Origin of the sequence: Bradyrhizobium tropiciagri, from assembly GCF_018130545.1 — a bacterium.
Lineage (GTDB): Bacteria > Pseudomonadota > Alphaproteobacteria > Rhizobiales > Xanthobacteraceae > Bradyrhizobium > Bradyrhizobium tropiciagri_A.
In genome coordinates this window covers 1-230,686 of the sequence record NZ_JAFCKF010000005.1, presented here as the reverse complement: position 1 = coordinate 230,686, position 230,686 = coordinate 1, and the positions used below count along the sequence as shown (strand labels likewise).

182 protein-coding genes, 1 tRNA gene and 2 pseudogenes (1 of these 185 cut by a window edge) are annotated in these 230,686 nt (G+C 63.8%); 75 read left to right on the top strand and 110 right to left on the bottom strand.

Going from position 1 to position 230,686, the window contains the following annotated elements:
- From JQ616_RS22745 to JQ616_RS22690, 12 genes are all read right to left on the bottom strand, one after another.
- Nucleotides 1-178 carry the 5' end (the start) of an AraC family transcriptional regulator gene (locus tag JQ616_RS22745; RefSeq protein WP_212018226.1) on the bottom strand. The gene continues 839 nt to the left of window position 1, outside the view, so 178 of the gene's 1,017 nt are visible here — the first part of the coding sequence; the start codon lies at nucleotides 176-178; its stop codon lies off the left edge, out of view.
- Nucleotides 179-186: 8 nt separating this feature from the next.
- A complete protein-coding gene (locus JQ616_RS22740) occupies nucleotides 187-1,017 on the bottom strand; it encodes an oxidoreductase (RefSeq protein ID WP_212018224.1) in 831 nt (276 codons plus the stop codon).
- 156 nt (nucleotides 1,018-1,173) lie between these two features.
- The gene (locus JQ616_RS22735) at nucleotides 1,174-1,617 is read right to left on the bottom strand and encodes a DedA family protein (RefSeq protein WP_212018222.1); all 444 of its coding nucleotides are present in this window, start codon (nucleotides 1,615-1,617) and stop codon (nucleotides 1,174-1,176) included.
- Nucleotides 1,618-1,754: 137 nt separating this feature from the next.
- The gene (locus tag JQ616_RS22730; protein ID WP_212018220.1) at nucleotides 1,755-2,225 is read right to left on the bottom strand and encodes a DUF2147 domain-containing protein; all 471 of its coding nucleotides are present in this window, start codon (nucleotides 2,223-2,225) and stop codon (nucleotides 1,755-1,757) included.
- Between the two features lie 1,190 nt (nucleotides 2,226-3,415).
- Nucleotides 3,416-4,162 carry a hypothetical protein gene (locus JQ616_RS22725; RefSeq protein WP_212018218.1) on the bottom strand — a complete coding sequence of 249 codons (747 nt, stop codon included), beginning with the start codon at nucleotides 4,160-4,162 and terminating at the stop codon, nucleotides 3,416-3,418.
- A 485-nt stretch (nucleotides 4,163-4,647) separates the two neighbouring features.
- Nucleotides 4,648-5,679, bottom strand: coding sequence for a S1C family serine protease (locus JQ616_RS22720; RefSeq protein ID WP_212018217.1), 1,032 nt, complete (start codon nucleotides 5,677-5,679; stop codon nucleotides 4,648-4,650).
- A 68-nt stretch (nucleotides 5,680-5,747) separates the two neighbouring features.
- Nucleotides 5,748-6,995, bottom strand: coding sequence for a cytochrome c (locus tag JQ616_RS22715; protein WP_212018215.1), 1,248 nt, complete (start codon nucleotides 6,993-6,995; stop codon nucleotides 5,748-5,750).
- Nucleotides 6,992-8,755 carry a GMC family oxidoreductase gene (locus JQ616_RS22710; RefSeq protein ID WP_212018213.1) on the bottom strand — a complete coding sequence of 588 codons (1,764 nt, stop codon included), beginning with the start codon at nucleotides 8,753-8,755 and terminating at the stop codon, nucleotides 6,992-6,994. The genes JQ616_RS22715 and JQ616_RS22710 overlap by 4 nt, the downstream gene beginning before the upstream one ends.
- On the bottom strand, nucleotides 8,755-9,534 hold the full coding sequence (locus JQ616_RS22705; protein ID WP_212018211.1) for a gluconate 2-dehydrogenase subunit 3 family protein: 780 nt from the start codon (nucleotides 9,532-9,534) through the stop codon (nucleotides 8,755-8,757). Before JQ616_RS22705 ends, JQ616_RS22710 begins: the two co-directional genes overlap by 1 nt.
- Nucleotides 9,535-9,547: 13 nt before the next feature.
- Nucleotides 9,548-10,000, bottom strand: coding sequence for a hypothetical protein (locus tag JQ616_RS22700; RefSeq protein ID WP_212018209.1), 453 nt, complete (start codon nucleotides 9,998-10,000; stop codon nucleotides 9,548-9,550).
- 7 nt (nucleotides 10,001-10,007) lie between these two features.
- Nucleotides 10,008-11,609, bottom strand: coding sequence for a GMC family oxidoreductase (locus JQ616_RS22695; RefSeq protein WP_212018207.1), 1,602 nt, complete (start codon nucleotides 11,607-11,609; stop codon nucleotides 10,008-10,010).
- A gap of 120 nt (nucleotides 11,610-11,729) precedes the next feature.
- The gene (locus JQ616_RS22690) at nucleotides 11,730-12,953 is read right to left on the bottom strand and encodes a cytochrome P450 (RefSeq protein WP_212018205.1); all 1,224 of its coding nucleotides are present in this window, start codon (nucleotides 12,951-12,953) and stop codon (nucleotides 11,730-11,732) included.
- Between the two features lie 234 nt (nucleotides 12,954-13,187).
- Here JQ616_RS22690 and JQ616_RS22685 point away from each other — a divergent pair, with 234 nt between their 5' ends.
- Nucleotides 13,188-14,822, top strand: coding sequence for a flavin-containing monooxygenase (locus tag JQ616_RS22685; RefSeq protein WP_212018203.1), 1,635 nt, complete (start codon nucleotides 13,188-13,190; stop codon nucleotides 14,820-14,822).
- Between the two features lie 204 nt (nucleotides 14,823-15,026).
- On the opposite strand, the gene JQ616_RS22680 is transcribed toward JQ616_RS22685, so the two are convergent.
- The 7 genes from JQ616_RS22680 to JQ616_RS22650 are packed head-to-tail and all read right to left on the bottom strand — an operon-like array spanning nucleotide 15,027 to nucleotide 26,254.
- Complete coding sequence (locus tag JQ616_RS22680) at nucleotides 15,027-18,329, bottom strand: acetyl-CoA carboxylase family protein (protein ID WP_212019122.1); 3,303 nt, start codon at nucleotides 18,327-18,329, stop codon at nucleotides 15,027-15,029.
- A 17-nt stretch (nucleotides 18,330-18,346) separates the two neighbouring features.
- The gene (locus tag JQ616_RS22675) at nucleotides 18,347-19,231 is read right to left on the bottom strand and encodes an ABC transporter permease (RefSeq protein WP_212018201.1); all 885 of its coding nucleotides are present in this window, start codon (nucleotides 19,229-19,231) and stop codon (nucleotides 18,347-18,349) included.
- The gene (locus tag JQ616_RS22670; protein ID WP_212018199.1) at nucleotides 19,228-20,184 is read right to left on the bottom strand and encodes an ABC transporter permease; all 957 of its coding nucleotides are present in this window, start codon (nucleotides 20,182-20,184) and stop codon (nucleotides 19,228-19,230) included. Before JQ616_RS22670 ends, JQ616_RS22675 begins: the two co-directional genes overlap by 4 nt.
- 3 nt (nucleotides 20,185-20,187) lie before the next feature.
- Nucleotides 20,188-21,735, bottom strand: a complete 1,548-nt coding sequence (locus tag JQ616_RS22665) for an ABC transporter substrate-binding protein (protein ID WP_212018197.1) — start codon at nucleotides 21,733-21,735, stop codon at nucleotides 20,188-20,190.
- 18 nt (nucleotides 21,736-21,753) lie between these two features.
- Nucleotides 21,754-22,758 carry an ABC transporter ATP-binding protein gene (locus JQ616_RS22660; RefSeq protein WP_212018196.1) on the bottom strand — a complete coding sequence of 335 codons (1,005 nt, stop codon included), beginning with the start codon at nucleotides 22,756-22,758 and terminating at the stop codon, nucleotides 21,754-21,756.
- A complete protein-coding gene (locus tag JQ616_RS22655) occupies nucleotides 22,755-23,831 on the bottom strand; it encodes an ABC transporter ATP-binding protein (protein ID WP_212018194.1) in 1,077 nt (358 codons plus the stop codon). Before JQ616_RS22655 ends, JQ616_RS22660 begins: the two co-directional genes overlap by 4 nt.
- Nucleotides 23,831-26,254, bottom strand: a complete 2,424-nt coding sequence (locus tag JQ616_RS22650; protein ID WP_212018192.1) for a CaiB/BaiF CoA transferase family protein — start codon at nucleotides 26,252-26,254, stop codon at nucleotides 23,831-23,833. Before JQ616_RS22650 ends, JQ616_RS22655 begins: the two co-directional genes overlap by 1 nt.
- Before the next feature lie 242 nt (nucleotides 26,255-26,496).
- Here JQ616_RS22650 and JQ616_RS22645 point away from each other — a divergent pair, with 242 nt between their 5' ends.
- Nucleotides 26,497-27,711, top strand: a complete 1,215-nt coding sequence (locus tag JQ616_RS22645) for a mandelate racemase/muconate lactonizing enzyme family protein (RefSeq protein ID WP_212018190.1) — start codon at nucleotides 26,497-26,499, stop codon at nucleotides 27,709-27,711.
- 171 nt (nucleotides 27,712-27,882) lie between these two features.
- Here JQ616_RS22645 and JQ616_RS22640 read toward each other — a convergent pair whose 3' ends face one another.
- From JQ616_RS22640 to JQ616_RS22630, 3 genes are all read right to left on the bottom strand, one after another.
- Nucleotides 27,883-29,124 carry an ABC transporter substrate-binding protein gene (locus JQ616_RS22640; protein ID WP_212018188.1) on the bottom strand — a complete coding sequence of 414 codons (1,242 nt, stop codon included), beginning with the start codon at nucleotides 29,122-29,124 and terminating at the stop codon, nucleotides 27,883-27,885.
- 106 nt (nucleotides 29,125-29,230) lie between these two features.
- The gene (locus JQ616_RS22635; protein WP_212019120.1) at nucleotides 29,231-31,270 is read right to left on the bottom strand and encodes a hydantoinase/oxoprolinase family protein; all 2,040 of its coding nucleotides are present in this window, start codon (nucleotides 31,268-31,270) and stop codon (nucleotides 29,231-29,233) included.
- A gap of 7 nt (nucleotides 31,271-31,277) precedes the next feature.
- Nucleotides 31,278-32,930 (bottom strand): hydantoinase B/oxoprolinase family protein, encoded by a 1,653-nt coding sequence (locus JQ616_RS22630; RefSeq protein WP_212018186.1) that lies wholly within the window; start codon nucleotides 32,928-32,930, stop codon nucleotides 31,278-31,280.
- Nucleotides 32,931-33,164: 234 nt separating this feature from the next.
- Between JQ616_RS22630 and JQ616_RS22625 the strand changes: the two genes are divergently transcribed.
- Genes JQ616_RS22625 through JQ616_RS22610 form a run of 4 tightly spaced genes read left to right on the top strand, consistent with a single transcriptional unit; the run spans nucleotide 33,165 to nucleotide 36,407 of the window.
- Entirely contained in the window at nucleotides 33,165-33,662 is a 498-nt protein-coding gene (locus JQ616_RS22625; RefSeq protein ID WP_212018184.1) for a DUF305 domain-containing protein, read from the top strand.
- The gene (locus JQ616_RS22620) at nucleotides 33,662-35,119 is read left to right on the top strand and encodes a YncE family protein (RefSeq protein ID WP_212018182.1); all 1,458 of its coding nucleotides are present in this window, start codon (nucleotides 33,662-33,664) and stop codon (nucleotides 35,117-35,119) included. The genes JQ616_RS22625 and JQ616_RS22620 overlap by 1 nt, the downstream gene beginning before the upstream one ends.
- Entirely contained in the window at nucleotides 35,116-35,646 is a 531-nt protein-coding gene (locus tag JQ616_RS22615; protein ID WP_212018180.1) for an RNA polymerase sigma factor, read from the top strand. Before JQ616_RS22620 ends, JQ616_RS22615 begins: the two co-directional genes overlap by 4 nt.
- Nucleotides 35,643-36,407, top strand: a complete 765-nt coding sequence (locus tag JQ616_RS22610; protein ID WP_212018178.1) for an anti-sigma factor family protein — start codon at nucleotides 35,643-35,645, stop codon at nucleotides 36,405-36,407. The genes JQ616_RS22615 and JQ616_RS22610 overlap by 4 nt, the downstream gene beginning before the upstream one ends.
- Nucleotides 36,408-36,420: 13 nt before the next feature.
- Here JQ616_RS22610 and JQ616_RS22605 read toward each other — a convergent pair whose 3' ends face one another.
- The 8 genes from JQ616_RS22605 to JQ616_RS22570 form a co-directional block, all read right to left on the bottom strand.
- Nucleotides 36,421-37,650 (bottom strand): MFS transporter, encoded by a 1,230-nt coding sequence (locus JQ616_RS22605; RefSeq protein WP_212018176.1) that lies wholly within the window; start codon nucleotides 37,648-37,650, stop codon nucleotides 36,421-36,423.
- A 277-nt stretch (nucleotides 37,651-37,927) separates the two neighbouring features.
- Nucleotides 37,928-38,773 carry a CmcJ/NvfI family oxidoreductase gene (locus JQ616_RS22600; RefSeq protein ID WP_212018174.1) on the bottom strand — a complete coding sequence of 282 codons (846 nt, stop codon included), beginning with the start codon at nucleotides 38,771-38,773 and terminating at the stop codon, nucleotides 37,928-37,930.
- A gap of 404 nt (nucleotides 38,774-39,177) precedes the next feature.
- Entirely contained in the window at nucleotides 39,178-40,119 is a 942-nt protein-coding gene (locus tag JQ616_RS22595) for an ABC transporter substrate-binding protein (protein ID WP_212018172.1), read from the bottom strand.
- Nucleotides 40,116-41,210 carry an LLM class flavin-dependent oxidoreductase gene (locus JQ616_RS22590; protein WP_212018170.1) on the bottom strand — a complete coding sequence of 365 codons (1,095 nt, stop codon included), beginning with the start codon at nucleotides 41,208-41,210 and terminating at the stop codon, nucleotides 40,116-40,118. The genes JQ616_RS22595 and JQ616_RS22590 overlap by 4 nt, the downstream gene beginning before the upstream one ends.
- 33 nt (nucleotides 41,211-41,243) lie before the next feature.
- A complete protein-coding gene (locus JQ616_RS22585) occupies nucleotides 41,244-42,416 on the bottom strand; it encodes an acyl-CoA dehydrogenase family protein (RefSeq protein ID WP_212018168.1) in 1,173 nt (390 codons plus the stop codon).
- Complete coding sequence (locus tag JQ616_RS22580; RefSeq protein ID WP_212018166.1) at nucleotides 42,410-43,207, bottom strand: ABC transporter ATP-binding protein; 798 nt, start codon at nucleotides 43,205-43,207, stop codon at nucleotides 42,410-42,412. Before JQ616_RS22580 ends, JQ616_RS22585 begins: the two co-directional genes overlap by 7 nt.
- Entirely contained in the window at nucleotides 43,201-44,217 is a 1,017-nt protein-coding gene (locus tag JQ616_RS22575; protein WP_212018164.1) for an ABC transporter permease, read from the bottom strand. Before JQ616_RS22575 ends, JQ616_RS22580 begins: the two co-directional genes overlap by 7 nt.
- Nucleotides 44,195-45,289 (bottom strand): ABC transporter substrate-binding protein, encoded by a 1,095-nt coding sequence (locus tag JQ616_RS22570; protein ID WP_212018162.1) that lies wholly within the window; start codon nucleotides 45,287-45,289, stop codon nucleotides 44,195-44,197. The genes JQ616_RS22575 and JQ616_RS22570 overlap by 23 nt, the downstream gene beginning before the upstream one ends.
- A 474-nt stretch (nucleotides 45,290-45,763) precedes the next feature.
- Between JQ616_RS22570 and JQ616_RS22565 the strand changes: the two genes are divergently transcribed.
- Entirely contained in the window at nucleotides 45,764-46,750 is a 987-nt protein-coding gene (locus JQ616_RS22565; RefSeq protein WP_212018160.1) for an ABC transporter substrate-binding protein, read from the top strand.
- Between the two features lie 223 nt (nucleotides 46,751-46,973).
- A complete protein-coding gene (locus JQ616_RS22560) occupies nucleotides 46,974-47,753 on the top strand; it encodes an SDR family oxidoreductase (protein ID WP_212018159.1) in 780 nt (259 codons plus the stop codon).
- A 185-nt stretch (nucleotides 47,754-47,938) separates the two neighbouring features.
- On the opposite strand, the gene JQ616_RS22555 is transcribed toward JQ616_RS22560, so the two are convergent.
- Nucleotides 47,939-48,238: an HU family DNA-binding protein gene (locus JQ616_RS22555; RefSeq protein WP_021077434.1), complete on the bottom strand. Its 300-nt coding sequence runs from the start codon at nucleotides 48,236-48,238 to the stop codon at nucleotides 47,939-47,941.
- Nucleotides 48,239-48,705: 467 nt separating this feature from the next.
- Here JQ616_RS22555 and JQ616_RS22550 point away from each other — a divergent pair, with 467 nt between their 5' ends.
- From JQ616_RS22550 to JQ616_RS22535, 4 genes are all read left to right on the top strand, one after another.
- Nucleotides 48,706-50,319 carry an ABC transporter substrate-binding protein gene (locus JQ616_RS22550; protein ID WP_212018157.1) on the top strand — a complete coding sequence of 538 codons (1,614 nt, stop codon included), beginning with the start codon at nucleotides 48,706-48,708 and terminating at the stop codon, nucleotides 50,317-50,319.
- A gap of 249 nt (nucleotides 50,320-50,568) precedes the next feature.
- Nucleotides 50,569-51,546, top strand: a complete 978-nt coding sequence (locus tag JQ616_RS22545) for an ABC transporter permease (protein ID WP_212018155.1) — start codon at nucleotides 50,569-50,571, stop codon at nucleotides 51,544-51,546.
- Nucleotides 51,547-51,548: 2 nt separating this feature from the next.
- Nucleotides 51,549-52,379 carry an ABC transporter permease gene (locus JQ616_RS22540; protein ID WP_212018153.1) on the top strand — a complete coding sequence of 277 codons (831 nt, stop codon included), beginning with the start codon at nucleotides 51,549-51,551 and terminating at the stop codon, nucleotides 52,377-52,379.
- On the top strand, nucleotides 52,376-54,001 hold the full coding sequence (locus JQ616_RS22535; protein WP_212018151.1) for an ABC transporter ATP-binding protein: 1,626 nt from the start codon (nucleotides 52,376-52,378) through the stop codon (nucleotides 53,999-54,001). Before JQ616_RS22540 ends, JQ616_RS22535 begins: the two co-directional genes overlap by 4 nt.
- 14 nt (nucleotides 54,002-54,015) lie before the next feature.
- Here the strand turns inward: JQ616_RS22535 and JQ616_RS22530 are convergent, their stop codons facing one another.
- Complete coding sequence (locus tag JQ616_RS22530) at nucleotides 54,016-55,383, bottom strand: NAD(P)/FAD-dependent oxidoreductase (RefSeq protein WP_212019118.1); 1,368 nt, start codon at nucleotides 55,381-55,383, stop codon at nucleotides 54,016-54,018.
- Between the two features lie 78 nt (nucleotides 55,384-55,461).
- Between JQ616_RS22530 and JQ616_RS22525 the strand changes: the two genes are divergently transcribed.
- From JQ616_RS22525 to JQ616_RS22510, 4 genes are all read left to right on the top strand, one after another.
- Nucleotides 55,462-56,316, top strand: coding sequence for a VOC family protein (locus JQ616_RS22525; RefSeq protein ID WP_212018149.1), 855 nt, complete (start codon nucleotides 55,462-55,464; stop codon nucleotides 56,314-56,316).
- Nucleotides 56,317-56,433: 117 nt separating this feature from the next.
- A complete protein-coding gene (locus JQ616_RS22520) occupies nucleotides 56,434-57,756 on the top strand; it encodes an ABC transporter substrate-binding protein (protein ID WP_212018147.1) in 1,323 nt (440 codons plus the stop codon).
- A complete protein-coding gene (locus tag JQ616_RS22515; protein ID WP_212018145.1) occupies nucleotides 57,753-58,691 on the top strand; it encodes a carbohydrate ABC transporter permease in 939 nt (312 codons plus the stop codon). The genes JQ616_RS22520 and JQ616_RS22515 overlap by 4 nt, the downstream gene beginning before the upstream one ends.
- Nucleotides 58,688-59,512, top strand: a complete 825-nt coding sequence (locus JQ616_RS22510) for a carbohydrate ABC transporter permease (RefSeq protein WP_212018143.1) — start codon at nucleotides 58,688-58,690, stop codon at nucleotides 59,510-59,512. Before JQ616_RS22515 ends, JQ616_RS22510 begins: the two co-directional genes overlap by 4 nt.
- A gap of 50 nt (nucleotides 59,513-59,562) precedes the next feature.
- Here the strand turns inward: JQ616_RS22510 and JQ616_RS22505 are convergent, their stop codons facing one another.
- Both JQ616_RS22505 and JQ616_RS22500 read right to left on the bottom strand, forming a co-directional pair.
- Complete coding sequence (locus JQ616_RS22505; RefSeq protein WP_212019116.1) at nucleotides 59,563-60,174, bottom strand: TIGR00730 family Rossman fold protein; 612 nt, start codon at nucleotides 60,172-60,174, stop codon at nucleotides 59,563-59,565.
- 213 nt (nucleotides 60,175-60,387) lie between these two features.
- Nucleotides 60,388-61,350, bottom strand: a complete 963-nt coding sequence (locus JQ616_RS22500) for an AraC family transcriptional regulator (RefSeq protein WP_212018141.1) — start codon at nucleotides 61,348-61,350, stop codon at nucleotides 60,388-60,390.
- Nucleotides 61,351-61,564: 214 nt separating this feature from the next.
- On the opposite strand from JQ616_RS22500, the gene JQ616_RS22495 reads away from it, so the two are divergent.
- Together JQ616_RS22495 and JQ616_RS22490 are read left to right on the top strand one after the other, a co-directional pair.
- The gene (locus JQ616_RS22495) at nucleotides 61,565-62,332 is read left to right on the top strand and encodes an alpha/beta hydrolase (protein WP_212018139.1); all 768 of its coding nucleotides are present in this window, start codon (nucleotides 61,565-61,567) and stop codon (nucleotides 62,330-62,332) included.
- A 62-nt stretch (nucleotides 62,333-62,394) separates the two neighbouring features.
- A complete protein-coding gene (locus JQ616_RS22490; protein WP_212018137.1) occupies nucleotides 62,395-62,922 on the top strand; it encodes a hypothetical protein in 528 nt (175 codons plus the stop codon).
- Nucleotides 62,923-62,981: 59 nt separating this feature from the next.
- Here JQ616_RS22490 and JQ616_RS22485 read toward each other — a convergent pair whose 3' ends face one another.
- Together JQ616_RS22485 and JQ616_RS22480 are read right to left on the bottom strand one after the other, a co-directional pair.
- Nucleotides 62,982-63,656 (bottom strand): cysteine hydrolase family protein, encoded by a 675-nt coding sequence (locus JQ616_RS22485; RefSeq protein WP_212018135.1) that lies wholly within the window; start codon nucleotides 63,654-63,656, stop codon nucleotides 62,982-62,984.
- A gap of 76 nt (nucleotides 63,657-63,732) precedes the next feature.
- Nucleotides 63,733-64,800, bottom strand: a complete 1,068-nt coding sequence (locus JQ616_RS22480; RefSeq protein ID WP_212018133.1) for a YeiH family protein — start codon at nucleotides 64,798-64,800, stop codon at nucleotides 63,733-63,735.
- Nucleotides 64,801-64,885: 85 nt separating this feature from the next.
- On the opposite strand from JQ616_RS22480, the gene JQ616_RS22475 reads away from it, so the two are divergent.
- Nucleotides 64,886-65,818: a LysR family transcriptional regulator gene (locus JQ616_RS22475; RefSeq protein ID WP_212018131.1), complete on the top strand. Its 933-nt coding sequence runs from the start codon at nucleotides 64,886-64,888 to the stop codon at nucleotides 65,816-65,818.
- An 846-nt stretch (nucleotides 65,819-66,664) separates the two neighbouring features.
- Nucleotides 66,665-66,961, top strand: a complete 297-nt coding sequence (locus JQ616_RS22470; protein ID WP_212018129.1) for a hypothetical protein — start codon at nucleotides 66,665-66,667, stop codon at nucleotides 66,959-66,961.
- A gap of 114 nt (nucleotides 66,962-67,075) precedes the next feature.
- On the opposite strand, the gene JQ616_RS22465 is transcribed toward JQ616_RS22470, so the two are convergent.
- The 3 genes from JQ616_RS22465 to JQ616_RS22455 all read right to left on the bottom strand — a co-directional run bounded on the left by JQ616_RS22465 (nucleotide 67,076) and on the right by JQ616_RS22455 (nucleotide 70,086).
- Nucleotides 67,076-67,297: a hypothetical protein gene (locus JQ616_RS22465; protein WP_224942950.1), complete on the bottom strand. Its 222-nt coding sequence runs from the start codon at nucleotides 67,295-67,297 to the stop codon at nucleotides 67,076-67,078.
- A 150-nt stretch (nucleotides 67,298-67,447) separates the two neighbouring features.
- Nucleotides 67,448-68,686, bottom strand: a complete 1,239-nt coding sequence (locus JQ616_RS22460; protein WP_212018125.1) for an ATP-binding protein — start codon at nucleotides 68,684-68,686, stop codon at nucleotides 67,448-67,450.
- A 128-nt stretch (nucleotides 68,687-68,814) separates the two neighbouring features.
- Complete coding sequence (locus JQ616_RS22455; RefSeq protein WP_212018123.1) at nucleotides 68,815-70,086, bottom strand: allantoate amidohydrolase; 1,272 nt, start codon at nucleotides 70,084-70,086, stop codon at nucleotides 68,815-68,817.
- A gap of 383 nt (nucleotides 70,087-70,469) precedes the next feature.
- Here JQ616_RS22455 and JQ616_RS22450 point away from each other — a divergent pair, with 383 nt between their 5' ends.
- From JQ616_RS22450 to JQ616_RS22430, 5 genes are read left to right on the top strand one after another with little or no spacing between them, the layout of a single operon-like run.
- Nucleotides 70,470-71,579, top strand: coding sequence for a BMP family ABC transporter substrate-binding protein (locus JQ616_RS22450; protein ID WP_212018121.1), 1,110 nt, complete (start codon nucleotides 70,470-70,472; stop codon nucleotides 71,577-71,579).
- Complete coding sequence (locus JQ616_RS22445; RefSeq protein ID WP_212018119.1) at nucleotides 71,576-72,685, top strand: ABC transporter permease; 1,110 nt, start codon at nucleotides 71,576-71,578, stop codon at nucleotides 72,683-72,685. The genes JQ616_RS22450 and JQ616_RS22445 overlap by 4 nt, the downstream gene beginning before the upstream one ends.
- A 1-nt stretch (nucleotide 72,686) precedes the next feature.
- Complete coding sequence (locus tag JQ616_RS22440; RefSeq protein ID WP_074125989.1) at nucleotides 72,687-73,613, top strand: ABC transporter permease; 927 nt, start codon at nucleotides 72,687-72,689, stop codon at nucleotides 73,611-73,613.
- A gap of 16 nt (nucleotides 73,614-73,629) precedes the next feature.
- Nucleotides 73,630-74,313, top strand: coding sequence for a biuret amidohydrolase (gene biuH, locus JQ616_RS22435; RefSeq protein ID WP_212018118.1), 684 nt, complete (start codon nucleotides 73,630-73,632; stop codon nucleotides 74,311-74,313).
- Nucleotides 74,310-75,842 (top strand): ABC transporter ATP-binding protein, encoded by a 1,533-nt coding sequence (locus JQ616_RS22430; RefSeq protein WP_349630039.1) that lies wholly within the window; start codon nucleotides 74,310-74,312, stop codon nucleotides 75,840-75,842. Before biuH ends, JQ616_RS22430 begins: the two co-directional genes overlap by 4 nt.
- 213 nt (nucleotides 75,843-76,055) lie before the next feature.
- On the opposite strand, the gene puuE is transcribed toward JQ616_RS22430, so the two are convergent.
- Nucleotides 76,056-76,994: an allantoinase PuuE gene (gene puuE, locus JQ616_RS22425; RefSeq protein ID WP_212018116.1), complete on the bottom strand. Its 939-nt coding sequence runs from the start codon at nucleotides 76,992-76,994 to the stop codon at nucleotides 76,056-76,058.
- A gap of 1 nt (nucleotide 76,995) precedes the next feature.
- Entirely contained in the window at nucleotides 76,996-77,409 is a 414-nt protein-coding gene (locus tag JQ616_RS22420) for a DUF3830 family protein (protein ID WP_021077459.1), read from the bottom strand.
- Nucleotides 77,410-77,607: 198 nt separating this feature from the next.
- Here JQ616_RS22420 and JQ616_RS22415 point away from each other — a divergent pair, with 198 nt between their 5' ends.
- On the top strand, nucleotides 77,608-78,342 hold the full coding sequence (locus JQ616_RS22415; RefSeq protein WP_212018114.1) for an SDR family NAD(P)-dependent oxidoreductase: 735 nt from the start codon (nucleotides 77,608-77,610) through the stop codon (nucleotides 78,340-78,342).
- Between the two features lie 212 nt (nucleotides 78,343-78,554).
- On the opposite strand, the gene JQ616_RS22410 is transcribed toward JQ616_RS22415, so the two are convergent.
- Complete coding sequence (locus tag JQ616_RS22410; protein WP_212018113.1) at nucleotides 78,555-79,016, bottom strand: cache domain-containing protein; 462 nt, start codon at nucleotides 79,014-79,016, stop codon at nucleotides 78,555-78,557.
- A 221-nt stretch (nucleotides 79,017-79,237) separates the two neighbouring features.
- Between JQ616_RS22410 and JQ616_RS22405 the strand changes: the two genes are divergently transcribed.
- Nucleotides 79,238-79,438, top strand: a complete 201-nt coding sequence (locus JQ616_RS22405) for a hypothetical protein (RefSeq protein WP_212018111.1) — start codon at nucleotides 79,238-79,240, stop codon at nucleotides 79,436-79,438.
- Between the two features lie 26 nt (nucleotides 79,439-79,464).
- Here JQ616_RS22405 and JQ616_RS22400 read toward each other — a convergent pair whose 3' ends face one another.
- The 3 genes from JQ616_RS22400 to JQ616_RS22390 form a co-directional block, all read right to left on the bottom strand.
- The gene (locus JQ616_RS22400; protein WP_212018109.1) at nucleotides 79,465-80,355 is read right to left on the bottom strand and encodes an aldose 1-epimerase family protein; all 891 of its coding nucleotides are present in this window, start codon (nucleotides 80,353-80,355) and stop codon (nucleotides 79,465-79,467) included.
- Nucleotides 80,356-80,467: 112 nt separating this feature from the next.
- Nucleotides 80,468-81,235 carry an enoyl-CoA hydratase-related protein gene (locus tag JQ616_RS22395; RefSeq protein ID WP_212018107.1) on the bottom strand — a complete coding sequence of 256 codons (768 nt, stop codon included), beginning with the start codon at nucleotides 81,233-81,235 and terminating at the stop codon, nucleotides 80,468-80,470.
- A gap of 77 nt (nucleotides 81,236-81,312) precedes the next feature.
- Nucleotides 81,313-81,747 (bottom strand): MarR family winged helix-turn-helix transcriptional regulator, encoded by a 435-nt coding sequence (locus JQ616_RS22390; protein ID WP_212018105.1) that lies wholly within the window; start codon nucleotides 81,745-81,747, stop codon nucleotides 81,313-81,315.
- A 265-nt stretch (nucleotides 81,748-82,012) separates the two neighbouring features.
- Between JQ616_RS22390 and JQ616_RS22385 the strand changes: the two genes are divergently transcribed.
- Both JQ616_RS22385 and JQ616_RS22380 read left to right on the top strand, forming a co-directional pair.
- Nucleotides 82,013-82,912 carry a CHAD domain-containing protein gene (locus JQ616_RS22385; RefSeq protein ID WP_249137143.1) on the top strand — a complete coding sequence of 300 codons (900 nt, stop codon included), beginning with the start codon at nucleotides 82,013-82,015 and terminating at the stop codon, nucleotides 82,910-82,912.
- A 98-nt stretch (nucleotides 82,913-83,010) separates the two neighbouring features.
- Nucleotides 83,011-84,252 (top strand): annotated as a pseudogene (locus tag JQ616_RS22380) (SulP family inorganic anion transporter); the annotation flags it as partial.
- Between the two features lie 35 nt (nucleotides 84,253-84,287).
- Here JQ616_RS22380 and JQ616_RS22375 read toward each other — a convergent pair.
- Entirely contained in the window at nucleotides 84,288-85,298 is a 1,011-nt protein-coding gene (locus JQ616_RS22375; RefSeq protein WP_212018101.1) for a LacI family DNA-binding transcriptional regulator, read from the bottom strand.
- 97 nt (nucleotides 85,299-85,395) lie between these two features.
- On the opposite strand from JQ616_RS22375, the gene JQ616_RS22370 reads away from it, so the two are divergent.
- From JQ616_RS22370 to JQ616_RS22355, 4 genes are all read left to right on the top strand, one after another.
- Complete coding sequence (locus JQ616_RS22370) at nucleotides 85,396-86,268, top strand: phytanoyl-CoA dioxygenase family protein (protein WP_212018099.1); 873 nt, start codon at nucleotides 85,396-85,398, stop codon at nucleotides 86,266-86,268.
- 78 nt (nucleotides 86,269-86,346) lie between these two features.
- Complete coding sequence (locus tag JQ616_RS22365; RefSeq protein ID WP_212018097.1) at nucleotides 86,347-87,693, top strand: MFS transporter; 1,347 nt, start codon at nucleotides 86,347-86,349, stop codon at nucleotides 87,691-87,693.
- A gap of 3 nt (nucleotides 87,694-87,696) precedes the next feature.
- Nucleotides 87,697-88,551 carry a sugar phosphate isomerase/epimerase family protein gene (locus tag JQ616_RS22360; protein ID WP_212018096.1) on the top strand — a complete coding sequence of 285 codons (855 nt, stop codon included), beginning with the start codon at nucleotides 87,697-87,699 and terminating at the stop codon, nucleotides 88,549-88,551.
- 78 nt (nucleotides 88,552-88,629) lie between these two features.
- Nucleotides 88,630-90,129, top strand: a complete 1,500-nt coding sequence (locus JQ616_RS22355; RefSeq protein WP_349630038.1) for a hypothetical protein — start codon at nucleotides 88,630-88,632, stop codon at nucleotides 90,127-90,129.
- 15 nt (nucleotides 90,130-90,144) lie between these two features.
- Here JQ616_RS22355 and JQ616_RS22350 read toward each other — a convergent pair whose 3' ends face one another.
- Both JQ616_RS22350 and JQ616_RS22345 read right to left on the bottom strand, forming a co-directional pair.
- Complete coding sequence (locus JQ616_RS22350) at nucleotides 90,145-90,996, bottom strand: division plane positioning ATPase MipZ (protein WP_212018093.1); 852 nt, start codon at nucleotides 90,994-90,996, stop codon at nucleotides 90,145-90,147.
- Nucleotides 90,997-91,205: 209 nt separating this feature from the next.
- Nucleotides 91,206-91,994 (bottom strand): crotonase/enoyl-CoA hydratase family protein, encoded by a 789-nt coding sequence (locus JQ616_RS22345; protein WP_212018091.1) that lies wholly within the window; start codon nucleotides 91,992-91,994, stop codon nucleotides 91,206-91,208.
- 104 nt (nucleotides 91,995-92,098) lie between these two features.
- Between JQ616_RS22345 and JQ616_RS22340 the strand changes: the two genes are divergently transcribed.
- The 5 genes from JQ616_RS22340 (at nucleotide 92,099) to JQ616_RS22320 (ending at nucleotide 97,227) form a co-directional block, all read left to right on the top strand.
- Nucleotides 92,099-92,668, top strand: a complete 570-nt coding sequence (locus tag JQ616_RS22340) for a TetR/AcrR family transcriptional regulator (protein WP_212018089.1) — start codon at nucleotides 92,099-92,101, stop codon at nucleotides 92,666-92,668.
- Nucleotides 92,669-92,705: 37 nt separating this feature from the next.
- Complete coding sequence (locus tag JQ616_RS22335) at nucleotides 92,706-93,464, top strand: SDR family NAD(P)-dependent oxidoreductase (protein WP_212018087.1); 759 nt, start codon at nucleotides 92,706-92,708, stop codon at nucleotides 93,462-93,464.
- A 101-nt stretch (nucleotides 93,465-93,565) separates the two neighbouring features.
- Nucleotides 93,566-94,489: a glutathione S-transferase family protein gene (locus JQ616_RS22330; protein ID WP_212018085.1), complete on the top strand. Its 924-nt coding sequence runs from the start codon at nucleotides 93,566-93,568 to the stop codon at nucleotides 94,487-94,489.
- A gap of 219 nt (nucleotides 94,490-94,708) precedes the next feature.
- Nucleotides 94,709-95,743, top strand: a complete 1,035-nt coding sequence (locus tag JQ616_RS22325; protein WP_212018083.1) for an LLM class flavin-dependent oxidoreductase — start codon at nucleotides 94,709-94,711, stop codon at nucleotides 95,741-95,743.
- 656 nt (nucleotides 95,744-96,399) lie between these two features.
- On the top strand, nucleotides 96,400-97,227 hold the full coding sequence (locus tag JQ616_RS22320; protein WP_212018081.1) for a tetratricopeptide repeat protein: 828 nt from the start codon (nucleotides 96,400-96,402) through the stop codon (nucleotides 97,225-97,227).
- 33 nt (nucleotides 97,228-97,260) lie between these two features.
- Here JQ616_RS22320 and JQ616_RS22315 read toward each other — a convergent pair whose 3' ends face one another.
- The 4 genes from JQ616_RS22315 to JQ616_RS22300 all read right to left on the bottom strand — a co-directional run bounded on the left by JQ616_RS22315 (nucleotide 97,261) and on the right by JQ616_RS22300 (nucleotide 104,118).
- Nucleotides 97,261-97,971: a hypothetical protein gene (locus tag JQ616_RS22315; protein ID WP_212018079.1), complete on the bottom strand. Its 711-nt coding sequence runs from the start codon at nucleotides 97,969-97,971 to the stop codon at nucleotides 97,261-97,263.
- Between the two features lie 258 nt (nucleotides 97,972-98,229).
- A complete protein-coding gene (locus tag JQ616_RS22310; protein ID WP_212018077.1) occupies nucleotides 98,230-99,783 on the bottom strand; it encodes a porin in 1,554 nt (517 codons plus the stop codon).
- Nucleotides 99,784-100,458: 675 nt separating this feature from the next.
- Nucleotides 100,459-103,575, bottom strand: a complete 3,117-nt coding sequence (locus JQ616_RS22305) for a DEAD/DEAH box helicase (RefSeq protein ID WP_212019108.1) — start codon at nucleotides 103,573-103,575, stop codon at nucleotides 100,459-100,461.
- 267 nt (nucleotides 103,576-103,842) lie between these two features.
- Nucleotides 103,843-104,118: a hypothetical protein gene (locus JQ616_RS22300; RefSeq protein WP_212018075.1), complete on the bottom strand. Its 276-nt coding sequence runs from the start codon at nucleotides 104,116-104,118 to the stop codon at nucleotides 103,843-103,845.
- A 106-nt stretch (nucleotides 104,119-104,224) separates the two neighbouring features.
- Between JQ616_RS22300 and JQ616_RS22295 the strand changes: the two genes are divergently transcribed.
- Together JQ616_RS22295 and JQ616_RS22290 are read left to right on the top strand one after the other, a co-directional pair.
- A complete protein-coding gene (locus JQ616_RS22295) occupies nucleotides 104,225-105,088 on the top strand; it encodes a substrate-binding domain-containing protein (protein ID WP_212018073.1) in 864 nt (287 codons plus the stop codon).
- Complete coding sequence (locus JQ616_RS22290) at nucleotides 105,085-105,936, top strand: hypothetical protein (RefSeq protein ID WP_212018071.1); 852 nt, start codon at nucleotides 105,085-105,087, stop codon at nucleotides 105,934-105,936. Before JQ616_RS22295 ends, JQ616_RS22290 begins: the two co-directional genes overlap by 4 nt.
- A gap of 128 nt (nucleotides 105,937-106,064) precedes the next feature.
- On the opposite strand, the gene JQ616_RS22285 is transcribed toward JQ616_RS22290, so the two are convergent.
- The 10 genes from JQ616_RS22285 to JQ616_RS22240 all read right to left on the bottom strand — a co-directional run bounded on the left by JQ616_RS22285 (nucleotide 106,065) and on the right by JQ616_RS22240 (nucleotide 147,962).
- On the bottom strand, nucleotides 106,065-106,679 hold the full coding sequence (locus tag JQ616_RS22285; RefSeq protein WP_212018069.1) for an FkbM family methyltransferase: 615 nt from the start codon (nucleotides 106,677-106,679) through the stop codon (nucleotides 106,065-106,067).
- A 530-nt stretch (nucleotides 106,680-107,209) separates the two neighbouring features.
- Entirely contained in the window at nucleotides 107,210-107,515 is a 306-nt protein-coding gene (locus JQ616_RS22280) for a hypothetical protein (RefSeq protein ID WP_212018068.1), read from the bottom strand.
- Nucleotides 107,516-107,687: 172 nt separating this feature from the next.
- Nucleotides 107,688-107,957 carry a cold-shock protein gene (locus JQ616_RS22275; RefSeq protein ID WP_212018066.1) on the bottom strand — a complete coding sequence of 90 codons (270 nt, stop codon included), beginning with the start codon at nucleotides 107,955-107,957 and terminating at the stop codon, nucleotides 107,688-107,690.
- A gap of 44 nt (nucleotides 107,958-108,001) precedes the next feature.
- Nucleotides 108,002-108,868: an efflux RND transporter periplasmic adaptor subunit gene (locus JQ616_RS22270; RefSeq protein ID WP_212018064.1), complete on the bottom strand. Its 867-nt coding sequence runs from the start codon at nucleotides 108,866-108,868 to the stop codon at nucleotides 108,002-108,004.
- Nucleotides 108,869-108,891: 23 nt separating this feature from the next.
- Nucleotides 108,892-110,892 carry a preprotein translocase subunit SecA gene (locus JQ616_RS22265; protein ID WP_212018062.1) on the bottom strand — a complete coding sequence of 667 codons (2,001 nt, stop codon included), beginning with the start codon at nucleotides 110,890-110,892 and terminating at the stop codon, nucleotides 108,892-108,894.
- A 7-nt stretch (nucleotides 110,893-110,899) separates the two neighbouring features.
- Nucleotides 110,900-113,047: an efflux RND transporter periplasmic adaptor subunit gene (locus JQ616_RS22260; RefSeq protein WP_212018060.1), complete on the bottom strand. Its 2,148-nt coding sequence runs from the start codon at nucleotides 113,045-113,047 to the stop codon at nucleotides 110,900-110,902.
- Between the two features lie 13 nt (nucleotides 113,048-113,060).
- Nucleotides 113,061-114,905: an efflux RND transporter periplasmic adaptor subunit gene (locus JQ616_RS22255; RefSeq protein ID WP_212018058.1), complete on the bottom strand. Its 1,845-nt coding sequence runs from the start codon at nucleotides 114,903-114,905 to the stop codon at nucleotides 113,061-113,063.
- 125 nt (nucleotides 114,906-115,030) lie between these two features.
- Entirely contained in the window at nucleotides 115,031-115,831 is an 801-nt protein-coding gene (locus JQ616_RS22250; RefSeq protein ID WP_212018056.1) for a SapC family protein, read from the bottom strand.
- A gap of 30 nt (nucleotides 115,832-115,861) precedes the next feature.
- A complete protein-coding gene (locus tag JQ616_RS22245; protein ID WP_212018054.1) occupies nucleotides 115,862-146,320 on the bottom strand; it encodes an LEPR-XLL domain-containing protein in 30,459 nt (10,152 codons plus the stop codon).
- A 1,240-nt stretch (nucleotides 146,321-147,560) separates the two neighbouring features.
- Nucleotides 147,561-147,962, bottom strand: a complete 402-nt coding sequence (locus JQ616_RS22240; protein WP_212018052.1) for a hypothetical protein — start codon at nucleotides 147,960-147,962, stop codon at nucleotides 147,561-147,563.
- 453 nt (nucleotides 147,963-148,415) lie between these two features.
- Here JQ616_RS22240 and JQ616_RS22235 point away from each other — a divergent pair, with 453 nt between their 5' ends.
- Nucleotides 148,416-148,613: a hypothetical protein gene (locus tag JQ616_RS22235; RefSeq protein WP_212018050.1), complete on the top strand. Its 198-nt coding sequence runs from the start codon at nucleotides 148,416-148,418 to the stop codon at nucleotides 148,611-148,613.
- A gap of 357 nt (nucleotides 148,614-148,970) precedes the next feature.
- On the opposite strand, the gene JQ616_RS22230 is transcribed toward JQ616_RS22235, so the two are convergent.
- The 4 genes from JQ616_RS22230 to JQ616_RS22215 form a co-directional block, all read right to left on the bottom strand.
- A complete protein-coding gene (locus tag JQ616_RS22230; protein ID WP_349630045.1) occupies nucleotides 148,971-149,255 on the bottom strand; it encodes an enoyl-CoA hydratase-related protein in 285 nt (94 codons plus the stop codon).
- Between the two features lie 55 nt (nucleotides 149,256-149,310).
- Complete coding sequence (locus JQ616_RS22225) at nucleotides 149,311-149,790, bottom strand: Crp/Fnr family transcriptional regulator (RefSeq protein ID WP_212018043.1); 480 nt, start codon at nucleotides 149,788-149,790, stop codon at nucleotides 149,311-149,313.
- Nucleotides 149,791-150,755: 965 nt separating this feature from the next.
- Nucleotides 150,756-150,986 carry a Blp family class II bacteriocin gene (locus tag JQ616_RS22220; RefSeq protein ID WP_212018041.1) on the bottom strand — a complete coding sequence of 77 codons (231 nt, stop codon included), beginning with the start codon at nucleotides 150,984-150,986 and terminating at the stop codon, nucleotides 150,756-150,758.
- A gap of 380 nt (nucleotides 150,987-151,366) precedes the next feature.
- A complete protein-coding gene (locus tag JQ616_RS22215) occupies nucleotides 151,367-151,894 on the bottom strand; it encodes a hypothetical protein (protein WP_249137139.1) in 528 nt (175 codons plus the stop codon).
- 106 nt (nucleotides 151,895-152,000) lie between these two features.
- Between JQ616_RS22215 and JQ616_RS22210 the strand changes: the two genes are divergently transcribed.
- The 3 genes from JQ616_RS22210 to JQ616_RS22200 are packed head-to-tail and all read left to right on the top strand — an operon-like array spanning nucleotide 152,001 to nucleotide 158,390.
- Nucleotides 152,001-153,311, top strand: coding sequence for an NHLP bacteriocin system secretion protein (locus JQ616_RS22210; protein WP_212018039.1), 1,311 nt, complete (start codon nucleotides 152,001-152,003; stop codon nucleotides 153,309-153,311).
- A complete protein-coding gene (locus tag JQ616_RS22205; protein WP_212018037.1) occupies nucleotides 153,304-155,505 on the top strand; it encodes an NHLP family bacteriocin export ABC transporter peptidase/permease/ATPase subunit in 2,202 nt (733 codons plus the stop codon). Before JQ616_RS22210 ends, JQ616_RS22205 begins: the two co-directional genes overlap by 8 nt.
- A complete protein-coding gene (locus tag JQ616_RS22200; RefSeq protein ID WP_212018034.1) occupies nucleotides 155,502-158,390 on the top strand; it encodes an NHLP bacteriocin export ABC transporter permease/ATPase subunit in 2,889 nt (962 codons plus the stop codon). Before JQ616_RS22205 ends, JQ616_RS22200 begins: the two co-directional genes overlap by 4 nt.
- A 210-nt stretch (nucleotides 158,391-158,600) precedes the next feature.
- Here JQ616_RS22200 and JQ616_RS22195 read toward each other — a convergent pair whose 3' ends face one another.
- The gene (locus tag JQ616_RS22195) at nucleotides 158,601-158,774 is read right to left on the bottom strand and encodes a hypothetical protein (RefSeq protein WP_157863303.1); all 174 of its coding nucleotides are present in this window, start codon (nucleotides 158,772-158,774) and stop codon (nucleotides 158,601-158,603) included.
- An 896-nt stretch (nucleotides 158,775-159,670) separates the two neighbouring features.
- Between JQ616_RS22195 and JQ616_RS22190 the strand changes: the two genes are divergently transcribed.
- Nucleotides 159,671-161,596, top strand: a complete 1,926-nt coding sequence (locus tag JQ616_RS22190) for a sigma-54-dependent Fis family transcriptional regulator (RefSeq protein WP_212018032.1) — start codon at nucleotides 159,671-159,673, stop codon at nucleotides 161,594-161,596.
- A 96-nt stretch (nucleotides 161,597-161,692) separates the two neighbouring features.
- Here the strand turns inward: JQ616_RS22190 and JQ616_RS22185 are convergent, their stop codons facing one another.
- The 10 genes from JQ616_RS22185 to JQ616_RS22140 form a co-directional block, all read right to left on the bottom strand.
- A complete protein-coding gene (locus JQ616_RS22185; protein ID WP_212018030.1) occupies nucleotides 161,693-163,321 on the bottom strand; it encodes a molecular chaperone GroEL in 1,629 nt (542 codons plus the stop codon).
- Between the two features lie 79 nt (nucleotides 163,322-163,400).
- Nucleotides 163,401-164,189: an iron-sulfur cluster assembly protein gene (locus tag JQ616_RS22180; protein ID WP_249137136.1), complete on the bottom strand. Its 789-nt coding sequence runs from the start codon at nucleotides 164,187-164,189 to the stop codon at nucleotides 163,401-163,403.
- 5 nt (nucleotides 164,190-164,194) lie between these two features.
- Nucleotides 164,195-165,238 carry an amidohydrolase family protein gene (locus JQ616_RS22175; RefSeq protein WP_212018026.1) on the bottom strand — a complete coding sequence of 348 codons (1,044 nt, stop codon included), beginning with the start codon at nucleotides 165,236-165,238 and terminating at the stop codon, nucleotides 164,195-164,197.
- A 111-nt stretch (nucleotides 165,239-165,349) separates the two neighbouring features.
- The gene (locus tag JQ616_RS22170; protein WP_212018024.1) at nucleotides 165,350-165,706 is read right to left on the bottom strand and encodes an MmoB/DmpM family protein; all 357 of its coding nucleotides are present in this window, start codon (nucleotides 165,704-165,706) and stop codon (nucleotides 165,350-165,352) included.
- 44 nt (nucleotides 165,707-165,750) lie between these two features.
- Nucleotides 165,751-166,854, bottom strand: a complete 1,104-nt coding sequence (locus JQ616_RS22165) for an aromatic/alkene monooxygenase hydroxylase subunit beta (protein ID WP_212018022.1) — start codon at nucleotides 166,852-166,854, stop codon at nucleotides 165,751-165,753.
- 49 nt (nucleotides 166,855-166,903) lie between these two features.
- A complete protein-coding gene (locus JQ616_RS22160; protein ID WP_433995992.1) occupies nucleotides 166,904-167,947 on the bottom strand; it encodes a 2Fe-2S iron-sulfur cluster-binding protein in 1,044 nt (347 codons plus the stop codon).
- A 98-nt stretch (nucleotides 167,948-168,045) separates the two neighbouring features.
- A complete protein-coding gene (locus tag JQ616_RS22155; RefSeq protein ID WP_212018020.1) occupies nucleotides 168,046-169,716 on the bottom strand; it encodes an aromatic/alkene/methane monooxygenase hydroxylase/oxygenase subunit alpha in 1,671 nt (556 codons plus the stop codon).
- A gap of 152 nt (nucleotides 169,717-169,868) precedes the next feature.
- On the bottom strand, nucleotides 169,869-170,066 hold the full coding sequence (locus JQ616_RS22150) for a hypothetical protein (RefSeq protein WP_249137134.1): 198 nt from the start codon (nucleotides 170,064-170,066) through the stop codon (nucleotides 169,869-169,871).
- Between the two features lie 68 nt (nucleotides 170,067-170,134).
- Complete coding sequence (locus tag JQ616_RS22145; RefSeq protein ID WP_212018017.1) at nucleotides 170,135-170,506, bottom strand: hypothetical protein; 372 nt, start codon at nucleotides 170,504-170,506, stop codon at nucleotides 170,135-170,137.
- Between the two features lie 57 nt (nucleotides 170,507-170,563).
- The gene (locus tag JQ616_RS22140) at nucleotides 170,564-171,607 is read right to left on the bottom strand and encodes an NAD(P)-dependent alcohol dehydrogenase (RefSeq protein WP_212019102.1); all 1,044 of its coding nucleotides are present in this window, start codon (nucleotides 171,605-171,607) and stop codon (nucleotides 170,564-170,566) included.
- A 342-nt stretch (nucleotides 171,608-171,949) separates the two neighbouring features.
- Here JQ616_RS22140 and JQ616_RS22135 point away from each other — a divergent pair, with 342 nt between their 5' ends.
- Together JQ616_RS22135 and JQ616_RS22130 are read left to right on the top strand one after the other, a co-directional pair.
- Nucleotides 171,950-173,827 carry a sigma-54-dependent Fis family transcriptional regulator gene (locus tag JQ616_RS22135; protein WP_212019100.1) on the top strand — a complete coding sequence of 626 codons (1,878 nt, stop codon included), beginning with the start codon at nucleotides 171,950-171,952 and terminating at the stop codon, nucleotides 173,825-173,827.
- 95 nt (nucleotides 173,828-173,922) lie between these two features.
- Nucleotides 173,923-174,345 carry an SseB family protein gene (locus JQ616_RS22130; protein ID WP_212018015.1) on the top strand — a complete coding sequence of 141 codons (423 nt, stop codon included), beginning with the start codon at nucleotides 173,923-173,925 and terminating at the stop codon, nucleotides 174,343-174,345.
- Between the two features lie 361 nt (nucleotides 174,346-174,706).
- Here JQ616_RS22130 and JQ616_RS22125 read toward each other — a convergent pair whose 3' ends face one another.
- From JQ616_RS22125 to megL, 6 genes are all read right to left on the bottom strand, one after another.
- Nucleotides 174,707-175,369 carry a cupin domain-containing protein gene (locus JQ616_RS22125; RefSeq protein ID WP_212018013.1) on the bottom strand — a complete coding sequence of 221 codons (663 nt, stop codon included), beginning with the start codon at nucleotides 175,367-175,369 and terminating at the stop codon, nucleotides 174,707-174,709.
- On the bottom strand, nucleotides 175,356-176,396 hold the full coding sequence (locus JQ616_RS22120) for an alcohol dehydrogenase catalytic domain-containing protein (protein WP_212019098.1): 1,041 nt from the start codon (nucleotides 176,394-176,396) through the stop codon (nucleotides 175,356-175,358). The genes JQ616_RS22125 and JQ616_RS22120 overlap by 14 nt, the downstream gene beginning before the upstream one ends.
- Nucleotides 176,397-176,422: 26 nt before the next feature.
- On the bottom strand, nucleotides 176,423-177,568 hold the full coding sequence (locus tag JQ616_RS22115) for a flavin monoamine oxidase family protein (protein ID WP_212019096.1): 1,146 nt from the start codon (nucleotides 177,566-177,568) through the stop codon (nucleotides 176,423-176,425).
- 118 nt (nucleotides 177,569-177,686) lie between these two features.
- The gene (locus tag JQ616_RS22110; protein ID WP_349630036.1) at nucleotides 177,687-178,433 is read right to left on the bottom strand and encodes a CoA-transferase; all 747 of its coding nucleotides are present in this window, start codon (nucleotides 178,431-178,433) and stop codon (nucleotides 177,687-177,689) included.
- Nucleotides 178,430-179,236, bottom strand: a complete 807-nt coding sequence (locus JQ616_RS22105) for a CoA transferase subunit A (protein WP_212018012.1) — start codon at nucleotides 179,234-179,236, stop codon at nucleotides 178,430-178,432. The genes JQ616_RS22110 and JQ616_RS22105 overlap by 4 nt, the downstream gene beginning before the upstream one ends.
- A 44-nt stretch (nucleotides 179,237-179,280) precedes the next feature.
- Nucleotides 179,281-180,471 carry a methionine gamma-lyase gene (gene megL / locus JQ616_RS22100; protein ID WP_212019092.1) on the bottom strand — a complete coding sequence of 397 codons (1,191 nt, stop codon included), beginning with the start codon at nucleotides 180,469-180,471 and terminating at the stop codon, nucleotides 179,281-179,283.
- Between the two features lie 94 nt (nucleotides 180,472-180,565).
- On the opposite strand from megL, the gene JQ616_RS22095 reads away from it, so the two are divergent.
- Complete coding sequence (locus JQ616_RS22095) at nucleotides 180,566-181,087, top strand: Lrp/AsnC family transcriptional regulator (protein WP_212018010.1); 522 nt, start codon at nucleotides 180,566-180,568, stop codon at nucleotides 181,085-181,087.
- Between the two features lie 8 nt (nucleotides 181,088-181,095).
- On the opposite strand, the gene JQ616_RS22090 is transcribed toward JQ616_RS22095, so the two are convergent.
- The 6 genes from JQ616_RS22090 to JQ616_RS22065 all read right to left on the bottom strand — a co-directional run bounded on the left by JQ616_RS22090 (nucleotide 181,096) and on the right by JQ616_RS22065 (nucleotide 187,033).
- On the bottom strand, nucleotides 181,096-181,377 hold the full coding sequence (locus tag JQ616_RS22090; RefSeq protein WP_212018008.1) for a hypothetical protein: 282 nt from the start codon (nucleotides 181,375-181,377) through the stop codon (nucleotides 181,096-181,098).
- 150 nt (nucleotides 181,378-181,527) lie between these two features.
- The gene (gene gcvA / locus JQ616_RS22085) at nucleotides 181,528-182,457 is read right to left on the bottom strand and encodes a transcriptional regulator GcvA (RefSeq protein WP_212018006.1); all 930 of its coding nucleotides are present in this window, start codon (nucleotides 182,455-182,457) and stop codon (nucleotides 181,528-181,530) included.
- A 75-nt stretch (nucleotides 182,458-182,532) separates the two neighbouring features.
- Entirely contained in the window at nucleotides 182,533-183,072 is a 540-nt protein-coding gene (locus JQ616_RS22080) for a c-type cytochrome (protein WP_212018004.1), read from the bottom strand.
- On the bottom strand, nucleotides 183,053-184,342 hold the full coding sequence (gene soxC / locus JQ616_RS22075) for a sulfite dehydrogenase (protein WP_212018002.1): 1,290 nt from the start codon (nucleotides 184,340-184,342) through the stop codon (nucleotides 183,053-183,055). The genes JQ616_RS22080 and soxC overlap by 20 nt, the downstream gene beginning before the upstream one ends.
- A 144-nt stretch (nucleotides 184,343-184,486) precedes the next feature.
- Nucleotides 184,487-185,713, bottom strand: a complete 1,227-nt coding sequence (locus JQ616_RS22070; protein WP_212018000.1) for an MFS transporter — start codon at nucleotides 185,711-185,713, stop codon at nucleotides 184,487-184,489.
- Nucleotides 185,714-187,033 (bottom strand): tetratricopeptide repeat protein, encoded by a 1,320-nt coding sequence (locus JQ616_RS22065; RefSeq protein ID WP_212017998.1) that lies wholly within the window; start codon nucleotides 187,031-187,033, stop codon nucleotides 185,714-185,716.
- Here JQ616_RS22065 and JQ616_RS22060 point away from each other — a divergent pair.
- Nucleotides 187,032-187,949 (top strand): AraC family transcriptional regulator, encoded by a 918-nt coding sequence (locus JQ616_RS22060; protein ID WP_249137131.1) that lies wholly within the window; start codon nucleotides 187,032-187,034, stop codon nucleotides 187,947-187,949. The two genes, JQ616_RS22065 and JQ616_RS22060, sit on opposite strands and share 2 nt — an antisense overlap.
- Before the next feature lie 52 nt (nucleotides 187,950-188,001).
- On the opposite strand, the gene JQ616_RS39370 is transcribed toward JQ616_RS22060, so the two are convergent.
- From JQ616_RS39370 to JQ616_RS22050, 3 genes are read right to left on the bottom strand one after another with little or no spacing between them, the layout of a single operon-like run.
- Nucleotides 188,002-188,208 carry a GDCCVxC domain-containing (seleno)protein gene (locus tag JQ616_RS39370; RefSeq protein ID WP_249137129.1) on the bottom strand — a complete coding sequence of 69 codons (207 nt, stop codon included), beginning with the start codon at nucleotides 188,206-188,208 and terminating at the stop codon, nucleotides 188,002-188,004.
- Nucleotides 188,209-188,265: 57 nt separating this feature from the next.
- The gene (locus JQ616_RS22055) at nucleotides 188,266-189,585 is read right to left on the bottom strand and encodes an ATP-binding protein (RefSeq protein ID WP_212017996.1); all 1,320 of its coding nucleotides are present in this window, start codon (nucleotides 189,583-189,585) and stop codon (nucleotides 188,266-188,268) included.
- The gene (locus JQ616_RS22050) at nucleotides 189,582-190,244 is read right to left on the bottom strand and encodes a response regulator (protein WP_212017994.1); all 663 of its coding nucleotides are present in this window, start codon (nucleotides 190,242-190,244) and stop codon (nucleotides 189,582-189,584) included. Before JQ616_RS22050 ends, JQ616_RS22055 begins: the two co-directional genes overlap by 4 nt.
- Nucleotides 190,245-190,346: 102 nt before the next feature.
- Between JQ616_RS22050 and dsbD the strand changes: the two genes are divergently transcribed.
- The 3 genes from dsbD to JQ616_RS22035 all read left to right on the top strand — a co-directional run bounded on the left by dsbD (nucleotide 190,347) and on the right by JQ616_RS22035 (nucleotide 194,382).
- Nucleotides 190,347-192,170, top strand: a complete 1,824-nt coding sequence (gene dsbD / locus JQ616_RS22045; protein ID WP_212017992.1) for a protein-disulfide reductase DsbD — start codon at nucleotides 190,347-190,349, stop codon at nucleotides 192,168-192,170.
- 44 nt (nucleotides 192,171-192,214) lie between these two features.
- Nucleotides 192,215-192,850 (top strand): DsbA family protein, encoded by a 636-nt coding sequence (locus JQ616_RS22040; RefSeq protein WP_433995997.1) that lies wholly within the window; start codon nucleotides 192,215-192,217, stop codon nucleotides 192,848-192,850.
- 116 nt (nucleotides 192,851-192,966) lie between these two features.
- Entirely contained in the window at nucleotides 192,967-194,382 is a 1,416-nt protein-coding gene (locus JQ616_RS22035; protein WP_212017988.1) for an MFS transporter, read from the top strand.
- A gap of 189 nt (nucleotides 194,383-194,571) precedes the next feature.
- Here JQ616_RS22035 and JQ616_RS22030 read toward each other — a convergent pair whose 3' ends face one another.
- The 3 genes from JQ616_RS22030 to JQ616_RS22020 all read right to left on the bottom strand — a co-directional run bounded on the left by JQ616_RS22030 (nucleotide 194,572) and on the right by JQ616_RS22020 (nucleotide 195,328).
- Nucleotides 194,572-194,742, bottom strand: coding sequence for a hypothetical protein (locus tag JQ616_RS22030; protein ID WP_212017986.1), 171 nt, complete (start codon nucleotides 194,740-194,742; stop codon nucleotides 194,572-194,574).
- A 112-nt stretch (nucleotides 194,743-194,854) separates the two neighbouring features.
- The gene (locus JQ616_RS22025) at nucleotides 194,855-195,139 is read right to left on the bottom strand and encodes a YfbK domain-containing protein (RefSeq protein ID WP_249137127.1); all 285 of its coding nucleotides are present in this window, start codon (nucleotides 195,137-195,139) and stop codon (nucleotides 194,855-194,857) included.
- A gap of 114 nt (nucleotides 195,140-195,253) precedes the next feature.
- Nucleotides 195,254-195,328, bottom strand: a tRNA-Gln gene (locus JQ616_RS22020).
- Nucleotides 195,329-195,548: 220 nt separating this feature from the next.
- Between JQ616_RS22020 and JQ616_RS22015 the strand changes: the two genes are divergently transcribed.
- The 4 genes from JQ616_RS22015 (at nucleotide 195,549) to JQ616_RS22000 (ending at nucleotide 200,552) form a co-directional block, all read left to right on the top strand.
- Nucleotides 195,549-197,324, top strand: a complete 1,776-nt coding sequence (locus JQ616_RS22015; RefSeq protein ID WP_212017984.1) for an acyl-CoA dehydrogenase — start codon at nucleotides 195,549-195,551, stop codon at nucleotides 197,322-197,324.
- 595 nt (nucleotides 197,325-197,919) lie between these two features.
- Nucleotides 197,920-199,323, top strand: coding sequence for a TadE/TadG family type IV pilus assembly protein (locus JQ616_RS22010; protein ID WP_212019087.1), 1,404 nt, complete (start codon nucleotides 197,920-197,922; stop codon nucleotides 199,321-199,323).
- A gap of 18 nt (nucleotides 199,324-199,341) precedes the next feature.
- Entirely contained in the window at nucleotides 199,342-199,887 is a 546-nt protein-coding gene (locus JQ616_RS22005; RefSeq protein WP_433995996.1) for a TadE/TadG family type IV pilus assembly protein, read from the top strand.
- A gap of 11 nt (nucleotides 199,888-199,898) precedes the next feature.
- The gene (locus JQ616_RS22000) at nucleotides 199,899-200,552 is read left to right on the top strand and encodes a TadE/TadG family type IV pilus assembly protein (protein ID WP_433995991.1); all 654 of its coding nucleotides are present in this window, start codon (nucleotides 199,899-199,901) and stop codon (nucleotides 200,550-200,552) included.
- A 48-nt stretch (nucleotides 200,553-200,600) separates the two neighbouring features.
- On the opposite strand, the gene JQ616_RS21995 is transcribed toward JQ616_RS22000, so the two are convergent.
- The 4 genes from JQ616_RS21995 to JQ616_RS21980 form a co-directional block, all read right to left on the bottom strand.
- On the bottom strand, nucleotides 200,601-201,641 hold the full coding sequence (locus JQ616_RS21995; RefSeq protein ID WP_212017980.1) for a lytic transglycosylase domain-containing protein: 1,041 nt from the start codon (nucleotides 201,639-201,641) through the stop codon (nucleotides 200,601-200,603).
- An 87-nt stretch (nucleotides 201,642-201,728) separates the two neighbouring features.
- The gene (locus JQ616_RS21990) at nucleotides 201,729-202,445 is read right to left on the bottom strand and encodes a VOC family protein (protein ID WP_212017978.1); all 717 of its coding nucleotides are present in this window, start codon (nucleotides 202,443-202,445) and stop codon (nucleotides 201,729-201,731) included.
- Nucleotides 202,446-202,523: 78 nt separating this feature from the next.
- Nucleotides 202,524-203,090 (bottom strand): hypothetical protein, encoded by a 567-nt coding sequence (locus tag JQ616_RS21985; RefSeq protein WP_249137126.1) that lies wholly within the window; start codon nucleotides 203,088-203,090, stop codon nucleotides 202,524-202,526.
- A 129-nt stretch (nucleotides 203,091-203,219) separates the two neighbouring features.
- Nucleotides 203,220-203,915: an alpha/beta fold hydrolase gene (locus JQ616_RS21980; RefSeq protein WP_212017974.1), complete on the bottom strand. Its 696-nt coding sequence runs from the start codon at nucleotides 203,913-203,915 to the stop codon at nucleotides 203,220-203,222.
- Between the two features lie 226 nt (nucleotides 203,916-204,141).
- Here JQ616_RS21980 and JQ616_RS21975 point away from each other — a divergent pair, with 226 nt between their 5' ends.
- The 12 genes from JQ616_RS21975 to JQ616_RS21920 all read left to right on the top strand — a co-directional run bounded on the left by JQ616_RS21975 (nucleotide 204,142) and on the right by JQ616_RS21920 (nucleotide 216,615).
- Nucleotides 204,142-205,032: a LysR substrate-binding domain-containing protein gene (locus JQ616_RS21975; RefSeq protein ID WP_212017972.1), complete on the top strand. Its 891-nt coding sequence runs from the start codon at nucleotides 204,142-204,144 to the stop codon at nucleotides 205,030-205,032.
- A gap of 25 nt (nucleotides 205,033-205,057) precedes the next feature.
- Nucleotides 205,058-205,621 (top strand): DinB family protein, encoded by a 564-nt coding sequence (locus JQ616_RS21970; protein ID WP_212017970.1) that lies wholly within the window; start codon nucleotides 205,058-205,060, stop codon nucleotides 205,619-205,621.
- Nucleotides 205,622-205,732: 111 nt separating this feature from the next.
- Nucleotides 205,733-206,461 carry an alpha/beta fold hydrolase gene (locus JQ616_RS21965; protein ID WP_212017968.1) on the top strand — a complete coding sequence of 243 codons (729 nt, stop codon included), beginning with the start codon at nucleotides 205,733-205,735 and terminating at the stop codon, nucleotides 206,459-206,461.
- Nucleotides 206,462-206,600: 139 nt separating this feature from the next.
- Nucleotides 206,601-207,362: a crotonase/enoyl-CoA hydratase family protein gene (locus JQ616_RS21960; protein ID WP_212017966.1), complete on the top strand. Its 762-nt coding sequence runs from the start codon at nucleotides 206,601-206,603 to the stop codon at nucleotides 207,360-207,362.
- Nucleotides 207,363-207,442: 80 nt separating this feature from the next.
- Complete coding sequence (locus JQ616_RS21955; RefSeq protein ID WP_249137125.1) at nucleotides 207,443-209,134, top strand: bifunctional metallophosphatase/5'-nucleotidase; 1,692 nt, start codon at nucleotides 207,443-207,445, stop codon at nucleotides 209,132-209,134.
- 135 nt (nucleotides 209,135-209,269) lie between these two features.
- The gene (locus tag JQ616_RS21950) at nucleotides 209,270-210,196 is read left to right on the top strand and encodes a histone deacetylase family protein (RefSeq protein ID WP_212017964.1); all 927 of its coding nucleotides are present in this window, start codon (nucleotides 209,270-209,272) and stop codon (nucleotides 210,194-210,196) included.
- 128 nt (nucleotides 210,197-210,324) lie between these two features.
- Nucleotides 210,325-210,576 carry an exodeoxyribonuclease VII small subunit gene (locus JQ616_RS21945; RefSeq protein WP_212017962.1) on the top strand — a complete coding sequence of 84 codons (252 nt, stop codon included), beginning with the start codon at nucleotides 210,325-210,327 and terminating at the stop codon, nucleotides 210,574-210,576.
- 552 nt (nucleotides 210,577-211,128) lie between these two features.
- Nucleotides 211,129-213,057, top strand: coding sequence for a 1-deoxy-D-xylulose-5-phosphate synthase (gene dxs, locus JQ616_RS21940; protein ID WP_212017960.1), 1,929 nt, complete (start codon nucleotides 211,129-211,131; stop codon nucleotides 213,055-213,057).
- Between the two features lie 96 nt (nucleotides 213,058-213,153).
- Nucleotides 213,154-213,717, top strand: coding sequence for a nucleoside 2-deoxyribosyltransferase (locus tag JQ616_RS21935; RefSeq protein WP_212017958.1), 564 nt, complete (start codon nucleotides 213,154-213,156; stop codon nucleotides 213,715-213,717).
- A gap of 5 nt (nucleotides 213,718-213,722) precedes the next feature.
- A complete protein-coding gene (locus JQ616_RS21930) occupies nucleotides 213,723-214,484 on the top strand; it encodes a TlyA family RNA methyltransferase (RefSeq protein WP_212019081.1) in 762 nt (253 codons plus the stop codon).
- The gene (locus JQ616_RS21925; RefSeq protein WP_212017957.1) at nucleotides 214,477-215,718 is read left to right on the top strand and encodes a class I SAM-dependent RNA methyltransferase; all 1,242 of its coding nucleotides are present in this window, start codon (nucleotides 214,477-214,479) and stop codon (nucleotides 215,716-215,718) included. The genes JQ616_RS21930 and JQ616_RS21925 overlap by 8 nt, the downstream gene beginning before the upstream one ends.
- 54 nt (nucleotides 215,719-215,772) lie before the next feature.
- Entirely contained in the window at nucleotides 215,773-216,615 is an 843-nt protein-coding gene (locus JQ616_RS21920; protein WP_212017955.1) for a nucleotidyltransferase domain-containing protein, read from the top strand.
- A 10-nt stretch (nucleotides 216,616-216,625) separates the two neighbouring features.
- On the opposite strand, the gene JQ616_RS21915 is transcribed toward JQ616_RS21920, so the two are convergent.
- Nucleotides 216,626-217,474: a DUF1194 domain-containing protein gene (locus tag JQ616_RS21915; RefSeq protein WP_212017953.1), complete on the bottom strand. Its 849-nt coding sequence runs from the start codon at nucleotides 217,472-217,474 to the stop codon at nucleotides 216,626-216,628.
- 228 nt (nucleotides 217,475-217,702) lie between these two features.
- Here JQ616_RS21915 and clpS point away from each other — a divergent pair, with 228 nt between their 5' ends.
- Both clpS and JQ616_RS21905 read left to right on the top strand, forming a co-directional pair.
- Nucleotides 217,703-218,008 carry an ATP-dependent Clp protease adapter ClpS gene (clpS, locus tag JQ616_RS21910; RefSeq protein WP_212017951.1) on the top strand — a complete coding sequence of 102 codons (306 nt, stop codon included), beginning with the start codon at nucleotides 217,703-217,705 and terminating at the stop codon, nucleotides 218,006-218,008.
- A 93-nt stretch (nucleotides 218,009-218,101) separates the two neighbouring features.
- A complete protein-coding gene (locus JQ616_RS21905; protein ID WP_249137124.1) occupies nucleotides 218,102-218,866 on the top strand; it encodes a hypothetical protein in 765 nt (254 codons plus the stop codon).
- A gap of 7 nt (nucleotides 218,867-218,873) precedes the next feature.
- Here the strand turns inward: JQ616_RS21905 and JQ616_RS21900 are convergent, their stop codons facing one another.
- The 4 genes from JQ616_RS21900 to JQ616_RS21885 form a co-directional block, all read right to left on the bottom strand.
- On the bottom strand, nucleotides 218,874-219,761 hold the full coding sequence (locus JQ616_RS21900; protein ID WP_212017949.1) for a DMT family transporter: 888 nt from the start codon (nucleotides 219,759-219,761) through the stop codon (nucleotides 218,874-218,876).
- A gap of 12 nt (nucleotides 219,762-219,773) precedes the next feature.
- Entirely contained in the window at nucleotides 219,774-220,967 is a 1,194-nt protein-coding gene (locus JQ616_RS21895; protein WP_212017947.1) for an adenylate/guanylate cyclase domain-containing protein, read from the bottom strand.
- A gap of 42 nt (nucleotides 220,968-221,009) precedes the next feature.
- Nucleotides 221,010-222,098 carry a chorismate synthase gene (gene aroC / locus JQ616_RS21890; protein WP_212017945.1) on the bottom strand — a complete coding sequence of 363 codons (1,089 nt, stop codon included), beginning with the start codon at nucleotides 222,096-222,098 and terminating at the stop codon, nucleotides 221,010-221,012.
- A gap of 75 nt (nucleotides 222,099-222,173) precedes the next feature.
- Complete coding sequence (locus JQ616_RS21885; RefSeq protein ID WP_212017943.1) at nucleotides 222,174-222,773, bottom strand: histidine phosphatase family protein; 600 nt, start codon at nucleotides 222,771-222,773, stop codon at nucleotides 222,174-222,176.
- 221 nt (nucleotides 222,774-222,994) lie between these two features.
- Between JQ616_RS21885 and JQ616_RS21880 the strand changes: the two genes are divergently transcribed.
- Complete coding sequence (locus tag JQ616_RS21880; protein ID WP_021076763.1) at nucleotides 222,995-223,483, top strand: sigma-70 family RNA polymerase sigma factor; 489 nt, start codon at nucleotides 222,995-222,997, stop codon at nucleotides 223,481-223,483.
- A gap of 67 nt (nucleotides 223,484-223,550) precedes the next feature.
- Nucleotides 223,551-224,315, top strand: coding sequence for an anti-sigma factor family protein (locus JQ616_RS21875; protein ID WP_212017941.1), 765 nt, complete (start codon nucleotides 223,551-223,553; stop codon nucleotides 224,313-224,315).
- 388 nt (nucleotides 224,316-224,703) lie between these two features.
- Here the strand turns inward: JQ616_RS21875 and JQ616_RS21870 are convergent, their stop codons facing one another.
- Nucleotides 224,704-225,672 carry a DnaJ C-terminal domain-containing protein gene (locus JQ616_RS21870; RefSeq protein ID WP_212017939.1) on the bottom strand — a complete coding sequence of 323 codons (969 nt, stop codon included), beginning with the start codon at nucleotides 225,670-225,672 and terminating at the stop codon, nucleotides 224,704-224,706.
- A 123-nt stretch (nucleotides 225,673-225,795) separates the two neighbouring features.
- Nucleotides 225,796-226,203, bottom strand: coding sequence for an RT0821/Lpp0805 family surface protein (locus JQ616_RS21865; RefSeq protein WP_212017937.1), 408 nt, complete (start codon nucleotides 226,201-226,203; stop codon nucleotides 225,796-225,798).
- A gap of 108 nt (nucleotides 226,204-226,311) precedes the next feature.
- Here JQ616_RS21865 and pdxH point away from each other — a divergent pair, with 108 nt between their 5' ends.
- On the top strand, nucleotides 226,312-226,953 hold the full coding sequence (pdxH, locus tag JQ616_RS21860) for a pyridoxamine 5'-phosphate oxidase (protein WP_212017935.1): 642 nt from the start codon (nucleotides 226,312-226,314) through the stop codon (nucleotides 226,951-226,953).
- Nucleotides 226,954-227,101: 148 nt separating this feature from the next.
- Nucleotides 227,102-227,854: an SDR family NAD(P)-dependent oxidoreductase gene (locus tag JQ616_RS21855; RefSeq protein ID WP_212017933.1), complete on the top strand. Its 753-nt coding sequence runs from the start codon at nucleotides 227,102-227,104 to the stop codon at nucleotides 227,852-227,854.
- A 142-nt stretch (nucleotides 227,855-227,996) separates the two neighbouring features.
- Here the strand turns inward: JQ616_RS21855 and JQ616_RS21850 are convergent, their stop codons facing one another.
- The 3 genes and pseudogenes from JQ616_RS21850 to JQ616_RS21840 all read right to left on the bottom strand — a co-directional run bounded on the left by JQ616_RS21850 (nucleotide 227,997) and on the right by JQ616_RS21840 (nucleotide 229,342).
- Nucleotides 227,997-228,218 carry a hypothetical protein gene (locus JQ616_RS21850; RefSeq protein WP_163156661.1) on the bottom strand — a complete coding sequence of 74 codons (222 nt, stop codon included), beginning with the start codon at nucleotides 228,216-228,218 and terminating at the stop codon, nucleotides 227,997-227,999.
- A gap of 130 nt (nucleotides 228,219-228,348) precedes the next feature.
- Nucleotides 228,349-228,900 (bottom strand): annotated as a pseudogene (locus JQ616_RS21845) (CorA family divalent cation transporter); the annotation flags it as partial.
- Nucleotides 228,901-228,937: 37 nt separating this feature from the next.
- Nucleotides 228,938-229,342, bottom strand: a complete 405-nt coding sequence (locus tag JQ616_RS21840) for a hypothetical protein (protein WP_212017931.1) — start codon at nucleotides 229,340-229,342, stop codon at nucleotides 228,938-228,940.
- A 600-nt stretch (nucleotides 229,343-229,942) separates the two neighbouring features.
- On the opposite strand from JQ616_RS21840, the gene JQ616_RS21835 reads away from it, so the two are divergent.
- Nucleotides 229,943-230,110: a hypothetical protein gene (locus JQ616_RS21835; RefSeq protein WP_212017929.1), complete on the top strand. Its 168-nt coding sequence runs from the start codon at nucleotides 229,943-229,945 to the stop codon at nucleotides 230,108-230,110.
- A gap of 81 nt (nucleotides 230,111-230,191) precedes the next feature.
- Here JQ616_RS21835 and JQ616_RS21830 read toward each other — a convergent pair.
- Nucleotides 230,192-230,686 (bottom strand): CorA family divalent cation transporter (locus JQ616_RS21830; RefSeq protein WP_283812663.1); only part of this gene is annotated, 495 nt, incomplete at its 5' end.

Sequence of the window (230,686 nt, the reverse complement as noted above, 5' to 3'; positions counted from 1 at the left end):
CCACTGCCCGCCACAGCGTGAAGTATTGTGCCGTCGTGACCTGTGCTTGTTCGCTCAGGTGCAAAGTGGCCGGAAGCCGCGCTTGCCTCAGCAGTGCGGCTGGCGGCACGCCGATATGCTCGACGGTCTGCCAGAAGGCTTTTGGCACCTTGCACCGATCTGCTGCCGCTGCGCTCATGGTCCGTCCTAACGCATCTGGCTCATGATCACGCGATCGAACATGCGATCGCCGAACCATTCGCGGATTTTGATCATGGGCAAGGCATACTTGCCTGCGACATAGCGCGTGCGCGGCTTGGTCGCCTTCACGGCTTTCGACACGACGTTGGCGATCACGCTTGGGTCAGTGCCGCGGCCCTGACCATAAGCGTCGACGGTCGATTTCGCGACGGCTTCGGTCTGCTTGGCGTACGGGCCCGAGCCCGAACGTTTCAGGAGACCGTTCGCAACCACATCGCCAAACCCCGTCTCGATCAGGCCGGGCTCGACAATGACGACCTTGATGCCGAAGGGCGCAAGTTCGAGCCGAAGGCAATCGGACCATCCTTCGAGCGCATGTTTGGTCGCGTGATACCAGGCACCGAGCAGCGTATAGATCTTGCCGCCCATGGAGGTGATGTTGACGATCGTGCCGGAGCGCTTGGCCCGCATGCTCGGGAGCAGGAGCTGCGTCAACCGCGCCGCGCCGAACAGGTTCACCTCGAACTGGTAGCGCGCTTCTTCGATACCGATTTCCTCGACGGGACCGTAGAGTCCGAACCCGGCATTGTTGACGAGCACGTCGACGCCGCCAGCCTCATTCAGAATGGTGTCGACCGTCGCCTTGATCTCGGCCTCGTTGGAAATATCCATGCGCAGGGCGCGGGCGCCGAGCTTCACGAGATCGTTCATCTTGTCGGTGTGTCGCGCCGCGACAAAGACGTGGAAGCCGTCCTTGATCAGGCGCTTTGCGATTTCCTTGCCCATGCCGGAAGATGCCCCGGTCACAAGCGCCGTCTTTTTTCGTCTATCGTTCATCGTAACCTCTCACAGTGTGCAACCAACCTACGGGTTGCGGGTCGCCCACACACTGTCGAAGCACGCCAATAGACTTGCACATCACGCCATTCATTGCCAGCGGCGCCAGAACTGGAACGTCAGTACAAACAGGGCGTTAGCGGGGATTGGGCCGACTCAGCCGGCGCTGCGCAACAGGTAGCCGAGGGTCACGAGCGGCGCGTTCCAGACCAGCGCGCCGACAGTCGTCGCCAGCACGAAGGGCAAGAATGACAACCCGATGACGCCAGCGGGCAACGGCAAATAGATGCGCGCCGCGGGCACCGCCTGACCAAGCGCGGTGACCAGGAACGGCTTTCCGTCATAGGCCGCCATGAGCCGCTGGTAGAAGGCGGGGCGCAAGAGAACATACTTTCCGAAACGCGCAACGAACCGTTCGCTACGCTCACGCCCGATAAGTCGCCCGACTACATACCAGCCGATCGCGCCGAGCACGGAGCCACAGGTGGAGGCAAGGACGACGCCGAGAAGACCCGTCGTATCATGAGCGACCGTCAATCCAAATGAGACGAGCAGCGCGTAGGAAGGGACGATAGGCAGAAGTTTCTCGCCAAGGCACAACAGGGCGATCCCGATCAGACCGGATCGAGAAAAACGGCAAAGAGCAGATTGTCCATTGCCCCCAAAGCTCCAGCGCGATGTGCCGGGGTCGCGAAACGGCCCCGGACGTCGCTTACGCGATTGATGTCTCTGAGGGGTTAGCTACGAGCCCGATGGAACGTCCGCGTCTGGCCCATTGCGGGAATGCCCATATAGCCCCGCAAACCCATTTTCCCGTTGTTGATCTCCGCCTTGCAGTTGTAGGTGCGGCCGGAAGAAGCATCGTAGATCGTCCCGCCGCTCCACTCACCATCGCTCCAGCGTAGACCGGTAATGAACACGATGTTCTTGAGCGAGCGCGAACGTAGCGCGGCGTCGGGATTTTTGGTGTCCTTCTTAAAGGTGACGTTGTCGGCCTCCACGATTTCGTTGCCGTAGAGCATGCGTGCCTGGAATTCCGAACCAGCCTTAAACATGTCGAGCTTCACTGTGCCGTCGTCGGCCTCCCAGATCCCGACCAGCGCATCGGCCGGCGACGGTTCGGCATCGGCAGCGGGCGTCAGGAAGAGGGTTGAGGTAGCAAGTGCCAGCGCCAGCGCGGCGCGACGGGTATACCGGGATGCTTGCATAGGCGTCCTTTGACTTTGAGGGACCGTTGCGGAATGGCTTGCATGAACGAGCAAAGGGCTATCATGCGAAGCCACGACAAAAAGCCGACGGAGCGAACTTCGTCCGATCAGTCTGCCCACAGTTTGAAGGTTGTTTCGCTGCGAGCGCGCTGAATCTAGATTTTCTCAGAAGGTAGGGCAGTGACAAATCGCGCCAATCGAATCGCGCGCGACGCCATCAGAGCAGGCTGCATGGGAGAAGGTGGCGCGCAGCGCCGGATGAGGGGTTCTCGCCACAAGCAAACTCGCGGATAGAACCCCTCACCCGGCTTCATCTCGCTCCGCTCGATTTCGCCACCCTCTCCCACAAGGGAAGAGGTGCATCCCGCGCGCCCTCACCCGGCTCCGCTGCTTTCGCATTCGAAGCGCCCGCCCCAAAACATCGAAAACAACCGCATGCAAAGTAGCAGGGCGGCCGCCGACGCTCGGAGAAACGACTTGACTTGTCGGGCAACTCAGCGATATCTTCTATTATTCCGAATTTACGCGACAAGTCCGAGAGCGGCCAGACGCGGAGATTCACGCCAGCCAAGGGCGAATTAGCTTGCTTTGAGTCCTTTTGCACTCTCACGCTTGGAGGCCGATGCATGATGAAGATGGTGACTGTCGCATGCGCTCTCGGAGCGGCCCTGGTGCTGTGTACCCTCGGGACGTCCAGCGCTGAAGCCCGCGCGCGCAAGGCACAAGTCGTTCATGAACGAACGAGGGTCGTGATCTCGACGCCCGTGATAACGCCGACTCCGTGGGATTATTATGTTGTTCCACGATATCGCTATCGCCCTGAAGACGACCGGGTCGATCCATATGGGCCGCCCCTGGTGTCGTCTTGGGATCTCTATGAGGGGTGGCGGTGGCCATACTGGTGATGCCCCCGCGATCACGCCAATTGAATCGCTTATGCGCCGACGGGTAGCGCTCACTGCTTCACCGGCGTGCGCTCGGTCGGATGGATGTCGATCGCGCCGGCGGCCGAGGCGCAGCACGTCCCTCGACAGGATCCGGTCGATCCGGCTGAGATCGAGCGCAAGGCGACCGCTTCTCAGAGAGCGTAGCCCGGATGAGCGAAGCGAAATCCGGGGCCGAGACGTAGGTCGCAACATCATCCCGCATATCGCTTCGCTCATGCGGGCTACTTGCTGCGACGGAGGGCCTTACGAGCAGGACCAGCCGCTATTGGGTTCGGCGCATATCTTGGACATGACCTTGCCAACGTCGATCCTTGCTGAATTTGCTATGAGAATGCGTCGGGCCCGGGCTGCGTCAGCGGCATCCATAGCTGTCAGATTCAACGCTTCTTTGATCGCGGCGCTACAGACCAAATTCGGGTCACCGTCGAGATAACTGGCGGTCGCGGTCAGCTCGGCAGGCGTCAGTGCAGCGATCGGTCCTCGACCGAGAAATTGCATAACATCCGCGGTCTCTTTTCCATCGGCTCTCGTCCAACGGACCCCACTCAGTCTTCTTTCGAATCCATTTTGCAAAGCGGCCTGGTGCGCCGACCACACAAGCTGATCGTCCGGCTTCGCTTGCAGCAATTCATCGGCCATGCCGCCCGCGAACAGAAATGCCCTGCAAGCGAGCGGCTTGTTTTCGAGATCGCGGAGCAATGCCAGCTCGGCGCGGATTATCGCATTGATGTGCTCATCGTCGGCATAGACTTCGACCTCCGCGGCAAGGCTTATCCTGAGTGCCTTGTTGGCTGCTACCCATCCACCTTGAACGAAAGCTGCTTCGGTCCGACGAAGGAATATCTCCCTGAGATTGGGATCTTGCGATGCGATCGAAGCGGCCAAAGGATATTTGGCCAGGTTGTCGTCAAAGGTTGCTTCAAATGCGCTAGGCTTGAACAGGAAGCAGCATACCAGCCACGCGGTCACGGTGACCGCGCCCAATGCCAAGAAGAGGCCTCGTCTATTCATCGACCTGACAATCCACATGGCGATGATAGAACAATCTCACGTTGTTGGATTGCGATCCAGCCGCTGCGCCCGGTTACGCTTAACGCAAGCCTGCTGACGTCCTTCGCAAACGGCGGTAAAGGTCAGGGCAGACTCCGACGCAAACCGTGAACGAATGACATCCGCATCGGGTCAATCGCGAGCATGGTCCACCCCTCTGGCAACCGATGGATGCGCACCGGGATGCTAGCGGGCTCCGGCCACATCGAACAGCCAGATGAGTCGGCGGTGCCGCGAAGCGGAGCCGCGAGCTCCTCTCACCTTCTCCCCTTGTGGGAGAAGGTGGCGCGCAGCGCCGGATGAGGGGTTCTCTCCGCGGATGAACTCGCGGATAGAGACCCCTCACCCCGCTTCGCTGCGCGAAGCGACCCTCTCCCACAGGGGGAGAGGGTGCATCACGCGCGCGGCGAACAGCACCATCGTTACTACTTCGCAGGCTTCCTTCCGATCGGATGGATATCGATCGCGCGCAGGCGGCCGAGGCGGAGTACGTCCATCGATAGCGTACGGTCGATCCGGCTATGATCGAGTGCGCGGATCAGGTCGTCGACGCCGTTGATCTCGACGCCGTCGAGCTTGATTACGACATCGCCCGGCAACAGGCTCGCACGCGACGCCGGGCTGTCCGGCTCGATCTGCATCAGGAGCGCGCCCATCTTGTTCTCGACGCCGGCGAGCACCGCATGCCGCCGCGGCACCGGCGCGGTCTGGCCGGCGACGCCGATATAGGCGCGGCGGACATAGCCGTGGCGGATGATCTCCGACAGCACGAACTGCGCGGTGTTGGAGGCGACCGCAAAGCAGATGCCCTGCGCGCCGTTGATGATCGCGGTGTTGATGCCGATCACCTCGCCCTTCGACGACACCAGCGGGCCGCCGGAATTGCCGGGGTTGAGCGCCGCATCGGTCTGGATCACGTCCTCGATGGTGCGGCCGCTGACCGAGCGGATCGAGCGGCCGAGCGCCGACACCACGCCGGCAGTGACCGTCGATTCGAAGCCGAGCGGATTGCCGATCGCGACCACGAGCTGGCCACGCCGCAAGGTCTTGGAGTTGCCGAGCGAGGCATAGGGCAGATCGCGCGCGCCATCGGCGCGCAGCAGCGCGAGGTCGGTGTCGGGATCGACGCCGAGCACATGCGCATCGGTGACGAAGCCCTCGGTGTCGCGCAGGCGGATCTCCTTCGACGATCCGACCACATGGCTGTTGGTCAGCACGAACCCGTCGGGCGAGATCACGATGCCCGAGCCGAGCCCGCCGGGCTCGCGGGCATTGCGGACCTTGGGCCCGGTTTCGACCCGGACCACAGCCGGGCCGACGCGATCGATCACGTCGATCACGGCATTGGAATAGGCGTCCAGCAAAGCCCGATCATTGACTTGAGCAGCATCTTGGGCAGCATCGGCCGTCACCGCTGACGGCGTGTCAGCGGCGGTATCTGAGGTAAAATCCAACATGGCAAGATTCCTTCGGCCTTACCAAATGGTGGCCGCCAGCCTTGCCTGCAAGGGTATCTGCAAGGGTATCAGTCCCCCGCCGCCGCGCCGGTGACCCGCGCCCGCAAGGCCTTGACGGTCTCTTCCGTCACCGGAGCGGCGGCATTGCCCCAGGAATTGCGCACGTAGGTCACGACATCAGCGACCTGACTGTCGGTCAGGCGATAGCCCAGCGACGGCATCGCAGGCGAAGTCGGGGCACCGTCGGTCGCCGCCGCCCGGCCGCCGGCGACGATGATCCGCACCAGGGTCGCGGGATCCTGCTGGGTCGCGACCGCGCTGCCGGCGAGCTTCGGGAACAGATGCGCGACGCCGTCGCCGCTGCGCATATGGCAGGCCGCGCAGGTGTCGACGAAGATCGCCTCTCCCGCCTGCATCCGCGGATCGGAAGCCAGCAGCGGCGTCGATGCCGGCGGGCCCGCCGCGCCGCGTTCCTTCAGGTAGACCGCGATCGCCTTCAGGTCGGACGCCGGCATCTTCGAGGTCGAGTTCTCGACCACGTCCTTCATCGGTCCACTGGCAAGGCTGAAGCCGTTCTGTCCGGTCTTCAGATATTGCACGATATCGTCGGCCGACCATTTGCCGAGCCCGGCCCGCGCGTCATTGGTGATGTTCGGCGCGGTCCAATTGTCGATCTGGTTGCCTTCCAGATATTTGTCGTTGCGGCTCGCGCCGAAGGAATTGAACGGGGTATGGCAGGCGCCACAATGGCCCAATCCTTCGACGAGATAGGCGCCACGGTTGAATTCGGCCGAGCGCGCCGAATCCGGCTTGAACGGTCCCGGCGTGAAGAACAGCGTGTTCCAGCCCTTCATCAGCAGGCGGATGTTGAATGGAAACGGCAGCGTGTCGCGATCGACCCGGTTCTCGACCGGCTGCAGCGTGCGCAGATAGGCGTAGATCGCGTCGAGATCGCCGCGCGCGACCTTGGTGTAGTAGGGATAGGGAAACGCCGGATAGAGATAGGCGCCGTCCGGGCGCCTGCCCTCCTGCATGGCGCGCGCGAAGTCGTCAGCCGACCAGCTTCCGATGCCGGTCGTGTTGTCGGGCGTGATGTTCGGCGCCATGATCTGGCCGAACGGCGTCTGCAGCGCGAGCCCGCCGGCGAACCGCTCGCCGCGCGGGGCGGTGTGGCAAGCGATGCAGTCGCCCGCGATGACCAGCGCCTTGCCGCGCGCGATGTCGACATGATTGTCCGGACCGGCGGCCGCGCCGCCGGCGACCAACAGCGGCAGCAGCAGGATCAGGTGGCGGAGCCGCGTCGTGATCGTGCTCATCGCGACACCAGCGCGCCGGGCGACTTCAGATATTTGAAAATCGCCTCCAGGCTCCAATAGGTCAGCGCGCCGACGGTGCCGGTTGGGTTGTAGCCGGCGTTCTGCGGAAAGGCGGACGCGCCCATCACGAACACGTTGGAGACATCCCAGGACTGCAAATAGCGATTGAGCACGCTGGTGTTCGGATCGGACCCCATCACCGCGCCGCCGGTGTTGTGCGTGGTCTGGTAGGGCACAACCGACCACGGCACCCGCAGGCGATTGAGCTGCGTGGTCTTGGCGCCCATCGCCTTGGCGATCTCCTGGCAGCGCTCGGCCATCCAGTTCGCCATCTTCTGCTCGTTCGGCTGATAGTCGAACGTCATCCGCATCAACGGCCGCCCGAGCGGATCCTTGTAGGTCGGATCGAGGTCGAGATAGTTGTTGCGGTAACTCATCACGCTGCCCTGCGCACCGACATAGGTGACGCGCTGGTAGGTGTCCTTGACCGCCTTCTTCCAGGCACTGCCCCAGGCCGGCGTTCCCGGCGGGACCGGGTGATAGCGGATCGGCCGGCCGTTGGTGTGCGCCGAGGTGATCGAGGCGCCGCCGACGAAGCCATGCGGGCCGTGATCGAAATTGTCGCTGTTGTAGTCGTCGAGGGCGACACCGAGCGAACCCGCCGCCGCGAACGGATTGAACTTCGCATCCTCGAAGAAGGCGGAGGCACCAGAACCGGTCTGGTAGGCATAATTGCGTCCGACGACGCCCTCGCCGGTTGCCGGATCGTAGGGCTTGCCGATGCCGGAGAGCAGCAGCAGCCGTACATTGAACAGGCTGAACGCGCACACCAGCACAAGATCGCCGGGCTGTTCGCACTCCTCCCCGGCGGCATCGATATAGGTCACGCCGGTGGCCATCTTGCCGTCGGCGCTGAGGTTCACCTTTGTCACCTCGCAGTCGGTACGCGCCTCGAAGGTAGGCTCCCGGACCAGCGCCGGCAGCACGCAGGTCTGTGGCGACGACTTCGAATAATTGGCGCAGCCGAACCATTCGCAGAATCCGCAATAGGTGCACGGCGCCATGCTGCAGCCATACGGATTGGTGTAGGCCGACGAGATATTGCCGGACGGCCGCGGAAACGGGTGCAGGCCCATCCCGGTCGCGGCCTTGGTGAACAGCGACTGCGCATAGCCCTGCTTCATCGGCGGCGTCGGATACTCGCGCGCGCGCGCCCCCTCGAACGGATTGCCACCGGGCTGGATCGTGCCCTTGATATTGCCGGCCTTGCCGGAGATGCCGGCAACCTGTTCGAACCTGTCATAGTGAGGTTCGAGCTCGTCATAGCTGACCGGCCAGTCCTGGATCTGATTGCCCTCCGGCATGATGCCGGCGCCATAGCGCTCGATCATGTGGCTGCGAATCCGGAAGTCGTCGGGCAGGAAGCGCCAGGTCTGTCCGTTCCAGTGCAGGCCGGCGCCGCCGACGCCATTGCCCGGCAGAAAGCTGCCCCATTTGCGGATCGGCAGCGCGGTCTGCGAGGGATGGTTGCGCATCGTGAGCGTTTCCTGCTTCGGGCGCAGGAAAATGTCGTGACGCACGGCATAGCGCAGCTCGTCCGGCGCGGTACCGATGTTGAAATCGCTCGCGGTGTCGCGCCAGGGTCCGCGCTCCAATGCAACGACATCAAGTCCGAGGCGGGCCAGTTCGTAGGCGACGATCGAGCCGGTCCAGCCGAGCCCGACGATGACGACATCTTTGCGCGGAAGGCGACGGACCATCAGCGCTCTCCCCAGGCCGGGCGGCCCTGCATGCTGACCGGCGGCAAAGTGTAGGCCTGGTTGGGCCGGTCGATCACGTCGCGGAAATCGTAGCGCGTGCCGGGGAAACCAACGAGCTTCCAGCCGACCATGTCGCGGTTGCCGCCATAGATCGGATCGGCAAAGAATCCCTCGACCGTGTTGGTGTGGATCGCCGTAAACAGCATCTTGCCGGAGAAGTTCGGCAGTTGAACCTCGCCCTTTTCCAGCCCGGCAATCAATTTATCCTGCTCGCCGGCGTCGAGCTCCGTGAAGCTGCGACTGAAGCTCGATTTGCAATAGGCCTCGAGCGCGGCAATCCCGTTGCGGTATTGCTGCCGCGGCGTCAGCTCCGATTGCAGCCCCTGCGTCGGCAGCGGATTTTGAGCGAACGGCCCCTCCATGTAGAGCCAATCATGTCCACCATAGGGTCCGGTGAGCTGGCGATCGATGAACGTCGTGACGCCAGCCTGCCTGGCGCCGGGACCCAGCTCATCCGCGGGGATCAGACGCTCGGCAAAGGCCTCGACGACGGCAGCCTCATTCGCCGTGAAGAACAGGTAGCCGCCGGGGACGACCGGCGTGACGGGATAGGCCTCGTTGGGACGCCATGGCAGCACCTTGGTGACCACGCGTGCGCTGACGCCCTTGCCCGTGACGAGGAGGGCCGCGGTCGCCAGCAGGAACGCGCGACGCGACGATCCGGAACCGGCACCCCGACGGAGCGCCTTGGCTTCGCGGCTGCGATCAGTTGGCCCCATGGTTGTCCCCCCTTCAACGCGATGCGCCGCGCAGCGTGCCGCCACGCGCCTTGACCGGATCGAGCAGCGACCAGTCGCCATCCGGCAGCACATGACCTTTGGGAAACGGCGCGCGCGGGTCGAGCCCGAGCGAGCGCAGCACGCGGTCGTCGCGGTAGTAGCATTGCAACACCACGCGGACGAGCGTCGCCGCGGCAGCGCCGCCAAGCTTGCGAAACTCCTGCGCCACCGCATCGCGCCTCGAATCGTCGAGCTCGGCGAGCGGTCCGCCCGCAAGCTTTGCCAAGTGGTCCAGCGCCTGCGCGACCAGCGTGGTGTCGCGGCCGAGCGTTGCCAGCATGTCGGCCTGGATCGCGGCATCATCGGCGCCCGGCACCTTGTACTCGTCGCTGGCGGGCACGATCATCGCGGCGATGGTGCGGAGATCGGCGCGCTGGGCTGCGGTCAGTTGTTTTGCATCGGACATGACGGTCTCAATCGAACAGATTGGCGAGGCGCTGCTTCATCTGGTCGGCGATGTAGAGCGCGAGGGCCTGGATGGTGGAGGTCGGGTTCACACCGCCCGAGGTGACGAAGATGCTGCCGTCGACGATGAACAGGTTCTTGACGTCGTGCGAGCGGCCCCATTCATTGACCACGGAGCGCGCCGGATCGGTGCCCATCCGCGCGGTGCCGAGCAGATGCCAGCCGCCCCAGGGGATCGGCGCGTTGACGCAGAGATCGGTCGCGCCGGCGGCTTCGAGGATTTCGCGGCCGCGCGCCAGCGCATGGTCCATCATTTTCCGGCTGTTCTCGCTGATCGTGTAGTCGATCCGCGGCGCCGGAATGCCGTGGCCGTCCTTCAGCACCGGATCGAGCGTGACGCGGTTGTGCTCCTCCGGAAGATCCTCGCAGATCGCCGAGAAGCCGAGCCGATGACCGTTCAGCTTGCGGAACACGCGGTGATGATCCCTGCCCCAGGGCAGGATACCCTTCTGCTCGCTCGTCACGGCCTCGAACACCGGGCCCGCACCGCGGACGAACTGGACGCCGTAACCGCGCACGAAGCCGCGCGACAGATCGGTGTCATACCACTCCTTGCTCCACAGGCAGGTCGGCGGCGCGCGATTGCTGTCGGTCGGCTCCTTCACGAAGCCGTAGATCTGCGCGTAAGGGTGGAACATCAGGTTCTTGCCGACCAGGCCGGACGAGTTGGCCAGCCCATTCGGGAATTTTCCCGACACCGAGTTGAGCAGCAGCCGCGGCGTGCCGACGCCGTTGCAGGCGATGATGACGACCTCGGCCGGCTGGAATTGCTCGACGCCGTCCTTGTCGTAATAGACGACGCCGGAGGCCATGCCGTGCTCGTTGGTCAGGATCTCGCGCACCCGGCAATGGGTCTTGACCTCGACGCCGGCGCGGATCGCGTGCGGCCAGTAGGTGATGTCGGTGGAGGATTTTGCGCCCTGCGCGCAGGCCGGCGTGCAATGGCCGAGATTGATACAGCGCGCCCTGCCCTCGTAATCCGTCGTCGCCACCGTGGTGTCGGACGGCCACCAGTGCCAGCCGAGCTTGTTCATGGCCTTGCCGATCAAGGGGCCCGACAACCCGAGCGGCTGCGGCGGCATCGGCGGATGCGACAGCGGCGACAGCGGATCGCCCGACAGGCCCGACGTGCCCATCATGCGATCGTTCTCCTCGAAGAACGGCGTCAGCGCGTCGTAGTCGATCGGCCAGTCGTCGGCGACGCCGTCGAGCGTCTTCACCTTGAAGTCGGACGGATGCAGCCGCGGCCAGTGCGCGGTGTACATCACGGTCGAGCCGCCGACCGCGTTGAAATTGACGACCTTGATCGGCGAATTGTCGTCGTTGATCGGGTAGTCCTCGGGCCGTTTGCGGATGTTGGGGCTCGACGACCACTCGCCGTAGAATTTCGCCTCCCAATCGCGCCCGGTGCTTGGATATTCGGCGGGATTCATCCAACCGCCCTGATCGAGGCAGAGGATATGCATCTTGGTGTCGGCGAGGCTCCAGGCCACCGCGGCGCCGGACGCGCCGGCGCCGATGATCAGGACGTCAACGGGATCGTTCTTCATTCTTGTTCCTTGGAATTTCTTCTTCTGTCATTGCGAGCGACGCGAAGCAATCCATTCTTCCCCCAGGCAGCGAGGTGGATTGCTTCGTCGCTTCGCTCCTCGCAATGACGGGGTAATGCCTCAATTCACGATTCTCACCGGCAAGCTTCGTATACCGCGGATGAAATTGGAATAGAGCCTTTGCGGTGGGCCCATCAGCTCAAAACGCAGATCGCGCGCCAAAACCTCCTCCCAGAGGATGCGCAATTGCTGCTCGGCGAGGCGATCGCCGACGCAGCGGTGGATGCCGGCGCCGAAGGCAAGATGCTGGCGCGGCTTGGCGCGGTCGATGATGAATTCATCGGCACGCTCGATCTTGTCCTCGTCCCGGTTGCCGGAGATGTACCACATCACGACCTTGTCGCCTTTTTTGATCGACCGACCGGCGAGCTCAACATCGTTGCGCGCGGTGCGGCGCATGTGAAGCACCGGCGTGTGGTAGCGGATGGTCTCGGACACCAGGTTCGGGATCAGCTCCGGCCTGGCGCGAACCAGCTCGAACTGCTCGGGGTTCTCGCACAGCGCCATCAGGCCGGCCGACATCGAATTCCGCGTGGTGTCGTTGCCGCCGACGATCAGGAGCCCGATGGTGCCGATGAACTCGCGCGGCTCCAGATTCCGCGTCGCTTCCGAATGCGCCAGCATCGAGATCAGGTCGAAGGTCGGCGGCGCATCGACCCGCGCGTCCCATAGCTTGCGGAAATAGTCTCCCATCTGGACCAGCTCGGCGGTGCGTTCAGCCTCCGAATGCACCACAGCGTCGGGCGACTCGACATTGGCGATCGCGACGTCCGACCACCAGGTCAGCTTGGCGCGGTCTTCGGAGGGGAAATCGAACAGCGTCGCCAGCATCATGTTGGTGAGATCGACCGAGACCCGCTCGGCCCAGTCGAAGGTCTCGTTGCGCGGCAGCGCGTCGAGCACGGCCGAGGTGCGCTTGCGGATCAAGGCGTCGAAATTGGCGAGGTTCGACGGCGCCACGATCGGCGCCACCGTGCGGCGTTGCGCGGTGTGGCCGGGCGGGTCCATGCGGATGAAGCTCGGCCGCTCCTGCCCCTTCGGCTGGTCAGCGACCTGGATACCGCCGAGCTCGGAGGCCGAGGAATAGTTCTGGTGATCGAGCTCGACCGCGAAGATGTCGTCATAGCGCGTCACCGACCAATACGGCCCGTAGGCTGACGCCTCGCAATAATGCACGGGATCGTCGCGGCGGAGCTGGGCGAACAGCGGACGCCAGGTGTCGTCCTGATAAAGCCGGGGATTGCTGACATCTGACGACGTCGACCTGCGCAGCGCCTCTCCCATCGCTTCACTCCCGCTGGTTCCGTCGCCGCTTGGCGGGCGATCGTTGTGTCCGACTGACGATAGAGGCAATCCCACAGCCGAGTAAAGCCGCAGGGCGGACCATCCGCCGCGCGGAATGCGCGCGGGCGGGCGAACCCGGCAAATCGCGATAGCAGCCCCGCTCTGCGATGTTTGTCGGCGGCAGCAAGACCGGTTAGCCTTGCCGGCAATCGATCGATCGGGGAGCAACGACAGGTGGCCGCATTGCGCCAGGACGAAACCGCCCAGACGGCTGCGCTGGACTACGACGTCATCATCATCGGCGCCGGCCTGTCCGGCATGTATCAACTGTACCGGCTGCGCGAGCTTGGCCTCAAAGCGCGCGTGTTCGAGGCCGGCACCGGCGTCGGCGGCACCTGGTACTGGAACCGCTATCCCGGCGCGCGCTTCGATTCCGAGAGCTATTCCTACGGTTATTCCTTCTCGAAGGAGCTGTTGCAGGAATGGGAATGGTCGGAGCATTTCGCCGGCCAGCCCGAGACCCTGCGCTACTGCAACTACGTCGCCGACAAGTTCGACCTGCGCCGCGACATCCAGTTCGAGAGCCGCGTCACGTCCGCGATCTACCAGGACGAGGCACGGAACTGGCAGGTCACGCTGGAGAGCGGCGCGCGGCACAGCTGCCGTTTCCTGATCACCGCGATTGGTCCTTTGTCGACGCCGACCCTGCCGCGCGTCGCGGGCATCGACGATTTCAAGGGCCAGTCATTTCACACCGCGCGCTGGCCGAAGCAGAAGGTCGATTTCACCGGTAAGCGAGTCGCCGTGATCGGCACCGGCGCGACCGGCATCCAGACCATCCAGACCATCGCCGGCGAGGTCGGCCACCTCACCATATTCCAGCGCACCGCCAACTGGGCGGCGCCGCTGCACAACGTCAAGATCGACGCGGAAACCCAGGCGAAGATCAAGGCCGGGTACCCCGAGATCTTCGCGCGCTGCAAGGAGACGTTTGCCTGTTTCGTGCATACGCCGGATCCGCGCGGCGCGTTCGAGGTGAGCGACGCAGAGCGCGAGGCGTTCTACGAAAAACTCTATGGCGAGCGCGGCTTCGGCATCTGGCAGGGCAATTTCAGGGATATCCTGATCGACCGCAAGGCGAATGCGACGATCAGCGATTTCGTCGCGCGCAAGATCCGCGAGCGTGTCAGGGACCCGAAGGTCGCGGAGATGCTGATCCCGACAAACCACGGTTTTGGCACGCGGCGGCTGCCGCTCGAGACCTTCTATTACGAGGTCTATAATCGCGACAATGTCGAGCTGGTCGATATCAAGGCAACACCGATCGAGCGGATCACGCCCGAGGGTATCCGGACCAGCGACAGGGACTACGCGTTCGACATCATCATCTACGCCACCGGCTTCGATGCCATCACCGGCAGCTTTGACAAGATCGACATCCGCGGCGCGCACGGCGCGCAGCTGAAGCAGAAGTGGACCGACGGCCCGGAGACATATCTCGGGCTGATGGTCGACGGCTTCCCCAACATGATGATGCTGATGGGTCCGCACACCGCGCTCGGCAACATCCCGCGCAGCATCGAGTACAGCGTCGACTGGGTCACCGGCCTGATCCGCTTCGCGCAGCAGAGAGGCCTGACCTTCCTCGACGCCACGCCGGAGGGCACCGCCGGCTGGACCGATCACGTCAAGGCGCTCGGCGTCGGCCTGCTCTCCAACGAGGTCGATTCCTGGATGACCGGGATCAACCGCAACGTCGACGGCAAGCAAAGGCGCATCGTCGCCCGCTACAGCGGCAGCGCGCCGGCCTATCGCGAGCGATGCGACGCGGTCGCGGCGGGGGGATATGCGGAGTTGAGGTTGGACTGATTCCTTAAGTGACCCGAGTCGCCTGCCCCATCCATCACCGTCGTCCCAGCGAAGGCCGGGACCCATTACCACAGACTTGCGTCGTTGAAGTGAGCTGTGGCCCCAGCGTCGTGCAACAATGACCATCGGTGGTTATGGGTCCCCGGCCTTCGCCGGGACGACACCGAATGTGTGGCACGATCCGCTAACCCACCCTACGCGGCCTTACCACGCATCAATGCACGGCCGCTTGCGATGCGTCCGCGGCTCTGGCTTCGGCACCGAGCGCAAGCCCGCCATGATCCAGTGCCTGGTGTCGGCGGGATCGATCACTTCGTCGATCTCCAGCACCGAGGCGATCGAGACCGCCTTGCCGTTGGCGTAGAGTTCGGCGACCTTGGTCTGGAAATACTTCTCGCGTTCGACCGGATCCGCGATCGCTTCCATCTCCTTCCGGAAGCCGAGCCGGACATAGCCCTCCAGCCCCATGCCGCCGAACTCGCCGGTCGGCCAGGCCACCGTGAAGAACGAGGCGTGGAAGCCGCCGCCGATCATCGATTGCGCGCCGAGACCGTAGCCCTTGCGCAGCACGATGCCGAACAGCGGCACCGTGATGCTGGCGCCGGTGACGAACATCCGCGCGACGTGGCGCACGATCGCGGTCTTCTCGGCTTCGGGGCCGACCATGAAGCCCGGCGTGTCGCACAGCGAGACGAGCGGGATGTCGAAGGCGTCGCACAACTGCATGAAGCGCGCGGCCTTGTCGCCGGCCGCCGCGTCGATGGCGCCGCCGAGATGCTTCGGATTGTTGGCGATCAGGCCGAACGGTCTTCCCTCGATACGGATGAAGGCCGTGATCATGCCGACGCCGAAATCCCTGCGGATCTCCAGCACCGAGCCCTCGTCGGCGATCAGGTCTATCACGTTGCGGATGTCGTAGACGCGCAGTCGGTTCTCTGGAATTGCGCGGCGCAGCAGCCGCTGGTCCGGCGCTTTCCAATCGGCGACGGCGCCCTGGAAGTAGGACAGATATTTCTGCGCCACCGTCGTGGCCTCTTCCTCGTCCTCGACCAGGATGTCGATCACGCCGTTCGGTGACTGGAACGAGACAGGGCCGACCTCGGCCGGATGATAGACGCCGAGCCCGCCGCCCTCGATCATCGCCGGACCGCCCATGCCGATCGAGGCATTCTTCGTGGCGATGATGACGTCGCAGACGCCGAGCATCGCGGCGTTGCCGGCGAAGCAATAGCCGGAGACCACGCCGACCACAGGCACCAGCCCGGAGAGCTTGGCGAACTGCACGAAGGACGGACCGTCGAGGCCGGTCATGCCGAGCCGATCGGTATCGCCGGGACGGCCGCCGCCGCCCTCGGCATAGAACACCAGCGGCATACGCCACTGCTCGGCGAGCCCGAGCATGCGGTCGATCTTCTTGTGGTTCATATGGCCCTGGGTGCCGGCGAGCACGGTGTAGTCGTAGGAGATCACCATGCAGCGCGCGCCGTCGGCGCCGAAGTCTTTGGCGTTGACCGTAGCGACGCCCGCGATCAGGCCGTCGGCTGGCGTGTTCTTAATCAGGTCCTCGACCTTGCGGCGGCGGCGCTGCGCCGCGATCGCGAGCGAGCCGTATTCGACGAACGAGCCCTCGTCGACCAGCTGCGCGATATTCTCGCGCGCGGTGCGCTGGTTGGTCTTGCGCCGCCGCTCCACCGAGGCCGGGCGGTTCTCGTCCAGCGTGATCGCCTTGCGCGCGATCAGTTCACCGAGATCAGGGCGGATGTGATCGAGATCGATCGCCGCTTCTTCCGCCGCGTCATGGCCGTCGACTTCGGCCGGCTCGAGGAACAGGATCGGCTCGCCATGCATCAAGGTGACCCCTGGCCCACCGGCGATCTTCGTCACCCGGCCGCCATGCGGGGCGGTGACGAGATGCTCCATCTTCATCGATTCCAGCACCGCGATCTGCTGGCCGGGACGAACCAGATCGCCCTCGGCGACCTCGATCGCCACGATCGTGCCCTGCAACGGCGCCGGCACCGGCAGCGAGCCCTCGGGCGCCGCCTCGGTGGCGACGGCCCTGGTCGCAGCCGCCTCGCTCACCTCGAGCAGCGGCGCGGCATGCTCGTTCGCGGCGCCGACCAGCGCCGCGACATGGCTATCGATGAAGTTGGTGCTGATCTTGTTGCGGGCAAAACTCTGATGCGCCAGGATGGCGCCGAGCAACGGGATGTTGGTGGCGACGCCGCCGATCCGGAATTCGCGCAGGGTGCGCGACGCCTTGTGCACCACATCGGTCCATTTCGGGCTCGGTGAATGCACGATGACTTTCGCCAGCAGGGAGTCGAAGGCGGCGCTGGTCCGGTAACCGGAATAGCCGAACGTATCGACGCGGACGCCAGGGCCCGACGGCAGGTCGAACACCGCGAGCGTGCCGCCGGTCGGCTTGGTCAACCCCTTCTCGTCCATCACCTCCATGTTGACGCGGAGCTGCATGGCATAGCCGCGCGGCAGCGGGACAGAGGCCTGCGCCAGCCCGAGCGAGGCCAGCGTGGCGCCGGCGGCGACCGCGAGCTGCGACCGCACCAGGTCGACGCCGAGCACCGCCTCGGTGACGGTGTGCTCGACCTGGAGCCGCGGATTGGCCTCGATGAAGGCAAACGCGCCCTCGCCTTCGCCAGCTTCATCATCGACCAGGAATTCGAAGGTACCGAGATTGTCGTAGCGTGCAGCGGTGGCGAGCTGCTTGGCCGCCTCGATGATGCGGGCGCGCAGGCTCTCGCTCAGCGACGGGCTCGGCGCCACCTCGATGAGCTTCTGGTTGCGGCGCTGGATCGTGCATTCGCGCTCCCACAGATGGCTGATCGCGCCATGACGGTCGCCGATGATCTGCACCTCGATGTGGCGGGCCTTCCGGATCAGCCGCTCGACATAGACGGCATCGCTGCCGAACGCCGCCTTGGCCTCCGACTGACAGCGCGCATAGGCCTCATCGAGCTTGGCCAGATCCTCGACCACGCGCATGCCGCGCCCGCCACCGCCGGCGATCGCCTTGATCATCACGGCGGCGTTGGCGCCGAGCGAGGCGAAGAACGCCTTTGCCTCGTCGAGCGAGGTCGCGCCCGAGGTGCCGGCAATGATCGGCACGCCGCACTTCTTCGCCAGCGCCTTGGCCTTGGCCTTGTCGCCGAACAGATCCAGCGCTTCCGGCGACGGGCCTACGAAGACGATCTTCTCCTCGGCGCAGCGCCGCGCCAGCTGGGTATTCTCGCTGAGGAAGCCGTAGCCCGGATGCAGCGCGTCGCAGCCGGCGGCCTTGGCCGCCGCAATCACCGCCTCGATATCGAGATACGCCCGCGCGCCACGGCCGGGGATTTCGTGCGCCTCGTCGGCCGCGCGGACATGCAGCGAGGCGGCATCGTCGGCAGGATAGATCGCGACCGTGACAAGACCGCTATCCGCGGCGGCGCGGGCAATACGGATCGCGATCTCACCGCGGTTGGCAATCAGCAGCTTCTTGAACGACATCACAGCACCATCAAAAATCACCGATCCTTCATGGTCGGATCGAGCACGACACGCAAGGACTCCCCGAGCGCATTGAACGCCAGGGAGACGACAAGAATCGCAAGGCCCGGCGCATACATCTGCTCCGGAGCGATTTCCATGTATTGATAGGCGCGCGCTAGCATCGCGCCCCAGCTCGGATCCGGCGGCTGGATGCCGAGGCCGAGGAACGACAGGCTGGCTTCCGCCAGCAGCGCGGCAGCGAGCAGCAGCGTCACCTGCACGATGACCGGCTGCAGCGTGTTCGGCAGAACATGGCGCATGAGAATATGCCAGGTCGGCGCGCCAAAACCCCTGGACGCGTCGACATAGAGCTCCTGCCGCACGATCAGCGTGCGGGCGCGGACAATGCGCGCCAGCGCCGGAAACATCGTGATGCCGACCGCGATCATGCCGTTGGTCAGGCCGATGCCGAGCGCGCCGGTGACCGCGATCGCCAGCACGATCGCGGGAAACGACAAGAAGGTGTCGATGATGCGGCTGATGATGTCATCGATCCAGCCGCCGAAATAGCCGGCGATCAGGCCGACCGGCAACCCGATCAGAACCGCGACGCCGACAGCGAGCAGGCTGGCATAAACCGTGGCCGGCGCGCCGTAGATCAGGCGGGAGAAGATGTCGCGGCCGAGATCGTCGGTGCCGAGCAAATGCAGCGGTCCCGGCGGCGCCAGCATGTTGTTGACGTCCTGCGCGGTCGACGCATAGGGCGCGATCCACGGCGCGCCGATCGCCACGATGACGAGCACCAGCAGCACCAGGATCGACAGCGCGGCGCGGAGGTCGCCGGCGAGCCAGCGCGCAAAGCGGCGCAGCCGGGTCGGCTTCGCCGGTGCCTTGAGCGGCGCGAGCGCGGTGTCGGTCATTGCTCGATCCTCGGATCGACCGCGGCACAGAGCAGGTCGGTGACCAGGTTCACCGCGATCACCACCACCACCATGGTGAAGACGACGCCCTGCACGATCGGGAAATCGCGCTGGATCGCGCCGCGCACGATCAGGCTGCCGAGGCCGGGAATGGCGAACACCGCCTCGATCACCACGGTTGCCGCCAGCATGCGGTTGACCAGCAGGCTGATGATCGTGAGCAGATTGACGCTGACATTCCTCAGGCCGTGCTGCCAGAGGATACGAGACATCGACAGCCCCTTGGCATGCAGCGTGCGGACATATTGCGACGACAGCACCTCCAGCAGCGCGCCGCGCAGCTGGCGCGCGACCTCGGCCATGCCATAGGCCGCGATCGCGATCCCCGGCAGCAACGCGTGCCGGATCGCATCGATCGGCGAGGCGCTGAAGGATTTTGCGCCGGTCGCCGGCAGCCAGTTCAGCTTCAGCGAGAACTCCGCCACCAGGATCATCGCGAGCCAGAATCCGGGCACCGCGACGCCGAGCGAGGCGAGCATGCTGATCAGCTTGTCGACCCAGCCGTTCGGCTTGATCGCCGCCATCACGCCCATCGGGATGCCGGTGACCAGCGCCAGCACCAGCGCGATCAAGACGATCAGCAGCGTGTTCGGGAACGCGCGGCCGATCGAAACCGCGACCTTCTCGCCGGTCAGCAACGATTGCGAGAGATCGCCTTGCGCGACGTTGCCGAGCCAGGCGCCATATTGCACCAGGAACGGCCGGTCGAGGCCATAGATCTTCCTGATCTCGGTGATCCGCGCGTCGGTGGCGTTGTCGCCCGCCAGCGTGACGGCGATGTCGCCGGGCACCAGCTTGAGCAGCGAGAACACCATGAAGGTCGCGAGCACGATCACGGGCAGCGCCTGCACCAGGCGGCTGCCGATGACCTTGATCGGTGACCGTCGCGCCATCGCTTAACTTTCCAGCCAGACGTCGTCGTATTTCGGCTTGCCGAGCAGATTGGGCCGATAGCCCTGCACCTTCTTGTTCATGGCGACCAGCTCGAACTGGAACGCCAGCGGCACGACCAAGGCATTCTCCATCACCAGCCGCTGCACGGTGGAGAAGGCCTTGCGCCTGACCTCGATATCTTCAGACGCCCGCGATTCCTTGATCGCGGCTTCGAGTTCGGCCGGCACCGGCGCACGGCCGCCATTGTAATAGGCGTCCTTGGTGAACATCAGCGAATAGGTCAGGCTCGGGTCGGGGCGTCCGGTCCAGGCCGAGAGCAGCCCGGCCCCTTTCTTCTCCGGACCGAAGAAGGCAGCAGAAGCTTCCGCGACCGTGCCGTTGACGAAACGCACGTTGATGCCGGCCTTGCGCAATTGCTCGATCAGGATCTCCTCGCGCTGCACCGAATCCTGATCGGTGTAGCCGCCGATCTCGATCGTGGTGCCCTCCTTGAAGCCGGCCTCGGCGAGCAGCTTGCGTGCCTTGTCGGGATCGTAGGGATAGAGCTTGGCGACCTCGGCATCATAGGCCCAGTGCGACTTCGGCAGGTTCATGTAGGCCGGCTCGGCAAGGCCGGCGAGCGCGGCCTTGACGAAGGACTCGCGATCGATCGCGAAATTGAGCGCCTGGCGAACCTTGACGTTGTCGAACGGCGGCTTGGCCCAGTTCAGGAAGATCTGGAACACGTAGAGCGTCGGGCCGTGCACCACCTTGACGCTCGGGGCGCGCTCGATGATCATCTTCTGCCGCGGCGGTAGCTGATAGATCAGATCGTTCTGGCCGGCGGTGACCGAGCGGGCGCCGGTGGTGAGCTCGGGAATGATCGAGATTTCGATGCCGTCGGGATACGGCCGGTTCGGCTTCCAGTATTTCTCGTTGCGCTTGACCACGATCTTCTCGCCATCGGCCCAGCTCACGAAGGTATAGGCGCCGGCGCCGACCGGCTTACGCGTCACGACGCCGCCCTCGGCCGCCTTCAGCGCCGTCGGCGACACCATCATGCCGGCGCGGTCGGACAGGATGCCGGGCAGCGCGGTGTCCGGCGTCTTCAGCTTCAAGGTCACCTGCTGCGGGCCGGTGACCTCGACTGAGGCGACCGACAGCAGATCGGCCTTGATGTTCGACTTCGCATCGCCGCGGTTGCGATCGAGGTTGAACTTGACGGCTTCAGCGTCGAGCGGCGTGCCGTCATGGAACGTGACGCCGGCGCGGATGTTGAGCACCAGCGTATTCGGATCGGTGAACTTCCAGCTCTCGGCAAGCCCTGGCTTCGGCTTCAGCGTGTCGAATTCCCATTCGGTCAGCGTGTCGTACATCGTGAACAGGAAGGCGTGATCGGAGCCGGCGCCGCCGGTTGCCGGATCAAGGCTCGACGGGTTGGCCGGCGCCGAGAGCCGCAAGGTGCCGCCCTTTTTCGGCGTGCCTTCCGCGAACGCGCGGCCGCCGAGCGTGGTGCCGGCCAGCGCAGCCGAGATCAGCGCCATGGCCTCGCGTCGTGTCGTCATTGTCATGGCGTTTCTCCGGTGTTCTCAGTTCGATGAAAAATCGGGGCGGTCGGCGAAATGGCAGGCCACCCAGTGATCGGGCTTCAGCTCGCGCCACTCCGGCACCCGCTCGGTGCAGAGCGGCTGGGCGTGCGGGCAGCGGGTGCGGAAGCGGCAGCCCGACGGCGGATCGATCGGGCTTGGTACCTCGCCCTGCAACACGATGCGGCTCTCCTGCCGCATCGCCGACGGCAGCGGCCGCGGCTCGGCCGAGAGCAGCGCGATCGTGTAGGGATGCAGCGGCCGCTCGGCGACCTCTTCGGTCGGGCCGAGCTCGACGAACTGGCCGAGATACATCACCGCGACGCGCTCGCTGATATGCGAGACCACGGCGAGATCGTGGGTGATGAAAACGTAAGTGAGGCCGAGATCGCGCTGCAGGTCGGCAAACAGATTGAGCACGTCGCCGCGGATCGACATGTCGAGCGCGGCCACCACCTCGTCGCAGACGATCAACTTCGGCTTGAGCGTCAGCGCGCGGGCGATCACGACGCGCTGCTTCTGGCCGCCGGACAGCTGATGCGGATAGCGCTCGCCGAACTCCTGCGGCAAGCCGACGCGCTCCAGCGCCTCCCGCGCCTGCCGCTCGCGCTCGGTGCTATTGCCGACACCGGCAAGCTCCAGCGGCTCCAGCACGGACGCCAGGATCGTCATCCGCGGATTCAGGGCGGCGTTCGGATCCTGGAAGATGATCTGATAGTCGCGGCGATGGCTTTGAAATTTTTTGCGCGACAGGGCCGTCGGGTCGATGCCGTCATGCAGGATGGCGCCGGCGCTGGGGTTGAGCAGGAACACCAGCGCGCGGCCGATCGTGGTCTTGCCCGATCCGGATTCGCCGATGATGCCGAAGGTCTCGCCGCGGCGGACGTCGAAATTGACGCCGTCGACCGCCTTCACGGTCGCACGGCGATCCGAGGTCTGGAAGCGGACCTGGAGGTCGCGCACCGAGACGACGGCGTCGCGACGGGGCTCGGCTGTTGCTGCGGTCATTGTCGCGCGACCCTGGCGCCGGCGGCAGGTTCGGGCGGATGCAGCGCACCCGGCAGATTGAGCTCGGCAAAACGCCCGCAGCGCACTTTGCGGCCGCCACCGGCGTCCTGCAGCTTCTGCTCGGCTTCGCAGCCCTTCGCCGCATGCGCGCAACGGGCACGGAAGCGGCAACCGGCCGGCATCTCCGCGATCGACGGCACCCTACCCGGGATCGACGGCAACCGGCCGTGGCGCGGACTCAGATGCGGCAGCGACCGCAGCAGGCCCGACGTATAGGGATGCAGCGGCCGCACCAGCGCTTCGTCGACGGTCGCGTCCTCGATCACCTCGCCGGCATACATCGTGATCATGCGCGTGCAGGTCTCGGCGACAACGCCGAGATCGTGGGTGATCAGCATCAGCGCGGTCTTCGAGGTCTCGCTGATGTCGCGCAGCAGTTCCAGGATCTGCGCCTGCACCGTGACGTCGAGCGCGGTGGTCGGCTCGTCCGCGATCAGGAGCTGCGGCCCGCAGATCAGGCTCGCCGCGATCATCACGCGCTGGCGCATGCCGCCGGACAATTGGTGCGGATAATCGTCGATCCGCCGTTCGGGCGAGGCGATGCCGACGCGACGGAGCATCTCCAGCGTCCTGGCGCGCGCCTCCTCGTACGAAACATCGGTATGAACCCGCAGCGTCTCCGCGATCTGGTGGCCGACGGTGAAGACCGGGTCGAGCGCGCTCATCGGCTCCTGGAAGATCATCGCGATCCGCTTGCCCCGGATCGCGCGCATCTGCCGCGCGCTGCAGGAGGCGAGATCGGTGCCGTCGAACAGGATCTTGCCGTCGAGGCCGGCGAAATTACCGGGCAACAGCCGCAGGATCGACAGGCCGGTGATGGTCTTGCCGCAGCCGCTCTCGCCGACGATGCCGACGCGCTCGCCGGGGGCGATGTCGAAATCGATCCGCCGCGTCGCCTGCCAGATGCCCTGGGTGGTCTTGAAGCGGATGCCGAGCCCGCGCACGGACAGCAGCGGCCGCGCGCCGTCGGGCGCGACCTCCGCTCTGCGCTTTGCCGGCTGGCCTGGCTCCATCAACCCGCCGCCCGCTTCTTCTCTTTCACCAACTGCTCCTCCATCAGCATCTCGGTGCCGATAATGCCCTCGCTTGTGAGCTCTTCAAGCTCGGCATCGGAGAGGCCGAGCATGCCGCCAAGAATCTCGCGGTTGTGCTCGCCGAGCGTCGGCGGCACCGAGCGGATCGCAAACGGCGCATCGGCTTCGCGGAACGGCATCGACGGCTGCGGATGTTTGCCGATGAAGGCGCGGTCGACCTGCTGGATGAAGCCGCGGGCGTGCAGCTGCGGATCATCAAGGAGATCGATCGGTAGCCGCGCCACGCCGGACGCGATGCCGGCATCTTGCAGCGCGGCCATCGCGGCGTCCGGATCGCGTGCCGAGGTCCAGGCCGTGATCGCCGCCTCGATCTCGGCCTCGATGACGCGGCGGCCGGCAGCCATCCTGAGTTTCTCGTCCGCCGCCCAGTCCGCGCGGCCGAGCAGCCGCGCGAGCTTGGGCCACATCGCGTCATCGGACACCGCGACCACGATCCAGCTGTCATCCCCAGCACAACGAAAGCAACCATGCGGCACGAAATCCGGATGGCGGTTGCCGTATTTCGAAGGCTCGTTGCCGTCGACCGAATGTGCAACGATCCAGGGCGCGGCGAACGGCATCATGCATTCGATCTGCGCCAGATCGATGAACTGGCCTTGCCCCGTGAGTTTGGCGTGGATCAGCGCGGTCAGCACCGCGGCAGCGCCGTTGAGGCCACCGACGGCGTCGCCAAATGCCGTATGGCTCATGACCGGCGGGCCGTCGGGATCACCGACCACGCTGGGCAGGCCGGAGCCCTGCTCCAGCGTCGAGCCATAGGCGCGGCAGTCGCGATGCACGCTGCCGGCGCCGAACGCCGACATCGACATCATCACCAGCTTCGGATTGAGCTTGCTCAGCACCTCGTAGCCGAGGCCGAGCTTGGGCAGCACCTCGACCGAATAATTGTCGACCACAAGGTCGGCATCGGCGAGCAGGCGTTTTGCCAGTGCAAGCCCCTTCGGCCGGGTCAGGTCGAGCGTGATGCCGCGCTTGTTGCGGTTCATGATGCAGTAGCGCACCGACTTCTCGTACATCTGCTCCAGCACATAGGCCGGCCGGCGATCGACGCCCCGCCACCAGTCCGGATACTGCGTCGCCTCGATCTTGATGACGTCGGCGCCGAGATCGGCGAGCGTGCGCGTGCAGATCGGCCCGGCCCAGCCCATCGAGAAGTCGACGACACGGATGCCCTCGAGCGGCAAGCGATTGGCCGGAGCCGGCTTCGGCGCAGGCGCGCGTGGCGCGACCTCGGGCCTCGCCTGCTGCTCGCCGACACCAGGCACGCGCCCACCGCGCAGCGGCGGCGTTCCGGTCAGCCGCTGCATCGTGCCGGCGGAAAAGCCGGTCTCGCCGCCAACCGTGATCGGGACGATGGCGCCGCGCGCACGCTTCTCTTCATCGGCGATCAGATCGGATATCTCCGGCACCGGCACGATCGGGATCTTGCGCTTGAGGCCCTCGGCAAACCATTCCTGCGCGGTGCGCTGCTTCAGCCTCGGCAGGATCTTGCCTTCGATCTCGGCGACATGGCGCAGCCGGTCGACACCCATGACCAGCGTCGGATCGTCGCGGAGATCATTGAGCCCGAGCATCTCGCAGAACGCGCGCCATTGCGCCGGGGTTACCGTGGTGACGCCGAGCCAGCCCTGCTTGGTCTCGTAGATGCCGACCGGAAAGGTCGGCCAGAAGCGGTTGACGCCGATCCGCCGCATGATGTCGCCGCGCTGGAACGCCTCGAACATGATGTATTCGGTGACGGCGATAGAGGCCTCGAAGAGGCTGAGATGGCTTGTGCGCCCGCGCCCGTCCTGCATGCGACCGAGCACCGACGATGCCGCGGCGATGAAGCCCCACAGCCCACCCAGGATGCCGGTCTGGAAATCCGGCGCGTGCATCGGCGGCCCCTGCTCGGGTCCGACCAGCTTCACCAGCCCGGTCAGCGCGCGGATCGTGGAATCCGTCGCGGCGAAATCGGCATAAGGGCCACGATCGCCAAACCAGGCGAGGTCGAGATGGATCAGGCCCGGATTGTCGCGCTTGATTGCAGCGAGATCGATATCGGGACAGTCGGCCGCATCGATGCCGCGCCCGTCGAGCAAAATGTCGCAGCCGGCGATCAACTCGCCGAGACGAACTCCGTCGTCCTTGCCAAGCGCGACACTCGATTTGTTGAAGTTGAGGAACGCAAACCACGCGCTGTGCCCTTGCGGCGTCAGCGGCGCGGTGCGGCGAAGCGGATCGCCCGCCGGCGGCTCGACCTTCTGCACATCGGCGCCGAAATCGGCGAACAATCGCGCGCAATAGCTCGTCGCCGCGGCACTTCCGATCTCGACAATCCGCAGATGCGACAACGCACCCATCACGCTTCCTCGCGACAAAATGACCAGTCGATGACAGCGACTGATTCAGTTTCTTGTTGGGTGAACTTGAAGCCGCGTGTCGAGTGTGATGCAAGTGGAATTTTCTTCCGCTTGACGGAATTCACGCGATTGCCGCAGCACTTTGCAGCTAGCGTGCGCTGACGGTCTGCCGCCGTGCGGTTGACGCATTGCTCGATCCGCTATTGTGCTCCCAACACCAACAACAGCCCGGGCAGGAAACCATGAGCAAGTCCACAACAATCAAAGCCATCGAAACGCTCGCCTGTGATGCCGGCTGGCGGAATTATCACTTCGTCAAGGTGACGACCACGGACGGGCTGGTCGGCTGGAGCGAATATGACGAAGGCTTTGGCGCACCCGGCGTGACCGCGGCGATCGAGCGGCTGTCGGCGCGGGTGGTCGGCAAGAACGCGTTCGAGCATGAGCGGATCTATGTCGAGCTGTTCGCCGCGACGCGCCCCGCCGCCGGCGGCGTGGTGGCGCTGGCGCTTGGCGCCATCGAGAACGCACTGCTCGACGTCAAAGCCAAGGCGCTCGGCGTGCCCTGCTACGACCTGCTCGGCGGCAAGATCCGCGACCGCGTCCGGGTCTACTGGTCGCATTGCGCGACCTGGCGCATCAATCATCCCGACTGGTACAAGCCGGCGATCACCGATCTCGACGGCGTCAAGGCGATCGGCGCCGAGGTGCGCGAGAAGAAATTCTCGGCGATGAAGACCAACATCTTCGTCTATACCGACGGCAAGCCGATGGGCTGGCGGCCTGGCTTCGGCTCGCCGTTTGCCCCCGAGATCAATGTCGACCGCACTGTGCTGCGCAATCTCTGCATGCATCTGGAGGCGATCCGCGACGGCGCGGGACCGGATGTCGATCTGCTGCTCGACCTCAACTTCAACGCCAAGACCGAGGGCTATCTCAAGATCCTGCGCGCGATCGAGAAGATGGACATGTTCTGGGTCGAGATCGACACCTTCAATCCGCAGGCGCTCGGCTACATCCGCCGCCAGAGCCCGCATCCGATCTCGTCCTGCGAGACGCTGCTGGGCCTGCGCGAATTCCTGCCCTATTTCAGCGAGCAGGCGATGGACGTCGCGATCATCGACACGCCGTGGAACGGAGTCTGGCAGTCGATGAAGATCGCGGCGGCCGCCGAGCATTTCGAGGTCAACGTCGCGCCGCATAATTTCTACGGCCACCTCTGCACCATGATGAATGCGCATTTCTGCGCGGCGGTGCCGAATTTGCGCATCATGGAGACCGACATCGATCGGCTGGCCTGGGACCATGAGCTGTTCACCCATGTGCCTGAGTTCGTCGACGGCCATCTCGTGATCCCGGACCGTCCCGGCTGGGGCACCGAGCCGAACGAGGAAGGCCTGCGCGCGCATCCGCCGAAGAACAAGGGCGGGTTGTTGAACTACGGGTTGAAGAAGTAGGCGGTCGGCCCCCTCGCCCCGCTCTTGCGGGGAGAGGGTTGGGGTGAGGGGCTCTCTCCGCAAAGACGGTGAGAGCTGAGCGCGCGGAGACTCCCCCTCACCCGGATCGCATTCCACTTCGCTTCATGCGATCCGACCTCTCCCCGCAAGCGGGGCGAGGTAAGAGCCCCCTCAATTATCATCGCGCACCGCGGTGAATGCGCTCTCGATCACGTCACCGATCGGCTGCCAGGCGTTGCCGTCGAACTGCACCAGCCGCATCTGCTTGATCGGGCGGAAATCCTTTGGCCCGGTGTTGATCACGATCCCCGGCAGCGCGATCGGGCTCTGATAGTCCTTCAGCGAGGCGGCCTGGCGCATGATGTTGTCGCGCGACAGGTCGTCGCCGCACTGGCGCAGCACCTGCATCAGCGTATCGGCGGCGGCATAGCCGAACACGGCGTAGATATCGTCCTTGTCGCCGTCGGGGTAATACTTGTCCATGAAGGCGTCCCAGGCCTTGATCTGCGGATCGTTCTTCCAGGCGGCATCGCCGGCGTCCTTCAGGAACGAGGTCGAGATCACGCCGAGCGAATTCTGCAGGCCAGCCGGCCGCAACGCACTGGCGATCGAGGCCGATGCATTGTCGAGGATGAACACCGGGTGCCAATCGAGATCGGCGGCGACGCGGATCGCACGCGCCGCGATCGCCGGCGCGCCGTCGAACACAAGGATATCGGCGCCGGAGTTCTTCAGAATTCCGATCTGGTTCTGGATCGCGGTCTCCGATGCATCGAACGCGAGATCGGCGACGATCATCCCTGCGGTGTCGCCGAGCCCCTCCTGCAATCCCTTGAACAAATCGCGGCCGAACTGGTCGTTCTGCCAGAGCACCGCGATCTTGCGCGAGGGATAGGCGGCTTGGATGTAGTTGGCGTAGATTTGCCCCTCGGCGCGGAAGGTCGGCTGCCAGCCCATGGTCCATGGGAAGGCCCGCGGATGCGCCCACTCCTCGTCGCCGGATGCGACGAACAGCTGCGGGATCTTCCTCTCGTTGAGATACTTTCGGACCGCGAGGTTGCTCGGCGTGCCGAACGAGCCGAACATCAAGAGCACGTCCTGCTTCTCGACGAGATCGCGGGTCTGCTCTATCGCGGTCTTCGGATTGGAGCTGTCGTCGACCGAGACAAACTTGACCTTGCGGCCGTTGATGCCGCCATGCTCGTTGACCATGTCGAAATAGGCCGCCTCCGCCCGCCCGATGGTGGCGAACGCGGCGAGCGGCCCGGTGTAGGGCATGACGTTGCCGACGCGGATCTCGCCGCCCACCGCCGGCGCCTGCTGCGCGCGCGACGGCGCCGCCGCCAGGACAGCTACGAAGACAGCTGCGAGGGCAAAAGATATCGAAAGCGCAGTTTGTTGTTTTGTTTGCATCAACATCGCCACAACGCCGGCACAGGCCGGCGCTCCCTCCCAGCGCGCGGAGCTTATCGCCCAAGCCAAGGCCGGAAAAATGAAATGTTGATGGCGGAGGCCGGCCTCAGCGCAATGTTATGTCGAGCCAGCCGAGCGGGTTGACCGCGACACGGTCGCCATTATCGACCAGGACCGTGGTGGTTTCGGCCTCGATGATAGCAGGTCCGGCCAGTGCATGGCCCGGCTTGAGATCGTCGAGCGCATAGACCGGCACCTCGCGCCAGCCACCGAGCCAGGCCTGCCGCTTGCCGCGCGGCGCGCAGGGCGCGGCTGACACAGCCTGTCCGGCCTCGCTGCCGCCAGGCGCAACCTTGCCGACCGCGGCGACGCGGGCGTTGACGAACACCACTTCCTGGCCGCGCGAGGCATAGGTGTAGAGCTCCTCGTGGCGGCGATGGAAGCGGTCCTCGATCTGCGCGACGAGATCGGTGGCATCGAGATCGAGGTCGCCGAGCGGCACGTCGATCTCGAACACCTGCTCGCCGTAACGCATCTCGGCCGAGCGCTCGATCGCGATGTCGCCCTTGAACCAGTCGCGCAGCCGGCCGGCGGCCTGCTGCTCGAGCCCGGCGAACAGTGCCCTCACCTCGTCTGCGGAAATCCGGCCGGTGCCGTAATGGGTGCGGCTGACCTCGTAGCGCAGATCGCTGGTCAGCATGCCCCAGGCCGACAGCACCGAGGCCACCGTCGGCACGATGATGCGTTTGATCTCGAGTTCGCGCGCGACTTCAGCCGCGTGCATGCCGGCCGCGCCGCCAAAACTGAGCAGCGCGAATTTGCGGGGATCGACGCCGCGGCGCAAGGTCATCAGGCGGATGCCGTCGGCCATCTTCAGATTGATCATCTTGTAGATGCCGGCGGCCGCCTCGATCCGCGACAGCTCGAGCGCCTCGGCAATCCGGTCAACCGCAGCGTCCGACGCCGCGCGATCGAGCGGCCGCGCGCCGCCCATGAAGGCTGCGGCATCGAGATAGCCGAGCACGACATTGGCATCGGTGACGGCCGCAGCCGTGCCGCCATTGCCGTAGCAGGCCGGGCCCGGCACCGAGCCTGCGCTCTCCGGCCCGACCCGCAGCGTGCGGCTGCCGTCGACGCTGGCGATCGAGCCGCCGCCGGCCGCGATGCTGGCAATGTCGAGACTGCGCAGCGCGATGCGCTGGCCGGCGAGCATGCCGTCGGCCGAGAGCGAGGCCTGGCCATCAGCTATCAAGGATATGTCCGTCGAGGTGCCGCCCATGTCGAAAGGCACCAGGTCGGGAATCCCGAGCATCTCGGCGCAGCGGCGACTGCCGGAGATGCCGCCCGCCGGACCCGACAGCACGGTGCCTGCGGCAAGCCGCGAGGCTTCTTCCACCGGCGCCATGCCGCCATGCGACAGCACGACGAACAGCGAGCCCTTGAAGCCGGCCTCGTGCAGGCTGCGCTCCAGATTGGTGAGATAACGCCGCACCGTCGGCTCGACATAGGCGTTCACGATCGTGGTCGAGACGCGCTCATATTCCTTGATCTGCGGCAGCACGTCGCTGGAACGCGACACGCTGACGTCGGGCAGTTCCTTGGCGAGCCGCTCGACCGCGGCAAGCTCATGCGCCGGATTGAGGTAGGCGTGCAGGAAGCAGACCGCGACCGAGTTCGCACCGGATCGTTTCACCTCGGCGATGACCTCGCCGAGTGCTGCTGGATCGAGCGCGATGGCCGCGCTGCCGTCGGCCTTCAGCCGCTCGCGTACGCCGAAGCGGCGCTCGCGCGGCACCAATGGCTCCGGCGGCGGCGTGCGCAGATCGTAGCGATCCGGCTTCAGCCCTTCGCGCATCTCGACCACGTCGCGATGGCCTTCAGTGGTGAGCAGCGCGACCTTGGCGCCCTTGCGCTCCAGCAGCGCGTTGGTCGCGACCGTCGTGCCGTGCACCAGGCGATCGGTCGCGGCCAGCATCGCCGCGCGCGTGACGCCGAGGCGGCGCGCCAGCTCTTCCAGTCCCGTCATGACGCCGACCGACTGATCGGCCGGCGTGGACGGTGATTTCGCGAAAACGGTGCGTCCGGTTTTGTCAGTTGCAACCAGGTCGGTGTAGGTGCCGCCGACGTCAACTCCAATCGTGTACATCACTTGCCTACACCACCTTTGAAACCAGACCTTGCGCTGCGTCACGCGCTCGCGCCTCCGCCGAGCGCTTCTCAGACGGACCCCAGCCGCCGCCACCTGAGGAGCGGATCTCGAGGCAGTCGCCGGGACGCAGCTCGATGCCGACCTCCTTGGTCTTCAACACGCGCGGCGCGCGGCCTTCCGACAACAGCCGGTAGTGATGCGGCTCGCCGTCCTTGCCGCCGAGCATGCCGCAGGGGCCGTGGCGCGCGCCGTCACCGGCAGTGTTGCCCTTGGCCGGCTTCTCGGTCTCCAGAACCATGTCGAGCGCCACGCCAAGGCCGCCGCGATGCTGGCCGTCGCCGCCGGAATCCGGCCGGAACTCGTGCTGCCGGAAATGCAGGGGAAAGCGCACCTCGGCAACCTCGATGCTGCCGAATTTGAGACCGCCGACCGAGTGCCACTCGCCGATCGAGGAGTAACCGTCGCCGCCCGGCGATGCCCCGCCACCCGGCCGCGCTTGGAACATGTGCCAGATGAAATTGCGCCCGTTGCGCGGATCCTCGCCCTGAATCGCGATCCGGAATCTGCGTCCCCACCCGCCCATCACGCGATCCGGGCAGGACGCCGACATCGCCTTGATGATCGCTTCCACGATCTCGTTGGAGGGATGGCTGGTGCACAAGGTCACGGGGCGGCCGGGATCGGCCCACACGATGGTGCCCTGCTTCGCCACGACTTTCAGCGGCCGCAGCGCGCCGGTGTTCTTCGGGATATCTGCGTCGATCAGATAGGCAAACGCCATCGCGACCGCGGCCTGCATGTTGGCATGCGACGAGTTGACGAAGCTGGTCGATTGCGGATCGGAGCCGGTGAGATCGACCTCGATGTCGCTGCCCTGTTTCGTCACCTTGGCGGCGATCTTGATGTCGGTGCGGCCGTGGCCGTCATCGTCGAGCAGCGCTTCGCCGTAGAACACACCGTCCTTCCAGGACGACACCACGGCGCGGGTCTGCTGCTCGGTCGCGTCCAGAATCGCTTCGATCGCGGCTTCGACCGTCTCCGCACCGAACTCGCTGAACAGCTTTGCGACCCGGCGCTCGCCGAGATGCGCAGCGCCCAGCATCGCCGCGAGGTCGCCCCGGAATTCCCGGGGGTTGCGGATGTTCAAAGCGAGCAGATCGAGCAGATCCTCGCGCGGCTTGCCGGCCTCGTAGAGCTTGATCGGCGGAATCCGGATGCCTTCCTGGTAGATCTCGGTCGCGCCGGGATTGTAGGCGCCGTGGGTGGCGCCGCCGATGTCGCTCTGATGCGCGCGCACGATGGTCCAGAGCAGCCGCTTGTCGCCGTCGAACACTGGCACGAAGGCGGTCAGATCAGGCAGATGGCTGCCGCCCTGATAGGGATCGTTGAGCAGGATGACGTCGCCGGGCGCGACATCCTTGAAGCGCTCCTCGACGGCAAGCGTCGCCCACGGCAGCGCGCCGACATGCACCGGGATGTGATCGGCCTGCGCGATCAGTCTTCCGCCGGTGTCGCAGATCGCCAGCGAGAAGTCGCGGCTGGAATTGAGGATCTGCGAATAGGAGGTGCGAAGCATGGCTTCGCCCATCTCCTTCACGATCGACGACAGGCGGTGCTGGACAACGGAGCGGGTGATCGGATCGATCTTGACGGACATCTTGGCCCTTATTGGCGCCCGGGCGGCGCAGGGAGGATCGAGACACCGGTCAACCGAAACCGGAATTCCCTCTTATAACCAGACGTTTCCAGATCGCAAACCGCGGCGCGGGGCCGCAGAATTTATTCCGCCGTTCAGTAATTCGTGATCGGCACGAATCTTCGCGCCTCCGACGGAATAGAATTCGCCGCCCCGCGTCCCACCCGTGCCAGCCAACTTTCAGGGGTGAACGTGATGATCCTGCGATTCTTCAGACCCGGCATCGGTGCCGCGCTGCTCGGCGCGCGTGCGCTGTTTGTCGTTATGCTCTCCCCGGTAGCGTTCGCGCAAGAGGCGCACCAACCGGCCTCGACGGCGCAGTCGACTGAGGAGAGCGCCTTCCTTGCCGAGAACGATGCGGCGATGACCAAGATGATGAATGACATGGCCGCCCAGCCGAGCGGCGATATCGATCGCGATTTCGTCGCGATGATGACGCCGCACCACCAAGGTGCGATCGACATGGCCGTGATCGAACTCCGCTACGGCAAGAACGAGCGGCTGCGCCGGATCGCGCAGGAGATCATCGTCGAGCAGCGGCAGGAGATCGACGCCATGAAGCTCGCGCTCGGCGAACAGGTCACGAACACATCGCCCGCCCCGACCCAGCCCGGCGCGAAACCCGGCCCGGCGGCGACCGGCCACGATCACATGAACATGCACCACGACATGATGAAGCAGGAGACCAAGTGATGACGAGCCCATTGATGAAGGCCCTGCTGGCCACCAGCATGATCGTGCTGTCGACGTCCGCCTTCGCCGGGCAGGCCCCGGGCGCGGCATCCACGCCCGACATTCCGATCAGTCATCACGACCGCGTCTACGCCGCCGAACAGTTCTCGAACACAGTGTCGGTCACCGATCCCGTCGACAACAAGCTGCTCGGCGTGATCAGGCTCGGCGACTTACAGCCCGGCAATTTCAGCCCTCTCTACAAGGGACAGGTGCTGGTCCACGGCATGGGCTTTTCGCCCGACCACCATACGCTTGCCATTGTCTCGATCGGCTCGAACTCGGTGACCTTCATCGACACGGCAACGAATGCGGTCAAGCACGTCACCTATGTCGGGCGCTCGCCGCACGAGGCCTTCTTCACGCCTGACGGCAAGGAGGTCTGGGTCACCGTGCGCGGCGAGAATTACATCTCGGTGATCGACGCCGCGAGCTTCAAGGAAACCATGCGGATCGAGGTGCCGCCGGGACCGGGCATGCAGATCTTCTCGCCCGACGGCAAGTACGGCTACATCTGCTCGTCGTTCAATCCGGAGACCGATGTCGTCTCGGTGGCCGATCATCAGATCGTCGCCAAGGTGAAACAGGAAAGCCCGTTCTGCCCGAACATCGCAGCCACGCCCGATGGCGAACAGGTCTGGTTCACGCTGAAGGATACCGGCAAGACGCAGGTCTTCAACGCCAAGCCGCCATTCAATCCGATCAAGACCATCGACACCGGTCCAATCACCAACCACGTCAATTTCGCGAGGACGGCCAAGGGGACCTTCGCCTATATCACCATCGGCGGCACCAACGAGATCAAGGTGTTCCGCACCGACGACTTCTCAGAGGTCGCGACCATTCCGGTGGGTAACCTGCCGCACGGCATCTGGCCGTCCGGCGACGGCTCGCGGATCTATGTCGGCCTAGAGAATGCCGATGCACTGGCCGCGATCGACACCGCGACCAACAAGGTGATTGCCAACATCCCGATCGGCCAGGCGCCGCAAGCCATCGCATATGTGCCGAACGCCGCGCCGAATCCCGATGATCGCCAGAACCTGCAAGAGCTCGGCGTCGCCGGCCAGGCCGCCCACCTTACGCTGGCGCCGAAGCAGCATGCGAAGGGCGACAAGCCGCCGACCAGCGTCTCGCTGTTCGACCAGGGCCTGATCCAGGTGGTGCAGGCGTCGGTCACCGGGCTCGAACCCAAGCAGCACTACGTGCTAGGATTGGCTCAACACGCCGACGGCGGCGGAATGGTCGAGCCACTGGCGGCCTTCATGACCAACCCCGCGGGCTCCGCGATCGTCAACGCCACCGGACCGATCCGGCAGATCGTGCAAAGCGCGGCCAAGGCCGAACGGCGCTATCTCGTCATCGCATCAGGCGAGCCGGCGAAGCTCGGAGCCGTGATCCAGGTGCAAGCACCATGAGCGACATGCTGCACCAGATCGAACCGGTGATTCCAGCGCTGCGCCGCTATGCGCGCGCGCTGGTCCGCAACCGCGCGGCCGCCGACGATCTGGTGCAGGACTGCCTGGAGCGCGCCGTCAGTCATTGGGAGCAACGGCGCGACACCGGCAGCCCGAAGTCGTGGCTGTTTGCCATCCTGCACAATCTTGCCATCAACCAATTCCGCAGCGCCGCCGCGCGCGCCCGGCACGTCAGCATCGACGAGGCGGGCGAGCACGAGTTCGAACAAAGCGCGGTGCAGGAACAAAAACTGATCTATCAGGACGTGCTCGGGAAGCTCGCAAAGCTTCCCGAAGAACAGCGCGCGGTGCTGCTGCTCGTCGCCGTCGAAGACCTGAGCTATGCGGAGGCCGCCAAGGTGCTCAACATTCCTGTCGGCACCGTGATGTCGCGCCTGTCGCGGGCACGCGAGAGATTGCAGCAGGAACTCGAACGGCCCGCGGATCACCAGCAGGGGAATGTCGTGCAGTTGCGGAGCAAGCCATGAGCAATCGCCCGATCTCGGAAGACGATCTGCACGCCTATGTCGACCATGCGCTCGAGCCGGAGCGTCAGGCCGAGGTCGCCGCCTATCTGGACGACCATCCGGATGTAGCCCAGCGTGTCGCGTCGTTTTCCGACCAGCGCAGCATGCTGCGCGCGGCGCTGGCGCCGATTGCGGAGGAGCCGCTGCCGCCGCAGCTCAATCTGTCCAGGATCATCGAGAGCAAGCGCCGCCGCCCCGCCTCCTTCCGCTGGGCGATCGCGGCGATGCTGATGCTTGCAATCGGCGGCGTCGGCGGGTGGGCGATCCGCGGCGCGACCGACGGGCCCACGGGTGGCCTTGCTGCGCTCGCCCAGGAAGCAAGCGACTCCTACAAGGTGTATGCCTCCGATCGGACCCGGCCGGTCGAGCTGCGCGACAGCGCCGAGCTAGTGCAATGGGTTTCGAACAGGTTGCAACAGCCGGTCAAGTTGCCGGATCTGACCAAGTCGGGCTATCGCCTGATGGGCGGACGCGTGGTGCCGACTGCGCACGGTCCGGCCGCCATGTTCATGTATGACGACGATCACGGCGAGCGGCTTGTGGTCCTGACCCGTCCGATGACGACGGATCAGAACGCGCCGATGGCCGCGCATTCGGGTGGCGACGTCGCGGGCTTCTCCTGGGCCGACGGCGGCACGGGCTATAGCGTCGTGGGACGGGGCGCGGCCGAACAGCTGAAGCCGCTCGCCAACGAAATCCGCAAGCAGGCGCAGGCGATTTGATCGGACCTGAGCGCTAGGCTTTGGTGTAGGCCCAGAACAGCACGGTACCGATCACCAGCGCGAAGGCGATGAAAAGCAGCACCGCCGGCAGGCCGAACAGCGCCGCGACGCCGGCGGTGCTCGATTGCAGCAGCGCCGCGCCCAGGAAGAACGCGAGGTTGACCGACGACAGCGCCTTGCCGGTGTTCTGGGCGTCGACGAGCTGCCGCGTCATGCCGTAGATCAGCGGCTGCGCCGAGGTGGCGAGCCCGATCAGGATCAGCAGCACCAGATCATATTGCGACGGCATCACGGCAACGCCGAACAGGTTCGAGACCGGGAAATGCGGCGCGCCAGCCGCCATCAGCACCAGCAGTAGCGCGGCGATGACGTGCGTTGCCGCCACCATGGTGCGGCGATGTCCGAACTTGCGATCGAAGGCGCCGATGCAGGCCGGGCCGACGATCATCGCCAGCGTGAACAGGCCGAGCACATTGCCGGCCTCGATGCGGCTCAGCCCCTTCACATCCATCAGCCACGGCCCGCCCCACAGACCGCGCAGCACCAGCGAGGCGCCGAGCGACACCAGCGATAGCGCAATCAGCCCGCGCAGGCCGCGCGACAGGCCGAGCCGCAGCACCTCGGCCATCTGCTGCAATGGTGAGGAATCATCCGCATGCGCGGCGGGCTGCTGCGGCACCAGCGCGAACACCGCGATCAGCACCACGATGCCGAAGCCGGCCGCGACCCAGAAGCCGGCCCGCCAGCCGAATTGATCGACCACGAAGGCCAGCGGACTTGCCGACAGCAGCATGCCGATATTGCCGATCGAAAGGATCAGGCCGGACCACAGGCCGAACTTCGCCGCCGACATCTGCTTGGCGGCCAGCGTCATCGGGCACATCAGCATGCCCGAAGTGGCGACGCCGAGCATCATTTGGCCGAGCACGAAGCTGGCGGGACCGGTGGCAATCGCCGAGACCAGCGTCCCGACCACAGTACCGGCAAGCAGGCTCAGCGACACCGGCCGCACGCCAAAGCGATCCATCGCGGCGCCGACCGGGATCTGCGAGGCGGCAAAGGAGAAATGATAGATCGAGGTGAGGCTCGCCAGCGCCTGCGGCGAGGTGCCGAAATCCCGCGCCATCAGATCGAGGCTGATCGCCGGAATCGTCCGCAACAGCGTCGACAGCATGTGACCCGAGGCCAATGCCAGAAGCGCCAGAACCAGGGCGCGGAACCCGATCCCCGCCTCTTTCGTCATCACCACGCCGTCCACGATTCGCCTCTTCCCTGAGCGCTTTCGGGACGGGCGTAACATTATTGGATGGGGGTGCCAACTTTCTAGGCAGAGCGGATTTAGCTCAGCTTCTCCGCGGGCTCGCCTTACCCCTCCCGCTTGCGGGGGAGGTCGGATCGCATCGTAGATAAGATCCGGTAGGGGCTCTCTCCACGGTATGACTCGCGGAGAGAACCCCCACCCCAACCGTCCCCCGCAAGCGGGAGAGGGAGCACACCGATTTTGGGGCTAGCTTCGTTGACTACTGCTTATGAAACACCAACGTCCTGAGTTCGATGCTCTCGCGCGGCGCCGCATCCGCCGGCGTGGTCGGATCGACAAAGGCCGTGTGCGGCCCGAACCGCGTGCGGCCGTCGGTCGCCGAGTCGTAGCATTTCAGCAGGATCGCCTCGTCGGGCGTCATCTCGGGAATGTAGAACCAGCGATGGTTCGGATTGTACTTCACCGAATAGGTCTCGCCGCTGCGGTTCGGGTAGATTAGATCCGAGGCGATCAGATCCTCCGGTGCAATGGTGGTGCCGTCGGCCATCGCCAGCGGTGAATCGCGCAGCGGACCGCGGATCGGGCGCCACAGATTGATCACCTGGACGCGGCCCTTGACGAGCTGCTCGGCTTCGTTGGGCAGATGCTCAAACACACGGTTGTGGCCGGAGACCGCGGTCTGGTCGACATGGACGCGGGTCGCCGGCTGGCGCGGTCCGCCGCCGCGGATATCAGCCGCGCCCTCAACGCGCTTGCGCACGGTGTGATCAAAGATGAAGACACGATCCGCCTTCAGCGTCGCCTTCAGGAAGGCTTCCACCGCGGGGTAGTAGACGTTGCGGACTTCGTTGTCGTCGTAATAGTCCTTCACGCTGGTCGGATGCTTGACCAGCGCAAAGCCTTCGCGGTCGAGCGAGAAGCTCTCGGCGATCAGGCGCCCGTCGAAGATCGGGACATTGTGCGGTTCGGGCAGCGCGGTGGATTTGGGTTCGCCGGGCGGCGGATCGAAAGCGTAAGTCCGGGGCTTGCCCGGCGTCGGCGCGAGGTAATTCAGTTCAGCGGTCACAAACGGCAGCGACTCGATGCGAGTTTCTTGAAGGCCCACGGTGATCTCCCGGACTCGGTTGTTCGTGCTTTTGATCTTGGCGGCGCGGCAGCGAGCGACAAGGGGATGACGAAAATAGCAACGTTGCGGTTCTCTCCGATGCGAAACGGGAAAATTCCTTCCGGTGTCGTCGTCGCGACGTGGATGGTTATTTCGCTGCCATTCGAACAGGCCCGCTCGCGGCTTACCCCTCTCCCCACCCTCCCCCGCAAGGGGGGAGGGAGCCCGACCAAGGTGCTCACCTCACGAAAGCAAGGATTCTACACGAACTGCACCGATGTAAGGGAAGCACCAACGGATGGGTTCCCTCCCCCCTTGCGGGGGAGGGTTAGGGAGAGGGGTGCCACACGGCACGCTCTCTCGACATGCGCGGCGCAAGCACCAGAGGTCGCGCGACTGCGCGCTTACAGCCCGGCGCCCTTCTCGACCGCGGCACCAAACGACCGGTCGACGATATCCGCAGCGTTGACCTTCTGCCGGATCAGGCCCCAGCGGTCGTAGAGGTCGATGGTTTTCTGCTCGTCGGCCACCACGCTGTCGTCGATCGGCGCGATGCGGATCTTGGCGCGCGTCAGCCAGTTCAGCGGCACCGCGGGCGGGATGTTCATCAGCCTGCCCCAGGTTGCAGCGTAACCCGCGACATTATTCTGCGACCAGGCGCGCGCGGCGGCGAGGCGGCGCACGAAATCCTCGAGCTCGGCGCGCTTGGCCTTGATCACGTCCGGCGTTGCGACCTGGAAGCCGAGGCCGGGTGTGATGCCGTCCGCCGTGATGACGCGGCGCGACTTGAACAGCACCTCTTCCTGGCTGACATAAGGCTCCCAGGTCGACCAGGCGTCGACCGAACCTTGCGTGTAGGCGACCTTCGCATCCGACGGCGCGAGAAACACGATCTGCACGTCGCTTGCCTTCCAGCCCCTGGATTCCAGCGCGGCCAGGATCAGCTGATGGCCGATCGAGCCGCGGCCGGTCGCGATCTTCTTGCCGCGCAGATCGTCAAAGCTCTTGATGGCGGAATTCTCCGGCACCACGATGGCGAGCCCCTCACCGGACTGCCTGACCGCGGCGATCGCCTTGACCGGGACGTTGGCGGCGGCCGCGAAGGTGAACGGCGCATCGCCGACCAGGCCGGTGTCGATTGCACCGGCGCCCAAGGCCTCCAGCAGCGGCGCCGCGGCGGCGAATTCCTTCCACTCGATCTTGTAGGCAAGGTCCTTGAGCACGCCAGCCGCTTCCATCACGGCCTGCGAATTGCCCTTCTGGTCGCCGACGCGCAGCGTGGTCTGCGCGGCGGCAACATCGATAGCGGCGAGCGCAAGTGCCGCCGCGACAATGAGACGGATCATTCGGCAGCGATCCCCCGCTGCTGGTCGCGCGCTTCGATAAGCTTGCGGGTCAGCGGGATCAGCGCTCGGCCATAGTCGATCGCATCGACCAGCGGATCGAAGCCACGGATCAGGAAGTGGCTGACGCCGAGATCGTAATAATCGGCGAAGACCTCGGCGACCTGCTCGGGCGTGCCGACCAGCGCCGTGGTGTTGCTGTTGGCGCCGGTGAGCTTTGCGATCTCGGTCCACAGCCGCTTGTCGATGCGGGTGCCCTGATCCGCCAGCGCCAGCAGCCGCTTGGCGCCGTCGGTCGCATGATTGGGCCGGCGGTAGCCGGTCTTGTCCTGCAGCGCGGTGGCGCGCTCGAGGATATGTTCCGCCTTCGCCCACGCCTTCTCCTCGGTGTCGGCCAGGATCGGGCGCACCGACAGGCTGAAGCGCGGCGTCGGCCGGCCATGCCTGGCCGCAGCAGCGCGCACCCGCGCGGTGACGTCGCGCACCTGCGCGTAGGATTCCCCCCACAGCGCGAAGGTGTCGGCATGCTTGCCGGCGACTTCGACCGCGGCATCCGAGCCGCCGCCGACGAAAGTGTAGATGCCGCCCTTCTGCAACGGCTTCACCTGCGAGAAGCCGTTCTCGACATTGTAATACTTGCCGCTGTAGTTGAACGGCTTCTCGCTGGTCCATTCCAGCCGTACCACGTCGAGGAATTCGCTGGTGCGGGCGTAACGCTCGTCCTTGTCGTCGAGCGTGTTGCCGTCCTGGCGCAGCTCGATGGCGTTGCCGCCGGTGATGACGTGCAGCGAGACGCGGCCGCCATAGAACTGATCCAGCGTCGCGAGCTGGCGCGCCAGCAGCGTCGGCGCGGTGAAACCCGGCCGCTGTGCGATCATCACCTTCAGCGATTTGGTGATGGTGAGCACATGCTGCGCGACCTGCAATGCATCCGGCGTGGTCGAGTGGAACGCGAGCAGCGCGCGGTCGAAACCGGCCAGCTCATGGGCCTTGGCAACGGTCTCGATATAGGGCGGATCGAGCACCGGGCCTGATCGGACGATGGTCTCGGAGGCATTGTTGTTGGTGATGAAGCCGATGAACTCGACCGGCATGACTGATAACTCCGTTGTTGTTGGCTGTTGTTTTCAGACGCCCAGCGCGAAGCGTCCGGCGGAGATACGGGTGACGTCGTCTTGCGGGGTGTGGACGCGGCCGCACAGCACGTCGCGATAATGCCGCTCCAGGGGATTGGTTCGCGACAGGCCGTGATTGCTGGTCAGCGACAAGGCATCCTCCACCACTGCTGCTGCGTTATTGGTCACCGTCAGCTTGACGATGTTAGACTCGATCGCGGACAGCGGGAAGCCGTTATCGAAATCGGCGGCGAAACTGTCGATCAGCCGGGCATTGACCGCGAGCCGGGCCTCGATCCCGCCGACGACCTCCTGCATCCGGGGCAGCGTCGCAAGCGGCGCGCCGAGATTGGCGGGCACACGTTCCCGCAGGAATTTGACCAGCCAGTCGCGAGCGGCGCGGGCGATGCCGTCATAAATCGCCGCGACGAAGATCGCATGCACGGTGGCCTGGGTGACGTCAGGAACCTTCCAGTCGTCGGGCGTGCGGACGTCGATCTCGTAGTCCAGCGGAAACACCACGTCGTCGAAGATCACGGTGTGGCTGCCGCTGGCGCGCAGGCCGAGGTGATCCCAGGTCTCTTCGATCCGCGTTCCCGGCAGGCCGGCGGGGACCAGAAACAACCCGACACGGGTGTCCGGCTCGTCGGTTTTCGCCCAGACCGAATACCATTTCAGGATCGGCGCGCCGGTCGAATAGATCTTGCGACCGGTCAGCCGCCAGCCGGTTTCGGTGCGCCGCGCCGTGGTCGCCGGCAGGCCGCCACGCGCCGGCGAGCCGAGTTCGGGCTCGACCCGCAACGCGTTGATCAGCGCCACGCCGTCGACCGTCTCCTTGGCGAGCTTGCGCGACAACCGGGCGGGCCAGCGCGTGCTGCGCGCCATCACCAGGTGCTGGATGTAATGCATCGACAGCACCAGCGCGGTCGACGGATCAGCCTTGCCGATGATCCCGAGCACGCGCGTGGCGTCGCGGGCACCTGCCCCGCCACCGCCGAGCGCCGCCGGCACGGTCAATGCCAGCAGACCTTCGCGCGAGAGATCGGCGAAATTCTCGAAGGGAAAGCTGGCGTCGCGATCATGTGCGGGCGCGCGCGCCGCAAGCACCTCGGCGAGCCGCAACGCACGCGCGATGTGTTCCGGCTCGGTCGTCGCCGGCAGCCCCCTCGCCGCAGACGTCACCATGTCGCCTCCAGTCCGAGCAGGCCGAGGATCTGCTTGCGCAGCTCCGCCAAATATGGATCGCCGCGACGCCGCGGGTATGGTCGCCCGACGGCGATGTCGGCCTTGATCCGCGCCGGACGGTCGGAGAGCACGATGACGCGGTTGGCGAGCACCAGCGCTTCCTCGACGTCATGGGTGACGAGCAGCGTGGTGAAACCCTTGCGCTGCCACAGCGCCACCAGTTCGGACTGCATCGCGATCCGCGTCAGAGAATCGAGCTTGCCGAGCGGCTCGTCGAGCACCAGGATTTTGGGATCATTGACCAGCGCCCGCGCCAACGCGACGCGCTGCGCCATGCCGCCGGACAGCTGGTGCGGATAGGCATTGCGGAACGAGGACAGACCAACCAGCTCGATCACGGCATCGACCCGGTGGCGCTGCGTCTTCAGGATGCCCTGCGCTTCCAGTCCGAGCGCCACATTGTCCCACACCGAGCGCCACGGAAACAGCGTCGGATCCTGGAACACGACGACGCGTGACGGATGCGGTCCGGTGATGCGAGCCTCATCTTCCCGCAGCGAGCCGCTGCGCGGCTTCTCCAGCCCGGCCACCAGCCGCAGCAAGGTCGACTTGCCGCAGCCAGACGGGCCGAGCAGCGCGACGAATTCGCCCGGCGCGATCGAAAGGTTGACATTGTCGAGCACCGGCAAGGTGGCGCCATCGATGTCGAAGGCGTGGCTGACGCCTTCGATGTCGAGCTCGGCGCCGACAGCGGGATAGGTGATCGCCTCGGCCGCGGATTGCACTACCATTTGACAACGCCCTTCTGCCAGACCAGCACGCGATCGCGGGTGCGGAACAGCAGCGTGATCGCGCCGGAGCAGAGCAACGACATCACGATCAGCGCCGCGTACATGTTGGCATAGGCCGCCCAGCCCTGCGCCCATTGCAGGTACCAGCCGAGCCCGGCCTTGACGCCGATCATCTCGGCGACCACGAGCACCGCAAAGGACGAGCCGAGCCCCATGAACAGGCCGACGAACACGTGCGGCAGCGCGGCGGGGATCGCGACCTTCAGCACCAGGAAGGACGGCTTGGCGCCGAGCGTGCGCGCGACGTCGTAATAGGCGCTGCTGACGCTGGCGACGCCCGACCAGGTCAACACCGTCACCGGGAAGCCGGTGGCGAGCGCGATCAGGAAGGTCGACGCGCTCCAGCTCGACGGGAAGGTGAAGAAGGCGATCGGCAGCCAGGCCGTGGCCGGCAGCGGGCCGATGAAGCGCAGCACCGGATGCACCCAGTAGCCGATCTTCTGCGACCATCCGATCGAGACGCCGGTGATGAAGCCGACGGTTGCGCCGATGATGTAGCCGCCGAGTTGCAGCTTGATCGAGGCGAACACGCTGTCGAGCAGTTTCGGCAGATCGTCGGTATAGACTTCGAGGATCGACTGCGGCGGCGGGAAGAACGGCAGCGGCAGCCAGGCGAATTTCGCGGTGGCAACTTCCCACAGCGTCACGAACGCGCCGAACGCCACCAGCCAGGGTGCGCGCTTGCGCAACGCCAGCCCGGCGCTACCGAGATAATCCGCGCTGAACGTGCCGAACAGGATGAAGGCCGCGATCACGATCGCGCCGATGCCGAGCGATTCCGTCCGCGACCAGTCGCCGACATCGGGCCAATACAGGCATGACAGCCCGAACGCGAGCCAGGCGAGGCTCGCCGCAAGGCCAACGCCGTAGCTTCCGGAGAGGTTCGAGAACGTGACCGAGGCGCGCGGCGCGGCCGCGGCCGTCGTGTCAGACACTGAATACGTCGACATAGATCCGCTCCGCGAATTTGGCGGTGTCGGTGCTCTGCTTGAACACCTGCACCGATTTCAGGTCGTCGGCGTAGCCCTTGAGCTCGCGCTTGAGCACCTCGCCGGTCGGATGATGGTGATGGGTGTGGTAGCGCGCCATCGCCTCGAGATCGGCGAGGCTCGCCGCCTTCGGCGCATAGGGCTGGAACGACTTCGCCGCCTTGTCCGGGTTCTGCGAGGTGAACATCGCGGCATCGAGCAGTGCCTGCGTGATGGCGCGCGCGACGTGAGGTTCTTCGCGGACCAGGCTGCCGCGCAGGCCGACGATGCAGCAGCTCTTGTCGCGATATTCGCCATCGAGGTTGGAGGCGACCTCCTTGTACTGCGCATCCTTGAGCCAGAGATAGGCCAGCGGATCCGACGACAGGAAGGCCTGCACCTCGCCCTTCTCGACCGCGACGTTCAGGAGATTGCCGGGATAGGCGCGCCAGTCGACGTCCTTGACCGGATCGATGCCGAGCTTGGAGAGCTGGATCGAGAAGAAGTTCTTGTCGGGGCCTGCGAGATCGCCGACCGCGACGATCTTGCCCTTGAGATCGGCGAGCTTGTCGACGCCGGAACTGGTGCGGGTCAGCACGCGCATGCAGCCGCCATGGGTGCCGGCGGCGATCTTGACGTCAAAGCCCTGTTCGAGCGGCTTCAGCCAGCGCAGCGCCATACCAAGCCCGGCGTCGCTCTTGCCGGTGGCGATCGCCTCCAGCAGCTGGTCGGTCGAGCCGGAATAGTTGACGAGCTCGACGTCGAGGTTCTGCTTCTGGAAGAAGCCATGGTCGATCGCGACCGGCAGCGGCGCGAGGCAGACCGCGCCGGCGTTCCAGGACAGTTTCAGCTTGCGCGGCGCGCCTGATAGCGGCGGCGCATCGGAGGCGGCCTTGCAAATCGGAAACTCGGAGAAGTCAATCGCCGGCGTGATCGCCCGTGGCGCGAAGGCCTGCGCGCTATAGGCGCCAATCGGCGCGGCAAGCGCCGCCGCGGCGCCCGCGCGCAGCAATGTGCGGCGGTCCATCACCGTCTTCTTGTTGTTGGTCGACATGACAACTCCTGCATTTCGGCAAGGCTCCGCCCCGCGCGCGGACGTCTCCGCCAGCGCACCCCGTCGTCGAAGCTCATGGTTTAGAAAAAAGCCGATCTCTCCGGCGCTATTGCACTCAAAGCAACGCTCAAATGATGCGGCGCGACAAGTGCACCGTCAATGAAATGGAATTTCGAATGTGGTCAGTGCGGCAGTCGAACTCTCCACGATCGCAACGCGCGACGATGAAAGGATTTTCGCTATTGTCGCAACGCGGAGATGCAACACCGTCACAGCAACTGCATCGAATTTGAGCGACTTGCGGTCCCAGGCACGATGTCTTCTCCATTCGGCATGCGCGACGAAATCATCGTTGCCTTACGGCAGGCGAATACAGATTTCCGTTTCGTTGACGGCGAACGGCTTGCTCATAGACTTGATCGAACGCTGCCGCGCCCTCCGCCGCGCAGCGAATGAATCAGAAAGAAAATCGATATGCGCAAACTGACCCGCTCGGGCTCTCCCCCGACCTTCACGCGCCGCACCGCGGCCGCGCTGATCACAGCAGTGATCACGCTCTCGACATCGGCGGCGGCGTTCGCGGCTGACGCGGTCGTGCTGCGGGTCGGCGACCAGAAGGGCGGCAACCGCTCGCTGCTGGAGATTTCCGGCCTCGCCAAGGACCTGCCCTACAAGATCGAGTGGTCGGAATTTCCCGCTGCGGCGCCGATCCTGGAAGCGATCAATGCCGGCGCGCTCGACGTCGGCTACACCGGCGACCTGTCCTTCCTCACGGTCTATGCCTCGGGCGCACCGATCAAGGCGATCGGCGGCACGCGGTCCGATGCGCGGACGCAGGCCATCCTCGTGCGCGGGGATTCGCCGATCAAGACGGCCGCCGACCTGAAGGGCAAGCGCCTCGCCGGCACGCGCGGCGGCTGGGGCCAGTTCCTGATCAATGCGACCTTGGAGAAGGCCGGCAGCAAGATCGAGGACGCGACCTTCGCACCACTCGGCCCGGTCGACGCCAAGATCGCGCTGCTTGCCGGCTCGATCGACGCCTGGGCGGTGTGGGAACCCTACATCTCCTATGCCAGGCTGAAGGACAACGCGCGCGTCGTCGCCGATGGCGAGGGCCTTACGCCGACCATCACCTTCATCGTCGCCTCTGACAACGCGATCGCAACCAAGCGCGCGGCAGTGCAAGACCTGGTGCAGCGGCTCAACAAGGCGCGGCTGTGGTCGCTCGACCATGTCGCGGAATACGCCAGGAGCACGGCCGAGCTCACAAAACTGCCGGAGGACGTGCTGCTCGTCGCCTACACCGCGCAGAAGACGAGCCCGATCGCGATCGACGAGGCCGTCGTGAAGGAGGTGCAGGCCGCCTCCGACCGCGCCACGCGCTACGGCATCCTCGGCAAGACGCTGGATGTCAGCAAGGCGGTCGATCCCAGCTTTACGGCCGGCGCCAATTCGAACTAGCCGCGGTTCTTCACCTCCCCACCACCCCGCCCTCCCCCTTTCAGGGGGAGGGAGCCTAGTCCGCGGTGCTTACCTCACGACGCTCCACAATGGGGACATCCGATGGCAGCCAGCCCGCTCCATCTCGCACTGATTGTCGCAGCACACCTGCTCTGCATGACCTTGTTGGTCGCGCTGTCGGTTTGATAGCGTTCTCTCCGGGCCAGCCCCAGGGAGAACAACAATGAATCTATCAATGAAAGACCGCGTCGCGGTGGTCACCGGCGGCAGCAAAGGTATCGGGATCGCGGTGGCGCGGCGGTTTGCGGAATCCGGCGCCAAGGTCGCAATCCTCGCCCGCGGCGCGGCCGATCTCAAAGCGGCCCGCGAGGCGCTCGCCAAGGACGGCCTCGTGGTCCGCGACTACGTCTGCGACGTCGCGAAAGCCGCCGACATCAGCAAGGCCCACGACCAGATCGTAGCTGACTTGGGCAAGATCGACGTGCTGGTCAACAACGCCGGCACCGCGCGCACGCTGGCCTTCGAGAGCATCACCGACGAGGCCTGGCAGGAGGACCTCGACCTCAAACTGTTCGCGGCGATCCGCTTCAGCCGGCTGGTCTGGCCCGGCATGAAGCAGCGCAAATGGGGCCGCATCATCAACGTGCTCAACACCTTCGCCAAGGCGCCGGCCGGCCATTCCGCGCCGACCTCGGTGTCGCGCGCGGCCGGCATGGCGCTGACCAAGGTGATGGCCAATGAAGGCGGCGAGCACAACATCCTGGTGAATGCGCTCTTGGTCGGCCTAATCATGAGCGATCAATGGGTCAAGCGGCACGCGGCCCAGGCGCCGACCACAGATTTCGAGGAATTCGCCAAGGGCCTTGCCAAGGGCACGCCGCTCGGCCGCATCGGCACGGCGGAGGAGTTCGCCAACCTCGCCTGCTTCCTGGCCTCGGAGCAAGGCTCCTACATCACCGGCACCGCCATCAATGTCGATGGTGGCCGCTCGCCGGTGGTCTAGAACTCTCATGATCTAGAGTTCCGGTCCTGGGTCAACCAGGACCGGAGCTCCGGATGCTTGCTTTGGCGCGTCTCCACATGCGAGCCGGTGTCCATTGCGCTCGAACACTCTCGCGGGCAGGCAACCTACTGCGGCTGGCTAACGGCTCAAAAGCAAAAGGCCTCCGTCACCGGAGGCCTTTCATCTTAAACCGCGTCCTTGGCGGCCTTGACCGGCCGTGCACGGACGATCTTCCGGGCCGGCTTGGCCTTGAACATCATCTCTTCGCCGGTGAAGGGGTTGGTGCCCTTGCGCGCCTTGGTCGCAGGCTTCTTGACGACAACGAACTTCGCGAAGCCGGGGACGAGGAACACCCCGGCCTTCTTCAGCTCCTTGTGGCCGACATCGACGAGCGAGTCCAAAACGTTCTTGACGTCGCGCTTGGAGAGTTCGGTGGTGGTCGCGATCTTCTCGATCACTTGCGACTTCGACAGTTGGGTAGCCATGGTTGCTCCATTGATTCTGGAGTGGGCACGATATGGCGGAAAACGCCGAGAAAAACAGTGTTTTCTGCACTCACCACACGAATATCGCTGTGGACAGCCCGCGAATCAGGGGTTTTTCCAGTGTTTTTTCCAGTCAAGTCGCTTCCGACCCCTAAATTTACAGGGTTTGCGTGGCTTCGGCGCTCCCGAAAACGTCCCATCGAGAGAATCACCCGGCGATCCCGCGCGGCCCAGGTGCGACCCAAGTGCGACAATGCCGCGCACAATTCGGGTTGCGAAGCGCCGCAGCGCGCCACTTCAGGTTTCGGAAACGATCCTCCAAAAGTCCGAGGCATTAGAAAATGACTTGGGTTCGACTCGGGTTCCCATTCCAAGCTAACATCGCGACGGGGTGCCACGCCGACCGGCGGGCCGCCCGATGCAAGCCTTTATATGCAAGCCCTGATGTAAGTGCTGGAGAGTAGCGTATGGATTTGAGCCGCCTCGAGATCAACCGCCGCACGGCCCTTCTGACCTCGGCCGCGATTGCGGCCAACGTCATCAATCCGATGCGGGCCTTCGCGCAGGAGACCCCGCGCAAGGGCGGCGTGTTCAACGTCCACTACGGCGCCGAGCAGCGCCAGCTCAACCCGAGCATCCAGGCCTCGACCGGCGTCTATATCATCGGCGGCAAGATTCAGGAGAACCTGGTCGACCTCGACGCCAATGGACAGCCGGTCGGCGTGCTCGCCGAGAGCTGGGAGGCGACGCCTGACGGCAAGACCGTCACCTTCAAGCTGCGCAAGGGCATCACCTGGCACGACGGCAAGCCGTTCACATCCGAGGACGTCGCCTTTACCGCGATGAACATGTGGAAGAAGATCCTGAACTACGGATCGACGCTGCAACTGTTCCTGACCTCGGTCGATACGCCCGATCCGCAGACCGCGATTTTCCGCTACGAGCGGCCGATGCCGCTGAACCTGCTGCTGCGGGCCCTGCCCGACCTCGGCTACGTCTCGGCCAAGCATCTCTATGAGAGCGGCGACATCAGGCAGAACCCGACCAACCTGGCGCCGGTCGGCACCGGCCCGTTCAAATTCGTCAAGTATGAGCGCGGCCAATACATCATCGCCGACCGCAACCCGGATTACTGGCGGCCGAACGCGCCCTATCTCGACCGCATCGTCTGGAAGGTGATCACCGACCGCGCCGCCGCGGCCGCCCAGATGGAGGCCGGCGAATTGCACTATAGCCCGTTCTCGGGGCTGACGATCTCGGACATGGCGCGGCTCGGCAAGGACAAGCGCTTCATCGTCTCGACCAAGGGCAATGAGGGCAACGCCCGCACCAACACCATCGAGTTCAACTTCCGCCGCAAGGAATTGTCCGACATCCGGGTCCGCCGTGCCATCGCGCATGCGATCAACGTGCCGTTCTTCATCGACAATTTCCTCGGCGATTTCGCCAAGCTTGGCACCGGCCCGATCCCCTCGACCTCGACCGACTTCTATCCCGGGCCGAACACGCCGCAATATCCCTATGACAAGGCCAAGGCGATCGCGCTGCTCGACGAGGCCGGCTTCAAGGCCAGTGGCGGCAACCGCTTCGCGCTAAAATTGCTGCCGGCGCCGTGGGGCGAGGACATCTCGCTGTGGTCGACCTTCATCCAGCAATCGCTGGGCGAAGTCGGTATCCAGGTCGACATCGTGCGCAATGACGGCGGCGGCTTCCTCAAGCAGGTCTATGACGACCACGCCTTCGATCTCGCCACCGGCTGGCACCAGTATCGCAACGACCCCGCGGTCTCGACCACGGTGTGGTACCGCTCCGGCCAGCCCAAGGGCGCGCCGTGGACCAACCAGTGGGGCTGGGAGGACAAGACCGTCGATGCCACTATCGACAACGCCGCCACCGAAGTCGATCCGGTCAAGCGCAAGGCGCTCTATGCCGACTTCGTCAAGGAGGTGAATACCGAGCTGCCGGTCTGGATGCCGATCGAGCAGATCTTCGTCACCGTGATCACCGCCAAGGCCCGCAACCACTCCAATACGCCGCGCTGGGGCTCGGCGAGCTGGCACGATCTTTGGCTGAGTGCATGAGGCCACTTCTCCCTCCCCCCGTTCTTCACGGGGAGAGGGATGGGGTGAGGGGCTCTCTCCGCGACATCGATCTATCGATGGACCCGTACCCCCTCAACCGGATCGCATCTGGTGATGCGACATAGCCGAAGCTTTGCTTCGGCGTACTTTCGTTACGGCCGCCGGAAGGCGGCCTATGCCTCTCCCCGCAAGCGGGGCGAGGTAATAGAGGCCAGTGTCCACTTCCTCTGAACACGCTATAGATAAATCATGCGTATCCTGAGCCTTGCGGGGCGGCGGCTCGCCGCCTCGATTCCGACCTTGTTCCTAATCCTGATCGGCGTGTTCCTGCTGTTGCAGCTCGCGCCGGGCGACACCGTCGATGCGCTGATGGCCCAGATGGGCGGTGGCGATGCCGCAACCGCGCAAGAGCTGCGCAAGTTCTACGGGCTCGACCTCTCGGTTCCAGCGCAGCTCGGCAACTATCTGTGGCATCTGGTGCGGCTCGATCTCGGCTTCTCCTCGATCTACGGCAAACCGGTGGCGACCGTGATCCTGGAACGGCTGCCGCCGACCATTTTGTTGATGACCGCCTCGCTGTCGTTCGCCTTCTTCTTCGGCCTGGTATTCGGCGTGATCGCCTCGCGCGGCGTCAACCGCTGGCCGGATACGCTGATCTCGACGCTCGGCCTGATCTTCTACGCCACCCCCTCGTTCTGGTTCGGGCTGATGGCGATCGTGGTGTTCTCGGTCTATCTGCAATGGCTGCCGCCGGGCGGCTTCGAGGACATCGGCAACGTCCAGACCGGGATCTGGCACGTGCTCGATATCGCGGCGCATCTGGTGCTGCCGACGCTGACGCTGGGGCTGATCTTCCTAGCGATTTACTTACGCATCATGCGCGCCTCGATGCTGGAGGTCTTGAACCTCGATTTCGTCCGCACCGCCCGCGCCAAGGGGCTGGACGAGACCCATGTCATCACCCGCCACGTGCTGCGCAACGCGCTGCTGCCGATGGTGACGCTGATCGGATTGCAGGCCGGCACCATGCTCGGCGGCTCGGTCGTGGTCGAGAGTGTGTTCTCCCTGCCCGGCCTCGGCCGCCTTGCTTATGAGTCCGTGGTGCAGCGCGACCTCAACACCCTGCTCGGCATCGTGTTCGTCTCAGCGCTGCTGGTTATTATCGTGAACTTCGTCGTCGACCTGCTCTACGCGCGGCTCGATCCGCGCATCGCGACGGAGGGCTGACGATGGACGCGGTGAAACGCTATTTCCGCAGCCCGGCCGCGGTGATCGGCCTGATCCTGCTGCTGCTGGTGATCGCGATGGCTGTCAGCGCGGGCTTCCTCTATCCGCGCGATCCGCTCGCTCTGGCGGGCCGGCCGCTGGTCTGGCCGTTCTCCAATCCGCGCTTCCTGCTCGGCACCGATAATTCCGGCCGCGACATCGCCGCCCAGATCTTCTACGGCGCGCGGATCTCGCTCCTGATCGGTGGCGTCGCCACCATGATTGCGATCCTGATCGGCATCCTGGTCGGTGCGTTCGCAGGCTATTATGGCGGCTGGGTCGACAATGTGCTGATGCGGATCACCGAGGCGTTCCAGACCCTGCCGAACTTCGTGCTGCTGCTGGTCTTGGTCGCGGTGTTCGGCTCGACGCTGACCACGGTGACCATCGCGGTCGGCGTGGTGTCGTGGCCGGCGCCGGCGCGGCTGACCCGCGCCGAGTTCCTGTCGCTGCGCAACCGCGAATTCGTCCAGGCCGGCAAGACGCTCGGCATGAAGGACGTCCAGCTCATCCTCGGCGAGATCCTGCCCAACGCTCTGCCGCCGGTCATCGTCTATGCCAGCGTAGTGATGGCGGTCGCGATCCTGTTGGAAAGCGCGCTCGCGTTCCTCAGGCTGTCCGATCCCAACGTCGCCTCCTGGGGCAATCTGATCGGGCTCGGCCGCGACGTGCTCCGGGTGCAATGGTACGTTTCGGCGATCCCCGGCATCGCGATCCTCGTCACGGTGCTTGCGGTGTCGCTGGTCGGCCAGGGCCTCAACGATGCGCTCAATCCGAGGCTGAAGAGCCGATGAGCGAGACCGTCCTTTCGCTCGACGGGTTGACGGTGCGCCTGCCCAAGGGCGCCGACCGGCCGCATGCGCTGTCCGACGTTTCGCTCTCAGTCGCGTCGAACGAGATCCTCTGCGTGGTCGGCGAATCCGGCTCCGGCAAGTCGATGATGGCGAACGCCATCATGCGGCTGCTGCCGAACGAGGTGACCATCGAACGGGGCCGGATGATGTTCGACGGCCGCGACCTCTGCGCCGCCGATCCAGCCGCGATGCGCGAGGTGCGCGGCGCCGGGATCGCGATGATCTTCCAGGAGCCGATGACGGCGCTCAACCCGCTGCGCACCATCGGCGACCAGATCGGCGAGATGTTTGCGATCCACACCAAGCTGTCGAAGGCCGAGATCAATGCGCGGGTGCAGGGGCTGCTCGAGGACGTCCGCATCCCCGACCCGAAGGCTGCCGCAAAGGCCTATCCGCACGAGCTCTCCGGCGGCCAACGCCAGCGCGCCATGATCGCGATGGCGCTCGCGCTCGATCCGAAACTCCTGATCGCCGACGAGCCCACCACCGCGCTCGACGTCACGACACAAGCGCAGATCCTGAAGCTGATCCGCGACCTGCAGCAGCGCAAGAAGACCGCGGTGCTGTTCATCACCCATGATTTCGGCGTCGTCGCCGAGATCGCCGACCGCGTCGTGGTGATGCAGCACGGCGCGATCGTCGAGCAAGGTACCGCCGATGCGGTGCTGAACGATCCGCAGCACGCCTACACCAAGCAGTTGATCGCTGCCGTTCCGCCGCTGACCGCGCCGCCGCCGCGCATCCTCTCCGGCAAGGACATCCTGACCATCGACGGCGTCTCCAAGACGTACCGCACCGGCGGCTTCCTCGGCCGCGGCGCGCGGATCACGGAGGCGGTCAAGAACGTCTCGCTGCGCCTGCCGCGCGGCGCGACGCTCGGCATCGTCGGAGAGTCCGGTTCGGGCAAATCGACGCTGGCGCGCTGCATCGTGCGGCTGATCGATCCCGACACCGGCTCGATCGTGCTCAATGGCAAGGACTGGGCGAAGCTTAACCGCGACGAGATCAGGCACGAGACGCGCCACATCCAGATGGTGTTCCAGGACCCCTTCGCCTCACTCAATCCGCGCCGCAAGGCCGCCGAGCTGGTGGCCCAAGGCCCCATCGTGCACGGCACCGATCGCGCGACCGCGATGGCGGAAGCGCGAAAACTGTTCGAGCTGGTCGGGCTCGATCCGTCCGCCGGCGACCGTTACCCGCATGAATTCTCCGGCGGGCAGCGCCAGCGTATCGGGCTGGCACGAGCGCTGGCGCTGAAGCCGGACGTGTTGGTCGCCGACGAGCCGGTCTCGGCGCTCGACGTCTCGGTGCAGGCGCAGGTGCTCAAACTGCTCGCCGGGCTGCGCCAGCAGCTCGGCCTCTCCATCATCTTCATCACCCACGATCTGCGGGTCGCCGCGCAGATCTGCGATCTCGTCGCCGTGATGAAGGATGGCGCCGTGGTCGAGCAAGGGCTGACAGCCGAGGTGTTCGGCAAGCCGCAGCATCCCTACACGCAGGCGCTGCTGTCGGCGATCCCCGGCGGCGACTTCACGCGCAAGCGCGATGCCTTGATCGCCTGATCGGGCCGCTCGCCTCACCGCGGGCGGCGCGAGGCGAGCAAATGCTCGGCCCAGCGCAGCAACTCGAAGCGATCGCCCCCGACCAACTCCTGGGCGTCACGCTGCCGGTACAGCACCAGCATCCACGGCGCGAGCTTGCGCAACAAACCGTGCGCAATGTACTGCACCGGCTCGGTGAACGGCAGCGCCAGCTCGCTTTCCGGCACGCCCTGCACCGCCTTCGCCAATTCGCGGCCGAGCGGGATGGTCAGTGCGACGGCGCGGCCGTTGCAACCGGTCCAGCCATAGGCGTTCGGTCCGAGCCGATGCATGCGCGGCAGGAAATCCGCGGTCATCCCGACATAGCCGTTCCAGACATAATCGAAGGAGACGTCGCCGATCTGCGGCCACAAGCGTTGCAACCGCTCGGTCACGCGCGCCTTCAGTCGCCCGGTCTTGTCCCCTAGACCGAGCACGGCGCCGCCGGTGACAAGGCGATTGCGCGCGTCGTAGCGCGCGAAATACAGCTCGCCATGGGTGTCCGACATCGCCTGCCGGCCGGGGATGATGGTCTTGCGGACATTGTCCGAGAGCGGCTGCGTCGCCATCTGCCACGACAGCACCGGCATCACCTCGGTCGCGATCTCCGGCACCAGCGATTTCGCAAACTCGCCGCTATAGGCATTGGTGGCGACGACAAGCGCGCGGCCGGAGATTTCGCCCTTCTCGGTCTTCACCACCCAACGATCGCCGCGGCGCTCGAAAGCGAGCGCAGGCGAACGGGCGTAGATCCGCGCACCGAGCCCGAGCACCGTCCGCGCGAGGCCTCGCGCCAGCGCCAGCGGATTGACGTGGCCGCCGGTCCTGTTCCAGAAGCCGCCATACCATGCATCCGAGCCGAGCATGTCCCTCGTCTGGTCGCGCGACAGCAATTCGACGGGTGCGCCGAATTTCGACCATTGCTGCACGCGCCGCTCGGCGATCTTGATCCGGCCGGGCGAATGCACCGGCTGCACCCAGCCGGCCTGCTCCTGCTCGGCATCGATATTGTAGCGCTTGACGACGTCGAACAGCATGGCCGCGCTGTCGCGCAGCATCGCGACGAAACGCTCGCCGGCGGCACCGTGCCTCTTGATGATGTCATCGGGATCGGGGCGCGACAGGGTCGGGATCACCTGGCCGTTGTTGCGGCCCGAGGCGCCCCACCCCGGCTCGGCGGCCTCGACGATCGCGACATCGACATTGGCCTCGCGCAGATGCAATGCGGTCGACAGGCCCGTGAAGCCACCGCCGATGATGACGACATCGGCCTGCTGCGTGCCCGTCAATTCGGGGCAATCGGGGCCTGACGGCGTCGCTGCGGCCCAGAGCGAGTTGGGCCAGCGCACGGCATTGCTGGTCATCATGATCCTTTCTTGCGGGCGCCTGTTCGTTCTGGTTAGCTCCACTCTACTCTCTTATTCCAGCCGGGAAGACAACAAGTGGCACTCAAGAACGTCGTCGGAATCGATCACGCCGTGGTCATGGTGAAGGACCTCGACAAGGCGGCCGAGAATTACAAGCGGCTCGGCTTCACCGTGTCGCCGCGCGGCACCCATAGCGCGCATATGGGATCGGGCAATTACACCATCATGTTCGACCCCGACTACATGGAATTGCTCGGCGTGCTGACGCCGACCGAACACAATGCGCCGGCGCGCGCCTTCCTGGAGAAGCACGGCGAAGGCATCGAGCGGATCGCGTTCACCGCGGTGGATTCCGCTGCAGGGGCCGAGGAGATCCGCGCGCGCGGCTACACCCCGATCGGGCCGACCGATTTCGAACGCCCGGTGACGCTGCCAAACGGCACCGTCTCCGCGGCGAAATTCCGCACCTTCCAGTGGCCGACCGCCGAGGCGCCCGGCGGTGTCCGCATCTTCGCCTGCCAGCACAAGACCCGCGAGACGGTGTGGATCCCCGAATTGATGTCGCACGCCAATGGGGCAAAACGCCTCAAGCAGGTGCTGATCGTCTCGCCCGATCCCGCAACCGATGCCGCGCATCTGTCGAAGATGATCGATATCGCGGTCAGGAACGATCCCGACGGTGCGGTCGCGGTGCCCTCGGGCGGTGATCGCGCCGACTTCGTATTCCTGACCAGGGAGCAGCTCGGCAAGCGCTATGGCGGCGTGTCGCTGGATGGCTTGTCCGAGCGCGGCGGCGCCGGCCTCGTGATCGCGGCCGACCTTGCCGCCACCGAAAAGGCGCTGGGCGCGACCGGGGTGAAGAGCAGCGGCGGCATCACCGTGCCGCCGGCTGCGGCAAACGGCACCCTGCTCGCCTTCGTCAAGGCCTAGCTGCCATACCCCGCGCGGCGCGGCGTTATGCAGCAACGCCGCGCTCGTGGGGGCTAGGCAGACGAAGTTCACACGCTAGTATCTCTCCCAAACAAGAAGCGTCCCTGGGAGGGAAACATGTCGCATCACCTGATTTCGCGCCGGCAGATGCTGGCGGGCACCGCTGCCGCCGGCGCGGTTGGATTGACCGGATTTCCGGCTCGTGCCGAGGTCAACTGGAAGAAATATTCCGGCACCTCGCTCGAAGTCAGCCTCGCCAAGGGGCCGCGCGGCGACAATCTGCAAAAATACATCAAGGAATTCACCGAGCTCACCGGCATCAAGGTCGAATCGGAGCAGGTCCCCGAGCAGCAGCAGCGCCAGAAATGCGTGATCGAGCTGTCCTCGGGCAAGCCGAGCTTCGACGTCGTGCATCTCAGCTATCACGTGCAGAAGCGGCAATTCGAGAAGGCCGGCTGGCTAGCCGACATGTCGGGCTACCTGAAAGATCCGAGCATGACGCTGCCGGATCTCGTCGAGAGCGATTTCTCCACCGCCGGCCTGCAATATGCGCGCAACGACAAGGGCCAGATGCTGTCGCTGCCGTGGTCGGTCGACTATTTCATCCTCTACTACAACAAGGAGCTGTTCCAGAAGAAGGGTGTCGAGGTCCCGAAGACGCTGGACGAGATGGTGGTCGCCGCCGAGAAGCTGACCGATCCGAAGGAAGGCATCTACGGCTTCGTCGGCCGCGGTCTGCGCAACGCCAACATGGCGATGTGGAGCAATTTCTATCTGAACTATGGCGGCGAATTCCTCGATGCGAAGGGTAATATCCTGACCGACGGCCCCGAGGCGATTGAGGCGACCAAACTCTATCAGCGCCTGCTGACCAAATGCGCGCCGCCCGGCGTCGCCGGCTTCAACTGGATGGAGTCGATGGCTTCCTTCACGCAGGGACGCTCGGCGATGTGGATCGACGCCGATGGCTGGGCGCCGCCGCTGGAAGATCCCGCCGCCTCGCGCGTTGTCGGCAAGGTCGGCTACACGCTGGTGCCCGCCGGTCCCAAGGGCAAGTTCTCCTCGACCTATGGCGACGGCGTCGGCATCGCCGCCGCCAGCAAGAACAAGGAAGCCGCGTACCTGCTTTGCCAATGGGTGGTCTCGCGCGGACAGGGCGCCCGCCTGCTGCAGGCCGGCGGTGGCGTACCGTTCCGCAACTCGATCGTCGACGATGCCGAGGTCGCCAAGGGCGTGAAGACCAAGGAATGGCTGCAATCGGTGGTCGATTCCGCCAAGATCTCCAAGCTCGGCCTGCCCGTGATCATCCCGGTCGCCGAATTCCGCGACATCGTCGGAGCGGCGCTGACCGCGACGCTGTCGGGCGCCGATCCCGCCACCGAGCTGAAGAAGGCGCACGAGCAATTCCGCCCCATCCTGGAGCGTAGCGAAAAAGCGTGAGCTCAGTGACACAAGTTTCGCCGGTCGCGGCTGAAGAGGCCGCGGCGGCGCGTGAATGGCGTCCGCCGTCCTATTGGCCGTTCGTGATCCCGGCGCTCGTCGTGGTGCTGGCGGTGATCATCTTTCCCTGGGTGTTCACGATCTGGATGAGCCTGCAGGAATGGAAGGTCGGCTCGCCCACCGTGTTCGTCGGGCTCGCCAACTATTTGCGGCTGCCGACCGATCCGCGCTTTGTCGAAGCGGTTGGGCACACGCTGTCCTACACCGCGCTGTCGGTGTTACTGCCGCTGGTGTTCGGCACGCTGGCGGCTGTCGTGTTTCACCAGAAATTCGCCGCGCGCGGCTTCCTGCGGGGTATCTTCATCATGCCGATGATGGCAACGCCGGTGGCGATCGCGCTGGTGTGGACCATGATGTTCCACCCGCAGCTTGGCGTGCTGAACTATCTGCTGTCGCTGGTCGGCCTGCCGCCGCAGCTCTGGGTGTTCAACCCGACGACGGTGATCCCCTCGCTGGTGCTGGTCGAGACCTGGCAATGGACGCCGCTGGTGATGCTGATCGTGCTCGGCGGCCTCGCCGCGATCCCGACCGAGCCCTATGAGAGCGCACAGATCGACGGCGCCAATTTCTGGCAGGTGTTCCGCTTCATCACTCTTCCCCTGATCATGCCGTTCCTGTTCATCGCCGGCATGATCCGCATGATCGACGCGGTGAAAAGCTTCGACATCATCTTCGCGATCACGCAAGGAGGACCGGGCTCGGCGTCGGAGACCATCAACGTCTATCTCTACAGCGTCGCCTTCGTCTATTACGACCTCGGCTACGGCTCGGCGATCGCGGTGGTGTTCTTCTTGTTGATCGTGGCGCTGGCGGCACTGCTGCTTTATTTGCGCAAGCGCCTGCTGTGGACCTCGCAGCTCGGGAGCGAGGCATGAACCCGCGCTATATCCTCGGCCGGATCGGGCTGTGGCTGTCGGTGTTCGTCATCGTCTCGCCGGCGATCCTGTTCTTCCTCTGGATGGCCTCGCTGTCGCTGAAATTCGAGATCGACAACGCCTCCTATCCGCCGGTGTTCTTTCCGGAGCATGTCGCCTGGAAGAACTATGCCGACGTGTTCGCATCCAACCGCTTCCTGACCTATTTCACCAACAGCCTTGTCGTCACCGGCTGCGCCACCGGGCTTGCGATGCTGGTCGGCGTGCCTGCGGGCTACGGCATTGCGCGGATGGCAGCGCATAAATCGGCGATCGTGATCCTGATCGCGCGCATCACGCCGGGCCTGTCGTATCTGATCCCGCTGTTCCTGCTGTTCCAGTGGCTCGGCCTGCTCGGCACGCTGGTGCCGCAGATCATCATCCACCTCGTGGTCACGGTGCCGATCGTGATCTGGATCATGATCGGCTATTTCGAGACCACGCCGCTGGAATTGGAAGAAGCCGCACTGATCGACGGCGCCACGCGCTGGCAGGTGTTCCGCCATGTCGCGCTGCCGATCGCAAGACCCGGCCTCGCGGTCGCCTTCATCCTCGCGGTGATCTTCTCCTGGAACAATTTCGTGTTCGGCATCGTGCTGGCCGGGCGTGAGACCCGCACGCTACCGGTTGCGGTCTACAACATGATCTCGTTCGATCAGTTGAGCTGGGGACCGCTCGCCGCTGCCGCATTGATCGTGACCGCGCCGGTGCTGCTGCTCACCGTGCTGGCGCAGCGGCAGATCGTGGCGGGGCTGACGGCGGGCGCAGTGAAGGGCGGCTAAGGCCAGAAGCCAACGGCACCTGGCCTGATCACGCCCGAGGACGCAGGCATCTACATCTTGTCGATGATCGACGAGACACCGTCTTCGGACGCGCCATCTTTGGCCGCGGCAGCGACAATCGCCGGGATGACGTCCTCGGCACGATCAACGACAATGGGTTGAAGCAGGTGGTCTCTGTGAAGGAAACCTGCGTTGCGTATGTGGTCCAGCATGGCCATCATCGGCGCCCAGAAACCTTTGATGTTCACCAGGACCATCGGCTTGCGGTGCTGCCCAAGCTGGGCCCAGGTCATGATTTCCACGATTTCTTCGATGGTCCCGATGCCGCCCGGAAGCGCCACGAAGGCATCAGAACGCTCGAACATTCTGTGCTTGCGCTCGTGCATGGTGTCCGTGATCGTCAAGTCGTCGAACGTCTTCAGCGCATCAGCCGTCGTTTCCCAGTTTGTGAGAAACCTCGGAATGATCGCGCCGACCTTGCCGCCGTTATTCAGTGCGCCGCGAGCGACCGCGCCCATCACACCATGGGTTCCGCCGCCATAGATCAGCGTCAATCCCGATGCGGCAAGGGCGTGTCCCAATCGTTCGCCTGCCTCGACGTAGGCAACATCGTGACCGGGCGAGGAACCGCAATAGACGCAGACTGCTTTGATCTTGCTCATGTGCCGGATAAACGCGATGCACGGCCATAGCGTCAAGATGAAGTTATGGGGCCGTCGCAGGGGCGCGGCCAAAATATCGAAAAACAACCCCATGCAAAGTAGCCGGCGGCGCCCGACGCTCGACCAGGCAAGCTTGACACGTCGGGCAACTCAGGGATATTATTCTACTATTCCGAAATCGCGCAGGCACCCAGTCTGATATCCGGGCCTAGGTCATTCGGCGACTTCTGCTTCCTGAACGCCCCCTTGCCTTCCTCCGCCGTCAGATCGTCGAGCCGCTCGATACCGGCCGGGCGATAGGCCGTGATGCCGTTGAAACAGCTTCGAGAACGCCGCCGCCGTCTCGTAACCGACCCGGCTCGCAATTCGTGCGATCGGCTCGTCGCTGGTTTCAAGCAGGAACGCCGCTTCTGCCATCCGGCGTTCGATGACATAGCGATGCATGGACTGGCCGACGAGCCTGGTGAAACGGGCTGAAAATGCCGAACGGCCGAGCCCCACGCGGTGGCCGAGGTCGCTCAGGGCCCAGGGCCGCTCCGGGTTTTCGTGGATCAGCTTCAGGGCGGGCCCGATATGCGGGTCCGATATCGCCCCGAGCCATCCGCCTTCTCCGGGACCGAGAGACTTGATCCAGTTTCGCAATACCTCGACAAAGAGCACTTCCGTCAGTCGTGAGAGCGCGACGCGTTGGCCGGGACGCTCGAGCGCAGACTCGCTGACCATGCGACGCAGGATCGCTTCAAGCCACTCACCATCCACCGTTGGCTTCAGCAGGAGCACGGGCGGAAGTAACTCCAGCACGCTGCCGAACAGCGGCCGTGAGACGGTGAAATTGCCGCAGATCATGGTCGCGAGCGGCTTTGCACGACTGCCGTGACGAACAACGCCAAGACGCGGCGACGATCGATCGATATCGACAATCTGCAACGGCTTGGCGCGGCGATCCGAATAAAACGCGTGAGGTTCGCCGCGAGTAATCACGACGAAATCGCCTTCCGTCATCCGGATTTCCTGTTCCTGCCCGAGCGCAAGGGTCGCCGAGCCCCGGCTGAGATAGTGAAACAGAGCGTAGGGGCGCGCCGGCAACTCCAGATTCCAGGGATGGCCAAGCTCGAAGTGAAAGAGCAGCGTCCCGCCGAGACGAACGCGATCGAGCACTTGGGCGAGTATGTCCATGTCGCCGAGATTAGGGCAGCGGACGATAGGACACAACATCCGGACGATTGATCCCTATCGTCCGAAAGGTCCGCGAACTAGGTCATGTCGCGGCGGGCCGACGTCACGTACGGCAACCATTTCGCCGATGGCAGATGGAAGAACCGCGACCGTGCTGGAAACGCCTGCCCATTCCCCGGACCGGGTTCGTCCGATACCCCAACAGGAACGATCAATGCGAAATATCTTCCTCTCAGCCGCCGTACTTCTGGCCGGAACGACATTGGTCGGCTCCGTCCATTCGGCCGAGTTGCCCAAGGGGGCAGCCCACAACATCGTGCTCGTGCACGGCGCTTTCGTGGACCAAACGAGCTGGCAGCCCGTTGCCGATATTCTCACGAAGAAAGGCTACAACGTCACGCTTGTCGAAAATCCGCTCACCTCCCTTGCCGCTGACGTCGATGCCACCAGACAGGCGCTCGCGAAGCAGAACGGCAAGACCGTCCTCGTCGGCCATTCCTGGGGTGGCGTGGTCATCACGCAAGCGGGTAACGATCCGAAGGTGTCGGCGCTGGTTTACGTCTCCGCTTTCGCGCCTGATGTCGGACAATCTCTGGCGACCCTCGCCAAGAGCGGTCCGGCAACCGAAGGTGGGGCGGCGATCCATCCCGACGACAAGGGCAACCTCTACATCGATCCGAAGGTGTTTCCTTCAGCGGTCGCGGCTGACCTTCCCCCGGAGATCGCCGAATCCCTGGCAAACCATCAGCTTCCGTTGAACCACACGGCGTTCGAGGCACCGGTCGATACGGCCGCCTGGCGCGACAAGCCGACGTTCTACGTGATCAGCACAAAGGACAAGGTGATCGCACCCGAGGCCCAGAAGTTTTTCGCCACCGGGATGAAGGCACAGACCACGGAAGTCGCCGGCAGCCATGCTTCGCTCGTCGTTCATGCCAAGGAAGTCGCCGCGGTGATTGAAAAGGCCGCACTCGCGAAGTGACAGTGCTGCTCCCGGCGCGTTCGCGCCGGGAGCAGTACGCTCGCTCGAAGGGAAATTCCTGCATGTACAAGACACTTCTTGTCACTATCACTGCCTCGGCTCTTGCCACCGGAGCTGTCGCGGCTGCTCCCGCCGTCAGGAAAGAGCCGCTCGATGCTGCAACCCTCAGCGCGATAAAGTCGAAGTTCGGCATGCTGATGGAATTGGCCAACAACCACGATTTCACGGCTCTGCATGGGATGTTCTGGCAATCGCCCTCGACCCTGTTGGTGGCCAAGAGCGCGATCCCGTCCGAAGGGAACTGGGCCGGCTTCTGGGGCAACGAGGCAGTTGATCAAAAGCTGCATGACATCGGTAGCTCCGGCCCGGTCGTGCTCGAGCCGGATTATTCGAAGCTCAGGGTTGTCGGCCTGACGCGCGACGTCGCCGAGTCCTATGTGCCGATGAACATCACGGTCTCTTATGCGGGGCAGGATGGAACAGCCAGGCCGTTTCTCATGATCATCAATTGGCTGCGCGTCGGAAAGGACTGGAAGGTCGCTTCCGAAATCATTCTGCCGGTGCCGCCCGTACCCGCCGCGAAGGGCTAGGCAGTTCGATCCGGCTATGGCTGCACGTCATTGAGTCCGCGTCCTGATCTCATCGCGCGCTAATCAGCGAGCGCCTCCCGCACCGCGGCTGAATCGGTAACCCAACCGAAAATGCCGCCCTGGGCCTTGATCATCTTCAGGCCCATCTCGTGGAATTCCGGGAAGTAGGACGCGCAGCCGTCGGAGATCACGACGCAGCGGTAGCCGCGGTCGTTGGCCTCGCGCACGGTGGTGTTGACGCAGACCTCGGTCGTGACGCCGCAGACCAGCAGATTCTCGATGCCGTATTTCTGCAGGATATCGCCGAATTCGGTGGCGTAGAACGCGCCCTTCCCCGGCTTGTCGATCACGATCTCGCTCTCGAGCGGAGTGAGCTCGGGAATGATGTCATGCCCCGCCTCGCCGCGGATCAGGATCCGTCCCATCGGCCCGGAATCGCCGATCCGAAGCGACGGCGCACCGCGCTCGACCTTCGCCGGCGGCGCGTCGGAGAGATCGGGCAAATGGCCCTCACGGGTATGAACCACCAGCATCCCGGCATCGCGCGCCGCCGCCAGCACCGCTGCGATCGGCTGCACCGCGCGGGCAAGCTGGCTGACGTCATTGCCGAGCGTCTCGCCGAAGCCACCGGGCTCCATGAAATCGCGCTGCATGTCGATGATGACGAGCGCGGTCTTGCTCCAGTCGAGCGTGATCGGCGCCGGCTCCGCCGTGATTGTCCCTGTGTTCGCCATCCCGTTCCCCTGTGTGCTTCGGGAGCAGTAAAGCAAGCGATGTGCCATCCGACAATCGGTGGCGGGCTCGGCGGCGTTACTTGAAGAAGTGCACCAGGCCGACGCTCAAGCCCAGCAGCAGCAGCAGCGACAGCGTGACCGCGGCCGTCACCCGGCCGCCGACGGTCGAGAGCACCCGCACGTCGACGCCGAGCCCGAGGGCTGCCATCGAGACCACGGTGAGGATCGCCGCCGTCTTCGTCACCGGCGCGATCGCGATGTCAGGCACCAGCTGGAACGAGCGCAGCGCGGCCAGCACCAGGAAGCCGATGATGAACCACGGCACCAGCTTGAACGGGCTGATCGCGGTGGGCTTTGCAGTGCCCTCCTTGGTGTTTGCCTTGCGCCGCCGCGCCACGAACAGCGAAAGGCCGACCACGATCGGGCCCAGCATCAACACCCGCACCAGCTTCACCAGCGTGCCGATCTGGGTCGAGACGATGCCGGCGGGCACGGTCGCCGCCAGCACTTGCGGCACGGCGTAGACCGTGAGCCCGGCGAGGATGCCGTATTGCGTCGCCGTCAGCTTCAACAACGGAATCAGCAGCGGCAGGCCGAGCACCATCAGCACGCCGAGAATGGCGGTGAACGAGATCGAGGAGACGATGTCGTCGCCATCGGCCTCGATCACCGGCGCCACCGCCGCGATCGCCGAGTTGCCGCAGATCGAGTTGCCGCAAGCGATCAGGATCGCGAGTTTTGTCTTCAGCCCGAGCAGCCGGCTGAGGCCATAGCTTACCGCCAGCATGATCACGACGGTCACCGCGATGGCGCCGATCAAAAGCCCGCCCGACGCCACGATCGCGGCAAAGCTGATGGAGGCGCCGAGCAGCATCACCGCGACCTCGAGCAGCTGTTTTGCGCTGAACGCGATCCCGGAGCGCCAGCGCTCCGACGGCTCCCAGAGGGTGCGCACCGCCATGCCGAGCAGGATCGCGACAACCAGGGCCTCGATATAGGGATGGTCGAAAACGCGCTCCTCGGCGGCCTGGATGCCGAGCGAGATGACCGTGACCACCCCGCAGAGCAGAATGCCGGGAATGAGCAGGAAAATGCGCCTCAGCGCCCCCTGCCTCTGCCCCTGGTCTTGTTGTTGTTCCGGCACGAAATCCTCTTTTCGGAGAAGATTTTATGCGCCAAGCAGGCCATTTGGCTAATATCTTTTCGAACTGCCCCGATAGAGAGAAGTTATGTCCCTCAACCTGCATCTGCTCCGCCTGTTCGCGGCCGTGGCGAGAAGTGGAAGCTTCTCCCGCGCCGCCGACCTCCTGCACATCAGCCAGCCGGCGATCTCCAAAGGCGTGCGGGATTTCGAGCTGCAGGTCGGTTGCCGGCTGCTCGATCGCACCCCGAAGGGGGTGCGGCCGACCCGGGAGGGCGCCGCGCTGGCAAGGCATGCCGAGACCCTGTTCGCGGCCGAGCGCGCCGCCGAGGACGAGTTGCAGGCGCTGCGCAACCTCGACAGCGGCTCGCTGCGGATCGGCGCCAGCACGACGATCGCGACCTACATGATCCCGGAATATCTCGGCGTGTTTCACCGCGCCTTTCCCGGCATCGACCTGCATGTGGTGAGCGCCAACACCTCTGATATCGCCGCGCTGATGCTGGGGCATGAGATCGAGATCGCGCTGGTCGAGGGGCCGGTCGAGGACGAAGCCCTGACCAGCGCGGCCTGGCGCACCGACGTGATGGTCTTGATCGCAGCGCCCGATCATCGCTTCGCGGCCGCGTCGGGCCCGATCGATGTCCGCCAGCTCAACGACGAGATCCTGATCGTACGCGAGCCCGGCTCCGGCACCCGCGAGGTGGTCGCGCAGGCACTCGCCGCCCACCGCGTCGAGCCGCAGCGGACGCTCGAGATCGGCAGCACCGAGGCGATCAAGCAGGCGGTGGCCTCAGGCGTCGGCGTCGCCATCGTGTCGATCGCGACGATCGACGATCAGGTCAAGCTCGAAAAGCTGAAGGTGATCCCGATCAAGGGCGTCCATATCGAGCGCACACTGTGGCAATTGAAATCGCCCGGCCGGCTCGACGTGCCGGCGGCGGTCGCGTTCGAGGGGATCATTCGGGAGGCACGGGCTGCGAAGACGGCGGCGCGGATGCGGGCCGCTCGAGCGCGATGAGACTGGGGTTCGTACTCATAGAAATCTCGGACGCCCGCTTTCGGCGGCGACACGCGATCTGACCCAAACAATATCGTCTTGTAACCCGAAGCGGACGTTCGAACATTGATGCGTCTCTTCCCGCTGTAGTAGAGTCTCTGGTATGCGTGCAATTAGCCATATCATTCGTGTTTTGGTCGGCCTTGTCCTTCTCACGCTTCCAGTTGCAGGAATTTCGCAGCAGCGCTCGGAAGCCGACGTACTAGAAGACCTGCGTCGTGAGTGGCAGGACCTCGCACAAGGACGAACGGAGTTCGAAGTAGCAGTCCCCCAGAGCTAGTGCCAAGCTTTCTGAGACGCGCGGCCGACCAAGCCGGTTGCCAGTACAAGGATGGCATGAAGCTCGCGCCGGTTCGTTTCCTCCGCGTTGCATCAGGCCAACGTCGTCTCGCTTTTGTCGTTTGCTACGGGACGTTGAAGTCGACCCAGCGGGTGTTCGATTTGTCGAATCTGCGGAGACCGAAGGGAGTTAAGTTTCCAATCCTCGCATATCCAGATGGTATAGGCACGTCGGAGGAAGCTCCGGGGTTCATGACTTGGGACAAACAGACAGGTCTCTTCAGTGCTGAGACTACATCGGACGTGTCGAACGCCACGCGTGAGCGCTACACGTACCGGTTTGGGACATACGATTTTGAACTTCTTCGCGTAGAGACCCAGCGAGACGGCGTTGGCGAATGGGTTCCGCTATGGAATGCACAGCGATTGCATGATCTTCTCGCGAAGCCCAACTAGCGCTGCATGAGTGAACCGCAGATCTAACTACGGTCGCCTCCAGCGATCGGTCCTCGACGAAGCCAAGACAGAATGACGGAAAGCGAAAAGACGTTGTTGGTTGCCCTAGCCAATATGGTCGATCAATATCTCGACAGCTATAAGGGCTCAGTTGACCCTCAGGCAATGTCTGCCGCAGAACATGCGGTGCAGGCTTTGGCGGATTTTGGCTTGATGAAGGTTCTCAGCTCGCGAGAAGCTCAATGGACCGACGCGGGCGATAAACTCCTCGAAGAAGCGCGTCGCGCTATACTCGAGGACATGAGCTCCCCGACCAACAGGACAGGTCGCGTTGCGCTGAAGCCGAGAGATGTTTGGCACCCAGCGTGAGGTGCCAGACGTCGACCACACTTCAGCGGCCGCTTCTGGCCCTTATCGGTGAGGGGTTACGGTCTATCGAGAGCGCAAGGGCCTTCTCGGAGAGAGACCAGGGCTCATCCCGCCTCAGAGCGCGGCGAACAGACCCTGCGCCCAGGCAACGGCGTGCTCGAAGCTGAACACACCGGGCTCGAAATAGACGGCGCGTGCCAGCACGATGCCGACCACCAGCACCCAGAACACGCTGGTGCCCGCGGTCTTCAGCCATTTCGACACGCCCTCGCTCGCGGCCGAAGAATCGACCGCGGGAACCGGCTCGCCGAAGGGATCGAATGCGGATTGGCTCATCGTCGTGACCATCAGGGACTACCGTAACAATGTCGCGACGAGGAGGGCGGAAGCAAGGGTCGTGGAATGCCTTTTGCGGCGGTTGCTTGGAAGGACGTTTTCCGACCCGAAAGCCGGGGAGTATTTCCTTCTCGGCGGTCCAAATGGACCTCAATGATCGGTCCCGCGCTGCGGCGCCACCCGTGGCAGGGTGATCCGCACGCTGGTCCCCCTGCCCGGGGCGCTGTCGAGATGGATCTCGCCGCCCAGCCGGTTCGTGACGATGTTGTGCACGATGTGCAGGCCGAGCCCGATGCGGCCGATGTCGCGGCGCGTGGTGAAGAACGGATCGAAGGCCTGCCGCAGCACGTCGCGGTCCATCCCGCAGCCGTCGTCGGCGAACAGGATCTCGACCCGGTCCGCGCCTGACGCGCGCAGCCGGATCATGATGGTGCCGCCCTTGCCATCTGGAAATGCATGCTCCACCGCATTGACGAACAGATTGGTCAGCGCCTGCCCCCAGGGACCGGGATAGCTGTTCATCGCCAGAGCCGACGGGCAATCGACCTCGAGCGTCAGATTGTACTTCGGCAGCGCCGGACGCAGGTTCAGGAGAACCCGCTCGGTCACCTCGCCGAGATCGAACGCGCTGCGGTCGAAATAGCTGCGGTCGACGGCCACCTGCTTGAACGACTGCACGAGGTCCGCGGCGCGCTTGAGGTTGCCGACCAATAACGACGACGCGCTTTCGACGACCTCGATGAAATCGCTCAGGGTCGAGCGCTTCAACTTGCCGCGCGCAGCCTCGGCGGCGAAGTCGGCGCATTTCTGCTCCAGCACCGAAGCGACCGTGAGGCTGGTGCCGACCGGGCTGTTGATCTCGTGCGCGACGCCGGCTACCAGCCGGCCCAGCGCCGCAAGCTTTTCGGCCTCGATGAGCGACGCCTGGGTCTCCTGCAGATGATGCAAGGCCTTCTCGGCCGCGTCGCGCGCGGCGCGGATCTCGCGCTCGCTGCGCTTGCGATCGGTGATCTCTTCGGCGGCCACGTTGACGCCGACGATGTTGCCATTCGGCCCGCGCTGCGGATGCCAATGCGTGATCCAGCAGCGCTCGTCATTGTGGCCCGGGCGCTGGCCGTAAACCTCGACGCCGGTGACGGGCTCTCCAGTCTCCATGATCGAGCGAACGATGCCTTCGACCGCGGTGGCGAGCGCGGGCACGCAATCATGCACGGTGCGTCCGAGATGGCCTTCGACCGAAATGCCGCAGATCTCGGTCAGCCGCTGATTGATCTGGAGATACCGGCAGTCGGGCGAGAGGTAGGCAAGACCGATCGGTGCAGTGTCATAGATCAGCTGCAGCGCCGGTTGCTTTGGGAACTGAACGTCCTGGACGACGGACGACCGCATGCCCTCCCCCTCCCCAATGGGGGCAAGTCTAGCGCTTCAGGGCCGGGGCGCAAATAGGCGGGCTGTGCCAGGCGATGGCGGCCCAACTGTCCGGATTCGGCACGGACGGGCGACCGCCACATGCAGCGTCAGCTATTCACTGTAACGTGCGGTCGAAAATTCTCGACCAAGCGCAGCAACACCCGCGCACCGGTGTCGGCGTCGGCGAGCTCGACATGCTCGGCCGGATTGTGGCTGATCCCGCCGCGACAGCGCACGAAGATCATGCCGATATCGGCAATGTCGACCATCGCCATGCCGTCATGCCCGGCGCCGCTCGGCAGCTCGAACACGGCATGGCCCTCGGCCGCGACCGCCTCCGCAATCTGCGCTTTCAGCCACGGCGCGCAGGGCACGCTGCGGTTCTCATGGGTGACGTCGATCTGAAGTGCGAGCTCGCGGCGTTTTGCGATCGCCTCGATCTGCCGCACGATGTCGGCGACCGCGCGCTTGCGATGCATGTCGCTCTGCGAGCGGATGTCCATCGTGAACGACACCTTGCCCGGGATCACGTTGGTGGCGCCGGGCATCGCGTTGATGTAGCCGACGGTGCCGACCAGGCCCTGCTCGTCGGACTTGCAGAACTGCTCGATCGCAACGATGCATTCGGCGGCGCCCGCCAGCGCATCGCGCCGCAGCGGCATCGGCACGGTGCCGGCGTGACCGGCCATACCGGTGAGACTGGCGGCCAACCGGGTCGCGCCTGAAATCGCGGTGACGACGCCGACTGGCAGCGCCTTCTCCTCCAGCACGGGACCTTGCTCGATGTGCAGCTCGACATAGCCGAGCAGCTCGCGGCGGGCGCGCGCCGCCTTGCCGATGTGATCGGGATCGAGCCCGAAGGCGATCAGCGCATCGCGCATCGAAGTGCCGGCGCGGTCGCTTGTGTTGAGCACGCTCTCGTCGAAGGTGCCGGCGACCGCGCGGCTGCCGAGCAGGGTCGAGGCGAAGCGCACGCCCTCCTCGTCGGCGAAGCCCACGATCTCGATCGCGAACGGCAGCCGCTTGCCGCGCCGGTTCAGATCGGCGACGCAGGCGATCGCGGTGATCACGCCGAGCGGGCCGTCCCATCTGCCGGCGTCGCGCACGGTGTCGTAATGCGAGCCGAGCATCAGCGCCGGCAGGCCCGGCCGCTCGCCCTCGTTGCGGCCGCAGACATTGCCGATCGCATCGAGATGCGCGCTCATGCCGGCCTCGCGCATCCAGGACAGGATCAGATCGGCGGCCTTGCGGTGCTCGGGCGTGAGGAAGATTCGCGCCAGATGCTCGGGCGTCTCGGAGATCGCCGCCAGCTGATCGATCCGCGCCACGATCTCGTCGCCAAGGGTGGACGGTTTCGAGGACGGTTTTGTCTCGCTCATGCTGTTTCCCATCAGTCCAATTCGGCGCCCACACCTCGCCCCGGACTCGGTCCCACTGGTATCAGGCCCGCTCCAATTCACCAGCCAACAAATCGGGCGTCACGGGCTGATCCGGGCGGTCCGAACCGCCCGGGAATCGGTTGGGGACTGCTTAACGGCATTGCATACAACGACGATTGATCGCACAGAAAATAGGCAAATAGACCTTAGTCAGCCTGAAGGCCCGCCTGCGTCGATCAACATTATCGTTTAAGTTCCAATACTTACGGAACCGTGATTGCCAAATATGCTCTGGCACGAAGCTTGCGACACTCTGTCAAGCTCCGCCGTTACGGCGGCTGCGACAAGGACAGGCGGGCCGGACCCGCCGGAGGGAGCAGGCGATGGATTTTGGCAGGATTTCACGAAGGCATTTATTGCAGGGAAGCGCGGCATTGGCGCTCGGCAGCACGCTCGGCATTCGCGGCGCGGCGGCGGCGGAAACCACGGTCGGCTTCATCTATGTCGGCTCGCGCGACGACTACGGCTACAACCAGGCGCACGCGCAGGGCGCGGCGGCGGTGAAGAAGCTTCCCGGCATCAAGGTGGTCGAGGAAGAGAAGGTGGCGGAGACCGACGCGGTCGAGAAGACCATCGAGTCGATGGTCAATCTCGACGGCGCCACGCTGCTGTTTCCGACCTCGTTCGGCTACTACAACCCGCACGTCGTCAAGATGGCGAGCAAGTTTCCAAAACTGCATTTCGAGCATTGCGGCGGACTGTGGACCGACAAGGACCCGAAGAACGCCGGCAGCTATTTCGGCTATATCGACGAGGCGCAATACATCTCCGGCATCATCGCCGGTTATTCGACCAAGAGCGGCAAGCTCGGCTTCGTCGCCGCCAAGCCGATCCCGCAGGTGCTGCGCAACATCAACGCGTTCACGCTCGGCGCGCGCCTTGCCAATCCGAAGGCGACCACGCAGGTGATCTTCACCGGCGACTGGTCGATGCCGGTCAAGGAAGCCGAGGCGACCAACAGCCTGATCGACCAGGGCGTCGACGTGCTGACCTGCCATGTCGACGGACCGAAGACGATGGTCGAGAACGCCGCGCGGCGCGGCGCGATGGTGTGCGGCTATCACGTCAACCAGTCGCCGCTGGCGCCGAAGGCCTATCTCACCGGCGCCGAATGGAATTGGGAGGCGCTGTATCCGAAGTTCGTCAAGATGATCGTGGCTGGTGAAGCGATCCCGAACTTCTATCGCGGCGGCCTGAAGGAAGAGATCGTCAAGGTGTCGCCCTATGGCGAGATGGTCTCGGCGGAAGCGCGCAAGCATGCCGACGACGTCAAGGCCAAGTTCATGTCCGGCGAATACACGATCTTCAAGGGCCCGATCGCGGACAACAAGGGCAAGACCGTGATCGCCGGCGGCACCGACCGCGGCCAGCAGGATCCCGAACTCGAGAAGATGGACTATCTGGTCGAGGGCGTGATCGGAGCCACCGCGTGACGACCGAGACGGCGGAATCGGTGGAGGCGGCCGGCGTTGCTCCGGCCGCCGATCCCGGATTCCTCCAGCGCTATGGCGCGAGCATCGAATACATCCTGATCCCGGGCGCGGCGCTGATCGGCGCGCTCGCAGTGTTCGGCGGCTTCATTGCGCTCTACGGCAAGAACCCGCTCGACCTCTATTTCTACATGTATTACGGCGCGTTCGGCACCTGGTTCTCCTGGCAGAACACGCTGACCCGCGCCGCGCCCTTGATCCTGACCGCGCTGTGCACGGCGCTGCCGGCGCAGCTCGGCATGGTGATCATCGGCGGCGAAGGCGCGCTTCTGATCGGCGCGCTGTCGGCGACCTCAGCGGCGCTGGCCTTGCAGGGCGCCGCGCCGATCGTCGTGCAAACCGCGATGGTGATCGCCGGCATGATCGGCGGCGGTCTCTGGATCGCGCTGTCCGGTGGCCTGCGCCAGTATCGCGGGGTCAACGAGACGATCTCGAGCCTGCTGCTGGTCTATATCGCGCTTGCGATCCTCAACCATCTGGTCGAGGGGCCGATGCGAGATCCGGCCAGCCTCAACAAGCCGTCGACGCGCGAGATCGGCGCCGCCAACATGATCGGCAGCATTCCCGGCACCGACGTGCATTGGGGCCTGGTGTTCGGCCTGGTCGCGGCGGTGGCCGCCTACATTCTGGTCTATCACACCACCTTCGGCTTCGCCGCACGCGTTGCCGGCGGCAACATCCGCGCCGCCAAGATCGTCGGGCTTTCGGTCGGCAAGCTGATCATGACCGTCTGTTTCCTTGCCGGCAGCTGCGCCGGGCTCGCCGGCATGATCGAGGTCGCGGCCGTGCAGGGCCGCACCAATGCCAACCTCGCCGCGGGCTACGGCTTCACCGGCATCCTGGTTGCATTCCTGGCGCGGCAGAATCCGCTGGCGATCATTCCGGTCGCGATCCTGCTCGGCGGCATTTCGGCCTCCGGCGGCCTGTTGCAGCGGCGGCTCGGCCTGCCCGATGCCTCGGTGCTGGTGCTGCAAGGCATCATCTTCGTGTTCGTGCTGGCAAGCGATGCGCTCTATGGGCGGATCGGATTCCTGAAGGGAAAGTCCTGACATGGCCGATGCATCGCTCGGGCTCTGGACCGTTCCGCTCGCGGTGTTCGGCGGCGCCATCCGCGTCTCGACGCCGTTCTTGTTCGTCAGCCTCGGCGAATGCATCACCGAGCGATCTGGCCGCATCAATCTCGGCCTCGAGGGTACGCTGGTGATGGGCGCGATGAGCGCCTACGGCATCTCCTATCTCTCGGGCTCGCCATGGCTCGGCGTGCTCGCGGCAGGGATCACCGGCGCCCTGTTCGGCGCGCTGCATGCCGGGATCTGCTCGCTGCCACGGGTCAACGACATCGCGGTCGGCATCGCGCTGATGCTGCTCGGAACTGGTTTGGCGTTCTTCCTCGGCAAGCCGCTGATCGAGCCGACGGCGGCACGGCTGCCGGCGATCGATTTCGGCTGGTGGAGCGACATCCCGCAGCTGCGCGCGGCGCTGCGCATCAACGTGCTGTTCCTGATCGGCGTCGCGATCGCGCCGCTGCTGTATTGGGCGTTCAGGACCACGCGCTGGGGCCTGTTGATCCGAACCGCCGGCGAAAGCGCCGACGCGGCGCGCGCGATGGGCCATTCCGTGCTGCTAATTAGATTGCGCGCCACCATGGTCGGCGGCTTCCTCGCCGGCATCGGCGGCTCGTTCCTGTCGCTGTTCTATCCCGGCAGCTGGAACGAAGGCCTATCCTCGGGACAAGGCATCACCGCGGTGGCGCTCGTCATCTTCGCGCGCTGGGACCCGATGCTGTGCCTGTGGGCCTCGCTCGCGTTCGGCGGCGCCGCCGCGCTCGGGCCGGCGCTGCAATCGGTCGGCATCACCTCCGGCTATCATCTGTTCAATGCCGCGCCGTACATCCTGACGCTGGCGATCATGATCATCACCTGCTCGCCGAAGCGCACGTTGACCGGCGCGCCGGCCGAATTGTCCATCACCCGATAGACCTAGCGAGTTCAACATGCCCGAGCGCTTCATCAAGTCCGAGCCCTATGCCTGGCCCTACAATGGCGATCTGCGCCCGGAGAACACCGCGCTCATCATCATCGACATGCAGACCGATTTCTGCGGCGTCGGCGGTTATGTCGACAAGATGGGCTATGATCTTTCGCTGACACGAGCGCCGATCGAGCCGATCAAGAAGCTGCTCGCGGTGATGCGCGCGCAGGGCTTTCACATCATCCACACCCGCGAAGGCCACCGGCCTGACCTGGCCGACCTGCCCGCCAACAAGCGCTGGCGCTCGCGGCAGATCGGCGCCGGCATCGGCGATCCCGGCCCCTGCGGCCGCATCCTGGTGCGCGGCGAGCCGGGCTGGGACATCATTCCCGACCTCGCACCGCTGCCCGGCGAACCCATCATCGACAAGCCCGGAAAAGGCTCGTTCTGCGCCACTGATCTCGAGTTGATGTTGCGATTGCGCGGCATCGAGAACATCGTGCTGACCGGCATAACTACCGACGTGTGCGTCCACACCACGATGCGCGAGGCCAACGATCGCGGCTTCGAATGCGTGCTGGTCGAGGATTGCTGCGGCGCGACCGACCGGAGCAACCACGACCATGCGCTGAAGATGATCAAGATGCAGGGCGGCGTGTTCGGCGCGGTGACCAAATCCGCCGACCTGATCGGGGCGCTGTCGTGATCATCGGCGAACCGCCCGCCCCGTCAGGCGCGTTCGGCGTCGATGCCATCGCCGTGACGATGCGGTTCGGCGACTTCCTCGCACTCGACAATGTCGAGCTCAAGGTGCGCCCCGGCTCGTTCCACGCGCTGCTCGGCGAGAACGGCGCCGGCAAGAGCACGCTCGTGAAGTGTATCATGGGCTACTACCACGCCACCGAAGGCGACATCATCGTCGGCGGCCGCCAGCAGAGCATCGCCAACCCCAAGAATGCGCATGCGCTCGGGCTCGGCATGGTCTACCAGCACTTTACGCTCGTGCCGGCGATGACGGTCGCCGAGAACCTCGTGCTGGCACGCGACGACGTGCCGGCCGTGGTCGACTGGCGCAAGGAGAAGAAGGAGCTGGAGGCTTTCCTTTCGCGGATGCCGTTCAAGGTGCCGCTCGACGCGAAGGTCTCCGACATCTCGGCCGGTGAACGGCAGAAGTGCGAGATCCTCAAGCAGCTCTATCTGAAGCGCCGCTTCCTGATCCTCGACGAGCCGACGTCGGTGCTGACGCCGGGCGAAGCCGACGAGGTGCTCGGCATGCTGCGCGCCATGGTGGTCGCGGGCGAGCTCACCATCCTGATGATCACGCACAAGTTCCGCGAGGTGATGGCGTTTGCCGACGACGTCACGATCCTGCGCCGCGGTAAGCTCGCCGGCACCGGCCGGGTTGCCGACCTGACACCGGACGAGATGGCGCGCACCATGATCGGCGCCGAGCAGCTGACAGTGCAGCCGCCGCGCACCGGCGAGACCGGCGCTGCGCGGCTCGAGCTCGACAAGCTCACCGCGCTCGACGATGCCGGCGCGATTGCCGTGCACGGCGTGTCGCTGACCGTGAAGAGCGGCGAGATCGTCGGCATCGCCGGCGTCTCCGGCAACGGCCAGCGGCAGCTGGTCGAAGTGCTGGCCGGTCAGCGCGAGGCCGAGAGCGGCGTGATCCGCGTCCAGGGCGAAGCGTATGCGGCGAGCCGCGAGGAGATGCGCCGCCACAGGATGTCGCTGCTGCCGGAAGAGCCGCTGAAGAATGCCTGCGTCGGCGGCATGAGCGTTGCCGACAACATCGCGTTCCGCGAATTCGACCGCGCTCCGTTCGCGCGCGGCGGCTGGTGGCTCAATCGTTCAGCGTTCCGCGACGACGCCGAGCGCAAGATCAACCGCTACAAGATCAAGACCCGCACGCCGGAGACGCCGATCGCGGCGCTATCGGGCGGCAACGTACAGCGCGCGGTGCTGGCGCGCGAGCTCTCGGGCGATGTCGAGGTGCTGATCGCCGCCAACCCGTGCTTCGGGCTCGACTTCGCGGCAGTGGCGCAGATCCACGCCGAGATCATGGCCGCCCGCAACCGCGGCGCGGCGGTGCTCCTGGTCAGCGAAGACCTCGACGAGTTGCTGGAGCTGTCGGATCGGCTGATCGTGATGTTCCACGGCGCCTTCGTCCACGAGGCCCGCGCCAGCGAGGCCGACCTCACCGAGATCGGCCGGCACATGGCCGGGCATTGAGGCGAGCAGCCGCGTCGAACAGCAGCCCCGACAGCGCTGCGCTCCCTCGCCCCGTTCTTACGGGGAGAGGGTTGGGGTGAGGGGGCCGTCTCCGCGTACACGGTGATAGCTTCGTTCGCGGAGGCTCCCCCTCACCCGGATCGCATTTCATGCGATCCGACCTCTCCCCGCACGCGGGGCGAGGTAACAAAGAGCCTCGCACGCGAAACCGCGTTACCCGATCTCGAACGCGTCCGCAGCCAGATGCTTCAGGTTGGCGTGCCAATGCTCGGCGATTTGAAGCCGGGTCGGCACCCAGACGTGCTCGTGCTTCAGGATGTAGTCGAGGAAGCGCATCAGCGCGGCGGCGCGGCCGGGGCGGCCGACGACGCGGCAATGCAGGCCGACCGACATCATCTTGGGTGACGTCGCGCCCTCGGCATAGAGCACGTCGAAACTGTCCTTCAGATAGGTGTAGAACTCGTCGCCGCCGCCAAAGCCCTGCGGATTGACGAAGCGCATGTCGTTGGCATCGAGCGTGTAGGGGATCACGAGATGCGGCTCGGTGCCGGCAGACTTGATCCAGTACGGCAGGTCGTCGGCATAGGAATCGCAGAGATAGCGCAGGCCGCCGGCCTCCATCAGAAGCCGCAGCGTGTTGATCGAGGAGCGGCCGGTGTACCAGCCGAGGGGCCGCGCGCCGGTCGCTTCCGTGTGCACGGCAATCGCGCGCGCGATCTCCGCGCGCTCCTCGTCCTCCGACATATCCTTGTGCTCGACCCAGCGCAGGCTGTGGCTGGCGATGTCCCAACCCGCCTCCTGCATCGCGGCGACGACATCCGGATTGCGCTTCAGCGCCATCGCGACGCCGAACACGGTGGTCGGCAGCTTCCGCTCGGTGAACATCCGCCACAGCCGCCAGAAGCCGGCGCGCGAGCCATATTCGAACATCGTCTCGATATTGGCGTGACGCTGGCCGACCCAGGGCTGCGCACCCAGCACGTCAGACAGGAACGCTTCCGAGGCGCGATCGCCGTGCAGGATGTTGTTCTCGCCGCCCTCCTCGAAATTGACCACGAACTGCACCGCGACGCGCGCGGCATCGGGCCATTTCGGATCGGGCGGATTGCGGCCGTAGCCGCGGAGATCGCGCGGATAACGGGCCTCGATCACATCAGATTTCCTCGAAGCGGATGTTCTGCGCGCCCTTCCACAGCACGGTCTTGCCGAAGGCGGTGAGGTTCTCCAGCCCCGAGGTCAAGGTGATGAAATGATTGCCGGCGAGCTGGCCCATCTTGCTGGCGAAATGCACGCCGCCATAGGCGAGCAGGATCTCGGTCTCGCTGATGCCGCCGGGATAGAGGATGATCTGGCCCGGCGCCGGATAGCTGGTGTGGTTCTCGTAGGAGACGCCGAAATCGAGATCGCCGAGCGGCATCCAGACGCCCTCGCCGCTCCAGCGCACATGGATCGCCTGGCTCTCGAACGGCATCGCCTTGCGGAAGGCGGCGACCGTCTTCGGCGCGAGCTGTTCCTCGAAACGGGCGTCAAAGGTGAAATCGCCGGCGCGGACAATCAGTTTGCTCATCGGACTCTCGTGGATAGCTGGAAGAAGTGATGCCCCAACCATTGCCGCCGGCCCGCGCCGGACGCAAGGCCGATTCCAGCCCAAAATGCCGGTTTTTCGCCGCAAGGCCGGCTGCCGCAACGCAGGTTTGAGCAGGGTTGCGTTGCACCCCGCCGCCCGCTTTGTCAACCTGACCGCACTCGCACAGGAGGACGACCGATGACAACCAACAGTCTGCACGGACATGTGGCGCTGGTGACCGGCGGATCGCGCGGCATCGGTGCTGCAATTGTCAAGATGCTGGCGGACGCCGGCGCGGCCGTCGCCATCAATTACCGCGAACGCGCGGCCGAGGCGGAGACGCTGGCGAAGGGCATCATTGCCGCCGGCGGCCGTGCGGTTGCTGTCGCCGCCGACGTCTCGGAAGCGGCGGCCGTCACGACCCTGGTCGAGCGCGCCAGGTCCGAGCTCGGACCGGTCGACATCCTCGTCAACAATGCCGGCATTGCGATCGTCAAAGGTGTCGACGACCTCACCGAAGAGGATTTCGACCGCACGATCGCGGTCAATCTCAAATCGGCGTTTCTCTGCACGCAGGCGGTGCTGCCGATGATGCGCACCCGGACATGGGGCCGCATCGTCAACATCTCCTCGGGTGCTGCGCGCGGCGCCGGCTCGATCGGTCCGCACTACAATGCGTCAAAGGCGGCGATGGAAGGCATGACCCGCGGCTATGCGGCACGGCTGGTCAAGGAAGGCATCACGGTCAACGCGGTGGCACCGTCGCTGATCGAGACCGACATGATGAAGGGACAGAACGGCCTCGTCAGTCGGATCCCGGTCGGCCGTTTCGGCACAGCGGAGGAGGTCGCGCAGGCTGTGATGCTCCTGGTCAACAATCCCTACATGACCGGACAAACCATCGCGATGAGCGGTGGCATGGCGTTCAACTGAAGCATGATCCGGAAAAGCGCGAAGCGGTTTTCCGGAAAGATCATGCTCAAGCAAGGAGCTAAAGCGCGATGGCGATTCAACCCAATCTCATCGCGCTTTAGGCCCGGACTCACCAAGGCGCAGCCGCGCATCGGAACTGACCGGTCGCGCGAGACAATAGCATTGTCTGGGCGTTGGAGTTCGGCGCCCATATGATGGTTGGTCTGGTCGGACTATTTGTAGTAGCCGACGCCGCATCCGAGGCCCGCGATCGCGGTAACGAAGCTGACCTTCGGCACCCACGTCTTGTCCGCGCCGGCCTTGGGAGACATGTAGCCGACCTCATTGACCTGGCCTTCTTTTGCCGCGGCGTAAAGCTCCGGGCCGTATACCTTGCCGGTTGGGTCCTTGAGCATCCTGCTGTCCACTCCCAGCAGCTGCTTGACGTTGGGATTGCCGATGGCGACGATCATGCCGTCGCTGAGATTGAAGCAGAACGGATAGAGGTCACCCACAAGGAAGCCGCTTTCGCCCTTGTTGATCTGGTCGAGCGTCTTGGCCTTATCGGCTTTGATCGCCGCAACCGTCCTTTCGAGCATGGCCCTGGCGTCCGCCGCAGTCCCTTGCGCGAATACCGTCGTCGAGAACAAGACAGCCACGGCGCCGAGTGCGCCAATCACGAGGTTACGAAACATGGATATTCCTCCCTGCACTTCGAGGAATTTTCAAATGTCATGCACCGTGCGTAGGCCCGCAAGGGATCATATTCAAACATTGACCCTGTTGACCAGCCTGCTCGTGCCCGCCAACGAGCTGATAAGTAGAGACCGCCGTCGCCCTGTCATCAAACCACGGCAGGAACTGTGCTTGGCTCTGACCGTTGTCCGCTTGGCAAAACCGGATTTGGAGCCCTGTCGTGATCGATCCGAAAACGCTTCTCGAACGCGCCGCGCAGCTCGCCGATCAGGCCAAGGGCGAGGACGATAGCGGCATCCGCGAGCGGCTGCTGCGCATGGCCGAGCACTATCGTGATCTCGCCGCGCATGAGGCCTGGGCACATGAGAACCCGCCATCAGTCGGCGCGCTCACCAATGCGCTCGGCAGCCGCACGCATTGAGGTTGCAGCATTGAGTTGATCGTCGATCAGCTCACGCGAATGCGGTAGCCGAGCGACTGACGTGCGCCCGGCGCGACATGCATCAGGCCCGGCTTGTCGGCGAATTCGCCATCGAACTCCGCTGGACTGGCAAAACCGTGCCACGGCTCGATGCACAGGAACGGCGCGCCGCCGAGCTTCGACCAGATGCCGAGTTCGCGAAATCCGCGCCAGGATATTTCGATCGCCGCGCCTTGCGTGGCTGCTGCCGGGCCTAGTGTCGCCGCGAAGAGGATCGATGTACTTGCGACCTGATCGAAGATCATCGCGTCGTCATCGAACAGTTCCTCCGACAGCGCAAGCGTTCTGCCCTTGACCGGATTGGGTTCAGGCTGCCGGCGCATCAATCCATCCTTCAACCGCCGGATCGGCGCGGGTTCAGTCTTGCCGAAGGTCAGCGTGTAAGCCTCCTTCGGCAGCCCCGGCACCAGCGGCCAATTGAATGCGGGATGACCGCCGAGCGAAGCCGGCAGCATCTCGTCACCGGGGTTGATGATCTCGAAGCCCACCTCGAGATCGGCGCCATCAATCGTGTAGGTGACCTCGAGCCGGAATGCGAAGGGATAGCGTGCGCGGGTTTCCGCATCGTCGGTGAGCGCGAGCTTGCAGGATCGCTCCCCCTGCTCCACCCAGGCAAAGCGACGGTCGCGCGCGAAGCCGTGCTGCGTCATCGGATAGGCCTTGCCGTTGTGGCGCAGCGTGTCGTCCTTCAGCCGGCCGACAATCGGGAACAGGATAGGTGCATGGCGCGGCCATTGCGGGCCGGCCTGCCACAGCAGTTCCCTACCTTCGGCATTCCTCAGCGACGACAATTCGGCGCCCTGGGCCTGAATAATCGCGGCGATTCCGTCGCCGCGCAGCGTGTGACTGTCGCTCATGCCTCGCCTCGCCGGGTTGCGCTGTGCACTGACACGAGATGTTCGATGCAGGCGAAGCCGTCAACCCCAAAGCGATGGGGCCGCCCACGCGGGACGGCCCCAAGTCCGGAGCTTAGCCAGCGATCTTGGAGAAATCCGGCGGGCGGCGCTCGGCGAAGGCGGCAAACGCCTCGCGTGCTTCCGCACTCTTCAGGCGCTCCTGGAAGATTTCGCCCTCGCGGGCCATCTGCGCGCTGATCCCCGCGGGATCGCGCATCAGCGCCTTGGTGTGCTGGAGCGAGCCGAACGGCCGCTTCGCCAGCGCATCCGCCGCTGCGCGTGCCTTGGCGCGGAGGTCCGCCAGCGGCACCACGGCATTGGCGAGGCCGATCGAGACCGCGGTCTCCGCCTCAACCGGCTCGCCGAGCGCGAACATCGCATAGGCCCGCGCGTAGCCGATGCGCTGCGGCAGCAGATAGGTCGACGCTGCCTCGGGCACCAGCGCCAGATTGACGAATGGCGTGATCAGCCGCGCGGTCGGCGCGAGGTAGACGAGGTCGCAATGCAGCAGCATGGTGGTGCCGATGCCGACCGCATTGCCCTGCACGGCGGCAACCAGCGGCCGCGTTGCCTTGGCAAGCGCAGCAAGGAAGCGCGAGACGTGACGTTCGCCCTGCACGCCGCGCGACACAGCGGCGAAATCGGCGAGATCGTTGCCGGCAGTGAAGCTGTCGCCGTCGCCCTGGATCAGCACCGCGCGGATCGATGAATCGCTTTCCGCGCGTTCGAGGGCATCGGCCATCGCGCCATACATCGCATTGGTGATCGCGTTCTTCTTGTCCGGACGCGCCATCGTCACGGTGAGAACACCATTGTCCAGCGCCACGACCACTTCACTCATGTCTCACTCCTGTTGCTTGCTTCCTGTTCGACGCGTTTTCTTCATGCGAACCGGTACCCACTTCGCTTGAAAACGCTCTAACCATCTTTGTCCTTCGGAAATTTCTCTTGCAGGCTGGTCAGCCAGCGCGACACCACGTCGATCTCCGCTTCCGAAAATCCGTCCATCAGGCGGTTGTTGATCACCCTGGTCCGCGTCGCGGCGCGCTTGCCGAGTTCCTGCCCCGCCACGGTGAGATGGAGCCGCTGGCTGCGCCCGTCCGCGCCATCGCGGCGGCGCTTGACGAGGCCCGCGCGTTCCATCCGGTCGGCGAGCCCGGTCATCGCCGACGGCACGATGTCGAGCGCCTGCGAGACGTCGCCGATCAGCGCGCCGTCATTGCGCCCGAGAAAGAACAGCACGCCGGTTTGGGCCGACGTCAGATCGTGTGCGGCCGTCTCCTGATCGACGGCGCGCTGCAGCCGCCGATAGGCCACGCTCAGAAGGAAGATCAGCCGGTGTTCCGCTTTCATGTCCCCGTTATATATTTCGTACGCGAAATATCAAGATATTTCGCGTACGAAATAAACCGCGATATGGCGCCCTGGAGGGAGCAAACCCCGCATATGACCGGGAATAAGCCCGCTCCACCGGGGTGATTGCGACATTTTGAACGCCCCACCGGGTCGTTTCACTGCGGCCACGCAGAAAACCCTTGATCGACATCAACCAAATGGGAAATCTTCCATCCGTGAGCCGTGTCATTGCTTCGCGGCTTCGGCGGGGTCACGAAGTGTCATGACGTCAGCGGCAAGTCCGGACCGGGAGCGCGTTGTCCGCCCGAAGCGGCCGCGCCATCTCAGCGAAGCCATGCGTTGTGAGACGGCGTTTCGCCTGATCCTGTCCGAATGCCTCGAGGATGTCGCGACCAACCACGAGGCTGTCAGCTCGGGCGATCCCGCCGCGCTTCACCAGACCCGGATCGCGCTGACGCGGCTGAAGGCCGCGGTCGCCTTCTATGGCCCGATGGTCGCGGACACCGAATGGAGACGATTGAAGTCCGAGCTGAAATGGCTGAGCGCCCATCTCGGCGCCACCCGCGACCTCGATGTCGCGATCGAGAACAGCGAGGGCTTGCCCGAGCAGCGCATGCTCCAGACCGCGCGAACCGACGCGCTCGAAGCCCTCAAGGAGGCGCTGCAAAGCGACCGCTACTGGCAATGGTTCGACGGCATGTGGGATTGGGTCGGCAGCGGCCCCTGGACCGCGCGGCAGGATCGCCGCGCCGCGCAGCGGCGAGCCGTGCCGGTCGCGGTGTTTCACGCGCGCCGGCTGGCGCGGTGGCATGGCAAGCTGTGCACGAAGAGCCGCGGGTTGCAGGGCATGGGCAAGAACAAGCGGCACCGCGTCCGGCTCGCCAGCAAACGGCTGCGCTATGCCATCGAATTCTCCGAGGGCGGCTTGCCGCCCGACGAATACGCGTCATGGCGCGATGTGCTGAAGCAATTGCGCAAGGGACAGCAACTGCTCGGCGAGCTGAACGATCACGAGGTGCGTCGCAAGCTGGTCGAGAACGCCGACGCGCTCGTGCAGCGCGCCGAGGAGCGCACGGCCAAGCATCAGCGCGTGCATGCGCGGAAGCGCAAGAGCCACCTGCTGCGCCGCGCCGCGGCGGTCTACCGGAAGATCGCCGAATGAACGCGCTGCCTCGTCCCTGGCTCGCCAACACGTCCAAGCTGCTTTCCGCTTCCAGCTTCTCTGCCGGCTTTCTTCATCCTCTTCCCTAGGTCATCCCCATGCCTGACGGTTCCTCCACGGCGCATCTCTATCGTCCCAAGCTCGTCACCACGCTGACCGAAGGTTACGGTCTCGACGCATTCCGCCACGACGTGATGGCAGGATTGACGGTGGCCGTGGTGGCGCTGCCGCTGTCGATGGCGATCGCAGTCGCCTCGGGCGTGACGCCTGAGCGCGGGCTGTTCACGGCCATCGTCGGCGGCTTCCTGGTCTCCGCGCTGGGCGGCAGCCGCTTTCAGATCGGCGGCCCGGCCGGCGCCTTCATCGTTCTCGTCGCGGCAACGGCCGCAAAATTCGGCGTCGAAGGCCTGCTGCTCACGGTGCTGGTGTCGGGGTTGATGTTGACGCTGATCGGCGCCTCGGGACTCGGCTCGTTGATCCGCTATATCCCGCATCCCGTCACCGTCGGCTTCACTTGCGGAATTGCGGTCACCATTCTGGCCAGCCAGTTGCGCGATCTCGGCGGGTTGACGCTTGCAGGTGCCGAGCCCGGGCCATTCCTGCCGAAGCTCGCTGCGCTTGGCCATGCATTGCCGTCGCTGAACTGGTCGGCGCTTGCAATCGGCATCGGATCGGCGGCCGTGATCTTCGTGCTGCGCGCCTGGCGTCCGGGCTGGCCGGCGATGCTGATCGCGATCGCGATCGCGTCGGTCGCAGCACTTCTGCTGCACCTGCCGGTTGAGACCATCGGCACCCGGTTCGGCGAAATTCCGCGCGGCCTGCCGGTGCCGCATATGCCGGAATTCTCCTGGGCGCTGCTGCTGCAGATCCTGCCGGCATCGCTGTCCTTCACGCTGCTCGGCGGTGTCGAGAGCCTGCTCTCGGCCAAGGTCGCCGACGGCATGACCGGCCGCAAGCACCGCTCCAACATGGAGCTCGTGGCGCAGGGCATCGCCAACATTGCTTCGGCGTTTTTCGGCGGCATCAGCGTCACCGGCACGATCGCGCGCACCGCAACCAACATCCGGGCCGGCGCACGCAGCCCGCTGTCGGGCATGCTGCATTCGGCGTTCCTGCTAGCGTTCATGGTCGTGGCGGCGCCGCTGGCGAGCTACATCCCACTGTCGGCGCTGGCCGGCGTCCTCGTCGTCGTCTGCTGGTACATGGCGGAGAAGGAAGACTTCCTGCACCTGATCAGGCGCTGGCGCGGTGCCGTGGTGCTGGTCCCGACCTTCGGCCTGACGGTGTTCGAAGACCTGACATTCGGCATCATTTCGGGGTGCGTGATCGCCGCGCTGCTCGCCGGCGTCGAGCGGTGGCAACGGCGCGCGGGCAATTAGCCGCTGTCGCGCAGCACCAGCTCGAAGCCGAGATCGATGCGGCGCTCGCCGCCGCGCTCCAATGTCAGCGTCGCCGCCGTGCGGCCGATGGCGTCGCCATGCACGCTGATCGTGCTCAGCGTCGGCGAGATCAGCTGGCCCATTTCTAGGTCGCCGAGCCCGATCACGGCAACCGGCTGCGCCGATGCAGGCCCGTCACGGAGCACTCCGGCCTTGCGCAGCCCGGACATGAAGCCGATCGCATGCGCGTCGTTGGCGGCGAACACCGCATCGACCCCGGGCAGCCGTGCATGCGCGGCCACGCTGCCGGAGTCCTTGCGGTCGAGGATCAGCCGCCGCGGCTCAGCGAGCCCGCTCGCCAGCGCCTCGTCTCTGAAACCGAGCCAGCGCCGCGTGCCGCGCGGATCGTCGCCGCCGATGAATGCGAGTTGCTTGCGGCCCTGCGCGACCAGATGCTTCGCAACGGCGATACCGGCCTTGTAATTGTCGAAGCCCGCGACCGCGTCGATCGGGCTTGCCGGCAGATCCCAGGTCTCGACGATCGGAATCCGCGCGTTGCGCAGCAGGCGGGTGCCGTCCTCGGTCGCGGGCGAGCCGACCATGATGATCGCCTCGGGCCGTCGCGACAGCAGCGCCGCCAGCATGCGGTCCTCGCGCACGGCGTCGTAGCGCGACTGCGCCAGGATCACGGAGAAGCCGAGCGGCTCGAGCTTGTCAGACAGGCCCTGCACGGTATCGGCGAAGATCGAGTTGGCGATGGTCGGCACCAGCACGCCGACCGAATTGGTCCGCGCGCTCGCCAGCGCGCCCGCCACCAGGTTCGGGACATAGCCGAGATCGCGCATCGCCTGCTCGACCCGCGCCCTTGTCTCCGGGGCGACCAGGTCGGGCATCCGCACCACCCGGCTCACCGTGATCGAGGACACGCCGGCGCGCTTGGCCACCTCTGAAAGGGTGGGCGCGGCACCGGTCGGGCCGGTCCCGGGTTCGGTCAGTTCGGAGCTCATAGCTCGACCCTGCACGATTCCGGGTTGCCAAGCCATAATGTTAGCGCTAGCATCACGTCATGTTAGCGCTAACATGGAACAAAAAGGGAGAAACGGCATGATTTCGGACGAGCAAGCTCAGGCCTACAAGCGCGACGGGGTGATCGTGGTCCCCGAGGTGCTCACCCAGGAGACCCTCACCAAGGTGCGCACGGTGCTTGCTGAGCTGGTGGCCGGGGCCGCCGCAGTGACCGAGCACACCGACGTCTACGACCTCGAGCCCGGCCACACCCCGGAGACCCCGCGCGTCCGCCGCATCAAGGCGCCACACAAGGTGCACCCGATCTTCGACGAGATCGTCCGCAGCCCCGCGGTGATCTCGATCCTCACCAGACTGATCGGCCCCGGCCTTCGCCTGCACGGCTCCAAGCTCAACATGAAGTCGGCGCAATACGGCTCGCCGGTCGAGTGGCATCAGGACTGGGCGTTCTATCCGCACACCAATGACGACATCCTCGCGATCGGCGTGCTGCTCGACGATTGCGATATCGAGAACGGCCCGATGCTGGTGACGCCGGGCACCCACACCGGCGCCACGATGTGGGATCATCACGGCGAGGATGGCCACTTCGCCGGCCTGATCGATCCGGACCAGATCGAGGGCGACATCAAGCGCGCGGTGCCCTGCATGGGCAAGGCCGGCAGCATGTCATTCCATCATGTCCGCGCGCTGCACGGCTCGGCGACCAACACATCGAACCGGCCGCGCAACCTGCTGCTCTACGAAGTCGCCGCCAGCGACGCCTGGCCGCTGATGGGCGTCAAGGATTTCGACGAATTCAACAGCCGCCTGCTGGCGGGTCCGCCGGTGGTCGCACCGCGGCTGACCGACGTGCCGGTGCGGATGCCGCTGCCGCCGGCCAAGCGACAGGGATCGATCTACGAAACCCAGTCGGCGTCGAAGAAATCCTACTTCACGCGCGCTGCCTGAGACTGACGACAACGCCCGCGGCCAGGCCGCGGGCGTTGCTGCTTTCAAACCATAAAAACAAACATAACGGGGAAACGAATGACCGAGATGGCAAGAGATGGCGCTCGCACATCGCGCCTGCGTGTGATCCTGGCCGCAAGCATCGGCTCCGCGCTCGAATGGTACGACTTCTTCCTTTACGGCACCGCGGCCGCGCTGGTGTTCGGCGAGTTGTTCTTTCCAAAGAGCGATCCCGTCGTCGGCACGCTGCTGTCATTCCTGACCTTCGGCGTCGGCTTCGTGGTGCGGCCGTTCGGCGGCCTGCTGTTCGGCATCCTCGGCGATCGCTATGGCCGCAAGCCGGTGCTGGTCGCAACGCTGCTGATGATCGGCATCGGCACCACCGCGATCGGCTTCCTGCCGACTTATTCGCAGATCGGCATCTGGGCGCCGGTGCTGCTGGTCGCGATGCGCGTGATCCAGGGTCTCGGCGCCGGCGCCGAGTATGGCGGCGCCGTGATCTATCTGGTCGAGAATGCGCCGCCGAAGCATCGCGGCTTCTGGGGCGGCTTCGCGCCGCTCGGCGTCTCCGTCGGCAATCTGCTCGCCGCCGGCGCCTTCGCGCTGGTGACGATGCTGCCGCGCGAGGATCTGATGAGCTGGGGCTGGCGCCTGCCCTTCCTGGCGAGCTTCCTGCTGATCGTCGTCGGCATCTTCGTCCGCATGCGCATCACCGAGACGCCGGTCTATACCCAGGCGGTGGTCGCGCGCGGCAAGGTCGAGAGCAACCCGGCGATGGAGGCGCTGCGCCAGCATCCGCGCAATTTCTTCGTCGTGCTCGGCGCGCGGATGGCCGAGAACGGGCTCGGCTATTTCTTCCCGGTGTTTGGCCTGAGCTACGTCATCACCACGCTCGGCGTGCCCAAGGCGGAGGCGCTGAGTGCGCTGATGCTGGCCTTCACGGTCGAGCTGTTCGCGATCCTCGGCTTTGCGGCCTTGTCGGACCGGATCGGACGGCGGCCGGTCTACATGTTCGGCGCGCTCGCCGGCGTGGCGCTCGCCTTCCCGTTCTTCTGGATGGTCGGCACCAAGGAATGGATCATGATCGCGCTCGCCTTCATCCTGGCGCGCGCCGTGGTGACCGCGGCGATGTTCGGACCGCAGGCGGCGTATTTCGCCGAGCTGTTCCCGCCACAGCGCCGGTTCGCCGGCTTCGCCTTCGCGCGCGAGCTCGGCTCGCTGCTGTCGGGCGGTCCGGCGCCGTTCGTCGCCACCGCACTGGTTGCGGCTTACGGCACCTGGTGGCCGGTCGCCTGCTACGCGATGTTCCTGTCGGCCTGTACCGTGGTTGCGATCTGGATCGGGCCGGAGACCTATCAGGAGAACATCGCGGCCGATGCGAGCGAACAGGAAGAGCTGCCCGCAGCGATCCCGGCACGGGCCTGATCGGTGGCGCAGCAACTGCGGATCCTGCAGTCGCTCTGGGCGATGGAGCGGCGGCTGGCCGATGAGGGCGAATGGCCGCTGCAAACCCAGCTCGCGATGATCCGCGATGCCGGGTTTGACGGCGCCGGCGTGCGCTTCATCGATCCGGCCTTTGCGCGCGAGGTGACGAGCTTCCTCCGCGCGCATGGCATGATCTGGCAGGCGCAATGCTATCCGAAGGGCGTCGACGATCTGAAGCCGGTGCTCGAGCTGGTCGCCCGGCTCGGCGCCGATCATGTCAATCTGCAACCGGACGTGCGTCCGCGCCGGCTGGCCGACTGCATCCCGCTGCTCGACGGCTGGCGGCGGCTTGCCGCGGAGGCCGGCGTCGCCGTGCATGTCGAGACCCATCGCGACCGCATGACGACCGACCTGTTCTTCATGCTCGATTTGCTCGACTGCTTTCCCGACCTACGGCTGACCGCCGATCTGTCACATTACCTGGTCGGCCGCGAATTCGCCTGGCCGGTCGACGACGTCAACCACGCGATGATCCATCGCATCCTCGACCATGCCTGGGGCATCCACGGCCGCATTGCGAGCCGCGAGCAGGTGCAGATCTCGCTCGGCTTCCCGCAGCACCAGGGCTGGGTGTCACTGTTCACGGGTTGGTGGGAGTACGGCATCCGCTCCTGGCGGAAACGCGCAGGGCCTGATGCGACCCTGACCTTCCTGTGCGAACTCGGTCCCCCGCCCTATGCCATCACCGGCCCCAACGGCCGGGAATTGTCCGACCGCTGGCAGGACGCGTTGGTCATGAAGGAGATGATCCGCACGCTCTGGGATCGCATCGCGAACGAGCCGCAGGGCGCGCCATAGCGTTGATTCAAACCGGGCGCGGCGGCATTCTGATGTGACTGCTAACGCAACTTGCAGTTCAGAACGCCGCGAGGAGCCGTGCGCAACCATCGCCGGGCCGCACTTCGACATCTCACGCGCATCGCCATCCCGGCAATGGCCGCCTTCATTTGCGCCAAGGCGGTCGCGGCCGAACCGACGCTTGATGTCGCGACCATGCCGCGCGTCGCGACCATCGATCCGCGCTTCCAGTCCTACAATATCGAGATGGTCGAGGTGACCGGCGGACGATTCTGGAAGCCTTATGGGGCCGCCGGTGCAAAGGCGGAGCTGTTCGCGGCACGTACGCCGATCGATCTGCACAACGGCAGGCTGCGCAAGCTCGCGGCAGCCCTCTCGCCCGCTTTTCTGCGCGTGAGCGGGACCTGGGCCAACAGCACGTATTTTGCTGACTCAGAGACGCCACCGGCGGCACCACCGGCCGGCTTCAAGGGCACACTGACGCAACAGCAATGGCGCGACGTGATCGACTTTTCGCATGCCGTCGACGCCCCAATCGTGACTTCCTTTGCGATCAGCGCCGGCACGCGTGACGCCGCGGGGCGATGGTCCCCCGAACAAGCGCGGCAGCTGCTCGCTTTCACGCGATCGAACGGCGGGCAGATCGCTGCGGCCGAGTTCATGAACGAGCCCGATCTGCCGGCGATCGGCGGCGCCCCTGATCGCTACGACGCCGCGGCCTACGGCCGCGACTTTGCAACCTTCCGCGCCTTCATGAAGGACACCGCGCCCGACGTGACGATCCTCGGCCCCGGCACGATCGGCACCGGAGCGGATGCCCGAGCGCGCTTCACCGTCTCGGCAGCCGGTGTCGACGCGGTCTCCTACCATCACTACGGCGCGCTCTCGGCGCGATGCGGCGGCGATCGCACGGCGAGGCAAGCCTTGTCGGACGAATGGCTGGCACGAACCGGCAAGACATTCGCCGTCTACCGGACGCTGCGCGACCGGCTCGCACCGGGCAAACCGATCTGGCTGACCGAAACCGCCGAGACCGCATGCGGCGGCAACCGCTGGGCCGCGACCTTCACCGATACGTTCCGCTACCTCGACCAACTCGGGCGGCTGGCCAAGGCCGGCGTTCAGGTGGTGATGCACAACACGCTTGCCGCAAGCGACTACGGGCTGCTCGACGAGCGAACCCATTTGCCGCGGCCGAACTACTGGGCCGCACTGCTGTGGCGGCGGTTGATGGGGAGCACCGTGCTCGACGCCCGCGTCGCCCCACATCCCGGTTTCCATGTCTATGCGCATTGCGCGCGCGACATACCCGGCGGGATAGCGCTGCTCGTCATCAACAACGATCGGCGAATACCGCGCAAGCTGACTCTAACAGCTGCCTTGCAACGCTACACATTGGCGAGCGCAACGCCCGCCGGCGGCACCGTCCAGCTCAACGGCAGCACACTCGCGCTTGGGACTTCCGACGAAATTCCCGATCTGAACGGTGTCTCAACCGCGGCCGGCACGATTGTGTTCGCGCCCGCAACGATCACCTTCCTGACCGTTGCCGGCGCAGGCAACACGAATTGCCGGTAGCGGTGCGACGTTGGCCTACGCCGCGTCGCGGCTGGCGTCAGCGGGCTCCGGCGAGCGCGCCACCAGATGGCCGAGCATGATCGCGGTCATCAGCCGCTCCATCTCGAGCCATGCGGTGACATGCGACATGGTCGGCCGGCCACCGAGCGCGAGCTGACTGACATCGTCGACCGCCGTCAATCCGCGCGGATAGAATTCGCGGAAGATCACGCGCTCGGCCAGGCCGTCGACCAGGCGGAAATTCAGCGTCTTCGACAGCTCGCTGAGGGCCTCGCCGACCAGGCGCTTGTTGCGCGAGCCGATCGTGGACAGGCGATTGCGCAACACTACCCATTCGAAGGCCGGCTGATCGTGCGCGCTGCGCTGGCGCCGCGCCTCCTCCACCATGTTTGAATAATGGCTGATGCCGGTCACCTTGAAGTCGTTCGGATCGACGGTGCCGAGCACGTCGAAGTCGACGAAGCTGTCGTTCAGCGGCGTAATCAGCGTGTTCGCCAGTGAATGCGTAAACGTCGTCAGATAGGTATCGTGGCCGGGGCAGTCGATGACGACGAAATCGTGGGACCGGCTGAGCCGTTCGACGATCTCGGCAAGTGCGTTGCGGCCGAGTGTCTCGACCTCGCTGCTCATGCCGGTCACCGTCTCGAAGCACATATGCGCGGGGATGCCGAGATCCAGCGAGGCCTCCCGCGCCCAGTCGCGCCTGTTATCGACGTAGTGCGTCAGCGACTTCTGCTTGTTGTCGAGATCGATGGTGGCGACACGCTGACCCGCCTTGATCAGCGCGATGGCGATGTGCATGGCAATTGTCGACTTGCCAGAGCCGCCTTTGTTGTTTCCTACAACGATTACGCGTGCGTTTGTCATTGGGAATCCCTACCGGACGCTTGAGTCAAAGCAGGACGAAATAGAATTTAATGAATGGTTCGAATCTCCCTGATTCGACGAATCTCGACAAGAGTCGTCGCAACATCATCGTGATCGAAATTCAGCCGGTTGCGACAACATTGTCACAACCACATTGAGCGCACGTACCGTGAACGCAGCGCACGTCTCAGGGACCAGCGTCCCGGGAACTAGCGTCCCTGGAACACGGCCGCGCGACGTTCCACGAAGGACTTGATGCCTTCGGCCGCATCCGCAGTGTTGAGCACGCGTTCGCGGATTTGCGGGATGATCGCAATCGCCGCCTGCTCGCCGGCTTCGATGAACTTGCGGCCCGCTTCCTTTGTCACCTGGATTCCGAGCGGCGCATTGCGGGCGATGATCTCCGCAAGCGCCATTGCGCGTTCGATCTGCTGACCGGCCGGCACGACTTCCTGCACCAGACCGATCCGATGCGCCTCGGCGGCGGAGAACTCGTCGCACAGCAACAGGTGATACATCGCATCGCCCCACCCGGCGCGGCTGATGTAGCGGAAATGCGCGCCCGCCAGCGGCGCGATGCCGCGCTTGGCCTCCATCTGGCAGAAGCGGCTGTCATCCGCTGCGACCACGATATCGCCGGCCAGCATCATCTCGATGCCGACGGTGAAGACGATGCCCTGCACCGCCGTGATGATCGGCTTGCGGCACCGTTTCGACAATCCAAAGGGATCGACGTTGCCCTCCGGCAACGGCTTGCGCGACGCGGTCGGGCCGAAGAATTTCGGCATGTCGAGGCCCGCGGTGAAGCTGCCGCCGGCGGCACAGAGCACGCCGACCCAGAGGCCGTCGTCATTGTCGAGCAAGGTCAGCGCGTCGGACAGCTCAGTCATCATCTCCGGGCTGAAGGCGTTCTTCTTCGCGGGATTGTCGATGATGATCTTCAGGATGTGATCATGCCGCTCGTGGCGGACCCGCCCCTCACTCGCGCTGCCGGACATCTGTTCCTCCCTGCTTTGTGACTGACAAATTTTCTGGATGACACTTGTCATCCAGATGCATGATGGTCATAATCCACAATGAGAGTCAAACAGGGGCGATGCGAATGGGCCATTCCCAGGCCGACAAGGCCAGGAGCCGCGAGCGGATCCTGAACGAGGCGGCGACGCAGATCCGCGACAAGGGGCTCGACGCGCTCAGCATCGGCAGCCTGATGCAGCAGGCGAAGCTGACCCATGGCGGCTTCTACGGGCACTTCGCCTCGCGTGCCGATCTGATCGCCGCGGCGCTGCAACAGGCGCTGACTTCAGGCGAAGCGTCGGCGCACGCCGCGCGCGATCCCGACAAACCAGTCAGCGTCAACGCGCTGGTGCGCAGCTATCTCAGCCGCAGCCATCGCGACCAGCCCAAGTCGGGCTGCGCGATCGGCGCGCTGATCTCGGATGTCGGCCGCGCCGACCAACAATGCCGCGCGGTGATGGAGCCGCACATCGAATCCTTCATCGCCAAGGTCGCGGAGACGCTCAGCGACGATGACGATAGTCGCGCAATCGTCGCGGTCAGCGCGATGGTCGGCGCGCTCGCGATCTCGCGCGTCCTCACCGATCCGAAGCGATCCGATGCCATTCTGCGCACAGTGCGCGACAGCATCGTCGCGATGGCATCCGACGAATGATTTCGCCCGCACCACAGGCAGCTTGATGGAGCAAGCCATGAACGACCAATTGACCCTCGAGCCGACCGCCGTGCAGGGCAGCGTGCTGATCGCCGGCGTCGGCGCATCCAACGGCCTCGGCGCCGCGATCGCGCGACGCTTTGCTGCCGGTGGCTATCCGGTCGCGATCGCCGGGCGCAATGCGGAGAAGCTGGCCGCAACGGCCGCAGAGCTCGCGGCCGGTGGCGCCAGGGTCACCCATGTCGTCGGCGATGCATCCACCGCGGCCGATGTCGCCCGCTTCGTCGAGGCGGCGCAAAAGCTCGCGCCGCTGGCGATGGCCGTGCACAATGCGGGCTCGAACCGGCCCGCGCCGTTCCTCAAGGTCAGCGAGCAGCGCTTCGAGGAGCACTGGCGCGAACACGCGCTCGGCGGTTTCCAGCTCGCGCAGGCCGCGATCCCTGCCCTGCTGGCGCGCGGCGGCGGCACGCTGGTGTTCACCGGCGCCAGCGGCTCGCTGCGCGGCAAGGCCAACTACTCGCCGTTTGCCGCCGCCAAGGCCGCGCTGCGCGCGCTGGCGCAGAGCGTGGCGCGGGAATTCGGGCCGCAGGGCATTCATGTCGGCCATATCGTGGTCGACGGCGGCATCGAAGGCGATCGCCTGCTCAGCATGCGTCCGCAGTTGAAGGATGAGCGCGGACCGGACGGCATGCTCAACATCGCGGCGATCGCGGAGGCCTATTGGGTGCTGCATCACCAGCATCGCAGCGCCTGGACGCTGGAGCTCGACCTGCGGCCCTGGGCGGAGCAGTTCTGACGGCCGTCATTCTCCCGGGAAATCGGTTGCGATCCGCTGAAATCTTGTCAGGCTAGACGACAAGGTTCGTGCAGATCACGCCGATATCCCGGGAGAAGGCCATGTCGCAGCCCACACCGATCCTGCATCATTTCGATCAGTCGCCGTTCTCCGAGAAGATCCGCATCATCTTCGGATTCAAGAAGCTCGCCTGGAATTCGGTGCGGATTTCCCGGATCATGCCGCGGCCGGATTTGATGCCGATGACCGGCGGCTACCGCCGCACGCCGACAATGCAGATCGGCGCCGACATCTATTGCGACACCCAGATCATCATCCGCGAGCTGGAGCGGCGCTATCCGACGCCGACACTGTTTCCCGCCGGGAATGCCGGAATGCCGTGGGCACTCGGCATGTGGGCCGACCGGCCGTTCTTCCAGAACACGGTCAACCTGGTGTTCGGATTCATCGGCGACAAGGTCCCGCAAGATTTCATCGCGGATCGCGAGAAGCTGCGCGGCGCCAAGTTCGACGTCGCCGCCATGACCGCGGCGCTGCCGCAGATGCGCGACCAGTTCCGCGCCAACCTCGACTGGATCGACGCGCAACTCGGCGATGGCCGGCCGTGGCTGTTCGGCGAATTCGGCCTCGCCGACGTCAGCGCCTACATGAACGTGTGGTACGCACGGCAGAGCCTCGCCGCGATGGACGAGGTCATGAAGGCCTTTCCGCGCGTTGCGGCGTGGGAAGAGCGCATCCGCGCCATCGGCCACGGCACGCGCACCGAGATGTCGTCCGGCGATGCGCTCGAGATCGCGGCGAAGGCAAAGCCGGAGTCGCCATCGTTCGGCGACCCTGCGGATCCGAACGGCCGCAAACCCGGCGACATCGTCAGCGTGATGCCGGACGATTACGGCAAGGTCCCGGTCCGCGGCGAGATCGTCTCGCTGTCGGCGCAGCACATCGCGATCCGCCGGTCCGACGAGCGCGCCGGCGAGGTCGTGGTGCATTTCCCGCGGGCTGGCTTCCTGGTCATCCCGGGCTGATCGCCGCAGCCTCCTAGGGGAAACCCGCAACTTGGAAACGCTGCGTTTCGCGGCGTGACCTTGTCGGGCCGCGAACAGGCCATAGCTCCACCACATCTCCAACCGAAGGCTCCACAGCGCGGGCTTGCGGACACGTTCCGCAGCAACACGACCTCCCGGCCTGCGTGCGATGGGTGGCCCGTGGCGGATGCTCCGCCACGCCGACAACTGGACTATGTGATGACGACCTCTCTCGAATTCGGGCTCGACACGTTCGGCGACGTCACCAAGGACGCCGCCGGCGTGCCGCTGTCGCATGCCCAGGTAATCCGCAACGTCGTCGACGAGGCGGTGCTGGCCGATCAGCTCGGGATCGATTTCATCGGGCTCGGCGAGCACCACCGGGCGGACTTTGCGATCTCCTCTCCCGAGACCATGCTGGCGGCAATCGCGACGCGCACCAAGACGATCCGCCTGGGCTCCGCGGTGACGGTGCTGAGCTCGGACGATCCGATCCGCGTGTTCCAGCGCTTCGCAACCGTCGACGCGGTCTCGAACGGCCGCGCCGAGGTGATTCTCGGCCGCGGCTCCTTCACCGAATCGTTTCCGCTGTTCGGCTTCGACCTCAAGCAATACAACGAGCTGTTCGAGGAGAAGCTCGACCTGTTCACCGCGCTGCTGAAGCAGGAGCCGGTGACCTGGCAGGGCAAGCTGCGGCCGCCGCTCAAGGGCCAGTCAGTCTATCCGCCGATCGAGCACGGCCGGCTGAAGACCTGGATCGGCGTCGGCGGCAGCCCCGAATCGGTGGTGCGCGCCGCGCATTATGATCTGCCGCTGATGCTCGCCATCATCGGCGGCGATCCCAAGCGTTTCGCACCCTATGTCGACCTGCACCAGCGCGCCTACCAGCAGTTCGGCCGGACGCCGCAGCCGATCGGCGTGCATTCGCCGGGCTATGTCGCCGAAACCGACGCGCAGGCGCGGGAAGAGCTGTGGCCGGACTACAAGGTCATGCGCGACCGGATCGGCAAAGAGCGCGGCTGGCCGCCGATGGGCCGCGACGAGTTCGTCTCCGAGGCCGAGCACGGCTCGCTCTATGTTGGCGCTCCGGAAACCGTGGCCCGCAAGATCGCGGCGACCGTGAAGGCGCTCGGCGCGGCGCGCTTTCAGCTGAAATATTCGGCCGGCCCGCTGCCGCACGACAAGCTGATGAAGAGCATCGAGCTGTACGGCAGCAAGGTGGTGCCGATGGTGCGCGACATGCTCGCTGCGTGACGCCACGCAGTCAGCACCAGAAAGCGAGCCTCACAAAAGGACAAACCTCACAAAGCAAAACCCCCGGCGTTTTGGCGCCGGGGGCTCTGTTAGATCACAGTCAGATCAACCGGTATTACCAGTTGCGCTGAGCGCGGAGCAGAAACATGACGGAGTTCTGATCCTTCAGCTCGTACGTGGCGGCGACCGGCTTGCCGATGCCAGCGCTGCCGTTGGTGATCGTGCCAGCCTAATTCTGATCCAACCGGGAACTCTCGTGTTGAACACGCGGCCCCATTGGCGTCTCGTCGCCCCTGGTCGCTATCGCGGCCTTGAGAGGCACATCAGTCGGCGCCTTTCCTCCAGAGGCCCGGATATTCGCCTGCTAACCTGATGGAAACATCAGAGAAAAGGCCCAAAACTCGTGTTTGGCGGTACCAAGGACCTCCTGTGTCGAGCGGGGCGGCCCGGTCAGGACCGACATCACAGAATCTAGCCCACAACTGTCTCGAATAGAGGGCGTAGCATCGCGATTTCGATTCAGGTGCCAGTTCAGGAGGTGAGCGGATCGCTACCGGTTGACCTCATATTGTGTTTCCACGAGATTGTTCCTGAGCGCCCGGAAACGGCCGGGCTCACGTCCACGATAATCTCTCGGATCCTCCAGAAGCTTTCCCGTGAGTGGCAATCAGAACAATTTCCTAGCTCAGGCGCTGCAACAAGGCGCATCCGCGTTGCGGGCGCGGCAGTTTGCTCAGGCAGAGCAGATCGCGACAAGCATCCTGAAATCAAACCGCAAGGACAGGCACGCGACGCTTCTCCTGGCGCACGCCCTGATGGGGCAGGAGCGGGAAGGCGAGGCGATTGCACCGCTCGAGCGGGTTGCGCGCCGCAGCGACGATGGCGAGGTCGAGACCTTGCTTGGCGCATTGTTGTGCGGTGCGGGGCGCGCCACGGACGGCCTAGCACAGCTTCGGCGCACGGTGGCTCGCCGCCCGCCATATCTCCCTTCGTTTCAGGAACTCGCCGGGCAGCTTGCCAAGGCTGGTCAATACGACGAGGCGATCAGCACGGTCGAAGCCGGCCTCGCGCTTGCCCCCGGCAGCATCGATCTGAAGCTCGATCTCGGCCGGCTGTTGCATGATACCAATGACTTCGCGCGGGCTGCGAGCGTCCTGACAGCCGCGCGCGATGCTGGGCCGGGACGGCCGGATGTTCTTAATCAGCTCGGGAGGGTTCTGATCCTTCATGGCGATTACGCCGCAGCCGCGGACGCTTTCCGCCGTGTGCTCGCGCAGTACCCCGATGATCGCTCGACCCGCGCCTACCTCGCCACATCCTTGTTCGAACAAGGAGAGCGCGACGCTGCCGAAGCGGCGCTACGCTCCATCATTCGTGGTCAGCCGCAGCTATTGGGGCGTGCGGCATTCGTCATGGCCGCGACATCGCATGGTCGCTTCTTTTTCTCCCAACGCGACGTTGCAAAATTCCTTGGCGGGGAGTGAGGCCGGGCGCATTGGACAAAATCTCGTCGCGCCTCACGCCCTGAAGTTTCTCCGGTAGAGGTTGGGCTGCCGTCTCAGCTCATTCCTGAATTGGCCGACGCGCTTGGCTTCTTCCGCGGTGAAGGAGGACGACTGTGCAGTCCAGTCGTCTCGTTTGACCGGAATGCATTGCGCGATGGGCGTCCCCCTGGGGAGGACACCTCTGAAACTCCTGTCGTGCCAGTACGCCGGGAAGTGCACCCAATTGTCGGTATAGAGATCGGAATTGACCAGGCCGCTCAGCGTGGTGAATGGCAGGTCGAAGCGATTGACGGGATGCGTGAAGTAAACCGCGTAGCCTTCGGGCGCTTCGACGGTCCACAGATTGTGGAATTTGAGAAAGAAGCGGCCTTCTTCAAACAGCGGCGTGCCGGTAACCTGACCGGGATCGTGAAATCCGATCGGCGAACGGGGAAATTCCGGCGTGCCTCCCGGTGGCAGGTCGTGGTCCCAGGTGATCTCGCCGTCTTCGATCTTGAGATCGCAAACCAACGGCAGCAAGAACCCGCAAGTCATCGCATCGACGAACGGCGGGCAGCGCTTGATGGTATCCTCGTCGTGCAGGTTGATCGAAGAGAACGCCGTCGCCGGCATCGCCTTGAGCCAGTCGGGCACGCCCTGGGCCGCCGGGATGGGCTTCGGGATCAGGCCCTCAAGCTCCGCCGGACAGCGGAAATTGAGCGTCAGCTTGTTGGTGGTGGACATTGGGCGCTCCGATCTCCTGACGGACTACATCAATGCGTCGCAGCCATTCAAGCGCGTTTTCGCGACAAGCACGGACGTCCACTGCCGCTAGGAGGCGAGCGGGACGGAGCATTCGCGTTGAAAAGCCGAGGCACAAATCAGCGCAGGGACATTGGTGTCGCCCACCGGCTGACGACCACGCCGAACTCCTATCCAAAGCAAAACCCCCGGCGTTTTGGCGCCGGGGGCTCTGTTAGATCACAGTCAGATCAACCGGTATTACCAGTTGCGCTGAGCGCGGAGCATGAGGAGCAGAGTGTTCTGATCCTTCAGCTCGTACACCGCGGCGGGCTTGCCGATACCAGCGCTGCCCGGATACGTGATCGTGCCGCCATACTTCTGATCCAGCATGGTGTAGACCAAGTCGGCCGAGAAGGTCAGGTTCTTGACCGGGGTCCACTGGGTCTGGGTACCGATCTGCGCGATGCTGTAGTCGGGGTTGCAGGAGGTCAGGCCAGCGGTACCGAACGTAGCGCCGAACGAACCGCCAACACCATTGCCAGCCGGGCCGCAGATGTAGCCCTTGGACGTGCTGTTGTAGCTAACCCCAGCCCAGGCACCGTAGATGCTGGTGTTCCAGTTCGGGTTCCAGTTGTGGACATACGCACCGCGCATGCCGTAGGTCGTGATCAACTGCTGCGAGCCACCGTTGATGAACACCGAGTCCGGCGCAATGCCGAAACCGACGCTCTGGTAAGCACCAGCAAGGCCGGTGCCGCTGAAGATGGTGTTCGCACCTGCCGAACCGGCGAGGTCCTGGATGTTATAGCGCGTCGCACCGTTGGTGTAGACGCCCTGGATGTTGATGGTGTCGCCAGGTCCGGTCGGGATGTTCTTGATCGACAGGGCCAACTGACCAGCCCAGCCCCACTTGTCGTCGGGATGACCGGACAGCTCAGTGCCGCCGTAGTAGGCCACGTGGTTGTCATGCGCCGCGAACGACGCCTGGAACAGACCCCAAGCCTGGTCGACGCGCAGCATCGCAACCAAATCCGGAGAGATCGTGCCGGCGTAGTCGGGGGTGCCGTACGGTCCGAGCGCGCCCGGTGCTGCACCGAGGTTGTTCACGCCAGCCTGATAGTAGGCCGACTGGTCCTGAGCCGACAGAGACAGCGACACGCCGTTGCCGAACTGCGCGGTGTAGGTGAACTGGTTCACACCGGTGATCGTACCGCCGCCACCGACGAGACCGTCGAAGTTGTTGCCCGGATAGTTGGCCCACGGAGCCGAGAACTGCGAGACCGCCTTACCGATGGTGAAGCCCGCGAACTGGATGAAGGCGTAGTAGACGCCAACCGTACCGCCAGCAACGCCGCCGGCGTTGGCGTTGTTCGGAGCGGAAACCGCGCCGATCGGCGAGTAAACGGTGGTGCCGTTGCCCTGACCAGCGTAGGTGTCCGACGTCCACGAGAACGTCGCATCGAAGAAGGTGCGGACCACGCCGTATTCGGTCGCGGTGCGCGTATCGATGTTCAGATCTTCACGGGAGCGCCAGGTGTAACCGTTGGTGAAACGGTTGTTGGCAGCGCCAGCACCCGAGGTGTTGCCGGTGTTGTCTGAGTTCGTGTTCGCAAGAACGTCGACACGCAGGTAGCCGCCCAGCTTGATACAGGTATCGGTGCCCGGAATGTAATAGAAACCGGGACCATACAGGGAGCAAACCTTCACGTACTCGACCGCTTTGGCCTTGACGGGAAGATCGGCCGCCTGAGCTCCGCCGACCGCGACGAGTGCCGCCGCCGAGCCGAGGATAAGGCTCTTAACCATCTTCATGTTAAACCTCCAAGTTGCTCTATCTCAGGGAAGGTTCCGGATCCGCCGGGTAAAACACCCTAGGTTGGTTCCCTTTGTCCCTTAAACCCCGCTCAGTCGCTTCGCGCCTTCGGACACACCCGCATGAACGCGAGGGACTTAAGCGAACCACCTAAAACGGGACGACCTTGGGATGCCCCCCTCCGTCGCAGTTCCATATGAGACAGAAGGCCCCCGATCACGCAACAAAAGACCGCTGGGTTTGGGATGAGTTGCGGCTGTTTTCGGGCAAATGTTGCACAAATATCACGGGCATTTGAACAGCGATGACGAAACAAGCCATTGATATCTAAGGCGAATATTTAAGTTACCGTTGGCGGGCACAAGTTTGGGCAACACCGGGCGGAACGGTGTGCAAAACGCGTAATCCTACGGAGAAAACGAAATTTGGAGCCGATTTGGGGACGGCTGATTCCGCCGTCTCGCCCATTATTCTGGCTTAAAAATACCCGGCATCTGAACGAGATAGCCCGCCTCGGATACCGCCGACTCGGACCTGGAAGGGGGCATTCCGATTGCTCGGAGCAGGCCAGACGATGGCGGACGGGTTACGCGGCATGTCCAGTAGCGAAGCTAGATGTCACTGAGATGTCAGGACGCGTGAGTCGGACGGAGCCGCTGGCGCAGCGTCGCATCTCACTCGTCCAGAATATCCAGCAGGTCTTCGATCCGCTCAAAAGGCGGCTCGTTCGTCTTGTCTGAGTAGAAGACGCGATCGCCGTCGCGCTGGAGCGAACGTGCCCTGGATTTCGGCAGCCTTCCCGGCAGGAACGTCGCAGCGACAGCCTCCGGCCCGACATCGAGCCGCACGATCCCGCGCCGCTTGCAATCGATCCTGAGTCTTGCCGCCGCGAAGAAGTCCCGGCCGGCCGCGGGCAGCTTGCCGAATCGGCGCGAGGTCTCTTCCTCGAGATCTTCCAGATCGTCTTCGTTGCGGCACCTGGCGGCGCGGCCATAGATTTCAAGCCGCATGGATTCCGACTGCACATAGCTCTTGGGCAAGAGATCCGCGAGCGGAAGGTTGAGATCGGGCACCCACAGATCGGCGGCCCGGTCGTTGGTCTTCTCCGATGCCTGTTTGAGCAGATGGCTGTAGAGCACCGGCCCGAACACCTGCACATGGCCGGATTGCCGCTCGGACAGCAGATCGCCGGCGCCTCTGAGATCCAGATCGCGCTCGCTGATGGCGAAACCGGCGCCAGGTCTGCTGAACTCCTCCAGAACCGCCAGGCGCTTGCCGGATTGCTCCGAACTGGATTCGGTCAGCAAATAGGCGAAGGCCCGCGTGCCGCCGCGTCCCACCCGCCCTCTGAGCTGGTGCAGTTGCGCCAGGCCAAACTTCTCTGGCCAGCACACCACGATGGTGTTCGCCCGGGGAATGTCGAGACCGCTTTCGACGATATTGGTTGCGAGCAGAACATCCGCCTCGCCTTCGACGAAACTCATCATGCGGTCGTCAAGCTGGTCGGCAGGCAGCTTGCCGTGCAGGCAAACGATGCGGAGCTCCGGGGCGACCGCCTGCACGCGCGCCAGCATCGGCTCCAGATCCTGGATGCGCGGACAGATCAGGAAGCTTTGCCCGTGGCGTCGCTGCTCGCGCAGCAATGCGGCGGCAATGGCGGCGTCCGAGAGTGGCGCGGTCTTGGTCACGACCGGCAGCCGATGAACTGGCGGCGATGCGATCACGCTGAGCTCCCTGAATCCCGCAAGCCCCGCCGCAAGCGTGCGCGGGATCGGCGTGGCACTCATCCAGAGCGTATGGACGCCCTTTGCGAGGCCCGAGAGCTTGGCCTTCTCTGCGGCGCCGAAATGCTGCTCTTCGTCGACAATGACCAGACTGAGCTTGGCGAACTTCACGTCCTTCGATGCGATCGCCTGGGTGCCGACCACGACCTTCGTCTTGCCGCTGCGCAGGCCCTCCTTGGTCTCCCGCATTTCCTGCGCCGAGGTCGCGCGCGACAGGCTTCCGACCTCGATGCCAAGCGGCGCGAACCGCTTGCGGAAGGTTGCGACGTGCTGCCTTGCCAGGACGGTGGTCGGCACGACGATGGCAACCTGCTTGCCCGACAGCGCAACGGCCGCCGCTGCGCGCAACGCAACCTCGGTCTTGCCAAATCCGACATCGCCGCAGACCACGCGATCCATCGGATGCCCCGACGCGAGATCATCGAGCACGTCGCGAATGGCCTTCGCCTGGTCGACCGTCGTGAAATAGGGAAAGCGCGCGACGAAGCGCTCATAGGCGGGGCCGGGAGCGACCAGCCTCGGCGCGCGCCGGCGGCGACGCTGCGCGATGTGCTTGGCGAGCGCCTTGGCGGCAATCTGAATTTCCTGCTCCGCCCTGGTCCGCCGCGCCCACCACGTGCTTCCATCGGCCTTGTCCAAGGTCAGCCTGCCGAGCTCCGCCGCATACGGCCAGATCAGCGCAAGGTCGGCGGGCGGGACCAGCACGGCATCATCCCCCGCGAATGCCAGCCTGATCATCTCGCGCGATAATCCCTTCGCCGATTCCTTGGCCATGTCGAAGGTCTGCAAGCCATCGAGCACGGCCAGCCCGCGCTGCAAGTGAACGACGACCGCGCCGCGCTCCGGCACGTCGGGATGATCGAAGGCCGCGCTCCAGGCCTTGGCCATGGGCTGCGGGTGATGCGCCCGGCTGCCAAGCACGTCGGTCGCCGTCACGACGACCAGCGGCTTGCGGCCGGAACCGATGAAGCCGGTATCGAAGTCGGCCAGCAAGGCCGCTTCGCCTCCCCGCCCCTTCGCGGCCTCGTTCCAGTCGGCGCAGCGTTCCGCCTTGATCCCGCTGCTTCGCTCCATCGCGCGCAGATCGTCCTCGACCGCCGCGACGAACAGCAGCCGCGATCCGGCGCGCTCGGTGTCCGCGACAAAGGCGCGGAGCGCCTTCCGCGACGAGGCGAGCTTCGAGAAATCGGGCGTCGCCGTGAACGCGGCCTTTCGCGGCAGCGAGCTCATGCGTTTGGCGAGCCGCTTCCAGTCGGCGGGCCCGAAATATTCGCGCTCCACCTCGCGGCGGCCGGCCGCCTCCTTGATCGTGCCGAGCCAGCTATCGGCGTGACCTGACACCGCAGCGTCCGCGATCCAGCGCGCGCGCTGACAATAATCCGGCAACGCGGCGCGCTGTGTCCGCTTGCCGCCCAGCGCGATCCGTTCGGACATCGGATCGATCAGCAGCTCCTGCGTGTCGAAAACGACGTCGTGCTCGTTTGGATCGACGCCCGCGATACGGCGAATCACGCCCGCTGAATGCTCGATCCTGAACGGCCCCAGCGCACCGGCGGGAAACACCTCGAATGTCATGCCGTGGAACAGGACGCTTCCCGGATAATCCGCCTCTTCGTCAAGATCGTATCCGAGCGCTTCCAGACGATCCTTGAGATCCTGCTCGGCATAGATAGCGCCGACCTTCAGGCTGATGCTCAGCCGCGCCCAGCTCGCGGGCAGCGGCAGCCGCTCCATGATCGCTTCCGCCGTCGACACCAGGAACACCGGCCTCTTGCTCTTCGCAAGACGCCGCAACACCGAACTCCTTCTGCCGGCAATCTCGCGCGACGGCTCGAGCCCATCGAACGGCAAGGTGTTCAGCCGCGGGAACACCAGCACCTCGAGCGAAGGATCGAGCGAATGCAGCACACTGCCGAGGCGTTCGGCCCTGTTCTCGTTGTCCGCGAGGAACACGATGCCGTCACGGCCGGACTTCTTCCATTGCTCCAGCAGATGCAGCGCCAGCATGCCGAGCGGTGACGACGACGAGATCCCGGAGCGCGCCGCTCCCTTGCTTTTCTTGTTCGCGCCAACAGCGGCGCGGGCCTTCTTGGTATTCGCCACGTCAAATCCATCGTTATGTCGAAAGTCCGATCGCCTGATGACAAGCGACCGCAGGCCGCCCGCGCCCCCCGACGCACGCAGCCCGCGCCCTCCTTACAGTCTCGCACGCCCGTTGAACAGCGGCGGGTTGGGGATCAATTGCGGCAACGGGGTGCTTCGCCAGCGCCGCCGCTATTGCGCTTGTAATCCAACCTTCACATCAGGTCGCGCCGCCAATGCCGGATCGCAGATCGTGGCGGCTACGCATTCACCACCAGAGCGGGTCTGATCCGAGAATTCATCCGCGCGAAAAATCACGGCAAGCCGGCTGCGCATCGCACCCATTCGAATTGTCCAAGGGGTGCTAGCCACATCGGCGCCGATGCCGATAGCGACGCGCAGGGCTGTTCGCTCTGCGCGTCGAACGGCTTCGATTGTCTTGAGACATTCCTGCAAGGTCTTCTTCATCGCCGTCCCAATCACAGCCATCGAACGAGACGTTCTGGACATCACGAGACCGTCGGGCGGTCGCGCGGCGCCGCTAGATCACGCAACAAAAACAGGGAAGGTTATCATGAAGACGAAATCGTTCGCCGAACGCGTGCTGGGCACGACCTCGCTGGTCGTGTTGTCGGCCGCCGCCATGATCGGAGCCCAGCAACCGGCTGCGGCCCAACCCGGCATCTATGGCGGCGGCAGCACGCTGTCGTCGCTGGCGCTGCGGCAGATCTTCGACTGCTATGCAGGCGCCACGCTTGCCAATGACGGCCAGGCCTTCTCGCCGAGCTTCTCGACGGGAACGCCGAGCCCGAACCTGCTGCCGACCAGCTGCACCATGTTCTCGACCTCGGTCGAGGGCCTGTTCGCCGCCGTCGGCTCCGGCAACGGCCAGCGCGCCTATATCGCCGACGATGCGCGGCAACTGTTCCGCGGCAGCCCGGACTCCGCGTCTGCCGTGGTGCGCAAGCCGTCGGCGAAGCCGCCGTTCCGCGACACCGCCAATTCGAATTTCAAGAGCTATCCCTATCCGCGGCTCGACTTCGCTGCCAGCGATGCGCCGCTCGCCAACACGATTTCAAGCCTGACCACCATCTCGTTCAGCAATTTCGTCCCGTCGACCAACTGGCAGAACACGCTGCTGATCGGCGTCCTCAGCCAATCGACCGCGAGCTTCAATACTTCAGTCGTCGGCGCGCCGATCCAGGTCCCGGCCCTGGAAGTCCCGGTTGCGATCGCGGTCAACACCGCGAACTCTTCCTCGGGCGTGACCTGGACCAACCAGTCGGCGCTGTCGCCGAACAACCAGGCCGGCGGAGCGATCCAGCTCTCGGCCGCCCAGCTCTGCGCGATCTTCTCGGCGACCGTGACCGACTGGCACGACACCTCGACGCTGATCCCCGGGCTCGACGCCAACGGCGTGCAGCAATCAAGGCGGTGAAGAGCTCCGACCAGAGCGACCCCTATGACGTGGATGACGACGAGGAACGTCCGGATTCGCACTGGATCAGCGCCTCGGGCAGCAACCACGAAGCGCTGAAGATCGGAACCGATCCGCGCTTCGCCGGCCGGATCGGCTATCTCAGCGCCGACTACACCCAGCCCTATGCGCAGACCGTGACCGAGGAAATCGCCGGCACCACGATCACCGCCGCGGCGCCGCTCTCGGCCAGCGTCCAGAACGAACGGCTGCGCCTGCTCGGCGTCTACCATCCCGGCCAGGCCGGCAACACCGGCAAGGCGCAGAACTTCGTCCCGCCGACGCCGACCAATGCCCAGCAGGCCTTCGCCAACCTGAACGCGCCGGATATCTCCAGCAGCTACGATGCCTGGAACCTGTATGCCCAGGTCTACCCCGCCGGCACCGTGCTCGGCGGCGTGACCGATGACGGCCTGTCCGTCATCGGTATCCCGACGCAGTCGCAGATCGACTATCCGATCACCGGCGCAAGCTTCATCAGCGTCTACAGCTGCTACAGCGACGCGGCCGGGACGCGGGTGCCTGCGGTGAAGAGCTGGCTCGCCTGGTTCTTCGGCGGATCGGTCACCGGGCTTCCGGACTACAATCCGTCGACCTCGAACGCGGACAATCCCGGCTACGATCCGAACGTCGCCAAGATCATCCGCAACAACGGCTTCCACGAGCTCGACGGCGTCTGGGCCAACAACATCCTGAACGCGTACCTGACCTCGAGTGCGGCCGGCGGTTCGCCGACCGCGATCGCGGCCTACAGCTCGTCGGGCACGCAGACCGACGGCTGCACCGGCGTCACCGGCGGCGCGAAGTAACACTGCCAGGTAACACCACAATGAGATCGTGATCCGGGACGCTCCGGATCACGATCTCTGCAAAGAGATCAACAGCCGGGCGCTCGATCGGGGTCTGGCTGTTTTCTTGAAATCTCAGCCGGTCCCTCTCAACTAGCCTTTTTCTTAGCCAGCTTGGCGCCAGAGCGATGCGCCGCGGCGAGCTCGAAATAGCTGCTTCCGGCGTGGGCGACGATCGCATCGCGGTTGAGCAAATGCTGGATGCAGATCGCGGCGAGATCGTAGGAGCCGTAGCAGTGATGGGCGACCAGCGCGAGATGCTTGAGCTGCTCCGCGCTCATCGCATCGGCTTTGGTGAAATCGCGGACATAGACCGCGTCGGCCTCGAGCAGCTGATTGAATGCCTCGAACGGACTGCCGCCGCGCATCGGCCAGATCATGCGCTCGTTGATCTCGATCAGGGCATGCGGAATAAAACCCTGCGCGCGCAGCTCGAGGTCGATCTCGCCGAACACCGGCTGCTTCTTGTAGAGCGGGAGAAACGAGACTTCGCTTTGCACGACGACTGCGTCGGCGAGCCGCCGCCGCCCGTTCTGGAAGATCGCAAGCTCCGAGCCCTGCACGTCGACCTTGAGATAATCCATCGCGTCGATCTCGACGATATCGTCCAGCCGGTGGGTGGCAACCCTGGTGTCGGCGATGATGCGGCCCCATTCGTTGAAACCCTGGAAGTGCTTCAGCATCAGCGGATCGGGCTCCAGCATTGCTTTGCGGGAGCTGCCGACGGCGGCGCCCCCTCGGGAAGTCTGATACGCGACCCATCCGGAAACATGTTCGGTACCACCGAAGGCGGGACGAGGAGCGACGGCACGGTCTTCGAGATCGCTACGGAAGGCATTTTCGGAGGTTGATCCACATTCGCGATAACGCCGTAGCTCCGTCGGGCTTGGGCGCAAACCCGCATCGTCTCAACCATCGCGGCGTGTTAGGTGTTCCCATAACGGTGTTATCCCGCGAGGGCCGAGTCTGACGCCCCCCCCGGACGAGGGGCAAAAATAGCGATGAGCGCTCACTTGAGGGAGCGGCTCCGGCGAGACGCTTTGAAGTATGCACCGTTATTCCACAACTATGCGAAGTCTGTTACGGACGGCACTTAGACCACCGAGCCATCGCCGCCGCCCTTCTCGCATTGATCCGTCGCATTCTGTTCGAGAGCCGCGCTGCGGTCGCCCGAGACTTCACGTCAAGCGTGGGTTTATGGTGCGCTCGGAGGGCGTTCGCATTTGCTGCGGTTTCAACGGCTTGCGCCGATGATGGGGATCGAAAGGGTCCTTTCAGCCTCAAAGGAGCCTTTCAGCTCCATTGCCCTGGCATCAGCCTTCGCGCGATCTCCTATCGCGCTCAGTTGATCGAGAAACCAGTCTCCATTCAGATTGGAAGTCTCAAAATGCACTAGTGCTTTCAGTAGCCACTCTGACATTTTAAGCGGCTTCCGTTGATTGAAATCATTGCAGAAATTCGTGTTGTCTGAACAACAGGAGCGGGTTCGCATCACGCACGATGTCCGCCCGCGCCGCTCCAGGGCGATGGTGTCTCCCAATGCCGCCTCTTCGGCGCATGGCGGCCGCGCCGCCGGCGTGGTTCCTGACAAGGCCGAGGATGCCGAAGGCTGCTTCAATGCCGCGGCCCACGCACGGATCAGAAGAAGAAGGATCGGATCATCCTGTTCGCGTTGCTGGCCGTGGCGCAGGCCAGTTGGGTGCCGGCGCCGGTCAACCTTCCCGATGCAAACGCGGCAGCCGCACGAATTGCGTTGAAATCTGAGTGCTGCGTCCGCTCGTGAGCACCTTGACGCTCACGGCTTGCAGCTTCCCGGATCGCTGATCGGGAGCCAGATTGTAGCACACGCGCGCACCGGCCTGGGGCAGCACCCCCGGCGGAAACGACTTCAAATGAAAGAAAATGTCCTTATCGCCGGCGTCCGGCCTGATGAAGCCGAATGCGCGGTCATTGTGATAGGTCTTGATCGTGCCCTCCAGCATGCGATTCCCTCCAGTTGCCTGCGTGAGCTCGCGTGACGAACCCTTCAGCCAATCCCTGGAAAGCGGACCCGGCATTTGAGCCCGGCAGGGATTGCGTAATTTGGATTGGGAAGCGCCAGCCGAACGCCGATCGTTCCGCTCGCGGCATCGAACACCTGGTCGACCACGGTCACTGTCGCCGTGTACCTGCCGCCGACCGGCTCCTCCGGAAACACCTCAGCCGCTGCGCCCACGCGGATCTTGCCGAACTGGCCGAGCGGCACATAGACCTCGACGTTGAGAGGATCGATCTGCGAGACCGTCATGATGTGAGACTGGTCGAACACGTATTCACCGGGCCCCAAGGTTCGCTCCACCACCACGCCGTCGATGGGACTGCGGATCGTGCGCTGCTTGAGGACTTCCGCGGCGCGGGTCAATTCCAGCTTCGACATGGCAAGGTTTACCCTCGCTTCGTCGAGTTCCTGCTCGGCGACGCGCGCGCCGGTTTCAGCTTCATCGGCAACCGCAACCGTGACCGAGTCGCTCTTGCGCAACTGTCGCGCCCGCTCGTCCTTGCGACGCTGAAACTCCAGCTTGGCCATGCTGGAACGAACCGTCGCATCGTTCTCGGAACGGAGCTTGGCCAGCGCCTCCGCGGCCTGCTCCACGCCCGACTCTAGGCGGGCCAACACATCGCCCTTCTTGACCACGTCGCCACGATCGGCGAGCACCTCACTCAAGAGGCCCGGTACCGAAGTCCCGAGCTTGAGCACCATTTTCGGCTGGATCAGGCAATCGAATTGCCCCTCGGGCTTCAGGTCTTGCGCGCGCGCATCGACGCAGCCCAAGACAGTCGACACGAGAAGGATCGGTACGCCGCGGCCGAGAGCCGCCATCGCATTGAAACGTTCGCGCGTCGCGCGCGCCACGCGCCTGGATACAGTGGCCATCTTCATTCGCCTCTCCCCGAGAAGGCCAGTAAACGGTCGAGACGCCGATCAAGCCGCAGGTTCTGGACCCGCACATAGCCGTGGCGCCGCTCGGCCTGAAACTGCGCAAATCTGCGCAACCCCTGATAAATGCTCACCGGCACGTCAAAACTTGCCTCCAACAGCCTGCGGATGGCGTGGGCCGCCGTCGCCGCATGGATCATAAAGATATCGTCGTCGAGCGAAACGATCGCCTCGCAGCTGCCGGGGTCCCCCTGCCGGGCACAGCGGCCGAACAGCTGGCGATCGACACGCCGCGAGTCATGGTATTCGGTCAGAATGACATGAAGCCCACCGCAATCGGCGACGCCTTTGCCGAGGCCGATATCCGTGCCGCGCCCAGCCATGTTGGTGGCAACGGTGACCCGCGCGGGCTCCCCGGCCCGCGCGACCACCTCAGCTTCAATCTGGTCCTGCTTGGCATTCAGAAGCGCATGTTCGATCCCGCGCAGCCGCAATACGGCGCTGATCTCCTCCGATGCGCCGACCGAGCGCGTCCCGATCAGCACCGGCCGCCCACCCGTCACCGCCACCCGTTCGACCGTATCGGCGATGACGTTCAGCTTCTCGGTCCGGCTTGCGCAGATCCGCGGAGGCACGACGGTCCGCTGCGATGGACGGTTCAACGGAATGCGGACCACATCGAGCCCATAGACGGATTTGATCTCGCGGGCGACCTCCTGCGCGGTGCCGGACATTCCTGCCAGCTTGATGTAGCGCCGGAACAGCCGCTGGTAGGTAATGCGGGCCATGGTCTCGCGACGATCGGTCAGCTCACAGCTCTCCTTGACTTCGATCAGCTGATGCAGACCACGCTCCCAGGAGCGGTCTGGCATCGTGCGTCCGGTCGATTCATCGACGATCTGAATCTTGCTGTCGACAACGACATAGTGCTGGTCGCGCTTGAACAGATGGATGGCCGTCAGCGCCTGCGTCATCAGCTCTTCACGGGCGCGCGACGAGGTCCACACACCATGCTCATCATCGGTCAGGCGGCCAAGCTGCCGCCGTCCCTCGGCGGTCAGCAGGACGGATCGCTCGGCTGGATCAACGGCGTAATGGTCTCCGGCGACCAGCTGGGTAGCGAAATCGAGCGCCTTCTCGCATTGCAGCTTCTCCCCGGAGGCTCCAATCGACGACGACAGGATCAGCGGCGTGCGGGCTTCATCGATGAAGATGCTGTCCGCCTCGTCGACAATGCCGAAGTGGAGCCCACGCAAGACGAGGTCTTCGTCGCGCTCCTGATGGCCGCGAAGCTTATCGAGCGAAAGATGCAGCCTGCTGCCGCGGCGCGACAGCGCGACGCGGTCGCGCAGATAATCGAATGCGAGCTCCTTGTTGGTGCAATAGGTCACCGACTTGGCATAGGCCTGGCGGCGCTCGGCCTTGGACATGCCCTGCACCACGACGCCCGTGCTGAGCCCGAGAAACTGATAGAGCGGAGCCAGCTCGGTTGCATCGCGATTGGCGAGATAATCGTTGACCGTGATCAGATGCACCGGATAGCCGGCAAGCGCGACCGTCGCCGCTGGCAGCGTCGCGGCAATCGTCTTGCCTTCACCCGTCGCCATCTCGACCAGCTTGCCCTGCAGCAGTCCCCATCCCGCCATCAGCTGGACGTCATAATGCCGCTGGCCGATCGTACGGGTTGCCGCCTCTCGCACCAGTGCAAATGAGCGCCCGACCAGCTCGGGCACGAAGCCCCGCCGGCGCAGCGCCGTGCGCATGCCGTTCGCTTCCTGCTGCAAATCGTTGTCACTGGCGACAGACAACGCACGTTCGTGCCCTGCCGCATGCCCGACGATCGCGCGCAACGCGCGCGACGGGTCGCGAATCCGGCCGAACGCAGGCTTGATCAGGTCGTTGATAAGGCCTTGGGCGATCCGGTCGTGCAGCGCCGGCTCATCTTCCGCCCGCTCGGGATAGGGGCAGCTCAATGCCAGCTCGCGGCGATCCAACTTCATACCGGACCTAGACATGGAAGTTCGTCAACAAGAGCAGCCTGATGCTGCGATACCACTGCACCGACAGCGGCTCCATGCGATGATCGAACCGCACGAAGACATGCTGACCAAAGTAGTCCACCGCCTCAAGTCCGTTGAGCGCGATGTCGAACTGGAACGTCCGCTGCAAGGTCTTCGGACCCTTGGTATCACGCGGGTCGACGGCGATATCGCCTCCCCCCTCAACGCCCAACGCAGGGGACGGGAGATATTCGCCGGCTGCGGGAACCGCGCGCAGCACGCGGCCCTCCAGAGTCAGACGCGGCTGGTCGACCGGCCGGACCTCGATACGGTCGGTGGTCAGACGCACGCGATCGACCGCCTCCTGCGGCACCACGACACGCGCCAACGGCACCGTCTTCCCGACAACATAGCCGAGCAGCTCTCCTCGTCGGTAATAGCGGCCGGGCATGTCCACCATTTGCGGCACGAGGAACACACCGTCACTGCGGGCACGCGTGAAGAGCTCGGCGGCGCGTTCGCGAACAAGGGCGAGGTTGGCCTGCTCGGCGGTGAGTTTCTCGTGCACGACCTGCGCCTTGGCGCGGTCGGCGACAAACTGGGCGGCATATTCGGCCTCCAGCTCAGCGACTTTGGCTTCGCTCCTGCGCAGCTGCGCAAGCAGTGCCGGATCATAACTCTGGATCAACGGGTCTCCGCGAACGACCTCGGTCCCCGGCGTGACCAGGAGTTCGCGAACGAAGCCGTTCGCGCTCGCCCGGACCATCGCCTCTTCCGGCAGCCACAACACGCCTTCGGCATGGGAATGGTAAGGCATGGGAACGGCGAACAGGACGACTGCGAGGCCGAGAACCAGACTGCCGGAAATGGCCAGGGAACGCGCGCGATGCTTGCGCAACCGCGGACTTTCCAGCAGGTGCCGCACCGCCCTGACGACCGGGAAGATCGCCATGGCAGCAACTGCCCAGAGCGCCAGCAAAACACCGATAAAGAAGAATTGCCCAGCGATGAACAAGGCAATCATGATCGTGACCATGATCCGGTACAGTGTCGACGCGAAACCATAGAAAACAAACCATAGGCGCTCCGCGCGCGATCCTTCGGGCCTTTCCACCTCCCGGACGCAGAGCACATAGCGCTCGATCAGATATCCCCAATACCGCGCCGATCGCGCTGCCAGGTTCGGCATCTCGATGAGATCAACCAGGATATAGTAGGCATCGTACCGCAGCAGCGGATTGCCGTTGAACAGCAGGGTGGACACGCTCGCGATCAGCATCACGTTGAAGAGGATGGCGCGCACCAACCCGGGTTCGATCAGAAGCCAGAGATAAAAGGCAATCGCCGCAACGAACAGCTCGACTCCCATACCGGCTGCACCGACGAGCGCGCGCCGATATTTGGATCTGAACACCGTCGCCGCTGATGCATCGCAGTACGGAACGGGCAGCAGGACCAGGAGAATGATGCCGAGATCGTGAACCTCACCGCCCCCTGCCTTCGTCGCCGACGCGTGCCCCAGCTCGTGGAGCGCCTTGATCAACGGAAATACCAGGTAAAGGACCAGAAGATTATCAACGGCCAATACCCGATCGCTGAAATTGTGGGTCAGTTCGGGCCAGTGCGGCCATATCAGAACGAACGCCGGCAGCACCACCACCAGCCATACCAGCGCGCCCCAGCCGCTCCAGATCAAGCGCAGCAGTCCTTTGCAGCGTGTGAGCAGCCGGTCCGGATCGAACACCGGGATCCGGATCGCCATCGGGTTACCGTAGGAGCGGAAATGCCGCGCCTTCTCCTCGCGCTCGCCGCGGGCAAACGCCTCGGCCACATCGGGCGTGACGTCGCTTTCCAGCAGGTCGGCGGAATGCAACTGGCCGAGCAGCTGGATCAGTTCGTCCTGGCTCGGTGCCTCGTCGCCAAGGTGCTGGTTGGCTAATTCCCACAATTGCTCGACGGTATGATTTCCGTCCATCAGCGAGATCACGAGACGCGCAGATGGCGTAAAGCGGTGCACGCGCGACGAGGCCGGATCCTGCAACAGGTACCAGACCTCACCGCGGTAGAGGTGCCTGTGCAACCGCGCATGCGCACGCAGCTTCGGCTTCCGCGTCGCGACGCGGTACCACCAGCTGCTGAGCAATGGCGCGTTCATCGCAATCCCGCTATCAAAACAGCCACTTCCAGATGGTGAGGCGCACCCAGTCGACCAGATAGTGCGTCCAGATCCAGATCAGCTTCCGCTCGCCGACTTCGACCTTGCCGACCCCCTCCATGCCGGGCCGCACCTGCTCGGAGGCGTCACGCATTCTCGCTTCGACCCGGAAGAAATTGCGACCGTCCTGGGCCGTCGAGACCGGCGTGATCTGTTCGACCGAGAACTCCATCTGCTGATGCGGGATGCCGGAAAGCGTGAGCTCACCCTGTTGTTTGAGCTTCAGATAGGAGATATCGCGTTCTTCCACTTGCAGGATCACGCGGTAGCTATCCAGCGGCGCGATCGTGAACAGCGACTTGCCGAGCTCGACGGGTGTCCCCAACAGCTGTTGCAGATCGCCGGCAACGACGATGCCGTCGAACGGAGCGACCAGCGTGGCGCGCGACAACTTGTCCTTGGTGAGCGACAACATCGCGTCAACCTGATCGATCTGCGCCTGGAGTATCGCCATGGTCGAGCGCTCCTGCGCCGCCAGCGCCTGCCGATACTTGCGTTCGAGCTGCTCACGCTCCGACGACAGCCGCGCTTGCTCGAGCTTGAGCTCTCGATCATCGAGCTTGCAGAGCACCTGCCCGACCTTCACGGTGTCGCCGGCTCGAACGAAGCTCTCCGCAATGAATCCGTCGAACGGCGCCGCCGCAATCCGCTGCACGGCGCCCTCGATGACGGTTTTTGCCGCGACGCGATAGGTCCCGTTGACGATGCTGAAGAACAGAATGAACCCAAGTGCCAGCAGTGCGATCAGCTTTGCGCCGGGGTGGCGCGGTCCGAACAAGACCTCGGCACCGTGGCGCACCGACGAACCGGCATACTGCAACAGGTTACGCTCGCTTTCGCGCTTGAGCGTCAAGATCGGTCCAAGCAGCCCGCCGACAGTCTTGCAAAGCTCGATCGTCGCGTCGTCGAATGGCTCGCCCCTCGTCCGTTCCAGGGTAAGGACGCCGGTCGCGTGCCCGCCATCGACGAGCGGAACGGAACAAATCGCCACGTCGTGATATTCACGGGCCAGCTCGTCATGGGCGAGCGCGGCACGCTCCACGTCGTCGCGCGGCGGAAACACCAGAGCGACATCGAGATCGAGCACCTCGTCCATGGCATTTCCGATCCGCCGCCCAAGGTCCATCTTGGGATCGAACGTCGCGGTATGCGAGATCACCTTCACTTCGGTACTGCCGGACTTCTCGAGGCCGATGCTGACCCGGTCGCACGCCAGCCGTCCGGCGAGCTCGTTCGCGACCGCGAGCGCGGATGCCGAGAGATGGCGCTCCTGCATGGCGGTCGCCACGATATCCATGGCGATCCCCATGCGCGTCAACCGCGCCTCGCGCTCTTCCAGCGCCCCCTTGCGGAATTGATCGATCAGCCAGGCACTCGCCCAGTGCAGCAGCCGCAGCGCCCGCTGGAGTGCCGCCTCGGGTCCCGGCCCGATATCGAGCACCACGACCCCATGAAGGGTGCCCGACACCTCGATGGGGTAACCGATGAAGGCGCCGCGCCCTTCCGTCAGCGCGACGATTCCGCGCCGCTCGGTCAGCGCTCGTTCGGCGGCCGGGCTGAGATGCTGCATATCGAGACCAGGGTGCGGCCACACCGCAGCGGGAACGTAGGCACCGTCCTTGTCAGGTCCGAGCAGGAGCAATCCACCTCCGGCACGCTCGACCTGCATGCACAGGATGGCCAGCCAACTCGTACAGAATTCCGCGCTGTCTTTCGCTGCAGAGAATTTTGCCCAAGCCACCGATTCCGCGCGGGACGCGTCTTCGGCAAAGGAATAGATCGGCGACGCGGTTGTCATTGCGGTTTTGGGCTCCGTCGAGCTTGTCGCTGCGACACCGCAACCATAGCGGTATCGCAGCGCGCACTTGAGAGCGCGCTGCCGTGGCGCAGAGACCGGGCGAACGGCATAGCCAGAGCTCTATACTAAGCGGATGCCCTTGATCCGTTTAATCGATCATCGGCCGTCGCGTCACCGCTGGAGGGCGCCTCCGGCGTTCCTCCCTTGATGACGGAAAGGCGCGATGGCAGGGCCTGGAAGTTTCGCATCGACTGAAGATGAAGATAGAGCAGCTCCAACGCATCGCTCTTGGCGAGCTCGGCGAGCTTTTCGCCGGAGAGAGCCTTTAGCTTCTCCCGGTTCACCGCCATGAAGCCGGCGAGCGACAGCTTTTCGCCGGCGGTCGTCTCGACCTGGGCCTGCATGGGCTCGAGCAGATCGAGCTCGAGGACCTTCTTGCAGAAGGCCACGGTGCGGTTGAACTGCGCCTGATATTCCTGAAGGAAGGTCAGGACGTTCTGGACGTATTGGGTGGGCTTGTGGTCGGCATCGAACAGCTCTTGTCCTCTGGCCTCTCGATTAAACCCTGAATAAGCCTCGTCGATGCAGAGAATCAGCCGATCACCGTCCGCGCTCGTCGAGAATACGAATGGATAGCGGCGAACGAATGCAGGGACATATTTGGCGTCCCATTTCGCATCTCGGGACAGAAACAGATTCTCGCCTTCCCGCACGCCCAGGATCACCGCGGGCATGATGCTTTCCTTGTTGCCCGCGAACACGATCGCATATTCCGAGACAGCATGCGGAAACTCGACCGCCATCAAGGGCACTGAATTCGTCTTGCCGCTAAACTCGTAGTTTCTCTTCGTCTCGATCGCGCAGCCGTGATGGCGAGCCGCGGACAACGGGACGACGGTTTCGTAAATCAGCAGTTGGGTCGTCATAACTCTACTCCTCCGCCTCTACTACAGGCCTCAGCCGGCCCCTGAATTATTCACTGACATTGGACGTATGCGCATACCCGCGTTTGGATTCCACTGGGCCTTGTCCTGGCCCAGGTGGTTCAGGAAATCATCGAGCCATTCCTGCGAACCGTTCGCAGGTCCAGAGGCGAGATGGCCGACGGCATCGAGATCGCTACCCCAGTTGATGCTGGCTGTTTCCTTTGGCTTGTCTGCCGTCCGCGATGAGTGATGCGTCGACGCCGACGAATCCACCTCCGTCGTTGCGCTTGGTCCCGGACCACCGACCAAGCTTGCGGACAGCGAGACGAAGTATCCGCCGAGATCCGTATCCTGGCCATGGCTCGTCTTGGTGTCCGGCTTGATGTTTCCGGGCTTCAGGACAATGTTGGAGGGCAAGGTGGCGCCCGCAGGCACATCGGGGCTTGCGAACGCTGCCACCGGTCCGGCCACCGTCGCTGTCGTCGGCAGCACGAACGTCGCTGCCGGCAAAGTGATCGCCGAGTGGGCGGCGGACTGCTGGATCCCGATCCCGCTCTGCAGCAGAGCAGTCGGAGCCTGCTGTCCTTGCCCTTGGGGCGGTTCCGGCAGACGACGCTCACCGGCTTGGAGAGTACTGCCTGCAACATCGTTGCCGGTGTCTTCGGCGAATTGCATGGCGTTGCCCATCTCGTGGACCAGCGTGGTGAGCAAGTCCATCCGTCCGGCCGCGGGGCTCGAGGATGAGGCCTCAAACACACCGCTGGCGAGCCGGATGGTGAATTCGCTGTTGTCGCCCGGCGTCGGATCGACGAACCAGCCCCATCCGGCCGCATCGCTGTCGAGCACGATGGTGTTGCCGGTCGTGGCGCCGAGCAGCTGACCCGGAAGATCCGCGATCAACACCGTGACCTGATCAAGCACCGAAAGTCGCGGGTCTGTCGGCCCTAGCGCATCGATCCACACTTGCTTCGCGGTCGCGACGATGGCCGCCAGTTGATCGGCGGTGACCGTTGCGACATCCGTTGACGGAGGCGCCGCAAGCGCCGCCGATTGCGGCGTGCCACCGCCGGCATAGGCAATGTCGTCACCGCGGATCAGCGCGTTGTCGAACGAGGCGTTGCCGTTGCGCGCGTAAAGCCCGACGCTGCCGTCGTGCACCAGGCCGTTGTAGTTGAAGCTGAGGACGCTCTTGCCGTTGAGCACCACATTGACGTTGTTGGTGACGGTCTCGCTCAGTGCGACCAGCAGGCTGTAGTCGGTGCCGGCGGTAATGGTCGCAGTCGCGACCGCATCGACGTACCAGGTGCCGTTGCTGCGGTGTCCGAGCACGACCTGATTCGTGCCGGCAATGATGCCGGCATAGATGAAGTCGTTCGACGACGTGTAATCAAAGATCAGTCCGGCGGATGTGCCCGTCTTGCTGGCATTCACCGTCGCCGAATATTCCACATACGACAGCGGCGCCACCGCAAGCTGCCGCGTCGTGAGCGCGACGTCGTTTGCGGGCGGTACTGCAAAATAGCGTCCGCTGGTGCCGCTCGTCGTGGTCCAGGTCCCATTCTGCGGTGCGAAGTTGTTCGCAACACCGTCCGAGAAATCCTCAAGGATCGAGTAGGTCGGAGTAAAGGGAAGCTTCTGCACCGAGTAAGACGTGACGTTGGTCAGCGAACTGTTAGTGCCGAGGCCCAACGTTCCTGTATTGAGCGGCTTCGTGAACGTATAGGAGAGCGAGTAGCCGTTAAAGCTGACCGTTGCGGTCTCGAAATTCGAGGCCAGCATGAAAGCGGTCTGCTTGTTGGTGCCGAGGCCCTTGACGGTCAGGGTTGCAACGTCGGTCCATCCCGACGCTGTCCGCTGACCGATCTTGATCTGGTTATTGATGACGTCGATGCCGGCGTACTTGAAATTATCCGGCGCCTGGTAGTCGAAGATGACGTAGCTGTTCTGGTTCGCGCCGCCATAGCCGACCTTCGCCGTGACGGATACTTCGTAGTAGGTCGGCAGCCAGGCATCGAGATCGAACAGCGTGACATTGTCTCCGCTCACCGTGCTCAGGCTGTTCGAATAGGCTGCGCTGGCGACGCTCCAGCTGCCCGCGGCCACAAACATGCCGGTTGGCGAGCTGTTGCCGGTGAAGCTTGCGCTGCGCAACACGTCGCGCTGCGTGCCGGGCGTGTTGCCGGCCTGCGGATCGGTCGGTGCGCCGGTCTGGCCATGCCACGCGCTATCTTGCTGCAGCACAAGGCCGAGCTCGCCGGCAGGTTCGCCGTTACGACCGGGATTCGGGTCGTTCTTTGTCGGCAGGGGCGGTGTCGCGCCGCCGTTGAGATCCGAGAAGCGGGTCGGGTCGATGCCGTCGCTCAAGGATTCCGCATACAGGAAGTTCTGCACACCGGGCTGCAAAGTCCGGCTCACGGTGGCCATGCCGAACTCGGAGAACGGCACCAGATAGGAGTTGTATTCACCGACCCAGTCGATCAGGCGATCGCCGCCGGTATTGGCGATCAGGACATCCTTGCCGGCGCCGCCATAAGCACGGTCCTCGTAGGTCGGCTGCGTAATCGGCACGTTGTTGAGCCCGCCGTTCACCGTCTGGTCGTCGACCGCGTTGAGCAGGTCGTTGCCCCAGCCGCCGTACAGATGGTCGTTGCCGGTCCCGCCGACCAGCCAGTCGTTGCCGTTGTCGCCGAAGATGGCATCGCCGCCGTCGTTGTACGCCGCAGCGTAGGCGACGGTTTGGTTGCCGTTCTGCTGCGATGTTCCGCCCGGCACATACACGCCCGAGTTCTGGTTGAAGTTCAAGAAGAACTGTGCGCCGGTTGGCGTGGCGCCCGCAGCCCATTTCGAGGCTGTTCCATCCGCGTTGAGCAGGATCTCGCGCAGCGGATCGTTTTCGTCATAGAGCGCGAACTCACCGGTGCGCCCCGCGATCTTCGGATGCGTGAACTTGCCGTCGGGGTCGGTGGGGTTGAAGGCCAGCACGTTGCCCGGGTTGAACGGATGGTAGTAATCGATCTCGTTGAGACCGATCGGGGTGCCGTCCGCCGCGTATTTCGGCGCATAAGACACCGGCAAAGCTTCGGCGCCGGACATCGCGTCGTCACCCGACCCGCCATGCATCTCGTCGTTGCCGAGCCCGCCGAACATGATGTCGTCATAATGCGACGTGGTCTTGCCGTCGGAGTTGGGCTCGTTCGGCTTGGCGCCCGCATACGAGAACTCGTCGCCGGCTGGCTGCGTCCCCTTCCAGTTGGGATCGGCGCTGAATGGCGTAATGTCGACCGTAAACTTCAACACTCCGCTGACGTTGATGGTGTCGGTCTGCATGTTGCCGGGCGTGTAGATGTATTCGTTCAGCGCGTTGCCATTGCTGTACTTGGGATCGCCGTCGGTCGGCAGCAGCGGCGTCACGCCATACAGCGGCTCGCCGAGGCTGACATTGTAGTTTGCAGCCGACGAGGTGGCGCTGAGGCTGTTGCGGCTCACAAAGATGCGGCCGTCGTCACCGAGCATGCCGTCGTCGCCGGTGCCGCCCGACATCCAGTCATTGCCGTAGCCGCCGATCATCGTGTCGTTCTGGCCCTCGCCGTACAGCCAGTCGTTGCCGACCTGGCCGTAGATGACGTCGTCGCCACTCTCGCCGTGGATTTCGTCGGCGGCGCCGATGTCACCATGGGCATTGGCCGGGTTGAGCGGGTCGGCGCCGTTGAAGTCCGGTCCGCCCGGCGAGTAGTCGAGCAGCCTGTCTGCCCGTACGACGATCTTGACCGTGTCGTCATATGCCACCACGCCACCACCGGTGGTAACCTTTGACAGTGTGATCGTCGGATCGTGGGGGCCGGTGTCATAGTTGAAGCGCAGGAAGCCGTTGTAGCTCTGCACCACAGTCGGGATGCCGGTCGTCGTCAGGTAGGCGTTCATCGTTAGTGTGGCGACGACCGCCGATCCGACCGGGGGCGCGACGATACCGTTGACGCCGACCAGCCGGATGATGTCGCCATTGTCACCGAGGATGTTGTCGGCGTCGTTGGCGTGGCCGTTCGGATTAGTCGTGATGTTGATCCCGTTGTTGCTGGTATCGACGGTTGCGTCTCCGGCTGCATTGAGAGCGATCGCGTTGCCGGAACCACCGAATATCAGGTCGGAGCCGTCCGGCCGCAGGGCCGGACTCTTCAGGCTGAACATGTCGGAGTTGCCACCCACCAGATCGTCCTGGTTCTGGTTGCCGAACACGATGTCGTTGCCAGCATTGCCTTCAACGTAGTCCTGGCCGTCGGATGCGCCGTCGAACGACGGGCGCAGATTCAAGGCGTTGTTGGCGTCGCGGAACGGATTGCCGGCGATGTTGGTGCCGAGACCAATACCGGTCACGCCGACGCGCCCGCCTTTCGTGTCGGCCGGATCGACCGCCATGATGCCGTTGCCGAGATCCTTGATCAGATGTGCGACATAGTCGATCGAGCCGTCGCCCTGGATCACGTCGTTGCCGGCCTCGCCGAACAGCATGTCGTCGTTGGGCCCGCCGGCGATGTAATCGTTGCCGTAGCCGTTGGCCACGGTCACCGAGTTCGAGCCACCCGGCACCGTATCGTACATCGTGATCTGGTAGTCGCCCCAGTTGGCGTGGCCGCGGGGATCGGCCTGCGGGATGCCGTTGGCGTAATCGAGGCCGGCCGCTGCCGTATCGGTAGCGGAACCGGTGCTGTAGATCTGCGTACCGCTCAGCGTCTCGAAGCGCAGGTTGGCGTAGTTGCCGAGCAGCCCTGCCCCGGCTGTCCTACCGACCAGACCGCGGGTCAACGTCACGTTGTCGCCGAACACCAGGTCGCGACCCGTGCCGCCGTCGAGCGCATCGTTGCCGGGACCGCCGATCAGGATGTCGTCGCCGCCGTTGCCGTAGATCGTGTTGTTGCCGCCGACCTGCCGCGACTGGCTGCTGATGACCCGCGCCAGCAGCGTTGTCTCGATGCGTTGTGGTACCAAGGTCAACGGTTTTGTGGTGTCGCGGGCGCCGTCCGTCGCCTGCGTGATGTCGCCGAGCGCGCCGAAGATCACGTCGTTGTTGTCACCGAAGACGTCGGAGCTCGTCACGCCGACGCCCGGCGCCTCGCCGTAGATCAGGTTGTTCGCACCCGGGGTCAGCGGGTCGAGGTCCGGGGCGCCGGAATTGCCGGCGGCCTGCGCGACCGTCAGGACGCGCGTGATGACGTCGACGTTGAAGCCGCTATCACCGTAGATGTGGTCCTGCCCCCGTTCGCCGAGGATCGTGTCGTTGCCCGAACCGCCAGCGAGGTGGTCGCCGGCCTGGCTGCCGATGATGGTGTCGTCGCCGGCGCCGCCATAGGCGGTGATGCCGACGGTCGGCAATTGCCCGTCCGGAATGCTGGCGAACAGGTTGTGCGCGTCGATGACGTCGTTGCCGTTGAACGTATACTGGTTGGCCAACGGGAACACGAAGAAGTCGGCGCTCTGCCCGAGCCGGTTACGCTCGACGATCGTGCTGGTCAGGTTCACCTTGGCGTCGCCGCTGGAGGCCGTGTTGCCATGCAAGAACGCCAGGAAGCCCGGCTGCAAGTCGATCAGCTCGAGCGTGTCGTGCTTCGCCAACGCACCCCAACCGATCGCGGCCGTCACCTTCGTCTCGGTGACGACGCTGGTCGTCAGTGTCAGCGTCTTGCCGTCGGCGCTGATGCTCTGGATCGTCATTATCCCGTTGTTGTGAGCGGTTAACGCCACCGTGATCTGCTCGCCCGGCAGGAAGCCGTCGAGCAGCCAGCTGCCACCGGCGCGGCTCAGCGTATTGCCGCTGAACGTGAGGCCGGAGATCTGCTTGCTGTCGGCACGGCCGCTGATCGCCGCCGTGTCCGTCTCGGCAGTCACAACGTTCTTGGCGGTCAGGGTCAGGATCTTCGCCGTGACTGTCGCCACTTCGTAATTGCCGTCGTTCTTCGCCGTACCGGTGATCGAGATCGTCTGCCCGATCACGAAATTGTCGGTGATCCAGCTTCCGGTATCGGTGCGGGTGATGGTGTCGCCGGCCACGTTGGCCGCAAACGTCACCGGATACTCCGAGCCGACCTTGGCGACGGTGCCGATATCGATCGTGATGCGTGCACTCTCGCTGCCGCCGACCGGTGTCGGGATCACGCTATTCGCTGCATTGAGCGTCAGCGTCTTGCCGTCCAGGCTGACACCCATAATCGTGAAGTTGCTGTTGTTGTAGGTCGACTGCGACACCGCGATGGTCTCGCCGACGGCGAAACCGTCGGAGATGAAGCTGCCGCCATCGAGCCGGGTGATCGTGTCGCCCGAGCCGCTGCGCGCGAAGCTGATCTGGTTATAGGTCGTGCCGAGCGTGATCAGCCCTTCAGTGACGAAGCCGGGGTCAAACGGGCTGTTGTTGGGCAGCCTGATCGATGCAGTGTTCCATTCCTTGACCGTGTGCGTTGCCGTGCCGGTGCCCGCAAACGCCGGCGTCAGTCCGCCCAGCGTCAGCGTCAGATCGTTCAGCGTCTTCACTTCGCCGACGGCGACGCCGTCGATCGTCACGAGTCCGTCGACCTTGTAGCCGTCGGTGACCCAGCTGCCGCCGGCGCGCGTGATGGTACCGAAGGTGCCGTCGGCGGTGTCGAACGTGCCAAGCGTCACACTCAAGGTGTCGCTCGGATTCGTCGCGCCCGGTCCTGGCGTCGCCATCGTGAATGCCTGGTTGTCCATGTGCGGCATCGGCTTGCCGCTGAACTTGCCGAGCGAGGAGGCCTGGTAGGACTTGCCGGCGTACCACACGCCGTCCTGCGTCGTGTCGCCGTAGACGACGAGCGGTGACCCGATGTTGACGGTCATCGGAACGGCCGCCTGCCGCGGCAGGATGGCGGTCTGCCCGGCCTGCCCCGAACCGGCGAGCAACAGCGTGTCGTTGGTGGTCTTGGTGGTAGCGAAGCCGGTGACGAGGAAGTCGCCGGTCAGCTCGACCGTCATCGGTTCCGAGCCGACGGTCGGGACCACCGTGTTCGCAGCGGTCAGGATCAGCGTCTTGCCGTCGGCGCTAACTCCGGCGATCGTGAAGCTGCCGTTGTTGGTCAGGCTGCCATTGGTACTCGTGGTGCCGGACAGCACCATCGTCTGGCCGGCTGCGAAGCCGTCCGTTGACCAGTTGCCGCCGTCGTTGCGGGTGATCGTATCGCCTGCCGCGCTGCGCGCGAAGGTGACGTTCGGGAAGCTGAACTCGGCGGTGACGGAGACCTGCTGGCCGACCGCGAAGCCGCTATCGCTGTCCCAAGCCTTGCCGTCGCCGCGGACGATGCGATCCAGCGTCCCGGCCGGGTCGGTGTTGACCGGCGCGCTGACGGTCATGCTGCCGTTGACGAAGTCGCTGCTCCCGTTGACGGTGATGTCGTCGCCGCCTAGGCGCACCATTGCAACGGTCTGGATTGCGGGCAGCTTGGTCAGATCGCCTCCGCTCAGATCCAGCGTCGCGCCGTTGTTCTCGAATCCGGTGACCATCCAGGCTCCCGGCTGACCGCCGATCGCGACCGGCTGGCCGATCACGAACCCGCTGTCGGCGGCCCAACTCTTGCCGTCCTTGCGGGTGATCGAACTCGTCGTGACGGTGAACGGGCCGGCCGCCGCGCTGGAGACCAGATACCGTCCGGTGACCGCCACGGTGCCCGTGACGTTCGTCGCCGACGTCAGCGAGATCCCGCTGAGCAGCAGTACGCTGCCGTAGCCCTGGCCGTAGGTGCCGGAGCTGCCGTTGTCGAAGCCGGCGATCGTCGCCGTGCCGATATTGACGGGCTTGCCGTTTCCGCCCGGTAGGTACACCGAGACCGTCTGGCCGGCGACGAAGCCGAGCGAGGCCCACGGCAAGCCGTCTTCGCGGGCGATCCGGACGAAGGCGTTGGCGGTCGAAACGTCGAAACTGCCGGTCGTCTGGGTCCCGATCTGCTGACCGCTGTTGACCTGCAGATAGTCGGTCACCGAGATCGTGCCACTGAGCCCGGTGCCGGTCGTCGTGGAGGGGCCAGCGACCTGCTGCAAGGTCAACACGCTGTTGGCGCCGTGCGCCACGCTACCGAAGCTCACCACCGTATACGCGCCGGTCGTGCCGCCATCGACGCCGAGCATAACCTCCTGGCCGACGGCGAACCCGGCCGTAACCCATGACTGGAGGTCTTCGCGCGACAGCGTGTAGACTCCGGCCTGGCCTGCAACGGGCGCGATATCGAACGCGGGCACATTGGCATTCACCTGCAACGGTGCATTGCCGCCGCCATGAATGGTCGTGATGCCGCCATGCTCGGCGGTGATGCCGATCGTGCCGTCCGCGTTGTAATCCGGACCCGGGATCAGGGTGCTCTGCACGTTGAGATTGTCGTTGCCGCTGCCGAGGAAGATGTTCAGCACCTCGATCGTCGAATGACTGCCGTCGGTGGTGAACTGTCCGGTCTGCGGGTTGACGCTGATCGTTCCGTAGCTGATGCCGAGCGGATAGATCAGCGGTTCGCCGAAGGTCGGCCCATTGCCCGCCAGCCGGGTGAAATCGAGCACGCCGGTGCCCATCCCGAAGCCGTTGAGCGCGGTCGAGGTCAGCGTGCCGCTCTCGCCCGCCAGTGAGCCGTCATTGTAGATGTTCAGCGTGTCGATCGCCTGCGACTCGGGCGGCTGCGGCGGGATGTTGAACAACGGCCCGTTCGCCTCGCCGGGCAGCAGCACCGCCGGCACCAGCGACACGTTCTCCGCGGTCGTACCGCCCTCTACCGACAGGGGTCCCTGAATGCCGTCGAGCAGATGCGCCATCTTCGGGAACGCGCGCAGGTTCTGGTGTCCCGGCTGGATGTCGAAATAGGGGTCGCCGATCAGCGGCACCGTGACCATCTGGTACCAAACGGGCAGACCGGGGTAATTTACCGGATCGGGCGTATCGGGATAGTTCGCATCCGGCTTCGCCTTCGGCGGCGCGAAGGTCACGACCGCCGCCTCTTGCGTGACCGTGACGTTCGCTGCGGTCACCACGGTGCCCTCGCCGCCGAGCGGACGGCCGCTATAGGGCACGACACCGCCGGGCGCAGCCGGATGGTCGGTCAGCACCATGACGTCGAGCTTCTTCGCGGTCGTGCCGGTGATTAGGTCGATCTTTTCGATCAGATCGGTACCGCCGATCCCCTGGATATCGACGATCTGCCCCTCGAGGAATCCGTTGTCGAGCCAGCTGGTGCCGTCCTTGCGCGTGAGCGTGTCGAGCATCTTATTGATGCTGGCTGCCGTGTAGGTGCCGGCGGTAGGCGTGACCGCCGCCGTCAATGTCAGCGTCTTGTCGGCAACGCCGCCCGCTGCGATCGTGAAGAACGCCGGCGTCGAAGGCGCGCCGTTGGTGCCGAGCTGGATGTTGTTCGAATTCAGGATCTCGATGATCTCGCCGGGTGCGAAGTTGTCGTTCACGAAGCTGCCGACGTCGCTGCGGGTAATGGTGTTGCCCGATATCGTGATATCGCCGGTGAACATCAGGAACGGCATGCTGCCGACCGCGTAGGCGACGTTGGTCGCTCCGGACGCGTAGGCGCCCGCGTCCTGCAACGAGTCGATCGTGGCGACGTTGTAGGTGCCGGCGGTCGGCGCGCTCGTAAGAGTGATCGAATTCGCGGTGACGGCGTTGTCGGCGCTGCTGATCTGATAGTCCGTGGTGACCAGGCCGGTGCCGAGGATGCGGATCTCCTGCCCGGGCAGGAAGCCGTCGTTGATGAAGTTCAACAGTTCCGAGCCGGTACCCAGGGTGATCGTATTGCCGCTGATCACGATGTTGCCGGTGAACAGCTTCGTCGGCTGCTTGCCGCCGATCTTCGTCAACGTGATCGTGGCATCGTTCTCGTTGATGTCGGTCTGCCCGTCGGTCACGATCGCGATGCTGACCGGCGCCAGTGGCGCGCCCGTCAACCGCATCTTGTAGCTGTCGCCGGTCGCGGTCGGTGGATCTGACGCGGTCTGCGCGGTGACCAGCGTGCTGCCACCGCTCTCCAGCAGGAATACGCCCGGCGTCTCGTCGTCGAGAATACGCGCATAGATCGACTGTGTGCTGTCCAGCCCGTTGTTGACTGACGCGCTGTTGTATTCGCTGTCGGTCGTGTTCGGCACGCCGTTGATGGCAAACGTCTTGGTGAAGTTACCTGCCGTGACCGTGTTCGCAACCGTCAGCGTCAGGGTCTTCGAGTCGAGGCTCGCGATCGTGTAGGTGGTGTCGTTGGCGCCCGCACCGGTGATCGTGATCTGCTCGCCCTTCGCAAATCCGTCGAACAGCCAGCTGCCGCCCAGGTCGGTCCGCGTGATCGTGTCGCCTGTGGCGCTCTGCGCGAAGGTGACGGGCAGCGTTTTCTGGGCGTAGATCGACTGGATGATCTGCGTGTCGCTTGGGTTCTCCGGAGACTGGTCGTTGATGGCGTTGATCGACACCAGCACCGGCTTGTTCCAGTTGGTCGAGTCGAAGACGATATGATAGGCGCCCGGCTGGTCCGAGTAGGCTTTCAGGTCCTGGACGAAGCGCGGGTCGGACGAGCTCAGGGTGGCCCGGCCGTCCTCCGCGTTGACAGTCACGGTCACATTGCCGACCGGAGCCTTGGTCAGCTCGATCGCATAGAGATCGCCGACCGCAGTTGTCGCATCGCCCTCCAGCGCAATCGAATTGTTATCCACGACCTTACCCGCATATTGCGGCAGGCCGCCCGAGCTGAACGGATCGAGCTGCGTCACCTTGACCGCCGCCAGGTTCACGTCGTGGATGTTCACCTCGACGTTGCTGACGAGCGCGTGGTTGTACGATGGGTCGTCGCTCAGCACAGTATGGCTGATCGCCACCGTCCGGTCGCCCTCGGGCGTACCGTCGTTCGGCGTCCACACGTGAACGATCTGCTCCTGGTTCCAGTTGGAGCTATCGAATTCGAGCACGAGCGCCCGCGCCGGCACGTGCACCAGGGTGCCGTCGATCATGACGTCGCGGTCGTATGCCGCCGGCGCCACCAGGACACCCGGACCGACCTGGCTGGTCGCGAGCCACACGCTCTCGCCGCTGCCCTGATTGTCGATGATGTCGCCCGCGCCCAGGTAACCGTTGTTGCCATGAGCCCCCTGCTCGGCCATCGCTGCCGAGACGGTGACGAAGACATGCGTTCCGGCCACCGGCGCGTGACCCAGGCGAATGCCGTAGATATCGTCGGTCTGGCCTTCGGTCACTTCGGTGGTGCCCGGGCTTTGATCGCCGGCAACATTCTGGTCGATGATGACCTGGCCCTGCTCCGGCCGCGCGACGCTGAGGCTGATGCCATCGGCCACCAGCCCGTTATAGGCCAGATCGGCCGACGTGACGCGATTGTTGATCATACTGCTGGTGCCGTTGATGTCGCGCGACACGACATCGCCCGCCACATCGCCCGCAACGTTGATCGTGTCGTTGCCGAGCCCGCCGACGACACGCACCGCCATGCCGGGCGCCGTGCTCAGCACGTCGATCGTATCGTCGCCTTCGAGCGCGTTGATCTCCAGCACCTGAATGTTCTGGTAAGTGACGGTCAGACCGGCGCCGAAGATGCCCTTGTCCGTCACGACGATGTGGTCGGCGAACTCGGTGCCGAGGATGACCAGCTTGTTGAAACCGCTGCCGCCGTCTACGGAGACCGGCGCGTTGATGTTGTACTGGACCTGGTTGTCGCCACCGCCGGTACGGATGTCGGTTTCGGCGGCCGTCGAGAAGCCCTTGGTCAGCAGCGGCTTGGCGATCATCTGGACCGGGTCGACCCAGACGATATCGTGGGTGATCGGGTCGGTCTCGGCCAGCGCAAACGCGCGCACCGTGAATAGATCGTTGCCCTCGTCGCCCTCGAGGCGCAGCGGCGCCTGGTTGCTGTAGACCGTGAATGTATCGTTGCCGGTGCCACCTTCCGCCACCAGCGGCGATGTCGCGCCGGCGCTGAGCCAGCCGCGCGTCGTCGCCACCGTGCCGTAGATGCTTTGTGGCGTCAGCGAATTGGCGAGTTGCGGGAACCCGTCGAGCCCTGCCGTTCCCGTCAGTGGCGGCGGCAGCGCTGCCCCGACCACCGAGCCGCCATAGGTATCGCCGACCGGCTGCGGGGTCGGCGGCTGGCTGCCATCGCGCTGCAAGCCGTAGATCTGGCCGATCTGGAAGGCATCGTCACCGGCGCCGCCGTCGAGCGTCGTGGGTGCCGCGTTGTCATCCACTGCGAAGTAGTCATTGCCGCCGAGTCCATAGACCGCCAGGCGGCCGTTGATCGCGCTGTCGTAGTTGACGCGCTGCACCGATTGCGAGCGCACGGCAGCATTGGCATTCGGGTCGGAGGCCTGCGCCTGATCCAGCGTGCTTGTCAGCAGGCTAGGATCATAGTCCAGCACCGCGACGAACGCCGTGTCGTCCTTGTAGAGCGATGGCAAAGCCGGGCTTTCCTGGGCGATGCCGGTCGTGCGCCGCAGTAGGAAGACGTCGTCGGTGCCGACATACCCCGGATTATCCTTGCCGTAGACCGCCAGATTGTCGACGCCGTCGGTCGGATCGCCGCTGTCGAGCACGTTGATGACGTAGTTGCGCAAGTCGCCATTAGCGTCGCCGCCATGCGAGCCGGTCGTATTGATGACGTAAGTGTCGCTGCCGCCCTGTCCGTCGAAGGTCAGTGTGTCGCCGCCCGCGACGCCGGCGGCCGTCTCTTGCGTAATCTTCATCGACTGCAGCTGGTTGACGACGAAGAAGTCCTCTCCGTCGTCCTTCTCGATCTTCACGTCGTCCTGGAGGGTCTGCTTCTGCAGCACATTCTTGGCGCTCAGCGTCATCAGTGCACCGGTCAGCGCGGTAATGACGTAGCTGTGGCTGTTATTACCGGTGCTGTCGATCAGCGAACCGATGATTGAAATGGCGTCGCCGACCGCGAAGCCGTCGTCGCTCCAGTTCTTGCCGTCCGACCGCGCGATGGTGTCGCCGCTGCTGTTCGGCGTGAACGTGAAGTTGTTCGCAGCCGATGCCGCCACCAAGATCGCCGGCGGGGCAAACTGACCGGCTGGTGTCGGCAGGTTGCTGCCATAGACCCGGGTCATGCCGCTCGAATACTTGACCGACAGCACCGCGGCAGTGCCGAAGCCTTGCCCGGGCCCGTCATGGATGATCTGGCTCTGGGTGCCCGGCATCTGCGATGCAGCGTCGCCGCTCTGCCCGCCGAGGAAGGTCTGGTCGAAATAGATCTGGTCGCTGTCGGTGTTGCCGAAGACACGCGTCAGATTGGCGGCCGGCGTGCCGTCGGCGGCGAACGTCACCGCACCATGGGCGATCACGCCCCGCAAATGCATGACGGTGCCATCGCCGGGATCGGTCGCATCGAATTCCGCGATGCCGCTCGATATCTCGCCGGTGCGGAAGAAGTCGCCGTAGATGTCGATGTTCTTCGCCGCGAGGATCTGCGAGTTCGCGGCGGTCGTGACGTCGTCGGCGACCCGCAGCAGGATCGAGCCGTTCGGGGTGTTGATCAAGCCATGGCCGATCGACTCTGGTGCGTTTTCGAGGAACAGCACCGTGCCCGACCCGAGCAGGTTGAGATCTTCGCCCTGCGCCGGCGTCTCCCGCACGGTGAAGCGCAGATCGACCCCGCCCGTGCTGGCGGTGCCGTCGCCGAGACCCAGGCCCAGCGCTTGCAGCAGCACGACGTTGGCGCTGAGCGCCGGATTGGGCGGCGTGGCGTCCCGCAGCGCCGGATCGACGATGTTGCTTTCGGTCAGGAAGATGGCGCCGGTCGCGCGCGCACCGATCGTGCCGCCAGCCACATAGGCCTGTGAGTCGATCTCGAGATCGTTGCCGCCGTTCTTGTTACCAATGTCGCCGCCGTCGGCGAACAGGTCGATCGTGTTGCCGACGACGCTCGCGGTATCGCCGCCGATGCCGCCCGCGCGCGCATCGAGAATCGAGCCGCTCTGGGTTGCCAGCGACACGTCGCCCGTGGTCTCGACGAGGCCGACCTCGAGGTCGCTGACCAGTTCCACGCCGCCGAGAAGCGTCTTCGCTTCCGCCCCGCGCACTACGTCGGTGATAAAGATTCCGTCCGTGTTGCTGCCGGAATCCGTATCGAAGGCTGTCAGCACGCCGAGCGGCGCGCCGTGCAATTCGTTGACGTTGATCTCGAGGAAATTGTCGGGCGTCCCGATGCCGCCCTGGCCCGACTTGTCCTGAGCGGGATCGCCGGTGATCTCGTTATCGCCGGCGATCAGCGTGATGTTGACGCCCCCGACATCGGCATCCGCGCCGAGCCCGTCATTGACCGCGTCGATGATTCGTCCCGGCGACTTCAGGGTCACGTAATTGCCGGTCGGCAGCAGCGGATCGAGGTTCGGCAGCGACGCATCCTTGCCGGTCGACATGATGCGGCCGACGCGGAGATCGCCGGTCTTTTCGGCCTCGGTGATTGAGGCGTTGGTCAGGATGTCGATGTGATGCTGGTCGCCGCCGGCCGGTACCGGCACCGGATCGTAAGGTCCGCCGGTCAGGTCGGTGATCGCTTCGACATAGATCAGTTTCGGGCTGCCCGCGGTCGGCTCCGCCGCCGTGACGATGATGTTGTGGCCCGCGGAGATGCCCGGCCGGTAGAGATGACCGTCCTGGGTCAGCGCCTTGACGACGTAGATGCTGTCGATATGGGTCGCGTTCGCGTTGGCAAGCGCGAACATGCCGACGTCGAGCGGACCGCCGTCGGTGGTATCCGGCGTGTTGAAGAACGTGAAGTGATCTTCGGCGTTCGAGAGCGGCGGCGGAATGTGGCCCGCATAGACGACGTCGATGCCGTCGATCTTGCCGCCTCCATTGCCGACGTCCACGCCGCTGACATCGGTCTCCTTGACGCTGCCCCACAGCTTCAGGTTGGCATCGCCGGTGGTGTTGACGGCGTCGATGAACACGCTGGTGTTGTTGTCGCGGAAGCGCGCCTTGACGTCGAGATATGCGGAATCGTCGCCGGCATTGCCGTTCGCAGCGTTGCCGGCCACGACGGCGAAGCGCTGCGCCGGGGTCAACGACTGCGTATCGGTCAGCGCGCCGGCAGCGCTGATCTTCAGGGCGGTGTGCGGGTCGCTGACGCTGGCGAGCTGGATGTGCTGCAGATCGGACGCGATGACGTAATAGTAATCGCCGCTGGTCAGTCCGTTGAGCGCGGTCGCGCCGCCTACTGTATTGTATCGCACCAGTTCGCCGGTGAAGAACTGGTTGAGACCGAGATAGATCGAGCCATCGGCGCTGCTGACGCGCGCCGACAGGAAATCGGTTGCCGCCGGCACGTTCGCGCTGTCGACCATATCGACGTTGACGCGATGGTTCACGGCAACCGGTGTCTGGCCGAACAAGTCGCCCGGATCCTGCCCGATATTCCCGTCCGGCGTCTCGAGATCGAGGATGTTGGTGCGGATCAGCTGCCCGAGACGATCGGTGGTGTTCGGGTGGCTCGGATCGTTGTCCGCGTCGGTACGGCTCGCGGTCGAGCGGATGTCGCCGTGGACGCTGACGATGCGCGTCGTACCGATCGGGTTTTCGATCTGGCCGTCGAGCACGATCGCAGGGGCGGCGGCGCTGGAGCTCTCGACATCGACCAGCGTCGGCTTCACCGTCCGCTTGATGTTGAAGCTCAGCCCGAGCGAGCTGGTGTTCTGGACGTCGACCAGGGGCTCGACCGTCGTATTGACGACGCTGATGCCGCCGACCTGCAGCGTGTACTGCGAGAGATTCAGGAGGCGCACGTGGTCGAAGGTATCGACGAATGTCCAGAGGCCGGTGCCTGCGCTGTGCTTGATCGACCCCGCCAGAGCGCCGGTCGTATCCTTGCCGGTGCTGAAGAACACCTGCCCCGGATCCTTGTTGACGATATTGCCGACGATGATCTTCTTGTCGGCGTCGTCGATCGTGACGGGGACGTTCACATCACGGGTTACCGTGACGCCGCCGGCGCCGTCGTCGGTGACCGTCAGTTCCGGCGAGCGACCGGACAAGATCACGACGTCGGAGCTGATATCGATCAAGTCATTGTCGATGGACGGCCGCTCACCGTTGTCGTCCGGGCCGCCGTGTCCGCTGTCGCCACCGGTCGCGAGTGACCGTTTGCTGCTGTCATGCGGTGCGGTGACCTTGATGTCGGTGCCGTTGGCGGTGGTGACCCGGAACGCCAGATGATCGGTGTAACCGCCGTCTCCCGGAAGCAGCGGGTCGCTGGGGTCGCGCGGCCCGGCCGTGACGATTGCTCCGGTCACGCCGGGCTGACTGCCCTCCGCGCCGAAGATTTGCGAATCGAAACGTGTGTTGTTGAAGGAATCGCCGTGCACGTCGCCGAACAGCCCGGTGGCGCGCCCGAATGCATTCGCCTCGGTGTAGATGTGATCGTAGTTGGCGATGAAATCGACGCCTTCATAGCCGGTCACGGCGGCTGAATCGTCCAAGGACACCTTATTCGCCGTGACGCTGTTGATGTTGGAGTTGCCGGAGCCGATGGCGATGAATCCGGCGCCATAACCTTCGCTGTGCGCGACGGAGTTGAGCCGCGACACGGTCGCCGCCACCCGGACGGCGCGCGCTGACAGCGAGGCCGCATTGGCGACGTCGGCCGTCGTGTGGCTGGGGCTGATCGAGTTGTCGGGGTTGACGTGCCCGATCGTGTTGTTGGCGTGGGCATGCCCGTCACCGCCGAGGCCGATGCCGCTGGCATAGGCGTTGGTCGACTGGCCGCTGCCGGTGTTCGGATCTCCGATCTTGGTGTCGGCGGCCACATTGATCGTGTTGCCCGCCAGCACGTCGGCGTTCGCCTTGACGGTCGCGCTTGTCGTGTAATCGATAGTCGAATTTGCCGTGGCATTGGCCACACCGACGAAGCCGCCGGTGATCGATCGCGTCGCGGCAGTCGCCTGCGACAGCGAATTCGCCGTGAGCGTGAAGTTGCCGCCGGCTACGATATGCGTCCCGGAGTCGACGTAGACGATCGTGGTGGGGGCCTGGTCGTTCTCGCTCGTGGAGTCGCCGACGCCCACAAATCCGCCGGTGTCGTTCTTGGCGCTGGCGGTCGAGTTGGTGATCGAGCTGCCGATGATCGAAACGTCGCCGCCCGCGGTGGCGATCCCGGCCGAGACATACGCGGTGACGGTGGGATTCTCCGTCAGCGTTCCGTGGTTTGTGTTGACGCCGACGAAGCCGCCACCGGATCCGTTGCCGACGGCCGAAGAGATGCCGTCGCCGGAGGGTGGCGAGACAACGTTCAACGGCACGCCGCCCGGACCGAGCAGCTGCTGCTGGCCGTCCACACCGGGCCCACCGGTGATATCGATGCGCAGTTCCTGCAATCCCGAGGACGCATTGAGGTCGATGCCTTCGGGCCCGATCCTGTGGTTGTTCGACGCTCCCGGTGCCACGGTCAGGCCAATCGCGCCGCCGCCGGGCGTCAGGGCCAGCTGGAACGAGGTCGTGCTGTTGCCGGGATTGATGACGTAATAGGTCTGGCCGCTGGTGAGGCCGCCGATCGGCAGGTCCCCGGCCTTGACGAGCGTATGCGTCACGCTGCCGCCCGCCGCCGGCTGAGACAAGGTGATCGGCGTGGTGTTGTCGATCCTCGCTGCCGAATCGTGTTCGACCGTCACGGTATCCTTCACCGTCAGCGTCAGGGATGTCGTCCCGACCCCGCCGGCCGCGATCGTGAAATTCCTGTTGTTGCCGGCGGTGTCGGTGATCGAAATGGTCTCGCCGGCGAAGAAGCCGTCGTTGATCCAGCTGCCGCCATCGGTCCGATCGATCGTATCGTTGCCATTGTCGTTCTGGGCGTCGTGGCGGGTAAAGTTGACCGCCACCACCTCGGTCGACAACAGCTGCAACGTGCCGGTGCCGGTGTTGACGTTGGCCACCACATAATCCCTGCCGGCGGCCAGGCCGCCGATCGCTGCGCCCTGCGAACTGATGGTCTTGACATCAGGACCTTCCGGTATCAGCGATCCGCTCACCGTCAGCACGAGTGTGGAAGCACTGACACCGTTCGCGGCAATCGTGTACGTGCCGTTGTTGTTGCCGGCGCCTGACACCGTTATCTGCTGACCGGGCGCATAACCGGCCGACAGCCAGCTGCCGCCATCGGTGCGCGTGATCGTGTCGAGCACCGGATTGCCCTTGGCGTCCTTCACGATGTTGATCGTCTTGGTTTCCGGCCCCTCCGCCGTCACGGAGCCAGCCGATGCCGTCAGCACGATCGTCGACGCGGTCACACCATGATCGGCGATGGTGTAGGTATTGTCGTTGCTGCCCGCGCCGGAGATGTGGATCTGCTGCCCTGCCGCGAAGCCTGCGCCGAGCCAGCTAAGGCCGTCGGTGCGGGTGATCGTGGCGAGGCCCAAGGCGATCGTCTTGGTCTCGGCCGGCTGCGAGACCACCGAGATCGACTTCGCCACGAGAGGCGCAGCTACCGGGTTCGCGAAGGTTTCAGAGGTGATACTGACCGTGTCGGGCTTTGCGAAAGTCTTCGTTTCGGGACCTTCTGCAACAACCGTGCCGTTTGACGTCAGCACCAGCGTATCGCCGCCCGCGAAGCCGGCGTCGATCGTGTAGGTGCCGTTGCTGTCGCCGTTGCCGCTGATGACGATCTGCTGCCCGATGGCATAGCCGAGGGTCGACCAGTCCAGCCCATCGGCGCGCTTGATGGTGTCGTTGGTCCCGTTGTTGCCGAAGGTGACGCTCACCGCGTCGGTCTGCGCGAAGGCGCCGTTGCTCGTCAGCACCAGCGTCGCACCGCCCGTATAACTCCCGTCGATCGTGTAGGTCCCGTTGTTGAGGCCCGCCCCGCCGAGATGAATCTGTTGCCCGGCGGCATAGCCGAGATTTAGCCAATTCACGCCATCCGCGCGCGTGATCGTATCGTGGGCGCCGCTGTTGCCCAGGCTGAGCTGGGCGGTGTTGGCGTGGGCGAAGGAGCCGTTCGATGTCAGGACTAGCGTGGAGCTACCGACGCCGCCGGCGGCGATGGTGTAGGTCCCGTCGTCGTTGCCGCTTCCGGCGACCGTAATGATCTGGCCAGGCTGATAGCCGCCGGTCTGCCAGTTGCCGCCGTCGTTCCGCTGGATCGTGTCGTTGGTGCCGTTGTTGCTGAACGTGAACGCCGCAATAACTTTGTGCGCGAACGTGCCGTTGCTGGTCAGCTGCAATGTCGAATTGGTGACGCCGTTGTCGGCAATCGTATAGGTGCCGTTGTTGTTGCCGGCGCCGGTGATGGTGATCTGCTCGCCCGGGATGAAGCCGAAATCGACCCAGTTCTTGCCATCGGTGCGCGAGATCGTGTCGTGCGTACCGTCGTTACCGAACGTGACGCCGAGCGTCGCAGTCTGGTTGAAGGTGACGTTGAGCGTGGTCGAGTTGTCGAAAATCACGCCCGTCGTGGTCGACGAACTGTTGTCATAGCTGACGACCTCGCCATTGGTGAACGGGTTCAGTGGCGATCCGTTGTCGTTGAGGAATTTGATCGTGCTCGTGCCGCTGTCGACCTGCTTGCCGCTGAACGACTCGGCCGGCGGCGCTTCGTAGGTGACCGCTTCCTTATCCGTGAAGTTGTTGGCGACATTGATGGTGTTGCCGCCGGTGATTAGCGAGGGATCGAACGTCGTCAGGTAATTCTCTGGATGGAGAGCGCGGTCCTGCGTCGTCTCGAGCTTGATACGGAAGCCGTCGAGCACGCGCACGTAATACGTGGTGCCGGCCGTGAGACCGCCGATGACCGGCGAGCCGGCGCCCGGTTCGTAAACTACCGCGTCGCCGCTCTGGAAATTGTGTGGCGTCTGGAATGTGATCGTGTCGGTATTCGCGTTGACGGCGGCGCCGTCGAAGATCGATCCGAGCGCCAGGTCGTCGACGCCGATGCTGATGACGTTGTACGGGCGGATGACGATCGACGGATTGCCGGTCTTGTTGTCGATCGTGGTCGGATCGGTGTAGGAGGTCTCCAGGCTGCCCGTGCCCGTCCCGGTCGCCGTGGCTCCGATCAGCGTGTGACCTTCGTTGTCGTAGGTGATGACGTCGCCGGTGCTCAGGCCGTTGCCTGCCACATGCAGCGTGTCGTTGGCCGAATCGATCGATGTGATCGTGTAGGTCGGCACGTTGACGTTCGGCGGCGCCGCGGTCGCCTTCACGTTGATCTGGTTTGTGCCGAGCGTGCCGGCGTGCACGGTCCCGGCGGAGATGTAGGCCAGCACGTCAGGGTTGATCGTGGTGGTGCCGCTCGATGCGCCGACGCCGATCAGGCCGCCCGTGACACCCTTGGTGACGGCATCACCCTCGGGGTTCTCGGTTGCGGTCACATTGATGTTGCCGCTCGTGCTGATCAGACCGTTGCTGGAGATGTATCCGTGCACGGTCGGCGTCATGGTGACCGTGGCGCTGTTATCCGTGCCGGCGATGAGACCGCCGCCTACCGCCTGCGAGTACGCGCTCGCCGTGTCGGTATCGAGCGCCTCAATGGTCAAGTTGACCGCACCGGGGCCACCCGTATCGTCGCGGACCTCGCCATCCAGATGCGCTGTGGTCGAGCCCTTGATATCGGCCTCCGAAATGCTCGCGCCGACGCCGACCAGCCCGCCGCCGATGCCGTGCGACGTCGCGGCGGCACGATTGTTGCCGATCGCCCTGACCTGCACGCTGCCGGAGGCGTTCACCCGGCCCTTGATCGCCGACTCGATCACCGGGCTCATGATGGCGGTCGTCGAGGCGCCGGCCACCGCAACCACAGCGCCCGCCGATGACGAGCCATCCGCATTGGCGCCAAAACCGCCATGCGGATCGACACCTTGATTGGTCGACGCAGTAACGGAGATGTTGTTGGCTGCCGTCGTGCCGTTGCCGATGCTGGCGGTCACATGCGGCTCGACGTCCGCCTTGGCGATCGAGGCGCCGACCGCGAGACCGCCGGCGGCCACGCCCAGAATGTTCGTGTCGAGCTTTTCGACCGCGGCGGCATCGATCGTAACGTCGCCGGTCGTCTTGATGGTCGCACCGTCACCGATCTGGGCATCGACCGACGGCGACATGGTGTCCTCGGCGAAATTGATGCTGAACGCGCCGATGCCCGCCGAGACGGCGACAGTCTTGGTTTCCGCGGTGTCCGTCGAACTCGATGTCAATTTCAACGAATGGACCGTCTTCCCAGCCGACTGGCCGATCTGGGCGTTGTTGGCGACGATCGCATTCGCCCCGCCGCTGACGTTGAGGTTAGTAAAGGACACGCCTGCGGCCACGCCGCCGGCGGCAACCTCACCCGTGAGCTGCTGTATGTTACGCGTATCGCTGGCATTGACCGTCACGTCGCCCGCCTGAGTGACGTTGCCGAGGCTCGCCTGGGTCAGGCTGTTGTCATTGATCACGACGACCGCGGCGCCGATCCCGACGAAGCCCACCGAGCCGTCGATGGCGGTCAGGTTCAGACCTTCATTGAGGAAGGCGTTGACATCGATGTTGCCGCTCGCACTGAGGTTTCCGTTGGCAAAGGCGGCGACATTATCGGAGACCGACAGCAAGGCGACGGACGCCCCGGCGCCGACGATGCCGGCTGCGATCTGGCCGGCGGCTACGGTAATGGTGTCGGATTCATTCGCGGTGACGCCGATCGCGCCGCCGGCCGTCAAGTTTGCGCCGCCTTCCACCACCGCCGTCGTTCCCAGCGGCACTGCCGCGGGATTCTGATTCTTCGGCTGCGGAGCAGCGTCTTCCTCGCCCGAGATGGCGCTCCCCGTGGGCACGCTGCTGCCCAGGTCGGCCAGCGCTTTTTGGGTGCCCTGATGCACGCGGTTGGTATTGGTGTTCGGGTTGCCCGTCGCATCCGACGAGAAATTGCCGAACCCGCCGCCCTTGCCGCTGCTTCCGGTCGCCAGCCCGGTGCCGCTGTCGACCTGACCGGTCGCGTAAGTATCCGCGGAGTTGCCGCCGCCATCCAGCGCACTCTTGGTCTGCGTGCCGGTATTGTCGGTCGTGGTCTTCTGAATCTGCGTGCCGATCGACCAGACGCTCACCGTCCCGCCGACTCCGACCGCACCAAACGCGCCGCTGGCGTCGAACCCGCTGAAGTTCTTCAGGCTGAGGGCATCGACATGGATGTCGCCACTGGCGTGAACATCCGCGTTGGGCTCGACATCCGCCCTGACATTCGCATTCAACGTGCCGACGTCGATTGCACCGGAAATTCCGGCAAATCCGGCCGCGACGCCGATGACGAAGGTTTGTACCGACACCGCATCGGCAGCGTTGACGTAGACGTTCTGGCCCGGATGCGCATCCACCTGGTCGCCGTTGATGACGGCATTCTGGCCAATGATCGCATCGGTGTCTGTATTCATCAACGTGACGCCGACGGCGCCGGACACGCCGACGAAGCCGCCGCCGCCCGCAGCCACGATGTGCAGGACATTTTCACTCGACTCTGCTTGAACGATGACCCCGCTCTTGGTCGCCTTGTCGAAGCTTCCGGACGTGATGTCGCCCGTGAGCACGCCATTTTCTCCGCCGCCGCCGAACGCATCCACGTGCGCGCCGTTACCGATGAAAGCTTGCGTGTCCTTGTCGAACACCAGCACGCCGACCGCAGCGCCGATACCGGCCGATCCGCCGACGCCAAGCGCTCCGGACAAGATGAAGACATGGCTGTCGTCGACGGCCGAAACGAACACGTCGCCGTGGGCGGTAACATGCGCGCCATCATTGATGAACGCCTTGGTGATATCGTTGATGACCATCACGCCGACGTTGGCGCCGACGCCGACCCCACCGCCTCCCACAGCGATACCGACCAGGACCGTGTCTTCCGATGCGGTAGCCTCGACGACCACATCGTTGAGTGCGTTGACGATAGCCGACTTGCCGATGAAGGCTTCCGTAGATGAAGGCGATGGATTCGATGCGGGATCACCGACGACATTGACGCCGACGTTCGGCGCCACGCCCACGCCGCCGACGCCGACGCCGACGCCGATCGCGAGGTGGTAGAAATCGTCGCCGGCGCCAACCAGCACGGATTGGGCTCTGGGTCCGAGCCCCGCATTCGGCGTGTCGGTGTTGATGGTCGCGTTGTCGCTGATATAGGCCTTCGTGGTGGCGTGAACGACGTCGACGCCGGCGGACACGCCAACGCCCACGGAACCGGCCGCAAATGCGATGGTGAAGGTTCGGATCGCGTCCGTGTTGGTCGCCGCGACGGCGAGACCGTGGAAGCCCGGCGCCAGGTGGACCGGTGCAGACCGTCTGCCGCTCAGCGACGGATCCTCGGATTTCATCTGCGTCTTGCTGTTATTGTTGTTCAGGTCCATGTCGCCGAGTTGCGGCGTATTGACCTGCCCTTGCGATTTCAGATTCGCCCTGACATTGGGATCGCTGCTGGTCGCGTCGTTGAAGGTGGAGGCGTCACCCGATTTGACGCCGGCCGACCCGCCCTGCGGGTCGAAGGTCGCCGCGTTGGTGTCGAATTGGGGATCGAACCTGCCAGTATTCACCGACAGGCCGGTGCCAAATCCGTCGGCAGTGACGTTGGCACCGACGCCGATGAAGGCCTCGGTATCCTTGGTGAAGACGTCGACGCCGACGCCTGCGGCCACGCCCACCGACCCGGCCGCCAGCACGCCGACGACCTCATTGATGTCCGAGGCATCGTTGGCCGCAACCGAGATGCTCCCGGTCGCATGCACGTCCCCCGGTCCGAAGCCGGACGCGTTGTCCGGATCGTCGCCGATGAAGGCGCGGGTATGCAGATCGAACACGTGGACGCCCGCGTCGGCAGCGACTCCCACATCACCCACGCCGATGCCGGCGGCCACCGAAATCAGGCTTTCGCTCGATTCGGCGTCGACGGTGATGTTCCCGTCGATGGTCGCAGTCACGCCCGAGTCGATATAGGCATAGGTGTGCTTGGTCATGTCGCCGACATCGGCGCCAACACCAGCCGCAACGCCGCCCGAAATGCCGAGCGAACCGGCCACCGACACGATCGAGGTCGGATCGCTCGCGCTGACGTTCAGACTGCCGCCGCTGCCGACGCTCGTGGTGACGGTCGCGCCCGGGCCGACATAGGCCGTGGTCGTCTCGTCGAGCACGTTGACCGCCGCCGAGCCGGCGACCCCGGCATCGCCGCCAACCGCGATACCGGCCGCAATCGTGATGATGTCCTCACCTGCCGAGGCCGTGATATCAACATCGCCGCCGGCACTCACCTCGGCGGACGAGCCGACATACGACAGCACCGTATCCGAGTGCACCAAGGTCGTGTTCGCCACGCCGATGCCGGCATCACCGCCGGCGCCGACAGAACCAGCGATCATGGTCGTGGTGAAACTGCTGGAGGCGTCGACCGTCACACCGGCGTCGGAGTCCACGTGGGCACCGCCGTCGATATAGGCTTCAGTGTCTCCATGAATGTCGGCGATCGCCACCGAGGCGGTCAGGCCAATATCATCGCCCACCCCGACGGTTCCCGCGATCGACAGCATCGTCTCTGTCGAGGTCGCCGTCACACTGACAGCGCCGCCGGCCTGCACCATGGCCTGGCTGCCGATATAGGCGAAGGTATGCTTGGTCAGAATCTCAACATCGAGACCGATACCGATCCCGGTCGAGCCGGTCGTGACGCCAAGCGCGCCGGCAACGCTGCGAATCTCGGTCTCGTTGACCGCCTTGACCGTGATGGTCTGGCCTGCGCTTGAGGTGTAGAGGTCGCCCTTGTTGATTTGGCTCCCGGTGTCGATATGCGCGTCGACGGTGATATCGAGAACATTGACGATAAACGAGCCGCTGGCCGCGGCGTTGCCGCCGCTGGCCGAGCCCGCCACGGCGACCGAGGTCAGGGTCAGATCGGCGCCGGCCGGGACGTGCGGAATGGCGATGGGCGTCGGGTTGAGGGCACTTTCCGCATCGACCGTCAGCGCGCCGGCTTCATCGGCATCGCCGGCGATGAATGCCTTCGTCGAGACGTCGTTCATCACCGCGACGTTGATGGTCGCGCCGAATCCGCTGCCGCCCTCGGAGAACGCCGCAGCCGCCGCGACGGTCTGCAAATCAAAGTTCGCCGTGGCGGTCACGCTGGTGTCTGCGCCAGACTCCAGATGCGACCCGGCGGCCGTCGAGGCCTCCGTTTCGAATTGATGGATCACGTTGATGCCGATCGACCCGGCGACCGAGGCTTTGCCGTTGTCGCCGCTTGCGGCCGCCGCGGCACCCCAGGCGATGAAATCGTCGGCCTTGCCCGTCGGAACGACCGCCTCGATGGTGATGCCGTTACCGGAGATCTTGGACGCACCGGTGACTTGGGCCTTGTTGGTCGCATTTACCACGTTGAGGCCAACCGCAGCACCTACATTGGTGCTGTTGTTCATCGCGATCGACGCACCAACGGCCTTGGCAACGGAATCCACTTCCGCTTGCGCCGACACCTTGAGCGCGGCATTCGCGCTGATGTTGCCTCCATGGGTGATCTTGGCAGTGTTGTTCGACGTGAGCACGTTGACCGCGACCGCCGCGGCCACGCCGACACCGCTCGAGCTCTTGCCGCCCTCACCGGAACTCTTGCTCTCGCCGCTGCTCGACTCGCTCGTCGCGGTGCTGCCACCCGATGCGCCGCTCAACGATGTGGTGCTGCTTCCGGCATTGCCGGCGTTGCCGCTCAGCTGCTTGTTGGCCTGATCGTCAGACGTCTTGGACGATTTGGTTGTATCGTTGTCGTCCGATTTGTCGCTGGACGCACCGCTGACGGTGGCTACCGCCTCCGCCACGCTCGATACTGCCGCGGTCGCCTGCAGCGTGAAACCGCCGAGCGTCGTAGAGATACCGCGCGCCACCTCGGCGCTGTTCTCGACGTCAACCACGGCAACCGACACGGAGGCGCCGACGCCCACGCTCTTGCCTGCCGCCTTCGCGTCGGTTTCGGTCAAATCGTCCGCCGTCACAGACGAGGTGATCGTGACATCGCCGGTGCCGGAGATCCCGGTGCCGTTGACCGCATCCGTTCCAACATAGGCGCTGGCGGTGTCGTCGATGACGGCAACGGCGGCGCTGATGCCGACCGCCACGCCTGAAGACGATTCGGCGCCATTCTCACCGTGGGTGTAGGATGCGTCGCCCAAGGTTGCCGATACCGTCAACGCGCCGATCGTGCCGCTGATTGTGGTGCCGTCCGTGATCGCGGCCTCGATCAGGTTGTGATTGCTGTCGGGACCAATGACGTTGACCGCCACAGACGCGCCCACGCCGACATTCGTGCCGCTGACGTCGCCGTCGGACGGCCTGGCAATCGCAATATTCGCTTCATCGCTCACGGCAACGACCGAGACATCTCCGCCACCGGTGACCGTCAGCGTCGCGGCGCCACCGCGGCCGAGCACCGCTTCGCTATCGTTGTTGACGACGTTGATGGCCACGGAGCCGGCGACGCCGATCTTGCCATCGCCAGCGCCGGACGCAGCGTCGGCGAGGCTCGAATGCGTCGTGTCGTGCAGGACCTGGCTGTCATTCCCGGTGCCAGTCAAGCCGATCGCCGTGCCCGCAATCGCATCGTCACGTGACGCGGCCAGCTGGTAATGTCCCTCGGTCAGATCGATGACGTAATAGGTTTGGGTTTTCTGTGTCAGCCCGCCGACCGCCGTGCCACCCACCGCGTCGTAAGCAACCTGATCGCCGGTACGCAGCTCGCTGTCGTCGCCGGCATTGAACAGCGTGACCGTGCCTTGCGGGTTGAACTTGATCGGGCTGAGCAGATTCGGGGCGGTACCTGCACCGCCGGGGAGGTCGACATACTTGAAGAAATCGTGCTCAGAGCCACCTCCGGTGGATTTGAGCTTGACGTAGTTGTCGTTGCCGGCCTTGGCGTCCGATAGCCCATTGCCATTGCCCGTGCCGTCACCATAGAGGCGGATCGTGCCGTCCTCGGCGACGTTGACGTAGTAGCTATCACCAAAGCTTAACCCCTGGATCGAAGAACCCTTCGGGGTGTACAGCACCTCGTCGCCGTTCTTCAGGCCGGAATCGAGACCGACGAAGATCGAATCCTCCTTGAAGACGCTGTCATCGACGCCGTCTTGGGTGACGACGTTAGGCGCGATAGCCGGCGCCGCGATTTCGCGGTCCGCCATGACGGCCCCGGCACTGATGCCGCCACCGCTGACCACGGCGCCGCTCCCGATGTAGCCGAGATTGGTGATGTTGCTGACATTAATCGGCACCGCCGCGCCAACGCCGGTGCCGCCGCTCGCGGTGGCGACGCCATTGGCGATTGCGTGGCTGTCGATATTGGCAATCGACAGCGTCGAGACGAGGCCTGTCGCCGTGACGTGCCGCCCGCTCGGAATCGACGCGATCGATTTGCCGTTCTCGATATTGATGGCAACTGCGCCGGCAACGCTGACCGACCCGCTGGACGTCGACGCGGACGGCCGCTTGTCGCTCTGGGTCTTGTTCGGATCGGTGCCCTCGGTGGTGGTGTCGCGGGACGGCGTCGGCGCGACCGAAACAAACTCCTGGCTGCCGTTGGGCGAACCGATCAAGTTGACGGCATTCTTGTCGTTTTTCGCGTCATCGGCCGAATGGTAGAACTTGTAATTGCCGCCGCCGACATCACGCACATAATAGTTCTGGTTGTTGAGCAAGCCCTCGCCGGAGGTCGCATCGAGAATATGGAATTTCACCTCGTCGCCGGTGTTGAGGCCCGATCCGAGCTGGATCGTATCGGCGGTCGTATTGACGTTGCCCGCAGTAAAGCTGAACGTCTGCCCGCCGCTCGCCTTCTCATTGTTGGCAAAGCTCTTTTGTGCATCGGTCTTGCCGTCGACGCTGCTGTTGTCGCTATCCTCGCCCTTCGAAGCATCATCGTCCTCGCCGCCCTTCGAGCTGGCCCTGGAGATGCTTTCGCTGAGTGAAATCGCGCTCGACATGAACGCGGCGATGCCGCTCGAGGCGATGTCGCGGTTCGTGGTCGACAGCGAGCTGTCGTTGACGATCGACAGCGAGATCGAGATTCCGACCCCGGTCTTGCTGGACTTCGTGTCGCCGGTGGCGATCGTCTGCACCGTATCTGTCAGCGTCGAGGATGCGCTGAAGCCATCGACTCCGACCGTGAGCAGCGAGCCGGTGCCAAGGGTCGCGTGCGTGTCGTTGTCGGCGACCGAAATCGCAATGATCGGCGTAATCGCCGTCTGGCCCTGACCGCCGCCGGTTGCCTCGGTGTCCATTTTGTGGTCCGAGTCGGCAAGAAGGCTCACCCCCTTCGCGCCGCTGACGCCGGCATTGTTGCCAAGGAACGCCGCGGTCTCGTCCTGGCCGTATCCGACCGCAATCGAGATGCCGATGCCGAACTTCGTCGCGTCGCTGCCGCCCTCTCCTCCCGGTAGCGCCTTGGTCGTGATCGTGATGTTTGAATCGGCTTCGATCAGGACGTCCGGGCTGCCGAGCAGCGTCAGCGACGAGCCGGTATCGATATAGGCCTCGTTGGTCGTCAGGATCACGTTGACGGCCAATGAGCCGGCCACACCGACCTTGGTTGGATCGCCGGCGCCCGAGGTCGCCTCGGCATCGAAGCTGCTTGCAGTCGACGGCTGGACCTGGATGCTGAGCGCGTCCGTAGCGATCGTCGTGACGCCGCCGACAAACGCAAGATTGTCGCGGGTGGCGGTGTCGATGGCGACGGCGACACCGACCCCGTTGTTTCCGGTACCCGTGTTGGAGCCGTCGGCGGTGACCGAAATAATGTCGATCGGGTCGACCAGCACCGTAACCGCACCGGTGCCGGCATGGCCGATCGTGGCATTGTTGATGAACGCCGACGTCGCCCCGAGGTCGACGCCGACCGAGACCGCGCCGGCGAACGTAATGTTGCTCTCGGTGCCCGCCGCTCCGGTGGATGTATTGTCGGCCGTCGTCGCCTTGTTGGTCGACAGCACGTTCTCGCTCGGATTGTCGGCACTGGCCCCGTCATGTTGCGACGAGCCATCCGTGGACGACGTCGATGCGGTACTGAACTCGCGGTCCGAAGCCGCGCTGACGGTAACGGAACTGCCGTCGACGGATGCCCCGTCGACCGATGCCGTCGTGTCACCGTACAGGACGGAAACCGCGACCGCGGCGCCGGCCGTCACACCCGTCGCGTCTGCCTTGGTGTCGCCGATGACCCTGCTGCTCGCCGTGACGGTCGTCGCATCGATAGCGCTGAGCTGGGCCGAATCGAACACGGCGGCCACGGCCTTGCTCTCGAACACCGTCACGGCCACCGCACCGTCCAGCTTGGAGTTGCTGTTGTCGTCGCCGGAGTCGGGACCGACGACCTCGGTCTTCAACGTGCTGATGTCCGACGTGGCGCGAGCGTCGATCTTGCCGGCCGAGGTGACCTGCGAACCGCCGTGGATCAGCACCTCGGGGTCGGCGCTGCCGACGGTGACCGCGAAGTTGACCGAACTGTTGTTCTTCGCCGTACCGATGATGCCGCCGCCGGCGTCGTCGACCAGCGCATTGATGCTGATATCGCCGCTGCCTTGGGTCTTGACCGTCGAGCCGTCGCCGATATCGACCTTGACGCTGCTGAAGCTCAGGACCAGCGAAACGTTCGACAGGTTGCTGGTGCCCATATTGGCGTTGAGAATCGACTGATCGTTGAGGCTGAACTGACCGATGCCGCTGGCATCGTCCGCGCCGCCGGTGCTGATATTGAAGTTGGAGTGCGCCTCCAGCGTGACGTTGCCGCCCGTCGCCAGGAAGTTGGCGGCGTCCAGGGTGATTCCGGCATTGCCGATCGCCACGGCCGCTTGCGAGAAGCCCGGGATGAAGCCGGCACCGGGAAGCGCGCCGGTCAGTCCGATCTGGTCGGACTTGAGCGTCAGATCGCCGGCAACGGTGAGACTGTTGGTGGCAGTGATCTCCGAGTTGCTGGTGACCGACAGGCCGAACTGCAGGCTGGCATCCTTGTCCAGCTTGATATGGTCCTGGAAAGCGCGCTGGTCGCCGCCGTCGAAAGTAATGTCGAGCAGGTTCTTGTTGGCTATGCCGGTCGCGCTGGCGTCAAGGGTCGAGAACGTGTCAGCGTCGATATGGATCGTGTCGCTCTTGAGGTCGCCGAGGTTGACGCCAAGCAGCGTGCCGCGCTCGATCGTCAGCTGGCCGCCGCTCAGCAGCTGGGCGGACGTCACCTGATGGCTCGCGTCGGTCAGCGTCGCATCGTTGAACAGCTGCACATGCGTGCTGTCGACCGCCTTCACCCAGAATTCGCTTGAGCCGGAGCTGCCGTAGGACAGATCGGCCGACAGCAGCAGGCGCGGCTCGATCGGCTCCAGTGTGAAGCTCTGACGTTTTGCTTTGGCCGCGGGACGCACCGCGCTTCCCGCGCGGCGCCGTTTTATGGCGCGTGCCGGGAAGATTTCGCGGACGACCTTGTCAAGGAGCGATTCGAACGCGGAGCGCTTAAAAGCTTCCTTGTTCCAGCGCCAATGAATGCCCATTGGAATGCTCCATTTGGAAATGAACCTGACGGCGCAGACAAATCATTCATGCAACGACAGCCCCCGGACGAATTCGCGCCCGGGGTGAGGCAGATCAGGGAGTGACCGAGTCCAGGAATGCGCCTTTGATTCTGAGGCGATCCAATTTGGCGGGTGAACGACGCGGGAATGAAAACCCAACAATCGAAAGGCTGATAAAAAGATTCATCGCAGCGCCCTCTTACGAACAACGAGCGGCCGGCTTTAAATTTACTAAAAGTAACGAAACATAGTCTGGGTCCAGCAACAAAACGATGACACCAGCAATAAAACTATGACACGCCCTCCTTGCGTCGACAAGCTCCGTCGCGTGGCAATCGCGCTGATCGAATTTGTTTGCCGCAACGAGAGGCAGATCACATTCGAGCTCGCCGGATCGAAGTAGACGCAGGCGCAATCGCTTGCCGCGACCACAGCTTTTGTCGTGTCGAAAGTGACTGATCGCTCGTTTGATTTGCTCGAAGTCCCTGATCGATCGCGGCTGGCGGAAAACAACCGTATTGAGCGCACGACATGAGACCGGCCGCTGCCGCGAGCAAACCTGGACGGGTTGCTGCGTGACGTGTTGTTCTCGTTCATATGGCTAACGAAAGCGGGCAAACTCCAGAAGAACTCTATGAAAATCGACGGCCACCTTCCCTTTCCAGCCGCTCTTAACGGTCTGGTTGCAGGTTCGAGTCCTGCCAGGCCCACCAATGAGATCAATGTCTTACTAGATTCTCGTTGCCCGCAGAACGACGACCGCACCAGATACGTCCACTTTTCGTTCGCGCGCAAGTTCGCGAAAGCGTCAGGCAAACCAAGTGAGGGTGAAGGGGATAAGCGCCGACGCCAACCGCCCAACCGCCCACTGACGACAATCGCAATGGAAGCGTGATCTTTCTCCGGGCACTTGAGTGGATTATCCGGCACGAACTCGGGCACCTAGTGCGGAAGCATCTGGATGAGAATGCTGCGCTCCGAGGGCGTTCGCATTTGCTGCGATTTCAGTCGCTGATCTCGACGATGAAGAGCCAAGGCTCCAATCAGCCTCAAGGGCATTTCAGCTCCGTTGCCGACCCGCGGCCTTGCGTCTCAGCGCGGATCGACGTCATGGCGCGAAATGCGCCGCTGGGAGTATGACTCCCAACGGCGTTCTCCGAGGGCAGCAAGCACCGAGGCCGTATTTGGGCACGGAACTCACGGATGCAGCGTCACTGGCTTAGGCGGGCGGAAGGTAACCGCCCGGCTTTAGGTCCTTCACCATCGCAAGATTTCTGTCGATAGCCGCCAGCAGCTTGTCGAACGCATTTCCAGGAACACTGACCGGGCTCGACGGCTTCCCCCCCGAAACTGCTCCCAGCTCGTCGGTTGACAGTTCACGAATGCTCGTCATCTCCATCTGCTTTCCTCCTGTTGCCGGCGGCTGCATCGCCACCTGGTGCACGATGGATACGAGCTCCGAGCGACGGGTGCTGTGACGCACGTCACACACGTAAAAATCGACGCGGCTGGCGCTCGATTTGAGCGGCACGGCTAACGAACGATGATCGAGCCTTGCTTGCCACAACTCAAGCAGGCGAGCGGCGGCTCGAGATCGGACAGACGCATCTCGTCGGGCCATCTCGCCGCGTCCAGATCGACGTTGTGAGGGCACTGATAGGTTTTTGCAGAAAACAGCGATGTGGGTTGCGCGCTGTATCGGCGAGGAACGGAGATTTCACGGCCAGTCGCCGCTCTCGCCTGCGCGGGGTTATCGAGACGTTTTGACCGCTGACTTATCGTTGTCCGGTAACCGGAGGCTGAAGCACTGCCGCACCAGACTTGCATCAGAAGCGACCTCGCCGATGTGTAGCTAACACGACCAAGCGCAAACTGACGGCGTCAAAAGGAAGGACCTGCCCTATCGGTCCAATCAAAGCGCCCTTGAGTGCACCAGACCTCGCCTTCCGATGCCACTTCTAAGCCAGCCTGCGGCAACGAAGAACGGTGACCTTAGTCACGGTGACAAAGGATCTCAGCTGCCATGCTCGCAACTCGATGAACGCGGTGTTCATCACAGCAAGGGAGAACGAATATGATCGACGAGTTGAATGACGCCGAGCTCGATCTCGCGAGCGGCAGCCTGCAGGACGGCTACCAGTTCTGCCCGAATGGACCAGCTGGAACCGGTGTGTATCCGTCATATGTAAATTGCGATGGGTTGACAAATCGACAGGTTTACGGCGCCTTCTTCGACGGCTTCAACAAGACATCGGGCCAGCCGCCTGTTTGAATGATGCACCCGCCTTTGCCGGCGCCTTGGCGTGCGCTGCCGAGAATCGGCCTAATGAACTCGCAGGTCTCCGTGCACGACCTAGCATTTTTGTCGTCGCCAGCAGCCTCGGATCGGTGAACTCCAACCGGCAGCCTCGACGCAGTAGAGAATCCCGCCGGCCAAAACCCGCGGGCTTCTCCACTACCATGGCCTCGGCAAGAGGCGTCCGCTACGTCGCAAGACACCATTTTGACGCCTTGTTTCGCTGCCGGGGAGCAGCCCCGCTCGAAACGTCGGGTTCGATAGTCCGCAAAGAACCGCCACTCGTACGAGATCCGTCACCACCAAATCTGGTCGGCGAACCTACCAAATCCTCTAGTCGTCAAGACAGCTTCGTAAAGTCGGGGGCCTGCGTTCGACAAAGGCCTCGAAGGCCTCGCGTGCTTCAGGCGTCCCAAACCACTCGTGGAAGAGCCGCTCTTCCTCCACCGCCCGATCCATGATCCGCTCCTGGTCGTGCATCAAACGCTTAGCGACGCTGAACGCGCCGGCCGGCCGCTTCGCCAGTACCACTGCGGCATCCATCGCCCGCTTCCACAATTCGGCTTGCGGCACCACCGCAATTGTTAGTCCGCTGGCGATGGCAGCGGCAGAATCAATGCAACGATGTCAGGACTCTTGGGTCAGTTTTTTGAACGGCTCTCAGGACTGTAACCTATTGCTCTGCCTGATGCGCCAGTAGCTCGGCAATCCGATCATCCGCGCGACGAAGCCTCCGACAAAGTTCGCGGCTGATATTCTGCATCACGAGGACATAGGCGTGGATGTCTGCCTTGCAATACATATAAAGGTTTCGAGCCGTTAGCTCGTACAGGACAGTTGCGCTTTGCGCCGCGACGGAAGCCGAACGATTTTGCATTTCGATGAGCGTCATCTCGCCAAAAAAATCACCAGGCCCAAGACTTGCCATCCGAATTGGGCGTCCCAAATGCCCAAGCCTGCTCACGACGAGCTCGCCGGAGTGAACGATAAACATTGAGCGCCCCGGCTCTCCTTCCGCTACGATCGTGGCGCCGACGTCGAAGCCGCGCTCGACGAGCATTGAAATCAACAGATCGAGGCTTGTATCTGACAGCCCTCCGAAGAAAGGCGTGGCGAGCAGGAAAGCTTTCAATTCGGGAGAGCTGACAGCCATCGCGCTACTATACTGTCACTCGCGGCGGCAGCAAGCCCGGCGACCCCAGTGAGTACAGCGTCCGCTCGTTCACATGAACCGGCGCCCCTCGTCTAGCCCGCGTGATTACACCGAGGAGCTTCGTTGCGCCGGTTCATGCGCAACTTCAGAGCCGGCATTGTACAGAGTGCCGGCTCTGATGCGCACCTGCCGGTTGATCACGCCGGAAACGGTCCGAACGGACCACCCGCAGGAAAGGTGGGTCCGGTGCTCGTCGGGAGCCATGGACCACGCCCGATCGTCGGAGAAACATAAATGACCCCACCATGACCGTCGGAAACCGGGATTCCGAAGCAGCCGCCGGTCACGGATTCAAATTCCTCGTCCGACAGCGGACGGACCGTCTGATGCTCATTCTGGTATGCACTCATCAAAGTCTCCATCTGTCTAAGGTGAACGGATGATCGTGTCATCCGGGTGCAGCTTGCCGCGTCAACGCGCAGTGCGCTGTGATCTTGATCACGCAGATCATACAGGCGATGCAAACTCACGCTTTTCACGGGATCGCCGATGTTCCTTTGGATTGAGGCACAGCGATAACGTCGCAGATCGACATGCCCCACTGCCACTAAAAGTAATGCGAGGTTCTCGTTTCCGAGACCTCGCATCCCTCGATCCTTTTTCGGTAGCCCAAGGCTAGAGCCAGGTCGGAGCTAGCTCCGAATGGGTCCTCCCGGCGAGGTGGGAATGTGAAGTTGGCTCAAAAGCCAATTTATGAAATCGGAAACAGCCGAACCGCTGGCTCCGCCATTACTGCGGCTTCCACCGCAGGCGGAATCGAGTTCGTCAGTCGTCAACTCCCGAATTTTCTGCATGGTACTCTCCTCTCATCTGTTGAGCTTGTGCCGCTTGAGATCATGCTTGCCGCCAAAGCGAAACCCATGATGCGGACTCGCGCTGAGTCTCGCTTTGGTCGGACAGTATGCTCAAAACAGCTGGCTTATGCAGTACCCGATCCCGCCGAGGAGACCGCCGCCAATGGCACCGGGTACGGCGCCGATGCCGCCAACTGCCGCGCCACCCATGCCGCCCGTCACCCCGCCGCCCAACAGCGACTTGGCGAAATCTCCCCAGCTCCATTTGCCGCCGGCCACCGCGTCGAGTTCGTCGATGGAAAGTTCGCGAGTCGCTGCATCGTCGTGGATGCTACGTGTCATCTCAGTCCTCCTTGCTGTGTTCATGGTGCGGGACCACCCCGCAACCAGAGTGCAACATGTCTCAGCTGCCCGGAGGTCTCAGTGAGGATTATCACTGAGCTGCACATACCGCGATCAAGCTGGCGGATCCGAGCCGCGCGGATTCCAAGGGTGAGGCGAACGTCGCCATTCGTCGAACCCCGGCCCGTCATCGCGCACAATCGCATCCAGTGATGCAAATCACGCTCTATCTGATTGGCAGGGCTATTGTGGCCGCGCGGAGTTCAGGAAAGAACGATCCGCCCCGAAGACATGGCAGAGAACACGAAGGAGCGTGCGCAATGTGGGACCAGGGACCCGCCGGCAGATCCCGCATTCGGCGTCGGCAAACGCGTGGCGCGTTACAGGCGATCGCGGATGGAGTTCAGGACGCCAGTCGTTGTATCGATGACTCTCAAGGCCTCCTGTGCCTTGCCGAACCCCACCGGATTTTTGTTGCATTGCTCGGACAACTGAACCAGCCGCTTTCTCTCGCCGGTCAGAATGACGTTGGTTTTATCGACCGCAAACTTGACGACACCTCGCAACGGACTGTCGTCACCGACGTCGGTCAAATCCTTCTCCATCGTGATCAGATACTCGTAACTGGCGAGTTCGTCGGAGATCTGCAGAAGCTCGCGGATCGTGGAGTTGACACAGACGATGTCCCCGTTCGGCACGTCCGAGCGCTTGACGGTCTCGACGAGATCACTCATCAGATTCGCAAACAACGGCTTCAAGCTTTCCGCCTGCTTGCGATCGCTCTCGGAAAGGACCCCGGCCCGTGACACAGGGGACCATAGCAGACCCAGCGCTACACTCGTCACGAGCACGGCCTGCTGCGCGTGCACTGCAAACAACCGCGTTGCCCTGCCGCTCAGCGTGCGCATTCGAACCTCGGCACCGATTTCGCGCCGGTCGTTGTTGTGACCACGTCTGATCTATGCGAAAATGCCGGCATATTCATTCAATCAATTCAGTCCTTTGCGTGCTGATATGTCCACCTCGGAAACGCTCGGACAACCTGAGAATAGGAGTGCGACCTCCGAGCCGCAACGGGCATTTCGGGCGACCGCACTCGACCGCGCGGCCTCTCCCGAACAGCTTGATCAGCTCGTCGTCATCACCAGGCCTGCGGACTGGATTATCACGGTCGTTTTCCTCGTTGCGGTGGTGGCCGCGGTCGTCTGGGGCATTTTTGGGCGCGTGCCAACCCGCGTCTCCGGCGAGAGAATCCTGATCAGCAATGGCGGCAAGGTGGTTGACGCGGTCTCGGCCGCTGCCGGCCGGCTACAGTCCGTTGCCGTCACGGTCGGCGACCACGTCGACCTTGGTCAGCCGATCGCTCAGATCGTTCAGACCGACATTGAGCAGAAGCACAAGGCGGCGGTCGAAGTATTCCGGGAGCGCCAGCGCGAATATACCGACCTCAAGTCGAAGGTCGCAGCCGAGCTCGCCGCCAAGAGCCAGAATTTCGAGAAACTCGAAGCCGCGCTCGAGCAAGTCATCAAGGCGACCGGCCAGCGCGTCGATTATCTGTCGGTCGACGTCAAGAACCTCGAAGGGCTGCTCGCGAAGGGCTACACGACGCGACGCAGTCTGGAGGACCGGCGCCAGGAACTAAGCGATGCGCAGCAACGCCGCCTCGACGCGCAGAATGAGATTCTCAAGCTCAGGGCGCAGAAGACGGACCTGGAGACACAGCGCGAACGCGACGTTCAGCAATCCGAATTCACCCTGAACGAAGCGCGCCGGCAGGTGAGTGCAGCCGCGGAGCAGTTAAGCCAGAATACGCAGGTCCTCAGTCCGATGGAAGGCCGTGTCCTCGAAGTGAAGATCTCTCCCGGCTCGGTGCTCACGGTCGGGATGCCCGTGGTCCAGATCGAAAGCGAGGGCCGCAAGCTGCAGGCCGTCGTCTATATCCCGGCTGAACATGGCAAGCAGATCAGGCCGGGGATGGCGGTCCATCTCGAGCCGAGCACCGTCAAGCGCGAAGAGTTCGGCATGATGCTGGGTACGGTGTTGAGCGTCTCTGACTTCCCGATGACGCCTCAAGGCATCAGCGCAGCATTGCACAATGAAAGCCTGGTATCCCGCTTCTCTCACAATGGCGCGCCATATGCCGCTGAGGTGACTCTTCAGGAAGATGAGTCCACCGCGACGGGTTATCGCTGGGCCGTGGGCAAGGGACCCTCCACTCATTTGACGAGCGGGACGCTGGCGCGCGCCGAAATCACAACTCGGCGACAGCGGCCGCTCGATCTGGTGATCCCCTTGATCAGGCACCTCACGGGAATAGATGGATAAGCCCTCTCCTGCGTCAGCAAACGCGCGGCACGGTCGCCTGTCGGGACTGCTGCGCAAGAAGGTGAAGCGGACCCCCGTCGTCCTGCAGATGGAGGCGGTCGAATGTGGCGCTGCGGCGCTCGCGACCATTCTCGCCTATCACGGTGCCTGGATTCCTCTGGAGCAACTCCGCATTGCCTGCGGCGTATCGCGCGACGGCAGCAAGGCCAGCAATATTGTCAGGGCGGCGCGGCGATATGGCCTTGTTGCAAGAGGGTATAGTGTCGAACCGTCCGCACTGGTCCAGCTCCCGACGCCCTGTATCATCCACTGGAACTTCAATCATTTTGTGGTGCTGGAGGGTATCAAGGGCAGGCACGCCTACATCAACGATCCCGCGAGCGGCCGCAGACGCATCAGCATGGTCGAGCTCGATCTTGCCTTCACCGGGGTGGTGTTGGTCTTCGAGCGCGGCGACGAATTCAAAACGGTCGGCAGCAAGCCCAATGGGATGGGGCTGCTGCTGCGAGAGTTGCGCCACTCAAGGGCAGCGGTTGTCCTGCTGGTGATCGTAAGTATCGTGCTTGTCATTCCCAACATCCTTGCCGCGGGCTTTTCCAAGATTTTTGTCGACAACATCCTGATTCAGCACAGCGATAGCTGGCTCATGCCACTCCTGATCGGAATGGCGTTGACGGCAACTTGTCGCGCGGTGATGGTCGCGGTTCGTCAGTCGGTGCTGTTACGGCTGCAGGCCAAGCTCTCTGTTGTCATGACCAGCCGCTTCCTCTGGCGTGTGATGGCGCTGCCGCTGGAATTTTTTACACAGCGTCATGCCGGGGACGTCACCAGCCGCGTCGCGTCAAACGAGCAAATCGCGCGTCTCTTGTCCGGCGGTATTGCGATGAACGCACTCAGCTTGACGTCGGTGCTTCTGTTTGCCGGCGCGATGGCGGTCTATGACGTCAGCCTGACGGTGCTGTGCATCGCGATCGCCTTCCTGAACCTTCTGCTGCTTCGCCTGATTGGGGCACGACGGCAGGAGCTCAGCTACCGGCTCGCGGTTGAACGGGGCAAGCTCCTGGGCGCAACGGTGGGCCTGGTGCGCACCATCGAAACCATCAAGGCAAGCGGCCTGGAGGATGATGCGTTTGGCAAATGGGCGGGCCTCCAGGCCAACAATCTGAACGCCGAACAGAAGCTCGGTGCATCGGCCATCATCCTCGACATGATGCCGACGCTGCTCTCCGGGTTGATGATTGCCGCAATCCTGGGGCTAGGTGGTTTGAGGGTGATCGAAGGCTCGCTGACACTTGGCAGCCTGGTCGCATTCCAATCCCTGGCGGCGAACTTCTCGGAACCATTCGAGAATCTCGTCAACTATTTCGGCGGCCTGCAGACGATCAAGGGAGCGCTTGAACGGCTCGAGGATATTCGCAACTACCCACTCCGGCGCAAGCCGCTCGGCAACGTCGTCGATAACATTCCACCAAAGCTTGCTGGCAGGGTCGAGCTTCGCAACATCAGCTTCGGCTATTCGGTTCTGGAACCGCCGCTGCTGGCCGACCTGTCGCTGGCGATCCCCGCGGGATCGCGCGTGGCGCTTGTCGGCGTCTCCGGTAGCGGAAAATCGACGCTCGGCAAATTGATCTGCGGGCTGTACGAGCCGTGGGCGGGAGAAGTTCTCTTCGATCAATGGAAGCTGACGGACATTCCACCCCAGGAATTCGCAAATTCCGTCTCCTATGTAGATCAGGACATATTTCTGTTCGAGGGGACCGCGCGCGACAATCTGACCCTTTGGGATTCGACGGTGGATGAGCGCGACTTGATCGCCGCCGCGCGGGATGCACTGATCCATCACGACCTGGCAACGCGTCCCGGAAACTACGACTGCCACATCAATGAGGGTGGAGGCAACTTCAGCGGAGGGCAACGCCAACGTATCGAGATCGCCCGCGCGCTGGTTTGCAATCCGTCGATCCTCGTCCTGGACGAAGCAATGGCGGCCCTCGATCCGATCACGGAAAAAGTCATCGACGACAACCTGCGGCGCCGAGGTTGCACCTGTATCATTATCGCGCACCGCCTGAGCACGGTGCGCGATTGCGACGAAATCATCGTGCTGGAGCATGGCCGGATCGTGGAACGCGGCACCCACGAACAGCTTGTCGCGCTCCAGGGCGCCTACGCGAGGCTCGTGACAAGCGAATGAGTAACCCCGTTACCAAAGATGAGCATGTGAACGTAAGGCCGATTGCCGTCTCCGCCGCTCGCCGCACAGCGATCGACCCGCGGCATCCCGTTCTCCTCAACGAACGCGATCACGCGCTGGAGGTGAGTGCCGGTCATATCGATATCTTCGCGGTGGAGGCGGATGGCGTCCGACATCATCTGCTGAGATGCGAAATTGGTGAAGTAATACTGGACCTGCACACGGCTTGTGAACGGTCAGCGATGCGGCTGCAGATCGTCGCAGTCGGGGGCCCTGACGCGGAAATCACCACAGTCCCGCGAAACGAGATCGCCACGGATCGCATCTCCGGCTGGATCGCCCGACTGTCCTCGCTCGCGGCCGGCTCGGCCCGATCGGACGACGCTTCCGAACTGATCGGTGGCGAAACGAGAGAACTGCGTCCGGGCGAACGTTGCCGCGGCCCGAAGCGAAGCATCGTGTGGGCCCGCATCGATGCAGGAAGCGCGAAGATACTGGGTCTCGACCCCGAGCTCGAGGCCGGGGGTCCCTTCATTCCGCTCACAGCGGAGACCTCGCTGGAAGCTGGCGAGAGCGGCGCCAGGATCATAGCAGAGCCGACCGCACCTCAACTACCTCTGGTCTGGCCGGCCCTCGACCGCTTCCATGTCGTGATTGTCGCCAGTCTGGAGCGGAGGCTTCGAGATGAAAGGTCGTCCGAGCGGCACCAACTGGCCCGGCGAGCCGAACTGACCCGTGCGCGGACGCTGGATGCCCTCGAGCGCCTGTCCGAAGTTGTCACGGCCCCAACCGGTCGTGCGCAGGTCGAGCTGGATTCCGGCGACCCCCTGCTCGACAGTTGCCGCCTCGTCGCCGACGCATCGGGAAGCTCCATCGCTCATGCAAGCCGAACGCATCCCGCAGGCCAGAGTTTCAGCGACATTCTGCAGATCGCGCGGGCATCGCGGTTACGAATTCGTCGCGTCCAGTTGCGCGATCGCTGGTGGAGGTCCGATGCCGGCCCCCTGCTGGGGTGGCATGGGCCCGAACGCGACCCGGTCGCCCTGATCCGTGACCGGCGCGGCGGGTACACGATGATCGATCCGAAACAGGGATGGCGGCGACCGGTCAATAGCTCGGTCGCAAACGCTCTCGCACCGGAAGCGATCAGCTTCTACAAAGTCCTGCCCGCGCACCCGCTTCGCTATGGTGATCTGCTGTCATTCGCAAGCGGGGGCCTCTCCGCCAGCATGGTTCGCATGGTCCTCGCGATCATCGCCATCGGGCTGCTGTCGCTGATACCGCCGCTGGTAACAAATCTGCTGGTCAATTCCGTGATCCCACGCACGGAGATCGACCAGCTCGTCGTTTGCGCGGCGGCTCTCTCTGTCACCGCGATCGCGATGGCGGGACTGCAAGGCATGCAGGGACTGGTCACCCTCCGGCTCGAAGGCCTGCTCGACTACAGGCTCCAGGCCGCCCTCATCGATCGCCTGCTCAGGTTACCGGCGTCGCTGTTTCGCGACTACACGACCGGAGATTTGGTCGACCGTTCGATGGGCATTGAAGCGACGCGCCAGATCGTGACCGGACGGACCTTGCGAGGCTTTACATCGGCCCTGTTCGGCATTTTTAGTATTGGGCTCATGCTCTATTATGACCTCCGGCTCGGCAGCATCGCGCTCCTGCTGATCGCGCTCCGGGCGGCCGCAATCGTCGCAACCAGCGCCGTACGAATCTACTACGAAAGCAAGCACTTCAATCTGCAAGGCAAGGTCAGCGGCTTTGTGCTGCAACTAATTGCCGGCGTCAGCAAGCTTCGCGTGGCGAACGCCGCAAGTCGGGCACTGGCGCGATGGTCGGGACAATTCGCTGTTCAGAAGCGCTACTTCATCGCCTCGCAGCGAGCGGCTAACGTTCTGGTTGTCTTCGAGACGGCCTTTCCTCTTCTGGCCACATTGATCATTTTTGCGATCGCCTGGCGCACCAACAGTCAGCTCCTGGCCAATCTCGGCGCCTTTCTAGGTTTCCTCACCGCATTCGGCCAGACCACGGCAGCGATCGGCAACTTTGCCTCGAGCATGAGCGAATCGCTGGTGGTCATCCCCCATCTCACCAGGATGAAGCCGATTCTCTCCGCTGCCGCCGAGATCGCACAAGATCGACGGCCGGCGGGCGAGTTGATAGGCGAGATCGAGTTCTCCGGCGTCACCTTCCGCTATATCGAGGGTGGACCTACGGTTCTTGATGACATCACCTTGCGCGTTCCGAGGGGGGAGTATGTGGCGATTGTCGGTCCTTCAGGGAGCGGAAAATCATCGCTGTTACGATTGCTGCTGGACTTCGAACGACCGGAAGCCGGAACGATCTTCTATGATGGCAAAGCGCTGAACACGATCGAGATCAATGATGTGCGACGCCAGCTTGGGGTTGTGCTGCAAGACACGAAGCTGGCGACAGGCAGTCTGTACGAAAATATTTGCGGCGGCGTCGACCTGACGCTGGACAAGGCTTGGGAGGCCGCGCGGCTGGCGGCGCTCGACGCCGATATTCGGCAGATGCCGATGGGTATGCACACGCTCGTTGCCGAAGGCATCAATACGCTCTCGGGTGGACAGCGCCAGAGGCTGCTCATTGCCCGCGCGCTGGCTCGTTCGCCACGCATCCTGCTTTTTGACGAGGCAACAAGCGCACTCGACAATCAGACGCAAGCGATCGTCGGCGCGTCGCTGGAGCGGCTCAACGTCACGCGGATTGTCATTGCACATCGCCTGAGCACAATCCGCCACGCAGATCGAATCGTGATGCTGGTCGGTGGCAAGATCGTGCAGTCGGGAAGCTACGACGAGCTGACAGGTGGAAACGGCCCATTCGCGGAGTTTGCGCGGAGACAGCTTGTCGCCTAGCGGCCCGCCGGTCTATCTGAGCCCGGCTTGCGAGCCTATTGTCACCTATCCGATGACATGGCTGGCGATCATTGCGGGCCGCGAACCAGGAAGAATACAGGAAAGCGTGATGCACAGCAGCTTGCTGCGCATTCGGTGCGCAGCAAGCTTTGCCTCAGTATGCCGCCTTGTCCATCGGCGATCGCGTGACAACGCGGATTCCAGCGAGGATCAGAAGGGCCAAATTGATTTGACGATGCCTTCCACCGCGCCGATGACCTGCTTGATTCCGCGAACGAGGCCGTGACCACCGTTACCCGTACCGGTACCGTTGCCATCCCCATCCGCACCCCCGACAACACGATCGAGGGCTTCCATCGACATTTCATGGTCGAACTTGTTCATAGCCATTCTCCTGTTTTCGGGAGGGGCCATCCCCTCAAGCCGTGATCACTCGCATACAAGGTCACCAGGCTCGTCGCTGTGATCCGCGTCACGCTTTGGAAGCGCGCGGCTGACGCTCGCATTTGGCGCGATTGCAATCTCTTATCCCAACGATGAAGAACCAGAGGTTCATATCAACCTTATAGGGGCCTTTCAGCTCCCGTTGCCGGCCCGCAGACCTACGTCCCGAACGTAATCAGCGACCGAAAAAAACAACAAAAACAATGAAGCTCGATCCTGATTGACCACTGTTATCGTCGATTGTTCACGGGGTTTCGGTGGTCAATCGGTGATTGGCGTTGGATACGAAGGTTCGAGTTGCTAGCTCGCTACATGGCTAGACCCACTATTTCCGACATTCTATTTTCCTATCGAGGGCGGCCTAACTCGCGCGAACGTGGACCTGTCGTAGCTCGTCAAAAGCCGCCGTTCGTACGTGGCCGAAGATGCGAGCGCACACACCGATTCTCGGATGCTGCGCCGCAGCACAGCCGCGCCCTCGCCGGACTATCGAGCAAATCGGGCCGCGGCCCGGCGGAACTTCGATCGCTACCTTTGCTAGAGCCATTCGAAAAGTATACGCTGATGCGGTCAACGGGCTCGAGAGAAAGGCCCGGACGTCTGGGACGAGGGACGCTGAAGGGGTTGTTTGATCGAAAAGGCGGCGTCGTCTTGACGGCGGGTACGACGGGTATGGGCCCTGTTTCAGGCGGCCGTCACGGCGGCCCGGAAGGGGTTGTTGGCGTCGGACTTTGCATGAGCGAACCGGCAGTTTCAGCAGGCAGTCCCCCATTCAAGTGAAGGATCGCGCGACCCGTCATGAGCGGGTCCAGCACCTTCACGTCGGAGGAGCCGGGATGGACCAACGGGAAGTGCTGGCGGCGTGGGAGAAGTTCGTCGAGCGCGGAGCGTTGCCATCCGACTTGAGATCACCGGTCGCGGCGTCGTGGCAGCGATCCAGGAATCATCACGTCACCGTCGACCGTGCGCGAGCGCCGCTCGTCGCTGACGCCGAGTTGTTTCGTCATCGCTCGAAATACGCGTCGCTCCGCCATGCCGCTCGCTGCGCGCTCGAGAATTCAAAGACGTTCCTGCGCGATGCAAACTCGATCATGATCCTCACCGATCCGAGCGGCCTGATCATCGATACGCAGGGCGACGACCGGGTCATTGACGCCGGCCGCGCAGTCCATCTCGAACACGGAGGCCGCTGGAGCGAGGCCGACATCGGCACCAATGCGATTGGCGCCGCGCTAGCGGAATCGAAACCTGTCCAAATTCACGGTACGGAACATTTCTGCTCACAGGTGCAGCGGTGGACCTGCGCTGCCGTCCCGGTTCATGACCCGACCGATGGCGAACTGCTTGGGGTGGTCGATATCTCGGGTCCTGCAAGCACCTTCAACCCACAGAGCATGGCTTTGGCCGTCGCGGTCGGCCATCACGTGGAAAGCGTGCTGGCCCAATCGGTCCGTCAGGAACACGAAGAGTTGCTTTGCCGCTTTCTCGCCAAGAGATCGCAATGGGCAAACGATGAATGCATCGTGCTCGATCGTCGTGGCATGATCCTCCACGCCACCGAGCGTGCCCTGAACGCGCTCCAGCATGATCGCAACGGCATTCACAACGACGCGCCGACCCGATTCTTGAAGACGGTTCCCTTCGATGAATGGCCGAGCAGGCTGAAGGAGCTGCTTCCCAACGCGAGCTTCAACTTCGTGGAGAACGAGCGCTCCGGCATCGGCGCCATCGTGGTGCTGCATGCGCGAGGACGCCAGTTGATCACGCATCGCAGCGTCCAGAAATCGAGATCCGAATCCGAAGGCCGCGAGATCGCGAGATCATCATCTGCCCGAAAGGACTCAAAGCTAGAGCCACGGTCTCTTCAGAGCACGGCCACCGGCTTCGTTGCGCGCGACCCCGCAGTTCGTGCCATCGTCCGTCAAGTCGAGACCGCCGCAGCACGCAAGATGCCCATCCTCATCCGCGGCGAGACCGGAACCGGCAAGGAACAACTTGCCCGCCACGCCCATATGGCGAGTGGGCGAACCGGCGCGTTCGTGCCCGTGAATTGCGCCGCCCTGCCGGATAGCCTGATCGAGAGCGAGCTGTTTGGATATGCCGAGGGAGCGTTCACCGGGGCGCGGCGTGGCGGCGCGATTGGACTGGTCAAGGAGGCCGACGGCGGCACCCTGTTCCTCGACGAGATCGGCGACATGCCCGTCGCGCTGCAGGCGGTGCTTCTGCGCCTGCTCGATGACTGGACCGTGCGTCCCGTCGGCGGCGTCAGATCGAAGGTCGACGTCTTTCTCATCTCCGCCACCAACGCCAGGTTGGACAAGGCCATCGCCGAGGCCCGGTTCCGATCCGACCTGCTGTATCGCCTCAATACGCTCGAGGTCACCCTGCCGCGACTACGCGATCGCAACGACTTTGATGCCATCGTTCGCCATCTGCTCAATTCGATCGATCCGAACTGCGAAATCACCCCGACGGACATTGCGCATCTCGCCGCGCGTCCCTGGCCCGGCAACGTCCGCGAGCTCCGCAACGCTCTGGCGCGCTTCACCCTTGCCGCTGCGGACGGCTTTATCAACGAAGCCAGCGCGGAGAACATCGTTCAGCACCCCGGAACGGACTCGGGATCGCTCCACGACAGCCACCGCGCGCGAATCCTTGTGGTGTATGCCGAGACCGCCGGAAACGTCAGCGAAACCGCGCGACGTCTCGGCGTCTCAAGAAACACCATCTATCGCGCTCTCGGACAAACGAAACCCGAGTGATGCCATAGTGCCTTGAAACGGCCATGCTGCGAACATCGCAGCATGCCGAACGATGAGCGGACCACCGCTCACTTCGAACCGACGATTCCGCTCCGGTCAAAGCAGTTCCGCACCACCGCCCCGGGCCGGGCCAGCGGTGGGATCGAAGTCATCCGGCTTCTTGGCAATCAAGGTCTGCGTGGTCAGGATCAATCCGGCCACCGATGCCGCATTGCGAACCGCGCTGTAGCAGACCTTGACCGGGTCGACGATGCCGGCTTCGACAAGATCGACCGCCGAGCCATTGCGCACGTCGAGCCCGTGGCCATTCCTGGCTTTTGCAATTTTCGCGACCTCCGCCTCTCCGTCCAGACCGGCATTGGCGGCAATGTAGAAAAGCGGCCGGCTGAGCGCGCGTTGCAGCAGTTCGGCGCCCTGCCTGGCGCCTCCGTTCAGCCGATTGATCAATTCGTCGAGACTTGCAGCGACCCTGAGCAAGGCCACTCCGCCACCCGGCACAATGCCTTCCTCGATCGCGGCGCGGGTCGCGTTGATCGCATCCTCGATCAACTGGGTCCGGCGCTTCTGCTCGACCGGCGTCGCACCGCCGGCCAGTATCATCGCTGTGCCGCCGGCCAATTTGGCGATACGTTCCTGAAACTTGTCTCGCTCAATATTTTCGGGAGCAGCATCGTATTGGCGCAACACCTGCTCGCGTCGCGCCGCGATGGTCGTCTGATCGCCACCTCCCGCCGTGATCAAGGTCTTCGAGGCGGAAATCCGCACCTGGCGCGCAGACCCGAGGTCGTGCAGTTCCACCTTCTCGAGCCTTCCGCCCAGATCGGCCGAGATGACGCGCCCTCCTGTCGTGATCGCGATATCCTCGAGCATCGCCTTGCGCCAATGACCGAACTCCGGCGGGTGAATCGCGGCGACCTTGAAATTGGACTTATCCCGTCGCGCCAGCAATTGCATGATGACCGATGGCGCCACTTCCTCAGCGACGATCAGCAAAGGTCGTCCGCTCTTCTCGATGAGCGAGATCACACCAGCCAGTTGCTCCCCGGTCTGAATCTTGAGATCAGTCATGATGATGAAGGGATTGTCGAGAACCACCTGCATCTTCTCGACATCGGTGACCATGTGATGTGAAAGATAGCCGCGATCGAAGGCCATGCCTTCGACGATTTCCAGCGTTGTCTCGACCGTGTTGCCGAATTCCACCGCGACGATTCCGTGATTGCCGGCGCGCTCGAAGGCCTCGCCAACCAGGTCGCCGAGCGCGCTGTCGCCAGCGGCAATGCTTGCAACGGCCCGCAGGCCAGAAGCCCCCTGCAGCGGTCTCGCCGAGCGTCGCAACGCCGTGATGGTTTCAGCAACCGCAAGCTCCAGCCCTTCAACCAGCTCGACCGGATTGGCGCCGGCCGCCAGACATTTCAGTCCTTCCTGGACGAGAACATCGGCGAGAACTGTGGCCGTGGTGGTGCCGTCCCCCGCCACCTCATTGGTTTTCGCTGAAACCTCGCGCAACACCTGCGCACCCATATTCTCGAACGGGCACTCCAGTTCGATTTCGCTGGCAATGCTGACGCCATCGCGCGAAACGATCGGCGTGCCGATCGGTCGGTCCATGATCGCGTTCATGCCCTTCGGTCCCAGCGTCCCGCGCACCGCCTTGGCGAGCTTGGCGACGCCTCGGCCCAGCGCGGCCCGCGCAGCTTCATCGTGCAACATGATCTTCGGCATCGCATTTCCCCGGCTTTGTCTTGAAACTCGTCTGGTCTCGACTTGTTATCGATGCTGCGCAGCCGCATCACGGCAACCGTTACGTGCCGGGCGACGCCGGCATCGTTCTCGATTTCGGTACGAACGGTGTCTCGAGGTCGAACCGCGCAGCAAGCAGGCCGCGGCACAGCGCGCCGTTGAATTCAGCATTGATGCCGACGCGCCGCAGATTCGATAGATATCCGGCGAGGCCATCGGCTTTCAGCCGCGCTCCGTTTGAATCGACAAAGCCAGGCCCATCGCCGCTTGCCGGACCCGCGACGGCGCGCCGCTCGAGATAGCGCCGAACCAGCTTCTCACCCGCATCGTCGAGCGGCAGGCAACCGAGCTCCGTCAACGTCAGGCTCACGATCTCCGCCGGCGATTGCCCCAACGCGATGAGGTGACTGAGCAGCGCAACCTGCCGGCGCTGGAACGCCTTGACGAGGAACGTCTGACGCAGGCTGTCGAGGTCGCTATCGGCCTCGGCACCAAACGTCTCCTGGAACGAGCGACCCTGCGCGAGGCCCGCATTGATCTTGTCGGCGTACATGTGCTCGCCCAAGACCACGCTGACGCTCTTGACCCAGTCCAACGCACCGATGGCGCGGCGCATGTCGTCCGCCATCAGGAATGAAAAATTGGCAGCGCACCAATAGGTCGGCAAGCGAAACTCGACGTGAACGTGATCCTTCGCGTCGACAACGGCCCTGGTCACGAAATTCAGATCGGTGACGGACTCGTCGAGTTCAGGGTCCATCACACCCTGCAAGCAGGCCCATATCTCGGCCTGCTTGTCATCTGACGAGCGGCCCGGCGGCCGCTCCCTCCCCTCAATGCCACGTTTCATGGCCATCACCTCGGCGCGTGAACGGCTTCGGACAAATGGGCATAGCCGCCGCCGGCCCGGATCTTTTTCTTCTGCGCTTCGACGTCGATGCCGTAGATCCGCGCGGCGTTGAGGCCGAGAATCTTGGTCTTCGTCTCCATCGACAACACCGAACCCGTCTCCTTGGTGACGTCGGCCGGAATTTCAAAAGCCATGAACTTGTCGATCAGCCATTTCGGCGTCCAGATGCCGTAGTCGCTGCCGTAAAGGATCTTGTCCGGCCCAACCCAGAACAGCAGCTCGGAAATCACATGGGCGAAATACCCCGGCCGCGTATGGATAAAGGGCAGCGCGACCGCGAGACCCGCATAGACGTTGGTTTCCTGGGTCGCGATCCAGCAGAAATCGTCAAGTCGCGGCAGGCCGCAATGCTCGACGATGAAATTCAGGTCCTGGAACGAGGTCGCGACATCATCGATGTCGGCCACGTCAAATGCATCCCGATTGAGCGGGATGATCGTTGGTCCCTTGTGGACATGGATGTTCTTGATACCAAGCTTTTGTGCGGCTTCGAGGTACTGGTAGGACGCCTTGTCCGTCAGCTTGTAGCCCTTCGACTCGCCGCGCCATTCCGCGGTGTAGAGCTTGACGCCCTTGAGCTTGTGCTTCTCGGACAGCGCATGGAGATCTTCCAGGCCCTTGGTGCCGTCACGCGGATCGAAGGCGCCATTCAGGATGAAGCGATCCGGATGGCTCTTCTTCAACGCCGAATTTCGTTCGGTTGTGTTGAATCCGTTCTTGTAGAAATCGGTGAGATAGGTCGGCTGCAAGATCGCCATGTCGTCATAGCCCGCGACGAACAAATCGTCGAACATCGTCTTGGCATCGTATTTCTCGAACTTCTCCTTCTCCCATTTCTCCGAGGGCGGGCTCAGGTTCGAATGGTAGGCGTAGAAGCAGTCGATGAACTGCTTGCCGTGGACGTTCCTCTGGTTTGCCGGACTTCCATCCCAGAAATGCGTATGCCCATCGATGACAAAAATCTCTTCACCCTTGGCCGTCCTGTACATGGCGTTTCTCCCGATCCCGCTGGATTTGCACGTTGTTGTGAGGCGCGCGATTGATGTCGTCGAATGAGCCCGGCCGGGGTCGTGCCGGCCGGGCCTGTTCGCGGGCAGCCGTCAGACGATGTATTTCATCATCTCGTTCATGTCGCCGAACAGCATGACGGTGTTGTCATCCGTCATCACCATGCGGCCGTAGTGGGTCGAGGTCGAGATCTCGAACAGATGCGGGGTCATGACCCGGCCAAGCTCTTCCGAAATCTCGTCCATCTTGAATTCCATCTTGCCGCTGCCGTCGATGCGAATCATCGCCGGCATGTAGGTCACCTTGATATGATCATGACGACCCATGACCTCCGCGATGGCGCGCGCCTCGACGCTGTCGTTCATGGTGACGCCGCATTGATGCGACACCGTGTCCTCGAACGTGATGTCCTTCATCGATTTGAAGATGTTGTCAGTCTCGTGCAGCATGTCGATCTCCTGAAGAGTTGAGTGAAGACGTGAAGCAGTATCGGTTACGACGCGAGATTTGCCGGAACCGTCAGGCCAAGCTCGGCACCGATGCCCTTGATCCGATTCTTCGCGTGCGCTAGCGCGTCGGCGAAAGCCGCGACCTTGACACGCGGCTGCGACCAGATCGGCTGCAGATGATTGGCGGCATCGAGCGCAAGATCGGCATGCTTGGCCAGCCATTTGTTGAACAACGCAAGGTTCTGCGCCCCGTGGGTCGGATCGGTTCCGAGGATGTGGAACAGCTCGACGGTGTTGGCGAGGTTGCGCTCATAGTCGGCCTCTGCGGCGGAGACGACCGCCGGAGTGATGAAGTCGTTCTGGGCAGACGCCGCCTGCATCAGGAAGCCTGAACGGAAGAGTTCGCCGACCAGCGGTTCGAACACCACGTTGGTCGCAAAATATTGCTCCAGGTAGTCGTTTGAGCCCATCACCGATTCAACCGACTTGCGCACGCCTTGCCAGATCGGATCTTCCAGCCAGTGCTTCTTGCCGACGGCAATGTCGAACCCGGGAAGGTCGAGGCCGATTTCACTCAGATACAGAGTGATGTCCTGCGCGAAGCGAAGCTTGTAGGAAGAGTTGGTCAGGATCGCATTGTTGACCATCTGCGTGTAGCCGTAACGCTGCGCCTGCATCGTGGAGGTGCCGAGACCGAATTCGGCGTGCTTGTAGGCGCCGAGATGATTCTGCAAAATCTTCACCCAGGCGGGATCGAAACGGGTCGGCGCTCCCGACTTCCGGCCATTCTCGATGGTGTTCTGCACCATGCCGCAGATCGTCGACTGGCGCTGATAGTGCGTGCGCTCCCATTCCTGGTCGACGGCGCGGAACTTGTGCCAGTTTGAGCTTTTCGCAGCCGTCCAATCCTTGGAATAGGTCGGCGTTCCGTCCGGGAAGGAGATGATCCAGTCCTGCAGCAGGTAGCGCTCCGGATCCGGCTGAACGTCGACCGTCATGTCTTCGTAGTGGGTCGCTTTGCGGCCCTTCGGTTCAAAGTAGTTGTACTTGCGGCTGTCGGAGCCCGGGAACACCGCTGCCCCCGCCGCTCCGGATTTGACGATTACCGCCGGCTTGGTCGCTGCTGCTCTGCTTGCTTGTGCGCTCATTGCTCACTCCCTTTTGCCATTATGTTCTGCGACGAACTCTTGAACGCCGTCATCGCACCGCCGGCGTAAACTTGTCGAAATAGATGTGGTCAGGCTCGACCCCGTTCATTTGCAGGACGGGCAATACAGCGTCGATCATCGGCGTCGGCCCGCACGCATAGGCATCGACGGCGCCGCTGAATTTCTCCTCGCGCAGATGGCGCAGCACGACCTCGTGGATCAGCCCGGTCTCGCCGTCCCAGCCGTCATTTGCCTCGGCGTGCGACAGCGCCGGCACGAACTTGAAGTCGTCAAGCCGTGCCGCGATAGCTGCCAGCTCATCGAGGTAGAACAGATCGGCGCGCGTGCGGGCTCCGTAGAAAAACCGCACCGGCCTCTGCTCCCCGCTCTCGATGTGATCGGCCAGGATCGACCATAGCGGCGACATTCCCGAGCCCCCGCCGATCAGCAGCATCGGACCCGGCCGCTCTTCTCGCCGGAAGCAAGTGCCGTACGGCCCCTTTGCCGTCACGGCGTCATCGACAGCCAATTTCCCGTCAAGCTGCGACGAAAACGCGCCGTTCGGATATTTCTTGATAATGAAGCGCAGACGGGTGCTCTCGCTCGGCGGGTTTGCCATCGAAAAGGCGCGCGTGATGGTGCCATCGTGAAGCGTGAGATCTACATACTGGCCGGCCCAGAACTTCATCGGGCGCTCGATCTCGATCTCCAGCAACCTGATATCCGCTGTGAGCGCGTGGATCGCCGCCACGCGCCCGGCAAATGCCTTCACCGCGATCGAACGGCTGAGCAGGTCCTCGTCATAGTTGAGCAGCTCGACGCTGATATCGCTGTAGACGTGGGTCCGGCACAACAGCACATGTCCGGTCTCGCTCTCGTAATCCGGCAAGGCGAACGTCGAATACTTCAGCAGTTCGATGTCGCCGTCGACGAGTCTCGACTTGCAGCTGCCGCACTGGCCTTCCTTGCAGCCGTGCATCAGCGAGATGCCCTGACGAAATGCGGCGTCAAGTACCGTCTCGCCCTCTTCCACTTCCATCTCGACGCCCACTGGCTCGAAACGAACCTTGTGAATCCGCACGTCTGTCATCATCGGGCCTTGTCCTGGCAGGTGAACTGAACGATCGGCAAAGCGCTTGCAGATCCCGGCGGGAGGGGGCGCAGAGAACGGCCCCTCCCGTCGGCATTTTGCTAGTTGCAAGGATTGATCTTGAAGCCCCTACGATATTCGGCCGTCGCGACCTCGCGTTCGGCGGGCGACAGCGCCCTGAAGCCGCGCAACGGGCTCCCGAGCGTGTGTCCGCGTACGTCATCGAGCGTCCACATGTCCTTGGCGTCGAAGCGCAGATGCGGTTGCGCGATCATGGTCTTGCCGTCAGGCCGGACAAAACCGAGATCCTTGATCGCATCGGCGACATCCCAACCGTGATAGCAATCTTCCCATTCACGACGACCGCTGAAGCGGCCCATGGCCGGCGTCGCCCGGCCCTCGTATTCGGCGGCGAAAGCCACCTTGTGGGTCCAGCGGCAGCCTTCCGAACAGTAGGTGTAGATCTTGCCGTCGACCTCGTCGCAGACGAAGTCTTCGCGGATCAGGCACGGAACCATGCAGCTCCAGCACCGATGCGGGTACGAGTAGCCCACCTCGCTGTTGAAGAGGATATTGGTCTCGCCGGGCACGCTGAGCTTGGCGTGCCACTTCCAGAAGTCGCCGAACTCGGCGTACCAACCCGGATATTTGTGCTCGAACCACTCGAAGTCCCGCTCGGTCTGGGCCTCGATACGCCAGAAGTTCACCGACCAGCCGACCGTGAAGAACTGTGCGGTCTTGTGGACGTAGTTCTTCTTGACGATCCGATCCCAGGCGGCGGCGACGTCATCGTGATGGATCTTGATGCCGTACTTCTCGAGCGGCAGCATGTAGGTCCGGTAATAGTCTTCGTAGATCCAGCGATGCCAGAGTTCGGCGTAGGACTCCTTGTTCTTGTCGCGGTTGGTCGTGCCGTACTCGATGAACGTCCCGATCGCGGCATCGACAATGGCGTGATTCTGCCAGAAAGCGTATTTCAGATCGCGCTCCAGCAACTGATGGTTCGACGGATCGTTGATCATCGCCATCAGCATCGAGTGGCCGTTGCCGATATGACGGGATTCGTCCGACTGGACCGACAGGAACACGGTCGGCAAAGCGTAGTCGCCGTTGCGCGCCGCTTCGGACGGCATCGCCACGAACAGGGTGTTGGTGAAGGCGGTTTCCGCCACGACCGTCAGATAGACGTTGGCCGCGGTGATTGCGTCACCGGTCAAGAAGCCCTCGGCGAACTGGCGGCCGATGGTGGTCGCATAGCATTTGCCGAACGCGGCTTCGGTGATATCGAACCCCGCCGGGTCGATGTAGTTCTCCATGTACCACTTCTTGAGATTCATCTGGATCGTCGAATGGCGGAATTCATCGACCATCTGCATGGTGAAGCCGGTGCGCAATTCCTCGCCCGGCGCCAGCCGACCGACCATGGCCATCGAACGCGCCGCCGAGATCTCCGGGAACGGGATGATCGCCAGGAACAGCTTCATCCACTCGACCCATCGCGGCTCGACGTTGCGGAACATGTCGCCGCGCAAAGCCGCATCCAGCGCACCATAGACGCGGTTGTCCTTCTCTTCCTGCATCGGGAAGTAGGACCGCAGGACCTGCTTCATCGGGTCGCGCGGCGTCTTCGATATCTTGTAGTCGGTCGGGAAGGTCATCGCTTCCTGCACGTAGCTTGGCGTCCAGCCAAGGTCCGCGACACGGTTGGCCGCTTCAGCGATGCTGATCCCCTTCTGCGCGGTTATCTTGTTCAGTGTCAGACTTGCAGTCATCTTCAGCTCCTTTGAAGGTTGCGTTCTCTCCAGCATTCTCGTCTTGACTCCCAGGGCAAAACTCCTGGATCGGCTTGTCGAAATTCTCGGCCGCAAAACTCACTTTGAGTCCGTTAAATGGATTGATTGATCTGCTGACTCGTCGTTTCACGTCAGCCCGATTTCTCGGCGCTGACGGTCTCGTCACCTCCGTTGGCTCGTTTGATGAGAGGTTTGCCCTCGGCGACGAATTTCGCCGAGAGGACCAGCGCACCGGTTGCGAAATCCCTGCCGTGCGCGGCGATCATCGCTTCCGTGATCTCGGCCAGCCGAATGAAGAAGGCGTCTTTCGACCTGGCTTCCTCGCCCATGTCCGGTTGCGGAGACGACATTTTTGGTTGTTCCCTTGATGCAATCTTGGCTGCGTTGCTCTTGCTCATCATGCGTGCCCTGAACGTTGCTGATCATCCCTCGAAGGACCGTTGTCGATCTCGAGCAAGGACGTGGCGAGCCATTCGCGTTCAGCCAGCAGGCGTCGATGCTCGTCCCGCAGCAACTCCAGACGCGCAATCGCTCGCTCCAGTTCCGCATGGGCGTCGCGTCCCGCCTCGGCACGCGCCGCGCCACGCACGGCGCACGCGAGCTCGATTTCGGCTCCACCCCGCGCATGCTCATTCTTGATCTGCATCTCGTTGTTATCGACCATCTCGTCGATCAGCCTGTCCCGGGCAATCATCCGATCGCGGGCGCGCTGCAGTTCGGCTGCTTCCTCGACGGTCGGCGCAGGCCGGGGGCGGCTGTCCTTTGTCACGCGCGCCCCCCTCGTTCGATGATCTGGACTGAAGCTTTGCATGTCGCGGCACACGCCCTACGGAATCAGGACCGCACGGCCATGAATGCGCCCATGATGCAGATCATGAAGCGCGTCATTGGCCTGGCTCAGCCTGTATTCCTTGGTGTGGAGTTCGACGAGCCCACGATCAGCGAGAGCCATCAGCTCAACCAGCTCGGCATATGTACCGACCAGGTTGCCCACGATGGTCTTTTCCGACGTGATCATGTCGATGGTCGGGATATCGATCTTCCCGCCATACCCGACGATGTAGTAGTAGCCGCCGTTCGCTGTCATCGACAGGCCTTTGGCGATCGCGTCACCCTCGCCGACAAAATCGATCACAGCCTCCGCGCCGCGCCCGCCGGTCAGCGCCAGCACGGCCTCGACTTCGTTGCCGTCTGCCTTCACGACGTGATGCGCACCGCACTTCTTGGCCAGTTCGAGCGACTGTTCAGCGCGATCGACCACGATGATTTCCGCTGCGCATAGTGCCGCGAGAACCTGGATGCCGATATGGCCCAGCCCGCCGGCGCCGATCACCGCGACATATTCACCGGGCAACAGATGACGGGAGGCCTTCTTCGCGGCGCGATAGGCCGTCAGCCCGGCATCGGTGTAGGGAGCAACATCCTTTGGTGCGAGCGACTTCGGCAGCTTGATCAGAGAACGTTGTCCCGTCAGCAGATACTGCGCATAGCCGCCGTTGGCGTTGATGCCGGGAAACGAGCTGTCCAGCGCATGCATGTCGTCACCGCGTCGGCACGCGAGACAATGCCCGCTTGTCACCAGCGGATGGCAAATCACGCTGTCGCCAACCTTGACCCCTTCGACACCCGGGCCGATCGCTTCGACCCAGCCGGCGTTCTCGTGACCCATGATGTATGGGAGCTTGACGTCGACCTTGCTGCGCCAGATGCCTTCGACGATGTGGAGATCGGTGCGACAGACGCCGGCACCGCCGATGCGCACGATCACGTCCATCGGGCGCGAGATCTTCGGGTCAGTCACGTCCTCGAATTTGACGAACTCCTTCGCAGTCAGCTTCTCGTCGAACTCATGAAGCACCGCAGCTTTCATTGAAGAGCCTCCCCGGAAAAATATTTTTTCTGTCGACGTGGCGCGAACGCCGTCCCGCCGAGTAGTTGAGCAAGGGCTGTGCCAAGCGCACAACGGATTGATCTTTCTATTGTTCTTGCGATCTCGGGAGAGCCCGCGCCGATCCGCCTCGGAGCAGGCTTTGCCCGCGAGTGTTCCGAGTCGGAACAGTTCGACGGCTGCAACAACGGCTGCACGAAAATTTGGATTTTCGATTGTTTGACCTATGATCGTGAGAGCCGCGGCACACGCGAGAACGACCCGAACGAACCGGGCCACGACCTAGAGGAAATCGCCAAAGCAGCGACTCCGGGAGGAGCCAAGATGCTGACCGCTAGCCGACGCGGGGATAATGCCTGGATGACGCTCGAACAGCGCGGCGCGCCACCGGCTGAGCTTCTGTCGGCGGATATTTACGACAGCTGGATGCGCTGCATCTCGCTTGGTCTCGATACACTGCGCCCCCCATCGCCCGAGTTCGTCAGCACCGCAATTCTGCGCCAGGAGCAGCAGCGCTGCTCCCTGATTCGAGGTCTCGCGCTCGCAGAGATGCACACGCTGCATCAGCAAATCGCCGGCTCGAACTTCATGATCGCCTTTGCCAATGCCGACGGCCTGCTGCTCGACATCATCTCGGACTCGAGCTTCAGTGACGCCTCGAACGCAGCGAGCATTCGGCCCGGCACCATCTGGACCGAGGCCATTTGCGGCACCAACGGCCTCGGCACCGCCGCCTATCTCAAGCGGGCCATCGTCGTTCACGGCGGCGAGCACTTTTTCTCGCGCTACAACAATCTTACTTGCGTCGCCGCACCAATCTTCGCACCCGACGGCGAACTGGCCGGAATACTCGACGCGTCATCGGATTGCATGTCGAGGCAGGCGCATACCCAGGCGCTGGTCGCAATGGCGGCAACCCAAATCGAGAACGGCCTGTTCCGCGAACATCACCGCGGGAACATCCTGATCGCCTTCCATAACCGCGGCGAGTACCTGCACACGTTGAGCGCAGGCCTGCTGGCCGTCGATAACGAGGGCAGGATCCTTGCAGCCAACCGGGCCGCTAGCGTCCTGCTGCATGGCCTGCCCGCCTCGCCGGGTCGTCGCTTCGCCGACGTCTTCCGTACCAAATTCAACGCCTTCGTCGATGAAGGCCGGCGCAAGGAACGCCAGCGCCTCGAGGACGAAGTCGGTAGCCAGTTTGTCGCAACGATCGAGAACGCGCGCCAGTTCTCGATGATGCAAGCCATTTCGCGACCTCGGCCGCCGACGCCCAAGGACGTCCCCACCCAGTTCGTCTCCGCCGACCCGGCGATCGCTTCCGTTGTCCAACGGGTGGGAATCGCGGCAGTCCGCAAGATGCCGATCCTGATCCGTGGCGAAACCGGCACCGGCAAGGAGCAACTCGCCCGCCATGCTCATACCGCCAGTGGGCGGACCGGCGCCTTCGTCCCGGTAAATTGCGCAGCGCTCCCCGACAGCCTGATCGAGGCGGAGCTGTTCGGCTATGTCGAGGGCGCTTTCACGGGAGCCAAGAAGGGCGGCGCCGCGGGACTGTTCAAGGAAGCGGACGGCGGGACACTCTTCCTCGACGAGATCGGCGACATGCCGGTGACGCTGCAGGCCGTGCTGCTGCGCTTCCTGGACGATTGGACCGTCCGGCCGGTCGGCGGCACAAAACGTCAGGTCGACGTTCTCCTGGTGTCTGCCACCAATGCCAATCTCGACGAGTCAATTGCGAAGGGCCGCTTCCGATCCGATTTGCTGTTTCGCCTCAACACGCTGGAGGTGACGTTACCGCCCTTGCGCGAGCGCTCCGATTTTGCCGAGATCGCGCGCCATTTGATCCACAAGATCGATCCCTTGATGGATTTGACCGAGAGAGCGATCGATCGTCTGGCCGAGCTCGATTGGGATGGAAACATCCGCGAACTGCGCAACGTGCTTTCCCGATTGTCGCTGGCCGAGCCGGGGGATCTGATCGACGAGACATCGGTCGAATCCGTGCTTGCGCATTCAGGCGGCGAGCGCCTGGCCGGCAAGGCGGTGGCTGCTGGGCTCAAGGCCAATCTGCATGAGATTCAGCGCTCGCATGTGCTGGCCGCCTATGCGGAAACGGGCAACAACATCAGCAAGACCGCGCGCCGGCTGGGCGTGTCGCGCAACATGATCTATCGCGCCCTGCGCGGCAACAAGGATTAGCGCAATCGCGGCGAGGCGCCGCGACGACAGCGCGATCCGGCCGAACTGGAGGCGTTAGAGGACATCACCTCGTCGAGTCAATTGGGAGCATCGCCATGTTTGAACCGGAAAACAGTCTCGAAGCTCTGATGCAGGCAGCCGCAAGGGACGCCAGCATCGTTCCCGCGTTCTATCGCGCGTTGCTCGAGACGGAGATCTACATTCTGACGCCGGAAGCGCCGATGAAACCTGGGCGCCGTCGCTCGCTCAAATTCCAGGAAGAGATCAACGTCGCAACGGTCGACTTCCAGAACATGAGATGGCACCCCACCTTCACCTCAAAAAAGCGCATCTACGATTATATACAGCAGCCTGAGGTGTGTCTTGGCGCCGCCGCGCGCAATCTGTTCGAAATGCTGCCTGACTCCAATTTCTGGCTCAATCCGTTGTCCGAATGTCAGAAGCCCCTGCCCGCCGCCGAGATCGCTCTCCTCATGAACGGCAAGATCTTTGACATGGCGATAAAGTCCGCGCGATAGGCGCGGTGCTCGTGCAACCATCGCGTACCAGATCGCGAAAAATCGTAGCTTTGCGTCTGAAATCGTAGAATTGGTAGCGGGGAGACCGCTACCACCTATCCCCACACGGAGAAAATCCGCGATATTTTCTCCAATCTTTCGCCGCGATACGCAGCTCTGTGCGGATTTCTTCGCATAAGCAAGCTGACCAAAAATGCCGCTGGTGGGCGCCCGCCGATCGTCAATGTCGAAATGCCAGTCACCCGGAGCCGCCCGCCGTGGCGATCACAAGCAGACATCGGCTGCGGAGCAGTCGATATTTTGTCTGCTAGGGCCAAAGTGGACACCTTAGTCTAGGTGGTTGCCACATGAGCAGAGAGGCTCAGCTAGGTATTTGGAGCACGTCCGGATGCATCAATGGCGCGTCCTTTACCCAGAGCTTTGCTCCTCGCGGACCTGCAACCGCGCGCAACGCATCGCCCGGCGGTAAGCGGATCCAGCCTTGCGCCGTCAGGTTTCGATCGCCGATCGTTAGATCGCCATCGAGGACAAGTCCCTCGAGCCCGCGTCGGTTCTCGATCGTTATCGCGGCCCCCGCTGGGAGAGTTTTGAGCCGCACATTCTCGTATCCGTCATCAAAAAGTTCGATCGCGCCAGATGCAGATCCACCTTGTGCCGGCCGGCGGACGATCTGCTGGTCGTCACCCTCCCGGAATTGCCAGAGCCGGACGAAGATCGTGCAGCCCTCCGCGGAGGCCGGCACGTGCGACGTTCCTGGCGGGTTACGGAAATAGCTCCCGGCGGGATAGTCGCCATGCTCGTCCTGGAAGACACCTTCCAGAACGACGATCTCCTCGCCACCACCGTGCGTGTGTCGGGGAAACGCGCTGCTCGGCGCGTAACGCACGATCGAAGTGGCACGCGCCACCTCTTCACCGATGCGGAACAGCATTCGCCGGTCCACGCCGGCGGCGGGGCTCGCCACCCATGGGAGCTCCGAGGCCTGGATGATCACGGGGATCGTCAGATCGTCATTGATGCGCATGGCTTCCCTCCTTCATGGTGAGCACCATCCTAAAATTTGCCTGGCCGGACCTCATCCGGGCGACCGCCTCGCCCGCCTTTTCGAATGGCATGACTTCGATGCGAGGCCGCACGCCGGCGAGCACGCTGAAGTCGAGCGTCTTCTCGTTCTCGAACGGCGTGCCGGTGATCGACCCGAGGATGCTGCGTTCGCCGACGACGAGGTGTCCTGCAGACACCGGCAAAGGATCCTTGCCGGCTCCTAGCAGGACCAGCCTGCCCTGCGGCGACAGAGCGCCCATTAGAGCGGCAATGGCCTGGACATCGCCAATGGTCGTGACGATGGCCTTGGTGCCGCCGAGGCCTTGCAGACGTGCGGCGGGGTCTTCCTTCTTCGAGTCGATGTAGACGTGCGCTCCAAGCGCGATAGAATCGTCCGCGATATCGCTCCCGCGCCCCACAGCGACGACGCGGAATCCCATCCGCCTGGCGTACTGGAGTGCGAGGTGCCCCAATCCGCCGATACCCAGCACGACAACCGTGTCGCCGGCTTCCGCGCCACACTTCTTCAACGCGTTGAACGTCGCGATGCCGGCGCAGAGAAGCGGCGCCGCCTCCTCCGACTTCAACTCGTCGGGAATCGAGACCAGTCCGGTAGCGCGGGCGATCATCATCTCGGCGTAGCCGCCGTCGCACGTCGATCCGACGAACGGCTGGTTCAGGCAGAGCTGAAACTCGCCGCGGCGGCACTGGGCGCATTCGTTGCAATGCCCTCCGAGCCTCCCGATGCCGACCCTCTGGCCGATCTTCCAGATCGACGGCGCGCCGGCACCGAGAGCAGCGATGCGGCCAACGACTTCGTGGCCGGGCACGCGCGCGGGTCGCATCTTGGGATCGGCTCGGTCGATATCGCCCGCGTCGGCGCCGCAGATCCCGCAGACCTCGACTGCGATCAGAACTTCTCCAGCACCCGGAGACGGCGTCTCGCGTTCGGCGATTTCGAGCTCACCGGTTTTCGAGACCTGCGCGACACGATGGGAGCGCCTCATTTCCACAGCCTCCAATATTTCTGACTTCAGTCGTTCGTGGCCGGAGACAGCGGACCGCTTTGTGCAGGCTCGCGCATGCGCGCGATCACGAATGCCGCGGCGCGCTCCGCCGCATCGACGGCGCCGGCGAGATAACCGGGTTCTCGCGAGCTCGTCTCGCTGCCCGCCAGCACGATGCGATCCCGCCATTCCTGACCGACCCAAGGGCGCCGATCGGCCATCGGATGGCCGGTCGCGATCCTGTCGCCGTCTGTCGCCGTCAGTGGGTCGGCCGCCCAGTCCTTGAAGAGCGTCGCACGCGGCTTCGCCGCCTCGGGCCCAAACAGGTCGACGAGTTGCTGCACACAAGCGGATACGATCGCGGACTCTCGCGCTGCGACGCGATCTTCAGCGGCGATACCGACAAAGCCGAAGAGAGCAGCCTTCCCGCTGGCTGTCGTGGCATCGTGTATCTCGGCAAGCGGACCAACCATGCTCTGCGCCGTGCCCGACAGCCCCTGCTCTCGCCAAAACGGCCGGTCGTAGACCGCGAAGAACTTCGCATGGGGTGCCATCCATGTCGGCGTCGCTCGCCAGCGGCTTGCCGACGCTGGGTCGATCGCAGGCGAGAATGCGACGGTCGCCTCAAGGAGGCGCGGCGGCAGCGCGAAAACAACAAGGGCAGCGCGGCAGGTCTGAACTGCGCCCGCGATGTCCACGAACGAAAGCTCGACGTCTTCGCCATCAAGCCTTGCGCCTGTTGCACGGACGCCGAGTTCGATACTGCCTTCCGGAATCGCATTGAAAAGTGCGGACACAATGGAACCTGTGCCACCGGCGAGCCGCATCGACGGCGGCGTCTGGGATAATCCGCCGTAGCGCTGCGGCGGCCGGTTCGGCATCCGCTGAAGAACGACGTCGCCGTCGTCATGCTGGGCAAAGTTGATGAGCCCGAAATCGTCGATCAGTCGGCCGAACGCAGGCTGCATCTCGGGCCAGAACCAGGAAGGACCGAGATCGAACCCGTCGCTCGACAATTGCCCGGTTTCGTTCACGGATAGAACGCGACCGCCGAGCCGCGGCCGCGCTTCCAACAGTCGGAAAGCGATATCCGCGCGGTGGATCCGCAGCGCCGCAGTCAGGCCCGCGACGCCTCCTCCTACGATGACGACGGGACGATCGGAACTCGACACGACAAAAACCCTGGAAGTGGACACCCGAAGAACATGCTCGCCCGCAGGCGCTCCTTCAAACGGGATGATCTTGGCGGCCGCCAAAGAAAATCTTTGGCGGACGTCCAACAGGCCCCCTTCAGGCCGCCTCCGGGAGGGAGGCAGCAAATTGCGGATACGTCTCCGCGAGTTCCGACCTGATCTGGCCTCTCATCAGCGCCAGAATCTCGGCGTCCGGACCGGGGGTCTCGACCTCGCAGCGGTCGTTGTCGAACGAGAAGCCGGTCATCTCGCGGATGTCAGCCGCGCTGCGGCCCGGATGCACGCTCTCGAGCCGGAACCGACCGGTGTCCCGCTGAAAACTGAACATCGCAGCATTCGTCAGCAACGCATGCGGACCGCCTCGCCGATAGACCCCGTCTTCGGTCGCTCCTGGCGCTGAGATGAAATCGACCTGATCGACCAGCACGCGCGGGCTGTGCTCTTCGCGAAAGAGGATCACGCGGGGCACCAGGAAGTACAGATAGGCTGAGCCGTACGATCCGGGCCATCTGACGGGCGAGTTCGGATAGCCTCCGGCACCGACAAGGTTCACGTTGCCCTTGCCGTCGATCTGGCCACCACCGAGGAAGAACGCGCCGATGCGACCCTGCGCCGCGCAATCGAACAGTTCTTCCGACCCGCTCGTAAAGGAATTGTGCCTGACCGAGCCGAGGATCGAGACCTGCACATCGCCGAGACCCTGCTTCTTGTTCAGGGCCCGCAACAGCATGGCGCCGGCTGCCGGCATCGGCGACGACATTCCGACAGCGACGTGCTCTACCCCGTCGAGCAGGCGGGAGATCGTATAGATCAACAGCTCGCGGTTTGTGCACTCGGTCGTCACGCCGCGCTCCTGGTACCGGTGATGTAGGCCAGGAAGCCCTCTGGCGTGCGTGCAGCACGCGCGTAGTTTTCGACCTCTCCAGCGTCGACCTCATACTCGGCGTAGAGGCCTGTCGGCCAGGCCGCACCCTTGTATTCGGCGACGGCGGAGACGTACATCGCCGGGAGAACGCCGGCGGCTAGCTTTTCGTCGTCGAGCAGCGAGGTCTCGGAGATGCGCTCGACGGTGACGAAGGTCTTTTTGGAGGCGTGCGCGAGCAGCATGACCTCGCGGCGCCGGCCAAGGCGGACGTTGCCGAAGCGATCGGCTTCCGGCGCATGGATCAGTGTGATGTCCGGCTGGATGGCCGAGACCACCACGATCTTCTCGCTCTCGTCGAACGGATTGGTGGTGACCTTCCAGTTCGGATGGTTCTTCAGGACGTCGCTGCCGATGATGCCGCGGATCGGCATGAACGGCACGCCTTTCTCCGCCGCGCTCAGACCCGCGAACACCGCCGGACACGTCGCATCGAGCATCCGGATCTCGCCGTTGCGGATCGCGCGACCGAAGCACGGTGCCCCGCCCGCCTCGCCCAGGCTGACGGCGCTGGTCTCAAGCACAGACACGGCGCCGGCACCGATCAGCATGTCGACCTGCATCCCGCCGATGGGGGCACAAACGACGTGAAGGTCGCGGATTCCTCGCTCGATCAGGAATCGAATCATCGCGGGACAGGAACCCGAACCGTCCGGAGCGAGGCCGAGCTTGACGCCCGACGGGATCATGTCGGCCATCGCCTCCGGCGACACGAATTCAGTCATGGTCCACCTCCCGTATCAGGCCCGATCGATCGCCGGGCGTTTCGTTATTTCAAGCGATCGAGCGATCCCAGAAGATCGTCCTGCAGATCGTCGTAATCCTCGAGGCCGACCGAGATCCGGATCAAACCATCGGTAAATCCATGCGCGGCTCGTTCTTCCGGCGAGTAAGTCGCGTGGGTCATGCTGGCGGGGTGCTGGATCAGGGTCTCCGCGTCGCCGAGGCTGACTGCGCGCGTCGCGAGCGTGACGTTGTCCATGAAGGCGCGACCGGCCCCAAGTCCACCCTTGAGCTCCAGTGAGATCATACCGCCCATGTTCTTCATCTGGCGCATTGCGAGCTGGTGCTGCGGATGGGACGGCAGGCCAGGGAAATAGACGGTCTCCACCGCAGGGTGCTCAGCAAGGGCATGCGCCAGCTTGGACGCATTCTCACCATGTCGATCCATCCGGATACTGAGCGTCTTCAGCCCTCGGAGAACGAGGAACGCGTCGAAGGCGGAGATGCAGGCACCGTTCATCTCCTTGATCCCGATGAAGCGGCAGTTATCGATGACGTCCTTCCGCGCGACGATGATGCCGGCCAGCAAGTCGCCGTGACCGCCGAGATACTTCGTAGCCGAATGCACGACAATGTCAGCTCCTAGTGCGATCGGCTTTTGAAGATAGGGCGTGCAGAAGGTGTTATCGATCAGCAGCAGAACTCCCCTCTTGTGGCAAATATCAGCAACCGCTGCGATATCGACCAAGCGCATGTTCGGATTGGAGGGCGTTTCGGCGACTACCAAGCAACAACGAGAGGTCAACGCATCCGCCAGATTGGCGGGCTCAGTCAGATCGACGAACCTGGTCTTAATGCCGAAGCGCTCAAGTTGGTGGTGTAGCAACGAAAACGTGCAGCCGTAGAGCGTCTTGTCGGCGACGATCTCGTCACCGGCCTTGAGAAGTGTCCAGATAACGGCAGTGAGAGCGCCGATGCCGGACGACGTTGCCATGGCCGCCTCACCTCCCTCCAGCGACGCCATTCGCTTCTCAAGCACTGAAACGGTTGGATTGCCTACGCGGCTGTAAATGTAGCCGTCGGTCGTCCCCGCAAACCGCTCGCTGCCCGTCACGGAGCGCTCGAACGCATATGTCGACGTTAGAAAGACTGGCGGGTTCAATGCCCCATGATAGTCGAGCGGGTCGTACCCTTCGTGGATCGCCCGCGTGGAGAAGCCCAATTCGATGTTTTTCATGCCGCCAGCATAATCGCTGCGCGAATTCGCACTTGCCAAAGACAAGCCCGTCGGATTGAGATTTTGGCACGAAATCGCGTCAGACAGGCATTTCATGACCATTCCTGCGAATACAGCCAATTTCGATGCAATCGACCTGAAGATTCTCCGTGAGCTGCAGACCGACGCCCGTCTGCCGAACAACGTGCTCGCCGAGCGGGTCGGCCTTTCCCCTTCCCCATGCTCGCGGAGGGTCAAGCTGCTGGAAGAGACGGGCGCCATCGAGGGCTACCGTACGATCGTGAATCGTTCTGCGGTCGGCCTCGGGTTGACCGTCTTCGCCGGAATTCGCGTCGGGCGTCACTCGGCCGAAGGCAAGGAGAACTTCATCAAGATGCTGCTGGCGATGCCCGAAGTCATCGCCTGCCACCTCGTCAGCGGGGACATCGACTTTCTCATCGAAGTCGTCGTACGCGACATGGCGACCTATGAAGCCACGGTCCTCAACCGTCTTCTCTCTCTTCCCGAGCTGCGCGACATCCGGACGAGCTTCGCCATGCGGACGTACCGTTCGTCGGGACCACTCCCCCTCTCGCCGGGCAACGAGCAGGCGTCCGGTCGTCGACCGGACGCCTGAACTCAGGCTCAGGCGACCTGGTAGAAGCGGATCTCCGGAGCTGCCGCGAGCAGCGGCTTCAAGGTGACTACGACGTCGTCCTGGAACAGTTGGCTCTTGGTATAGGCCACGGCATTCTCGACAGTATCGAACCCGTGAAGCACCTGCACGTCTTCGCCCCGCACCAGCAACTCCTTCGACTTGGCGCCGGATACGTTCTTGAGGAACGGTTCCTTGAAGTGACCGCAGACTGCGGCGGCTTTGGCTCGGTTGTGCTCTTCGACCTTCAGCGTGATTTCCAGATAGGCCATCGTTCTTCCCTTCTTGCTTCGATGAAACAGCGACGCTGCGGCAAGTCCGACACCGCCTGTCATGGGAAGACCTTGAGACGCTCGGTCCACTTTCACAAACGCGAAGATCTTGAGATCCGGCTAAGTAAAACTTGGACGGAACCGGCTGCATCACTCTGCCCGCTCGTCGACGACATTCGCTGCGGCCTCTTCGAAGAGCCAATCGCGAAACGCGAGCAACCGCGGCAGCCCGGCGCTCTCGGCGCGATAGACCACGTAGTAGGACAGCAACGATGGCAGCGTGATCTCCGGGAACAGGCGAGCGAGCCGCCCCGACGCGATATCGTCGCGCGCCATGATGCTTCTGCCCAGAGCAACGCCCTGCCCCTCCATTGCCGCCTGGAGCACGGCCGCAGAGTTGTTGATGTGGAGCCCGCGTTTGGATGCGATCACGTCAGCCGCACCGGCCTGCGCGAGCCACTGATCCCAAGTAATAAACCCGGCGTGCCGATCGACCGACAGATCGTGGATCAGCGTTTCCCCCAGGAGATCTTGCGGGCTACCGAAATTCTTTACTGAGCCAGGCGAGCAGACCGGATAAACCTCCTCGTCCATCAGCTTCTCTGCCACCAGTCCAGGCCAGTCGCCGGCGCCGTATCGGACGCCGATATCGATGCCTTGTGCGACGAAGTCGGAGAGCTTGAGGTTGGTGTCGAGACGGACGTCCATGTCCGGACTTTTCGCCTGAAATCGGTGGATCCGCGGCAGAAGCCACTTCGCCGCGAAAGCAGGGCTGACAGTCACGGTCAAGGTGGCACGGATGCCGCCGACCTTCAGCGTCTCGAGACCGAGACTGAGGCGATCCAACCCCGCTCTGATGTCTGGCAGCGCGCGCAGCGCCGTCTCGGTCGCGACCAGGCGGGAACGCCCGGTGGTGGCGCGATGGAAGAGCGGTGCGCCGAGCCACTCTTCGAGGGTCTTGACGAGCTGCCCCACTGCGGCAGCGGTGACGTGCAGCTCCTCCGCAGCTCCGGAGAAGCTGCCGTGCCGTGCGCTTGCCTCGAAGGCTCGCAACGCGTTGAGATGGACCGGCGACTTCATGCGATTGCTTCACCTTTGTGCGAAACCGAAGCGCGACGCAAACAGTTCTGCTGCCTCACGCTTCGGTCGTCGCGGTCATGGAACGTCAGGCCTCGGATCGTCTACGAAGCCATCCCGGTTCGGCATCTTGACGGCACTCAGCGACTTCGCGTCCATCGCCGCATCCGCCGGCACGATGCCGTTCATATTCAAGATGTAGCCGGACAAAGCGTATACCTCGTCGTTCGTGAGCGACTCCGGGGCATTCAGAGGCATGGCGCGACGGATGTAGTCGAAGAGCGTGGGAGCGTACGGCCAGTAGCTTCCGACAGTCTTGACAGGCTTCGCTGTCGCCAGCGTGCCCTTTCCGCCGACCAGCTTGTCGCCGATGCCGCCCTCACCTTTCTCTCCGTGGCACGCAGCGCACTGGTTCTGAAACAGCTCGCGGCCTTGGCTCACCGTGCCGTGTCCCGGCGGCAGGTACTTGCCGTCCCGATCGACGTCGATGCTCCAGCCTGCGATTTCAGCGTCCGTGGCCTTCTTGCCGAAGCCGAACTTCGACTGTCCGTAAACGAGCGTCGTCGTGCACACCAGAACGATGGCCGCTCCGACGAGACTAAGCCTTGACATGGGCATTGGTCACCTCCCCGGTCTCGGCAATCTTCCAGGGCCAAGTCGCGTTGTTGTGGTACTGGCCGTTCAGACCCCGGACGTCCTTGAGCTGTTCGAAGCTCGGCTGCACGTAGCCGGTCTCGTCCGTCACGCGGCTGATGATCGTCGTCGGCTTGCCGTCCCACGTCCACGCAAGCCTGAAGCGCGTGAACGCTCGCGTGAGAACAGGCTCCTGCAATTTCGCCGCTTGCCAGGTCTTGCCGCCGTCCGTCGACACATCGACCTTCGCGACCTTGCCACGTCCCGTCCACGCCAGACCCGTGATTTCGTTGAACCCGGGCTGGATCTTGTGCGTACCCGACGGGCGGGTGATGATCGACTTCGCCTCCATCATAAAGGTGAACTTGCGCGCGGTCCCGTCCGGCATCAGATCGGTGTACCGCGACGTCTCTTCGCGGGAGTAGATCGGCTCGTTGGTCACATGAAGACGTCGAAGCCATTTGACGTTCATGTTTCCCTCGTAACCCGGGACCAGAATGCGCAGCGGATAGCCCTGCGCGGGCCGCAACCGCTCGCCGTTCTGGCTGTAGACCAGCATCGCGTCCTCCAGGCACTTCTCGATCGGAATGCTGCGCGTGAGCGCGGCAGCGTCCGCGCCTTCGGCGATAATCCACTTGGCTTCAGGCTTCAGCCCGACGTCTTCGAGCACAGTCTTCAGAGGCGCGCCGGTCCATTCACAGCAGCTCGCCAGCCCGACCAGCTCACCCGCGGTCTTCGCATAGATCTTCGTGTAGGGCGGATTGCCGGAGCACTCCAGGAAGTGGATGCGGCTTTCCGACGGATAGCGCTTGATGTCGTCCACCGTGAAGACGGTCGGCCGCTCGACCAGGCCGTGGATCATCAGGCGGTGCTGTGCCGGATCGATCTCGGGGATGCCGCCGTGGTGACGTTCGTAGAAGAGGCCGTTGGGGACGATGATGCCGTCGATGTCCTGCAGTGGCGTCTGGCTCTGCGAGGAGGTCTGCTGTTCGGTGTCCTTCTTCAACACACGGACGATGCTCTTCTCGAACTTAGAAGGCAGCCCGTACGGCTCGCTGCCGGTATCTGCACCTGGCTGTTTCATCCATTCAGGAACGTTAGGCGGCAGGTTTTCCGCGCCGGCAGCCGGTTCGGCCGCCAAGGCCTCTCCGGATGCGACCAACGCAGCCGCTCCTCCTACCGCCAGCGAACCAGCGGCCAGAAACTGTCTCCGCGTCGACGACCTCGTCGCCTCGACGCGCGATCCGCTCTTCATGCTTTCTCCTTGCGAACATGTTTCACAGGATTCCCGAACTTGCCGCAGCGGATCCGTCGATCCGACGCGCCCCATGTCCGTTTCGGGGTCTCCGGCGTTCGGAGGCTCCGCCGCCGGAAATCGAATTCAGTCGACGCCCCGGCGTCAGGCCGCAGCGCCTTCTCTGGATCGCGCCGGCGACGCCACAAAGAGTGCGGCCACGGCGAAAAGAAGAGGCGGAAACGAGAGCCAGAGCACAGTGTCCCAGCCGTAGGCCGAGAGCAGTCCACCCGACAGGAAGGAGCCGAAAGTCATCGTGCCGAACACGACGAAGTCGTTGAGCGACTGGACCCGGGCCTTCTCTTCCGGCCTGTGGCATTCGAGAACCATCGCGGAGGCACCGACGAAGCCGAAGTTCCAGCCGACACCCAACAGGATCAACGTCGCCCAGAAATGTGCGACCTGGATGCCGAGGAGGCCGACTGCCGACGAAGCAGCGGTAAGCAGCAGACCCGTCGCAACCACTTTCGATGCACCGAACCGGGTAATCAGACGGCCCGTCCAGAAGCTCGGCCCGTACATCGCGATGACGTGCCACTGCAGGCCGAGGTTCGCGGATTGTTGGGGCAGGTTGCAGAACTTCATCGCGAGCGGCGCAGCCGTCATGAGGAAGTTCATCAGAAGGTACGAAACAACGCCGCAGATGACCGCGCCGATAAGCCGTGGCTGCCGTGCGATGGTGGCCAAGGGACGCCCCCTACCGGCGTCTGCTGCCGTCGGCACCGGCAAGCGCACGCCGGCGAGAACGAGTAGCGAGATGGCCGCGACAATGGCTTGCCCTATATAGGTCGCGGCGAACATATAGGGCTGCCAGAGGTCCATCGTATACGAAACGAGCTGTGGTCCGATCACGCCTGCGAAGACGCCTCCCGCCATCACGGCCGACAACGCGCGCGGGCGCCGCTCAGGCACGGCGCAGTCGGCGGCGGCAAAACGAAAGGAGAGCACCACCGCGGCGTAGACGCCGCCGAAGAACGTCGCGAGACAAAACAGCCAGAACGAGGCCTGCAGCACGGCCAACGATCCGATCAGGCCGCCCACGACACCGCAGCCGGTCCCGATCATGAAGGCCGCGCGACGACCGTGACGTTGGGCGATCGCGCCCGCCGGCAACGTACAAGCGGCCATTCCGACGACGAAGATCGAGATCGGAAGTGTCGCGAGCGCCTTTGTCGGCGCCAGCATGTCTCCGATCACCGCGCCGGTGGCATAGATGACGGTCGAGTTCGCGCCGGCCAGCGCCTGCGCGATCGCCAACCTGACCACGTTGGAACGTTCGAACCGGGTAGTCGGCGCTGCGTCCGCCAGATCTTCCATCACGACTTGGGACATTCAGACCTCGATTTGGTGGCTCCAGCGCGTGTCGCGCTGCGAAGGACGTCGATGCAGACGACGATCAAGCAGGTCGCGCGCCTTGGGTGATTGGCCGCTGCGCATCAGCGCCAGCAGCAGCATGTCCTCGAGAATCTCCCGCTGGGCGCCGCTTCCGCCGACCCGAGCGAAGTCTCTCGTCAAGGGTTCCAGAATCCGTGTGCACTCGGCGTAGTCGGCATTCGCGAACGCAAGCGCAGCCGAGCCCACCGCAGGGACGACGGCGCCGGCCGGAAGCGCACCGTCCGCAACGCGACGCGAGTTCGCATCGATGCGATCGATCGCGGCGACCTGCCGACCGGTTGCGGCCGACAGCAGTCCCATGTGGACCTCGACGAACGCGAGCCCGGGGTTCGCGTACTTGGAGCCTGCGTAATGTTCGGCTTCGTCCCACAGGCCGGTCGGCACCGCGTGGCCATACGCCTGCAGCCGCCACAGCAGCGACACCGCATCGCTCACGACGTTGATCGGAAGTCCCAGCGAGACCGACGGACGCACATACTTCGAATAGATCGCCAACGCGTGCTGCGGATCATCGCGCTCCAGCGCAGACAGCGCGGCGTGCCACGCCAGGTGCCCGTGCAGCATACCTGCGCGGTCGTATTCCGGCAGCCACCCCTCGATCAGCGTCTCAGCTTCTTGCGCCGCGCCCTGCTCGAACATGGCGTGCGCGACGGCGTGAGCCGCATTGGCGTTGGCGCGCCGACGCTCGAGCCCGCGTTGCGCCAGGTCCCTGCCCTTGATGACCGCGCCATTCTCGGCGTGAGACCAGCCGCGGTAGGTCAGAAACCACCAATCATCCGTGTCGTAGCGATCCGCAACCTTCTCGCACAGATCGACGCGCGCCCGGTCGTGGTCCGCCATTCCGGAGAAGGCGAACAGGCCGAACGCGCCGAGCGGCAGCGAGAGGATCAGAACATCGCGGGGCCATTTGTCGAGATGCGCGAGCGCGCTCTCAAGCGCCTTGGCCGACTGCCCGGTCACCGCGAGCGAGAGTATCGACACGTGGTTGATCTCACGGGGTGATCCGTTTCGGGTGACGAACTCTTGGGCCCGCGCGATGCTGGCGCGCGCCTCGGCCGGCTGCCCCTTGATCGCCTGCAGTCGCGCGAGAGCGGCGTGCGTGAGGGCGAATTCCGGATCCAGATCGATAGCCTGCCGCAGCGCCTCCTCTGCGCCCGGCCAGGCCGACAAGAGAAGGTCAACGCCCGTGCGGTAACCCGCCGCCGCCTGCGTCGAGTTCGTCGAAATCGGAAGGCCGCGACTGTCGACCTCGGCCATGCTCGCCTCCTGCAGCGGTCAGGCCGCCACCTGGCAGCCTCTTGATTTCGACCGCTACCAGAGCGATATCAGGCTGTCTTTCGACGCTTTGCCAATTTATGTAGAATATCCGCCAATCGGAGACGGCATGTCTTGGACTGCGATATCGGCCCCGCCGGACGCCCTTCCCCCGCAGCCGATCACGATGCGGGCCCAATCCATTCCTCCGAAACATGAATTCCCGGAGCACGCGCACGACTGGCATCAAGTCGTCTATGCCGTCGATGGAGTGCTCATGGCGATCGCTGAGAACCGCTCCTTCGTCATCTCGCCGGAACAGGCGGTATGGTTGCCGAGCGGCATCCGCCACCGCGTCGGTTCACTGCTCGGTGCCGAATTCCGCAGCCTTTGGATCTCAGTTGACTCCGGACGAAGTCTTCCCACGGCTCCGACGGTGCTGGCCGTCTCACCGCTGTTGAAGCAGTTGATCGTCGAGGCTGCCGCCATCGAGGCGCGGAGGGACAGCGACGGATACACCGACCGCGTCACGACGCTCATTCTCGACCAACTCGCCAGAGCCCCGGCCCTAACTGCTGGATTGCCGTGGCCGCGCAGCGAGCGCTTGCTACGTCTATGCGAGGCCCTCTACGTGGACCCTGCCGACGAACGCGGTTTGGACGATTGGGCCAAGGTGCTCGGTACGTCTTCCCGAACGCTCACGCGACAGTTCGAAGCGGAGCTGGGTCTAAGCCTCCGATCTTGGAGGCGGCAGGTACGGCTGCTGCGTTCGATCGAACTGCTAAGAAAGGGGACTGGAGTAACCGAGACGGCCCTGCAACTCGGATACGGCTCCGCGTCGGCGTTCATCTTCGCCTTCCGAACTGAAATGGGATCCAGTCCTCACGCGTACATTCGGAAATCGGGCAACTCGCACTAATGCTCGGTGCGCGACGACCATAGGGCTCATCTTCACGACGACCAGGCTGCCCTTAGCCGCAGCACCCCTGCCTGTTTTCTTGCACCGGTGGACAGGGCACGCTTCCGTAAGAGCAGAACACACAGCAGTCGCCCGGCTTTGGCTTAAGTCGGGTGCCGCACTCCGCACAATCATAGAAAAATTGGCATGCATCGATCGGCATAGTCTCAGTCGCCTGATGGCGGCACACAGGACAAGTTAGAGTCGATTGCGCTTTCATGGATAACCCTTCGGCCTGAAGCGGATCAAAGCGCTTGGTCGCGCCCGTCCACAACGATCAGGTACGGACTGGAAACGTCAGCTCAGACTTCGCCCCGCTGCGGCCCGTCCGGTTCGAGATCGTGAATTCCGCGCCGATCTTCGCCAGCGCCAGCTTGACGATCGCCAGTCCCAGACCGCTGCCGATTGGACTCCTCGACCGGCCACGGAAGAAGCGATTGCCGAGCTTATCGATTTCATCAGGGGCTATCCCCGGCCCCTCGTCCTCAACCAAGAGCGAGTTGGAACTGGCGGTCCAGACGATGCGGCCTTCGCGCGTGTGCTGGACCGCATTTTCATGAAGATTGCGCAACGCCAGTTGGAGACAATCGGCGTTCGTGTCGACGACCATGTCGCGAGCACTCGCCTCGATCGTAACGATGGTCCCCGCATTCTTCGGTGTTCCCTCAACGATCTCCGATAGAAGTGGTCCCACTTCCACGCGACTGCGCGGCGCATCCGCCACGTCGGCATCGAGCTTCGCGATGGTGAGCAGTTGGCGCACCAGGCGGGTGCTTCGGTCCACCGCGGCAACGATCTGTTCAAGCGCACCTCGAACCACCTTCGGATCTTCAGCGGCCAGCGCCACTTGGGCTTGAGTTTTCAGACCAGCCAGTGGTGTCCGCAGTTCATGCGCGGCGAAGGCGCTCACCTCGCGTTCGTGCCGGCGGGCGGCCTCCACGCGGGTGAGCAGACCGTTGAGAGCCATAGCCAAAGGTCGGACCTCAACAGGCTCCCGATCAGTCTCGACGTGCCGCATGTCGTCTGGTTCACGCGCCCCGAGATCCTGCGCCATGCGGCGCAGCGGACGAAGGCCCTGCCCTACGCTCGCCCAGATCGCGGCACCGAGCAGAGGGGCAATCAACAATGCCGGCAACATCAGACCCTTGATGAGATCGGCAACCAGCCGTTCGCGCAGCGACAGCCTGTCGCCCACCATGACTCGCAGATTGTGGCTGGCGTCTTCAACGGTGAATACGCGCCAAGTCTCTCCGTCGATCGTTCGATCGGAGAACCCGTCGGCCGTGGATGAAAGCTGCTGATCGGGCGCTCCGCTCGATTTCGCGACCATGCGACCATCGAGCGACCAGATCTGACATGACAGTTGGCGCTCATAGCTGCCGAGTTGAGCGATGGCCCCAGGGGCAGACTTTCCAGGCAGGCTCTCGAATCCCGATGCGAGTGAAGCCACCATGCGCGCAGCTTCCTGAAGACGCGTGTCGAGCACTTGCTCCACCTCGACACGGCTTCCGGCGAAGATCCAAACCACCCCCGCCAACCAGACGATTCCGGTCGCCGCGATGAGGATCGCGAAAAGTCTAAGCCTCAGGGATCTCATCGGGCAGCCCCCATGCGGTATCCGACGCCCCGCAGCGTCTGGATCGCGTCCTTGCCGATCTTGTTACGAAGATTGTGTATGTGTACTTCGACGGCGTTGCTTTCGACATCTTCCTGCCAGCCGTACAGGCGCTCCTCGAGTTCGGCGCGCGAACGCACCTGTCCGGGACGCTCCATGAGTGCGGATAAGATCGCAAACTCGCGCCGCGACAGGCTCATCGGTGCACCGTCGACGGTCGCCGAAAGGTCCGCGGGCGAGAGAACGATGGACCCATAGGTCAGCGTGGGGGCGGCGCGCCCACCCTCCCTCCGGACGATGGCGCGGAGGCGCGCGGCAAGTTCGTCGAGGTCGAACGGCTTGGCCAGATAGTCATCTGCGCCCGAATCCAGCCCCGATACCTTGTCGCCGACGCTGTCGCGGGCGGTGAGAAGAAGGACCGGCGTGGCATCGTTTCGGCTTCGCAAAGTGCGCAAAACGTCGAGACCGCTTCCATCGGGCAACATGATGTCGAGCACGATCGCGGAGTATCGCGACGACGCGATTGCAGCGTCGGCGTCCTCGCACGTCGCCACCGTGTCCACCGTGGCGCCTGTCAACGACAGACCGGCCCGCAGACCGTCGGACAAGATCGGATCGTCTTCGACCACTAGAATTCGCATCGTTACCTCCAGCCGCTCCTGTCGGCCGCCAGCCTTAAGGCTGGCTTAAGGTAGCCGCTTCAGAGCGCGGCATCCGCTCACAAATGCAGGGCCGCCACCCAAATGCCGGGCATCCAACGAACCTCGATCGTACTTCTCGTCCTTCTATCATCGCTGACGGCGGCTTGGGCAGGAACTCCACCTTCCGCGGACCAAGCTTTCGTCCTGAAAGTCTCGCGCGACGCCGCAGGCCTGCAACTTGGCTGGACGATCGGACCGGGGAGCTACCTCTACCGGGCGATGATCGGCGCCAAGAACCCGGCATCGCCTGGCACGCCAATCGCTGTTCGCACTCCCGAAGGCGAACCCAAGGACGATCCGGATTTCGGTCCGCAGGAAATCTACCGGAGCGCCGCGACGGCGGAAATACCGGCGGACGATCTCAAGGGACTGCAGGAAATCGTACTCACCTATCAGGGCTGCGCGGAGCAGTACCAGATCTGTTATCCCCCTGTTTTCAAGACGATCAATCTGCACACGATGGAAGTCAGGGACCGCGCTGGTGCGGCCTCATCGGGATCGTCGACATCGTTTCTGGATCCCCCTCAAGACATCACGGGCGAGCCCGCCGACAAGGGCTCGACGAAGACGGCGCAATCTTCTGACTGGGATGTTTCCGACTGGGTCACGCTCGGCGGCATGCTGGGGTCGTTCTTCGGATTCGGTGCTCTGCTGTCGTTCTCGCCGTGCACGTTTCCGCTCGTTCCCATCTTCTTTGGCCTGATGGCTCGATCGCAGGAGCGACTTTCGCTCGGCCGCGGTCTCGCCCTCGCTGCAATGTTCGTAGGCGCCTCGGCATCGGCTTATTCGATGCTGGGAGCGTTCGCCGCCTGGTCGGGATTCGGGGAAAACCTGCAGATACTGCTGCAGACGCCGATCGCTCTCGGCGTGATGAGTACGGTCCTCGTTGCGCTGTCGCTTTCGATGTTCGGCCTCTTCGAGATCCAGTTGCCCGCCGCCCTCGTCGACCGGATCAGTGGGGCCGCGTCCGGAGGCCGTCGCGGACCGCTGGCAACCGCCGCCGTGCTCGGCTTCGGGTCGGCGTTGATCGCCGGTCCCTGCGTTACGCCTCCGCTCGCGACCGCCCTGCTCTACATCGCACGCACCGGCAACGTTGCGCGAGGTATGACCGCGTTGTTCCTGTTCGGCGTCGGCATGGGTGTGCCGCTTCTGATCTTCGGTGCTCTCGGGCCTCGTTTCCTCCCGAAGCCCGGTCCATGGCTGGTCCGCGTCCGCCACGCGTTCGGCTTCATCCTCCTCGGTGTGGCCATCTCGATCTTCTCGCGGGTGCTGTCGCAGCAGACCACGTTGCAGCTATGGGGTGCGCTCACGTCGGCGATAGCCGTCTACTTCGGAACGCAGTTCCTGACGGTGCAAAGCCAGTGGCGGTTCGTGTCGATGGGCCTGGCAAGCGTCGCTTTGCTGGTCGGCTCAGTCCTTCTGATCCGATCGACGGGCGACGACAATCTCAGCACCACACACTTCCTCGACCGCTTAGTTGAGCGAGAGCCCGAATCCGCAGCCTCCGCCCGGACGATCCGATCGGTTGCCGCGCTCGATCGCGAACTAGCTTCGGCGCGAAGCGACGGGAAGCCGGTCATGCTCGACTTCTCGGCCGACTGGTGCGTCGAATGTCGGCTGATGGAGGCCGTTCTCCGCAAGCCCGAGGTCCGTGCTCGGCTGCAGAAATTCCGGCTGGTGCGCGCGGACGTGACCGCCGTCGACGACGCGAGCCGGGCTCTCATGAAGCGTTTCGAGATCGTAGGACCGCCGACCATCCTGTTGTTCGGCTCGCCTGGAGAGGCGTCCCCCACGACCAAGATCGTCGGCGCCGTCGACGCGGACGCCCTTCTCACCAAACTATCGACCATCACAGCGGCCGAATGACATCAGTCCCAATAGCGGAAAGGAACTCCATCATGACGTCGAACATCTCACGACGCACGCTCGCTCAAATCATCGCGGCCGCGGGCATCGGCTACCTCGTCGGTCCCGCACGTGCCGACGAAGGCCCCTCCGAAGCGGACGTGTCGCGCGAAGCAATTCTGTATGACCCCGCCGCGCCCACGACCGGCAACCCCAAGGGGGACCTGAACATCGTCGTCTTCTTCGACTACAACTGTCCTTACTGCAAGCAGTCGGAACCGCTGCTCGAGAAGCTGGTCAAGACCGACGGCAAGATCAGGTTGGTCTACAAGGATTGGCCGATCCTGACGCCGGACTCAATCAAGGGCGCTCAGTGGGCGCTGGCCGCTAAATATCAGGACCGGTACGACGCAGCCCATTTCGCGATGATGGGAATCCCAGGCCCGAAAATTCCGGCGGAGCGGATGCGCGAGGCGATCGCCAAATCGGGTGTCGACATGGATCGTCTCGACGCCGACTTGCAAGCTCACGGCGACGATATCGCCAAGCTCCTCAGACGCAACCTCGCGCAGGCGGACTCGCTCGGACTGATGGGAACGCCGGCCTACATCGTGGGCGACTATCGCGTGACGTCGGCGCTCAACTATGAAGGCTTCAGGCGCGTCGCCGCAGACGCACGTGCGCGATCGACAACGAAATAATCCTGAGAGTATCCTCTGAATCGATTCATGCGGAGGCGCTATTTTCGGGCGGCCAGCGCCGACAGCGTCGGGTGACGCCCCTTCATGGTCGACACCCGACGCTACGACATTCGTTGTTGCTCACCAAAGAGGGAAGAGGCTACAGTTTTGACGTGTCTTCGACCTCCGACCCCGAGACCCGTCAGTATGTGCGCTTCATGCGCAGGAACGGCTGTCAGGTAACAGCGATCGGACTTGGAATGACGGCGACGCAGCTAGATACTGCGGTAAACGTCGCGTTCCCCGCGATCACGCGAGGCTTCGAGCTCGCAGTGAGCGATATTCAGTGGGTCGTGATCTGCTACGTATTAACCTATGCCAGCTTACTGCTCGCTCTGGGGCGCATTGGCGACATAGTCGGGCATGCCCAGATTTTTCGCATCGGCTTGGTTATCAGCGTAGTCGCACTCACACTCGTCGGCTTCTCGCCGAATCTTGGAGCGATGTTATTCTTCCGATGCCTGCAGGGGATCGGCGCAGCACTGGTACTAAGCTGCAGCACAGCGCTGCTTATCGGTGCCTTTGGCGAAGATCAACGAGTTCGCGCACTCAGCGCTCAAACCATGATTCTTTCGGGTGGTTTGATGCTCGGTCCGCTTCTTGGTGGCGCTCTGATCAGCGCCTGGGATTGGCCCGCAGTGTTCTGGTTTCGAGTTCCGGTTGCAGTGGCTGCGCTCGCCCTTCTGCGCACGGCGCCGCTCTTGCCCAAAAAAGTGAAATCCGAACCATTTGACACAATCGGTGCAATTGCGTTGATCATCGGTCTGGTCACTATGCTCATGGCCATCAACCAGCTACAGAGACTCTCCGGCCTTTGGATGGGCCTGCTCTCCGCGTTAGCGCTGGCGACATTCGTCTTTCGCGAATCGCGATCGGCGAAGCCAATCATTTCCGTCGAGATTCTTCGACGGGCAGATTTTGCGATCCCCAATGCGGCGAGCGTGCTGGCCAATCTCGCGGCCTTCTCGGTTTGGCTGCTCGTACCTTATTTCCTGGCACGCGTTCCCGAATACTCGCTGACCGAGATCGGGGTCGTTATGTCTACGGCCGCGGCGGGATCGGTGATTGCCGCTCCGATGGGCGGACACTTCGTTCGTGAGTACATTCGCACCGACCGACTAGCGATCGTCGGTGCGGCATCCATCGGGGCCGGTCTGCTCCTGCTCGGCTCCTGGACAGAAAGCACTCCGACAGTCGTACGCGCTGCGGGACTTGCCATACAAGGCATCGGGCTAGGTCTCTTTCAGGTTGCCTACGCAGATATCGTGACCAGAAGTCTTTCGGCTAAAGATCGCGGGGTCGCGGGAAGTCTCGTGCTTTTGACACGAACGTTTGGCAATGTAACCGCCGCATCAGTTTTCCTACTGGCGTTTGGACTCTTGAGTGAGAGATACGGCTTCGTTGCGGGCTTTCAGAAGACGCTTCAACTTGCAGCGTTAATCGCGCTAGCCGCAGCAGGACTATTGGCATTTTCGTCGCGGTCAGACCAATAGGCTTTGCGCTGGCGACATCCGGGTGACGACCGTGCGAGAGGACGCCCCCTAGCAGATTTTCGGATTTGTTGCCCGGGACGAGTCGGTGGGTCCGAAGAAGGTCTCCCGCAGGTTGTGCAAGCGAACAGCGCACAAACGCGGCATGTGGGTTTGTGTTGCGCTCGGAGGGCGTTCGCATTTGCTGCGGTTTCATCGGCTTGCGCCGATGACGATGATCGAAAGGGTCCTTTCAGCCTCAAACGAGCCTTTCAGCTCCGTTGCCCTGGCATCACTCTTCGCGCCATCTCCTATCACGCCCAGATGATCGAGAAACCAGTCTCCATTCAGATTGGAAATCTCGAAAAACTGCAGTGTTTTCAAGGGCTATCCTGACATTTTCGGTGTTTTTGGCCTCACTGCAGAATTTCCCTTGATCAGAATGGGGGAGCAAGTGGCCGGGTTCCCCAAGGACAGCCGACAGAATCTAAATCCATCAAGGGCGCCGCGGCTGCATTGCGCTCGCCGTTTCGGCCGCACGCACCAACTGAAGGAACTCGGAGCGACAGCCGTAAGGATCGTCGCCGCGTGCTGCCGAGGCTATACGCAGCACGTCGTCATACCCGAACTGGCCGGTGTGCTTCCCGCCACGTAGAATCTCGCCGAACGCGGCCACACTGGTTGCAAAGCGGGCATCGAGTGGCGCGTTCTCGAAGCGAGCGTATTCGGATCCGCGATCGACGGGAGTGCTGATCAGCGCGCTTCGACCCGGAAGCGGCATGCGCACCTGCTCGCGAACCAACTGGCAACAGACGTTCAGAATGCGACGGCGGACGGCGTTCAGAACACAGAACGAGAATCATCAAAATCCGCTTGAATAATCAAAGCGTTAAGATGGCTGGGGCGGGAGGGATCGAACCTCCGAATGGCGGAATCAAAATCCGCTGCCTTACCGCTTGGCTACGCCCCAACGCGCCGATCAACGGCCACGTCGGTCTATAGGGTGAGTCCCGCCATTTCAACAGCGAGACGGTCGAAAAGGCACGAAAGCCGCTAAGTGATGCCGTTCCCCTTATTATAGAGAGACGCCGCGGTGGCCGAACGGACCGCACGATGGTCCTCTCGGACTGTTGAGAGGCCGCCGGTTTCATGGGAAGACAATTTCCAAACGCCTCGTCGGGAGTAACGCCATGACCTACCGTGCGCCGATCAACGATATCCTCTTGTCCCTCAATCACGGTGCGGGGCTCGCGGCCGCCGTGGCAGCCGGCCACTACGGCGATTTCGACGGCGATATTACCGCTGCGGTGCTGGAAGAAGCCGGCAAGTTCGCTTCCGATGTGCTGGCGCCGCTGAACAAGGTCGGCGACGAGCACGGCATCAAGCTCGACAACGGCAAGGTGACCACCGCGCCCGGCTGGCCCGACGCCTATCAGCGCTGGACCGCTGCGGGATGGAACGCGGTGTCGGGTCCGGAAGCGTTCGGCGGCCAGGGCCTGCCGCTCGCGGTCAACGCCGCCTGCACCGAAATCTGGAGCGCGTCGAACGTCGCCTTCGGCCTCTGCCCGCTGCTGACGCTGTCCGCGATCGAGGCGCTCGATGCCCATGGCAATGACGAGCTGAAAAAGATCTATCTCGAGAAGCTCGTCACCGGTGAATGGACCGGCACGATGCAGCTGACCGAGCCCAATGCCGGCTCCGACGTCGGCGCGCTGCGCACCCGCGCCGAGCGCGCTGATGACGGCACCTATCGCATCAAGGGCACCAAGATCTTCATCACCTATGGCGAGCACGACATGACCGACAACATCGTGCATTTCGTGCTCGCACGATTGCCCGATGCACCTGCCGGCACCAAGGGGATTTCGCTGTTCCTGGTGCCGAAGTTCCTGGTCAATGCCGACGGCTCGCTCGGCGCGCGCAACGACATCCACGCCTCCGGTGTCGAGCATAAGCTCGGCATGCACGCCTCGCCCACCTGCACCATGACGATGGGCGACAAGGGCGGCGCGATCGGCTTTCTGATCGGCGAGGAAAACGCCGGCATGCGCTGCATGTTCACGATGATGAACCAGGCGCGCCTCGGCGTCGGCCTCGAAGGCGTCGGCATTGCCGACCGCGCCTATCAGCAGGCGCTAGCCTATGCGCAGGAACGCCGCCAGGGCAAGGCACTCGGCCACAAGGGCGACGGCATGGATCCGATCATCGTGCATCCCGACGTCAAGCGCATGCTGATGCAGATGCGCAGCATGACGGCGGCGGCGCGCACGATCTGCTACGCCACCTCGGTCGCGCTCGACGTCTCGGTGCGCGCGAAGGATGCCAAGGTGCGCACTGAGGCCGCCGCGCGCGGCGCGCTGCTGACCCCGATTGCGAAAGCGTTCTCCACCGACATCGGCAACGAGGTCGCCTATCTCGGCGTCCAGGTCCATGGCGGCATGGGCTTCATCGAGGAGACCGGCGCTGCGCAGCACTATCGCGATGCCCGCATCACCTCGATCTATGAGGGCACCAACGGCATCCAGTCGATCGACCTCGTCACCCGCAAGCTCGGCGCCAATGGCGGCGCCTCGGTGTGGGCGCTGCTCGACGAACTCGCCGCCACCATCAAGCAGGTCGAGACCTCCAACGATCCGGCGTTCGGCACCACGGGCACCAAGCTGCGCGACGCCCACGCCGCGCTGGAGCGCAGCAGCAAATGGCTGCTCGAACGGCTCGCCTCGGCGCCGAACGAGGCGCTCGCCGGCGCGACGCCCTATTTGCGGCTGTTCGGCGCGACGCTCGGCGGCTGCATGCTCGCCGGCGAGGCGCTCGCCGCCAAGGCCAATGGCGAAGCCGAGCCGCAGCGCTACGTCGCACTCGCGCGCTTCTTCGCCGAGAACATCGCTGTGCAGGCGCCGTCGCTGGAGAAGACGGTGACGGAGAGCGCCGAGGCGGTGACTGGGGCGGATGCGGTGCTGGCCTAGCGCAAATTCCAATTCAGCCACGCTCGCGGTGTCATCACCCGCCACCGGGTCTCGCCTTCGGCGAGCCCGATGACAGGCTCCGGCGGGTGATCCAGTATTCCAGAGACGCTAGTGCTTGAGCCGAGAGGCTGCGGCGTACTCGATCGCCCGGTCGAGCCGGGCGACGACAGTTGAGAATGCGACACAACTTCGCATTCTCGGATTGTGTTCGCCGATACGGTCAATCAATCGAGGAAGCGATCAACGCGCACTTTGTTTGCCGTCGAACCGGCAACGCCTGCTGGTGACCCTTGCACCGGCCGCCAGTGAAACCAGTAGTAATACGCACGAACCGCGTCGGGTTCGAATATCCGCAAACAGCAGCGTAGTAAGCTTCGCGTCAGCTCACCGTAAGCCTCGTGTAAGCTGATGCTGAAAAACTTTGCACTCGCGCGCATCGACGCAAAGATTTTTATGACCCCATAGAGATTCACACAGCTGCGTAAGCATTGCTTAATGGCTTCATCCTCAAGACTTCTGACAGCACCGGATACCTCCGGCCGCCCACATTTGTCGCAAATCGCTTTATTGAAACCGATAGTGGAAGATGAAGGTCATGATGCGCTCCGGGTTGTATCGCTTCGCCACAGACCGCCGGGGCAACGTTGCCATCATCTTCGCGCTGGCGACCGTGCCGTTGATCTACCTGCTGGGCATGACCACGGATTACACGCAGGCCCTGCGCAAGAAGAACCAGCTCGATGCCGCAGCGGACGCAGCCGCCATCGCAGCGGTCAGGCCCGCGATGCTGCTGCAAACGGATTCGACGGCAAAGGCCGCGGCCGCGGCCGTCTTCGCGTCCACCGCCAACAGCATGGCGGGCTTGACCTCGGCCCCGTCACCGACGATCAACATCGTCGACTCCGGGCTGCAACGCACCGTGACGGTCTCGTATAGCGCGGCATCGATCAACAATTTCGGCACCCTGCTGCGCAGCGCGGCCTGGCCGATCAACGGCAGTTCGACCGCGAAGGCGGCAAGCGCGCCAAACATGAACTTCTATCTGGTGCTCGACGACTCGCCCTCGATGGCGATCGGCGCGACCCAGACTGATATCAACAATCTCATATCCTACACATCCAGTCAGCCGTCGGCCTCGAAGAGCTGCGGCTTCGCCTGTCATGAGACGCATCCAAATCTCGACAGCGGCGCCAACTCCTCGAGCGTCGACAACCTGACCATCGCGCGCAACAAGAGCGTCACCCTGCGCATCGATCTCGTGGTGAACGCCGTCAATCAGCTGCTCGTGTCATGGTCGAACTGCCCGCAGACCAGCGTGTCGGGCGGCGTCATGCAATGCATGTCGGCCTTGAACAACACCACCTACAAGGCGGGCCTCTACACCTTCGACTACAATTTCAATACGCTGCAGTCGCCGACCAGCCCGACCACCGCGGGACAGGCCATCTCGAACATCCAGTTGATGACAGTCGACCACCAGAACTGCGTGATCTCGGGAAGCTGCAACACCGACTATGGCACGGACATCGAGAACGCGCTGACCAGCGTCAACAGCCTGATGCCCAACCCCGGCCTTGGCAGCAACCAGTCGGGAGATACGCCGCAGGAAGTCGTGTTCCTCGTGACTGACGGCGTCGACGACAAGATCGTCGCGCTCAGCTCGTCCTGCAACGCCAACGCGACGCTGCAGGCGGTGGGCTCCAGCTTTCGATGCCAGCAGCCGCTCAACACCGCGATGTGCACGACGATCAAGAACCGGGGCATCCGGATCGCGATCCTCTACACCGAGTATTTGCAACTCCCCACCGACAGTTGGTACATGGGTCACATCGCCCAGTTCAACAACCCATCCTCCTCAACCGGCCAGATCGCGCAGAACCTGCAAACATGCGCTTCGCCAGGTCTCTTCTCCGACGTTCAAACCGGCGGCGACATCTCCACGGCGTTGACGGACTTGTTCATCAAGGTCGCCTCAAGCACAGCCAGCCTTACGCAGTGAGGTAGCGCCGTGGCCCAGGTGAAATTTCCGTCAGCACAAAGCAAGCAAAATCGCTCCGCCGCCTTCATCAGGGATAGCCGCGGCGCCACGGCGGTCGAGTTCGCATTGGTGGCGGCGCCGTTCATCGCCCTCCTCATCGCGATTCTGCAGACGTTTCTCGTGTTCTTTGCGCAGGAAATGCTCGAATCGGTGGTGCAGCAATCGAGCCGGCAAATCCTGACCGGACAGACGCAATCGGCACAGGCGACACAGGCCGCATTTCACCAGACCGTCTGCAATCAGGTCACCGTTCTGTTCACCTGCAGCCAGATATTCGTCGACGTACGGGTCGCCAGCAGCTGGTCGAGCGCCGATACCTCCGCTCTCGTTCCGACGTATGACAGCCAGGGCAACGTCAACAACATGCAGTTCAATCCGGGCAACGCGGGAGACATCGTCGTGGTCCGGGTGATGTATTTGTGGCCGGTCTTCCTCGGACCTCTCGGATTCAATCTTTCGAACCAGCCGAACAATACACGATTGATTCTAGCTACAGCCGCTTTCCAGAACGAGCCGTCCTCGTAGGAGATGATACCGTGACCAGCCTGTCATTTCGAATGCGGACGTTCTGGAGAGATCGCGACGCCCTGGCGGCGATCGAGTTCGCAATGATATTGCCGTTCATGCTGCTGCTCTATGTCGGCGGCATCGAGCTCGCCAACGGCATGGCCATCAACGTCAAGGTCACCGCGGCCGCTCATTCGGTCGCCGACATGGTCTCGCAGAACACCCAGGTCAGCGCGACCCAGCTGCAGAACATCCTCGGCGCTTCGACGGCAATTCTCGCACCGTATCCAACGACCGCCAACGGCAGCTCGGTCACCACGATTACCGTTTCCGGCGTCTCCACCGACAACAACGGCAACGCGACGGTGCAGTGGAGCGAGTCGTACAATGGATCGAGCTACGGGACGGGACGGCCGGTCGGGCAGAAGATCACGCTGCCTACTTCGCTCACCGGGACGCAGAACTACAATGTCTCCTTTGTCCTCGGCGAAGTGTCGTACGGCTACACACCCCACCTCGGTTTCACCATCAGCGGGACCTTGACCCTCGCGGACAGCTATTACCTGTTCCCGCGCTGCTCGACCAACAGCCCCGCCAACGCGAACTTTCCGTACTATGACGTCAAGCTGACGGCCTCGACGACATGTACCTGCATCCAGCATCTGCAACAGAAGACCTGCTAGAGGCTGCTCGCCGAGGCTGAAGCGACGGCCGAATTGCGGGCGCGCCACCTAGTTTCGATACACCAGGCAGCGCCCGCCGATCGCTTCAAGTCGTGCGCAGAGCTGGTTGGCCCGTTCACGCGTCGTCTCGGCGACCCGGAGCAGATACCAGGTTGCCGAGCCAGGGCCGGCCATGTGCGATCTCAGAACGAGCGGCGCGCGATCGCCGAGCACCGATGCAAATCGTTTCTGAAGCTGCTGATAATCGGCGAGCACCCTGGATTGCGAAGGGCCGCCGGCCAATTGCAGTCCCCAGGGTCCCCATGCAGCCTGCTGCGCAATCGTCACGGAGTCCTTTGGGGCCGCCGGAAGCGCCCTGATCAGCATGCCGCGCACGATGTCGTTGCAGGCCATCGCAGCGTCGGTGTGGACCCGATCCTCGACCGCCCCCTGGGCCCATTCCTCGGCCGACTTGCCGGTGACGATCCTGACATAGGCGCGTGTTTCGCCCGGCAAATTGCCGCGTCCTGCCAGCCAATCCTGAACGCGCCGCGGCCCGCCATTATAGGCCGCCGCCGCAAGGCCGAGATTGCCGAACTGCGCGCGCAGCTCGCGGAGCCAGCGCGCCGATTCCTGCAAGGCCGGCAACGGCTCGAACGGATCCGCCAGGCCGCGCCAGCGCGCGGTCCCCGGCATGAACTGGGCGATCCCCTGGGCACCAGCCGGACTGATCGACTTGGGATCGAAATTGCTTTCCTGCCAGATCAACCGGACGAAGAAGTCCGGCGGCAAGCCGTTCTCCAATGCGGTCTCCTCCAGCGCCTTGCAGTATTGCTGCGGCCCGTCGAGCTTTGCAGGCGCCGGTGCTTGCGCAGGAGACGGAGAGGAGGAGGACGGATGGTCGGGCGCCGGCCGATTGGCCTCGGCATTGCTCTCTCCGGAGTTCGGATTCGAACGAGGCGTTTCCGTTTGCGGTGTCTCCGTCTGCGCCGCCCCGATATGATCAGGCTCGGCACTCGCGATACGGACGAGCAGCAAGAGGCAGATCGAGCCGACGGCCGCCCGCGAGATCGATCGATAAACCCGCCGCGGCCCGAAAATCGACTGCATGAGCGCGATCGTCAAATTGGAAGATGTGCCGCCAGATCATAGCATCATCTGGCGCCGTCTGGCGGGCAGAAATTCGGCTGATACGCCTCAAGCGTCCGGCTGCCGCGGCGCCTTGTGGTCGGACAGGCTGCCGACGATCGACGCACGGCGCGACAGTTCGATCCAGTTGCCGTCGGGATCGAGGATCATGGAAATCCGCGCGACCTCGCCGAGCGTCACCGGCGCAAGGCCTTCGCGCACACCTTTGGCGCACAGCTCGTTATGCACCGCATCGATGTCGGCCACTTGCAGCGTGATATAGCGCCAGCCGCGCGCGCCCCGGACCGGATCGATGGTCGCCGCACGATCTTCCGTGAGCAGGATCAGGCTGTCGCCGAGGCGAAACGCCGGGCCGCCCGACCATGATTGCTCGGCAAAGCCGAGGATGTCGCCGTAGAATCTGCGGTGCGCGGCAAGGTCGCGCACCGCCATCGAGACGGCGATCTGCGTGATGCCGTCATGCCCGGGTGCCACCAGGCAAACGCGGTTACCGTCGGGATCGACCATGCGCTGCGGCGCCGCGATGCCCTCGCGCGCCACGATCAGCTCGCGATAGCCGCTCGGCGCCGCATCCGGCAACGGCTCGACATGATGATTGAGCTTGATGACCGAACCATGCGCGTCGTGCCGGTACTGCTTCTGCCCGCGGCGGATCGGCTGCATATGATCGAAGCGAAGCCCGGCGTCCTGCTGCCAGAACCTCAGCATCGGCTCGAGATCGTTGAAGGAAAGGCCGAGGTCGATCACGTTCTTTGCCAGTTGCATCTGCTGCCGCCCTCAGACGAAGTGCATCACGATGCAACCAGCTATGCGAGGATCAGCCCACCGACGCAAGCGCCGAGATCACTTGCGGACCAACGGAATCTGCAGATTGGTCGGCCGGTTCTGCTCGGTGTCGAAGCCGCGGCCGTCGACATTGCGGGCGCCCCAGAACAGCAGGTCGCCCCTGAGATAGACCAGGTCGTATTCCATGAAGTTGCTGCCTTCCTTCAGCGCAAAGGGCGCGAAGGACTTGCCGAAGATACTCTGCGGCGCATCGACCGCCCATGCGGCATAGCCGACGGAGGCGACCTTGTTGAGGACGTCGGCAAACCCCTGCGCCAGCGGCGTCACCTCATAGGCCTCGTCGGCGATGAAATCGACCTTTTGCGCGCCCGGCGCGATCGGATGCGCGCCCTGCCACTGCATGTGCCCGACGATCCGGATCCGCGCCAGCGGCACCTTGCCGTAGGGATCGGCAGAGTTGACGACCACGAGCTCGAACCGGTCGGACGACTGATAGGTGAATGCGCGCGTCAGATAGAACGGCTTGATCGAGCCGTCCGGATTCCTGCTCGGCCGGATCTCGGGCGCGATGCTCTCCCAATTGCCGGCAAGTGCCTGCTTGATCGTTGCGACGTCGGTATCCATGGCGCTTGTCCTCGTTTGATTGCCGGAAGATTGCGCGGCAGCACTGCCTAACCCAGCCAGGGCCAGGACCAACAGCGCGGCGGCAATTCGCTTCGACATGTGCATAATCCCCAGAAGCGCCCGACTGGCTCAGCTCTGTTGAACGGCAGCGGCGGACTTGCGGATGACGTCGAGCACGAGGCCGGGCTGCGACAGCATCGGCACATGACTGCTGTCGGCCTCGATCACAGTGGCGCCCATGCGCTCGGCGACGAAACGTTGCAGCTCGGGATGCACGGTGCGGTCCCGCTTGGCGACGACGTACCAATTCGGCTTCGCGCGCCACGCGGTGCCTTCGGCCTTCTGGTCGAACAGGTCTGGCGCCGGGACGCCCTGGGTTGCCCAGATGAGACTCTGCTCCTGCTCGGAAAGATCGCCGGCAAAGCACGCCGTGCCGCTCGGCTTCAGCCAGATCCGCCCGTCGGCGACCTCGATGTGCGAGAATACGTCGGTGACCGGAAACTTGGCTTGCAGGCTCTGGGACGTCTCGTCGGCGTCAGGCGCTAGCGCCGCGATGTAGACGAGACCGGCGACACGCGGATCAGCGCCGGCCGCGGTGATAAGCGTGCCGCCATAGGAATGGCCGACCAGGATGGCGGGACTGTCGACGCGTCCGAGCACCGCCTTCACCGCCGCGACGTCGCCCGCGAGCGTGTCGAGGCCGTATTGGGCGGCGATCACCTGATGCCCCTCGGCCTGCAGCGTCGGGATCAGCTTGCCGAAGCACGAGCCGTCGGCCCAGAGCCCGTGGACGAAGACAATGCTTGGTTTGGTCGGCTTGGACATGTTCGGCTCGCTGTCGTGTTGTTGTCACGCATCGGCGGCACGGCTCGCTGTGATGGCGAACCGGGCGGACCGAAGCGACGATGGGACCTGCCTGCGAGGCAGAGCCATTGATGGGATGCGCCCTGCTATAGAGAGCGCTAGCGGGCTTGAAAAAGACTTTGTAGGCTGGCCCCATGCCTGCGAGACATGGCAACAACGGCTGGCAATTTGTGATCGGGTGACCGTGATGGAGCTCCGCCATCTCCGCTACTTCGTTGCCGTGGCCGATGCGGGCAGCCTGACCGTTGCCGCCGAGCAGAAACTCCACACCTCGCAGCCGTCGCTGAGCCGGCAGATCCGCGATCTCGAGGACGAAGTCGGCGTGCAGCTCCTGAACCGCGGAGCGCAAGGCATTGAGCTGACCGCGGCCGGCCGCGCGTTCCTCGACCATGCCCGCATGGCGCTGTTGCAGGCCGAGGCGGCCAAGGAGGCGGCGCTGCGCGCGGCGCAACCACCGCAGCCCGTCTTCTCGCTCGGATTCCTGTCCGGCGCCGAGATCGATCTGCTGCCCGAGGTGAACCGCGTCCTGCGCGAGGAATTTCCCGGCATCGACATTCGCCTGTCGAGCGACTACTCGCCGTTGCTGGCCAAGGCCCTGATGCGGCGCAAGCTCGATGCCGCCTTCATGCGGGCGGACGACAACATGGACGACCTCGCCTGCAAGCGCGTACGCACCGATCCGCTGGTGTTTGTGTTTCCGAGCAACCATCGGCTGGCAGCGCAGGCCGCCGTCGCGCCGGAAGACGTCGCGGGCGAGACCTTCTATCTGCCATCGAAATCCGCGCCGGCAGTGCGCCGTGTCGTGCAGGATTATTTCAGCCGCGCCGGCATCGATCTCCGGCCGGAACACGAGGTGCATAATGTTGTGCACGCGATCTCGATGATCACCTCGACGCATGCGGTGATGCTGCTGCCGGCCTACACCGCGCGCTATCTACCCGACACCATCACCACCCGCCCGGTGCGGGGCGAGGCGCCGACGCTTGATCTTGTGGTTGCCTATCACAAGGCCAACAAGTCTCCGATCCTGAAGCACCTGCTGTCGCGGGTCGGCCGGCTGGCCGCGGCGCCCGCCTGAAACGATCAATCCAGTGAGGACCAACATGCAAGCAGGCCTGGTTCAGACCTTTTGCGCTTTTGCCTACAACAATGCCTGGGCCAATCATCGCCTGCTGACGGCCTGCGGTGAGCTCAGCCAGGCGGAGTTCGCCGCGGCGCGCACCGGCTTCTTCCCGAGCCTGCAGGCGACGCTCAACCACATCCATGTCATCGATCTCTTCTATATCGACGCGCTCGAAGGTGGCTGGCTCGGGCCGAAGGCGTGGGCCAACGAGGTGCCCTATCCGTCGGTCGCCGAACTGAAGCGCGCGCAGCGCGCGATCGACCAGCGATTGATCATTCACTGCGATGCTCTGACGCCCGAACAGCTCGACGGTGAGGTCAAGGTCAATCGCGATACGTCTGTGCAGACCGAGCGGCGCGACCGCCTGCTGATGCATCTGTTCCAGCATCAGATCCATCATCGCGGTCAGGCTCATGCGATGCTTTCCGAAACCACGGTGAAGCCGCCGCAACTCGACGAATTCTTCGCCGCCGGCGAAGCGCCGCTGCGCGCGACCGAGTTCAGCGAGCTCGGCTGGAGCGAAGCCACCGTGTGGGGCGGCTGAGCGCGCGGTTCCGCCCGCGAGCGGGCAGTGGCAACGGTTCCCGATCCGAAGCGGGCCTTGAATACGCCCATCTCCACGCTCACCTCTGGTGAAACGTGGGGAACTCCATCTATGCCTTTCGCCAATCATCGGGGCCAACGCATCCATTACACCGTCGAAGGATCCGGCCCGCTGATCGTGCTGCAGCACGGCCTGCTGCTCGACGCCGCGAGCTGGAAGCAATGCGGCGTGGTCGACGCGCTCGCCGATCGCTTTCGCGTCGTTTGTGTCGACTCGCTCGGACACGGCGCGAGCGACAAGCCCACCGATCCCGAACTCTATGATCAGGCGCAGCGCGCCGGTGACATCATCGCCGTGATCGACGATCTCGGCGACGAGCGTGCCCATGTGGTCGGACATTCGATGGGCGGCTGGGTCGCGGTCGGCGTCGCCCGGTTTTTCCCGACGCGACTGTCGTCGCTTTCGATCGGCGGCTGGGATTTTCTCAGCGGACTGCCGCGCGGCAATGCCGGCCCGCTGACCTACGGCGCCTTCATCACCTTCGCCCGCCGCACCGTGCCGGAGCTCGCCGAATGGGTGACGCCGGATCTCGAAGGCGGGGTACGCGCCTGCTTCAATGCGCTCGGCCAGGTCGACGGTGCCAAGGACGCCGTGCTGTCCTCGCGCGTGCCGGTGCTGCTGTGGAACGGGCAGGACGACGGACCGCACGCGCCGATGCAGCGCTTTGCCGCAGAGAACGGCCTGTACGCGATGTCCGTCCCGGGCGATCATCTCGGCGCACTGCTTCAGCACGGCGCCGCGATCGGCCGGGGAATCGGCTCGTTCGTCGGACGCGGCTGAGCGGAGCACTGCAATGCGCCGTTCTCATACGCCCCCACGGCGAAAAGCAGCCCGGAGCGCTTGGGGCCTGCACAGGATCATGTAGGATAGCGGCACGACGTCCGCCGGCGACGATGCCGGCCGAACCTGGGACCGCTTGATGACCGCGCATGTCATAGTGACCGACGAAGCCGCCACACGCGTGATCCGGCTGCGCAGGCCCGAGAAGAAGAACGCGATCACCCAGGAGATGTTTCGCGCGATCAGCGATGCGATCGACAAGGCGCAGAACAATCCGAAGATCCGCTGCCTGATCATCACCGGCGGCTCCGGCGTATTCACCGCGGGCAACGACATCGAGGATCTGCTCGCGCAGGGCACCTCGACCGGCGACACGCCGCCCGCCTCCGACCTGGTCAAGTTCCTGTATTCGCTGGCCCACAATGTGAAGCCGATCATCGCCGCGGTCGACGGCGTCGCGATGGGCATCGGCACCACCATGCTGTTTCACTGCGACTACGTGCTGGCCAGCAAGACCGCGCTGTTCTCGACGCCGTTCTCCAATTTCGGGCTGGTGCCGGAAGGCGCCTCCAGCCTGTTGATGCCCCGCATGATCGGCCACCAGCGCGCCTTCGCGATGCTGGTGATGGGCCGCACCATGTCGGCCGACGACGCCCGCGTCGCCGGCTTCGTCAACACCGTGGTGGCGCCGGGCCATGCCGAGGTCGAGGCGCACAAGGTAGCGCGCGAGATCTGCGCCCTGCCGGCCGAGGCGGTGGCGATCTCGCGGCGCCTGATCCGGCTGCCGCCGGAGGACGTCACCCGCCGCATCGAGCAGGAGAACCATTTGTTCAGCGAGCGGATGCGCTCCGAGGAGGCGGTCAGCGCCTTCAAGGCCTTCATGGCGCGCCCGAAGGATTGAAACGAAGCGTCGGGATTGAAACGAAGCGTCGCAAAAATGTAGTGGCGCAGCGCCATGATCGTGTATTCCATGGACAGGTCATGAGACAGCCCCGCTCTACGCCCCTCGCCGCGCTCTACGCACTTGTCGCCGCGCTCTGCGCACTTGGCCTCGCCGCGGCAAGCCCCTGCCTGGCGCAGGACGCCGCGCCTGTGAGCCTGCGCATTCTCGCGATCAACGATTTCCACGGCTACCTGCGACCGTCGCCGGGCGGCATCCGCATCACCGATCCGGCCGACGCCACCAAGAAGATCATGGTGCCCGCCGGCGGTTCCGAGCGGATGGCAACCGTCGTCAAGCAGCTGCGTGAAGGACACAAGAACAACATCTTCGTCGCGGCCGGCGATTTGATCGGCGCAAGCCCGTTTTTGTCGGCGATGTTCCATGACGAGCCGACCATCGAGTCGCTGTCGATGATGGGGCTTGCGATTTCCTCGGTCGGCAATCACGAATTCGACGAGGGCAAGGACGAGCTGCTGCGGATGCAGAATGGCGGCTGCCACCCGGTCGACAAGTGCCAGGGCCCGCATCCCTTCACCGGCGCGAAATTCCGTTATCTGGCGGCGAGCACGTTCGATAAGACCACCGGCAAGACCGTTTTTCCGCCCTACGAGATCAAGGAATTCGACGGCATTCCGGTGGCCTTCATCGGGCTGACGCTCAGGAATACCCCGAACCTGGTGTCGCCGGCCGGCGTCGCGAGCCTCGACTTCCGCGACGAGGCCGAGACCGTCAATGCGCTGGTCCCCGAGCTGAAGGCGAAGGGCGTCGAGGCGATCGTGGTGCTGATCCACGAGGGCGGCTTTCCGACCGGCGACTACAATGAATGCCCAGGGATCTCCGGCCCGATCGTCGATATCGTCAAGAAATTCGATCGCGCGGTCGACGTCGTGATATCAGGCCACACTCACCAGGCCTATGTCTGCGAGATCGACGGACGGCTCGTCACGTCAGGCGACAAATACGGCACGCTGGTCACCGCGATCGATCTTCAGCTCGATCCGAAGAGCCACGATGTGATCAGCGCCAAGGCCAACAACACCATCGTCAAGATCGGCGGCACGGCCAAGGACCCGGAGCAGAGCGCGCTGCTGGAATCCTACGACCGGCTGGCCGCGCCGATTGCCAACCGCGCGGCCGGCTCGGTCACCGAAACATTGTCGAGGGCGCCCGGCGAGACCGGTGAAAGCGTGCTCGGCGATATCGTCGCCGACGCGCAGCTCGCTGCAACCGCTTCAGAGCCGAATGGCGGCGCGGTGATCGCCTTCACCAATCCCGGCGGCGTGCGCACCGACATCGTCAAGCGCGAGGACGGCGCGGTCACCTACGCCGACATCTTCGCCAGCCAACCGTTCCGCAACCAGCTGGTCACGATGACGCTGACCGGAAAGCAGCTCAAGGACGTGCTGGAGCAGCAATGGGCCGACCCGAAACGGCCGCGCGCCCTGCAGGTCTCGAGGGGCTTTGCCTATGCTTGGGATGCGAGCAAGGGCGACGGCGCGCGCATCATCGCCGCACGGATGTCGCTCGACGGCAAGCCGATCGACCCGGCCGCGAGCTATCGCGTCACCGTGAACAATTATCTCGCCGAAGGCGGCGACGGCTTCACGGTGTTCAAGGAGGGAACAGCGCAGCAGTTCGGCATCTATGACGTCGATGCGCTCTATGCCTACTTCAAGACCAATAGCCCGGTCGGGCCGGCGGCCGGAAAGCGGATCGAGCGGATCAATTGAGGCGCAAGGGCTTTCCGGCAGACCGGTAACGGCCTACATTGGGGGTCGTTCGCGCATGATCTTGTCCGGAAAACCGCTGCGCACTTTTCCGGATCATGCGTCCTCGCACGCGCCTCCATTGCGCCGGGAATTTGCATGACACTGCTTCTGACGCACACCGCCTGCCTCAACCATCTCACCCCGCCCGGACATCCCGAACGCCCGGACCGGCTGCGCGCGGTTGCCGAGGTGCTCGGTGAGGATCGCTTCAAGGCGCTGGTGCGCGATCTCGCGCCGGAAGGCGACCTCGACACCGTGCTGCTCTGTCACGGCGAGCATTATGTCGGCGAGCTGCGCCACATCGCGCCGACATCGGGCATGATCTATATCGACGGCGACACCTCGATGTCGCCGGGCACCTGGGAAGCCGTGATGCGCGGCGTCGGCGGCGCGGTGGCCGCGACCGAAGCGGTGATGGAAGGCAAGCACCAGAACGCTTTCGTCGCGGTGCGCCCGCCCGGGCATCATGCCGAGAAGTCGACGCCGATGGGCTTCTGCTTCTTCGACAATGTCGCGATCGCCGCGCGCCACGCACAGCGCAAATACGGCATCAAGCGCGCCGCGATCATCGATTTCGACGTCCATCACGGCAACGGCACGCAGGATATCTTCTGGGCCGATCCGACCGTGATGTACTGCTCGACGCATCAGATGCCGCTATTCCCCGGCACCGGCGCTTCAGGCGAGCGCGGCGAGCACGACACCGTCGTCAACGCGCCGCTGGCGCCCGGCGACGGCGGCACCAAGTTCCGGGCCGCCTTCGAGAACCTGATCCTGCCGCAGCTCGAAAAATTCTCGCCCGAACTCGTCGTGATTTCGGCGGGCTTCGACGCGCATCACCGCGATCCCTTGGCCTCGCTCAACCTGACCGGCGAGGATTTCGGCTGGGTCACGCGCAAGCTGATGGATCTCGCCGACAAGAGCGCCGGCGGCCGGGTCGTCTCCGTGCTGGAGGGCGGCTACGACCTCGAGGGCCTGAAAGAGTCGGTGGCATCTCACGTCACTGCATTGATGGGCGCCTGAATACCCGCCACAATACGCCCGCAAAAATTCGATTGATTCCGCGCCGGGGCAAGCATGGCCTGCGACGGGTCATGTTTGGACGACAAGATCAGGTTGCGATCTGATCCACGCAATCGGGAACGCAAAGAATGGCCGAAAACACTCAAGCCGACGTCAAGAAGCTGACCTTTGAACGCGCGATCGAGGAACTCGAATCGATCGTCAAGCGGCTCGAGGACGGCAAGGTCCCGCTTGAGGAATCGGTCGCGATCTACGAGCGCGGCGAGGCACTGAAGCGGCGCTGCGAGGAATTGCTGCGCCAGGCCGAAGCCCGCGTCGACAAGATCACCACCGACGCCTCGGGCCAGCCGACCGGCACCGAACCGCTCGACGTGCAGTAGGGCCGCGAGCGCTTCGCACCGTCGATCATGCGACACGATGTCCGCTGCGGCGGGGGATTGTTGCTGCGCATTTCCAGCATTCCGTGACGACGCGGGGACGACCGCGGCGACCGGGTGCGGCCGTGAATCAGGCCGACCCGGACCGTCCGACTGCCGCAAAAATGGGCGAAGTGGAACCGGAACTCGGCGCAAGCATTGAAAAGATTAGGTTTTTCAATGCGACGCATAGGAACCCTGCGCGCCCTATCGGGTTGGCTTTGGCTACGGCTTTGGTGTAATGCTTCCAGTTCTATGGGCATTTGAGGATGGCGGGCGGCCCGGATTTTTCCGGCGGCATGCATCTCAAATGGTTCGACAAAACTGAACCGGGACGGGTGAAGAGCGACCAAGGTGATGCGTATCACGTGGTCCAATCCGGAGTGAATTGAGGCTTACAACCAGGCACGGTCTGCCGGGGCGGCACCCGATGTCTGGCATTCGCTGCGCGATGTGCGCGCCAACCCATCTCGCGTCGGGCGGTTCGTTCCGACAGGCAAAAATTGGAAATTCGCTGTGACCTCATTTAGTAAAACGCCGCTTCTTGACACTATCCACACGCCCGATGACCTGCGCAAGCTGAAGATCGAGCAGGTGCAGCAAGTTGCCGACGAGCTCCGCCAGGAAACCATCGATGCTGTGTCGGTGACCGGCGGCCATTTCGGCGCCGGCCTCGGCGTCGTCGAGCTGACCACCGCCATCCACTACATCTTTGACACCCCGCGCGACCGCCTGATCTGGGACGTCGGCCACCAGGCCTATCCCCACAAGATCCTGACCGGTCGCCGCGACCGCATCCGCACCCTGCGCACCGCCGGCGGCCTTTCCGGTTTCACCAAGCGCACCGAGAGCGACTACGATCCGTTCGGCGCCGCGCACTCCTCGACCTCGATCTCGGCCGGCCTCGGCATGGCGGTGGCGCGCGACCTCTCCGGCGGCAAGAACAACGTTATCGCCGTGATCGGTGACGGCGCGATGTCAGCGGGCATGGCCTATGAGGCCATGAACAACGCCGGCGCGATGAATTCGCGCCTGATCGTGATCCTCAACGACAACGACATGTCGATCGCGCCGCCGGTCGGCGCGATGAGCGCCTATCTGTCGCGCCTCTACTCGGGCAAGACCTACCGCTCGCTGCGCGAGGCGGCCAAGCAGATCAACAAGCGCCTGCCGAAGATCCTCGCCAACCGCGCCAACCGCGTCGAGGAATATTCCCGCGGCTTCATGATGGACGGCGGCACGCTGTTCGAGGAACTCGGCTTCTATTACGTCGGCCCGATCGACGGTCATAACCTCGACCATCTGCTGCCGGTGCTGAAGAACGTCCGCGACATGGAGACCGGGCCGATCCTGGTTCACGTCGTGACCCAGAAGGGCAAGGGCTACGGCCCGGCCGAGGCCTCCGCCGACAAGTACCACGCCGTGGTCAAGTTCGACGTCGCGACCGGCACCCAGGCCAAGGCCAAGCCGAATGCGCCGGCCTACCAGAACGTGTTCGGCCAGAGCCTGGTCAAGGAAGCGCAGAAGGACGACAAGATCGTCGCCATCACCGCGGCGATGCCGTCGGGCACTGGCGTCGACATCTTCAACAAGGCGTTCCCGGAGCGCACCTTCGACGTCGGCATCGCCGAGCAGCATGCGGTGACCTTCGCCGCCGGTCTCGCCACCGAGGGCTACAAGCCGTTCTGCGCGATCTACTCGACCTTCCTGCAGCGCGGCTATGACCAGGTGGTCCATGACGTCGCGATCCAGAGCCTGCCGGTCCGCTTCGCGATCGACCGCGCCGGCCTGGTCGGCGCCGACGGCGCAACCCATGCCGGTTCGTTCGACAACGCCTATCTCGGCTGTCTGCCGAACTTCGTGATCATGGCCGCCGCCGACGAGGCGGAGATGGTCCACATGGTGGCGACGCAGGTTGCGATCAACGATCGTCCGAGCGCGCTGCGCTATCCGCGCGGCGAAGGCCGCGGCGTCGAGATGCCGGAAATCGGCGTTCCCCTGCCGATCGGCAAGGGCCGCATCATTCGCGAGGGCAAAAAGGTCGCGCTGCTGTCATTCGGCACCCGCCTCGCCGAGTGCGAGAAGGCGGCCGACGAGCTCGCCGCCCACGGCCTCTCCGCCACCATCGCCGACGCGCGCTTCATGAAGCCGCTCGACGAAGAGATGATCATGAAGCTCGCCCGCGACCACGAGATCCTGATCACGATCGAAGAAGGCTCGATCGGCGGCTTCGGCTCGCATGTCATGCAGTTCCTGTCCGACAACGCGATGCTCGACAGCGGCATGCTCAAGTTCCGCTCGATGATCCTGCCCGACGTGTTCCTCGACCACGATTCGCCGGCGGCGATGTATGCCCGCGCCGGTCTCGACGCCAAGAGCATCGTCGCCAAGGTGTTCGAGACCCTCGGCAAGGACTACAAGACCGAGACCGTCAAGCTCGCGTAATCGTTCCGGGCGGCCCGAGCATTTTCGGTTCTGATTGAATCAGAACCGAAGCTCTGGCTTCCTGTTCGCTCGAAACGCCATAGCCCCGGCAAGTCCATGAAAATCTATCTGGCAGGTCCTGACGTGTTCCTGCCGGATGCCGTGGAGATCGGCCGCCGCAAGGCTGAGGTTTGCGCTTATCACGGGCTGACCGGGCTGTACCCGCTCGACAACAGCATCAACCCCACCGTCGCCGGCGCATCGCTCACCATCTTCAAGAGCAACGAGGCGATGATGGAGTCGGCCGACGCCATCATCGCCAATTTGACGCCGTTTCGCGGCCCCAGTGCCGACGCAGGCACCGTCTACGAACTCGGCTACATGGCGGGACGCGGCAAACTGTGCCTCGCCTATTCGAACGATCCCACGTCCTACGCCAATCGCGTAGCGCGGCTGCAGCAGGTCGCGCCGGCATCCGACGGACGCCTGATCGACGCGGAGGGGCTGACGGTGGAAGAGTTCGGATTGCCGGACAATCTGATGATGATGCACGCGCTGGATCTGCACGGCAGTCCGCTGGTGATCCCGCGCGAGCTGGCAACCGACCTCTGGCACGACCTTACCTCCTTCGAGGCCTGCGTACGGCTCGCCGCCACGCAGCGCCGTCAGGGCACCAAGTGACCAACGTGACCAAGGCGGGCGACAACGACAACAATGCATCGGCCGGCAAGCGCATCGACGTGCTGCTGGTCGAACGCGGCCTGTTCGAAAGCCGGGCGCGGGCGCGCGCGGCTATCGACGCCGGCCTTGTCACCGCCGACGGCAAGCAGATTTCGAAAGCGTCCGAGATCGTCGCGCCTGGCGCCGAGCTCACGGCCGAGCCCGCGCATCCCTACGTCTCGCGCGGCGGCGTCAAGCTTGCCGGCGCGCTCGAACATTATCCGATCGAGGTCGAGGGCCATGTCTGCCTCGATGTCGGCGCCTCGACGGGCGGCTTCACCGAGGTACTGCTCGCCAATGGCGCGAGCCTCGTCTTCGCCATCGATGTCGGCCACGGCCAGCTGCATCCCTCGCTACACGGCCATCCGAAGATCGTCTCCATGGAGGAGACCGACATCAGGAATTACGAGGGCAAGCGCCTGCCGGCGCGGCCCGATGTCGTGGTGATCGATGTCAGCTTCATCTCGCTGAAGCTGGTGCTGCCGGTGGCGCTGTCGCTGGCGGCCGCACCGATGCATCTGCTGGCGCTGATCAAGCCGCAATTCGAGGCGGCCCGCAAACACTCCAAGCGCGGCGTCATCCGCAACGCGATGGTGCATCAGGAGATCTGCGACGACATCGCCGCCTTTGCCGCCTTGCAGGGGTGCACCAACATTCAGGTGTTCCCGTCGTCGATCACGGGCGGCGACGGCAATATCGAATTCTTCCTCGGCGCCCGCCGTGGCTGAGCTCGTGACCATCGACCATGTCGGTCACCGCGGCGACGGCGTCGCGATCGACGGCACGCAGTCGATCTTCGTGCCCTACACGCTGGCCGGCGAAACCGTCGAGGTCGAGGACGTCCCCGGCAATCATCCCGACCGACGGCGGCTGCTGCGGATCACGCAGCAGAGCCCCGAGCGCATCGCGCCGTTCTGCCCGCATTTCGGCATCTGCGGCGGCTGTGCGATCCAGCATTGGGCCGACGCGCCTTACCACGCCTGGAAGCGCAACATTGTCGTGGAAACGCTGGCGCAGGCCAGGATCGAAGCCGAGGTCGCGCCGCTGCTCGACGCCCATGGCGCGGGCCGTCGCCGCATCACGCTGCACGGACGCATGGGCACCCATGAGGTCCTCAAGGTCGGCTTCGCCGCTGCCGGTTCGCACGACATCATCCCGGTCGATCGCTGTCCGATCCTCGATCCGGCGCTCAATGGTGCGCTCGAGGCCGCCTGGGCGGTCGCCGAACCGCTGATCTCGATCGGCAAGCCGCTCGACATCCAGGTGACGGCGACTCTCAACGGCCTCGACATCGATGTACGCGGCTCAGGCTCCCTGCCGACCAGCCTGATCACCACCTTGTCGCGCGTCGCCGAGAAGCACCGGCTGGCGCGGCTGACCCGGCACGGCGAGCTGGTGCTGCAGCGCGGCTCTCCCGAGATTGCGATCGGCAAGGCGAAGGTCGTGCTGCCGCCGGGCTCGTTCCTGCAGGCGACCGTCAAGGGCGAGGAGACGCTCGCCGCGCTGGTACGCGAGCAGTGCGGACGCGCCAAGCACATCGCCGACCTGTTTTGCGGCGTCGGCCCGTTCGCACTGCGCCTCGCGGAAAAGGCGCGGGTCACGGCCTTCGACAGCGATGCCGGTGCGATCACGGCGCTGCAGAAGGCCGCGCAGACGACGCCGGGGCTGAAGCCGCTGAATGCCGAGGCGCGCGACCTGTTCCGCCGCCCGCTGATGCCGCAGGAATTGCGCGACTATGACGCCGTCGTGTTCGATCCGCCGCGGCAGGGTGCGCAGGCGCAGGTCACCCAGCTCGCAGCGAGCAAGGTGCCCGTAGTCGTCGCGGTGTCCTGCAACGCTGCGACGTTTGCCCGCGACGCGAAAATCCTGATCGACGGTGGCTACAAGCTCGCCAGAGTCACCCCGGTCGATCAGTTCCGCCACACGCCGCATGTCGAGCTGGTGGCGCGGTTTACGCGCTGAGACGACGCTGCGACTATCGCAGCGCTTGGTGATCTCGCTATAGTTCGCTCCTGCATGTCCCACGATCCACTACTCGCGCGCACCATTCCCGTCCTCGCCGCCGTGCCGGGCGTCGCCGCCATCGTGCTCGGCGGCTCGCGGGCGCGCGGCACCGCGCATGAGGCTTCGGACTACGATCTCGGTCTCTACTACCGGGATGGCGCTGCTCTCGATATCGATCGCCTGCGCGCGGCGGTCGCGGGCCTGGTCGACGATCCCGCTGCCGCGCATGTGACGCCGGCCGGCGAATGGGGACCATGGATCGTCGGCGGCGCCTGGCTTGCGATCGGCGGCCACAAGGTCGACCTGCTCTACCGCAGCATCGATCAGGTCACTGGTGGCATCGATGCCTGCCGGAACGGTGACGTCAGCATGCACTACCAGCCGGGCCATCCGCATGGCTTCTGCTCGGCGATCTGGATGGGCGAGGTCGCGCTGTGCCGCGTCCTGCATGATCCCGGCAGCCTCGTCGCAGCGCTGAAGGAGAAGACTGCTCCCTATCCGCCCGCGCTGCGCGACGCTCTCGTTTGGCGCTTTCAATGGGAAATCCTGTTCAGTATCGAGAATGCCGAGCTTGCCGTGCCGCGCGGCGATAGCACGCATATCGCCGGCTGCGCCTACCGCGCGCTGGCCTGCATCGCACAGGTGCTGTTTGCGCTGAACGGGCAGTATCTGATCAACGAGAAAGGCGCGCTGGCGCAGGCGGCGAATTTTCCGGTGACGGTGCGCGAGCTCACCGGGCGCGTTGCCGAAGTCTGGCGGAAGATCGGAGCTGCAGAGCATACTGGTGCGTTGCAAGTGCTGCGCGCACTGGAGGAAGAGCTTCGGGAGATTTGTAGGGCGGGTAGCGAAACGTAACCCGCGATCCTCACCGCCCCCAGCGGTCCTGCCAGATCTTCTCGCCGATCATGCAACTGACCCGCGGCTCCTTCTCGGCGGTCCGCACAACGGGACGCTCGGGGGTGCGGCCGGCGACCTCGAGCAACAGCTTGGTGCGGATCGCCTCCTTGAACTTCTCGCGATCCTTGATCGTGACCACAAAGGAGCCGGGTCCACCGATCACGCAGTCCTCATAATAGTAGTCGAGATTTTCGATATCCATCGTCGAGTAGGACGGCTCCTTCACCATGATCGGCAGACCGTTGATGACGATGCCCTTGTCGAGCGCTGCATCGCGCGCGGGCGTGATCGGTGCGCCGTTGTTGTTGGGTCCGTCGCCGGAAATATCGATCACGCGGCGCAGGCCGCGATGCGGATTCTCGTCGAACATCGGGATCGCAAAATAGATCGCCCCGGAGATCGAGGTCCGCGAGGCGCGCCGCACCGGCGTCTTCATGATCTCGGCAGAGACCGCATCGGCGGATTCAGGACCGTCGATCACCCGCCAGGGAATGATGACCTTCTGGTCGTTGGAGGCGGCCCATTCGAAATAGGTGATCGAGATCTTGCCGTTCGGGCCGGCCTTCAGCGCTTGCAGGAAATCCTTGGAAACGATCGCTTGCGCATAGCCTTCGCGCTGGATCGCGAGCTCGTCCATGTCCATCGAATAGGAGACGTCGACCGCAATGATCAACTCGATGTCGACGCTCGGCGTGGATTCCTTTTCAGCCAGCCGGCCGGTCTGTGGTCCAGGGCCGGGCGCGGCAACACCGGCTACATCGCCGCTGGCCAGCATGCCCGCGACAAGCACCGCTCCGATCGAGACATACCAGCGCATTGCGGCCCTCCCGTCGTGTCACGTCATGGTGACACGCAAATCAGGCGGCGCAAAGCGCTGATATCATCTGTCCTTCACATTCGAGTTAGGCGTTCGCAAGTTCGACGTGACTTGCCGCGAATGCGGCAACACGCGCCGTGCCGTTGCCGCAATGACGCCGTGCAATTCGAACGGTTCCAACAGCTGCCGGAAGACGGTAGTCTTACGGGGCAATCGCGAGGGAGTGCGATGCCAGATACTGTCGTCAAGCCGAAAACCCGAACCAAGACCAAGGTCGAGCGGCCACGCCTGCACAAGGTGATCTTGATCAACGACGACTACACGCCGCGCGAGTTCGTCGTCACGGTGCTGAAGGGTGAATTCCGCATGACCGACGACCAGGCCTACAAGGTGATGCTGACCGCACACCAGCGCGGCGTCTGCGTGGTCGCGGTGTTCACCAGGGATGTCGCCGAGACCAAGGCGACGCGCGCCACCGACGCCGGCCGCGCCAAGGGCTACCCGTTGCTGTTCACCACCGAGCCCGAGGAATAGCGCGGCGCCAGCGCCAGTTTGCCGCAGGCCTTGCCGCGCATTTTATCGATCGCAGCCACGCCTGCTTGAGGGATCGCATGGCACCAACGCGGCATGACCGTCGCACTGCGCCAACAGCTTTCACTGCGGAAGACCCGCCCGGAAACCTCGTTCGGGCCGTTTCGCCCATTGCCCGCTCTGCCCTGGCTCGTCATGGCGGCGGCGCTGCGGATCGTCGGCTACGGCAAGCCCGGCCTGATCCTGCCCACGCTGGTGCTGGCCGACATCTGCGTGCTGCTCGCCTTTTTCGCGACCGCACGGGACTCGATCCAGGCCGCCGGAGGCCAATCATCGCTCGGCGAACTGACGCTGGCCGAGCAGACCCGACTGTCGGTGTCGATCCTGTGGCGGATCGCGCTCGTGATGATCGCGGCAACACTCGGGACCGCCGCGATCGGCTTCACGTCGTTCGCACCGCATTTGCTGTGGGGCCTCGACGGCATGGCCTTCGATCAGGGCACCCATCTCGGCCGGTTCTGGAGTGCGACGATCGCAGCGCTGGTGCTGCTGATCATCGTCAACGCGGAAGGCAATGACGGCCGCGTCGCGCTGTTTGCCGCCGTCAAGGACTTTGGGCGCCACGCGCTCTGGCTTGGCGCCGCGGTGCTCGCGCTCGGCACCGTCAATATCGTGCTCGGCTACGGGCAGGACCTCGTTCGCAATGCGATCTGGCAGTTCTGGCAGACGTCGACGACGAGCCAACCCTTCAAGAGCGTGATCTACGTCGTCTTCATCTTTGGCTTCGCGATGCTGCGGCTGTGGATCACGCTGTCGATCCTGACCTTCGGCCTGAAGCAGTCTTACGCCCGCGGCGGCTAGCCGGCCTTCACCGCTCCGCCGGCCGCACGAGTTGCGCCCGCTGGCTCAGCGCAATGTCGGCGACAACCGCCCCCATCACCAGCGCACCGCCGATCAGGGCGCGCAGCGACGGCACCTCGGCGAACGCCAGCCACACCCAGAACGGCATCAGCGGGGTTTCGAGGGTTGCGATCAGCGATGCCTGCGCGGACGGCAGCAATCGGGAGCCGACTGTGAACAGAGTGAGCCCGAGGCCAACCTGGCATGCCCCGAACATCGCGAGCACGCCGAGATCGGTGCCGCTAACCGCGCCGATGCCTAGCCCCAGCGGCAAGCTGACCGCGCAGCCGAGGAAGTTCGAGAGCGCCGCGGCCGCGACCATCGGCGTGCCCCTGTGCCGCCGGATCACCACCGTCATCAGCGAAATTGCCAGCACCATCACGCAGGCAAGGCCAATGCCCCGGTAATCCGTGACAGCCTCCGCGCCGCTGACCGTGATGGCCACACCCGCGAGCGCGACGAGGCTCGCCAGCAACGTGCCTGGCCGCGCCCGCTCGCCGAGCCAAAGCCGCGCGATCGCGGCCGCCGCAAACGGCTGCATCGCGATCAGGATAGCGACATTGGCGACGCTGGTCAGTTGCAGCGCCGGAATGAACGTCACCATGCCGAGCGTCGAGAGGCCGGCCACCAGCCAGCCGCTCGCCGGCATCGCGACGAGATCGCGCACGCCGCGCCGGCCTTGCGTGGCGAGGAGGAACAGCGCAATCGCGCCGCCGCCGAACAGTCCGCGCCAGAACAGGATAGTCCAGGAATCGAAATGCAGCAGCCGGGTGAAGAACGGCGCGGTACTCCAGGCAGCCGCGGCCGCAACGACCAGTGCAATCCCCTTGCGGTGCTGCGCGTCCGTGTCAGTCACATCGCACCGATGCTAGCTGGCAGCGGCGACCGGCGCCTCGTCGAACAGGCCGTAGACCCGTTCGGCCTTGGCAAATCCCGCGATCGGAAACTCGCCGAGATCGCTCCAGCCTCCGTCATGGATCCCGGCAAAGCGCTCGGAGGCGACGACGGTGCGGCCGAGACGGCCGGCGATCTTCTCAAGCCGCGCGGCGAGATTGACCGCCGGACCGATGCAGGTGAAGTCGAGCCGGTTGCCGCCGCCGATATTGCCATAGAGCACGCGGCCGAGATGCAGCGCGACGCCGAAGCGGAAGCGCTCGACCGCGTCGCCATTGGGGAATTGCAGCGCCTCGACCCCGGCGCGGGAGGCGCGCGCGGCATCCAGCACCCGCGAGCAAACTTGCACCTCGTCGCCGAGATATTCGTCGACCGGGAATACCGCGAGCAGGCCGTCGCCCATGAATTTGAGCACCTCGCCGCCATGGTCGCGGATCGCGGTGACCTGGCAGTCGAAATAGAGGTTGAGGATTTCCACGACGGTCTCGGCCGGCAGGCGGTCCGACAGCGCGGTGAAGCCGCGGAGGTCCGACAGCCAGATCGCGGCATCCATCGTGTCAGCATGGCCGCGCCTGATCTGGCCGCCCATGATGCGCTCGCCGGCGCGGTTGCCGACGTAAGTATCAAGTAGCAGCGAGGCGGTGCGGCGCAGGGTCACGATCTCGATGTAGCGCGCCAGCGGCACGGTGATCGAGCGGATTGCATCGAGCTGCTCGTCGGTGAAGCCACCCGGCTGTTTGGTGGTCCAGCTCGATGCATTGGGGCGGCCGTCGGTGTTGATCAGCGGTACCGCGATGTAGTCGGTGACACCCTCGGCCTGCAGGTCCACGACGATCGGAAAGCGCTTGCTCGAGGGATCATCGAACCGCGCACGCACCTCTACGCCCTGCTTGAAGACGATCGACAGCGGGCTGACGGCGAATTCCGGGGACTCCTCGATGTTGTGATCGACGGTCCCGGTCTCGACCTCAGCACCCGGCCTCCACAAGAAATGCCGGCCATAGATCTCGGGATGCAGCGTGCGCACGAAGACACCGATGCGCCACAGCGGCAGGCCGGCCCGCGTCAGCCGTTCGCAGCATTCCGCCATCATCTGCGACGGGGTCGGCGCCGATCGCGCGCCGCCGATCATCCACGCGATGATATCCCGAAGCTCCGACGCGTTCATGGCAGTCCCCAAGGCGGTCTGGTACCGCCATTATATAGGGGATCAGCGCCCGGTCTGCCCGCGGTCGCGCAGAAAATGATCCGCCAGCACGCAGGCCATCATGGCCTCGCCGACCGGCACCGCGCGGATGCCGACGCAGGGATCGTGGCGGCCCTTGGTCAGGATGTCGGTGTCGGCGCCCTTGCGGTCGACGGTGCGGCGCGTGGTCAGGATCGAGGACGTCGGCTTGACCGCGAAGCGCACCACCACCGGCTGGCCGGTCGAGATGCCGCCGAGCACGCCGCCGGCATGGTTGGACAGGAAGCGCGTGCCGTTGTTGCCGGTCCGCATCTCGTCGGCGTTCTCTTCGCCTGTAAGCTCGGCGGCGCCGAAGCCGGCACCGATCTCGACGCCCTTGACCGCGTTGATGCTCATCATCGCGGATGCCAGATCGCTGTCGAGCTTGGCATAGATCGGCGCGCCGAGCCCGGCCGGCACACCTTCGGCGACGACTTCAATCACGGCACCGATCGAGGAGCCGCTCTTCCTGATGCCGTCGAGATAGGTCTCGAAGAACGCCGCCTTGTCCTTGTCGGGACAGAAGAACGGGTTGTTGGCGATCTCGTCCCAGTCCCACTTCTCGCGGTCGATCTTGTGCGGGCCCATCTGCACCAGCGCGCCGCGCACCTTCACCTCGGGCAGCACCTTGCGCGCGATCGCGCCGGCCGCAACGCGGGTCGCGGTCTCGCGCGCGGAGGAACGTCCGCCGCCGCGATAGTCGCGCAGGCCGTATTTCGCCTCATAGGTGAAGTCGGCGTGGCCGGGGCGGAACTTGTCCTTGATCTCGGAATAATCCTTCGAGCGCTGATCGGTGTTCTCGATCAGCAGCGCGATCGGCGTGCCGGTCGTGACCTGCACGCCGGTTTCCGGATGCGCCATCACGCCGGACAGGATCTTCACCGCATCCGGCTCCTGGCGCTGGGTGGTGAAGCGCGACTGGCCGGGCCGGCGACGGTCGAGGTCGTGCTGGATCTCCTCCACGGTCAGAGGGATCATCGGCGGGCAGCCGTCCACCACGCAGCCGATCGCGACCCCATGGCTCTCGCCGAAGGTCGTGACGCGGAACATATGGCCGAAAGTATTGAAGGACATGGCGGTGTCGTAACGCGCAGGGTCGGCAGCGTCAAACGGGTTTCACGACCCCGAGGACGCGGATAGCCGGTGGCTTTAACTATATTTCTGCAGGCCCGCGGGGCCGAACACGTAGACCGCGCCCTGCTCGATATAAAGCTCGGCGGCCGAGGCCGGCGTCTCGAAGCCGAGCGCCACCATCAGTGCCCTCGCTGTGCCGCCATGGGCGACGGCGACAGTGTCCGACGTCACCGAATGGTACCACTCGGTCATCCGCGCCTGCACCTCGACATAGCTTTCGCCGCCCTCCGGCGCGACCTGCCACTTCTCGGCCAGGCGGCGGGCATAGACGACGGGGTCGGCGGCCTGCGCCTGCGCCAAGGTCGAGCCCTCCCACGTGCCATAGCCGATCTCGCGCAGCCGCGCGTCGAGGGCGTAGTCGCCCGGCGGCAGTCCAAGCTCGGCGCGCACCAGCTCCATGGTGGCGCGTGCCCGGATCAGCGGGCTCGCGACGAACGGCAGCGTCGTCCTGTCACGGCCGTCACGCGCCAAGAGATCGCCAAGGATGCGCCCGGCATGCGCTGCCTGGGCGCGGCCGCGCTCGTTCAGCGCGACGTCCTGCGTACCCTGAAGCCGGCCTTCGGCGTTCCATGCGGTCTCGCCGTGGCGGATGTAATAGATGGTTGGCACCGGCATTCCCTAACGGCTGGTCCTGAGCTGTCGGGCGCCTCACCACAGGCTTCCACGCCTCGAATATTCCGGCTCGGAGGTACACCAGCGCTTCGGCTGGCGACAAGCCCAAATCCGCCGCAGCTGAGGCGCTCTGCGCGCAGGTCGATGCAACCGGAATAGCCACGCCGTTAGGGTGTTATGCTGGACAAGGCAAACCATCGCCGAGACCATCGAAGACTGGATGCATGACCGCGTTTCGCCAAAGTGTCGAAGCCATGATTCCGGCGCTCCGCCGCTATGCGCGGGCGCTGACGCGCGACACCGACATCGCCGACGATCTGGTGCAGGACACGCTGGTGCGGGCGCTGCGCTCGGAGCGGCTGTTTCTCGGCGGCGACGTCAGGAGCTGGCTCTATACGATCCTGACCAATCTGAACAAGAACCGCAGGCGCTCGCTGGCGCGCCGGCCGCCTTTGATGCCGCTGCTCGACAACAATGCCGATGCCAGCGGCACCGAGGCGGAGGGACGCGACATCGAGCGCGCGCTGTCGACACTGGTCGAGGAGCAACGCTCGGTGCTGCTGCTGGTGATGCTGGAAGGCATGAGTTACCGCGAGGTCGCCGACATCCAGGGCGTGCCGATCGGAACGGTGATGTCCCGCCTCGCCCGCGCGCGCGCCCATGTGCGGGCCTCGATCGAGGGCCAGCGCCCGGCGCTCAGGCGGGTGAAATGATAATGTGCGCGATGGCAGGTGTTTCGCTTGAACGATTTTCGAACAAGATTTGGCAGAGACGACTGATATGACCGACCCGAACATCCCCGTCACCGAAGACGAGCTGCACGCTTACGTCGACAATGAGCTGCCGGCCGAACGCCGCGGCGATGTCGAGGCATGGCTCGCCAGCCATCCTGACGACGCGGCGCGGGTGCACTCATGGCGCGCGATGGCCGAGACGCTGCATGCGCGCTACGACAGCGTGCTGGACGAGGCGGTGCCGAAGCGACTCGAGCTCGAACGACTGGTGCGCCAGCCGCGCCGCTGGGTCTATGGCGCGGTGGCGGCAACGCTGGTCGCCTTCATCGCCGGCGGCGGCGTCGGCTGGATCGCGCGCGGCGCCTCGGCGACCCCGTCGACCTTCCAGAGCTTCACGCTCGATGCGCTCGATGCGCATCGGCTCTACGTGGTCGAGGTCCGCCATCCCGTCGAGGTCCCCGGCAGCGAGCGCGACCATCTGCAGCAATGGCTGACCAAGCGCTGCGGCTGGGACGTCCGCGCCCCGGAGCTGACCGGGCTGAAGCTGGTCGGCGGCCGCCTGCTGCCGGGGCCGAGCGGGCCGGCGTCGTTCCTGATGTATGAGAGCACGTCCGGCGAGCGCTTCACGGTCTACACCGCCAAGGCCAAGACCGAGGCGACCCAGATGCGCTACGCCGTGCAGGGCAGCGACGGCGCGCTGTTCTGGGCCGATCGCGGCGTCGCCTATGTCGTCAGCGGCGGCACCGACCGCAGCCGCCTGACCCAGGTCGCGCAGGCCGTTTATGATCAGATGGAGAAGACCGGCGGTTGATCTCCCGTAATTTTACGGGAGATCACGTCGCGAAAATGTGCCGTTTCGAGTAAGTGAATCCAGCCTCACTCGGCGTCCCAATTCCGACATTGAAAACTTCGATTCGCGTCATCGACGCGTCTCATTATCGCACCGGATGCTCACGCGAAGATGATCTGCGCCCGATCCGCCGATCGGCGCACGCGGCCTCGATTGGGGTTTTGTGTACCGCGCTGGTCCCCCTCTCGAGGCCGCACTCCTTTTTCCGCCATCCGGTCTGCACGCCGCAGGCCAGGAGTTCGGACGGCCGGTCATCCTTTGACGCGCTCACGGCCCGGCGTCTACCCCGATAGAGTCCGGGGTAGTTGCAGTTTCGCGTCTTCGCGTCTCTGGGGCGCGCTCTCGGCGGTCAGCCGAGATCGCTGCGCGGATTATAGGGGTTACGCTCCCGCCACGTCTGCATCAATGCCTCAAGCTCGGCATCGTTCCCGTCGGGAAGGATGATCCGGGTCGTGACATAGAGGTCGCCGACTGCGCCCGCCTTCGGCAGCCCCTTGCCCTTGAGGCGGAAGGTGCGGCCGCTCGAGGTGTTCTTGGGGATCGACAGCTCGACCGCGCTGCCCAGCGTCGGCACCCGCACCTTGCCGCCCAGCACCGCCTCATAGAGGGTCACCGGCAGATCGATCCGGAGATCGTTGCCGTCGATCTTGAAGAACGGATGCGGCGCGATCGAGATCGTGATCAGGAGATCGCCGGGCGGATGGCCTTGTGCGGTGTCGCCCTGCCCCTTCAGCCGGATCTGCTGGCCCGCGGTGACGCCGGGCGGAATCTTGACGTTGAGCTCGCGGCCGTTCGGCAGGCGCACGCGCTTGTCGCCGCCCCTGACCGATTCCTCCAGCGACACCGTCATCGCGACCGACAGATCGAGGTCGACGCCGACCCCGCCGCCATCGAATTCAAAAGGGCTGGCGCGACCCGCGCGCGCGCCGCCGCCCCGCGCGGCATTGCCGAACATGCTGTTGAGGATGTCCTCGAAGCTGCCGCCGCCCATCCCGCCGCCACCACCGGGACCGCCGCGGAAGCTGTACTCGAAGCCGCCCGCACCGGCACGGCCGCCGGCACCAGCGCCGCCGCCAGGAAAGCCCTGGAAGCGCGGCTTGCCGTCGGCATCGATCTCGCCGCGATCGAACTGCTTGCGCTTGTCCTCGTCGCCGACGATCTCGTTGGCCGTGTTGATCTCCGCAAAGCGGGCCGCCGCCTTCGGGTCGTTGCTGTTGTTATCCGGGTGATGCTTCTTGGCGAGCTTGCGATAGGCGCTCTTGATCGTCGCAGCGCTGGCGCTCCGCTGCACCCCCAAGACCTCATAGGGGTCGCGCATCCGTCACGTCTCCTTCACGGGAAAATCAGGTTTGGCTGGGAACCCATCCGGGCCCACTTTGCCTTCATGTGGGGGTTCAGTGGCATTTTTGCAACTAGTCCAGGACCGGTCCCGGCCGGAACCTCAGGACTTTCTCCACGGCTTCAAACTATGGATTTCCCACCGTCCCTGTCCAGCCTTGCAGGCGGCGCCCTGCAGCCAGCTTTCGGTGGCTCCGTTGACATAGCTGGCGAGGAAATCCCGGCAGGTCTTGCCGTCCTCGCCCGAATAGGCCTGAGCCAGCGGTGTCACCGAGCCGCGCGCGCCGGTCTCGGGGTTTTCCCAGGGCTGGCTGGAATCCTTGTCGCCCTTGGTCAGCACGTCTGAGGCGGCGTTGCGGGCGAAGGCGAGATCGCTGTCGGTCGGCATCGCCGCATTGACCAGGGTCGGGCTGATCGAGCCCGTCACATCCTTGTCGTCCATCTTGGCGAAGGCATCGGTGCGCGACAGGCTGCAGCCGCTGGCGCCGACGCCGACAATGATCAATGTCACCACCGCGCCCGCGGGGCGGATCGCCAATAGGCCAACGCGCCCCCATGCCCTATATAGGGCCAGTAACGCGTTCTTTGACGCGGGCGGATGCAAATCGGGACTCCTGACATGACCGACACGACCTCCATCAAACACCCGACACCGTTAACATCGGGTGATTTCACCGCGGCGGAGGAGCCGTTCGCCCTGTTCGGCGAATGGTTTGCGGAAGCGGTCAAGTCCGAGCCCAACGATCCGAACGCGATGGCGCTGGCGACCGTCGACGCCGACGGCCTGCCTGACGTGCGGATGGTGCTGATGAAGGGCTTCGATGCCGACGGCTTCGTGTTCTACAGCCACATTGCCAGTGCCAAGGGCCGCGAATTGGCCGCAAATCCTAAGGCGGCTTTACTGTTTCACTGGAAATCGTTGCGCCGCCAGGTGCGTATCCGCGGGCCGGTGACACCGGTCACCGATGCCGAGGCCGACGCCTATTTCGCCACGCGGCCGAAGCAGGCGCAGATCGGCGCATGGGCCAGCAAGCAGTCGCAGCCGCTGGAGAGCCGCTTCGCCTTCGAGCAGGCGATCGCCAAGGCCGGCGCGAAGTACGTCATCGGCGAGGTGCCGCGTCCGCCGGGCTGGAGCGGCTGGCGGATCACGCCACAGCGCATCGAGTTCTGGCACGACCGCCCGTATCGCCTGCACGACCGCATCGAATTCCGCCGCGACGACGCCGGCAGCGCCTGGTCGAAGGTGCGGCTCTATCCCTGAAAAACCGCGACCGTCACGGAAGGGCAAAAATACGAAGCGCGTCTTCGTGTAAGATGACCCCGGCCATCGACGGCTTGATCTTCCATCGTTCAAGGACGTCGATGCCCGGCACGATGCCGCGCATGACGAAAACGAAAGAAACCCGTCGATGACCCGCCCTTCCAATGCGCCGCGGCGCACGCTGCTCCTGACCGGCGCGAGCCGCGGCATCGGCCATGCCACCGCGATCCGGTTCTCGTCCGCCGGCTGGCGCGTCATCACCCTGTCGCGGCATGCGTTTCCGGAGGTCTGTCCCTGGGGCGCCGGGCCGGAAGATCACATCGAGGTCGATCTCGGCAGCCATGACGACACGGTGCGCGCGATCTCGGAGATCCGGCAGCGACTGGATAACGATGAACTGCACGCGCTGGTCAACAATGCCGCGATCTCGCCAAAGGCGCCCAACGGCGGCCGGCTCGGCACCATGGACACCGACATCGAGACCTGGACCCATGTTTTCCACGTCAACTTCTTCGCACCGGTCATGATCGCGCGCGGACTGATCGAGGAACTGAAGCACGCCAAGGGCGCAGTGGTGAACGTCACCTCGATCGCCGGCTCGCGCGTGCATCCATTCGCAGGAGCCGCCTACGCGACGTCGAAAGCGGCACTTGCGGCACTGACACGCGAAATGGCGTCGGACTTCGGCCGCGTCGGCGTTCGCGTCAACGCGATCGCGCCGGGCGAGATCGACACCTCGATCCTGTCGCCCGGCACCGAGAAGATCGTCGACCAGCAAATCCCGATGCATCGCCTCGGCACCCCGGACGAGGTCGCCAAGATCATCTACGTGCTGTGCACGGAGACCAGCTCCTACGTGAACGGCGCCGAGATCCACATCAATGGTGGCCAGCACGTCTGAGCTTCGGCTTGGATGTGATTGCGGGGAAGGAAGCGAGAGGTTCGAGGCGATCCCGGCCGCCGCCGCGGCCGTAGGTCAAGGGATTGCTTCGATGGCAGGCGTAACGACGCAGACGAGGCTTCTGCCTCCGGGGCGTCAACCTCTAGTCGGCGTAAAACCGGCGTGACTTCTTCTCAGGCTGCCGCAGCGCGACGTCGTTCAGCGCGCTGGAGCATTCGTCTTCGTCCTCGCCATCAAGCAGCGCCGCGTCACAGTAACGGCAAAGTCTCGGCGAGATCGCCTGCACCTTGCCTGCTGCGCGGTCCTGTTGATAGCGCGCAAAGTCGATGACGTTACGCCGTGGCGTTATGATCTTCTCAACCATTGCTGTCCTCCGGCTTCGAGGCGGGCGTTATCGCAGACAAGTTTCGCCCAAACGTTCAGCGCAACACTCAAATTTTAGGAGAGGAAATAAGGCAGAAAAGCGCGTCCCAAAACGCGACGCTGGAACAGCGCTACAGCCACTTCTTCCACTTGAAAATCCAGTACGGCACAATCGCCGCGATCAGCATCAGCACCAGCGCGAACGGATAGCCGTGCGTCCATTCGAGTTCCGGCATGATCTTGAAATTCATGCCGTAGATCGAAGCGATCAGCGTCGGCGGCATCAGAACCACCGCCATCACCGAGAACAGCTTGATGATGTTGTTCTGTTCCAAATTGACCACACCGAGCATGGCGTCGAGCACGAACGTAATTTTGTTGGAGAGATAGGAGGCGTGATCGGTCAGTGAGGCCACGTCACGCTGCATGGTCTTGAGCTGCTCGCGCATGTCCTTGGACCATTTCACCCCTTCCACGATCGCCGAGAGGAAGGTGACGAGGCGGCCGATCGAGACCAGGCTTTCGCGAACCTTCGAGGTCATGTCGCCCTTGCGGCCGATCGTGATCAGGATTTGCGAATATTGCTTGGCGTGGCCGTGGCGTTCGCTCTCGGGCTCGAAGATGTCATGCGAGACCTGGTCGATGTCACGCTCCAACTCCGAACCCGTGTCGACTTGGTGGTCTGCGCTTCAGCTAACGGACGGCACTTTGGGACACCCATCAAACAGCTAGCGGCGCAGGCACCTGCCAAAGGCCACCCTTCGGGTTGAGAATAACCCCCTTTTCCTTCATCCGATGCAGGGTCGATCGAAACGTATTCGACTTCAATTTCGGATCGACCAGCTTCATTTCAGCTAGTAACTCGTAGGTTTTACGACCCTCGGGAGCACTCTTTAGATTTTCTAGGACAACACTCTCAATCAACACCCGCTTTATACTGTTCTTTCTTGTTACATCTAGCTTTGCTAGGGCCGGATTACTTCTTCTAGCTGAGATTATTAATCGCTCTACTGTTGCTCTTTCGCTCTGAAGCTCATGGATACGCCTATCGAGGCTCTTGAGCTCTCGCAGCAGCTGAGCTTCCAATTCACTCGTCGGCTCACCCACTGGCTGGATTACCGCCATGTTGCATACTCCTTTTTTGCAACAACCGTATTTTTCGACACTAGCACCCTGTTCAATAAAATCAATTGGTTAGTACCTTGACTTTCGATTCAAGAGATGTTAGCAACATCGTTGCTTTGCAACGATGTTGCTAACATCTCTTGAGAAAATGCAACGCGGACGTATTGCACGAAAGGCCAACTCAGGTGTATAAATTCGCTGGAGATGTTCCGCCTATTGCTGGGCGGGGCGCAGAAAGATATGACAAAAGGCAGCACGGATTTATTCGTGCTGCCTTTTGTCTTTAGTGCTTCAGAGCCAGCGGCACCTGAGGGCAACTACTGACCGCGAAACACCGTCCGCAAAATGGTTCGTAGCGTCAAAAGGCAAGCTCATCAAGCCGCTTTTGAGGCAACTCAACCATGACGAAGACTTACAAACCAGGAGAGCCAGCTCCGCGATCTGGTCAATACGAGCAAACCGGCGTCCGAGGTGGACTCACCGGCGAGGAGCGAACCGTTACGCGCGGTGAGCCCCTTCCCCCCACCCCTAAGCCGGGCATGGGATACAAGCTGGTCGACCCCACCAAGCATAAGAGCGGGCGATAGGAGGGGGGCTGATATGACCACACTCCGTGAACTCACTCCTTCTCAAGTAGCCGCGATCAAGGCGCGGATTAACCGAGGAGAAAAGTACTCAGAGATCGCTGCTGATTATCGGCTCAATCAGGGGCGCATTGCCGACATCAAATTCGGTCGTGCGTACTCAGAGATCAAGCCAGCAGAATGAGCATCTGAAGGGAGCCCCGGAGACCACCCCGGGGCTCACCTTTCATCGCCTGTCAAAAACCCGTCCGACATCGTAGGGGCCTTACAGCCACTTCTTCCACTTGAAAATCCAGTACGGCACAATCGCCGCGATCAGCATCAGCACCAGCGCGAACGGATAGCCGTGCGTCCATTCGAGTTCCGGCATGATCTTGAAATTCATGCCGTAGATCGAAGCGATCAGCGTCGGCGGCATCAGAACCACCGCCATCACCGAGAACAGCTTGATGATGTTGTTCTGTTCCAAATTGACCACACCGAGCATGGCGTCGAGCACGAACGTAATTTTGTTGGAGAGATAGGAGGCGTGATCGGTCAGTGAGGCCACGTCACGCTGCATGGTCTTGAGCTGCTCGCGCATGTCCTTGGACCATTTCACCCCTTCCACGATCGCCGAGAGGAAGGTGACGAGGCGGCCGATCGAGACCAGGCTTTCGCGAACCTTCGAGGTCATGTCGCCCTTGCGGCCGATCGTGATCAGGATTTGCGAATATTGCTTGGCGTGGCCGTGGCGTTCGCTCTCGGGCTCGAAGATGTC

Excerpts from the sequence above, each read along its gene's own strand:
- dsbD (WP_212017992.1), top strand. The coding sequence starts at position 190,347 with ATGCCGGGCATCCAACGAACCTCGATCGTACTTCTCGTCCTTCTATCA.
- JQ616_RS22205 (WP_212018037.1), top strand. The coding sequence starts at position 153,304 with ATGGATAAGCCCTCTCCTGCGTCAGCAAACGCGCGGCACGGTCGCCTG.
- JQ616_RS22390 (WP_212018105.1), bottom strand. The coding sequence starts at position 81,747 with ATGAAAGCGGAACACCGGCTGATCTTCCTTCTGAGCGTGGCCTATCGG.
- JQ616_RS22135 (WP_212019100.1), top strand. The coding sequence starts at position 171,950 with ATGCTGACCGCTAGCCGACGCGGGGATAATGCCTGGATGACGCTCGAA.
- JQ616_RS21985 (WP_249137126.1), bottom strand. The coding sequence starts at position 203,090 with ATGGATACCGACGTCGCAACGATCAAGCAGGCACTTGCCGGCAATTGG.
- JQ616_RS21870 (WP_212017939.1), bottom strand. The coding sequence starts at position 225,672 with ATGCGCGACCCCTATGAGGTCTTGGGGGTGCAGCGGAGCGCCAGCGCT.
- JQ616_RS22315 (WP_212018079.1), bottom strand. The coding sequence starts at position 97,971 with ATGTCCACCACCAACAAGCTGACGCTCAATTTCCGCTGTCCGGCGGAG.
- JQ616_RS22275 (WP_212018066.1), bottom strand. The coding sequence starts at position 107,957 with ATGCTGGAGGGCACGATCAAGACCTATCACAATGACCGCGCATTCGGC.
- JQ616_RS22395 (WP_212018107.1), bottom strand. The coding sequence starts at position 81,235 with ATGAGTGAAGTGGTCGTGGCGCTGGACAATGGTGTTCTCACCGTGACG.
- JQ616_RS21885 (WP_212017943.1), bottom strand. The coding sequence starts at position 222,773 with ATGCCGGTGCCAACCATCTATTACATCCGCCACGGCGAGACCGCATGG.
- JQ616_RS22375 (WP_212018101.1), bottom strand. The coding sequence starts at position 85,298 with ATGAGCTCCGAACTGACCGAACCCGGGACCGGCCCGACCGGTGCCGCG.
- JQ616_RS22650 (WP_212018192.1), bottom strand. The coding sequence starts at position 26,254 with ATGGGTGCGTTGTCGCATCTGCGGATTGTCGAGATCGGAAGTGCCGCG.
- JQ616_RS22570 (WP_212018162.1), bottom strand. The coding sequence starts at position 45,289 with ATGTCGACCAACAACAAGAAGACGGTGATGGACCGCCGCACATTGCTG.
- JQ616_RS22285 (WP_212018069.1), bottom strand. The coding sequence starts at position 106,679 with ATGCTGGAGCCCGATCCGCTGATGCTGAAGCACTTCCAGGGTTTCAAC.
- JQ616_RS22190 (WP_212018032.1), top strand. The coding sequence starts at position 159,671 with ATGGACCAACGGGAAGTGCTGGCGGCGTGGGAGAAGTTCGTCGAGCGC.
- JQ616_RS22295 (WP_212018073.1), top strand. The coding sequence starts at position 104,225 with ATGAAGACGAAATCGTTCGCCGAACGCGTGCTGGGCACGACCTCGCTG.
- pdxH (WP_212017935.1), top strand. The coding sequence starts at position 226,312 with ATGACCGACACGACCTCCATCAAACACCCGACACCGTTAACATCGGGT.
- JQ616_RS22120 (WP_212019098.1), bottom strand. The coding sequence starts at position 176,396 with ATGAGGCGCTCCCATCGTGTCGCGCAGGTCTCGAAAACCGGTGAGCTC.
- JQ616_RS22720 (WP_212018217.1), bottom strand. The coding sequence starts at position 5,679 with ATGTTGGATTTTACCTCAGATACCGCCGCTGACACGCCGTCAGCGGTG.
- JQ616_RS22365 (WP_212018097.1), top strand. The coding sequence starts at position 86,347 with ATGACCGAGATGGCAAGAGATGGCGCTCGCACATCGCGCCTGCGTGTG.
- JQ616_RS22700 (WP_212018209.1), bottom strand. The coding sequence starts at position 10,000 with ATGTCCGATGCAAAACAACTGACCGCAGCCCAGCGCGCCGATCTCCGC.
- JQ616_RS22485 (WP_212018135.1), bottom strand. The coding sequence starts at position 63,656 with ATGGCGAACACAGGGACAATCACGGCGGAGCCGGCGCCGATCACGCTC.
- JQ616_RS21895 (WP_212017947.1), bottom strand. The coding sequence starts at position 220,967 with ATGAACGCGTCGGAGCTTCGGGATATCATCGCGTGGATGATCGGCGGC.
- JQ616_RS22070 (WP_212018000.1), bottom strand. The coding sequence starts at position 185,713 with ATGTCCCAAGTCGTGATGGAAGATCTGGCGGACGCAGCGCCGACTACC.
- JQ616_RS22590 (WP_212018170.1), bottom strand. The coding sequence starts at position 41,210 with ATGCCGGTCGAGTTCATCGGCTTCATCACCAACAACAATGCCTCCGAG.
- JQ616_RS22440 (WP_074125989.1), top strand. The coding sequence starts at position 72,687 with ATGGCCGATGCATCGCTCGGGCTCTGGACCGTTCCGCTCGCGGTGTTC.
- JQ616_RS22220 (WP_212018041.1), bottom strand. The coding sequence starts at position 150,986 with ATGACACGTAGCATCCACGACGATGCAGCGACTCGCGAACTTTCCATC.
- JQ616_RS22370 (WP_212018099.1), top strand. The coding sequence starts at position 85,396 with ATGATTTCGGACGAGCAAGCTCAGGCCTACAAGCGCGACGGGGTGATC.
- JQ616_RS21905 (WP_249137124.1), top strand. The coding sequence starts at position 218,102 with ATGACCGTCGCACTGCGCCAACAGCTTTCACTGCGGAAGACCCGCCCG.
- JQ616_RS22200 (WP_212018034.1), top strand. The coding sequence starts at position 155,502 with ATGAGTAACCCCGTTACCAAAGATGAGCATGTGAACGTAAGGCCGATT.
- JQ616_RS21835 (WP_212017929.1), top strand. The coding sequence starts at position 229,943 with ATGACCACACTCCGTGAACTCACTCCTTCTCAAGTAGCCGCGATCAAG.
- JQ616_RS22540 (WP_212018153.1), top strand. The coding sequence starts at position 51,549 with ATGGACGCGGTGAAACGCTATTTCCGCAGCCCGGCCGCGGTGATCGGC.
- JQ616_RS22090 (WP_212018008.1), bottom strand. The coding sequence starts at position 181,377 with ATGGCCTATCTGGAAATCACGCTGAAGGTCGAAGAGCACAACCGAGCC.
- JQ616_RS22545 (WP_212018155.1), top strand. The coding sequence starts at position 50,569 with ATGCGTATCCTGAGCCTTGCGGGGCGGCGGCTCGCCGCCTCGATTCCG.
- JQ616_RS22665 (WP_212018197.1), bottom strand. The coding sequence starts at position 21,735 with ATGACAATGACGACACGACGCGAGGCCATGGCGCTGATCTCGGCTGCG.
- megL (WP_212019092.1), bottom strand. The coding sequence starts at position 180,471 with ATGAAAAACATCGAATTGGGCTTCTCCACGCGGGCGATCCACGAAGGG.
- JQ616_RS22505 (WP_212019116.1), bottom strand. The coding sequence starts at position 60,174 with ATGAGCAAGATCAAAGCAGTCTGCGTCTATTGCGGTTCCTCGCCCGGT.
- JQ616_RS22155 (WP_212018020.1), bottom strand. The coding sequence starts at position 169,716 with ATGACTGCAAGTCTGACACTGAACAAGATAACCGCGCAGAAGGGGATC.
- JQ616_RS22330 (WP_212018085.1), top strand. The coding sequence starts at position 93,566 with ATGTCGCAGCCCACACCGATCCTGCATCATTTCGATCAGTCGCCGTTC.
- JQ616_RS22175 (WP_212018026.1), bottom strand. The coding sequence starts at position 165,238 with ATGTACAGGACGGCCAAGGGTGAAGAGATTTTTGTCATCGATGGGCAT.
- JQ616_RS39370 (WP_249137129.1), bottom strand. The coding sequence starts at position 188,208 with ATGAAAGCGCAATCGACTCTAACTTGTCCTGTGTGCCGCCATCAGGCG.
- JQ616_RS21935 (WP_212017958.1), top strand. The coding sequence starts at position 213,154 with ATGAAAATCTATCTGGCAGGTCCTGACGTGTTCCTGCCGGATGCCGTG.
- JQ616_RS22500 (WP_212018141.1), bottom strand. The coding sequence starts at position 61,350 with ATGGACATACTCGCCCAAGTGCTCGATCGCGTTCGTCTCGGCGGGACG.
- JQ616_RS22195 (WP_157863303.1), bottom strand. The coding sequence starts at position 158,774 with ATGAACAAGTTCGACCATGAAATGTCGATGGAAGCCCTCGATCGTGTT.
- JQ616_RS22305 (WP_212019108.1), bottom strand. The coding sequence starts at position 103,575 with ATGCTGGCGCTGCATCTGCTGGAGCAATGGAAGAAGTCCGGCCGTGAC.
- JQ616_RS21995 (WP_212017980.1), bottom strand. The coding sequence starts at position 201,641 with ATGCAGTCGATTTTCGGGCCGCGGCGGGTTTATCGATCGATCTCGCGG.
- JQ616_RS22595 (WP_212018172.1), bottom strand. The coding sequence starts at position 40,119 with ATGATCCGTCTCATTGTCGCGGCGGCACTTGCGCTCGCCGCTATCGAT.
- JQ616_RS22520 (WP_212018147.1), top strand. The coding sequence starts at position 56,434 with ATGTCGCATCACCTGATTTCGCGCCGGCAGATGCTGGCGGGCACCGCT.
- JQ616_RS22160 (WP_433995992.1), bottom strand. The coding sequence starts at position 167,947 with ATGATGACAGACGTGCGGATTCACAAGGTTCGTTTCGAGCCAGTGGGC.
- JQ616_RS22130 (WP_212018015.1), top strand. The coding sequence starts at position 173,923 with ATGTTTGAACCGGAAAACAGTCTCGAAGCTCTGATGCAGGCAGCCGCA.
- JQ616_RS22695 (WP_212018207.1), bottom strand. The coding sequence starts at position 11,609 with ATGAAGAACGATCCCGTTGACGTCCTGATCATCGGCGCCGGCGCGTCC.
- JQ616_RS21955 (WP_249137125.1), top strand. The coding sequence starts at position 207,443 with ATGAGACAGCCCCGCTCTACGCCCCTCGCCGCGCTCTACGCACTTGTC.
- JQ616_RS21850 (WP_163156661.1), bottom strand. The coding sequence starts at position 228,218 with ATGGTTGAGAAGATCATAACGCCACGGCGTAACGTCATCGACTTTGCG.
- JQ616_RS22060 (WP_249137131.1), top strand. The coding sequence starts at position 187,032 with ATGCTCGCCTCCTGCAGCGGTCAGGCCGCCACCTGGCAGCCTCTTGAT.
- JQ616_RS21960 (WP_212017966.1), top strand. The coding sequence starts at position 206,601 with ATGACCGCGCATGTCATAGTGACCGACGAAGCCGCCACACGCGTGATC.
- JQ616_RS22460 (WP_212018125.1), bottom strand. The coding sequence starts at position 68,686 with ATGCGGTCGTCCGTCGTCCAGGACGTTCAGTTCCCAAAGCAACCGGCG.
- JQ616_RS22170 (WP_212018024.1), bottom strand. The coding sequence starts at position 165,706 with ATGCTGCACGAGACTGACAACATCTTCAAATCGATGAAGGACATCACG.
- biuH (WP_212018118.1), top strand. The coding sequence starts at position 73,630 with ATGCCCGAGCGCTTCATCAAGTCCGAGCCCTATGCCTGGCCCTACAAT.
- JQ616_RS22215 (WP_249137139.1), bottom strand. The coding sequence starts at position 151,894 with ATGCGCACGCTGAGCGGCAGGGCAACGCGGTTGTTTGCAGTGCACGCG.
- JQ616_RS21975 (WP_212017972.1), top strand. The coding sequence starts at position 204,142 with ATGGAGCTCCGCCATCTCCGCTACTTCGTTGCCGTGGCCGATGCGGGC.
- JQ616_RS22095 (WP_212018010.1), top strand. The coding sequence starts at position 180,566 with ATGACCATTCCTGCGAATACAGCCAATTTCGATGCAATCGACCTGAAG.
- JQ616_RS22105 (WP_212018012.1), bottom strand. The coding sequence starts at position 179,236 with ATGACTGAATTCGTGTCGCCGGAGGCGATGGCCGACATGATCCCGTCG.
- JQ616_RS22250 (WP_212018056.1), bottom strand. The coding sequence starts at position 115,831 with ATGACGACCCAACTGCTGATTTACGAAACCGTCGTCCCGTTGTCCGCG.
- JQ616_RS22010 (WP_212019087.1), top strand. The coding sequence starts at position 197,920 with ATGATGCGCTCCGGGTTGTATCGCTTCGCCACAGACCGCCGGGGCAAC.
- JQ616_RS22255 (WP_212018058.1), bottom strand. The coding sequence starts at position 114,905 with ATGACAACCGCGTCGCCGATCTATTCCTTTGCCGAAGACGCGTCCCGC.
- JQ616_RS22235 (WP_212018050.1), top strand. The coding sequence starts at position 148,416 with ATGATCGACGAGTTGAATGACGCCGAGCTCGATCTCGCGAGCGGCAGC.
- JQ616_RS22420 (WP_021077459.1), bottom strand. The coding sequence starts at position 77,409 with ATGAGCAAACTGATTGTCCGCGCCGGCGATTTCACCTTTGACGCCCGT.
- JQ616_RS22260 (WP_212018060.1), bottom strand. The coding sequence starts at position 113,047 with ATGAACGCGCCATTGCTCAGCAGCTGGTGGTACCGCGTCGCGACGCGG.
- JQ616_RS22410 (WP_212018113.1), bottom strand. The coding sequence starts at position 79,016 with ATGTTTCGTAACCTCGTGATTGGCGCACTCGGCGCCGTGGCTGTCTTG.
- JQ616_RS22065 (WP_212017998.1), bottom strand. The coding sequence starts at position 187,033 with ATGGCCGAGGTCGACAGTCGCGGCCTTCCGATTTCGACGAACTCGACG.
- JQ616_RS22645 (WP_212018190.1), top strand. The coding sequence starts at position 26,497 with ATGAGCAAGTCCACAACAATCAAAGCCATCGAAACGCTCGCCTGTGAT.
- JQ616_RS22530 (WP_212019118.1), bottom strand. The coding sequence starts at position 55,383 with ATGACCAGCAATGCCGTGCGCTGGCCCAACTCGCTCTGGGCCGCAGCG.
- JQ616_RS22415 (WP_212018114.1), top strand. The coding sequence starts at position 77,608 with ATGACAACCAACAGTCTGCACGGACATGTGGCGCTGGTGACCGGCGGA.
- JQ616_RS22455 (WP_212018123.1), bottom strand. The coding sequence starts at position 70,086 with ATGAGCGAGACAAAACCGTCCTCGAAACCGTCCACCCTTGGCGACGAG.
- JQ616_RS22240 (WP_212018052.1), bottom strand. The coding sequence starts at position 147,962 with ATGGCCCGACGAGATGCGTCTGTCCGATCTCGAGCCGCCGCTCGCCTG.
- JQ616_RS22535 (WP_212018151.1), top strand. The coding sequence starts at position 52,376 with ATGAGCGAGACCGTCCTTTCGCTCGACGGGTTGACGGTGCGCCTGCCC.
- JQ616_RS22635 (WP_212019120.1), bottom strand. The coding sequence starts at position 31,270 with ATGTACACGATTGGAGTTGACGTCGGCGGCACCTACACCGACCTGGTT.
- clpS (WP_212017951.1), top strand. The coding sequence starts at position 217,703 with ATGCCAGATACTGTCGTCAAGCCGAAAACCCGAACCAAGACCAAGGTC.
- JQ616_RS22640 (WP_212018188.1), bottom strand. The coding sequence starts at position 29,124 with ATGCAAACAAAACAACAAACTGCGCTTTCGATATCTTTTGCCCTCGCA.
- JQ616_RS22345 (WP_212018091.1), bottom strand. The coding sequence starts at position 91,994 with ATGTCCGGCAGCGCGAGTGAGGGGCGGGTCCGCCACGAGCGGCATGAT.
- JQ616_RS22710 (WP_212018213.1), bottom strand. The coding sequence starts at position 8,755 with ATGGTCCGTCGCCTTCCGCGCAAAGATGTCGTCATCGTCGGGCTCGGC.
- JQ616_RS22615 (WP_212018180.1), top strand. The coding sequence starts at position 35,116 with ATGAGCGACATGCTGCACCAGATCGAACCGGTGATTCCAGCGCTGCGC.
- JQ616_RS21970 (WP_212017970.1), top strand. The coding sequence starts at position 205,058 with ATGCAAGCAGGCCTGGTTCAGACCTTTTGCGCTTTTGCCTACAACAAT.
- JQ616_RS22565 (WP_212018160.1), top strand. The coding sequence starts at position 45,764 with ATGCGCAAACTGACCCGCTCGGGCTCTCCCCCGACCTTCACGCGCCGC.
- JQ616_RS22225 (WP_212018043.1), bottom strand. The coding sequence starts at position 149,790 with ATGGCTGTCAGCTCTCCCGAATTGAAAGCTTTCCTGCTCGCCACGCCT.
- JQ616_RS22465 (WP_224942950.1), bottom strand. The coding sequence starts at position 67,297 with ATGAGCCAATCCGCATTCGATCCCTTCGGCGAGCCGGTTCCCGCGGTC.
- JQ616_RS22340 (WP_212018089.1), top strand. The coding sequence starts at position 92,099 with ATGGGCCATTCCCAGGCCGACAAGGCCAGGAGCCGCGAGCGGATCCTG.
- JQ616_RS22655 (WP_212018194.1), bottom strand. The coding sequence starts at position 23,831 with ATGGAGCCAGGCCAGCCGGCAAAGCGCAGAGCGGAGGTCGCGCCCGAC.
- JQ616_RS21915 (WP_212017953.1), bottom strand. The coding sequence starts at position 217,474 with ATGCGCTGGTATGTCTCGATCGGAGCGGTGCTTGTCGCGGGCATGCTG.
- JQ616_RS22385 (WP_249137143.1), top strand. The coding sequence starts at position 82,013 with ATGACGTCAGCGGCAAGTCCGGACCGGGAGCGCGTTGTCCGCCCGAAG.
- JQ616_RS22245 (WP_212018054.1), bottom strand. The coding sequence starts at position 146,320 with ATGGGCATTCATTGGCGCTGGAACAAGGAAGCTTTTAAGCGCTCCGCG.
- soxC (WP_212018002.1), bottom strand. The coding sequence starts at position 184,342 with ATGAAGAGCGGATCGCGCGTCGAGGCGACGAGGTCGTCGACGCGGAGA.
- JQ616_RS21880 (WP_021076763.1), top strand. The coding sequence starts at position 222,995 with ATGACCGCGTTTCGCCAAAGTGTCGAAGCCATGATTCCGGCGCTCCGC.
- JQ616_RS22580 (WP_212018166.1), bottom strand. The coding sequence starts at position 43,207 with ATGGTAGTGCAATCCGCGGCCGAGGCGATCACCTATCCCGCTGTCGGC.
- JQ616_RS22325 (WP_212018083.1), top strand. The coding sequence starts at position 94,709 with ATGACGACCTCTCTCGAATTCGGGCTCGACACGTTCGGCGACGTCACC.
- JQ616_RS21990 (WP_212017978.1), bottom strand. The coding sequence starts at position 202,445 with ATGCAACTGGCAAAGAACGTGATCGACCTCGGCCTTTCCTTCAACGAT.
- JQ616_RS22050 (WP_212017994.1), bottom strand. The coding sequence starts at position 190,244 with ATGCGAATTCTAGTGGTCGAAGACGATCCGATCTTGTCCGACGGTCTG.
- JQ616_RS22575 (WP_212018164.1), bottom strand. The coding sequence starts at position 44,217 with ATGTCGACGTATTCAGTGTCTGACACGACGGCCGCGGCCGCGCCGCGC.
- aroC (WP_212017945.1), bottom strand. The coding sequence starts at position 222,098 with ATGTCCTTCAATACTTTCGGCCATATGTTCCGCGTCACGACCTTCGGC.
- JQ616_RS22495 (WP_212018139.1), top strand. The coding sequence starts at position 61,565 with ATGCGAAATATCTTCCTCTCAGCCGCCGTACTTCTGGCCGGAACGACA.
- JQ616_RS22265 (WP_212018062.1), bottom strand. The coding sequence starts at position 110,892 with ATGAAGTTGGATCGCCGCGAGCTGGCATTGAGCTGCCCCTATCCCGAG.
- JQ616_RS22740 (WP_212018224.1), bottom strand. The coding sequence starts at position 1,017 with ATGAACGATAGACGAAAAAAGACGGCGCTTGTGACCGGGGCATCTTCC.
- JQ616_RS22550 (WP_212018157.1), top strand. The coding sequence starts at position 48,706 with ATGGATTTGAGCCGCCTCGAGATCAACCGCCGCACGGCCCTTCTGACC.
- JQ616_RS21840 (WP_212017931.1), bottom strand. The coding sequence starts at position 229,342 with ATGGCGGTAATCCAGCCAGTGGGTGAGCCGACGAGTGAATTGGAAGCT.
- JQ616_RS22140 (WP_212019102.1), bottom strand. The coding sequence starts at position 171,607 with ATGAAAGCTGCGGTGCTTCATGAGTTCGACGAGAAGCTGACTGCGAAG.
- JQ616_RS22510 (WP_212018143.1), top strand. The coding sequence starts at position 58,688 with ATGAACCCGCGCTATATCCTCGGCCGGATCGGGCTGTGGCTGTCGGTG.
- JQ616_RS22680 (WP_212019122.1), bottom strand. The coding sequence starts at position 18,329 with ATGTCGTTCAAGAAGCTGCTGATTGCCAACCGCGGTGAGATCGCGATC.
- JQ616_RS22660 (WP_212018196.1), bottom strand. The coding sequence starts at position 22,758 with ATGACCGCAGCAACAGCCGAGCCCCGTCGCGACGCCGTCGTCTCGGTG.
- JQ616_RS21855 (WP_212017933.1), top strand. The coding sequence starts at position 227,102 with ATGACCCGCCCTTCCAATGCGCCGCGGCGCACGCTGCTCCTGACCGGC.
- JQ616_RS22470 (WP_212018129.1), top strand. The coding sequence starts at position 66,665 with ATGACGGAAAGCGAAAAGACGTTGTTGGTTGCCCTAGCCAATATGGTC.
- JQ616_RS22605 (WP_212018176.1), bottom strand. The coding sequence starts at position 37,650 with ATGACGAAAGAGGCGGGGATCGGGTTCCGCGCCCTGGTTCTGGCGCTT.
- JQ616_RS22630 (WP_212018186.1), bottom strand. The coding sequence starts at position 32,930 with ATGTCCGTCAAGATCGATCCGATCACCCGCTCCGTTGTCCAGCACCGC.
- JQ616_RS22150 (WP_249137134.1), bottom strand. The coding sequence starts at position 170,066 with ATGGGCGAGGAAGCCAGGTCGAAAGACGCCTTCTTCATTCGGCTGGCC.
- JQ616_RS22670 (WP_212018199.1), bottom strand. The coding sequence starts at position 20,184 with ATGGCGCGACGGTCACCGATCAAGGTCATCGGCAGCCGCCTGGTGCAG.
- JQ616_RS22555 (WP_021077434.1), bottom strand. The coding sequence starts at position 48,238 with ATGGCTACCCAACTGTCGAAGTCGCAAGTGATCGAGAAGATCGCGACC.
- JQ616_RS21950 (WP_212017964.1), top strand. The coding sequence starts at position 209,270 with ATGACACTGCTTCTGACGCACACCGCCTGCCTCAACCATCTCACCCCG.
- JQ616_RS22125 (WP_212018013.1), bottom strand. The coding sequence starts at position 175,369 with ATGCGCATCAATGACGATCTGACGATCCCCGTGATCATCCAGGCCTCG.
- JQ616_RS22300 (WP_212018075.1), bottom strand. The coding sequence starts at position 104,118 with ATGAAGAAGACCTTGCAGGAATGTCTCAAGACAATCGAAGCCGTTCGA.
- JQ616_RS22585 (WP_212018168.1), bottom strand. The coding sequence starts at position 42,416 with ATGGTGACGTCTGCGGCGAGGGGGCTGCCGGCGACGACCGAGCCGGAA.
- JQ616_RS22350 (WP_212018093.1), bottom strand. The coding sequence starts at position 90,996 with ATGACAAACGCACGCGTAATCGTTGTAGGAAACAACAAAGGCGGCTCT.
- JQ616_RS22310 (WP_212018077.1), bottom strand. The coding sequence starts at position 99,783 with ATGAAGATGGTTAAGAGCCTTATCCTCGGCTCGGCGGCGGCACTCGTC.
- JQ616_RS22210 (WP_212018039.1), top strand. The coding sequence starts at position 152,001 with ATGTCCACCTCGGAAACGCTCGGACAACCTGAGAATAGGAGTGCGACC.
- gcvA (WP_212018006.1), bottom strand. The coding sequence starts at position 182,457 with ATGAAGTCGCCGGTCCATCTCAACGCGTTGCGAGCCTTCGAGGCAAGC.
- JQ616_RS22335 (WP_212018087.1), top strand. The coding sequence starts at position 92,706 with ATGAACGACCAATTGACCCTCGAGCCGACCGCCGTGCAGGGCAGCGTG.
- JQ616_RS22620 (WP_212018182.1), top strand. The coding sequence starts at position 33,662 with ATGACGAGCCCATTGATGAAGGCCCTGCTGGCCACCAGCATGATCGTG.
- JQ616_RS21920 (WP_212017955.1), top strand. The coding sequence starts at position 215,773 with ATGTCCCACGATCCACTACTCGCGCGCACCATTCCCGTCCTCGCCGCC.
- JQ616_RS21980 (WP_212017974.1), bottom strand. The coding sequence starts at position 203,915 with ATGTCCAAGCCGACCAAACCAAGCATTGTCTTCGTCCACGGGCTCTGG.
- JQ616_RS21965 (WP_212017968.1), top strand. The coding sequence starts at position 205,733 with ATGCCTTTCGCCAATCATCGGGGCCAACGCATCCATTACACCGTCGAA.
- JQ616_RS21875 (WP_212017941.1), top strand. The coding sequence starts at position 223,551 with ATGACCGACCCGAACATCCCCGTCACCGAAGACGAGCTGCACGCTTAC.
- JQ616_RS21945 (WP_212017962.1), top strand. The coding sequence starts at position 210,325 with ATGGCCGAAAACACTCAAGCCGACGTCAAGAAGCTGACCTTTGAACGC.
- JQ616_RS22475 (WP_212018131.1), top strand. The coding sequence starts at position 64,886 with ATGTCCCTCAACCTGCATCTGCTCCGCCTGTTCGCGGCCGTGGCGAGA.
- JQ616_RS22015 (WP_212017984.1), top strand. The coding sequence starts at position 195,549 with ATGACCTACCGTGCGCCGATCAACGATATCCTCTTGTCCCTCAATCAC.
- JQ616_RS22490 (WP_212018137.1), top strand. The coding sequence starts at position 62,395 with ATGTACAAGACACTTCTTGTCACTATCACTGCCTCGGCTCTTGCCACC.
- JQ616_RS22610 (WP_212018178.1), top strand. The coding sequence starts at position 35,643 with ATGAGCAATCGCCCGATCTCGGAAGACGATCTGCACGCCTATGTCGAC.
- JQ616_RS22025 (WP_249137127.1), bottom strand. The coding sequence starts at position 195,139 with ATGCCGCTTCCGGGTCGAAGCGCGCTGATCAGCACTCCCGTCGATCGC.
- JQ616_RS22055 (WP_212017996.1), bottom strand. The coding sequence starts at position 189,585 with ATGAGATCCCTGAGGCTTAGACTTTTCGCGATCCTCATCGCGGCGACC.
- JQ616_RS22450 (WP_212018121.1), top strand. The coding sequence starts at position 70,470 with ATGGATTTTGGCAGGATTTCACGAAGGCATTTATTGCAGGGAAGCGCG.
- JQ616_RS22560 (WP_212018159.1), top strand. The coding sequence starts at position 46,974 with ATGAATCTATCAATGAAAGACCGCGTCGCGGTGGTCACCGGCGGCAGC.
- JQ616_RS22185 (WP_212018030.1), bottom strand. The coding sequence starts at position 163,321 with ATGCCGAAGATCATGTTGCACGATGAAGCTGCGCGGGCCGCGCTGGGC.
- JQ616_RS22080 (WP_212018004.1), bottom strand. The coding sequence starts at position 183,072 with ATGCCCATGTCAAGGCTTAGTCTCGTCGGAGCGGCCATCGTTCTGGTG.
- JQ616_RS22400 (WP_212018109.1), bottom strand. The coding sequence starts at position 80,355 with ATGAGCGACAGTCACACGCTGCGCGGCGACGGAATCGCCGCGATTATT.
- JQ616_RS22675 (WP_212018201.1), bottom strand. The coding sequence starts at position 19,231 with ATGACCGACACCGCGCTCGCGCCGCTCAAGGCACCGGCGAAGCCGACC.
- JQ616_RS22715 (WP_212018215.1), bottom strand. The coding sequence starts at position 6,995 with ATGAGCACGATCACGACGCGGCTCCGCCACCTGATCCTGCTGCTGCCG.
- JQ616_RS22165 (WP_212018022.1), bottom strand. The coding sequence starts at position 166,854 with ATGAGCGCACAAGCAAGCAGAGCAGCAGCGACCAAGCCGGCGGTAATC.
- JQ616_RS22180 (WP_249137136.1), bottom strand. The coding sequence starts at position 164,189 with ATGAAACGTGGCATTGAGGGGAGGGAGCGGCCGCCGGGCCGCTCGTCA.
- JQ616_RS22730 (WP_212018220.1), bottom strand. The coding sequence starts at position 2,225 with ATGCAAGCATCCCGGTATACCCGTCGCGCCGCGCTGGCGCTGGCACTT.
- JQ616_RS22625 (WP_212018184.1), top strand. The coding sequence starts at position 33,165 with ATGATCCTGCGATTCTTCAGACCCGGCATCGGTGCCGCGCTGCTCGGC.
- JQ616_RS22690 (WP_212018205.1), bottom strand. The coding sequence starts at position 12,953 with ATGGGAGAGGCGCTGCGCAGGTCGACGTCGTCAGATGTCAGCAATCCC.
- JQ616_RS22705 (WP_212018211.1), bottom strand. The coding sequence starts at position 9,534 with ATGGGGCCAACTGATCGCAGCCGCGAAGCCAAGGCGCTCCGTCGGGGT.